Raw genomic sequence first — 230,686 nt, 5'->3', positions numbered from 1 at the left:
GTGGGTGCGCAAAGATATGGATCAAACACAAACCACGATTCAGCCCACCTTTGATAAAAAATTGGTAGATAAAGAAACGATCACAGCTCCTGTTGCCAAAGATCAAACGATTGGAACGGCAACCCTTCAATTAACTCAAGATACGCTTGGGTATTTAGATGATGCGCAGTTGCCAACAACTGACATCATCGTTAACAGCAAGGTCGAAAAAGCGAATTTCTTCGTATTGACTGGTCGAAAAATCGCAACATTTTTCTCAAATCTTTTTTAAACTAAGTATCATTAATAAACAATAATCCCGAAGAATCTTATGATTCTTCGGGATTATTGTTTATTTTCTTTCTTCGGTTTGCTGTGAATATGCAACAGGAAAATATAACTCAACTTCCCCATCTTCAAACTCCGGTAGGTAATTTTCTTGAATTGCCGCTGACAAAATCGCCTGCTCTTTAGGTAAAATCACCGCCAACATTTCTTCGGTCATACTGGCAAGATTTTCACTGTTGGTTTTGACAACGAGATAACTCATCGCTGGCATTTCCCATTTCTGCCAACCTTCCGGTACCGGTGTCGCTGCGGGAACGGCAATTCCAGCTAAGTACCTGCCTACTTCATTCCAAGGGGCTAACCAGACTTCTTCATCACTCATCAAGCCCCATAAATGAATGCTTGCCGGTTCTGTTGCCATCTCTTCTGCCACTTCAATGATTTTTTCGTTTACAATTTCCCATAAAGGCGGTACCCATGATGAACCATCTTGCGCAAGCCCTTTTCCTTCTTTGCCAATTACCGTAAATGCCGGTAAATTGACACGCCTTACTTCACCAATCGTCATGCGTTTTCCTCCTCGTCTTTCCTCCATTGTACCGGAAAATTATTTTTTTCGACAAATATTCGCTATTTTGAGCATTTTTTTGTGTTTTTCGTTATACTATCACTTGTTAGGAGTTGAAAAAATGAATTTTATACAAGAAATTAGCTATATCCTTGTCTTTAGTATCGGAAATTGGCTGACGGTTCTTTGGCGCAAACGCAAAGATGATCCGGATACTCTCTTTTTTTGCAGTCTCTGGTCTTTTATCAGCTTATTTGTTTATTTAGCAATTATCGAATTGCAGACGGGCACTTTCTATATTTTGCTGCCGCTCACTTTTCTGGGGATTTTTCTTTTCTCCTATTTTAAAGAAAAACGCAGATTGCTGAATGGTTGGCTGTTCAACATCTTTCTGCTTTCTTTCGGCTTTTATTTAGTATTCAATATTCTTCAAACTCAGAATCTGTTGGTGGGGGGATTATTGGCGGTTATTTTGGTTACTGCCTTATTGATTGGTATTTTTGGAATCTACGGACTACTGATTTTTTTGTATTGGAATGCCATTGTAGTATTAAAAAAAGAGTCTCACTCTCTAGCAAATTTGTTGACATTATTGCTGGCAATTGGATTAACAATCGTCTTGCTTTTCAATTGGTTCGTGGTGCAAACCCTACCGAATTGGTTAGCCATTCTTCTCGCTTATCTACCAGTTGCCGGAACCTACTTTTTTATCGTATTTTATAATTTCTTGACAATTTCAGTGATCTACCAATTTAATCATCCTCGTTACGATCAAGATTATATCATCGTTTTGGGTGCCGGATTGATTGATGGCCAGCGAGTTTCTCCTTTATTGGCGCAACGTATTGATAAAGCCATCGAATTTTACCGTTTACAGTTGCGGGCAACTGGCAAAGAATTGCGCCTGATCATGTCTGGCGGTCAAGGAGCAGATGAAAAGGTCCCGGAAGCAATCGCTATGAAAAATTACGCACTATCACAAGGAATCCCGGAACAACAAATTTTAGTAGAAACCAATTCCACCACGACTTTAGAAAACATGACATTTTCTAAAGAGATTATCCAGCAACAAACCGGCGGAAGCAAAGCACTTTTTTCTTCAAATAATTACCATATTTTTCGGGCGGGTATCTATGCTCGTTGGGCAAATCTAAAAGCTGACGGTATCGGTGCACCAACTGCTTTTTACTATTTGCCAAACGCTTTTTTACGAGAATATATTGCCATCATCATGCTGAATAAAAAACGTCATCTGCTTATTGCTGGTGGAATTGCACTGTTCTTTCTTTTCATCATGTTGTTGTCATTTTTTGTTCGTTGATAGATAAAAAGGCGCTGATCCTCGGATCGGCGCCTTTTTTAATCAAATTTGAAAAATGAAACTCTTTTTGGTAACTGTTGCAAAAAGAATTCCAGCGTAGGTCCAAGTAAAAATAAAACCAATAAAGTGCCGATGCCGATTGTCCCTCCTAATAAGAAGCCGACGATCATGAAAAAGCCATCCAACAAAATTCGGGCAGTTCGAACCGAGAGATGAAATTGATTCTTTACCACCATCATCAAACATTCATAGGCGCCTGATCCCATATTAGTCAATAAATAAAGGGCTGTGCCAAGCGCAAAAAGAATAGGTCCGGCGATAACCGCTAAATAATGAGTTCCTTCCGGTAAATGCTGCGCCTTTCCCAGCCAATCAAAAAGGTTAAGAAACAAGCCGATACCAAAACTATTGATTAAGCTGGCTAAACCAATCAATTCTTTGTTACGAAAAAAAACGATGACTAAAATTAGGCTATTGATAAGTAAACTGACTGTTCCAAATTGAACCGGCAAATGATGGATTACTCCAAGAATAAACGTGCTGAGTGCATCTGCTCCCAACTGGCTCAAAACGATCAGCCGAATGCCAAGTGCCACTAAAAATGTGCCGACGATAGTCAATAATATTCTGGTGCTCAAACGATTATGTATGGTTAAATTTTTCATAGCTTCCTCATTTTCATTTTTTATCCCTTTTTCAGTCACAAGGCAAAAAAAGGGCGGAACAAATCGGCGTTGCGATCCGTTCCGTCACTACTATACAGATTGTTTTTTTGGAAACCAACGATGCCATTTTGTCAAAACATTTTGGGTAAACGGCTCTGAAGCTTCCTTGATTGCGCAATATTTGTCTACCATCGTAACGATATAACTTTCTTTGTAACGAGGTGGAGCGATTGTTGCTCCCCACATATGCTTAAGAATGATATCTCGTTCTAAATCAGATAATTCTGTGATTTTTTCGGCATTTTTGACTGCGATCCGAGGATGCATGTAGGCATGGGAGCCTTCATCAAATTTTGTTGTGCGCCAATCATAGTAAAACAGGTCATGCAATAATCCAGCTCGAGCCGTTGCCCGCGCATCGCCGCCCCATTTTTTTGCTAATTTAAAACTATTATAGGAAACACTGATTGAGTGCTCCAAACGTGTCGAATTCATATGTTGTGTAAACTTGGCTAATTTTTTCACTTCTTCAGTTTCTAATAAATCCTGAACATAAGACATATATTCTGCATCAGCTTGCCATTTTTCTGTCATGCGTTACACTAGCCACCTTTGAAAGATACTTTTTTACTACGTGAAACGAGTATAACACCCTGTTTATAGATATTCTATCTTTTTTGAAGCCGTTTACGTAAATTTTAACAGTTCTTAAACAACGGCTTCCGCAAATCGATACATCAAAATTCCAGCAGCTACGCCAACATTCAAGGATTCTGCTTGTCCATAAATTGGAATATACAGATTTTGATCCGTCATCTGCAGAAATTCTGCCGCTACGCCCTGCCCTTCATTACCAAGAATCAACGCACAATTTTTTGTTGGAACAGCCTTGCGATAATCAACGGCATCCTTGTTTAATTCCGTTCCAAAAACTTTACCTCCTTGTTTTTGAAACTGTTGGATACTTTCACTGAGCTCTGCCTGTAAAATCGGCAAATGAAAATTACTTCCCTGCATACTCCGCAAAACCTTTGTACTGTAAATATCGGCAGTTCCTTTTCCCAAAATGACCCCAGAAAATCCGGCAGCATCGGCAGTACGAATCATCGTACCAACGTTTCCAGGATCTTGGACATTGTCCAACAATAGCCAGGCACCAGAAAAGTCGACAGCAGTCGGTTCTATTTTTTTAACCACAGCAATGATCCCCTGAGGCGTAGGCAAATCAGATAAAGCAGCCAAAACCTCCTCGGAAACATAGTACTCCTCTACAGCGCTTTGCTCATCCAACCAAGTTTGCCATTCCTGTTTTCCCCGGTCGTCAACAAAAATCATTTCAATCGATTGTTGCTTGGCCGCTTCCTCAACTAAATGAAATCCTTCAATCAAATAACGCTTCTGCTGATCCCGATATTTTTTTTGATGCAGTTTTTTCAACTGCTTAATCGTTTCATTTTTTGTAGAATGGATCTCTTTCACGTTCTTCACCTCGCTTCATTATACCATGCCTTTCAGGAACACTCTACTTGTTGAAAAAATTAAAAAACGCTATCATTAAGATAACGAAATGAGAAAGGATGAGCACAAGATGCGCAAACTTCGAATGAATGTGCAAGGCACTGTCCAAGGGGTGGGCTTTCGCTACACGACAAAAATTTTAGCAGATCGTTTAGGAATCACCGGTGCTGTTTGGAATGAGGCAGACGGTTCTGTTGGCATTGAAGCGGTTGGAGAAGAAGAAACGATGGAGGAATTTATTCGAGAAATCAAAGATTCCCCTTCCCCAGTCGGTCGCGTGACCTACGTTGACATTACAGAAGACCCATTAATTAAAGAAAGAAACAAATTTGCCGTCAAATATCGCTGACGTATTTAAGCAGGACTTCTTGAATTTTTTATGAACTACATTGAAATCACTTCCTTTTTTTAGTATAGTTACTTTTGTGTAAATTTATTTATGAAGAGGAAGAAGTACATGACAAAAATGAAAAACTGGCTGGTTGGGTCCGGCTTGCTCGCACTACTGCTCACGCTTTCTGGCTGTGTCAGTCTCGATAAAGATGGAAATCCGGATAAGTCAGGCATGGTCTATCGTATTTTGGTAGAACCGCTTGGAAACTTTATTCAATATCTGGTCAATAATTTTAACTGGTCCTATGGTTGGGCGATCATTATCGTTACGATCATCGTTCGAGTGATCATTCTGCCTCTTGGTATCCATCAATCCAAACAGACAATGATCCAATCGGAAAAAATGCAATTTATCAAACCACAAGTCACTGCTGCACAGAAAAAATTAAAAGAAGCAACGACCCGGGAAGAACAAATGGCAGCCCAAATGGAAATGCAGGCTGTTTATAAAGAAAACGGCGTCAGCATGACCGGTGGAATCGGTTGTCTGCCCCTCTTGATCCAAATGCCGATTTTCTCTGCTTTGTATTATACAGCCCGTTATACGGAAGGAATTCGTGAATCTGTTTTCTATGGTATCAATTTGGGTGAAGCAAGTATCGTTCTTGTGGCTATCGCCGGAATCTCTTATTTGATTCAAGGATACATTTCCCAAATCGGAATTCCTGAGGAACAAAAGAAAACCATGCGTACCATGCTGATTGTCTCTCCATTGATGATCGTGTTTATGTCCTTCAGCGCACCAGCCGGAGTGACTCTTTACTGGGTAGTCGGTGGGGTCTTCAGCTGTATCCAAACCTACATCACGAATGTCATCATGAAACCAAGAATCAGAGAGCAAATCGCAGAAGAAATGAAAGCAAATCCTCCTAAAACGGTAGTTACTCCTCCTAAAAAGGATGTCACTCCTGTTGAGACGCCTAAAAAAATTGAAAAAAATCGTAATGTACAAGGGCGCAATGCCAACAAGCAACAACGGAAACCCAAATAAATAATTATTTTTTCCACGCCGGCTTCCAGTTGCGGCGTGGTTTTTTCTCTGTACAAAATTTTCTGAAGGTCTTGTTTCTTCCTATAACTTCCCCTATAGTTATTTTAAGAGGTGATTCTAGGTGCTCCATGCGTATTTGAATATTTTTGCTATCTTTGCTTTAATGTTTTTAGGTTATTGGCTTTCTTTTAAACAATGGTTTTCCAACCGTAGTGCAGATGTTTTTTCTAAACTGGTTTTAAATTTAGCACTGCCCTTCAACATGTTTTTGACTATTACCGCTAATTTTTCTAAAGAAGAATTTCTGAACTTATTTAGCGGAATGATTATTCCCATCCTTTCAATGTTTATGACCTTCTTTTTAAGCCAGCTTTATCGAAAAATCTGGCCGACAAAAGAGGGGCGCGGCGGAACATTTACGACGATGTTTACTTGTTCCAACACGATTTTTATCGGTCTGCCAATCAACTTAGCAATTTTTGGTGAGGAAGCAGTGCCTTTTGTTCTATTGTATTATATCGTTAACACAACGATTTTTTGGACAATCGGTGTCTACGAAATCGCTCAAGACAATCCTGAAATCCACCAAGCAAAAGTGTCCTTTCACCCACTGGTGGTTTTGAAAAAAGTTTTTTCTCCAGCTTTATTAGGATTTTTAATCGGAATCGGCTGGATGATGGCAAGTTTTCCAGTACCGGAATTTATTGCTACTTTTGGCGGTTATCTGGCAGATTTGACTACCCCTTTATCCATGTTCGTCATCGGAATCATCGTGTATTTCAGCGGATTAAAAAATTTAAAGATCAATCGCGATGTTATCGGCGTTTTGCTGGGGCGTTTCTTTTTCTCCCCTTTGATTGTTTGGCTGCTAGGACAGTTCATCCACGTACCGCCATTGATGTTGGCTGTGTTTATCATCCAATCCTCCATGCCGGTCCAAAACTCTGTCACGATCCTCACACGTGCCTATCACGGAGACGAAGAGTTTGCCGCTTCCAGTCTCGGATATTCTGTGTTGATCTATATGTTGTACATTCCGATCTTATTGAAATTGATTTTATGACGCAAAAAAGCCAAAAAAGCAGGACGGGAAAATCGTCCTGCTTTTCTTTATTCAAAAACAAATTGATTGTGGTATAGCTCTGCATAAAATCCTTTTTGTTGTAGCAATTCATGATGATTGCCTTCTTCAATCACCTCACCATCCCGCAAAACAACAATACGGTCGGCATTTAGAATTGTTTTTAAGCGATGGGCGATCACAAAGCTGGTCCTTCCTTTGATTGCTTCGTCCATTGCCTTTTGAATCTTGGCTTCTGTTACCGTGTCAACATTACTGGTAGCTTCATCCAAAATCAAAAGGGCGGGATTGGTAATGATTGTCCGGGCAATACTAATCAACTGTTTCTGACCAGTACTAAAGAGATTATTTTCCTCAGTGATTTCTGTTTGGTACCCTTGCTCCAAGTCCATGATAAAGTCGTGGATATTGGCTTGCTTGGCTGCTGCGATCACTTCTTCATCGGTTGCTTCCGGCTTACCAAAAGCAATATTTTCTTTGATCGTTCCTGAGAAAAGAACTGAATCTTGTAAAACGATTCCGACATGCTCTCGCAAACTTTCCAAGTCCAACGTCCGAATATCGGTTCCATCAAAAGTTACTGAACCACTGTTTACATCATAGAAGCGATTTAACAGATTCATAATGGTCGTTTTTCCTGAACCCGTTGGTCCAACCAACGCAATCATTTCTCCTTTGTTCACTTTGATCGAGACATCTTTTAAAATCAAACGATCACTATCATAGCCGAAATCGACATGATTCAAAGCAACGGACTCTGTTACAGATTGAACTTTCCCACCATTTTCCGGTTTGACTTCTTCTGGCTCATCAAACATTTCATTTAGTCGGCGTGCACCAGTAACAGCTAATTGGATCATGCTATATCCGGAAGAAATCTGCATTAACGGTTGATAGTATTGTTGGGAATATTGAACAAAGGTCACTACAAGCCCTAACGCAACGGAGCGTTCTAAGTCACCATTCAATGCCAGCCATCCGCCAAAGAAAATCACGATGGCGGTATTTACCAACGCCATTCCCTGCATCATAGGAAACAATAAACCGGAATAAACTTGTCCTTTATAAGTAGCTGCTCGAACTTTTTGATTGTGTTCGACAAAACCTGCAATTGTTTCTTCTTGCAAACCATTAGTGATGATAATTCGTTGACCGCTGATTTTTTCATCCATATAACCATTTAATTTTCCCACTTCATCTTGTTGCAGGTCAACATATTTACGTGCTTTACGGATCACGATAACTGCAATCAAAACGGCAACTGGTGTAGACGCAATCGTTGCCCATGCCAGTTCAACATTTTGTCGAAACATCATGATCAAAATACCGATCAACAACACGCCATTTGTCAAAAATTGCAGCAACGCTTGGTTCAAACTGTTTTGAATATTATCTAAATCACTGGTAAACCGACTCAAAATTTCTCCGTCTTGATGCGAATCAAAAAAGCGAATCGTTAATTTTTCCAGCTTATTGAACAAACCAATCCGCATCCGATTCGTCGATTTCCCAACCACTTGAGTGAAAAGGATACTGTAAACAAAACTCGCGGCACTAGCTAAAACGTAAAACAGCAACAACTTCCAAATCACAGCAATAAACTTGCTCTTGTCATCAACCCCCTGCATCAGCCCACCGATATAAGCAGCCAACTCATTGAAGGCATCTCCGATATATTGCGGCGCTTTTACTTGTAGATAGGTTGCGATAATGACCGTCACGAAAATAAAGAAAAAGGAGAGCTTGTACCGTTTCAAATAATGGTAGAAAAATTTACTTGCTTTCACTAAATCTGTCATGGCTACTCCTCCGTTCCTTTTTGTGTTTCAAAAATTTCTTGGTAAATCGGATTGGTTGCGGCTAATTCCTCGTGGGTTCCTTCTCCGACTAATTGTCCTTTGTCCAATACCAAAATACGATCTGCTTTCACCACTGAAGCAATCTTTTGAGCAATAACAATCGTGGTGGTATCTTCTAACTCGTGATCCAAGGCTTCACGAACCAATTTTTCAGATCGTGCATCCAACGCGCTAGTAGAGTCATCCAAAATCAAGATTTTAGGATCACCGATTACGCCACGAGAAATTGAAAGCCGTTGTTTTTGTCCGCCAGAAAAATTATTGCTGCGTTCAGCAACCGGTGCTTCGTATTGATCTGCCAGCTTTTCAATAAATTCTCTTGCTTGAGCGATTTGTGTAGCACGAGTCATGTCCGGTTCTGTGGCATCTTTTTTTCCTTGACGCAGGTTTTGAGCAATCGTCCCTGAAAAAAGGATCGCTTTTTGCAATACGAAAGAAACCGTATGGTGTAAACTGCGTTCATTGACTTTTTTCAAATCAATGCCTCCAATTTTAATCGTTCCTTCCGTTGGATCAAACAAACGAGGAATCAATTGTGCCAAGGTAGATTTCCCGGCACCCGTTGCACCGACGATTCCAATCATTTCACCTGGCTTGATTTGGAAACTAAGATCCTTCAATGTATCTGCATCATCACCGGGATAACGGAAAGAAACGTGTTCAAAAGAAACACTGCCGTCTAGTGCTTGTTCAGGAACATCCGGATAGGTGATGTCTGGTTCGGTGGCTAAAATTTCTTTGATCCGCTTCAAGGAAACTGCGGCTCTTGAGGTCATCATCATCATCATTCCACCGATAATGATTGCCATCATAATCTGCATCAAATAATTCATGAAAGAAGCGATTCCGCCGATCATGGTTGGGTCATCTTTTGCCAAATCACTGACAAAGAAAATCGCACCAACAACAGCTAAATTTGCTGCCAACATAAAGGATGGGATCATTACTGAAAATAATGTTCCTACAATGATATTGTGTTCCGTCAGTTTGTCACTGACTTTCGAAAAGCCCGCCAACTGATTTCTTTCTTGAACAAATGATTTTACTACACGAATGCCCAAGAGATTTTCTTTGGCAATACTGTTCACTTTATCAATCAAATTTTGAATAATCATGAAATGCTTGCCCATTTGTGTGAAGGATAATGCGGTGATAATCAAAACAGCAACGATCAGCACAACAATAATCCACCACAGTTGTGGCAAAGTATACATTGCTAAAATAAAGCTTCCGATAAATAAAAACGGAATGCGAAATAAAGATTGCAATGCGATCATAATCAGATTCTGGATTTGAGTTACGTCATTTGTTAAACGCACCACGAGATTTCCAGCGGAGAACTCTTCAATATTTCCAAATGAAAAGGTCTGGATTTTGCGGAAGGTCTCCTCTCGAATATCTGCACTGACTCCTTGAGCGACCTTTGCTGAAAATATAGTATTAAATACGCCGGCAATCAGCCCCAAAACAGCTAATCCGATCAAATAAATTCCTAATTCCTTCATTTTGTCGTTGTCTTCCAGCATGATTGCTTCCAATACTTGCTGAAGCAATTTTGGCTGCCATAAAGATGCCACGACCATCACTGCAACAGAAACCAGTGAAATTAAGACGGGTGCTTTATAATTCTTCACATGCTTCATAATTAAATCCATTGGCGCTAACCCCCTTTATAAAATTGACAGTCTTTATTTAACACTGTAAAATAAGACCGGGTAATAATTTACCATGATTGAAAATTTTATGCAAGAAGAATGCAATAAAAAAAAAGAAAAAAGGATGAAAATTATGGAACCGAAGCTTTCAAAAGAACGAATCATTCACGCTGCCTTTGATCTTTTAGCAGAAAAACAGACCATTGCCGGTCTTTCTATGCGCACCCTCGCAGTAAAATTAGACATCAAAGCACCGGCTCTTTATTGGTATTTCAAAAATAAACAAAGCCTTCTGCAAGCGATGGCAGAAGTCATGGAGGATCACTTGGTTTTGCCGGATTCTTCTTTGCCATGGAATCAACAAATCGCTGCCTTTATGGCAAACTACTATGATTTGTATACTGAATTTCCCTGCGGCGCAGAATTGGAGATCCATACGATTCCGGCTTTTCCCAGTCGCCTTCTCCATCTTCAGCAAATGATGACGCTGCTTAAAGAGGCTGGCTTTTCCATTAAGCAAAGCCACAATACAATCAATGCGTTGCATCATCAGTTGATTGGTCAATTGATGGATCAGCAGCAAGAGGCTCTTTTGAAACAAGAGGTATTACGAGGACAAAAAGATATGCAGGAATACGTGCAGTTTATGCATCATTTCACCAAAGAACACCAGTTACGAGATATGGCCTCAGTACTTGCTAATCGCCAAAAAGAAAATCCTAAGCAAGATTTTTTGACTGGTGTCGCGATCTATCTCGATGGACTGACCAAATTTTTAGAAAATAAACACAAGGAGAAATCTGAATAGCGGATTTCTTTTTTTTACAAAAAACAAGTTAATGCCTAAACCCGTGCTAACAGCTTTCTGCATTTGGTGATGCTATACTGAATAAGAAGGGGGAATTTTTATGGCACAAGGTGGTTTTGGCATGCGTTCCTTTACGAAAGACAACTCCGTCAAAGGAACAAAATTAAAAAAAGGTACGACCAAACGAGTATTGACCTACGCTGCACCCTACAAATGGTTGCTGGCACTTTTTCTTTTCCTAATTATGCTGAATGCTGCAATCGGCGCACTGACACCTTTGATTTTAAAAACAATTATCGATACAGGAATCACAAACGGGGATATTCCCTACATCGTAAACTTTTCCCTATTGGCAGGAGGATTGGCGATTGCCAGTGCCTTTTTGACGTTAGGTGAACGGTGGCTTTCCTCAAAGATCGGTGAAGGGGTTATTTTTGATTTACAAACTCAATTATTCCAACATATCCAAAAAATGTCCTTATCCTTTTTTTCTCGAACAAAAACCGGGGCCTTGGTGCAACGAATCAATGGAGATGTAACTGGCGCCCAGGCAGTTTTCACCCAAACCTTATCCAGTATTTTCAGTAATACTTTATCCGTCACCTTCGTTTTGATTGCTATGTTTTCTATGTCTTGGCAGCTGACACTGGTAGCCCTGCTACTGGTACCGGCATTTATTATCCTTGCCCGAATCGTTGGACCGAAGCTAGCGAAATTAATGCGAGAATCCTATGATTTAAAAGCAGAAGCCAATCAATTATCAAATGAACGCTTTAATGTTGCCGGGGCACAACTTGCTAAAACTTATGGCACTCCGGAAAGCGATGCCCAGCAGTATTCTGAACAAATTCGCAAAGTCCGGGATTTAAGTATCAAGCAAACTTTAACAGGGTCTCTTATGCGGGTGACGATCGGTACGGTCAGCGCTTTGTCAGTCGCTGTTGTTTACGGCTTGGGTGGTGTGCTGGCAGTCAGAGGTACCTTGACCGTCGGAATTGTTGTGGCGTTAGCCTCTTATTTGAATCGCTTGTATGCCCCAATCACTTCATTATCGAATGTTCAAGTAGATGTATTGACGGCGATGGTCAGTTTTGAACGAGTTTTCGAAATTTTAGATTTAGAGCCGAGTGTTAAAGAATTACCGAATGCCCAACCATTGACAGATTATGTAAAACAAAATGGCGGAAGCGTTACGTTTGATCAAGTTGATTTTCGTTACCCGACCGTCAAAGAAGTTTCTCTGGCTTCTTTAGAATTGATGCCGGGAGCCGAACGGGAATCGGAGGAACCGATTTTGAAAAATGTTTCCTTTACGATCCAACCTGGACACATGACTGCACTAGTCGGTCCCAGTGGCGCCGGTAAATCAACTCTATCTCAACTACTAACACGCATGTACGATCCACAACAAGGAGAAATCAGAATCGGCGAGTTTCCTTTAAAAAATGCAACCTTGGATTCGGTGCGGCAAACCATCGGTGTCGTCAGTCAAGATGCTCACATGTTTCATGACACGATTGCAAATAATCTTCGCTATGCCAAACCAGATGCGACACCTTCAGAAATTGAAGAAGCATTGAAAGAGGCCTATATTTGGGAACTCATTTCTTCCTTGCCGGAGGGAATTGATACAGTGATTGGTGATCGCGGCTATCGATTATCCGGTGGTGAGCGCCAACGATTGGCGATTGCCCGCTTACTGTTAAAAGCACCAGCTATCGTGATTTTGGACGAAGCCACTGCGCATTTGGATTCTGAAAGTGAGCATTATATCCAAGAAGCACTAAAAACTGCGCTGGCGGGGCGAACGTCCTTAGTCATCGCCCACCGCCTTTCCACTGTACGAGAAGCAGATCAGATTCTGGTTTTAGAAAAAGGACGAATTCTTCAGACGGGAACCCATGAAAAATTGATCCAAGAATCCGGTCTTTATCGAGAGTTGTATCATTTACAATTTGAATGATTTTTTCCAGATAAAAACCCGTGACACCCACATATTTGTGGGCATCACGGGTTTTTTTATTTTGTGACTAAGGCATCCAAACTAGCAACTGCTAAAGCCATTTTTCGAATTTTTTGCAATTGTGCCAAACGATTATTCCGTACAGCTTCGTCTTCCACCATTACCATGGTTTCGTCAAAATATTGTTCAATCAATGGTCGCAATGCTGTCAATGCAGCGTAATTTTCTTCCATTGTTTGTTGGACAAATTTCGTTTCCAATTGTGCGACTGCTTGATACAATTCTTTTTCTGCTTGATTTTCAAACAGTGCTTCGTTGATTTCAGCTTTTTCCGTTTTTTTAGCCAAATTGATTACACGCGTCAACGCTTCAATCGATGGTTTAAAATCTTGATCTTCCAAATGAGTATGCAGCATCTTTGCCGCTGCGAATAATTGAGTCATATCTTTTTGTTCCGCATTGATTACAGCATCAATTACATCATGACGAATGTTTTTGGTTGTCAGGAATTGACGCAGACGTCCTTTGATAAAATCAATGACTTCCTGTTGACCCTTTTCCAATTTGATTCCATACAATGCTTCATCTTGGTTAATTTTTTCGTCAATCACTTCTTGCAAAGCCGCGATTGGGAAACGCCAGCCTTTGTTTTCGATGATTCGCACGATACCATAGGTTTGACGACGCAATGCATACGGATCGTTGGAACCACTTGGTATCATTCCCACTGCAAAGAAGGAGAACAAGCTGTCCAATTTATCGGCAATAGCTAATACTGCACCAATTGCTGATTCTGGCAACTCCCCTTCGCTGGAAATTGGTAAATAATGTTCGCGAATTGCTTGGGCAACAGCCGGTGTTTCTCCTTGCAATAGCGAATATTTTTCACCCATGATTCCTTGCAATTCAGGAAATTCTCCCACCATATTGGTAACCAAGTCGAACTTGTAGATTTCAGCTGCTCGAGCTAAATCCGTTAATTCTGCATCAGACAAGCCGACCGTTTCACCGATGATTTGGCTGGCAACAGCAACCCGTTGCATTTTTTCATAGATACTGCCGATTTTTTCATGGAAAGTAACATGTTTTAATTTTTCCACGCATTGATCAATCGTTAATTTTTTATCTTCTTTATAGAAAAATTCCGCATCTTCTAAACGAGCTGTCAGAACTTTTTCATTTCCTTTAATCACGTTATCGATTTTTACACGATCACCGTTACGAACGGAAATAAAATGCGGCAACAACAAGCCCTCTGAATTACGAACATCGAAATACCGTTGATGCTCTTTCATGGAAGTAACCAATACCTCTTCTGGAACAGAAAGATAGTTTTCCGCAAAATTTCCGACAAAAGCAGTTGGATATTCCACTAGATTGGCAACTTCTTCCAACAACTCTTCATCCAACGCGATAACCCACTTATTTTCCTCTGCAATAACTTGGATTTGATCGGTAATCATTTTTTTCCGCTTCACATGATCAGCAATCACAAATTGCTCTGCTAATTTTGTTTCATACTCATCCGCATGAGCAAAAGTTACCTCTTCACCAAGAAAACGGTGCCCGCGGGAATGACGGTCGGTTTTGACATCCAAAATTTCAAAAGGGATGACTTCCTCATCTAAAAGCGCTACAATCCAATGAATTGGACGAATATAGGTGAAATCATAGTTGCTCCAATGCATTGTTACTGGGAAAGTCAGACTTGTGATGACTTCTTTCAACCCAGTTAACACTTCTTTCGCTGTTTTTCCTTTGGTTTTTTTCGTAACATAGACGTATTCCACACCCTTTAACTCTTTAAAGGTGATTGCTTCCGTCGTCACTCCTTGCCCCCGAACAAATCCTTGGGCAGCTTTTGTCCAGTTTCCCTCTGCATCCAAAGCAATTTTTTTCGCTGGACCTTTCACTTCTTCTTGGGTATCTTCTTGTTTTTCAGCAAGATTGGTCACATGGATTGCTAACCGTCTCGGAGTTGAAAATGCCCGAATTGTTTCAAAGGCTAAATGATGATCCGCTAAAAAGGCAACGATTTTATTCTCTAACTGTTGCATACTTGGGGTGACGATATGTGCAGGAATTTCTTCCAAACCAATTTCAAGCAATAGATTTTTCGCCATTTTATTTTTCCTCCTTGATTAGTTCTGCGGCAACCTCAGGATCCAACAAGGGATATCCTAGTTTTTTCCGTTCAGCAACAAAAATTTTCGCTACCGCCCGAGCCATATTACGGATTCGTGCCAAATAACCTGCACGCTCTGTCACGGAAACAGCCCCCCGCGCATCAAGCAGATTAAAGGTATGGCTGCATTTTAAAATGTAATCATAGGCTGGATGCACCAAGTCTTGATCGATACAGCGTTTTGCTTCTGCTTCAAATTTATCAAAATTTTCTAGCAACATGTCTTGATTGCTGATTTCAAAGGAATATTTAGAATGCTCATATTCTGGTTGTTTGAAAATTTCGCCATATTTTACGCCATCCGCCCATTCCAGATCATAGACACTTTCGACTTCCTGAATATATGAGGCCAAACGTTCCAAGCCATAAGTAATTTCTGACGTTACCGGTTTGCAAGGCAGTCCGCCCACTTGTTGGAAATAGGTAAATTGGGTAATTTCCATTCCGTCCAGCCAAACTTCCCAGCCTAAGCCGGCACACCCCATCGAAGGATTTTCCCAGTTGTCTTCAACAAAACGGATGTCATGTTCTAATGGATCAATCCCTAAAAGTTGCAAACTCTCCAAATAAAGTTCTTGGATATTTTCTGGTGATGGTTTCATCACTACTTGAAATTGATGGTGTTGGTACAACCGATTCGGATTTTCTCCATAACGGCCGTCTGCCGGACGACGAGAAGGCTCTACATAAGCCGCATTCCAAGGCTCCGGTCCAATCGCCCGCAAAAAAGTATACGGGCTCATGGTTCCCGCCCCTTTTTCTGTGTCATAGGCCTGCATCAACATGCACCCATTGTCTGACCAAAATTTTTGCAGTGTTAAAATAATGTTTTGAACGGTCATTTTTGTTTTCATTTTCCTGCTCCCTTCTTAACTCCTGAACTATTTATTTTCTATGTGCCGAAAATTTTTACAAATAAAAAAGTCCCTATGTCTATAAATAGACATAGGGACGAAAAAATTCGCGGTTCCACCCTACTTCCGAGAATTCCTCGGCAGCTTTGTTTAAACAGCTCCATAGTGCCTTCACTTACACTTGACTTTCTGACTTCCACTGTCTCAGAATCGCTTTGAATCAATACCTGCAAGCTACTTATTCTATATCAACGCTGTAATTAATGTTGAATAAAGAATACCCTCAATCGTAAGATTTGTCAATAGAATCCCATGATGTGTTCCCGGTCTCGTTGCAACTGATGTTTCCTAAAACATTAACATTTAATTAAACAACATCCATTTTCAACTAAGCATTACTTCTACCAAGCCTTTACCTGATGAACTAAAATAGAAAAGCTTCTATCAAACGAAGAAACGAGGGAAAACAAAAAAGCACTCATAAACGGGTCCTCCTTGAAGTAGAGACTGGATGAATACTTTTTTGCGAGAAATTTCAATAAAAACTCTTTTATATTGATTATTTATTTCTTAAAACTGCTTCCTGTCCGTCAACCTGTGCTTTTGTCAATAGGTAGTTTTCCGGAACTGCCCCCGGATCAGAATTGATTGCATAACCAATGTAACGAGAATCATAGATTGTTTGATCTGCTGAAGCGCCTAATGTTAGAGTTTTGGACCAAGTATAGTAATCAAAGACACCTTTTGTGAGTGTTTTAGCTGTTTTCTCTGTGAAGATTTGATCAGCCAACTTCTTTGCTTCTTCCGGCTTGTAATCGAGACCACCATTAGCAACTAATTCTGCATACTCTGTCATTACCGAATCGTCTTTGAAAGCCTGATAGACATTTTCTTCAAAGGGAGTTGGTTCGAAATAATCAATCGCTTGGTAGGAAATTGATTGAGATTCAATGGTATTCCCTGTATTATCCGTTGTTTCTTTATAATCCGTCAACTTTTGCTTTTTAGGTGCATGATATTTTACTTCCTTCATGTTTGCCAGTAGTCCCTCACCCATATACTTCGTAATGACTGCATTGTCTTCAGAGATTGGTTTCATAAGATAACTGAACTCACTTAACATTCCAAAAGGAGCATTTTCATCCGCATCATCGTCACTAAGATGTTGCATTTTCTCATCGGCTTCTTGCGTGATGATTTTTACATTAGAAAACGTCACGTAGTCTACACCGTTGCGTTTTTCACTGCCTTTATCTCCAAGATAATGCAACGTTCCCCAACCGTAAAGCAAATTTTTGATATTTTCGTCGCCCCACAAATCATTTTGTTGACCTACTCGATTCGTGCTATCGTCGCCATCAATGAAGTTTTGTACTTCTTTTGAAGAGATATCAAAATACTTTTTATCTTGCTTTTTAGCAAGTGCGATTGTTTCTTTGTCACTTAATTTGCTGACGGATCCAAGCGTTACATCGGGATCTTGAATCTGGTAACAAACTATCTTTCCATTATCTAATACATAGATTTCATTGACGGTATCATCTTTACTAATTTGAAAGCCATCATTCTCATTGGCAGCGGCTTGTACCCATACGTAGGTTCCTTTCCCTTTGGCTTCTTCAACGAACGACACCGTTTTTGCCGTTGTTTTTGTCGTCTTACCTGAGGCTCCGTTACTTCCGGAGCAGCCACCCAACAATAATACTGCTGCCGCCATTGTACCAACAACCAACCATTTGTATTTTTTTACATTTTTCATCCTTGCAGATCCCTTCGATCTTTTAGTGCGATATTTCCTATCAGCGGTACGTTTTATTACAGAGCCGTTGCTTTGCATACCGAACTATAATATTTTGTACGAATTTACGTAGCAAAATTAGTATAGATTTTAACTAGCAGCAAGTCAACATCCTCAGCAAAATAGGTTACAATTTCTCCTCCGGTGGTTTCAACATCTTCTCCCAATCATGCATTTGATCGATAAATTTTTTGCTTTTTAAATGCAAACCGACATATTCTTCATACAATTCATCAAGAATCTTACGGATAGCTTGTTTTGTCTCCGGCTTTACTTGGATCGATTGGATCTGATCGTAAGAAATTTTGGCAAATAGTCGCAAAAAATGGATTCCGCGAGCATCAGCATGATAACGGTGAGGATCGTTTCCCCAGTGTCGTTCACACAGGACACCGTTGTATTTTGACGAGTAATCAAATTTCCCCGTTGTTTCTCCACAAATGGCACATTGATCCCAAATCGGTGAAATTCCGAAACGATTTAACAGCTGCACTTCAAAAATATTGCAGATGATCTCGGGGTCGGCACCTTCATTGATTTGTATTAGTCCCTGTTCAGTAAAATGAAACAAATGGGGATCATATAATCGATCTTCAATCGCAGCGTCTACTAAGTTCAGCATATAGGTTGCATAACCTGCTAAAAAAATATCCTCCTGAATTTTATGGAAAGGCTGCACCTCTTTGGCGCCATTCAAGAAAGAAAGTCCCTCACTTCGAATGGTGCCAAAATAGACTGCTTCGGTAAAATTCATTAATGCTGGCGTCAGCGGGTTATTTTTTTTGTGGGCTCCTTTAACATAAAACATTTGTTTGCCGGCAGATTCTGTAAAAATTTTGACCAACTTGTCTTTTTCTTTATGGTCTCGTGAAAAAAGAATCAATCCTTTAGTTTCAGAAAGCTGCATGTCATTCTCCTTTAAAAAAAGCATGGGATGCTGAATAACTCACCCCACACTCCTATCAATATTCGTCTTTGCGGTAGCCATAATCCTGCAGGTAATGCTGTTTGTCCCGCCAGTCTTTTTGCACTTTGACCCAAAGCTCCAAAAAGACTTTATCTCCCAATAATTGTTCAATATCTCTCCGGGCTTTTGTGCCGATTTGCTTCAACATTTTTCCACCCTTACCGATGATAATGCCCTTCTGACTGTCTCGTTCGACAATAATCGTCGCTTGGATTCCAACTTTATCATTTTCGTTTCGCTTCATTGAGTCCACCACAACTGCGACGGAATGAGGAACTTCATCTCGTGTCAGCAATAGAACTTTTTCCCGAACCAATTCCGAAACAATAAAATATTCCGGGTGATCCGTAATTTGATCTTCAGGAAAATATTGGGGGCCATCCGGCATATGAAGCATCAAAGTATCCATCAATGTTTCAAAATTATTGCCTTCCGTTGCGGAAATCGGCACAACTTCGGCAAAAGGCATTTGTTGGGAATAATCCTCAATGATTCTTAACAAATCATCTGGGTGGACCTTGTCAATTTTATTAATAACTAAGAAAACGGGTGAGCTCACATTTTTTAGCCGTTCGATAATAAAATCATCCCCGCGTCCCCGCTTTTGATCCGCACTAATCATGAACAGCACGGCATCTACTTCCCGCAAAGCGCTGTAAGCTGCTTCCACCATAAAATCTCCAAGACGATGCTGAGGTTTATGGATTCCCGGTGTGTCGATAAAAATAAGCTGTGCTTCTGGTGTTGTATACACCCCTTGAATCTTGTTTCGTGTCGTTTGGGCTTTATCACTCATGATAGCGATTTTTTGTCCCACGATTCGATTGAGTAAGGTTGATTTGCCAACGTTAGGTCGCCCCACAATCGCTACAAATCCTGATTTATGTTCTGACATTTTTTTCCTCATTTCTTAATGAAAAATCCATAGATAAAGTTTAGGTAGAAAAAGGATCATTCCCACCACAATCGCAAAAAGTGCCGTCAATAAAACTGCTCCGGCTGCCATATCCTTCACTTTTTTTCCGATGGGATGAAAGTGAAAGTCCGTAAACATATCGACAATGTTTTCAAAAATCGTATTGATAATCTCTACAAGCCAAACAAGAAACACGGCTGCGAGCAGCCAAAGCCACTCCATTCGGCTAAGTTGAAAAATAATTCCGGCAATCAAAGCCAGCAGACCAAATACCACATGCTTACGCATATTCCGTTCTTCTTTAAATACAGTTTTAATTCCCGTGTAAGCAAATTCAACCGAAGTTATAAAGTTCTTATTCTTCTTTGTATTTCTATCGTTTGAGTCCATAGGCATCTAAGATTTCTTTCTGTAGGCTAAACATGACCTTCTCGTCTTCTGGGACCATATGATCGTACCCGTTGATGTGCAAGAAGCCATGTAGGGCTAGGAAGCCCAATTCACGATCATAACTGTGACCATATTCTTCGGCTTGTTCCCGGGCGCGTTCGATTGAGATCATAATATCGCCCAATTCTCGTGGCAGAGAAACTTCTTCCTCAAAAATCACCGGAACCTCCCCCTCGCCGGTTTCCTCCAACGCAAAGCTGATGACATCAGTAGGTGCATCTTTGCCGCGATACTCACGATTGATTACCTGAATTGCCGCATTATCCATGAAAGTCACGGACATTTCAGTGTTTTCCGGAAGTTCCAAATAATTTGCGGCAAATTGCAGCAGCTCGTCAATCTCGTGGATTTTGTTTTCGGAAACAGAATTTGTTTCATCCATAAAGGTAATTTCCATTATTCTTCGCTTCTTTCTTGTTCTTCTTTCATTTTTTCCGCTTCGGATTTCATTTTTGGATATTTAATCCGAGAATGGAAGGTACTGCACAATCCGTTAACCAGTGATTTTTCAATCTGATTGATTTCTTTCAAAGTTAATCCAGTATCGTCCAACTGACCATCTAAAATACGATCCACGATTAGGTTATGCACGAAAGCTCGAATCTTTTCATTCGTTGGATTATCCATCGCCCGCACTGCTGCTTCACAACTATCTGCGATGTTTACGATACCGGCTTCCCGCGTTTGCGGTTTGGGACCGGGATACCGAAACTCTGCCTCAGTAACTTCCGGATTGCGTTCCTGTGCTTTGATATAGAAATACTTCATCAAGGTTGTTCCGTGATGTTGGCGGCAAATATCAATGACCATTTGCGGCATTTTTTCTTCTTCTAAAATTTTGGCACCATCGATAACGTGACCAAAAATAATTTGTTTGCTGTCTTCTGGGAGCAGAAAATTATGAGGATTTTCTGCTCCTGCCGGCAGATTTTCAACAAAGAAATTGGCATGTTTCAATTTGCCAATATCATGGTAGTAGCAAGCGACTCGGGTCAATAATGAGCGTCCGCCAATTTCGGCAACTGCATTTGCGCTGAGATTTGCCACCATCATACTGTGGTGATAGGTTCCCGGTGCTTCTTCCAGAAGTTGTTTCAATAACGGATGATTGGGATTACTAAGTTCATTAAGCACGATCACACTGTTATCCGTGACCAGTAGCTCAATATACTGATGCAAACCCATCGTCAATAAGAAGGATAAAATATTTCCCGCCAAACCACAGATAACTGTCATCCAAGTTTTTGAATCAGAAAAATTCATGCCTTGGAAGACGATCAATACCAAGGTCATCAAGAAAGGAAACACGATGATCCACATTACTGCCGGCCAGCCTTGTTTTGAAATCCGTTCCCGCTTAACAATCGCCCCCATCATCCCTGAAAAAAGATAGGAGATTAAAATGATTGTCAACAGATTCGTTCCAATCGCGTCATAGTAGATAAACAAAGAAGCGATCACCTGAAACATCGCAGCTAAAATTCCCGTTCGTCGATTGACAAAGAAATTCAAGACCAACGGAACAAACGCTGCCGGGTAAAACAACGGAATATAAGGAATCAATTCCGTTTGAAAAATTTGGAAAAACTTCATTAAAACAATACTGAACACCATTGCAACGGCATAAAACGTCAATGCGTTCATTTTAGACTCATCCCCGTGAAATTGACGGGCAAAGTACGCCATAACCGCAATTTGTAAAAGAAGGGCTAAAATCATGGCAACGATTGGGAAAATTGATGTGTTTTGACTAGTCAAACCTAACAATTTTAGTTTTTCAATCACAGTAGCATCGATTTGAGAACCTTCCCGAACCAAAATTTCACCTTGATAAATCATCACCGGCTGAACCGCATCACGGGCAGCATCCCGCAATTCTTCCGTCCGTTTTTCATTCAAGAAATCATTGATGACGATTCCTTGATCCAATAGATAATTGATTGCTCGTTGATTATTGTCACTGGTAGAAAGCTTAGAAACCGATTCAGAAGCTTGATTTTTTGCTCCTTCCAAATCACTTTCTCGAATTTGTTTGCCCATTTCCCGATCAAGAATTGACAGCGCATTGGTTTCAACCGTTGAAACATCTGTATCCGTCAGCGTAAAAATAAGCTGATAAAATTGGCTGGAGATTCGTTGATAAAAGGCAACGGTCTCTGCATCCAATTTTTCAAATTCTTTTTTTAGCGCTGCCACGTGTTCATCCACGGTTGGTTTAGGGATTGTTGTGCCTTCTTTGGCATCTTTTTGCGCTTTTTCGTAATCCTCGGCCAAATTTGTTTTGACTTGTCGAATCAAGGTAAAAAGCTGTGAGATTCGATCGTGCTGCGTATTTGCAAGATCCTCTTGATAGGTATATTCCGGCGTGACCGCCTCGGCAGCCAGCTTGCGCTTTTGTTCTGTGGCAGCCGTGTTTTCAATCGTCTTATTTGCCCGGATACTTTCACTTGCCACCTGACCTTCTTGATAGTCAACATTTTTTTGCTTCACACTTGTAAAAAGTGTTAAAAAAAGACTGCCGAAAAAAAGAAGGAACAACAGCGGCAAATAAGCTTTCCCAAGTTTTTCACGAATTTTTTGAAGGGGTTTGATAATCATCTTCTCACCTCCTGAGAATCTCTCAATTACTTCGTATCGCTTTTTAAACTGGCCTTATCGTAGGCTTCAATGATTTCTGCAACGACTGGATGACGAACGACATCCCCAGCTTCGAAATTGACAAAAGCAATTTTTTTAATAGGTTGCAACGTTCTTTCCGCATGTACCAGACCACTCATCACGCCTTTTGGCAAATCGATCTGGCTGGTATCGCCATTAACGATCATTTTAGATTGATACCCTAACCGGGTCAAAAACATTTTCATTTGGGCAATCGTGGTATTTTGTGCTTCATCTAAGATTACAAAGGCATCCTCTAAAGTCCGTCCCCGCATATAGGCCAACGGTGCGATTTCGATGATTCCCCGTTCCATCAATCGATTGGTATGATCCACACCGAAAATTTGATACAGTGCATCATAAACCGGACGTAAGTAAGGATCGACCTTTTCTTTCAAATCTCCCGGTAAAAAGCCCAGGTTTTCTCCGGCTTCTACGGCAGGTCTGGTCAAGATGATCTTTTGCACTTCGCCTTTTTTTAACGCAGCAATCGCTAAAACTACCGCTAGAAATGTTTTTCCGGTTCCTGCTGGTCCCACACCAAAAACAACGTCGTGGGAACGAACGGCATCTACATATTTTTTTTGTCCCGAATTTTTTACCCGGATAGGTTTGCCGGTCCGGTCTTTTAGGATTTCTTCTTCATACATGGCAATAAAAAAATCAAGACTGCCTTTTTCAACCATTTTTAAAGCAGCAACGACATCTGGCGTTCCTACATGAATTCCTCGATTGATTAAGGTCTGTAATGCTTGAATCACTGCCTTTGCTTTTTTGACTGATTCCTTCGTTCCCTCAAGTTGGATCATTTCTCCCCGAGAACGGATCGTCGTTTCCGTATATTCTTCAATCGATTTGATATGATTGTCATGAGCGCCTAACAACATGCTGATGTCATCGGCCTCTGTTAATTTTATTTCCAGAGAAGTCGTTTCTTCTGTCAAATAGGTGCATCTCCTTTGCTGATCTTTACTCCCCAATAATACCACACTCTATGTAAAAGAAAAATATTCCCTTTTCTCTGCGCATCACTCCACGTGAGAAAGAAAAAAATTGGGGCAAAGATCAATTGATCCTTGTCCCAATTCACAAATCAACGAAATTATTGTAATAACTCTTTGACGATCGCGTTGACTTGGTTACCGTCTGCTTTGCCCTTCACTTGCGGCATCACAGCACCCATGACTTTACCAAATTCCTTTGGTGAAGCAGCACCAGTCTTTTCGATCGCTGCAGCAACGATTTGACGAATTTCTTCTTCAGAAAGTTGTGCAGGAAGATATTGTTCAACAATAGCAATTTCAGTTTTCACTTTTTCTGCCAAATCTTCACGACCTGCTTTTTCAAACTCAGTCAACGAATCACGACGTTGTTTCATCTCACGAGACAATAACGTCAATTCCTCTTCCTCATTCAAATCGCGACTCGCTTTGATCTGTTCGTTTTGAACGGCGGCTTTCAACATGCGAATCACCTGCAATCTGTCCTTATCCTTTGCTTTCATCGCTTGTTTCATATCATCGTTCAGTGTACTTAGTAGTGACACACTACCAGCTCCAGTTCTTCAAGTAGCCGAAAACTAGAATTTTTTGCGTTTTCTAGCTGCTTCAGATTTTTTCTTGCGTCGTACGCTAGGTTTTTCATAGAATTCACGCTTGCGAGATTCTTGTAAAGTACCGGCTTTTGACACGGAACGTTTGAAGCGACGAAGAGCATCGTCAAGAGATTCATTTTTGCGAACCACTGTTTTTGACATGTAAATTCCCTCCCTCCGAGCCTAAAAAGTAACCGTTTTTGTCATTGAAATTTTAATCTCAAAAAACAAGACTGTCCTTAAAAAATTATAACCAAGTAAAATTTAGGTGTCAAGATATTCCACGAAAAATTGCAAATACTTTCGCCTAAATCGGTCTTTTCTGCAAAAAATTACGATTGACATGCCTCACAACGACCTAAAATCTCAAATCGGTGTCCTTCAATCTTGCATCCGGGTAATTGTTCCTCAAAAAAATCCATGGGACAAATCGTCAATTCTTTTGTTTTTCCGCAGACGGTACAAATAAAATGATGGTGGTGATGATGTCCTTGATAACAATGAAACCGAAATTTCATCTCTCCGTTCAAATCGGTTTCTTCCAATAAATCAATTTCTGCAAAATCATGCAAATTTCGATAAACAGTGTCATAGCTTAAACCTGGAAATAAGTCCGTCATATGCTCGTGTACTTCTCGAGCAGACACATAGCGATTGCGTTTGACTAAAAAGGTAATCATTGCTTCTCTTTTTTTGGTATGTTTAAACCCGCTTTTTTTTAATGTGGTCATTGCATGGTCGAGTAACGTTTGAACTGCCATTTTTTCGCTCCTCCTAAATCAGAATGATTACGAATTAAATCTCTTCTGTATGGTATAATAGATTATCTAAAAAAACAAGTGAGGTTTTTGCAAAATGACGAATGAGGAACAAATTTTAACCTTTTTTGTAATTTCCGATTCCGCTGGAGAAACGGCAACCAAATTAGCACAAGCGGCAATGGCCCAATACTCGACAGTTGAATTCAATCTTTTTCGCCGAACCTTTGTCAATGACAAGGAAACATTGCTGAAAGCTTTGGCAGATGCAAAAAAACAGAATGCCTTGGTCTTACACACCATGATTAACGAAGAATTGGTGACTATCGTCAAGGAATTTTGTGAAGAAAGCCAGTTATTTAGTCTTGATATTTTAAATCCGGTTGTACTGGAAATCCAAAAACGTAGCGGAATCACTCCCTCCAGAGAACCTGGTGCACTGCATCACCTGAATGAGAATTATTTTAAACGGATCAAAGCGATGGAATTTGCTGTCAAATATGACGATGGCAAAGATCCCCGCGGTTTTTTAGAAGCCGACATTGTCTTGTTAGGTGTCTCCCGCACCTCAAAAACACCCTTAAGTTTGTTTTTGGCAAATAAAAATTTGAAGGTCGCCAACTTACCGCTGATCCCGCAAGCCCACATCCCCAAGCAACTATGGGAAGTTGATCCAAAGAAAATTGTCGGTTTGACGAATGATCCAAACGTGCTGAACAGTATTCGTAAGGAACGGATGCGTTCGTATGGTCTGAATCCAGATACTGCCTATTCCGATATTGAAAAAATTCGGGCAGAATTAGAATTTGCAAACGACCTCTACCAAAAATTAGGGTGTGTAGTCATTAATGTAGCGACTCTTTCCATCGAAGAAACAGCTTCCTTAATCATGAATGCTCTGGATCTAGAAGACCACAGCTACTTTGTTACAGAATCCAATGACAATTAAAAAAGAACTGTTTGCAGACAACCAACAGATAACCGTTGGAAATTCTGCAGACAGTTCTTTTTTTAAAAGACTTGAACACCTTCTCGATCGATTTGTAAAAATTCAACTGCAGCATGAGAGGATAGTTCCTTCAAACGGCTGATAATTCTCTCGCTTTTGGTAGTTGAAGCTAATACCATCACGGTGGGTCCTGCGCCGCTTAAAAAGCAGCCATATCCCCCTTCTTCATGACAAACCTGTCTCACAGCAGGCAAATGGGGAACGAGTCGCTGACGATAAGGTTCGTGCCACCGATCTTGCTCCATCATTTTTCCAGCAAGGGGAAGATTCCCTTTGATTGCGGCAGCGATCATCACGTTGGCAACACTGCTGGCTTTAATCGCTTCTGCAAAGGGCAATTCCCGCGGCAAAACTTGTCGGCTCTCTTTTGTCAAAAGCTCTTCATTTGGGATAAATGCGATGAACCCACAATCGGGAAAATAGTGTTTGACGTAATCGGTCTCTCCTTCCAACGAACTTGCTACGACAAAATCGCCACAAATAGCGGGTGCCACATTGTCTGGATGTCCTTCAAATTTTGTAGCCAATGCTACTTTTTCCTCTTCTGTCAGATTCAAGTGCTGCAAACGATTGGCCAGCTCGATTCCTGCTACTACTACGGAAGAACTGCTGCCCAAGCCGCGAGCAACTGGGATATCCGTGGTCATTTTCAAGCGATGGGGAGTAAGCTCCGGCGCGACCTGTCGTGCAATTTCAATCAGCAGATTTTTTTCATCGCTGGGAATTTCGTCAGATAAATTGTGGTCGATCTGCCATTCTTCACTTTGACCGATCACTTCAATAACCAAATAGCGATTTAACGCAATTCCGCAAGAGTCAAAACCCGGACCTAGATTGGCACTTGTTGCCGGCACGCGGATTTTCATAGTTTTGCCACTCCTTCACGAAGATGGCTGCGCATTTCTTCTACATCACTCATTTTGTGGATGATCGTATTTGTTGCATTGATAGCAGTATCGGGATCTTTTAATCCATTTCCAGTGAAGACCGCAACAACAGTTTCACCTTGTTTGATTTTTCCAGATTTCACATGTTGGATTACACCAGCAAGAGATGCTGCTGATCCCGGTTCAACAAAGACACCATCTTGGCTGGCTACTTTACGGTAAGCATTGAGAATTTCTTCGTCTGTAACTGAATGGATATAGCCATTTGATTCGTCACGAGCGGCTTCAGCTAATTTCCAACTTGCTGGATTGCCGATTCGAATCGCTGTCGCTACAGTTTCAGGTTGCTCGATTACTTGTCCCTTGACGATTGCTGCGGCACCCTCTGCTTCAAATCCATGCATTCTTGGTAATGCGGTGCCTTGTTTTTCGTGCCATTCTTTGAATCCTTTCCAATAAGCGGAAATATTTCCCGCGTTACCTACTGGGATTGCTAACACATCAGGAGCTTTTCCTAATTGTTCACAGACTTCAAAAGCGGCGGTTTTTTGTCCTTCCAATCGATAGGGATTGACAGAGTTGACCAAAGCAACAGCTTCTGTTTTTGCAATATCACGAACGGCTTTCAATGCTTCATCGAAGTTGCCGGGAATGGAAATGATATCGGCACCATAAATAATTGCCTGTGCCAATTTTCCCATTGCAATTTTGCCATCAGGAATGACAACGTATGCCTTGATACCGGCTCTTGTTGCATAGGCTGCGGCTGCGGCACTGGTATTTCCAGTAGAAGCACAAATAATTGCCTTTGCCCCTTCTTCTACAGCTTTTGCTACCGCCATAACCATTCCGCGGTCTTTAAAAGATCCGGTTGGATTCAAGCCTTCATATTTTCCATATAAATTAATTCCCAGTTCTTTAGATAAACTAGTTAGCGGAATCAAAGGAGTATTCCCTTCTGCTAAAGAAAGCTGTGGTGTTTTATCGGTGATTGGTAAATACGCTTGATATTTTTTTAGTAATCCTTCATACATGGCTATTCCTCCAATATTTTCATTCGACGATCAAGGTTTGCGTCCACATTGATCGATTGTACCTGTGTGACTGTCAATGGATCCGTCAGCAAAACGAATCGAGTGGGATTATCCGGCGACAAAACTTCTGTGCCGGTAATCTTTGCTGCCGCTAATTGTTGCCGTAACTGCGGCATCTCTTCTGTTGAAAGTGTAAACGACAAATAGTAACGAGAAAGTACTTTATCGGCGGCTGCTAATTTCTTTGGTCCCAGCGTTCCATAAAAAGGCAGCTTAGGAAGTCCTGCTTGTAGATTTTCTGCAATAGTTGCCAAATCCGTTACAACACTGGTGGCTGTCGGTCGTGCGCCTGCCCCAGGTCCGTAATACATTCCACTACCGATACCACGGCTTTTAACAAAAACACCATTAAACTCATTGCGAATTGTGGCTAAAGGATGATGTTGAGGAACCCACATCGGAGCCACCTCTGCATAAACTGCATCTCCAATTCGTTGCCCTCGACCAATTAGTTTTATCTCATACCCTAATCGGTTGGCGGTGCGAATATCCTCTTTTTGGATATCTCGGATTCCTTCAATCGTAAGCTCCTCAAAAGAAAGTGACATATCAAAGGCAAATGCCGTTAATAAAATGGTTTTGTAGGCCGCATCGAAACCATCCACATCATTTGTCGGATCTGATTCTGCAAAGCCTAACTGTTGCGCTTGGCTCAGACTTTCTTCGTAGGACAATTTTTTTTCTTTCATTTGAGTTAACATATAATTAGTCGTACCGTTGATAATTCCACTAATTTCAGTGATTTCATCTGCGAGATAGCTGTTTTGCAAAGTGCGCAAAATCGGAATACCTCCCGCCACACTTGCTTCATAGTAAAGAAAACAATCCTGCTGCTGGGCAAGTTGCGACAATTCTTCCCCGTGGAGTGCCAAAAGATCCTTGTTTGCAGTCACTACATGTTTGCCGTTTTTCAAAGCCGTTGTGATAAATTCTTTGGCAGGATGGATTTTGCCGATTACCTCCACAACAATATCAATGGCAGAATCTGTCAAAATTTCTTCGGCATCATGGACCAATTGGATATGGTATTTTTTTGCAAGGTCCGTTTTGTCTTCTGCTTTACGCACCAACGCTTTTGTAATCGTCAAATCAATTCCCCGCTGTCGAAGCTGTTCCTGCTGTTCCGCTAAAATCGTTAGAACACCTGTGCCAACGACTCCTAAACCGAGGATTCCGATTGTTAGTTTCTTCATACAATGCCTCCTTAACTAATAATGATATTAAAACACATTCATTCTTTTCTCATCTAATTTTATCTAGCATACCAAAATTGACTCAAAAAAACTAGGGCTTTTCTTAAAAGAAAAGCCCCAATTTTTTATTGATGATGGATATGTTTTAGTGTTTGTTCTAAAATATCGATCACATGATTATCATCTAAACTATACAACATGGTTTTCCCCTCGCGGCGTGCTTTTACCACTCGTTTTTCCCGCAGAAGTTTCAATTGATGGGAAACAGCCGATTGTTCCATTGCAACAACGGTTGCGATGGAAGTCACGTTGCGTTCCCCTTCATCTAGCGACATCAAAATTTTTAACCGAGTAGGATCGCTTAACACTTTGAATAATTGGCTGATTTTTTCGACATCTGCTAATGAATATCGGTCCATGTTTTTCCCTCTTTCAATCATTTCAAAAAACTATTCGCAGCGGATTTTGATTTTTCCAATTCCGTGTACGGCTTTTTGCTAGTCATTCGTGATTTTGTTGATGGCGTCTTCCAAAGCAGCCACTCGTTGTGTTGCTGCCGTTTCTGAGTCAGCTTTTACACCAATGTAGAATTTGATTTTTGGTTCTGTTCCGGAAGGACGAACGGCAATCCAGCTAGAATCTTCCATCATATATTTCAGAACATCTGATGGCGGTGTAGTCATCTTTTGCATGTTACCGTCTAAGCCCACTCGTGTCAATTGTTTGAAATCTTCAGTTTGTACAACAGGAACTCCGGCAAAGGAAGACGGTGCTTGTTCTCGGAACTTATTCATGATTTGTTTGATTTTTGCTGGGCCATCTAAGCCACTAAGAGTAACAGAAATCGTTTTTTCACTAAAGTAACCATATTCTTCAAAAATATCTTGGAGACCGTCGTAAAGTGTCTTGCCTTGTTTCTTGTAATAAGCGGCAACTTCAGCTAATAAAACCAATGCTTGGATCGCATCTTTATCCCGAACGAAGGGTTTTACTAGATAGCCGTAGCTTTCTTCAAAACCAAACATGAAAGTATGAGAATGATCTTCTTCAAATTGTTTGATTTTTTCAGCAATAAATTTAAAACCAGTCAAAACATTTAGCATTGTCACTTGATAATTTTGTGCAATCACTGTTGGCAATTCACTGGAAACAATCGATTTTAACACTACTGCATTTTCTGGCAATGTTCCGGCTTGTTTGTGGGCCTCTAAAATATAACGAACCATCAATGCACCTAGTTGATTTCCTGTTAAAACCTGATAAGTACCATCAGGCAAACGAACGGCTGCACCTAAACGGTCTGCATCTGGATCAGTAGCAATCAAAAGATCTGCATCTTCTTTTTCTCCTAATTTGATGGCGTATTCGAAGGCCGAATGTTCTTCAGGATTAGGCGAATGAACGGTACGGAAATTGGGATCTGGCTCTGCTTGTTCTGGAACAATGACAAATTTTTCGAAACCGGCTTGTTGCAATGTCTTTTCTCCCAACATTTTTCCGGTACCGTGCAATGGAGTGTACACCAATTTTAATTCCTTACCCATTTCATTGATTAATTCTTGATTAATCGTTACCGTTTTTACTTCTTTTAAATAAGGAAGATCGACATCTTCACCGATAATATGAATCAGTCCACTATGTTCTGCTTCTTCATCTGACAATACATTGATTTCCAATGGATTGATAATTGAACGGACAAAGGTTGTCAAACGGTCCGCATCAGCTGGTGGCATTTGCCCCCCGTCTTCCCCATAAACCTTATAGCCATTGTAGGCTGCAGGATTGTGAGAAGCAGTAATCATAATTCCAGCAAATGCTTTCAAATAGCGCACCGCAAAAGATAATTCCGGCGTCGGACGCAAACTTTCAAAAACATAAGTAGGAATATTATGTTTTGCCAAAGTTTTTGCTGCTTCCATCGCAAATTCTGGTGACAAATGGCGCGAATCATAAGCGATTGCAACCCCACGGCGACGTGTTTCTGGATCTTGTTCATCCATAAATAGCGCCAATCCTTCCGTTGCTTGACGGACAGTATAAATATTCATTCGGTTGATTCCCGGTCCTAAGATGCCCCGCATACCGGCAGTTCCAAATTCCAACGGCGCATAAAAGGCATCCTCTAATTTTTCTGGATCCTCTTGTAAATCACCTAGCTGTTTTTTTAGTGTTTCTTCTAAATTGGCATCGTTTATCCACTGTTCATACACTTGTTCCCAAGACATGAAATAACACCTCTTTCATTTAATTTCACCCTTTAAGTATAACACGCCTTTTTGTACACGCCAACAAAACCACTGCAAACTCCTTAAAGAACAAAAAAAGTATCTGCTGAAATCAACAGATACTTTTCGTTTATTTTGCGGCGATATTTTCAGGATGTTCTTTTTGTTCTTCTAAATAATTAAATACTTGTTGACCGGCGATTCCGCCTTCACCAACTGCTGTTGTGATTTGACGCAACGTTTTTTCCCGTCCGTCACCGATAGCAAAAACACCAGGGATGGAAGTCCGCATTTGGTCATCCGTCAAAATCCAGCCGGCTTCATTTGTGACGCCTAGGTTTTTAACTGGTCCAGACAGTGGGTCCAATCCTACATAGATGAAGATTCCGTTCGCACTTTCTTCGTGAACTTCATTGGTTTTGACATTGCGAATCTTTGCGCCTGTGACAACCATTTCATTGCCTTCTATTTCTTCTACTACCGAATTCCACATGAAAGAAATTTTTTCATTGGCAAATGCCCGGTCCTGGATGATTTTTTGTGCTCGCAATTCTTCTCTGCGGTGAACAATGATGACTTCAGAAGCAAATTGAGTCAAATAAATTGCTTCTTCTACTGCTGAATCACCACCGCCGATGACTAATAATTTTTTATTGCGGAAAAAGGCACCATCACAAACCGCACAGTAAGAAACGCCGCGACCGGCAAATTCTTCTTCACCGGCAACGCCTAGCTTGCGATGTACACAGCCAGTAGCTACGATCACGGTTTTGCCCTTGTAGCTTTCATCTTCAGTGAAGACTTCTTTATACGCGCCATGATCTACGACGTCTTGGACGATTCCATAAGCGTTTTCTGTGCCAAATCTGGAAACACCTTCGTACATCTTCATAGCAAGCTCTGGTCCCATGATGGAATCAAATCCCGGATAATTTTCGATTTCGGCGGTATTGTTCATTTGTCCGCCAGGTGCTCCTCGTTCAATCATCAACACGGATAGATTTGATCGAGAAGCATAAAGTGCGGCTGTCATTCCGGCAGGTCCGGCACCGATTACGATTACATCATACATTAAAAAATCCCCCACTTATAATTTGTAAGTTAACTTTAGTTTAGTTTTGCCATTCTGTCTAATCTTCTGCTTGAAGCTTTTCCAATTATTAACAAAATCAACTCTTGCAAATTATACCTCACTACTTTGCAATTTGTACATATCCGCATACAAACCATCTTGCATCAGTAACTCACTATGATTGCCTCGTTCCACGATATTTCCTTTGTCCAATACGAGAATCAAATCAGCATCGCGAATCGTTGAGAGACGGTGAGCAATAGCAATCGTTGTTCGCCCTTGCCGCATATTTGCCAATCCTTCTTGGATCAAGCCTTCTGTCTCTGTATCGATATTGGCGGTGGCTTCATCTAAAACCAGCACTTTAGGATCGGTCACCATTGTTCTGGCGAAGGAAATCAATTGCCGTTGTCCGCTGGAATAGCTGGCACCTCTTTCAATCACTTTGGCATGGTAGCCGCTAGGAAGTTGTTGAATAAAATGATCTGCTTGAACAAAACGGGCAGCTGCTTCGATTTGTTCGTCAGAGATTTCTTTATTCAGCAAACGAATGTTGTCGGAGATATCCCCGTAAAACATAAACGCATCTTGCAGAACTAAGCCAAGTTTTTTACGAATTTCTTCGATTGGAAATTCACGGATGTCTTTTCCATCGATCAAAATCTGTCCTTCGCTAAACTCATAGAAACGCATCAAAACATTGATGATTGAGCTTTTTCCGCTACCGGTATGACCAACAAGTGCTACAGTTTCTCCAGGTCGTGCAACAAACGAAATATCATTCAACACATTATTTTTGCCGTCATAAGAAAAACTTACGTGACGGAATTCGATTTCTCCTTCTTGGATAACTTCTTTTGCATCGGCATTTTGTTGTGGTGTCGCTTCTTCATTATCCATGATTTTTAGAATTCGGCTGCCTGCCACCATTCCATCGGTAAAGACGCTCAAAAAGTCCATCATTTGCGTCATGGGATTGAAAAAGCCCTGAACGTAAGTGGTAAAGGCGTAAATCAACCCTACTTCAACAGGAGAATGCAAGGCATCAAATCCGAAAAGCGTCAATGACAAAGCAATGGCGATCGCATAAAGAAAATTAATGATTGGTGCCAGCAAAAGTGAGTTGGTTTTAATCATGGCGAATCGGGTTTTCAAGTAATCATCATTGATTTCTTCAAATTCTTGATTCAAGCGAGCTTCTTGACGAAATTGTTGGATGATTTGCATTCCTGAGATTGATTCATTTAGTTTCGTATTTAGTTGACTCAACTTTTCCCGCATTTGTCGATAAATTCGGGAGCTGAATTTTTGATAGTACCATATGACCACTAATAAAATCGGCAAAAACAAAAGATTTGCCAATGCAATTTTAGGGCTGATTTGAAACATGGCGATAAAAGAGGAAATTACTGCAAAAATCCCTGTCAATACCATTAAAAAGACATACCAGAACTCAAAAAGTGTTTCCGTATCGTTGGTCACCCGCGATACGATTGAACCGGCAGGGGTTTGATCAAAATAGCGCATCCCTAACGTATGCAATTTTTCGAATAGTTTTACTCGAATATACTGATAGGTTTTCAAGGAAGCCATCGAATAAAGAAACCATTGGAAAAACCAGATGATTGCTTTAACGATTACGCCAAAGAGATAAAGTCCGGCAAAAAATAAAATGATTTGTGTCGTTGCGTTTTTTTCAGTCAAGTAATCATCCATAAACGTTTGGATGATCCGCGGCAAAATAACGTTGACAACAGATAACACAAGAGCAAAAAGAATTGCTACAAAAAAGGTGCTGCGAAAGGGACGTGCAAAAACGAATAATCGCTTGATGATCGTTTTTTGTTCTTTGAAGGGAATTGACTTCGTCCACTCTGATTGATGTTGTTCCATTATTCTCCTCCTTCAATTTTTGCTTCTAGCTGCTGTTTATCCCACATTCTGCGGTACCAGCCATTCAATGCCAGCAATTCGCTGTGGGTGCCTCGTTCAATGATTCGTCCTTCATCCAATACGATAATCTGTTTGGCATGCATGACGCTGCTTAAACGGTGAGCAGAAATAATTGTTGTTTTGTTCTTTCGGTATTCTCTTAAATTGTGCAAAATCGCTTCTTCCGTTTTGGCATCGACGGCAGATAAAGCATCGTCCAAAATCAACAACTCTGGATCGACTGCTAATGCTCGAGCAATTGAGATCCGTTGTTTTTGTCCCCCTGAAAGAGAAACCCCGCGTTCCCCCACCAGCGTATCGTATCCTTCCGGCAAACCTTTGATATCTTCATTGATTACTGCCAAAGAAGCAGCTGTTTCAACTTCTTCTTGGGTGTACGCCGGATTAGCAAAGCGAATATTGTCACGAATCGTCATGGAGAATAAAAAATGATCTTGAGGAACATAACCAATCGCATGCAGCAACGCATTCAACGAATAATTTTTCACATCATGCTCGCCAAAAATAATTTTCCCCTCATAATCGTCATATTCCCGCATCAGCAATTTTAAAATCGTTGTTTTACCAGCCCCGGTTTTCCCGACAATTCCCAATGTATCTCCTTTTTGAATAGTGAACTTGATTTGCTCCAAGGTTGGATGATCATCATCCGGGTAAGTAAAGGATGCAACGTCTACATTAATTGCACCTTCTGCAGTTGTTTTAACAGCATCTTTTTTCTCAACGATATGGGTTTTTTCTCCCAATAGTCCGGAAACCCGGTCATAACTGGCATTTCCCCGCTCTAAGACGTTGAATAACCGACCAATGGCAAACATTGGCCATACCAACATACCAATATAACTGATAAAGGAAACCAACTGCCCGATGGTGATGGTATCTTCCATGATAAATTTTCCGCCAAGAATAATCGTAATCACGTAAGAAACACCAATAATCAACGTGATAAAGGGATCAAACAGCGCATCAAGAAAATTAACCCGCCGATTTTTACTGATGGCATTATCGATTTTCAAACTAAAATCTGCTAAATCTTCCTGTTCTTGTCCAAAGGTTTTGATTACCTTCATTCCAGTAATACTTTCTTGCGTTTTGTCATTGATGGTAGAGAAGGCTTCCTGAGATTCCCGAAAAGCATCATGCAATCGTGAACCCAGCACTCGTGAAGTCAACGCCAACAAAGGCAGTGGAATCAATGCAATCAATGTTAGGCGCCAATCAACAAACAACATCATGGCAACGATGGTCATACTGCCAGTAATAAAGGAATCCGCAAAGGTCAGAATTCCAGCCCCCGCCACATTTTGGATCGCATTCAGATCGTTGGTGGCATGCGCCATTAAATCACCGGTACGATATTTTTGATAAAATACATGGTCCATTTTTGTAAAATGATCAAAAAGTTGCCGGCGCAAATCTTTTTCCAACCGTACAGCACTTCCCCAAATATTGGTTCGCCAAATGTAGCGGAAGACATAAACCGCAACTGCCGCAACCAACAAAATAATGACCCAAAACACGATAATATTTAAATGAATATTGTCTTCTGCAATTTCATCAATAATGATTCCGATTACTTTAGGGGGAACCAACTGCACCACCGCAACTAAAATCAGGAAGGTGACCCCCACGATATAGCTTTTCTTCTCTTGCTTAAAAAACCAACCTAACTTTCTAAAAATCGACATTTTTCTCCTCCTTGTTCCTTTTATAGAATTAATTTTTCTTATTGAAAAATTAGTTTGATTGTCACGCCGTATATCATTCCACTAGTGTACTTGAGGTAAGTGGAACTGACATCCTTGTTCCTTTTATAGAATTAATTTTTCTTATCGAAAAATTAGTTTGATTGTCACGCCCTATCCTCATTCCACTAGTGTACTTGAGGTAAGTGGAACTGACATCCTTGTTCCTTTTATAGAATTAATTTTTCTTATCGAAAAATTAGTTTGATTGTCACGCCGCATATCATTCCACTAGTGTACTTGAGGTAAGTGGAACTGATAATCTTATCCAAACTTTTGAATTTTCTGAATAGTCTTACAACTCACACCATGAAAAAAACGAGCTGAAAAAATCAGCCCGTTGTCAGTTACTCGTCTCAGAAAACAAACGATTATTTCTTCGTTTGATTTTTCATCTGTTGCATCATCTGACGAATTTTTTTCTCAGATGGTTTTTGCCCCATAGACATCATCATTGTTCGTAACATATCCTCATTAACGGGAGGATTTTTTTCTAAATAATCTTTCATATATTTACGCGCCAAAAAGAACCCGCCAACAGCGCCGATTACTAATGCGACAACCGCAATCAATATAACAATACCTGCATTCATGTAAATCTCTCCTTTCTCTGGTAGTCTCAATGAGTTATTTTACTAGAAAATCATTAAAAAGAAAAGGCGTTTTCCAAAATTCATGCTTTTTTTTGAAATAATTCCCTTGTTTTCTTCAGCAAAAAACCAGTAAATCTCCAAAAAAGAAAAAAAGACAGAAGAAATCGTTTTCAAAGCTTTGAAAACATGATAAGCTGAAAAAAAGACGAGGTGATGAAAATGGAACAAACATTGGTAATCATTAAGCCAGATGGTGTAAAACGAAAATTGATTGGGCGAATCATTCAGCGCTTTGAAGATCGAACGTTGACTATCACTCAAATGCGGCAGGGAGTGATGACTCCTGAGATGGCTAACACCCACTACCAGCATCTAATCGAAAAACCCTTTTTCCACGAAATCGTGACCTATATGACTTCTGGTCCCGTAATCTATCTTGTATTAGAGGGAGAAAATGTTATTGAGATCGTCCGCAGAATGGTAGGAAAAACCAATGCACTGGAAGCTGATCCCGGCACGATTCGCGGAGATTTTGCAGTCAACAAATCAGAAAATATCATCCATGCCTCCGATTGTCTGGAAGCTGCGGAAAAAGAAATCACACGTTTTTTCCCGTAACACATTAAAAAGGCAGAACGAACACGTTCCGCCAGCCATTTTTAACGAAAGGGACTTTCTGAGTCCTTTTTTTGTTCCCGTATTTTCACTGTTTCCAATTAAAGAGAAGGATTTATTTTGTTCAAAAGATTTGGATCAAAAGTTTGTTTTCGCAACATGTCAATTTCAAAACCATAAGGTGCTTTTTTATTCTTCTTGTCTTCTCCTACATAAGGTGTCTCCAGAATTTTTGGCAGATCTTTCAATTTTTCATGGTGAACGATGGCATTCAAGGCGTCAAAACCAATCGTTCCAAAACCAATATTTGCATGACGATCCTTGTGAGAGCCCCGTGGATTTTTTGAATCATTTACGTGAATCACTTTCAGACGCTCCAACCCAATGATCTTATCAAATTCTTCCAACACGCCATCAAAATCCTCTTTGACGTTATAACCTGCATCGTTTGTGTGACAGGTATCTAAGGTAACCGACAATTTCTCGTTTAAGGTCACTCCATCAAAAATGACGGCTAATTCCTCAAAAGTTCTGCCTAATTCCGTTCCTTTTCCCGCCATCGTCTCCAACGCAATTTGCGGAATTTGATCTTTCTCCAAGATTTCATTTAAACCTTTGATGATCTGCTTCAACCCAGCGTCAACACCAGCGCCCACATGCGCTCCCGGGTGCAGTGTAATTTGAGTTGCTCCCAATGCTTGCGCCCGTTGAATTTCTGTGTGCAAAAAATCAACAGCAAAGCCAAAATTCTGCGGCTTGATCGTATTACCTAAATTAATGATATAAGGAGCGTGAACAACGATATTGCTTAAAGAATGCTCCGTCATAAAGGTTTGTCCTGCCTCAATATTTAATTCTTCGATGGGCTTGCGGCGTGTATTTTGCGGAGCACCGGTATAAATCATAAAAGTCGTCGCCTGATATCCCGCCGCTTCTTCTGCCGCTCCCAATAACATCTTTTTCCCACTCATAGATACATGTGAACCAATCAACATAGTTTTCTCCTCCAGTTCTGTTTCCTATTATCTCCAATGAATCAAAAAGATGGCAACTTTTCTGCTTATATTCCGCCAAATAATAACAAAATCACGGTCATCAATCCTAAACTGAGTAAAAAACTGACGGAAGAACAAAAGCCGACGATTTCTTCCTCCACCCCCGCAGCCACTGCATTGATTACGTTAAAAGTAGCGATTGGCGCCACCGCCAACAGACACAGCACCAATTTGACTAACTGTGGCAAGGGCAAAAATAAAAACAGCACTACCAGCCCAAGACCTATGCCATAACGCAGCACTAAACTTTGCAAAACGATTCGTTGCGCACTTTTAGGCAGTCGCAATTCCAAAAAAAGACCAATCATAAACATCGAAAGAAAGGTGTTGGCATAAGCAATCGGTTGCAACACGGTCAACAAACTTTCCGGTAATTCAATGGAACCTACCCGCAACAACAGCATAACCAAATAAGCGGTATAAGGAATCGAACGAAATAGTTTCCACAAAACTTTTCGCAAATCGAAGCGCTGATTCTTCCCTACCAGATGATCCACCAGTACGGTTGTTCCTCCAGCCAGCATGATGCTGTTTCCCAGATCGAACATGGAAATCAAGGGAATTCCGATGGGTAAAAAACTTTGGACAAAGGGCAGCGTAAAATTTCCAATATTAAAGCCCGAAGCCATATACATCATAAATTCCTGTTTGATAGGTGCTTCTTTTTTCGTCAGCAACCAACTGACGAATACTTGTAAAATAGAAAGCCCGAAGCCTAAAAAAATCAGCAGAAATAAACTGCTTTTTATTTGCAAAGAAGCAAAATTAACAATAATCGTGGCTGGCAACGTGATGGTCAAAATGATGACTGAAAGCGTCGTTCCATCTGCTTTTGATAATAAATTTAAGCGTTTTAATAAATATCCGAAAAAAATAATAACAAATAATCCAACTGCATTGATTAAAATTGTCGCCATACTTGCTCCCTTCACTACGCCTATTCTTTGTTCATAGTACCTGAAATCATTTGGGAAAGAAAGTCCGTAAAAACATTTGCCGAAATTCTAAGCATTTGCTAAGCATCTATTCATTTTTTCTGATTTTTGCTATAATAACACGGTACCCAAATAAAACTGAGGTGAAAATCGTGCCCCAAAAAGGAAAAAAAACACAAGAGCCTTTTTCCGAGAAATCAAAAGGCTGGTTTTATTTCAATATTAGTTTACGCGTCTTACATTCACTGCTGCTTGTCGGCCTAGCTGTTTTGATTATCGGTGGTGCACTTGCTGCTGGGATTGGTGCTGGTTATTTTGCCTATCTGGTAGAAGATACAAATACGCCAACAAAAAAAGAACTCCAAAAATCTTTGGGGGATATCTCAGAAACCTCCAAATTGACTTATGCTGACAGCAAAGAAATCGCCACGATTCGTTCAGATTTAATGCGAACAACGATTAAATCCGATCAAATTTCCGAACTGATTAAAAAAGCAATCATTTCGACAGAGGATGAATATTTTTACGAGCACAATGGGGTCGTTCCCAAAGCAGTGGTTCGTGCCCTGCTATCCGAAGCCATCGGTTTTGGCGGTGGCGGCGGCTCTACATTGACCCAGCAGATCGTCAAGCAACAGGTGTTGAGCAGTGAAACTACCTTCAAACGTAAAGCCAATGAAATTCTTTTGGCGATGGAGGTGGAAAAATTTTTCAGTAAAGATGAAATCGTTACCCTCTATTTGAATGTCTCACCTTTTGGTCGAAACAATAAAGGCCAAAATATTGCAGGCGTTCAAGAAGCAGCAAAAGGAATCTTCGGAAAAAATGCCAAGGATGTCAATCTTGCTCAGGCGGCATTTATCGCCGGACTTCCCCAAAGCCCAATTATTTACAGTCCCTATGATAACACCGGTGAGATCAAAGAAAATCTGACTGCCGGCTTGGAACGAAAGGATTTTGTTCTATTCAGTATGTACCGCAACCATGCCATCACGAAAAAAGAATACGAGGAAGCTAAAAACTACGACTTAAAAAAAGACTTCTTGAAACGGCAAAATGCCACTACGAATGATCATGGTTTTCTTTACTACACTGTTCTAGGAGAAGCACAAGAAATCGTCGCCAAACAATTGGCTACAAATGACAAACTTTCTACGGAAGAATTTAATAAAGACGAAACCCATCAAAAATACCTTGAATTAGCTAAAAACGAACTGGTCACTGGCGGCTATACCGTCAAATCGACGATCGACAAAGCGATTTTTGACGCCATGCAACAAGGTGTCGCAGATTACGGCTACCTATTGGATAATTACAATGGTGATCGTGTCGAAGTTGGGAATGTGATGATGGACAATCAAACTGGACGAATTCTCGGTTTTGTTGGCAGTCGCGATTTTTCAAAAAATCAAAACAATCATGCCTTCGATACCATGCGGGCGGCTGGTTCTTCCATCAAGCCGGTTCTAGTTTATGGTCCGGCAATTGACCAAGGACTGATTGGAACAGAAACTCGGGTGTCTGATTATCCAACTAGTTGGAAAGCTGGTGAAAATGCTGGCGAAGATATCGTGAATGCCACCAATAAGGGATCGAAAACCTTCCAGACCGTTCGTGAAGCCTTGAATGAATCAACCAACATTCCTGCCTATCACGTTTATCAGGACTTGCAACAAAATACTTCGGCTAATTTTGCTTATGAAAATTATTTGAAGAAAATGAATTATACAGCTTTAGATGAATGGAGTTTTGAGTCTGCCCCACTTGGACCAATGGACGTCACGACCTTGCAGCAGACAAATGGTTTCCAAGCGCTGGCAAATGGCGGTGTGTACCAAGAAGGCTACTTGATTGAATCAATTACAGACAATCAAGGAAATGCAATTTATAAACACAAAGAAAATCCAGTTCAAGTATATTCACCTGCAACTGCATCGATTATGAATGACTTGATGCGCAGTGTTTTGGATGCACAAATTACAACACCTTTCAAATCTTCTATCAATAATTTGAATTGGTACCTTGCACAAGCCGATTGGATTGGTAAAACTGGTTCTTCAGATTATTACAAGGATTCTTGGCTGATTGTGTCAACACCTTCCGTAACCATCAGCAGTTGGTCAGGCTTTGACGACAATACAACAAAAAATGATCAGGATGCCGGACAACGAACCGGTCAATACCTAGCAAATTTAGTCAACCGCATTTATATGGCAAGCCCGGATGTTTTTGCTACGGAACAAACCTTTACACTCGATAAAAGTGTAAAAAAAGCAACCGTCTCGAAGTTCACCGGTGCCTTACCTGGAACTGTTACAGTAAACAATCGCTCGGTCCAAACGCCGAAAGACACCACAACCTCTTACTGGGCAACCGATACCGTTCCTCAAAGCAGCTTTAAATTCGGCATCGGCGGAACGGATGCAAACTATTTAGATTACTGGAACAAAGCAATTAAAACTACAACCAAAACCACTTCTTCAACAAATCGCGCAACCTCGCAAAATACTACGAATCAGGCAAACGAGAAAAAGGAAGAAGAAAAAGAAACTGACAAAAATGAATAAAAAAAGGCGGTTCATCCGATGGATGAGCCGCCTTTTTTCTTAAATATTATTTTGTTGAGCCTTTTTTATCCACACCATAAGGTAAAATAATTGTTTTTTCTTCTAAATCTTCTTTGTTCATCATTTTTGTCAAAAGACGCATAGAAACCGCACCGATATCATACAATGGTTGTGTGATACTGGTTAATTTAGGACGAGCAACATCCGTCAACAACGAATTATTGCTGGTAATGATTTCAAATTCTTCAGGAACTTTTACGCCTTCATCCAACAAACCATCCAGTAAGCCGATTGCTAATTCATCATCTGTAACGACCGCTGCTGTTGCACCGCTGTTGCGAATACGAGAAACCAAAGCGATGCCGTCTTTGAAATTGTATTTTGCTTCAAAAACCAGACCTTCGTTATAAGACATGCCATTTTCTTGTAAGGCTTCCTTATATCCGTTCAACCGATTTTGACCGTTGATTGGATCAATCAATGCTCCACTGATAAATGCAATTTTTTTATTGCCATTTTTTGCCAACAAATCTGTCGCATCTTTCGTTGCATTTTGGTAATCAATATTCACACTGCCGACTTGTTCATCAGGATCAATGGATCCAGCTAAAACGACTGGTGTTTTTGAGCGGGAAAATTCACCACGAATTTCATCAGTAATCCGATGTCCCATAAAAATAACGCCGTCCACTTGTTTTGCCAATAAGTTATTCAATACGTTGACTTCTTTTTGATTGTCTCCATCTGAATTGGCTAAAATAATATTGTACTTGTACATTGTTGCAACATCATCGATACCTCGAGCCAATGATGCAAAATACATGTTGCTTACGTCTGGAATGATTACACCGACAGTCGTTGTTTTTTTGCTGGCTAGACCTCGAGCCACAGCGTTTGGACGATAATCTAAGCGATCAATCACTTCCAATACTTTCTTGCGGGTCGCAGGTTTTACATTCGGGTTGCCATTGACAACACGAGAAACAGTAGCCATCGAAACATTTGCTTCGCGGGCAACGTCATAAATCGTAATTGTTTGTTTTTCCATTCTTCTTTCTCCTATTCGATTGTTTTCAGAAAATCTCATTTACATTTCTTTGTAAGAATATCACGTTAGCAACAGGAATGCAACCGTTTTAATTTAGTTTTCATGAAAATTATGTGATTTTTTCAAATGTTGCTTTTGGTCATTTAGTGGTAGAATAAAAGTATCTACCCTTGGAAAGAAGGAATATTGATGAATCAAACAAAATTACAGGAATTACGCCACTGGATGACCCAACAAGAAACCGATCTTGTCTATGTCAGCGATCCGGGACACATTGCGTACTTTTCCGGTTACACCAGTGAGCCTCATGAACGTGCTCTGGCACTTTTCATTCCATTAAAGAAAGATCCATTCTTGTTCACTCCCGCTTTGGAAGTGGAAGATGCTCAAAACAGCGGTTGGCCATTTGATGTTGTGGGTTATTTAGACAGTGAAGACCCTTGGCAAAAAATCACCGCCGAACTAACCAGTCGTTACGGAACTATCCAACGCTTTGGTTTGGAAAAAAATTCCTTGACTGTAGATCGCTTTGAAAAACTGCGGAATGCTTTTTCTTCAGATTTTTCTGTGGATGTCACTCCAGCAATCCAACGCCTCCAACTACTTAAAACAAAAGAAGAAATCCATACACTTTTAGAAGCCGGCGACTGGGCAGATGTTGCCTTTGAAATCGGATTTGGTGCAATCAAAGAAGGTGCTGCTGAACAAGAAATTGTTGCAGAAATCGAGTACCAATTAAAACGTCGCGGCGTATCCGCCATGAGTTTCGATACAATCGTTTTAACTGGGAAGAATGCTGCCAGTCCCCACGGAAATCCCGGTAATACAAAAATTCAGCCTCACGATTTAGTGTTGTTTGACTTGGGGGTTATTTGGAAAGGTTATTGCAGTGATGCCACTCGAACGGTTGCTTTTAAAGAACCGACTGCTTTTCAAAAAGAAATCCATCATTTGGTACTAGAGGCACAATTAGCCGCTCAGGCAGCGGTAAAACCTGGTATCACGGCTGGTGAATTGGATGCTGTTGCCCGCAATGTGATTACTCAAGCAGGTTACGGGGAATACTTCAATCATCGTCTAGGTCACGGGATTGGTACAACTGTTCATGAATACCCTTCCCTTGTTGAAGGAAATGATCTTGTGATTGAAGAAGGAATGTGTTTTAGCCTTGAACCAGGAATCTATCTTCCTAATCAAGTCGGTGTACGGATTGAAGACTGTGTTTATGTAACAGCAGATGGTTGTCAACCTTTCACCAAGACCAGCAAAGAGTTACTGATAATCGACTAAAAAAATTCCCATGAGCTTGTTATATCCGCTCATGGGAATTTTTATTTTTATCAGCCTTCTGGATTATTTTCTTCCAGTTTATCTTTTAATTCTTCCTTGGCTTCTTCCAATTTACCTGAATCAGTTTCAGCTACTGTCTCTTTGGCTTCATCGACAGCTGAGGAAACTGTTTCTTTCACGTCCTCAACGATTGGTTGTGCTTCTTCCACCCCATCATTGACGGTTTCTTTCATTTCTGTCGCAGAATCTTTGACATCAATGAAAATATCCTGTGCATCTTCTTTCGCTTCTTGTACCACGTCACTACTGCTTTGTTTCAATTCATCCGCTGACTTCTTAAAGCGCTCAGAAAGATCCCCTGTTTGTTTTTTCAAGTTTTCAATGACTTCTTCCGAAGAATCGTGCAGCCCTTCAAAGGAACCACTTGTTTTTGCCTTCAGACTTTCAGTCATTTCCTCTGCCTGTTTGGAAAGTTTGCCAGCTTTTTCCTTTGCTATATCAGTCAAGTCTCCGCTTTTTTCTTTGGCATAATCCGTATAATCCGATGCTTTGTCTAACAAATCATCTGCCTGAGCAGCTAATTTTTCTCGCAAAACTTTTCCAGACTCCGGAGCCAATAGTAACGCTGCCACTGCTGCTGCCGTGCCGCCAATTACTGCACCTAATAAAAATCCGCCTTTTTTACTCATAACTTCCCCTCCATTTATTGGTTTTGTTAAGGATCATTTTATTGATCTTTGTTCCGTTGTTTAAAAAATTTCATCGCCATCTGTCCGGCTTTGCCGGCAACAGTGGCCTGTGCGGTTGTTTTACCCACTGCACCTAATTTTGTCGCCAAGTTTTTCCCAGATCGATTTAAATCTGAGACACTTACGCTTAAATCAGCGACCGCTGTGAATAAAGGATCGATGGTGGCTACTTTTCCATTGACGTCGTTTAATAAAGTATTCGTTTTCACCAATAGTCCTTCTACCTCACTGGATAACACATCGACATCCTTTGTAACGATTCGAATTGTATTATTTGCTTCCTCCACCGTTACGTTTACTTTTTCTACTGCATGATTGATTTGATCGACTGTTTTTGAAAATTGAAGTAATAGTCGTACGATAAAAACGACCAATACCGCAAAAGCCAAAGCTGCGATCAATGCTGCTATTTCTCCACCGCTCATAGGTTATCTCCCTTCCAAAGATCATACTTCAAGGATAGCATTTCATATTTTTTAATACAAATAAAAAACAACAGAATCGAGAAATTTCGTTTGTCTTTTCAAAAAAGCCGTTACAGAAAATTTCTCTAACGGCTTTTAGACTTATTTGGTTTTCTTCGGTGTTTCTTCAGAAAGCTCTTTTCCTAAGTCAATAATGAATTGACGCAGATTATCTTTGACTTCAGGATGTTTCAATCCATATTCAATACTTGTTTTCATGAAACCGAACTTATCCCCGACATCAAAACGTTTGCCTTTGAATTCATGGGCAAAAACTCGTTGGGTTTTATTCAAGGTATCGATGGCATCGGTCAATTGAATTTCATTGCCGGCACCTGGTTTTTGGTGTTCTAAAATATCAAAAATTTCCGGTGTCAATAAATAACGACCGATAATCGCTAAATCACTCGGCGCTTTTTCCGGCGCAGGTTTTTCAACAAAGTTTTTCACGTTGTACAGCCCGGATTCCACTTCTTCTCCTGGATTGATGATTCCATATTTTGAAGTATCTTCATGAGGAACCTTCATCACAGCAATCGTTGACGCATGGGTTTTTTCATAATCATTGATTAATTGTTTCGTTAAAGGAACCTTGTCTTCCATCAAATCGTCCCCTAGCATCACGATGAATGGTTCATTGCCAACAAATGCCCGAGCTTGTAAGACAGCATGTCCCAAACCACGAGGATGGGATTGGCGGATGAAATGCAAATTGACATCTGTCGTTTCTTCAACCAATTTCAATAATTCAGTTTTGCCTTTTTCTTTCAAATTTGTTTCCAATTCAATATTAGCATCAAAGTGGTCTTCGATTGGGCGTTTTGCTTTACCGGTCACGATTAGAATATCTTCGATTCCTGATTTCAATGCTTCTTCCACAATAAATTGAATTGTTGGCTTATCAACGATTGGCAACATTTCCTTTGCCATTGCTTTCGTTGCAGGTAAAAAACGTGTTCCTAATCCAGCTGCTGGAATAACTGCTTTTTTGACTTTCATTGCTTTCGCTCCTAACTTTCTATCATTTACTTTAATGAAAATTCGTTTTCAATTTTCCCATCCCGTAGCATAATATTTTTTGCTGCTTCGTTGATGTCTTCCTTTTCATAAAGTACGCTATAGATTGTTTCTGTGATAGGCATATCGACTTTTAATTGCTGAGCCAGCTCCATTGCTGCTTTCGTGGTAGCTACCCCTTCAACGATCATACCCATATTTTCTAAAATCTCATCCAAACTATGCCCTTTGCCTAATAAATTTCCGGCACGCCAGTTTCTTGAATGGACACTCGTACAGGTAACAATCAAATCCCCCACACCACTTAATCCGATAAAAGTTAAAGGATTCGCACCCATTGCCACACCTAGACGACTGATTTCTGCCAGTCCTCGTGTCATGATTGCTGCTTTGGCATCATCTCCAAAGCCCAAGCCATGAATTGCTCCCGCACCGATTGCAATGATATTTTTCAACGCGGCACCGGTTTCTACACCAATAACGTCATCATTGGTATAAATACGAAAATAATCATTCATGAATAAATCTTGGACATATTTTGCTGCGTCGTCTTTTTCGCTGGCAGCTGTGATTGTTGTGATATCATGAACTGCCACTTCTTCCGCATGACTAGGACCTGACAGAACCACAACAGCTTGACGGTGTTCTTCTGGAATTTCTTCTGTTAAAATTTCTGAAATCCGTTTATGCGTTCCTTGTTCCAATCCTTTGGCCGCATGGATGATAATTGGTTTATTTTTTACGTGTTGCGCAAATTCTTGTGCTACCACTCGCACCGCTTTAGTAGGCACAACAAACAAGACCGCATCTGCTCCCTCAATGGCTTCACGGATGTCTTTGACAGCAACGATATTTGCGGGAAGTTTAATATCCGGCAAATAATGACGATTGGTATGGTACGTGTTAATTTCGTCAATTTGTGCGGGATTGTTTCCCCAAATCTTTACCTCGTGATCATTTTCAGATAAGACTTGCGCTAAGGCTGTTCCCCATGATCCGGGACCAAGCACAGCAATTTTTTGTTTCACAACGGAAACCTCCTTATGATTCAATAAAGCACTTTAATTTTACCATACAACGAATAACTTGTCCTGTTATACTATGAATTCATTGCTCCCGTAGGTACGGGTATAATACTTCAGCTTTTGATTATTTTTTCTCCGCCAGAACAAAAGACCCCATGCTCCAACAAACAGAATCACTGACAGCAATTGCGACACACGGATATCACCAAAAAGATACAAACTGTCTGTACGCATGCCTTCGATAAAGAAGCGTCCGAAGCTGTACCAAATCAAATAACCGAAGAAAACTTCTCCTTCTTTTAAGAAATTGCTTCGTTTACGCAACAGAATCAATAAAAGAAAACCGAGAACGTTCCAAACCGATTCGTACAAAAAAGTCGGTTGTCGATAAGCACCGTCTATATACATGTTATCAATGATAAATTGTGGTAAATGCAGGCCTTCTAAAAAAGTCAGAGTCGTTTTTCCACCAAATGCTTCATGATTCATAAAATTGCCCCAACGACCAATACCTTGGGCCAAAATCACGCTGGGTGCAGCAATATCTAAAAAGGTCCATCCAGAGATAAATTTATAACGGCAAAAGAAAAACAACCAAATACCGCCGGCAATTAAGCCACCATAAATCGCCAATCCACCAGAACGAACATTAAAAATTTGAATTGGATCTTTCAAGTAAGGTTCTAAATCAAATAAAATGTAATACAAGCGTGCACCAATCAAGGACAAAGGCAAACCCACCAACATGAAATCCGTGACATCATCTGCTTTCAGTCCTACCCGCACGGCTTCTCGAGAACTTAACCACATAGCGATGATCACTCCTGTTACAATAATCAACGCATACCAATAGATCGAGATTCCAAAAATTTCAAAGGCTACTCGATTCACCATTCCTACCATCTAAACCGCTCCTCATTCCGTCGAATTTTCTTCGATCAATTTACTCAATCGTTCTTCAAATGTTTTTGTTGCATCATACCCCATAACCTTTGCCCGATAATTCATCGCGGCTACTTCAATAATGATTGCAACGTTTCGCCCGGTTTTCACTGGGATTTTGATTTGCGGAACATCAACTGCAGCAATTTGGATTGAATCATCTGCTGAACCAAGTCGATCATATTTTTTCTCTTTTGACCATGCTTCTAAATAAACCGCAAGCTGTACCTGCATAGAGCCGCGAACAGCACTGGCACCAAATAAATTCATTACATCAATAATGCCAATTCCACGAATCTCAATCAAATGTTGCAGGATTTGCGGCGGTTCGCCAACAAGTGTCAATTCATCCTGTTGGTACACATCCACCCGATCATCTGCAATCAAACGGTGGCCTCTTTTAATTAATTCAAGCGCAGTTTCACTTTTTCCGATTCCACTGTCCCCTTGAATCAATACACCTAACCCGTAGACATCAACTAAAACACCATGGACACTCGTCCGAGAAGCCAATTGACTACTCAAATAAGTGGACATCTCTCCTAACAGTCTGGAAGTAGAAATCGGGGAACGCAAAACTGGAATTCCATGTTCCTCGCAAGCTTGGATCATTTCTTGTGGAACTTCAAGACCACGAGATACAATAAATGCCGGTGTATCTTCGCTGCACATCCGACGCAACACCATCAAGCGTTCTTCCGGCATCATTCGTTGTGCAAAGGTAATTTCTTTACTACCAAATAATTGCAGCCGATCATGTGAATAATAATTAAAATACCCTGTCAATTCAAGACCAGGTCGTGAAATGTCTCCTGTTGTGATTGCCCGTTCTAATCCAGTTTCCGTGCCGCTGACGATTTCCAAACTCAATTTTTGGGCCATCTGGTTAACTTTGACAATTTCTGTCATTGGTTTCCCTCTTTTCTCAGTTTTTCGTTTACTGTCTCATTTTATCATTCTAGAACAAAAGTTACTAGAAAACACAGTAAATCTTGTTGGAAAGTTTGACTGATTAGATAATCCGGCCTTCTTTTTCATAAAAAAAGAGAATGTCACTGATTGTTCAGCGTCATTCTCCTTCATATTTTCGCATATTATAATCTGTCACGATCACATTAACCAACGACATAATTACGGCTACCAAAAGTGCTGCCCCAAAACTGGAAAAACCAAAATTGGCTGCGCCGACAAAAGTTGAAGTCAGTTTCAGCATCGCCGCATTGATGACGAAGGCAAAGAGTCCTAACGTCAGAAAAGTTAACGGTAATGACAAAATCGTTAAGATTGGCTTCACGAAACCATTTAAAATCGATAAAACAAAACTAGCAATGACTGCAGTCCAGATACTTTCAACATGGAACATACCATTTGGCAGCAGGACTGCTAGTGAGATAAAGGTCAACGTGTTCACAACGAGACGTTGAAAATATGTCACTAGAAATCACTCCAGTCGTTATCATCGATCTTTTCAGCTTCTTTGCGGGTTTTTTGCTTTTGATCTTTTCGATAATTATTCTTTTGGTAATATTGGTTTTGACGTCCATAAGAACCGCTGCCGGAGCGACCGGAAGGGATAATGACCGCCAACACAATATAAAGAATGACAGGACTTGCTAATAGGACAAAACTCAAGAATACATAGATCACACGTACGATTGTAGGATCGATACCCAAGTATTCGGCGATCCCTCCAAGTGTCCCTGTCAAGACGATATTATCAGTTGATTTTGTTAGTTTTTTTCTCAATTTGGTTCACCTCTATCCCCTCAATTTTACCCTATCTGAAGAGAAATTTCATCTCCTCAGATAGGAAAATCTTGTTCTTTTTTCTTATTTATCTGTGTTTTTCAAGAAAATATTTCCGGTTGTCGTTGAAAGATCGATTTGTGCAAAACTGTCACCGACTACCCGACGGAATTGCAGCATTTGGTTCATGCGTTCTTTCTTCTCACGGATCACTTCATATTCTGTCATCCGAGAATTGATGCTGCCAAGACTCGTTTTGGCATTTCCTTCAACACCTAGTTCAACTGGCAATGCAATTTTAACATTTCCGTTCACTGAGCTGGCATCTACCCGTTTGATATTGGTATCCTTCAATGTCAAACGAATATCCCCGTTCACCAAGGATACACCTAAGGTTTGCGGCGTGGTCTTCATTGTAACGGTTCCGTTGACTGTTTCAATAATTGAATCCAGTACTTCTCCGTCACGAACATCAATAGCGCCATTCACCCCTTCAATTTCCAACATCGTTGCATGAATCAGTTGAAAATCAATGCTGCCGTTTGTCGATTTGGTGTAGACATCTTTTGCTTCCAATTCATTGACCAAGATGCTGCCGTTCAACAATTTCACCGAAACATGATCGTACACTCTGCGAGGCAGATAGAACGTCAAGTCGGCTCCTACTCGTTTATTTGGTACTTGGAAGGAGATTTGTTCATCATCCACTAGAATTTGGCTGCGTTCGTTAAAAGCTTCAAATGGGGTTTCTGAATCCATTTTTCCATACAATTTAATTTTTGCGTCTACTTTCACGCCGGGTTCATCCCAAGCTTTGAATTGAACATTTCCGTTCGCGACTTTTACATCAATGATCGTTGCCGCTGTTTCAGGATATTCAAAGGTATGTTCAAATTTTGTCGAAGCAATCCCGGGTACTTTCAAACTGATATCTTTCCATTCCACATTGTCATTGACAGTTTCTGAAACAGTTTGGAAAGTTTTTTTCAAAAATCGTCCTAGATGTGTGCCGGCTTCAGCCATTTTTTCTCCTGCTTGATTCAAAGCATCGCCAGCTTGTTCTTTCCAGTCATCAGGAATATCGATTTTTGAATTGATTTTTTCTTTTGTTTGAGACCATTGATCTTTTTTGATGTCTTTGAGCTGTGCATCCAATTCTGCCCGTTCCGCCATCAATTTTTCCAGATTAGCTTCCAATACTTTAATCTCGCCTTCTACTTCATGGCGTTCTGCCAAATCGTCTTCGGTGAAAGCATCCAGTTCTTCTTTCGTGTTCAATTCCATCAAACGACTTTGTGCATCCTTCAGTTCTGCTTTTACTCCTTGGATTTCCGCATTGACCTCATCAAGTTCAGCCGAAGCCTGATTTGCTTTTGTTGCAAGCGAATCTAAAATTTCTTCTAGATTTTTCTTATCTTCCGCAGTTTTTTGTTTTAATTCTGCTTCATGATCAACAGGTTCATTATCTTGTAACAAGGTATCTAAATCATCTTGTTTTTCGGCAGTTACTTTTTCATTGGCTTGTTTGATTTGTTTTTCGTCTTTTTCGGTCGCCATACTTTCTAGCAAATCCAAGGCTTCTTCCGTCGAAAGCACACCTTTTTTTACTAAATCCAATACTCGTTCTCTTTCATTCATGGAAATTGCCTCCTCAAATAATTTTCTGCAAGTTTTCCTTACATGTCTATTATGCCCGCATTGCTGCAAATTGTCATAGGACTAAAGTAGTAACTTTTTCTAAATCTCAAGCAGTGGTTTTGGTTTCTGCAGTAAGTGTCCCCCTCTAGTTTAAAACAGAATCGCAAAATGGCACACTTCTTTGCTCAACGCTGTCAAAAAAACCGCCAAACGATTTGACGGTTTTAAACAGAGAAAAAGCTTAAAATGCTTCGTCTCTGTTGGTATTTAATTCTGTGATTTTTCCAGTTGCCAGATACACGATCCATTCGCAGATATTTGTTACGTAATCTCCGATTCGTTCCAAATACTGAGCCACGTAAAGATAATCTGTGCCACTGATTACCGTTTCAGGATTTTCTTTCATGCTTTCAATGGTTTGATAATAGATTTTAGAATAATAATCATTCACCCGTTGATCCATATTAGCGATCACACGTGCATCTTGTTCATTGGTTTTCACATAGGCTACCAACACATTATCCACCATTTTTTTCACATAATCAGACATATCGGAAATTTCTTTTTCGATCTCGGCAATCCGGGTTTGTCCTTTTACTCTAATGGTCGACTTTGCGATAGATACTGCGTGGTCAGCCATTCTTTCCAAGTCTGAACTTGCCTTCATCACAGTAATGATCATACGCAAATCAGTCGTAACCGGTTGTTGCAAAGCGATCATTTCAAAGCTTTTCTTTTCTAAGCGGATTTCCATATTATTGATTTCTTCATCGTGATCAATCACTTCTTGCGCCAGATGCTTGTCGTGTTTAATGTAAGCTCTGACCGATTTATGAACGGCATTGCTGACCATCATACCCATTTCATAAAATTGATTGTGCAAATTTAATAATTCTTCTTCAAACTGCGTACGCAACATGCGGGGTATCCTCCTCGTTCATTTTGATGTATTAAATTTTCTTTTAGAAAATTTAGTTTGTTTTTCACTACGTATATCATTCCACTAGTGTACTTAGATAAAGTGGAACTGACATCCTCGTTCATTTTGATGTATTAAATTTTCTTTTAGAAAATTTAGTTTGTTTTTCACTACGCATATCATTCCACTAGTGTACTTGAAAAAAGTGGTTTCTTGGTTTTAGCCGAATCTTCCTGAGATGTAGTCTTCTGTTTCTTTTTTTCCTGGTTGTAAAAAGATTTTTTTCGTATCATCAAATTCAATCAGGTTTCCATCTAAAAAGAAGGCCGTTTTATCAGAAATTCGTGAGGCTTGGGAAAGATTATGGGTAACGATGATCATCGTATATTTCTCTTTCAATTCCAACAAGGTACCTTCGATTTTCGCGGAAGAAATCGGATCTAGCGCACTGGTAGGCTCATCCAGCAAAATGATTTGCGGATCCACCGCTAGAACACGTGCAATACAGACTCGTTGCTGCTGACCGCCAGACAAGGACAACGCACTGGTATGCAATTTGTCTTTCACATCATCCCATGCAGAGGCAGCTTTTAAACTTTCTTCAACTACCTGATCAAAGACATGCTTGTCTTTTTCACCCTTTAATTTTAACCCATAAATGATATTTTCGTAAATTGAAAAAGGAAAAGGATTTGGCTGTTGAAAAACCATGCCGATTTCTTTACGCAATTCAACGGTATCCTGCCGAGGACTGTAAATATCCTGTCCTTTATATAGAACATTTCCGGTGATTGTCACATTTGGAATCAAATCATTCATTCGATTCAATGAACGCAGATACGTGGATTTCCCACAACCGGAAGGACCGATCATTGCAGTGATCTCCCCCTTGTTGATTCCCATAGAAATGCCTTTCAAGGCTTCTTTTTTTCCATAATATAAATGCAAATCTTTTGATGCAATAATTTCTTCTGCCATAAATGCCTCCGTTTTTCTCGACAACTTGGATTACCCAAAGTGGCCGGAAACATAATCTTCTGTCGCTTGGATTTTCGGGCGGGTAAAGATTTTTCTTGTCTTGTCATATTCGATTGCTTTTCCAAGATAGAAAAATGCGGTATAATCGCTGATCCGTGCCGCCTGCTGCATATTATGTGTCACAATTACAATCGTATAGTGTTCCTTCAAGTTTATCAGTGTTTCCTCCACCGTCCCAGTAGAAATCGGATCCAACGCGCTGGCTGGTTCATCCAACAAAAGGATATCCGGTTTCATAGCGATTGCTCGGGCAATACACAGCCGCTGCTGTTGACCGCCAGATAGAGCCAAGGCACTTTTATCTAAACTGTCTTTGACTTGATCCCACAAAGCGGCTTGCTTCAAACTTGTTTCAACGATTTCATCTTTTTTCTTTTTATTTTTTTCCCCATGGCGTTTAAGGGCAAAAGTGATATTTTCATAAATAGATTTACTGAAGGGATTCGGGCGTTGAAAAACCATCCCAATTCGTTTGCGCATTTCGTAAACGTCGACATTGTCCTGATTGACATCGACTTCTTTGTACATAATCTTGCCGGTAGTTTTCGTATTGGCGATTCCGTCATTCATTCGATTTAAAGATCGTAGATACGTTGATTTCCCACAACCGGAAGGACCGATTAATGCCGTGATTTTATTCTTTTCAAACTGCAAATCGACACCTTTGATTGCTTCGTTTTGTCCGTACCACACATGCAGGTCTTCCGTGTATAACGCAATTTCTTGCTGTTCCTCCATCGTGATGATATGACGATCCTCTAAATTATATTTACTCATACTTGAATCTCCTTAAGCAGATGTCATTTTCTTATAAAGTCGTTTGCCCGCTGCCCGTGCACCTATGTTGAACAACAGTACAGCAATAATCAAAACAGCTGAAGCTCCAGCGGAAACCTGCACACCATCTGGCATCGTTCCTTCGGTATTTATTTTCCAAATATGCACAGCCAATGTTTCTGCTTGCCGGAAAATACTGATAGGGCTAGAAACACTCAATGGATTCCAATTACTAAAATCCAATGCCGGTGCGCTTTGTCCGGCGGTATAGATCAAGGCAGCAGCTTCTCCAAAAATTCTGCCGGAGCTAAGGATTACGCCCGTTAAAATTCCAGGGGTTGCTTCAGGAACAACCACTCGTGTCACAGTTTCCCAGCGTGACAAACCTAAGGCTAAGCCTGCTTCTCTTTGGGTGTAATGAATGGCTTGTAAGGATTCTTCCACATTTCTGGTCAATAAAGGTAAATTGAAAAAGGTCAATGCCAATGCACCGGAAATAATTGAAAAGCCATATTGAAATTGAATAACAAAAATCAAAAAGCCGAACAAACCGACAACAACTGATGGCAAAGAGCTTAGAATCTCGATGGATGTACGGATGACATCTGTCAGCCAATTTTTTCCCGCATACTCGGAAAGATAAATCCCTGCTCCCAAAGAAATGGGAAAACTGATTAGCATCGTGATAAACAGCAAGTAAAAGGAATTAAATAGCTGAATGCCGATTCCTCCACCCGTTTGATAAGCCTTCGAAGGTTGGGTTAAAAAGCTCCAAGAAATATGAGGTACACCTCGGACTAAAATATAAAGCAATAAGGCTGCCAAAATCAAAACAATGATTCCGGAGATTCCGTATAAAACCCCAGTAGCAATTTTATCTGAGCGTTTGGCATTCATTATTTCAGTGCCCCTTTCTTCCCAATCATGCGAATAATTATGTTAAATAGTAAGGACATCAATAGAAGAATCAATGCCAATGACCATAAGACATTATTTTCCACTGTTCCCATGATGGTATTTCCGATACCCATGGTCAAGATAGATGTCAAGGTTGAAGCGGGGGTTACCAAACCGGATGGTAACAAAGCCGCATTCCCGATAACCATTTGAATCGCCAGCGCTTCTCCAAAAGCCCGTGCCATGCCAAAAACCACGGCGGTCAAAATCCCTGGAACTGCTGCACGTAAAACAACCTTATAAATCGTTTGCCAACGGGTGGCACCTAAAGCCAAGGACGCCTCACGATAATGGCGAGGAACAGCTTTCAAAGCATCTGCCGTCATAGTTGTTACGGTTGGCAAAATCATAATGAATAAGACAAACGTTCCCGCCAGAATCCCAAAACCAGTTCCACCAAAAACGGAACGAACGGCTGGAACAATGACGGATAACCCGATAAATCCATAAACTACAGAAGGAATTCCAACCAACAACTCGATGACTGGCTGCAAGATTTTCTGTCCTTGTTTTGGTGAAATTTCTGTCATGAAAACAGCAGCACCAATCGCAAATGGGGTCGCGATAATCGCTGATAAAAATGTCACAATAAACGAGCCGGCAATCATTGGCAAAGCCCCTACTAAAGGTTTGCCATTTGAACCAATTTGGCTAGGATTCCATTCAGTACCAAACAGAAAATCAAACACATTGATTCCATCCGTAAAAAATGTTGCCAATCCACGACTAGCAACGAAATAAAAAATCGACAGCACAACCAGAACAATCAATGCGATACATAAAAAGCTGATGATTTTTCCTCGTTGCTCAATTCGCGCACGCTTCGATTTCCTTAACAATACTTTTTTTACATCTTCCAAGAGGGCTCCTCCTCAATTTGAGTGTTTCATACCATACGCTCTTAGTTTACGCTGTCAACATCAATTTGCCTTTAACTTAATGTAAATTTTGTGTAAAGATTAGTTGACGATATTTCCCTGCCAATCCCGTTCGACTTTCATGTCAGAAATCGGGATGTAGCCCAGTTTACCTACAATATTGTCTTGGACTTCATCTGACAGCATGTATTCCATAAATTCGGCTGTCAATTTTTCTGGTTTTCCTTTTGTATACATGTGTTCATATGCCCAGATTTTCCAATCATTCGTTGTCACATTTTCATCAGTGGGCGCTACTCCGTCAACCTTCAATGTCGCTACCGCATCCGTGACATAAGAAAAAGCAACATAGCTGATTGCACCTGGCGTATCTGCCACGATTTGACGGACCATTCCACTGGAATCTTGTTCTTGGGCTCGGATGGCTGTTTTATCTTCCAACACCCACTTTTCAAAGGTGCCTCGTGTTCCACTACCGGCAGCCCGGTTTAAAATGACAATTGCCTGATCAGCACCACCAAGTTCTTTCCAATTGGTAATTTTTCCTAAGAAAATATCCCGTAAATCTGCTAATGCAATATCTTCAATTCCGATTTTTTTATTTACGATTGGTGTGATCCCCACCGCCGCGACTCTGTGATCCTGCAATTTTGATGCATCAATGCCGCTTTTTTCTTCCGCAAAAAGATCTGAATTTCCGATTTCAACAGCTCCAGATTGAACTTGACTTAGTCCGGTCCCGCTGCCGCCTCCTTGTACATTGACAAATTTTCCCGGAAATTTATTTTGATATTCTTCAGCTACCGTTTCAACAAGGGGCTGTAAGGCGGATGATCCAACCGCTGTAATCGATTCTCCGCGATCGATCCATTTTGCACAGCCGGTCAAAAGTAGGATCATTCCCAAAAATGGGAGTAAAAATTTCAATTTTCTCATTTGATTTGCTCCTTAATTGGTTGATTAAAACAACTCTATTCTACCATTATCCACTAGGAATACGAAAGCCTTATTTACTGACCACCATGAAAAGAACCCCGAGCTTTATTGTTCACTTTCTAAAATAGAAGCTGTACTAAGAAATCCAGGCTTGTTTCTACGTTTCTGTTTTCCTGCTCCTATGCCGAAAAAAAGCAAACCGAAACGATTTCCGGCTTGCTTTTATCTCTACAAAAAATTTTCTTATAATAATGGCGAAACCAAACGACCTAGTCCTTCTTTTAACTTGATCACCACACCTCGTTGTGCGTATCGTTCTTTTGTCAATACTTGCGATTTTTTTGAATCTTCTAAAAAAGCCTGCTGAACTTGTTGGGTGATTGCTTCATCATAAATGATTGCATTCACTTCAAAATCCAATCGGAAAGAGCGGACATCAATATTTGCCGAACCAACGGACACAATGCCACCATCGATAATCATCGTCTTGGCATGAACAAATCCATTTTCATAGGTTTCAATAATTGCCCCAAACTCGATTAGTTCTGCCGCAAAAGAATAAGTAGCCCAATAGACCAACGGATGATCCGGTTTGTTAGGGATTTGCATCTGCACCTTGACCCCTGACAATAATGCCAGTTTTAAAGCTTCATGAATTGATTCATCCGGAATATAATAGGGAGTTTGAATCAAAATTTCTTCCTTTGCCATGCTGATCATTTTCAAGTAAGTCATTTTGATTTGTTCAAACTTAGAATCAGGACCGCTTGTCACGATTTGAACCGCTTTCTTCCCATTTGACTGAATTGGCGGAAATAACTCTTTGGCATATTGGACTTCTTGAGTATGTTGGGAATTCCAATCCATTAAAAATCGGTTTTGCAAAGAATAAACAGCTGGACCATGTATCCTTAAATGATTGTCCCGCCAATAACCAAATTTTTTCACCAAACCTAAATACTCATTACCAACGTTAAATCCACCAGTATAGCCAATTTCTCCATCAATCACCACAATTTTTCGGTGATTCCGATAATTAATTCGGGGATTGATATAAGGAACAAATAATGGGAAAAAGAACGCCACGACACCACCATGTTCTTTCAAAGGTTGAAAAAAATTCTTTCGGACTTGCGTTGAGCCCCATGCATCGAGCAGTACCCGTACCTTGACTCCCCGTTTTGCTGCATCTACTAATGCATTTCGGACCTCTACTCCTAAGGTATCATCCCGGTAAATATAGTATTCAAAATGAATATGGTCCTTTGCGTGACGGATATCCTCGATCAATTGATCGAATTTTTCCCGACCATCGATAAATAATTGAATTTCATTAGTAGATGTATACAATGAATGCTCAAAAACCGTCAGCATATAAACTAACTGCTTGACGTTCACCTGTGCGGTAGATGGGTGAGGAAATAAATCTCGCTTCAACGCTTGCCGTTGTTCTTCAATTTCCACATTCATCCCGATTTTTCCTTGCATTTTTAAATCAAAAATCTTATCCTTTGAAATTCCTCGGCCAAAGAAAATGTACAAAATAAAACCGACCACCGGAATAAACATCAATACCAGCAGCCAAGCCCAAGTTTGTGCCGTTTGTTTGCGTTCGCGGAAAACAATAATAAATGAAAGCAAAATATTTGCGACCGTCAAAATCGTAAACACATTTTCAGTAATGTACTGCACGTTTCTCCTCCTCTGTATTCTCTACTAAAGAATAGCGAAGTTGCGAAAAGAAGTAAAGGCATAACCGTTGATTTCTCCCCGTATTTCACATTTTTTCGTCAAAAAAGCACCCTGCAAAAAATAGCAGGATGCTGTCAAAATCAATTGTTAAGCTTTTAAGAATCGACGCATGGAAATGATTGAACCAAGAGAACCGATTACCATACCCAAAACGACCATCAGTAAACAAATTTGCAACGTAAACGTATCCGGCTGCAATAAGCTGTAGTTGGAACGCAAGAGCATTGGATTGACTAAACGATAAACTTGACGATACCCAAAAACCATAATCAACACAGGAATCACAGCGCCTAAAAGACCAATCCAACCGCCTTCAAGGAAAAACGGCCAACGAATATACCCATTCTTGGCACCTACCAGACGCATGATCTGGATTTCCCGTTGCCGAGACAAAATAGTAATTCGAATCGTGTTGGAAATCAAAAACATTGCAACGAACAGCAGCAATACCGCTCCTGCTAAGCCCCAAGTTTTGACACCATCAGCGATTCCAAAGATTTTATCTGAATTGGCACCACCATAATCGGCTTTAAACACACTCGGCAGTTTAGCCGCTTCTTTTGAAATTTGTTTGGTGTAATCCGGACTCTGAGTGCTGACAACGAACACATCATAAAGAGGGTTACTGTCGCCTTCGAATAAATTCCAAGAATCTCCCATTGCTTTTTGGATTTTCTTTAATTCGTCATCTTTATTTGAAAAAGTGACTTTCTTTACGTGCTCAATCCCTTTTAATTCGGTTTCTAATTTATCAATATCCTCTTGTTTTGTACCAATATCGATAAAAACAGAAACATCCACGTTTTTTTCAATATCTTGTGCTAATTTTGTGGCATTCATGATAACTGCCATAAAAATTCCCACTAGAGTCAATGTAATGGTTACCGCACTGACGGAAGCGACTGTCATCCAGCCATTACGCTTCAGACTTTTCATGCTTTCTAAAAGATGTCGGAAAAAAGTTCTAATCATCGTATCCATATTCCCCTTCCGCTTGGTCACGAATTATCCGACCGTTTTCAATCGCAACCACCCGATGGCGGATCGTGTTAACGATCGTGCTGTTATGGGTTGCCATCACTACCGTCGTTCCTTGCGCATTGATGCGATCCAACAATTTCATGATTTCCCAAGAATTTTCAGGGTCAAGGTTTCCGGTAGGCTCATCGGCGATCAATACTTTCGGCGTATTGACGATTGCTCGGGCAATCGATACCCGCTGTTGTTCCCCACCAGATAATTCACTTGGAAATACCCGTACTTTATGTTTTAAACCAACCAAGTCCAAAACTTCCATGACACGTTTTTTGATGTCGCGGGGTTTTCTTCCGATAACTTGCATTGCATAAGCAACATTTTCATAAATCGTTTTCTTTGGCAACAATTTATAATCTTGGAACACGATACCGATTTCTCGACGCAATAAAGGAACATCACGGTTTTTTATTTTCAACAGGTCATAGCCTGCAACGTTGAGGGTACCCTTTGTCGCTTTTTCTTCACGATACATAAGTTTGATAAAGGTTGATTTCCCAGCCCCAGAAGGACCGACCACATAAACAAACTCACCTTGATCGATATTGATCGTGATATTACGGATGGCTGTAGTACCATTTGAGTACTTTTTCATTACATCCTTCATTTCAATCATGGCTATCTCTCCATCTTCTTTTATTCGATACTGACGTATTATAGCACGGGAATATTTCAGCATTTTTTCACAACTTTACAGTTTCATTTCAATTGAATGAAACTTGCTGATTCTTATGCTTTATTTAATTTCATTTTTAAATATGCATCAATAAATCCATCTAAATCTCCATCCATCACCGCTTGGACATTCCCAGTTTCATAATTGGTTCGATGATCCTTGACCATTGAATAAGGATGGAAGACGTAAGAACGGATTTGCGAGCCCCAACCAATCTCCATTTGATCCCCACGAAGAGCAGCGGCTTCTTGTTCTTTTTTCTCCATCTCCAATTGATACAATTTTGCCTTCAACATGCTCATGGCTGTATCCCGGTTTTGAAATTGTGATCGTTGTGCTTGACTGGCAACCACGATCCCTGTTGGAATATGTGTGATTCGAACAGCAGAAGAGGTTTTATTGATATGCTGTCCACCAGCACCGCTTGCCCGAAAAACATCGACTTTCAATTCATCCGGATTGACTTCAATATCAATGGTATCATCCAATTCCGGCATCACATCCACCGAACAAAAAGAAGTATGACGACGATTGGCTGAATCAAAAGGAGAAATTCGAACCAACCGGTGAACTCCTTTTTCTGATTTCAAATACCCAAATGCATTGTGTCCCTTGATTAATAAAGTCACACTTTTGATACCAGCTTCGTCCCCAGACTGATAATCCAGCATCTCCACTTGATAGCCATGCTGTTCGCTCCATCGCGTGTACATTCGCAAAAGCATGCTGCCCCAATCTTGGGATTCTGTTCCGCCAGCACCAGGGTGTAATTCTAAAATCGCATTGTTGCGATCGTAAGGTTCATCCAATAGCATCGCTAATTCATAGCTTTGCATTTTTTCCTGTAATTTCTGCAGGCGTTCTGATAATTCTGTTTCCATTTCCGAGTCAGATTCTTCCTCCAACATTTCTTCCATGACTGTCAATTCTTCCACTTCATCTGTTAATTGATGAAATTGATCGTAGGCTTCCTTACGGACATTGTTTTCACCGATGACTTGTTGTGCAGCTTCGGCATCATCCCAAAATCCCGGTTCTGCCATTTGAGCTTCCGCTTGAGCAATGTCTTCTTCCAACTGATCTAAGTCAAAGAGACCTCCTGAAGCTGACCGTTTTTTCTTTCATTTCTGTTAATTGATTTCGCATTTCCGCTAATTCCATTGGATAAGTTCCTCCTTAAAATGATGAAAATTTTAAAAATTTCCACTGTTTTTTTCATGCAACAGAGGCTGGAACTTAACTCAACAATTGCGAGCTACGTCCCAGCCTTCCATTTCCACACGCGTATCTTTTAAAAGATACATTTATCGCCTAGATTCAGGCGTCTTTGCCATGACAATTTTTGTATTTTTTGCCGCTTCCGCATGGGCAAGGATCATTACGCCCCACTTTTTCAACGTGTACTGGTTTTTGTGGTGTTTCTTCTGTCTGCTCGGTTTGTTCTGCCTCACCTTGTGCCACTTGTTCCCGTTGAACGTTTTGGCGAATTTCTGCCTTCATGAAGAGTCGTGTTGCCTCATATTCGATAGCACCCACCATGTCTTCAAACATGTTGTACCCTTCCGTTTGGTATTCTACCAATGGATTGTTTTGTCCATACGCCCGCAAACCGATTGATTGACGCAATTGATCCATCGCATCAATATGGTCCGTCCATTTTGTATCGACAACCCGCAGGATAACAACTTTCTCAAATTCCAATAATTGTTCAGGGCTGTTTAACTGCGCCGCTTTTTCATCAAAAATTCGTTGTGCTTCTGCGAAAAGAGCATCTTTGATTTCTTGCGGTGTTTTTCCTTTGAAATCTTCTACAGATACTTTGTCTTCGTGTACCAGCGCATTGCCGGCAAAATCAACAATTCCTTCCAGATTCCATTGGCTTTCTTCTAACTGAGTATGGCTGTCTACAACGCGTTCAATCGTCCGTTTGACCATATTCATCAAGGTCTGAGATAGACTCTTGTCTTCCATGATTACTTCTTGACGTTGTCCATAGATGACTTCCCGTTGTTCCCGCATAACATCATCGTATTGCAAAACATTTTTACGGGTATCGTAGTTATTTCCTTCAACCCGTTTTTGGGCAGCTTCTACTTGACGTGTCAGCATTTTACTTTGGATCACGGCATCGCCTTCTTCAATCTTCATCCGATCCAAGAATGCTTTGATCCGTTCTGAGCCAAAGCGTTTCATCAAATCATCTTCCAGAGAAAGATAAAATTGTGAGACCCCTGGATCTCCTTGACGTCCAGAACGTCCCCGCAACTGATTATCGATACGACGTGATTCATGACGTTCCGTTCCGATAACTGCCAAGCCGCCAAGTTCTGCAACTCCTAAGCCAAGCTTGATATCGGTTCCCCGACCAGCCATGTTGGTAGCGATGGTGATGGCACCTTTTTGCCCTGCATTTAAAATGATTTCGGCTTCTTTAAAGTGATTTTTCGCATTCAAAACTTCATGTGGAACTTTTTCTTTATCCAGCATGTTGGATAGCAATTCTGACGTTTCAACGGCTACTGTACCTACCAGCACTGGTTGTCCTTTACGGTAACGTTCCTTAATATCTTGAACCACCGCATGGAATTTGCTTGATAATGTCGGATACAATAGGTCTGCCCGATCATCCCGCACGATTGGTTTATTGGTTGGAATTTGGAAAACCTGCATGTTGTAAATTTCTCGGAATTCTTCTTCTTCCGTTTTTGCTGTACCGGTCATCCCAGCAAGTTTTTTATACATCCGGAAATAGTTTTGGAAGGTGATTGTTGCCATGGTTTTGCTTTCATCTTCGATTTCCACGCCTTCCTTAGCTTCAATCGCTTGATGCAGACCGTCAGAGTAGCGACGACCATCCATGATCCGTCCAGTAAATTGGTCTACAATTAAAACTTTCCCTTCTTGAACAACATAGTCAATATCCAGCAGCATGATATAGTTTGCCCGCAAGGCTTGATCCATGTGATGAGTCAGGGCAGTATTTTCAATATCATAAAGATTATCCAAACCAAATGTTTCTTCGGCTTTTTCGATTCCACTTTCTGTCAGACCAATCGTTTTTGATTGGATATCAATTTTATAATCTTCTTCATTTTTCAAACGTTTTACAAAATTATCTGTTCGCGTATACAACGCCGTTGATTTTTCAGCTTGTCCGGAAATAATCAAGGGAGTCCGCGCTTCATCAATCAAAATCGAGTCTACTTCATCGACAATCGCATAGTTTAACGGACGTTGCACCATTTGATTGCGGTAAACTACCATGTTGTCCCGCAAGTAGTCAAAGCCTAATTCATTATTGGTACTATAAGTGATGTCGCAGGCGTAAGCAGCACGTTTTTCTTCTGATGATTTAGAATTGATATTCAATCCCACAGTCAAGCCAAGAAAATTATACAACTCACCCATTTCCGTTGAGTCACGAGTAGCCAAATATTCATTGACCGTAACTACGTGAACCCCTTCACCGGAAAGTGCATTTAAATAAACCGGCATCGTGGCAGTCAATGTTTTCCCTTCACCTGTCCGCATTTCAGGAATATTCCCATCGTGCAAGACCACGCCACCCATCAGCTGAACATGATAAGGATAAAGACCCAACACCCGTTTGGCAGCTTCACGAACAACTGCAAAGGCTTCTGGTAATAATTGGTCTAACGTTTCTCCCTTTTGATAGCGTCCACGAAATTCATCTGTCTTATTTCGCAATCCTTCATCTGTCAATTTCGCCATTTCATCGGCAAAGGTTTCTACTTGATCGGCTATCGCAGACAGCCGTTTTAATTCTTTTTTATCATTTTCAATCAGGGTTTTTAAAAAATTGGCCATACGTAAATAAATCTCCTTTAATTTCCATTTTCTCAGTTCTAAAAGAAACTCTCCATCCTATTCTATCATTAGTTTTCTTCAAAAGAAATAGCTAGAATCTCATTAGAAGTTTGTCATGAAAAAAATTTAACTTTTTCGATTGATTTTTGAGAGAAAAAAAAGAAGATACCCACTGAAAGCGAGTATCTTCTTGAAAATTTCAGAAATCAATCGGTTTCGATCAAACCATATTTGCCGTCTTTCCGACGATAAACGATGCTGGTACCATTTGTTTCCGCATCTTCAAAAATGAAGAAGTTATGTCCCAACATGTTCATTTGCAATACAGCTTCTTCACTGTCCATTGGTTTTAGAGAAAGACGTTTTGTACGTACGATATCTAATTCTGATCCGTTTTCTTCACCAGGCTCCTCATTAAAGATTGCCGTGGCTGCTGCTGTATCAGGTAATCCTGTTTCACGAGACTTGCGATTGATTTTTGTTTTGAACTTGCGAATTTGGCGTTCTAACTTATCAACGACCAAGTCAACACTCGCATATAGGTCAGGCGAAGTTTCTTCTGCCCGTAAAACCAAATAAGGAAGTGGGATCGTTACTTCTACTTTCGCCGTTTTTTCTGTATAAACTTTCAGGTTCACATGTGCTGTTGCATTAGGTACATCATTAAAGTAACGTTCTAATTTCCCAACTTTTTTTTCGACATAGTCGCGAATAGCATCTGTAACTTCAATATTTTCGCCGCGTACATTGTATCTAAACATAACAATTGCCCCTTTCATCTACCAATAAAAGAAGGAGAAAGGACCACTCTTTTTTCCTTCTTCTTACCTTTATTATATCGAACTCTAATGCTTTTGCAAACTTAAACGCTAACAAATTCATCGAATTTTAAGTCCCGTTATTTTATCGAGCAAAAGAGAATGTTCGAACGAGCTTTGCATCAGCTTTTATCAAGACCTCTGCACCATGAAAAAGCGTTCGACCAGTGGTATAGACGTCATCTACCAACAAAATTTGTTTATTTTTGACTTCTTCCATCGGGACCGCCAACTCATAAGGCTGCTCCATTGCTAGCCGTTCCTGGCGATTTTTTTGTGCCTGAGGTTTTGTATCCACCTTTCGTTGAAGAAAGGCATAACGGGAAATCCCGGCAGCTTCCAACACTCCCTCCACTTGGTTAAATCCCCGTTGAGCAAACCGCTTGGAAGATAACGGAATGCCACAAATCAAAAAGTCGGAATAGCCGCCTAATTCTTTTTTAACTTCTTTTGCGATTACTTGTCGCAGGCGATAATCCCCTAAAAATTTATAGGCATGCAGCCAGTCTTGAAAACCTGAATCATAGTGATACATGGCTCGATGTGCAAAATCATAGTTGCTGTATTTTTTTCGCCAATAGTCGCAATCATTGCAACGAAAATTCGGCGAAACAACTGGCTTCATACACGTTGGACAAGTTCCTTCTCTTGAAAGTTTCGCTAATTTTTTTTGACAGACTAAACAGCATTCTCCTTTAAGCTGCCATGGAAAAAATAGTTCTGTCAGCAATAAATTGCGAATAATCGTTTTTTGACACCACAGACACTTCATGTTTCCAGCCATTTCTTAGCAAGCAGATTCATTTCACGAATTTCTTTGCATGCGTTACGAATGCTTCGGGTTTGCTGATCATAGAAAAATAAAACTTCCCCTTGATTAAACTCTCCTTTACGATCGACTCTACCGGCGATTTGGACCAACGCTGATTTGCTGAAAACCGGATGATTGGCGCCTATTACGATGACGGAAACATCCGCAAAAGTCACTCCTCGCTCTAAAATCGTGGTACAAAGCAAGACATCATACGCTTCTTCCCGCATTTGCTGCACCTTCTCTAATCGCTGCTCATCTTCTGCAGAAACTGCCTGAATTTGGTAGTCCGATAAGATTTTTTGCAGTGGTATGACAAGAGCCTTCATCCATTCAATTTTCGGGCAAAAAATGAGCACCCGATTCTTTTTTCGCAAGTTTTTCACAACTTGTGCCAATCGTTTTAACTTGCCAAGAGACTGGGGCAATCTCTCCCATTGATGAAACCAGATCAGTTTCGGTTCAATCAATGGACGTTGATGAAAGCGCAAAGGCAGTTTTTCTACAGAAAATGTTTCACTGACTTCTTTTACTAATTTTTCAGAAGGTGTCGCAGTCAAATAAATGCGGCACCCGTCTTTTTTGGCCGCCTGCTTACTGGCAAAATAAAGGCGCGAATCCCCTTCATAGGGAAAGGCATCAATTTCATCGATAATCAATAAATCAAATACTTGATAAAAGTGAAGCAATTGGTGGGTCGTCGCCACCAAAAAAGCAGTATCTCGATAGTCTTCTTCCGCAGCTCCATAACTCAACAAAATATCCTCTTGCGGAAAAGCTTCCTTAAATCGTGGAAACAACTCCCGACAAACATCGATTCGTGGCGAAACTACTGCTACCCGCCCGCCAGTTTTTAAAGCACTGTAAATCACCGGAAACAGCATCTCGGTTTTCCCCGCCCCTGTTACTGCCCACACCATGGTTCCTGCTCTCTTTTCAAATTGCTGTTGCAACTTATCGGCAACTCGTTGCTGATACACCGTCAATTGTCCTTGCCATCCCCAAAAAATAGCACGATCTTCCCTTTCAATTTTGAGTGTTGGTGTAAAAAGAACGGCATCGCTAGTAATACGCCCAAATTCGATACAGGCGGGACAATAATAAACACCGTTTGGCAGCTGCAACTGGTCTTTTTTTTCTTGCGACCCGCAACGCATACAACAGATTTCCCCCTTCCTTTCAATCATTGCCTCTCGAAAGGTTCCTTCTGTATCTGCTAAAGCTGTTTTTATTATGATTTGTTGTCGTCCCGTCCACTTCATGTCTTTTTCCCTCCCTTAAAAGGAAGTACGAAAATGTCTGCTTATTTTTTTTCAAAAAAAATAGAAGCCGAAATTCGGCTTCGGCTTCTATTACTAGCTGCTTATTTTTCGTCGATTAATGTCAACGCTTGTTTCAATACTTTTTCGCCATTCATCATGCCGTAATCTGCCATGTTGATGACATCCATTGGAATACCTTTTGGTGCCAAACGTTTTTCGAAATCACCCTTCATAAAACGAACTTGAGGGCCTAAAAGTAAAACGTCTACATCTTTCTTTTCAAGATTATTGTCAGCATCAGAAGCTGCGACCGCAAAGATATCTGCTTCCAAACCGTCTGCTTCCGCCGCTTTTTGCATTTTTGTTACTAACAGACTGGTACTCATACCAGCTGAACAAACTAACATAATTGTTTTTTTAGCCATGATTATTCTCTCCTTCTACAAATAAAGGAATAATTTTCAATATTGTTATCCCTGTATCTTATTATAAAACAACTGCTCATTTTGTCAACGCTTTCCACTTTATTGAAGATTAATGGAGCAGCCAACTGGATTTAACCAATTTATTAAACACAACGTACTCTTTTTCCAAGTTGATATGAACGACCTCATATCCGGCATTCAGCCAGGCATAGGCGCCTTGCTCCGGATGCTTGTGGTCATTGGCCCACCAATCGGTTTGCTGCCGTGCCGATCGAGGCAGACCTGTAGAAGGAAACAGCAATTCATCAAATTGTGTAAAGGTCAGGGTGACCTGTGAACCACCATTCTTTTTTAAATAATGTGTGATCACATCATATTTTTTTCTGCGTTTGCCCATTTCCTTCACCCCTCTTTTATTATCACCATTTTTTGAAAATTATGCAACCGCTAGCTTAGTTGCAACTTGTCTTTTCTTTCACTATACTGAAAGAAAAAAGGAGAACTCCATGCTGGCTACTTATCTTACTATCAAAGAAGACGGACAAGCAGAAACAGAAATTAAAAAATCTCGTTTCATCTGTTCGCTAAAACGAGTACAAACAGAAGAAGAAGCAAAAGAATTCATTCAAGCAATCAAAAAAGAACATTGGAAAGCCAACCATAATTGCAGCGCATTTTTGTTAGGAGAAAAAAATGAGATTCAACGCAGCAGTGATGATGGTGAACCCAGCGGTACTGCCGGAATTCCCATGCTTGAGGTCTTGAAAAAAAACAACTTGATCAACGTGGCGGCAGTCGTCACCCGTTACTTTGGCGGGACAAAATTGGGGGCCGGGGGCTTGATCCGTGCATATTCTCATGCGGTTTCTAACGGTCTGGAAAAAATCGGCATCGTTCAGGGAAAATTGCAGCAGGAAGTTTTGGTAACCATCCCTTATCCATTGGTAGGAAAACTGCAACACTTTCTTGAAACCCAAAAAATTTCGGTGAAGGATACCATTTTCGCCACTGATGTTACAATGACCTGCATGATTGATGAAGAGCAGCAAACCCTTTTTATCCAGCAAGTAAATGATTTGTTAAACGGCAAAGGTCAATTTGACAAAGGAGCCGTCAGCTATGTAGAAGAGCCCATCTAAAAAAAGAACTAGAAAGCACATGTTCCTAGTTCTTTCCTCTTATCTTTCTAAATAAAATTCAAAACGATTGCCGACATATTGGGTCCGCACATATTCAAAAGGTTGACCATCTTGCAAATAGGAGATCTGGCGCATTCGTAAAATGGCATCTCCTCGTTTGATTTGTAAATATTCTGCAATTTGCTCAGAAGCCAACATTGCTGAGACCGTTTGATTTGCAGGACCAATCTTTTCCCCTTTTTCTTCCAACGTTTTATAAAAGGACTTGGTGATTTCTGATTTACTAAAATCATGGATCAGCTTTTCAGGGATACTGGCCACTTCAAAACAAATCGGAATATCATCGGCAAAACGAATTCGTTCCATTCGCAGAATACTTTCATTTTTTGTCAGATGAAGTTTTTCCAGCTCTGAAGAACTAGGCGCTGTCACAAAATACGATACCACTTTGCTTGAAGGTACCTTTCCTTGGGAGAGCATAATTTCAGTGAAGCTGGTGGTACCAGACATTTTTTCTTGAACTTTTTGGCGAGCGACATAGGTTCCTGAACCTATTTTTCGATCTAAAATTCCTTCATCAGCTAAAGTTTGGATTGCTTGCCGCAAGGTCATTCGACTAACACTAAATTGGATGGCCAGTTCCCGTTCGGAGGGCAGTCGATCACCGATTCCCCAGACCCCTTCTTCAATTTGTTTTTTGATTTGATCATGGATTTGGATATAAACTGGTAAACTATCAGACACGATAGACTCCTCCTTAATTCTTCTTATCGAACATTATAACTGGTATATACCTAACTTGGCAAATAGAAAATACAAAACAGGCTGTTTTCCACGAGAAAAACAGCCTGTTTTGCTATATCGTTACTTCTTGTTTTCGTTTTGGTACAGTTTATTGATGTACCGTTTGTTTCTTGATTGCTTTATTGGCTGTCGCCATCATCAACCGAATGCGGTTCAATTGATTGACGATGGAAACCCCGGGATCATAATCGATTGCGGCAATATTTGCCATTGGGTATTGGTGCCGTAATTCTTTAATCACGCCTTTTCCAACCACGTGATTTGGTAAACAGCCGAAGGGTTGCATACAAACGATATTGTTGACGTCATTCTTCAACAAATCGATCATTTCACCTGTTAGGAACCAACCTTCCCCCGTGTGGTTACCGATTGAAAGAATTTTTCCAGCATCCTCTGCCAATTGGTAGATGGAATGAATCCCTTCAAAGCGTTGGGATGCCCGTAAGGCCTTATCCATCGGTTTTTCAACAAATTCAATCACACGAATGGCAAATTCTGCCAATGTTTTGCTCTTCTTTGCCATGCCAAGATTTTCATATTTCCAAATTTGATTGTACAAAGAATAATTCATGAAGCCAATAATATCTGGCACCACCGCTTCAGCACCTTCTGATTCCAGTAAGCGCACGATATCATTGTTGGCAGTTGGTGAATATTTCACTAAGATTTCGCCTACAACACCGACTCGCGGCTTCACTTCATCAGACAATGGTACCGAATCAAAATCCGTCACGATTTTTTTCATGTTGCGATTAAACAGCGTCAACGAACCATTCCGAATATTTTTTTCAACTTTTTTCAGCCACTCTTGATGCATGCGATCAATTTGTCCTTCTTCCAATTCATAAGGACGTGTCCGATAAACGACACGTTCAAAGAGATCGCCGTATAAGAAAGCAACAACTAATCGTTTTAGCATCGGCAACGTGAACTTGAAGCCGGGATTTGATTCCACACCCTTGTTCCCCATCGAAACAGAAACCACCGGAACTTGACCAAACCCGGCATCTTTCAATGCCTTACGCAATAATGGAATGTAATTAGTTGCCCGACATCCGCCACCGGTTTGTGTCATCAGTACACTGGTATTGTTTAAATCATATTTTCCACTTTGTAGTGCTTCTACCAGTTGACCGATGGAGATAATTGCAGGATAGCAGGCATCATTGTTTACAAATTTCAAACCAACATTGATTGCTTCCCGATCTTCTGCCGGCAAACAAACCACATTGTACCCAGATGCCTTCAAGGCTGTATCTACCAGTCCTGATTGATGAATCGGACTTAACATTGGTAAAAGCAGTGTATGTTGTTTCCGCATTTCTTTGGTGAAAATGATTTTTTCCGGTTCTTCAAAACGTTTAACCGGCTCAAAATTCATTTTATCCCGCTCTTTTACTGCCGCTTTTAATGAACGCAAACGAATTCGGATTGCACCTAAATTCGAGCCTTCATCGATTTTCAATACGGTGTAAATTTTTCCATATTGCTCCATGATTTCTTCTACTTGATCCGTTGTCACTGCGTCTAGTCCACAACCGAAAGAATTCAGTTGAACCAGTTCCAGATTTTTTGATTTTGCAACTACTCTGGCTGCTGCATACAAACGAGAATGGTAGACCCACTGATTTACCACCCGCAGATTACCAACATCACCCAAATGAGAAATACTGTCTTCTGTCAATACATGGAATCCTTCTTGAGTAATAACTTCAGCAATACCATGATTGATTTCCGGGTCCAAATGATACGGACGGCCAGAAACCACGATTCCACGTTGATGGGTTTCCTGTAGCATCGCCAAGGTTTCTTCCCCTTTTTGCCGGACATCTTCTTTAAACCCTTCAAGTTCTTCGTACCCATGGTGCAATGCGGCTGTAATTTCTTCGTGAGTGATTCCTAAATCTTGGAAAGTTTGATACAGCACGTCAGCTACGGATGCTTCATTTGCCAAATTGATATAAGGACTGCGGTAATCAACTTTTCCCTCTCGAATGTCATCCACATTATTACGAATCACATCCGGATAACTTTGGACGATGGGACAATTAAAGTGATTATCGGCATTGGCTGATTCTTGTCGTTCAAAAATTACGCCTGGATAAAAAATCATTGGGATTCCTTGATCGATCAATGCTTGAATATGTCCATGGGTGATTTTTGCCGGATAGCAGGCCGTATCGCTTGGGATTGTCTCCATACCTTTTTCATACAAGCCTTTATTCGAACGTGGAGACAATTCTACCCGAAAACCTAAATCAGTAAAAAAAGTATGCCATAAAGGATAATTTTCATACATGTTCAAAACACGAGGTATCCCAACCGTTCCACGAGTTACTTCTTTTTTCCGTAAAGGACGATATTTGAATAATCGTTTGTATTTGTAATCCACTAAATTTACTTTGCGATCCTCTTTTTTGATTTTGATCCGTGCACCGCGTTCACAGCGATTGCCGGTGATAAACTGACGACCATCAGAAAAAATTGTCACGGTCAGCATGCAATTATTTTCGCAAAGCCCACAATGCGTAAATTCCTTTTCCGCAGTAAAAGCATCCAATTCTTCAAGAGAAAGCATGGTGCTTTCTTCGCCAATATCATAATTTTCCAAAGCGATCAATGCCGCACCATAAGCCCCCATCAATCCAGCAATCGATGGTCGAACGACTTGACGACCACTGATTTCTTCAAAAGCCCGCAGCACCGCTTCATTATAAAAGGTTCCGCCTTGGCAAACGATTTTTTCACCAAGTTCTTCGGGACGACGAATTTTAATAACTTTGTAGATAGCATTCTTGATGACTGAATAAGACAAACCCGCCGAGATATCCCCGACCGATGCTCCTTCTTTTTGAACTTGTTTTACTTTTGAATTCATAAAAACCGTACAACGAGAACCGAGATCTACCGGTGCTTTTGATTGTGTGGCGGCCAAAGCAAAATCCTTCACGTCATAATTCAATGATTTTGCAAATGTCTCGATAAAAGAACCACAACCGGAGGAACAGGCTTCATTTAATTGGATTGAAGACAAAACACCATCCTTGATGGTCATCGCCTTCATATCTTGCCCACCGATATCCAAAATAAAATCTACTCCCGGTTGAAAATGGTTTGCTGCCTTATAATGGGCCATGGTTTCCACTTCACCGATATCGACTTTCAACGCATTTTTGATTAAGTGTTCGCCATAACCGGTAACCGCCGTTTTGCCAATAAAAACATCTTCTGGTAATTGATGGTACAACTCTTTTAATACCCGAATCGTTGTTTCCAGCGGCTGCCCTTCGTTGTTTCCATAGAAAGAATACATAATGCGGCCGGATTCATCGACTAGGGTCACTTTTGTCGTCGTAGAACCGGCATCAATTCCAAGAAAAGCTGCCCCTTTATGTTGTGCCAATTCTTTTTCTTCCGGTGTTGCTTTAGCATGACGCGCACGAAATGCTGTCAATGCCTCCTCATCTGCAAAAAGTGGCGGCAACGTATCACTAGGTTTTAATTGCTGTTGATTCCCGGAATTTAACCGAGTCAATAAATCCGCCAGCGTGGTTGGTTCGGCTGTTTCTGCATAAAAAGCTGCACCCATCGCAACAAAAAGCTGCGGATTTTCTGGAAAAATTACATTTTCCGGCTGAATATCCAGCGTTTCGATAAATCGTTTTCGCAATTCTGACATGAAAAACAGCGGACCACCTAAAAATGCCACGTTGCCTTTGATTTTTCTACCGGCAGCTAATCCGGCAATCGTTTGGTTGACGACCGCTTGAAAAATACTCGCTGCAATATCTTCTTTGGCAGCTCCTTCATTGATCAGCGGCTGCACATCGGTTTTAGCAAACACGCCACAACGAGAAGCAATTGGATAAAGGGTTTGGTAACTTTTTGCCAGCTCATTCAACCCATTGGCATCTGTTTTTAACAGCACCGCCATTTGATCGATAAACGCCCCGGTTCCCCCGGCACAACTTCCATTCATTCGCTGTTCTAACGAGCCTTCAAAGAAGGTGATTTTCGCATCTTCTCCTCCCAGCTCAATCACACAATCGGTTTGAGGAATCACTTCTTCTACCGTACGTGTACAAGCGATTACTTCTTGGACAAACGGAATTTCCAAGACTTCTGCCAGACCAATTCCACCGGAACCTGTAATATTCATTGCAACGGAAGCATCGCCAATAATGGCTTGGGCTTCTTCTAAAATTTTTTTTGTCGCCGTTTTAACATCTGAAAAATGCCGTTCATATTTTGCAAAAATCGTTTGGTTTTGTTCATCAAGGATCACCAGTTTGACCGTAGTTGATCCCACATCGATACCTGCTCTTAATTTCATACGATTCATCCCTTTTCATAAAAAATCAAACACTTTGTTGATTATCTTACAAGTCGTTTGATATAATACTTATGTCTATTTTAAATAGAAGCAGTTGATTTTTCAATAAACAAAGGACTTTCAATTGTGAGATAAACAACAATTAACGATTGTTTGTCGGGTAAAAAGAGAGGAATTTCACAAATGGCTAAAAAAACCGATCTACGAGTCAAACGTACCAATAAGATGATCATTGAGGCCTTTATCAAACTGGTGGAAAAAAAAGGATATGAACAGGTAACAATCCAAGACATTGCTGACGAAGCAATGATTAATCGTGCAACTTTTTACGCCCACTACAAAGACAAGCCCGATTTATACGAAACGATTTTTGATTACGCAGTTACCGCCTTTTCCGCCATTCTTGATCCAACGGAATTAGTAAAAGGCAACCGCATTAAGCTAAAACAAATTGAATTTGTACTGACCAATATTTATTTGAGTATCCAAAAGAATCGTGCTTTTTACTTAACGATTATGGACGGGTCCTCCAATGAACTGCTGCGAAAAAAAATTGCAGATATTTTATACGATCAATACGCCCACGTCTTCGATCGCTTAAAAATTACCGAAAATGATATCGAAGTTCCCATGGATTTCATTATTGAATACATGACATCCATTTTTATCGGGACACTGCACTGGTGGTTGACCACCAGCTCAGATATGACACCAGACCATCTGGCAAAATTGGTTATTAAATTGGTAGGTAATGGTCATTTAACTGTTTTAGGTATCGAAATTGAGAAATAAAAAACTGTTTAGAAGCTGTCAAAACACAGCTTCTAAACAGTTTTTTATTTTAATGATTTTTTGACTGCCACTTGATGGTGTGGCGGGTCGGGCGTTGTCCGGAGATTTTTACTTTTGCTTTCTTGACATCCACTGCTACTTTGTATCGTTCCGTTTTCAACAAATCATAGACTTTTTCAGCCGCCTCAGTGATCGTTTCACTTAATTTCATTACCAAACACCTCCTCGCTTTACTACTAGCTTAGCTTATTGTCTTTTTTTCGGCAATTAAAAGAAAACCAGACGGATTTTTTTCGTCTGGTTTTTCCTAATTTTATTCTTTCACTCGCAAACAACGCATGGCGTTTAATACCGCTAGTAGTGTCACCCCTACATCAGCAAAAACCGCAGCACCCATTGAAGCAAAACCGATTGCCCCAAGAACTAACACGACTGCTTTGACCGCTAAAGCAAAGACAATATTTTGTTTGACGATCCGCAAGGTTTTTCTTGAAAGGCGAATGGCTGTTGCTAGTTTCGAAGGAGCGTCATTCATAATGACAACATCTGCCGCCTCGATTGCGGCATCACTGCCTAACCCCCCCATCGCAACACCAACATCTGCCGTTGCTAAAACCGGGGCATCATTGATTCCATCCCCAACAAAAGCAACATTTCCTTTTTCCTTCATGATTTCAGTTAAATGCGCAACCTTATCTTCTGGAAGCAATTCACTGAAAACGTGAGAAAGACCTAATTTTTTCCCAACATATTCGCCAATTCGATGGTTATCTCCGGTCAACATCACCGTATTTTTCACACCCGCCTGCCGCAAATCTTGAATTGCTTTGGCTGCATCTTCTTTAATTTGATCGGCAATGACCAAATACCCCACAAATTGTTGATCGATAGCGACGTAAATCGTTGTGCCGATTGCTTCGACTCTTGGCAGTTGAACATTTGAAAATAACTTTTCATTTCCAACTAGCAATTGTTTTCCATTGACGCTGGCTTGAATGCCTTGACCGGCAATTTCTTGAAGATTTACGGCTTTTGGCAAACTGAACTTGCTTGCCGCATCTACGATTGAACGAGCGATTGGGTGAGTCGAATATTGCTCAACCGCAGCAGTATAAGTCAAAAATTCATCCTCTGGCAAATTAGTTTCAATTTGTTGTAGAGCAAAACGACCTTCTGTCAATGTTCCTGTTTTATCAAAAACTACCGTTTCAACGGTTGCTAAAGTTTCCAAATAGTTACTGCCTTTAATCAGAATTCCCGCTTTGCTGGCACCGCCGATTCCACCAAAAAAGCTTAGGGGAACAGAAATCACCAATGCGCAAGGACAAGAAATGACTAAGAAAGTTAACGCCCGATACAACCATTCATGAAAATCTTGTTGAAAAAATACCGTTGGTAAAATCACAAGCAATGCAGCTAAACCTACAACAGCTGGAGTATAGTACCGGGCAAACTTTGTGATAAATTTTTCTGCCGGTGCTTTTTGACTGCTGGCATTTTCTACTAAGTCAAGAATTTTGCTAACCGTTGCTTCGGCAAAGGGTTTTGTAACTGTAATCGCCAACCGACCTTCTTGGTTGATGCTTCCACTTAAAATTTCTTGTTCCGGTTCTAAAAATTGCGGAACGGATTCTCCAGTTAATGCAGATGTATCCACGTAACCACTTCCTTCTGCAATAATCCCATCCAACGGCACTCGCTCGCCAGGATTGACTACCACTACAGAACCCACGACTACTTCTTCCGGTGAAACGATTTTTTCCCCCTCATCCGTACGAATACGCGCAGTGTCTGGACGCACGTCCATCAGCGCCTGCACATTTTTACGAGAACGATCCACCGCATAATCTTGGAAAAATTCACCGATTTGGTACAACCACATCACCGCGATGGCTTCCGGGTATTCACCGATTGCCAAAGCTCCAACCGTTGCCACAGTCATCAAAAAATTTTCATCAAAAATTTCCCCTTGAAAAATGTTTGAGACGGCCTTTTTAACAATATCTCCGCCAATCAAAAGGTACGTTAGGATAGATAGAATCGGTTGCCATAACCCCTTTGGTTGCAAAAGAACCAGACCGAAAAACAGTCCACCAGTTACTAGGATTCGCAGCAGCACCTGCCGAGATTCACCAGCTTCTTCTTGGTTCTGCTTTTTTTCTACCGGTCTAACAGTGACCTCTGGCTCTAATTTTTTTATAAGCTTTGTTGCTTCCTCTTCCACACTGTCACAGGTATCCTTTTCACAGGTAATAGACATTCTAGTGGTGGCAAAATCGACCGTTGCCTTTTCTACACCCGGCAATTTTGTAACTGCCTGTTCGATTTTTGCCGCACAACTGGCACAATCCAAGCCATCCAATGTATATTTCTTTTCCACTGAAAATTCCTCCCCTCACAAACATATGAATGCTCTTTCATTTTTAATTATAAATGATTGGTCATTCATATGTCAAGCGGATCTATTTCCTTTCAACCAATTTTTTACAAAAAAAGAAAACCAACAAGCTGTCAGTTTTCTTTGATTGTTATTCCGCTGAATCTGAGTGGTCATCCGAATCTTTTTTCCTTTTTTCTGTATCTTCTGTTTCATCCGATTCTTTTTGGTTTTTGTCTAAAACAGATTGGCGAAACTGGCGATTTCCTAGAAATTTTAACGTCCGCATCAACGGCTGCCGATTTTCTCCCACCAGACCGATCAACTCGATAAAAATCTCTAAACCAAAGGCCGTACTGATCAACAATAAAATCGTCGCCCAAGTGCTTGCATAATTCATCAACAACGCAATGAATGAAAAAACCAAAGCTAACGCATAAATTGTCAAAACTGCGCCGCGATGCGTAAAGCCCAGTGATAACAACCGATGATGCAGGTGCATTTTATCTGCCGAAGAAATCGGTTGTTTATTGAAGCGACGACGGATGATGGCATAAACCGTGTCTGTGATAGGCACACCCAAAATAAACATCGGTGTCAAAATGGTGATAAATGTCGCATTTTTTAACCCCTGTAAGGACAGAATCGAAATCATAAAGCCTAAAAACAGCGCCCCGGTGTCTCCCAGATAAATCGTTGCCGGATAAAAATTATAGGGAAAAAAGCCAATGATTGCAGCCACCAGAGAAAAAATGATGATGGCTAGAAAAACGCCTCTCGTTGGCAAAAAGAAGTAACTGATCAAGCCGATTGTGGTTAACCCGATAATTGAAATCCCCGCTGCCAAACCGTCTAATCCATCAATCAGATTCACTGCGTTGGTAATCGCCAGAATCCATAAAATTGTCACCGGTAAACTCAACCAGCCAAGATCAAATTGACCAAAGAAAGGTAAAGTAAAGGTGCTGATGCGAATATCTGCGACAAAGAAGGTTTCCAATGCCGCCAACAAGATTCCCAGCGTTTTTTGCATGGGAGAAAGTTCAAATACATCATCTAATAATCCGGTGATAACCACGATAGCCCCACCAAGCAGCATCGGCCAGACATAATGAAAAGCCAGCGTGTCATTGTACTCCCACAACAATGCGATACAAAAAGAAAGAAAGATACTCAACCCGCCTGCTGTCGGCATCGTCTTCGTATTGATTCTTCTTGCACCCGGTTTGTCGACTGCGCCGATTTGAAATGCCAGTAGTTTCACGATTGGCGTTAAAACCAGCGAAAGCAACATGGTTGTAAATAATCTAACGATAAAACGAAAAGTAAATCCCATTGAGCAAGCTCTCTTTCTAGATAGTTAATCTTTCTTTTTTTCACTGAATTTTGCGGAAAGCTCCGATACTGGACTTTTGCGTTCTTCCACTTCTTTTCCAGTCACCATCTCTTCGATAATCCCATTAATGATACCCCCAAGGATGATGATTGTTGCAGCCAGATTCAGCCAAAGCATCAAGACGATAAAACTTCCAATAATTTGATAGCCGCTGAGTCGTGCGGCAAAAAATTTTGCATAAAGACCAAATAATTGTCCCAAAAGCATCCAACCCACCGTAGCAAAAATCGCTCCCGGTACAGTCGAGCGAACTTTGATTTTCGCGTTGGGCACTAACCAATAAATCAGCATCATTACAATCAGCAAAATCACGATTGTCAACGGCCACTTCAAAGTTTGGAACGTATCGATAATGGTTCCGGGAAAATGCAGAACGGGTTGCAATACATCTAAAACAATCTTACCAAAACCGAGAACCAGTGTCACCCCAACGATTGCTCCCATAAAGAAAACAATTGTGACGAGCGAAACCAAACGTACCAGAATAAAATTCTTGCGGTTTTCTACCCCATAGGCTTTGTTCATTGCTGTTTGCAGGGCGTTGATACTTTGACTAGCTGACCAAATCGTGACTAACGCCGAAATCGATAAAAGTCCCCCTGAACCTTGTGTCAAAAGATTTTCAATCGCTGGTCCGATAAATTGATACACCTGCTGAGGAATCAGCTCTCTGACGTAAGGGAGCACAGAATTTGGGTCAATGGACAAAAACGGCAGCACATTTCCGATAGCAATCACTAAAGGAAAAAGAGAAAGCAATAAATAATAGGCAACTACGATTGATGACGTACCCATTTCCGAAGTCATAAAGCGAGTGTATGTCGTTTTAAAAAAGCGCATAACTTTCGTGTTGTTTTGTAACTTACGAATAAATTTCATTGCATTCTCCATTTCTTGCTGCTTAGTAAGTTCCCTCTTCCCCTTGAGAAGTCAAAATTTTTGGCCCGTCTTTTGTAATAGCAATCGTGTGTTCAAACTGACAGCTTAATCCACCATCTAAGGTGTAGGCTGTCCAACCATTTGGGTCCATCTTCATTTTCCATGTTCCGGTATTGACCATAGGTTCTACGGTGATGACCATTCCTTCTTTTAAACGCAGTCCTTTTCCTGCTTCACCATAATGAGGAATTGAAGGACTTTCGTGGATTGTTGGTCCAATGCCGTGTCCAACAAAATCCCGAACAACAGAAAGATTTTCCCCTTCTACATAAGTTTGGATTGCATGACCGATGTCACCGATTCGATTGCCGATAACAGCCTGTTCAATTCCCAAATACATAGATTTACGGGTTACTTCCATCAAGTGGTCCAATTCAGGTGTAGAATCACCTACAACATAGGACCAGCAAGAATCAGACATCGCACCTTTTAAATCAATACACATATCCACTTTAATCAAATCCCCATTTTTCAATGGTTGCTTGCGAGGAAATCCATGACAGATTTCTGTGTTGACACTACAACAAGTCGCATATTTATAGCCTTCAAAGCCAATTTGTGCGGCAACTCCGCCATGGCTTTCAATAAAATTGCGAACAAAGACTTCGATATCCCAGCTTGAAACACCGGGTTTGATAAATGTGCGCAACTGTTTATGGACTTCCGCCAATAATTCACCAGATTCCTTCATTAATTCAATTTCTCTTGCTGATTTTAATGTAATCATTTTACTATCTCCTCTTTTCAAATCGTTCTTATTTTACCATAGTAGCGATTTTTCGCCAAATGCTGTTTATTTCACTTCGGGAGGAGTTTTCTTTCCAACCTACATTTGCTATAATTAAGCCGAGCCTAGAAGGAATAGTTTATAGAGAAATCGTAGGAGGAACCTCATGACTGTAGCAAAAATCGTTTATGCTAGTATGACTGGAAATACAGAAGAAATCGCGGATATCGTTGCCGAAGCAATGGAAAACTTAGCGATCGATGTCGAAATCAATGAATGTACACAAGTGGATGCCGACGAATTTGAAGATGCAGATATTTGCATCGTAGCGACCTATACATATGGTGATGGTGAACTGCCAGATGAGATCGTTGATTTTTATGAAGATCTGCAAGAACTTGATCTGAGCGGAAAAATTTATGGTGTTTGCGGATCTGGAGACACGTTTTATGATGATTTCTGCAAATCCATCGACGATTTTGACGCTGTCTTTGCCAAAACCGGTGCCACAAAAGGAGCGGAAAGTGTCAAAGTTGATTTGAACGCCGAAGAAGAAGATATCGAAAATCTGGAGACCTTCGCCAAAAAACTTGTCGAAGCAGCAAAATAAGTTGACGAAGCAAGAGGGACGCGCTTAACTGACGCGTCCCTCTTTTTGTCTGTTTTTAAACAGGCTTAATAGTTTAATTGTACTGCCAACTGGTCATTGAGAATATCTCTGATACTTTCTTCCATCAATCCTTTGATCTGATCTTCTGTCGGAGCAATGATTCCGGAAGACATCAAGGAAGCAATACCCGTCGCAACGATCCATGTACCCATATGAAGTTCTTCCAATTCTTCCTGAGATAAGTTTTGGTAGTTTTCATCATCTTTTACAGCTTGAACAAAATAATCGTAAGAAAATTTCCGGATTTTTTTTCCGCCGCCGTATTCTTCCAAATACATTGCGCGGTAAAGTCGTCGTTTGGTGGTGGCGAATTCTATGTAGTTCAACGCTAAGTCAATAATCGTATTGCCTGTATGTTCAATCGGAAAAACATCGGTCGCTAAATAGTTTAAAATTTTGTCAATCAGCGCATTTTTTAAATCATCCATGTTTTGAAATTCTAAATAAATCGGCTGTGTCGAGCAATTCATCTCTGCAGCGATATTTCTTGCCGTAAAGCGAGCAAATCCATCTGCCGCAACAACATCATACGCCGCATCTAAAATTTGATCTCGGGTAATTGTTTTCTTTCTTGCCATGATATTTTAATCTCCTTCGTCATTTTGTATATCGCTTTCATTTTTTGCCTGAATTTATTGTATCATGTTTTTTTTTATCTGACAAAAACTCTTTTTTCTTCTTTTCAATTTATAGAAATAATTTCACTTGTTTTTTCAACATCAAAAAAATTTTTTCAAAATCACAGCACTTTTGTTGTCTTGTCATTTTCCCAGTGTTATCATAAAAATGGTTATCTAATTATTAAAACCCTTTAGGAGGTAAATTATGGTACTCGCAAATTTTAAAGAATATCTAAACAAATATGCACAACTGATTACAGAGGTGGGTGTCAATGTTCAAAAAGGACACACAATTGTTATTCAAATCAGTGTGGAACAAGCAGAATTAGCCCGCTTACTTACAAAAAAAGCCTATGAACTTGGTGCATCAGAAGTCATTGTTCAGTGGACCGATGATTTTGTCCAAAAAGAATTTCTAGCGTTCGCAGCCCAAGACCGAATTGAAACGGTACCGCAATATAAAGTCGACCAGGCCGACGATTGGGTGAAAAAAGGTGCCAGCCGCATTAGTGTTGTCTCTTCCAATCCTGATTCACTGGCTGGAATTGATACTCATCGCGTGGCAACCTACCAAGCAGCCAGCGGAAAAGCTTTATTGAATCTGCGAAAAGCTACCCAAGCAAATAAAGTTAGCTGGACTGTGGTAGCCGCCGCTGGCCAAGACTGGGCACAAAAAGTTTTTCCAAATGATACACCCGAAACAGCTCAAGACCGTTTGTGGGACGAAATTTTCAAAACTACCCGTATCTACGAAGCAAATCCTGTAGCTGCTTGGAAAGCCCACGACGAAAAATTGCAAAAAAAAGCAGATGAATTAAATAAAGAACAATTCACTGCGCTGCATTACACTGCTCCGGGAACAGATCTGACGATTGGCTTGCCTAAGAATCACCTTTGGGAAGGCGCCGGTAGTTTTAATGCCCGCAACGAAAAATTCATGGCAAATATGCCAACGGAAGAAGTTTTCACTGCACCTGACAGCCGCCGGGTAGATGGCTATATCTCCAGCACGAAACCTTTAAGCTATGCGGGAACGATTATTTCCGGAATGACTTTTACTTTCAAAAATGGAAAAGTCGTTGATTTCTCCGCAAAACAAGGACAAGAAGTCTTGAAAAAATTATTAGAGACAGACGAAGGCGCTACCCACTTAGGTGAAGTTGCCTTAGTTCCTGATCCGTCCCCAATCTCACAATCCGGGATTACCTTCTTCAATACGTTGTTTGACGAAAATGCCTCCAATCACTTGGCATTAGGTTCCGCCTATGCCTTCAGCATCCAAGGAGGCACGGAAATGAGCGAAGAAGAATTGGACGCTGCCGGATTAAATCGCAGCCAAACACACGTTGATTTCATGGTAGGCTCTGATCAAATGTCGATCGACGGGATTCGCGAGGACGGTTCTACCGTACCAGTGTTCCGCAACGGTGACTGGGCATAAACGCTAAAAAATCGAGGCGGAAGCTTCGATTTTTTTGTAATGATTAATAATAGTAAATGCTGAGCTTTTTTGGTAGAATTTACTAGGATAGTCGTTGATGGAAAGGGTGAGTGAGAATGACTCCAAATCGTGAAGATTATTTAAAAATAATTCTAGAATTAGGCGGCGATGAAAACAAAATCAGCAACAAACAAATCGTGGCTGGCTTAGATGTATCCGCAGCCTCCGTCAGCGAAATGATTTCAAAATTAGTAAAAGAAGAACTTGTGGAACATTCCCCCTATCAAGGGGTTCAGCTAACACAAAAAGGCTTGAAATCTGCCAGTACTTTGATCCGCAAGCATCGCCTATGGGAAGTTTTTCTCGTTGAACATTTGAATTATTCGTGGAATGAAGTTCATGACGATGCAGAGGTTTTGGAACACGTCACTTCCGAACGTCTTGCAAAACGGCTGGAAAACTATTTAGGCACCCCGGAATATTGCCCCCACGGCGGAAAAATCCCTCGATTTGAAGAAACCATCCATGAAGAAAAACGCCAAACCTTGGCTGATTATGGCATCGGAACTTCCTTGAGAATCGCTCGGGTTTTAGATGAACGTGAATTACTGGATTATCTTGTCGCTATCGATTTGAAAATCCATGAAGAATATGAAATTATCGATGTTGCTGCCTACGAAGGTCCGATCACAATCAAAAATGATCAAAAAACCATCGCTGTAAGCTACAAAGCAGCAAGTACGATTTTTGTTGATCCATTAGATAAGGAGTGAGACCTATGTCAGAAAATAAAAAAGTTCTCTTCACCATTTTTGGTGCGACCGGGGATTTAGCACAACGAAAGCTTTATCCTTCCCTTTTCCGTTTGTATCGAAAAGGCGATATTCAAGAACAATTTGCCGTGATTGGAACGGCTCGTCGGCCTTGGAGCGATGAACATTATCGCGGCATCGTTAAAGAAACCATCGCTTCTCTAAATCCAACAGAAGAAGAAGCTGAAAAATTTGCCGCTCATTTTTATTACCAATCCCATGATGTGCAAGATACTGAGCACTACCTCACGTTAAAGAAATTAACCGATACACTGGATCAAAAGTACCAGCTTGACGGCAATCGCCTTTACTATTTGGCAATGTCGCCTAATTTCTTTGGGGTAATCGTAGAACACCTGCAATCACAAGGAATGCTGGATTCTACTGGATTCCATCGCATCATCATTGAAAAACCTTTTGGCTCCGATTATGAAACAGCCAAACAATTGAATGAAGAAATTAATGCGGTGTTTTCCGAAAATGAAATTTATCGGATCGATCATTACCTAGGCAAAGAGATGATCCAAAATATTTCTGCAATCCGCTTTGCAAATAATATTTTTGAATCTATGTGGAACAATCGCTATATCGACAACGTGCAGATTACGTTGACAGAAAGTTTAGGCGTGGAGGATCGCGGCGGTTATTACGACCGTAGCGGAGCCTTAAAAGATATGGTCCAAAACCATATTCTGCAAATCTTATCTTTGTTAGCGATGGAACCACCAGCTGCTTTTTCAGATCAAGAAATTCGTGGTGAAAAAATCAAAGCATTGAACGCAGTCCGAGTTTATACAGAAGATGAAGTGCGAGAAAACTTTGTCCGAGGACAATACAGCAGCGGAAGTTTGGAAGGCACAAATTTTGCCTCCTACCGGGAAGAACCAAATGTCAGCGAAACCTCTACAACCGAGACCTTTGTTGCCGGTAAATTTAAAATCGATAATTTCCGTTGGTCTGGCGTTCCTTTTTATGTTCGGACCGGTAAACGTCTGACGGAAAAAGGAACCCGTATCAATATCGTTTTCAAACAAGTGCCTGTCAATTTATTTAAAGCCGACATCAAGGAACCTTGCGAAAATAAAAAGCTCCCACAAAATGTTTTGACGATTTATATTCAACCAACAGAAGGTTTCAGCCTTTCTCTTAACGGCAAAGAAATCGGACAGGGCTTCAATACCCATCCGGTCAAATTGGATTACCGCAATAGTGCCGAGGCAGTAGAAAACAGCCCAGAAGCTTATGAACGCTTAATTTTCGATGCCTTAAATGGTGACAGTACAAACTTCACCCATTGGGATGAAGTTGCTCAATCTTGGCGAATCGTTGATGTAATCCGTGGTGTTTGGGATAAGGATACTCCAGACTTTCCGAACTACGCAGCTGGAACAATGGGGCCACAAGCGGCCTTTGACCTGCTGGAAAAAGATGGCTTCGAGTGGATCTGGCAACCAGATGAATGGTACCGCGAACGCAATTTATTAGATTAAAAAAACACTTCCCGACTTGAAATCGGGAAGTGCTTTTTTAGTTTTCGAAACCTTCTGCTACTGCTTCCGCAAAGTTTTCTTCAACAATATGCGCACAATGTCCACAAAGAGTTGGCAGTTTTTCATCTGAACCGACATCTTTTCGGACTTGTCGGCAACGGTCACAAACTACACCATCTGCTTTTTCCACCAGTAAAGCAACCTCTTCAAATTGATGTGCTTCATCAGGTACCGGTGTTCCGGCAGCCTTCACTTCAAAATAATCTGGTGAAACAATCAGTAATTGTGCAATGTTTTCATCTACTGCTTTTAGCATTGCAGCAGTTTGTTCATTTGGATAAACAGTTAGTTTTGCTTCTAACGATTTACCGATTAATTTTTTGTTCCGTGCTTCTTCTAACGCCTTCAAAACATCATCACGGAAATCCATAAATGCTGTCCAAGTATCCAACAATTCTTGTTGATTTGCAAATTCTTCATATGCTGGGAATTCAGCCAATTGTACATATTCTTCCTCTTCACTCAAGAAAGACCAGATTTCTTCTGCTGTATGAGGAATGATTGGCGTTAATAATTTTGTCAAAGCCACAGCGGTTTGATAGAATACCGTCTGCATGCAGCGACGTTGCGGATCATTTTCTGCTTCAATATACACAACATCTTTTGCAAAATCCAAATAGAAAGAGGAAAGATCTACCGTCAGAAAATTCATTACTGTTTTGTAGATATGCAGGAAGTTATAGCTTTCGTAGCCTCCACGCAATTCTTTCACCACTTGATTCAAGCGTACAGTCATATATTTATCCACGGAACGCAAGTCTTCATAAGGAACCGCATCTTTTTTAGGATCAAAATCGGCAGTATTCGCCAACAAGAAGCGCATCGTGTTACGAATTTTTCGATAAACTTCTGCAACTTGTTTCAAAATATCCATTGAAACTCGGACATCTGCTTCATAATCAACACTGCTGACCCATAGTCGTAAAATATCGGCACCCATTTGCTTGATTACCGTTTCAGGTACAATGGTGTTTCCTAATGATTTACTCATCTTGCGTCCTTCACCATCTAGGGTAAAGCCTTGGGAAAGCACTGCTTTATATGGAGCAATACCATTGATTGCTACACTGGTGGTGATACTGGAGTTGAACCACCCGCGATATTGATCTGATCCTTCCAAATACATATCAGCCGGGAAAGTCAATTCAGGACGTTGACGAAGGACCGCTTCATGGGATGAGCCAGAATCAAACCAAACATCCATGATATCATTTTCTTTTGTAAACGTTCCATTTGGTGAACCTGGGTGGCTAAAGCCTGCAGGCAACAATTCCTTGGCTTCCCGTTCAAACCAAACATTTGAACCAAATTCAGCAAATAACTGAGCAACATGTTCCACTGTTTCTGGTGTAATGATGGCCTCACCGTTTTCTGCATAGAAAATTGGTAATGGCACACCCCACGCCCGTTGACGAGAAATTACCCAATCTCCCCGGTCACGAATCATATTGTATAAACGTGTTTTTCCCCAAGGAATGATCCAATCAACTTTTTCAACTTCATCCAAAATATCTTGACGGAATTTATCGATTGAAGCAAACCATTGCGGTGTAGCCCGGAAAATAACGGGTTTTTTCGTCCGCCAATCATGGGGATAGCTATGGGTGAAGAAATCTAATTTCAGCAGAGCGCCTTTTTCTTCCAATAATTTTGTGACCATTGGATTTGCTTTGTCATAAAAAATCCCTTCAAATCCTGGCGCTTCATCTGTGAAAACACCGCGATCATCAAGAGGAGATAACACATCCAAATGATATTTTTTACCCACAATGTAGTCGTCTTCCCCATGACCAGGAGCGGTATGAACAAGTCCAGTACCAGCATCCAAGGTTACGTGTTCGCCACACATGACTAAAGACGTACGATCATAAAATGGATGTTGTGCAGTCATGTATTCCAATTGTTTTCCAGAGAACTCTTGCAAGACAGTGACTTTTTGCCAGCCTAATTCTGTCGAAACCGTTTCTAATAAGTCTTTTGCCACCACATATTTTTTGCCATCCGCTTCAACTTGCAAATAGGCAAATTTAGGGTGAACAGAAATTCCTAAGTTAGCCGGTAACGTCCAAGGTGTCGTGGTCCAGATAATAAATGATGTATCGGTATCCAACAAATCTTTGCCATCAACGACTTTAAAGGCCACGTAGATCGAAGCTGATTTTACATCCTTATATTCGATTTCGGCTTCTGCTAAGGAAGATTCACTGGACGGTGACCAATAAATTGGTTTCAATCCTTTGTAGATATAGCCTTTTTCAGCCATCTTGCCAAAAACGCGAATTTCAGCCGCTTCATACGCAGGATCCAATGTAACATATGGATGATCCCAATCACCGGAAACACCTAAACGTTTAAAATCACTGCGTTGTTTGTCCACCTGAGTCAACGCATATTCTTTACATTTTTCACGATATTCAGCTAACGTCATTTCTTTGCGTTTAATTCCTTTATTCGCCAATACTTGTTCGATTGGCAGTCCGTGGGTATCCCATCCAGGGACATAAGGCGAACGAAAGCCAGACATCGATTTTGAACGGATAATAATATCTTTACTGATTTTATTTAGTGAGTGTCCAAGATGGATATTGCCGTTTGCATAGGGTGGTCCATCATGTAAAACAAAGGTTGGTTTTCCTTCGTTTAATTTTTGACGACGTTGGTATAATTCATTTTCTTCCCATTCTTTTTGCCATTCAACTTCTCGATTAGGCAAATTGCCCCGCATTGGAAAAGCTGTTTTTCCAAGATGTAAGGTATCTTTGATTTTCATCTTTGACCCGCTCCTTTTAATCAATTAACGAAAGTCTCGTTGTGCAAATCCATTTCTGTTGTTTCCAAAAAATTTTTCAAATAAAAAAACGCTCCTCCCAAAAAGGGACGAACGTTTGTCGTGGTACCACCCAAAATATGAAATCTAAAACTAGATTTCCTCTTGTAATCGTTAACGGAATTACCCGTTGATTTTTACTGATTTTCAAAATCAAAACTGGTAGAGGATCTTTCTATTTGTAGGGTTTCACTAGACTCTCACTATCACTAGCTCGCTTTTAAAATACAAATAGCTTTTCTGTTCTACTTATTGGTTTCTTCGATTTTATTTAAAAGTTCTTTTGCATCATCAAGCGTGGTTACTTCCGTTTTTTCTGGAACACCGATGATTTTTTCACTTGATTCAACAATGGAAACACCAGAATTATCATTTGCTTCTGCCTCTGAGTTTACTTCAGAACCATTTTCATTGTCAAGCTCTTTTGCAACAAGTTCTTTGAAAACTTCATGTCCATCTTGTACATAACTTGAAAATGGTTTTAAGATTTCATCCCACTCTGGGCTCTTGACTTGTTCCAGTTGTGATTGCAACATCAACGCCAGATTTTGATGGAAGACCCGTGTTTTCGTCTTCAAATCATTGGTTTCCGTTGCTAATTGACGCGCATTTTGTGTAGCATCATTCAAGATATCTTTTGCTCGTTGTTCTGCAGAAGTCGTTAGTTGATGTGCTTGCTTTTCAGCCGTTGCGATCATTTCATCCGCTTTATTTTGTGCAGAGGTCACAATCACTTCCGATTCCTTGCTGGCGCTTGTTTTAACTTTATCTGCCGTGTCTTGTGCCACGATGATTGATTGATTCAATGCATCTTTCAGTTCATTGAAATATTCCAATTTTTCTTCCGCATGTTTCAATGATTTTTCCATTTCACGATTCTTTTGAACCAATTCTTCGTAATCACGAACAATCAGGTCTAAAAAGTCATCAACTTCGTCTTGATTGTAGCCTCTCATTTTTACCGGAAAGCTCTTATTTTGGATGTCTAATGGAGATAGTGCCATAGTTTATTCCACCTTTATTCATTATTTACGTAACACACCAAGCAACAGCCGGATCTTTTCTTTTTTTGTTGTTCCTTCTAACCCTTGAATCTGTAAACGACCAAATCCTCTTACTGAAACGATATCCAGTAAATCCAGAACAAAATCTGGTCGTGCAGCCTCCGCCCAATTCACCTTTACTTTTCCTGCCTCAATTAGCTGTTTTGAACGCTGACGGGAAATATTATAGATACTAGATACAACTGTATCTAACCGCAAAGAACTGACTGTTGCCCGTTCTTCCGTCCAACCATCTTTAGGAATCAAAATATCCGTATAATTTTTTTCTTCCAAACGAACACTGACATTGCCAATTTTAGTCACCTGCAATTGGACAAAGCTGCTGACCTCTGTCGCAACAAAAACCTGCCAGTTGGTGCCGTCAGAAATAATGTCACCGAAAAATTCCCGTTTGATTCCCGTTCCAACCAGAGTGCCAAGGACTTTTCCATGGCTCAAAGAGGCAAATTTTGTTGGGTAGTTAATTTCAAAAAGCGTAATCTCAAAATCACTACTCGTCGGTTCGTAATAATCAGGAAAAATCAAACAACGCTGACGTTCTGCCTGCTCATACCCACCATAAAATTGGAATTTCAAATCGGTCGACTGTCGAACCAGCGTCTCCACAATGTATGCTTGCCGCGGATCTAAAAAATCGGTCAAGTAAGGTGCGTACTGCATTTGAACCTGTTCAATCCAATCTTGAACGGCGTCAACAAAAGGGTGCTCTTCTGTGCGGAAATGTTGATAGACATTTGCATTCAAAGAAACTCCCCCTTTTTTTACATTATTCTAAACAGAATCATCGTAATTGCCCGACTTGCCAAATTCAAAACGATGACTGCAACCGCAATCGTAAAATCAATCGGTCCAACATGTAAGGGCAATCGGTCAAAAAGACTTAAATATGGTTCACAGATTTTTTTTAAAAAACGTCCGAGTGCTGACTGATACCCACCGGGAAACCACGAAAGCAATGCATAGATCACTAATAAAATCGTATAAAAATAAATTGCTTGATTAAAATAATAAAGTAATGTGCTAATAAGTGCTTCCTCCTTGTTCCACTAACTTATTGATACAAGTGGAACTGACCATTTGTAAGTTTATAGATCGAACATATTCGTGTCCATTAAACTTTGGGCAGCGCCATCGATTTCAACACCACTTGGGGTACAAAGAAAGATTTCATCCCCCACTCGTTTGATATCACCATCTTGTGCATAGACAGTTCCTGTCAAAAAATCAACGATACGACGCGCCTGTTCTTCTTCAATCAGATGAAAATTAACCAACACCGATTCGTTATTCAATACATGCTTTGCAATATTCATCGCTTCAGAATAAACTCTCGGCTCCAAAATCGTAATTTTTCCAGACTGACTTTCCCGAGACTCCGCTTTTTTTCTTAAAGAACGTTGTGTCTGCGGTTGTGTCTGGTGCAGAGAAACAACCTTTTTTTCTTCTGCAGGATGAGACTGAGATTGTGTTTGCGGCTTTGGTGTTGATACTGGTTCACTTTTAGCAACCGCCACATTTGTGTTGTTATAATAACGATTTGAAGTTGCAGCAGTTTTTGATACTGCCGGTGTCGCTTGAACGACAGTCTGTTCAGGAGCTGCATATTCTTCATACTCGTAATCTTCATCAGCCAAACCAAAAAAATTCGCTGCCTTACTAAAGATCGACATCTAATTTCCTCCTTTTACATGTCTTTTACCAATGCTGTTCCTACCCGTATAAAGGTTGCTCCTTCTTGGATAGCAACGGAATAATCATTGCTCATCCCCATACTCAATTCTGTGCAAGGGGCATAAGATAGCTGCTTTTTTTGCTCATTTTCTTGAAGTAAACGTAGTCTGCGAAAAATTTCCCGCTGCTCTTCTTGGGTGGAATCAAAAGGTGCCATCGTCATCAGTCCAACGACTTGAATTTTATCAAAGGCAGCCAATTCCGAAATAAATTCTGAAAGTTGATCAGGAGAAATCCCCTGTTTTGTACTTTCCCCAGAAATATTAACTTCAACAAAACACTTGATAACTTTTCCCCCTCGCTTTTGGATTTCTCCAGCAAGTTTCAAGCTGTCAAGGGCATGAAAATAGTCTATCTCATTTATAATCAATTTTACCTTTCTCCGCTGCAAATTACCAATGAAATGCCATATAACCTGTGGAAAATCAGTCATTTCTTGTTTTTTCTCTAAGAATTTTTCTACACGGTTTTCTGCGCAATTCAACACACCGGCTCGGAGGACGTCTTTTGTTTTCTCAACATCGATCGTCTTTGTTACAGCTACGAGGGTAACCGAATCCTCGTTTCTACCAACAAGAGCACATGAATTCTGTATCTCTTGTCGGACCTCCCGCAAGTTGTCAGAAATCATGTGCTCTGCCTCCTATCGTTTACGACGGAAAAATGGTGGTGTACTTAATTCATCGTCGTCATTTGACTTCACTTCATCACGATTGAACGTATCGAATTCTTTTTTTTCGATGTTTTCAAATTGTGTGTCATCAACTCTTGGGCGAACATTTTGTTCTTTGCGAATATCCCAATCTCCAAATGCGTTGTCTTCTTCTTGAACAGGTTTTGCTTGTTCCATGTCTAAGACAGGTTTTTGGGGAACATTATGAAGTTGACTTTGTCGGGATGACCGGTTTGACCGATTTTCCTTTTTTGTTGGATCAATTCCTGTCGCAATAACTGTTACGCGAATTTCATCGCCTAGATCTTCACTGATAGAAGTACCAAGAATGATGTTCACATCACCAGTTGCGGCATTTGCAACGATATCTGATGCATCTTGTGCTTCAAATAACGTCATATCCAATCCACCGGTAATATTTAGCAGGACTTGTTCTGCACCATCGATGGATGTTTCCAACAATGGAGAAGAAATAGCTTTCTTCGTTGCTTCAATCACACGGTCTTCACCACTAGCAACACCGATTCCCATTAAAGCTGTTCCTTGATTTTCCATCACTGTTTTTACATCGGCAAAGTCAAGGTTGACATAGCCTGGTGCAGTGATTAAATCAGAAATTCCTTGAACACCTTGTCGCAAGACATTGTCTGCTTCACGGAATGCTTCCAACATTGGCGTTTTCTTATCAACAACTTCCAACAAACGGTTGTTGGAAATAATCAACAATGTATCTACATTTTCTTTTAGTTTTGCAATACCTTCTGCTGCAAAGCGGCCGCGTTTTGGTCCTTCAAAAGTGAATGGACGTGTAACAACACCCACAGTCAATGCGCCGATTTCCTTTGAAATCTTCGCTACGATCGGTGCGGCACCAGTACCAGTTCCGCCACCCATACCAGCAGTGATAAAAATCATATCTGCGCCGTCTAAAGCTTCACGAATTGATTCTTCACTTTCTTCTGCTGCTTTTTGTCCAACTTCCGGCTGTGAGCCAGCACCAAGACCACGGGTATATTTAGGTCCTAATTGAATGACTGTTTCAGCTTTTGAATTTTTTAAGGCTTGAACATCGGTATTTGCTGCGATAAATTCAACGCCTTTTACATTTTCTTCAATCATACGATTCACAGCATTGCCGCCGCCACCGCCGACACCGATTACTTTAATCACAGCGCCGTCATTGATGTTGTTATCAATTGAAAATTCCATAGTGTGTACTCCTCCTGAGGTTGATTAGTCGAAAATATTGGAAAAGAAGTCTTTGATTTTATCAGTTACACTTCCACCAGTTTTTTCTTCTGGTTCTTCTTCATATGTTTCTTCTGGATGGTCAAAGGTTTCATAGTTGATTTCTTGTTGAACGGCTGCTTGTTGCACCGGTTGTACTTTTTCGCCGGTTACAGCAGTTTTTGCTAATTGATAGACCTCACTAAGGTTCGCTGTATAATCAACGATACTGATGACATTGGTAAATACCGGATTACGCAAGCCCATGTGATTTGGCACATATAACTTAACATTCGTATCGAAGATTTCTTGTGCCAAATCAACAACACCTGGTAAACTTGCTGCACCACCGGTCAAAATCACACCGCCCGGTAAACTCAAAGCATCAATTTCTTCTAAAACTTCTTTTGATTTAGCAAAGATTTGTTCCATCCGTGCTTCGATCACTTCTGAAAGGTAACGTTCATCGATTTTTACTGGTTCAGATTTTCCAATCACATCAACAGGAAATTCTTCACTAGCTGAAGTACGTTCAGGATAAGCATCCCCATAATTGATTTTTAATGCTTCTGCATTATTGAAGGATGTATTCAAAACAGTCGAGATATCTTTGGTTACATACTCGCCGCCTTCTTGGTTGACGTGTGTAAATTTCAACTGCTTGTCGTGCATGACAGAAGTCGTTGTTTGACCGCCGCCGATGTCGATTACGGTCGTACCGAAATCTTTTTCGCCGTCAGACAAAATTGTTTCGGTTAATGCAAGAGGTGTGATCACCAGTTCATTGACGACCAGACCGGCTTTTTCTGCACATTTACGAATATTGTGAAGAATCGTTTTCGGTCCTGTGTATACAACACCGAACATCTCTAAACGAACGCCAATCATTCCGCGTGGATCTTTGATTCCTTCAAAGCCATCAACGGTAAATTCTTGCGGTAAAATCGTGATAATTTGTCTTTCTGGAGGTGTAGAACGGACTAAAGCGGCAGATGCCACATTACGAACATCCTCATCGGTAATTTCTTTTGATTCACTGTTAACAGCAATCATTCCTTGGCAATTTTCAACTTCTAACAGCGTTGCCGGTACACCGACACTCACACTGCGGATTTGAATACCTGCTTTTTCTTCTGCTTGTTTTACTGCACGTTGAATTGCTTGGACTGTTTTTTCAATATCGACGATGATTCCGCGATTGATTCCTTCTGATTTAGCATTCCCTACACCAATGATGTTCATTTGGTTGTCCACATATTCAGCAACTACAACTTTTACAGAAGTAGTACCAATATCAAGACCTACATACATTCCCGTCTTTGCCATGAATGGGATTCCCTCCTACTTTATTCCATATACCGCGAACAAATACTGCTCGTATTTATATACCATTTGATTAATTTATTCACTGCTACCAATTCTACCACAAAAAGCGGACATTTAGAAACCTGTTAATGAAAAAATATGTGGAAATTTTATTGATTTTTATTGATTTTCACTCTCTTGTGGCTCTGAACTCTCAGTTGTTTTTTTCTCTTCTTTCGGGTAGGCGTAAGTAAAAATTCCTACCTCCATGTCCACAATGCCTTTTTCCTTCATATCTTTTGCAACCTGTGGATAATATTGCATTTGTTTTGTTAGGTTGGAAATATTTACGATCACCTGATTGCCATCGTTCATATAGAGATTCAGCAATTCATCGTTGCTTTTTGTAGGTGCATAATTAATTTGCGAAATCCCGCTGCGAATTTCTTGAGACAGTTTTCTATACTTCTTTAAGACAGATAGGATTTTTTTCTCTGACGTAAAATTTTCTAAAATTGGTAAATCCTGAGTTGGTTTTTTCAGCGTTTCTGCCATCACTTGCCCATTTTCCAAAATCGGTGAGTAGGTATCTCCTTTTGCCAGAAGTGCCACCTCCTGATATTCTGTTACAGTCAAATGAAAGTGATTGATATTTTCGATTGAAAGTGACGTACTCTTGATTCTTGGCTGTTCTGCAGTCAGTTTTTCTTCATTCTTCCCACGTTGGAAAAATTGAGTCCACAGATTTTCTTGCAAGCGAAAATTGGTATCTTTTAAAATTTCTGCGGTAGCTACTTTGTTATTCCCCGAAACAGTAACTTTTGCCAGCTTACTCAAAGGTGAAACGTAATACAGCGTGAAAAGCAAGGGAATCGTGAAGAGTACGATTAAAAAAATCAATCGGCGATGAAGAAGCAAATCCCGCTGAGATTTTATTTTTGGTAAACGATCTGCAAATGAACCATTGGTTGGCTCTCCTTTGCTTTCTTCCATCTCGACATCGTCCGTTTTCGTTTCATCGGACGCTTCTTCTTCCACAATTTCTTCCGTCATCGTATCTGGACTACCATCAATGATTGATGGCGACCAGCTTGGTTGATCGCCTTTTTCTTTAAGATAGCTCAAATTAGCTTTTTGCCACGGTGTCAACTCTGCCTCATTGATTTCTGGTTCTTTGGATTCAGATTCCTTTTTTGTCTCATCAGGAGTTTTTTTGCTAATGACGATCACCACCTTAAAAAATAAATACTTAAATCAATGTCTGTACTAAGTTGAATAGTCGTTCTGCCGCATCAGGTATACCTTGCTCCTTGGAGGCAGCCGCCATCTGTTCCCGCAACTTCTTGTCTTCCATGATTGCATCAATTGCTAAAACCAGTGATTCACCAGTCAGCTCATCGTCGCGAATCATTCTTACGGCACCATGATCAACAAGACTTTGGGCATTCTTCGTCTGATGGTCATTTGTCACATAAGGACTTGGTATTAAAATCGCCGGTAAGCCTAATGCCGTAAATTCTGCAATTGAGGTTGCTCCGGCACGTCCAATCAGCAAACTGGAATTTGCCATGACTTCAGCCATTTTATCAATATACGGCTTAACACTGACAGTTGTCAATCTATCAAGTGAAATCGTTTCATTCTTTTTAATTTCTTCAAAATACCGTTCTCCCGAGGCATACAGGACCTGGTAGTCTTTTTGGGCTAACATCGGTAACGCAGCAACCACTGCTTGATTGATTTTTAGCGCTCCCTGACTTCCTCCAAAAATCAACACGGTTTCCTTCGCCGGATCTAAATCGAATTCTTTTAAAATATCAGATTTCCCACTGTCTCTGACTTCCGTTGCTCGAGGATTCCCTACAAGCACTGTCTTATCTTTTGGAAAGAAAGCAGCAGCATCTTGAAAAGCAATTGCAATTCGATCTACATAGCGGCTTAGAAATTTATTGGTAATACCGGGAACACTATTTTGTTCATGAACGACGGTTGGAATGTTCAGCTTCGCAGCAGCATAAACAACTGCGCCAGAAACATACCCGCCCGTGCCGATTACGATATCCGGTTTGAATTCTTTTACGATTTTTTTTGCTTGGCGAATACTTTTCATAAACAGATGAATAGTTTTAAAATTATCCAACGATAAGCTTCGCTTAAATCCTTGAATTTCCAATGTTTCAAAAGGAATATCTGTTTTAGGTAAAATTTTGTTCTCCAGACCTTTTTTCCCACCGACATATAGAAACTTTGCAGTTGGATCTTGTTTTTTGACATATTTCACAAAAGCTAACGCGGGATAGATATGTCCACCCGTACCGCCACCAGTTACTAAAACTCTCACTCGTTTTCGCTCATTTCTATTTGTATTTTCAGCGCTTCGATTGCTGCAATAAATCGATCCCCGCGAACTTCAAAATTAGGGTATTGATCCCAACTGGCATTTGCCGGAGATAGCAAGATCGTATCACCCGGTTGGCTAATTTCATAAGCCAAAGGAACCGCAGTCTCAGCATTTTCTGTAAAGATTATCTCTGGAATTTTGGCTTTTTCTGCTGCTTCAGCCAATTTATGCTGTGTTTCGCCAAAAACTATGATAGCTTTGATTCCAGTTAATGAAGGTACGAGTTCATCAAAAGAATTGCCTCGATCCAATCCCCCGGCTAATAAAATGAGTTTTGAATGTTCAAAACCGCCAAGTGCCATTTCAGTTGCCAGAATATTCGTCGCTTTCGAATCATTAAAAAATTGTCTTTTTTCAATCACATCAACAAACTGCGTCCGATGAGGAACACCGGTAAATTGTTGCAAGGCCATTCGAATCTTTTCGGCAGAAATTCCCCATGTTTTGGCTACAGCAATTGCTGCAAGTGCATTTTCAATATTGTGTTTTCCTGGTACACCCAGTCTGTCAGCTTCAATAATCGGTTCTGCTTTGAAATATAAGATACCCTCTTGTAAATAAGCACCTTCGACTTTTTCTACTGTTGAAAAAGGAACAATGGTTGCTTTTGTTTGATGGCTTAACTTTTGTAATTCTTCTTGATTCCAATTCAAAACAAGAAAATCATCCGCCGTCATATTTTGTTGAATGTGCCATTTTGCTTTCACATACTCACTGCGGCTGCCGTGGTAATCCAAGTGTGCTTCATAAAGATTAGTAATTACGGCTACTTTAGGGTGAAAGGTTTGAATTCCCATTAGTTGAAAACTCGAAAGCTCCATTACTAGTACATCTTCTTGTTGTGCTTTTTCTGCAACGGAGCTCGCAGGAAATCCGATATTTCCTGACAAACGTGCAACGCCAGAAGTCAGTCCGGCATTCAACGTTCGCTCAATCATAGTAGTTGTCGTCGTTTTCCCATTTGTTCCGGTGATTCCGATAATTGGGCAGTCAGCAATTTGATAGGCCAATTCCACTTCTGTGATGATTGGCATTCCTTTTTCTAACGCTTTTTTGATTAAAGGATGTGAATAAGGAATACCGGGATTTTTAACCATCAAGGAGAAATCCTCATCCAACAATTCAATTGGATGCTGACCAGTGATGACTTTGATTCCTAAAGCCAAAAGATCCTGTGCTTCGGGATTTTCATCAAAGGGCTTTCCGTCATTAACGGTGACAAGTGCGCCCAATTCATGTAACAATTTGGCCGCACTGAATCCACTCTTTGCTAATCCTAGCACAAGAACTTTTTTATTTTTATACATTGTTATTTTTTTCATTTTCTCCATCTCCTACAACACAATCACTAAAGTAACAATCGAACAAACTAACGCAATCAACCAGAAGGTAATATCGATCCGCCATTCAGACCACCCGCTCATTTCAAAATGATGATGAATGGGTGACATCTTAAAAATTCGTTTTCCCGTTAATTTAAATGATGTTACTTGTAACATCACACTTGCAGTTTCACAAACGTAAACAAGTCCTATAAGTAATAGTGTCCATTCTTGATGAAGAAGAATCGAGATTGCTGCTAATAATCCCCCTAAGGCTAATGAGCCCACATCTCCCATAAAGATTTTTGCCGGTTTATGGTTGTAAGGAAAAAAGCCCAGCAAACCGCCGATGACGCTTAAACAAATGATCAATACATCAAACTGTTTCTGTTTCCAAGCAATGATGCCATAAGTAGCAAAGGAAATAATGCCGAGAATCGAAACTAACCCATCGATGCCATCGGTCAAATTGACGGCGTTAGAAAAACCAACTAGCCAAAAAATCACGAAAATGCCATAAATCAACGAAAGATTCAAATCATAACCAAAAAGATTTAAGGTATTTCCATTGCCATCCATCAGGTATACACCATAAAAAACGACTGCACCGACAATTTGACCAATCAATTTTTGTAAGGAGGTCAATCCCATATTTCGTTTCATAAAAATTTTGATGAAGTCATCTAAAAAACCCAGCAATCCATAAAGGAATAGGATAAATAACAGAATAGACAGTGCAGGTGTCAATTCCTTTTGCCACGCTCCTACCCAAAGTCCCGTAAGAATACTACTGATAAGGAAAACGACACCACCCATCGTTGGGGTTCCCGCTTTGACATTATGCCATTTTGGGCCTTCCGTTCTGATTTCTTGTCCAAATTGTTTTACTCTGAAGTAACCGATAAATAAAGGCATTATCGCAAACGTCATTGCAAAACTACTCACGATTGGCAATATCATTTTCGTCCATTCCATTTTCTTCTCTCCTCAAATCAATTATTCTGTAGGGTAAAGGTGACTTCTTCGTTGATTTTTTCATAAGGGGCAACACTTTGTTCTACACAATAGCCTTCCCCGTCAAAATTCACAGTAATATCCAGTAATTCTCCTAGTTTCAGCAAATCGGCTTTGGACCATCCGCTGGTATCCGGCATAGTGAATTCATCACCCGTCGTTTTTAGCAACAGCCGCTCTGAACTCATCAACTCAGAACCACTTGGTGTCGATTGTTCTTTTACTTTTTCACCGTTTCCGATAACGATAGGATTCAGTCCACTCTTTGTCGCATCATTTGCAGCTGTATCAACAGCAAGATTGCGATAATCAGCAACGGTGATTGTTTCAGAGTTTTCTTTGTCTGGCTGACTTTCTTCCGTTTCTTTAAAGTCCATTGCCCGTTTTAGTAACGGATTACCAATACTTGCCAATGCATCTTGTTCCCAAGTTTCCGGTACTTTCATTGTCATATATAAAATATACTCTGGTTCCTTGGAAGGAATCATCTCCACGATTGAGTAGAGATAGGAAGTTTCCCCTTCCAAATACCCACCATCTTCAGCGACCACTTGGGCAGTTCCGGTTTTAGCGGAAATATTGTATCCAGGAACCTCATAATGCCCATAGGCACTTCCGTAGTTCTCACTTTCAACAACATCTCGCATATACTCCCGCACTTTAGAAGCAGATTCTGCGGAAACAGGTTGTCCAAGTACTTCTGGTTGAGTTACCCGTTCTTTGCCGGTAGCAGGGTCAACGATTTTACTGATATATTGTGGTTTCAACATTTTTCCGTCATTAGCGATTGCAGAAAAGGCCTGCATCATTTGAAAATTCGTTACCCCAATGGCCTGACCAAAGGAACTCATTGCTTGGTCCACTACATTTGAAGTAGGCAATATTCCTACATTTTCATCCGGCAATCCAGAGTAAGTACTTTTCCCGAAACCAAACTGTTGCAGGTAACGTTGCCACCGGGTTCCCAATTTTTGTTCCAGTTTGACCATGCCGACATTACTTGACCACGAGAGCGCTTGGCGCATGGTTAGGACACCTTTTGCCCCTTGGTCATGGTCATTGATGGTTGCGTCAGCTACCTTGATTTTCCCAGAGACGAAGGTTTCATTCTCATTGAATACTCCATCATCCAATGCCGCAGCAGTTGTCATGACTTTCATGGTTGAACCTGGTTCATACCGATCCTGTACCAATAAATTGCGCCATTCAAATTCGCCGTCTTTAAATTCCGTTTCCGTTTCTGGATTAAAGGTTGGCCGTTGTGCCATGGCTAAAATTTCGCCTGTTTTGGCCTCCATCAACATTGCAGTCATATTTTCTGGTTTGTATTTTTTATTTGACGCATCCATTAACGTTTCCATATAGGTCTGCAGACGACTATCAATCGTTGTATAGATATCTTGCCCATCTTTTGCCTTAACTTCTTCTGCAACGGTTCCTGCCAAAGGGTTTTGATAGTTGTCCTTCTGATAAACAACCTTTCCATCTGTTCCACTCAACACATCATTGTAGGAAGCTTCCAGACCTAAAATTCCTTCTAAACCTTTGTCTATACCGTTTTTATCGACTTTTGACTCAGCGATACCAATAAAGTGAGAAGAGAAAACACCGTTAGGATAAATACGTGCAGGATGGTCATCGAAATACAGCCCGGTCAATTCTTGTTCTTCCAGCGTTTTTTCGATTTCTTCTTTTTTCGCTAACGTGATTCCTTTACCATTTTTTCCAAATTCCACTTGGTACCGTTCATCTTTTAGACCGTTTTCCAATTGTGACAGGGCGTATTTCTTTTCCATCCCCAATTTGTTATGGAGAATCTCAGCCAATTTATCAAAGTTCTTTTCTTCGGCATACAACTTTTTAGAGCCGGTCATATATTTGGTGGATAGAATCGCTTTGACAGAATAGGAAGTCGCATCTTCCGCAATCGCAATCCCATTCCGATCATAAATCGTTCCACGACGAGCTTTTACTACACTAGACCCTTGGTACAGGGCTTCTGTTTTTTCTTTTAGTGAGGTACCAGCGACTTGACCAACGACCACTAAATAAGTCAGTCGAGCGGCAAATAAAAAGAACAACCCAATACTCGTAGCAAATAAAATAATACCTACTTTTTTGCGATTGTTCATCGGATTTAAATTTTTATTTTTAATGTATCGTTTGATTCGTTTAAAGCTCATTTACTTCACTTTCCTTAAGTTATCATCATTGATCGTCAAGCCTTGTTTTTCGGCAACCTTTTTGATGCGTTCCGTTTTGGAAAGCTCACTTTTTTCTTGTTCCAGACGTGTCGTTTCCTCATTTTGTTGTGTCGTTTCCGCTTGGATTAACGAAACATCATGCTCAAGTTGACTGATATCCGTGCGCACATAAATAGTAAGAACTGCTAGACCAATAATTGCGGCAAAAAGGATGGCACCTATCAATTTTTCAAGTTTGCTGATCCGTTTTAATCTGCGGGCTGGAGAATGAGGAACTTCAATAATCTCTGGCCGTTCAGGAGGTGTTTGAGCGGATTTGTTTGGTTGTGGTTGTTCGATGAGTGGTTCGGTATAACCATAATCGTGGGCTTTCAATTCCGCCATCTTAACTCTCCTTCCTTCTCGCTTTCTCTGCAACGCGCAATTTTGCGCTTCTTGAACGATTGTTTTCAGCCAGCTCTGCTTCCGAGGCAACCAGTGGTTTTCTCGTAATCAGTTTTAGTTCTGGTTGGTATTCATCAGGAACGACCGGTAATCCCGGTGGAAGATCCTGTGGACTGCTGTATTCTTTAAACATTGTCTTTACGATTCGATCCTCTAATGAATGGAAGGTAATCACGCTGACTCTGCCATTTTTTTTCAGTAATGCAATGGCCTGTTCCAGTGATTCCTCAATGGCACCCAATTCATCATTCACTGCAATTCGAACAGCCTGGAAAATCCGTTTTGCCGGATGTCCGCCTTTTCTTCTTGCCGGTGCCGGAATGGCTGCCTTGATTACTTCAACTAATTCACCGGTGGTTTCGATCGGTTTGTTTTTGCGAACCCGTTCAATTTCCCGCGCAACTTGTTTTGAAAATTTTTCCTCGCCGTAACGATAGAAAATTTTTACTAATTCATGAAAATCATAGCCGTTGATGACATCATAGGCAGAAAAATCCGCACTCTGATCCATACGCATATCTAATGGTGCATCTTGATGATAACTAAATCCTCGTTCGGCTTCGTCCAATTGAGGCGAAGAAACTCCTAAGTCGTACAAAACACCATCCACTTGACGGACACCCAACTGGGCAAGTTCGTCTTGTAAAAAGCGAAAATTACTTTTGATAAAGGTCACTTGTCCCTTTTCAACATAAGGTGCCAAGCGTTGTTTCGCATGGTCGATTGCTTTTTGATCTTGATCGAAAGCATAGAGATGTCCTTTTGCTCCTAATTGGCTCAACAGGTATTCACTATGACCTGCCCCGCCTAATGTGCAGTCAACATATACACCATCGGGATGAATTGCTAATCCATCGACAGTTTCTTTTAGCATTACCGTATAATGTTGAAATTCTGCAGTCATCTGTTTGCCTCTTCCTATAGCCCAAAATCAATCATTGTTTCAGCGATTTCATCAAAGTTTTCCTCTGCTTCAATCGAGAATTCATTCCAGCGTTGTTCATCCCAAATTTCAATTCGATTCGCTACACCGGTAATCACGCAATTTTTTGTCAAATCTGCATGCTTTCTTAATGTCGCCGGGATATTAATCCGACCTTGTTTATCAATTTCACATTCTGTCGCTGCAGAATAAAAGAAACGGACAAAGGTACGGGCATCTTTTTTTGCTAGGGGCATTTCATTTAATTTTTTTTCTAAATTGTTCCACTCAGGTAAAGGGTAACCAAATAAACAACCGTCTAATCCTCGCGTCACCACAAACTTTTCGCCAAGTTTTTCACGTAGTTTGGATGGTACGATTAGTCGGCCTTTTGCATCGATCGTATGTTGGAATTCTCCCATAAACATCGACAAATATCCCCCAATCTCCACCTGATATTCATAGTCTACCACAATCCCCCACATTCCACCACCTTTTCTATGAAATGTCATGAGAAGTTTTTTGACTATTTTTTACCAAAGATTTTGAAAAGATTGGAGCCCTTTTGTCGCGTTCTTTAAAAGTCTTTTTATAAATAATGCAGCAGATTCAGGACGATCAAAACAACATATACGATAATCGAAAGCAGAAATACTAAGCGCCAAAACATTTTTCCGTAGCGGGCATATAAAATCTCACCATAGTAATACGCTTGAAAAACCGCCACGATAATTCCCGTAAATAAAATCGAAATGAAAAAATACGGTAAAAAGGAAGTTTCAAAGGTATTTTGTGATAATTGATGCAAGCCCAACCACAAAAAAGGCACACTAATATCAGGTGCTTTGATTTTTAGCCGCTTTTGTAACGAAAAAGTGGTGACTAAAAAATTGGCTGCGAACAGCACGATAATCGGAAATAGATACCAAAACACTAAAACTGGCGTAAAACTTTGCATAATGCAGTTCCTTTCTTTTTAACTAGAGTAACTATACTTCATTTTCTTTACATAGATGTTTCAGTTCGTTTAAAAGTTTATTCAGATATGCAGCCTTTTCTAAAAAAATCAGTGGCTTATCCGAGAAATCCTTACTCTTTTCCCTTATAATAGTAGTAACAAGGATGTGAGCAGATGATTCAATACTATACGATCACAGATAAAAAGCTGGTGCTCTGTGGAGACAAAAAAGAGGATGCCTTATGGTTGCATATCGAAAAGCCGGAGATTGAGGAAATCAGTGAAATATCAAAAAAATTTCAACTACCAAGTGATTACTTGACCGCCATTTTGGATGATGCCGAGAACTCCCGTGCAGAAGGCTTGGAGCAGGAAACTTTTTTGCGACCGGTTCTTTTGTTGCTGCAATTTCCCTATGTTTCGACAAGTCCCAGCGGGTATTTGCAATTTGAGACCTTCCCTCTTTCGTTAATCATTACGCCAGACAAAAAATTGATCAGCGTATCAAATTACCACCCAACATTTTTCAGCAAACTGATCCAACAACCTTTACCCAACAATGACATGAGTGATCGGGTCAATTTAACACTAGAGATTTTGTGGCATTTAGTCTTAACCTACAATGATCATTTACGGGCAATCAAAGGACAGGTGGAAAAACTAGAAGGTCAAATCCAAGTCTCCACCCAAAATAAACATCTGTATCAAATTATGGATATTCAAAAAAGTTTGGTCTTATTTGAAGCAGCGACCGAGGCGAATTTTAATACCTTAAAAGAATTGGCCCATTCCCCCGAATTCAAAAAGAATCATGCGTACCGCAACCATCTCCATGATATTTTGGTGGAAACAGAACAATCGACGACTTCTGCAAAAATCCATTTGAAATTAGTGAATCAGATGACAGATATTTTTTCTGCGATTGTTTCAAACAATTTAAACAATGTGATGAAAATCCTGACTTCATTAACGATTGTCCTGACAATTCCAACAATTGTCGGCGGCTTTTTCGGAATGAACGTTAAATTGCCCTTTGCCTCTCGAGCGGATGCCTTTTTTCTGATATCAATTGCTACCTTAATTTTATGCTATATCACGATTTATTATTTAAGAAAAAAAGATTTGTTGTGAACACCTTTCAAAAAAATTACCTATCTCTCCATCAAAAAATGCCTATACTACGACAGTAAATGAAAGTTGCTGATTTTTCAATAACAATCAGCAAGTGGCGCATTTTTCAAGTAAATGTTTCTTTTTCAGTCACAAAATTTTTACACTGCAAAAGCGATGAGAGACTCAGTCACACAGTCTCCCATCGCTTTTAGATTGTTGTTGAAAGATGATACCTCCCACGTGGAACAAAAAATACACGGTATTTACTTCTATTGTATTCGTAGTAATTTCCTGTTACAGGACTACTTTTTCGAAAGTATTTTTTATGTAACTATACACTTGAGACATTTTCTGTTTACGCCAATTTTTCATTGCTCTTTTTTGATACCCTCTCTAGCAAACAGAAGATGGACACCCCCACCATCAATTGGTGTTGCTTTCTTCAATGGAAAAGCCGTATTGTGATAATCAGCCCATAATTCTACAAAGGATTTCTCATCTCTATTTCCTTCCACATAAGGAGCAACCGTCAAAGATATTTCATCAATCAAATCTTCCTTGAAAAATGCTCCGTTGATAACAGCTCCACCGCACAATACCAGCGTTTCCACACCAAATTCAGATTTCAATTTCTTCAATGCTAACTCAATATCCATCTCTTCTTCGCCAGCAAAAATATAAGGAATACCGACCTCTCTTAAATATGCAAGGTATTCTTTTTTTGCTTTCTTTGTCAAGACCTCTACTAATAGAAGCCGCTTGCCTAAATGCTCGAAATGACTTGTTCCCCAGTTGCATCTGCCTTTTCTGTCAAAACTGACAAAATAATGCTGATTAGGGTCTTTGATGATATAGTCCTCATAGTCTACTTCTGTATCGCTATACTTTGAAAAATCTATTTCGGCACTGCCAACTATTTTTAACGTTTCTTCATTTGTCGCTCTACCAGTCGCCATTGCTGCTCCAAATTCAAAGAGTGCCTGATAATAATAGGGAAACACAGATGTTTCAACAAGCGGCTCCTTTTCAAAATTTCCGCTGATTTTCCCATCTATCGATGTTACCATGTGACAAATTACGTTGCTTCTTTCCATAAAAAAATTCTCCTTTGATTCGTTATTATATCAATCTCGTGTTAAAAAAGACAAAATCTAGTGAGCGCTATCAGTTCACAGCTTACACCATGTTTTGTCTTCATCTTCAAACGAGAGTGGTATTGAAGTAATTCTCACAATATGATAAACAGAGGTGTAGCAGAACTTTCTTCATACTAGTTATGAAGAAAGTCTCGCCTTATATTCTGTAACCGTCTTTCCCGTCCACTTCTTAAACGCACGAGAAAATGACGCTTGATCTTTATAGCCCACCAAATAAGATATTTCTTCCGTCGCAAGTTCATCCACATGAATATAATTGACGGCTAAAAGCTCTTGCACCTTCTGGACAAGCTGCGCGTAGGTGGTTCCCTGTTCTCCTAATTTTCGCTGCATGGTACGAACGCTGACTCCCAAAGATTTTGCAACTTCTTCTCGGGAAAACCAGTCACTCGGAATAGCAGAAAACAACGTCTTCTCTACAAGATTGATAAACGTATTCTCCTCTGAAAGTTCTGCAAGCCGCCTTTTTAATTCCGGTTCCAAATATTCCCACATAACATTATTGTGGGTAATATAAGGCCGAACAACCTCATCCAATCGAAAGGTGACCGCATTTGTTGCAGACATCTCAGGAGTAATACCCAAATATTCCGTCAGCTCTTCACTATATGGATACGGACTTTTTACTTTCAATGGCTTTATATCTTTTCCGGTGCCGGTGCGGATTAGACTGACCAACACAAGCTGTTCATTAATGAGAGAAAAGCGGGGCATGGACGAATTTGGGAGATCAAAGCTCAAATGAATAGTTATTGTCTTTTCGTCCTCCTGTATATCGATCTCAAGAGGACAAATCAGTCGCTTATACCGAGCAAATCGGTAAAATCCCTCCAATGCATTTTTTGCACACAGGGCAACAAAAATGGGTGGCATAAAGGTTTGAATATTTTTCACTTCACTGAAGGCCAAGATTTGCTCATCTGTAATTTCACTATCCAGTTCAAACAAAAATTTACTATAATCTGTTGGAGAGAGTTCAACTTCCTCTTTCCATAGAAGATTAGGAATTTCGGCTCTCTGCAAAATATCATCCAAGGAAAGGCCGATACCTTTAACAAATTCTTGAAATTGCTTTGTAAGCGTAATCTTCATTTTATCAACCCTTCTTTAGTCTATAACGATGGATACTTCACGCCAGCCATCTTTTCACTCTGTTCCCAAAGCGAACGGGCTGTCTCTTCATCATAAGCCAATTTATGTGCTTTAGCGATCTTTCGCTTGTAGTAATATTCTCCTGGCTGCCAATCTTTTCCCGGTGTAGTAGTTGCAAGCCATACCGCTGTATCCGCTCCTTGTTCCGGCGGAATCATTGCCAATATTTTTTGTGCAAACTTATGTCGCTGTGCAAAACGATACATTCCACGCATCAAACCATTGGCTTCCTTCGCAAAACTTGTAAGAACGTTGCCCGGATAAAAGGCAACCATAGACATTCCCGTTTTACCATAACGCCTGTTAAATTCTTTAGTAAAGAGTATATTTTCTAGCTTCGCATTTCCGTAAGCACTGGAATTGCTGTACCTTTTCTCCATATTAAGGTCCTCAATGTCAAGTCGGCTGAGACCGCTATTGCCAACACTTGAGGTATTCACGATAGTTGCTTTGCTTGCAGCAAGCGTATCAAAAAGTATGTTCGTTAATAGAAAGTGTGCCAGATGATTGATTTGAAAAGTTTTTTCATATCCGTCCACCGTTACAACCCGGTCACCATAAACGCCACCAGCGTTGTTAAATAACACATCAATTCGTGGAAAATCAGTACGTAGCTTCTTGCCCAGTTCTCGCACCTCATCAAGTTTTGTAAAATCTGCGACATAATACGGCGCTTTTAGTTCTGTACCGACCGCTTTTGTTTTTTCAGGAGAGCGTCCAATGATGACAACATTGGCGCCTTTTTCTTTTAACTGGCGAGCCAATGCCTTACCGATTCCATCACTTGCCCCCGTAATAATGACTGTTTTATTTTTCATCATACAGCTTCCTCTCTTTCAATTACTATTTAAAGTTTACCAAACAACAGATACAATATGAATGATAATACGCGTCGTTATTTTAGCATTTCGTGCCATTTTGCAAATTTATTTGTGTGTCACCTTCAACTTCAGCTACTCCTTTATTTCCATCTCAACTCTATTCAGCTTATCACTAGCTGTCCTATCATCAGGTTCAAGAAGATCTTCCCGAATAAAACAAATTTATTAAAAAAAAGAAAACTTTGTAAACTTTTTCAATTGTGACTTGAAGAAAGAGACGTTTGATTGTAAACTTTGAATAGCAATGATAAAAAAGGGTGGATCGTATGAACGAAAAAAAATCAACCAGCACGTTTTCCAAAGTTACAAAAGTCGTTATCTGGACTATGTTGATTCTAACAGTAGGTTCCGTATTTTTAACAGCCATTTTCAGCATTATGTAAAAAAATAGACAAAGAGAGTAGAACAAATTTTTTGTTCTACTCTCTTTCTTTTTATGGATTAACCAGCTGCTCTAGCCATCTCCAATAATTCTTTGGCATGTTGAATCGTTAATTCAGTGATTTCAGCACCTGCCAACATCCGCGCAATTTCATCCACACGTTCCTGCTCATTTAACTGTTTGACTTGCGTGATTGTACGTCCCTTTTGGATTTTTTTTACAATGTAGTATTGATAATCCGCACTTGCAGCGACCTGCGGTAAATGAGTGATACACAAAACCTGTGAATTGCGAGCAATTTTAGAGATTTTTTGTGCGATTGCTTGCGCTACTCGCCCACTTACCCCTGTATCTACTTCGTCAAAAATAATACTGGTAATTCCTTGTGATTTTGAAAAAATCGTTTTCAATGCCAACAAAATCCGTGAGAGTTCTCCTCCTGAAGCAACTTTTACCAAGGGTTTTAGCGGTTCTCCAGGATTTGTCGTCAAGAAAAATTCTACGTCATCAAAGCCGTCCTCTTTCAGCACTTTCTTTCCAGAATTAAAAACAACCTCAAATTGGCTGTTTTCCATGTAAAGATCTCTCAACTCTTGTAGAATTTCTTTTTCCAAGCGATGGGCAATCATTTTTCGCTGTGTATGGACTTTTTCAGCCAACTGCCAGACAAACGCTTCTTTTTGTTGCAATTCTTGCGCCATTTTATCCAAGGCTTCTTCAGAAAAATCCGCTTCTGTTAATTCTTCCGTAATTTTCTCTGCGTAAGCCAATATTGCGGGAATCGTCTCCCCATATTTTCTTTTTAACTGACGAATCAAATCCAATCGCTGTTCGACACTTTCCAAACGTTCTTCATCAAGCTCTAGACTATCCACCTGCCGTGAGATTTCGCCAGCGGCATCCTGCAAAAGATAATAGGCTGTTTGAATATTTTCACTAATTGCTTCATAGTCCGAGTCCAAATGAGCGATGCCTTGCATCTCACTCAGAGCAACACCGACACCATCTAAACTAGGTGCACCTTCCGCGGCCAAGGCTTCATAGCCATGAGCCAATGCATCCACGATTTTTTGGTAATTGCTTAATTTGTCTCGTTCATCCGTCAACTGCTCTTCTTCCTCCGGTTGCAGTTGTGCCTGCTGAATCTCTTCTTGCTGAAACCGCAGCATATCCATCCGCTGCACAAACGATTGTTCATTCATTTGTATTTTGCGAATTTGCTGTTCCAACTTGCGATAGCTCAAGTAGTTTTCCCGATAGTCAGCCAACAATTCTTTGTACTTTCCATCTCCAAATTCATCGATCAAAGAAAGATGTTGTTCCGGCTGTAATAATTCTTGGTGTTCATTTTGCCCTTGGATATCCACAAGATAGGCACCGACCCGGCGTAAATTTGCCAGAGTAATCGTTCGACCATTGACCCGGCAAATATTTTTCCCCGTGATTGCCATGTCTCGTTGAATTATCAATAGGTTTTCTTCCGTTTCGATTCCTAATTCCTCCATTAATGCAGAGAAATCGGGACGAATGGGCATTTCAAACAAGCCCTCCAACAGACATTTGTCGCTGCCCTGCCGAATATAATCACTAGACCCGCGGCCACCTGCCAATAATCCCAACGCATCAATAATGATTGATTTACCAGCACCAGTTTCCCCAGTCAAGGCAGTCATTCCTTTATAGAAACTCAGTTGCAATTCCGAAATAATTGCAAAATTCTTGATCGTTAGCTCCAGTAACATCTGCTGCCTCCTAGATTATAAATAATGCAAAAACTCACGGCGAATCATTGCAGCGTCTTCTTCTGTGCGGGTGATCATCAACACATTATCATCATCATTCAACGTAGCGAACAACTGCTCTTTAAACCGGCGATCAATCAAATTTGCCGCTGCCGACGCATTGCCGGGCAAGGTTCTCAGAATAACGAATTTTTCCATCTGATCCACGGCAACAAAAGCATCTTTTAAAATTTTGGCCAGTTTGGCACCCACGTCTTCCACCGTTTCTGCCGGCAAACTGTAACGGTAGCCACCATCTGGAGAAGGCACTTTAATCAGTTTCAATTCCTTGATATCCCGGGAAATCGTTGCTTGAGTGACGATGACATCCCGCTCTTTAAGCAGTTCAACAAATTCTTCTTGCTTTTGAATATTTTTTTCACTTAATAAGCGGGTAAGCAAACGGTGTCGGTCTTTTTTTCTCATCCTTATGTACTCCTCTCATTTTTTTCGACTATTTATCTAACTGCTGATGGGCTTCTTTTACTAGCTGGGAAATATCGATAGATTCCGCGATAGTTCCCAATTCATCGCTTTTTCTTAAGTGGATGATAAACTCGATGTTTCCTTCTCCACCCGTAATCGGCGAAAAGCTGAGACCTTTGACATCATAGTTTTCATTTCTTGCAAAAGCCACAATCTCCTCAATTACTTGTTGATGAGTTTTTGGATCACGAACAATCCCGTGTTTTCCAACGGCCCCTTTTCCGGCCTCAAATTGTGGTTTGATCAAGGCCATAACATCCCCATTTTCAGCTAAAATTTCATGCAACGGCGGCAGCATTAATCGCAAAGAAATAAAGGAAACATCGATTGTTGCGGCTTCCGGTCTGCCTTCACTGAAATCTTCCGGTTTTGCATACCGAAAATTGGTTCGTTCCATCACGACCACCCGTTCATCCTGCCGAATCTTCCAAGCTAGTTGATTGTAGCCGACATCTAGCGCATAGCTCATTTTAGCCCCGTTTTGCAAAGCAACATCGGTAAATCCACCCGTTGATGCTCCGATATCCAAGACAATTTTATCTCGCAATGTAAAATCAAAAATCTTCAACGCCTTCTCCAACTTCAAACCACCACGGGAAACATACGGCAACTTCCGGCCTTTAACTTGCAGCTGTGTACTCTCTGCAATTTTTTCTCCTGGTTTATCCAGACGTTCATTTTTTTCAGTATACACTTGACCAGCCATGATGCCTCGTTTTGCCTGTTCACGTGTTTCAAACAGACCTTGCTGATGTGCCAAAACATCTACCCGTTCTTTTTTCATTTGGTTCCTCTTTCTTATAGTCGAAATTGCTCAATCAGTTCCGCAAATAGTTGCGGCTGAAAATCGGCTGAATTTTGTAATTCTTTTATTTCTTCTTGCCCATACATTAACGTTTCTGATAATGCTTGCCGGGCCCCGTCGATTCCTAATAAAGAAGGATAGGTGCTTTTTTCTAAAATCGTGTCACGATTAGGATTTTTCCCAAGAACTTCGGCTGTTGCAGTCGCATCCAACAAATCATCTCGAATCTGAAAAGCTAACCCCAAATGTTTAGCAAAGCGTTGAATAGACAGAATCGTGGATTCCGGTTGCTCAGCCAAGATTCCGCCGCTAATCATTGCAAAAGTCATTAAATCACCGGTTTTATGTTGATGAATCTTTGCAATCTCAGCCAACGGCAGATGCTGACCCTCTGCTTGAACATCCGCTGCTTGTCCGGCGACCATTCCTTGCGTTCCAGCCGCTTTTGCCAATTGCTGAATCAACAAAAGCTTCGGACTTGCTTTGATATTTGCCAGACTCAGCAAATGAAAAGCCTCTGTTAGCAAACCGTCACCCGCCAACACAGCCGTTGCTTCATCAAATTTCACATGATTTGTAGGCATGCCTCGTCGTAAATCATCATTATCCATTGCCGGCAAATCGTCATGAATCAGCGAATATGTGTGCAGCATTTCCAATGCGGCCGCAGCTTGATACGCGCCTTGTTCGATTTCTTTCCCAAAAGAAGCAATCGTAGCCAGAAGCATCAGCGGGCGCAAACGCTTGCCCCCAGCCTGAACGGAATACATCATGCTTGCTTTCAAGCGGTCATTGATGACATGTTCATCGATAAATCGTAGAATCTCGGCTTCGACCGCCGGCAAATGCTCACGGCGAATGGCTTCTAGATTTTTCATTCTGCCGCCTCTTCAAATGGTTTTTCTTCGTTGTTTTCTGACATCATTTTTGTTAATGTTTTTTCAGCCTTCGTCAAAGTATCCTGGCACTGCTTACTTAATACCATTCCTTTTTGAAATGCTTGTAACGCTTCTTCAAGGGGAACATCTCCTTGCTCCAAGCGGGTAACGATTTGTTCTAATTCTTGTAATGACTCTTCAAATGTTGGATTCGCCATGATTCTCCTCCTCGTTCCATCTACTGAAAATTTCTACGCGTATTCATTTTTTGCTGTCTTTTAATTCGATTACCTGAACTTTTGCCTGTCCATCTTGATAATGGATCAGCAATTCATCTTTTGGCTGCAATGCGGTAACCGACTTTACAACTGTTTCGTCTTTCGTGGTGTAGCTGTAACCTCGACCCATGATTTTTAATGGACTCAATAAATCCAAAGACTGGATGGCTTGTTGCATTTGTTGTTGTTTTTCTTCTATTAATTGTCGACTTTGCTTAATCAGCCGTTCATTCAAATAGTTCGTTTGCTGTTGTGCAGCTTGAACTCTCGCTAAAGGAATTAGTTGCTGCAGGCGGTGAATCGACTGGGTGGCTTGTCGCTCTTTTTCAAATAGCAGCTGCTGCATTTGCTGTCTCATCCGTTGATTCAGTTGGTCCAAACGAATCGATTGTGCTTCATACAATCGCTCTGGCTGACGAAAAACATAAGAATTCAGGGCTCGTTGATAGCGTTCATTTTTTTTCTGCAATTGGAAAATAAATGCCTGTTCCAAACGTGCTTTTCGTTCTCGAATTTTTACCACTTCTTCATTTAAGACTGGTACGGCCAATTCTGCCGCCGCAGTTGGGGTCGCAGCACGAACATCAGCAACCAAATCAGCAATGGTTGTATCTGTTTCATGCCCAACAGAAGAAATAATCGGTGTTTTTGCGGCAAAAATTGCCCGTGCTACCCGTTCTTCATTGAAGGGCCACAAATCTTCGATGGAACCTCCGCCTCGCCCAATGATCATTGTATCAAAATCACCGGCTGCTTCCACCCGCTGAATATTTTTTACAACATCGTCCGCAGCTTTATCCCCTTGAACAACGGTCGGAAATAAAATAATTTGGGCAATTGGATACCGACGGCGAACCGTTGTAATGATGTCTCGAATAACTGCACCGCTTGGACTGGTCAACACGGCGATTCGCTTAGGAAATCGCACCAGATTTTTTTTCGGTGCTGCAAACAATCCTTCATTTCCCAATTTTTCTTTTAATTGTTCGTAGGCTTGATATAATGCACCGATTCCGTCCGGTTCCATGTGTTCGACATACATTTGATAATTTCCACTGGCCTCATAAAGAGAGATTCGGCCAACCACCAGAACCTTCATTCCTTCTTCTGGTTTAAATTTCACTTTATCAAAGGCACCCTTGAACATCACTGCAGAGATTTTTGCACCGTCGTCTTTTAAACTGAAATATTGATGATTGGGGCGTAAACGAAAATTGGAGATTTCTCCCGTCAGATATACCCGTTCCAAATAGGGATCTGCATCAAATTTTCGTTTCAAATATTTGGTCAGTGCTGTAACGGTTAAATAGTCTTGTGCCATTTACTCACCTGATTTCTGTCCTTTTGCTGCTTTAATCGTTTGGTACATCAGCATGGTGATTGTCATTGGACCAACACCTCTTGGCACGGGCGTGATATAAGAAGCGATTGGTTCCACTTCATCAAATTTCACATCTCCGATTAGTTTGCCTTCCTCATTACGATTCATTCCGACATCAATAACAACAGCGCCTTCTTTGACAAATTCTTTGGTGACAAAATGCCCTCTGCCGATTGCAACGACTAAAATATCGGCTTGTTTGGCTAATTCAGCCAGGTGTTTCGTTTGAGAGTGGGCAATCGTAACTGTGGCATTTTCCGCCAACAAAAGATGTGCCATTGGTTTGCCTACGATATTGCTGCGCCCGATGACTAACGCTTGTTTGCCTTTTAGCGAAATATTGTACGCTTCAAACATTTTCATGATACCAAAAGGAGTACAGGGAATCATTTCCGGTTTGCCGGCAAATAATTTTCCTAAATTCATTGGATGAAACCCATCGACATCCTTCTTGGGGTCGATTGCCAGCAATACCTTTTCTTCACTGATTTGTTTTGGTAAAGGTAATTGAACCAAAATACCGTGATATGCGGGATCCTGATTGTATCTTTCAATTTCTGCCAATAGTGCGGCTTCAGAAATATCACTGGGATAACGTTCAACTTTTGAACGAATGCCGATACGTTGTGCAGCTAATTCTTTATTTTTAACATACGTCTGGCTGGCGGGATTCTCCCCCACCAAAAGAACGACCAAACCAGGACGAATGTGTGCTTCTTCAAGTTCTTTTACTTCTTCGGCAAGGCGTTGCTGCATGGTTTCTGCCAACTCTTTGCCTCTGATCAATTCTGCCATGGAATCCGCTCCTTTTTAACCCATTTGCCTTTATTCTAGCATAGCACTTATTTTTTGCGAAAGCTTTCTTCACGAAAAAGGGAAACTTTTTCTTTCCTATAAGAAAAGCCAGAACGGGGGACCCCATTCTGACTTCGTTGATCAAACGATGGTCTATTGAACTGTTTCATCGTTGATGGTGGAAAGTACACCATTGACGAATTTTCGTGACTGATCATCGCTAAATGTTTTGGCTAATTCGATGGCTTCGTTCAACGCCACTTTGTTGGGTACTTCGGGAACATGCAGCATTTCATAGATTGCGATTCGCAAAATCGTGACATCCATTTTTGGAAGCCGCTTAATGCTCCACCCTTTTTTTAAATGGCTTTGAATAATTTCATCCAATTCTGCCTTTCGTTCACAAACACCGCCAACAAGCTGATCTAAATAGCCTGGTACAAAGTTCTCTTGTTCTTCATCAATGATTTCATGATGCTCCAATTCAATCGCATGCATGATAGCATCCTGCTTTGATAAATCCTGATTGAAATCAAGAGGAAACAAGGCTTGGAGTGCCATTTTACGAATCTCGTGACGGGATACTTCTTTACTCATGTTCTTCCTCTTCGCTTTCGAATAATTCATCTAAATCAGGTAATTCTAGTTTTTCCGGCACAACAGCTACAACATGTACATTGACTTCAGCCAACGCAACATCTGTCATGAACAAGACTTGTTGTTTGACCCGTTCTTGAATTGCCATTGCTGCTTTAGGAACAGACACACCGTATTTGATGTAGCAATAAAGATCCACTTTGATTCCTGATTCGTCGATAGTCAGATAAACTCCTTTGCCGTGAGCAGAGCGCCCCAGCAATTCTGTTACATTATTTGCAAATGTGCCTCGCATGCCATAAACACCATCGACTTTCGATGCAGCGATACCGATAATCACTTCAATCACTTCTGGTGCAATGACGATTTCACCTAATTCTTGGTTTGCGTTCAGCACAAAATTCTTTTCATCAGCCATGTTGCGTTCCTCCATTCTTATGCCCGTGATACGTAAGTACCGTCACTGGTATTGACGATTAATTTATCGCCTTGATTGACAAAAAACGGTACATTGACCATTACGCCAGTCTCCATCTTCGCCGGTTTAGAACCCCCAGAAGAGGTATCTCCTTTGATATTTGGATCGGTCTCCGCTACTTCTAGCGTCACCGTATTCGGCAGATCAACACCTAATACTTCCGAGCCATACATGATGATATTGACTTCCATATTTTCCAACATGTATTTCAATTCATCAACAATTTGTTCTTGCGGGATTTCGATTTGTTCATAATTCCCCAAATCCATAAACACATGATTTCCGCCACTTTCGTAGAGATACTGCATCTTACGATTATCGATTTGTGCTTTAGCAACTTTTTCCCCTGCACGAAATGTTTTTTCCTGAACGGCACCTGTCCGCAAGTTCTTTAATTTTGAACGAACAAAGGCTGCCCCTTTTCCAGGTTTCACGTGTTGGAAATCCACTACGCGCCAAATGTCACCATCCACTTCAATCGTCAGACCAGTTTTAAAGTCGTTTACTGAAATCATTCGAATCCTCCTTGTCCTTAGTCTATTCCGGATAAAATTTTCACAAAATTTTTATCGCCGTTCTAGCTTGTCTCCAGGCAACTTTTGCAGCAGAAGAGACATCCTTCACTTTTAAGAGTTCTAGTCGTTAATAGTTTATCATTAATTTGAAGGATACGCTATATAAAACGTTACGGGACAAGGGAACATTTCGTTGGAATTCAGCGATTTTTTTGCTGGCTCTTTTCCACGTGGGCTTCAAAGACTTCCATCAAATGCAGGTAATCATCTATTTTTAATTCTTGCGTAATCAACAGCGTTTCCAATCCAGATTCCAACGGCCACAAAAGATAGCTGGTAGTCAAACACAAGTCACAGTCTTCTTCTGCTGGCTGTCGGAAAAAGATCAGCTGATAATTTCGCTTAAAAAAATGACGAAGATCACGAATCAGCACATCTTCTTCAAATAAAGGCAGATCCGTCAATAATAAAATACGCAGTTGCGGCAGATCCGGCATAAATTCCGACAACTCTTTTAAGACGGTCAGATAGCGACGAAAAAGCATCTTATTCATAGAAAAAATGGGGTCATTTGTTTCTTTTTTTACCAATTCAAATTTATTTTTTACCCATTGGATCAATTCTGGATGCTTATGAACGGAAGCCGTCCAAAACGCCGTTGCATTGATTCCCAATTCCAATGTCGGAAATAATTCTGCAAATAAATGGCCACTTAAAAGATAGCCTTGTGCCTGCTGCAATAATTTTTTCCCTTGAACTGGATCTTCTCCTAAATCAGCCAGAATCAAATCCGTCAACCGCTGATGATGGAGATGGACACGGGTTTCACGACGTTGATGATCCTTTATCAATTCCGCTAAAATTGCCGGCTGTTGATAATACTCCTCTCGTGTCAAAAGAGCGAGGTAAAGATAACCCACTGCTTTTTTGGAGCGATGATACAAAGGCAAATGTGTTGTAATTTTAGCAGAAAACTCAGCAAAGAATTGATTGTCTTTCAGATAATGGGTCAGTACCTCATCGTTGGGCAGATGGTGTTGCTGGGCTTCCCGCATCAAACTTGCCGCAATCAAATATTCCAACCGTCTTTTTTTCATGTCATGAAAAGCAACGCCAAAAAATGCCATAACGGCTTTAGCTGCTTCGGCTACTTTTTTTCTGTCAATTTGTGGAAAAGGCCAGATTTTTCCGCGAAAAAGTCGCCAATAATAAATCGACAGATACATCCGTACCGCTTTTTCATCACCAATCAATTGGTAACTGCCCCGTTGAAGAGCCAGACCATACCTTGCCAGATTTTTTTTCAATTCAGTCACTTTTCGATGAGCAGTCGTTTCACTGATGTAGAAATTCTCGCTAAAATCCTGCAACGAATGTAGTTTTTCTGCTAAAATTTCCTCCAACAATTGAAAAGATAATGTTTTGCGGATCATAAAAATCAAAAACTGTTCCTGCTCCAATTCATTATCCGCAAAAAGCAGACGATAGCCCAGACGCTTGTCACGGGCAAACAAAGCCAAATCCGATCCAGTGAAAAGATGGTATTCTTTGGTCAACTCATGGATTAACCGCCCCACACTACGGGTATCTATCGATAAAATCCGGGATAAACCAGTAACAGTCAACCATTGTCCATCTGCCAGTATCTCTAGGATTGACACTTTTCGAAAAAGTTCGTGATCGACTTCCTGCAACTCTTCTGCTGTTAAATACATAAAAAAATCCCTCCGCCAAACTCTGCATTATTGTAGCAAAAGATGGGCGAAAAGGGAAATTCAATTTAGTAGAGTATTGCTTCAACAAAACGATAGAAGACCGGCAGCAATAATACCGTGACAATACCATTCACACAAATACAAAGTCCTGACAAAATTCCTTCTACCTCACCCAACTCAATGGCACGTCCTGTACCGATAGCATGGGAGGTACTGCCTAAAGCGATTCCTCGTGCAACAGGGCTGTTTATTTTAAAAATTTTAAATACTTGACTGCCGATCAACGCCCCTAAAATCCCCGTGGAAACGACGATAGCTAACGTGACCGCCGATAAACCGCCCATTTGTTTTGAAATATCCAAAGAAATAGCTGTCGTAACTGATTTCGGCAACAAAGAAAGAATCATCGAATCCTTCAAAGAAAAAAGATGACCAATCAAAATACTCAAGGTACAATTCGTCACAATTCCAACAACTGTCGCTGCTAAAACGGGCAGGATATTTTCCTTAAGCTTATCCAAATTACGATACAAGGGCAGTGCCAGAGCAACGGTTGCCGGAGTGATCATCATAGTCAAAAAGTTTGCACCAATATTGTAATCGTCATAGCTGACACCCGTAAGTTTCAAAAAAAGGATAATCAACACAATCGTTACGATCAACGGATTAACAAATGGAATACGAACATTTCGCAACAATCGTTCCATCAAACAAAATGTTGCTACGGTCAATGCCAATCCAAACAATGGGCTTTGCACCAGCTCAGAGGTCATTGACTTCTCCCCCTTTGACCTGCAATTTTTCTTCCAACTTGACGATTTCTTCTACTACCGCACCCCGACGCCGTGCCAGCATTTTTTCAACAAATTCAGTGGTTTTTCCTACGGTTACCAAGGTAGCCATCACACATAGTGCCACGATTCCTAATAAAATTGGCCAAGTAAATTTAATGGCATCATAATATTTCATCAAGCCCACACCTGCGGGAACGAATAAAATCGTTAAATTATTTAACAAAAACTCACAAGTTGGTTCAATTTTTTTTGCATCGACCACTTTAAACTCAAAGGCCAAAAATAATAACACGATTCCAATGATACTTCCTGGAACCGGTAGATCCAAAACCACACGAAGCCCTTCACCTAAAATAGAAAATAATAACACAATCGCAAACTGACTGAATAATTTCATTGCTTTCCCTCTTATCTTTTTAGCATGGTTTTATTATAAGCTTTTTTTATTTCTGAAAATTTCATATCATCCTTTCTTCTGCCTGCATTATTTGAAATAATAAGAGAAATTTTCAGAAAAAAACAGCAGCTCTCCAAAGGAAAGCCGCTGTTTTCTAATCTAAAATTACAGGATAATTAATTCTTTTGGTGCGTGAGTTAGCACTTGATTGCCCTCTGGGGTAATCAATAAGTCATCTTCGATTCGGACACCGCCAATTCCTGGCAAATAAATTCCGGGTTCATCTGTGATGACATTTCCCACGACAAATTGTTTGTCCGCACGGAAGGAGACATTTGGTCCTTCATGAATTTCCAAACCAATGCCATGTCCAGTAGAGTGACCAAAGGCTTCGCCATACCCTGCTGCAGCAATGTGATCGCGAGCTACGGCATCCAATTGAATACCAGTTAAGCCTGGTTTTGCAGCTTCAATAACTTTCAATTGAGCTTCTAAAACGACTTGATAGATTTCTTTTAATTTTTCTCCGGGATCACCGACAGCAAAGGTCCGTGTCATATCTGAAACGTAGCCTTGATAATAGCATCCAAAATCTAATGTAATCAAATCCCCTTGTTCAATGACTTTATCACTGGCAACGCCATGCGGCATCGCAGAACGCAGGCCGCTAGCAACGATAGTATCGAAAGAAACACTGGTTGCACCAAGAGAACGCATGAAGAAGTCCAATTGATTGGCAACTTCAATCTCAGTCATTCCCGGACGAATCATTTTTAAAATATGATCAAATCCTTGATCGGCAATATGACAAGCTTGTTGAATGATTGCCACTTCTTCGTCATCTTTGATTTCCCGCAGATTTTCAATCATGCCTGCCACAGGAATCAAATCGGTTTCGGCAATAATTTCTTCTAGTACCGAATATTCTGCAAAGCTGATTTGTGTTTCTTCAAATGCCAAGGCTTGGATTTCTTCTGAGTCACAGATTTTTGCTACTTCATCAAAAATCGGTCCAACATTTTTGACGATTTCAAAGCCTTGCGCTTGTGCCGCAGCTTGTTCCGTATACCGAAAATCAGTGACAAAAAAAGCTTTATTTAACGTAATAACCGCTAAACCTGTCGTCCCCGTGAAATTCGTCAAGTAACGAAGATTGTACGGACTCGTTACCAAAAAGCCGTCAATTTGTTCTTTTTTCATTGCTTCTCGCAATTTTTCTACGCGTAACATCATAGGATGATTCCCTCTTTCTTTTTTGCTTCCTGTTCATTATAACAAAATTTTCAGAAAAGCGAAAAAATTGTCCGCTTTTACAAAAAAAAGAAGTTTCCGCAGAAACTCCTTGTATTCTATCGATAACGATTCATTTTATTTTTTTGAATGACCGAAAAAGAAAGAAATTACCGCCACAAAAATCACTGCCCCGAGAATTGATGGAATGATCGCCATTCCGGCAACTTGCGGTCCCCATTCACTGAATAATGATTGCCCAATCATTGAACCTACCAGTCCGGCAATGATATCAAAAAGACAACCTCGTTTTTCTCCGGTAATTGCACCAGCAATCGTGCCGATTACTGCACCTACGATTAACGTCCACAAAAAATGCATAGGTTTCCCTCCTAAAAATGTTTCCTACTTCAATTCAAGCTTACCACAATTTAGAAAATTTGAAAAAAAGCAGCTGCTCAAAAACTGAGTCAACTGCTTACTTTTTTTGTTTTGATTGAATCGCTCGTTTTAAAACATCCAGTACACCCAATGATTGAACCATATGATCTGGGTCAACGTATTCTCGGATCGCCCGTAATACTTTTTTTGGTTCTTTAGAAGCAAAGGTGAAGGTCCCACCTTTTTTGGTTTTGATGGCATAGCGAGGAATCCATTTGCCCTTGAACATGACCGAAGCAATGACAAATTCGACCTCTTCCCACGGAACTTGGATGTATTTACGGGTATCTCTTGAATTATAAAATTCAAAAGCTTGATCACCAATCATAATTTGACCGTATTCATTGATTCCCATAAAAGAAGTGGCATTGATTGTTAAATCGACTTTTTTATTCAGTGATTGAACCATACATTCGACTCCCTTTCTTGTCGCTTTATTTATTATACGTTTTCCTGGCTGGATATGCTAGGCTTGTCCTGATTATGTAAGACTATTCTTTAAGAAACAAGCTGGAACACCGTTCACGAATGAACAATATTCCAGCCTATTCTGCATTTAATTTATCAGATTATAACAATCCGATTAAATGTCCAACCACACCAACCACGAATAATCCGAGGATGATAACAATTGGAGAAACTTTTTTCTTAAGCAACCACATGCACAACAATGTTAACAATAAAGCAGCCAAACCTGGAATCAATTGATCCAAGTTATCTTGTAAAGACGTTACTTTTACATCAGACAAAGCTTTTCCAGAAGCAACTTCTTGGAATGCTTGTTGTAACCCTTTGCCGCCTTCTGGAATTTTATCCCATTCAACATAAGCGCCTTTATCAAGTTGTACTTCAGAAACCGTTGGGGCAAACTTAATGGATACCCATCGTTGTACTAGCGATCCAAGCACGAACATCCCTAGAATGGATGCTCCTTTTGTTACGTCTTGCAAAAGTCCACCGGAAAGGTCATCCGTGATTTTAGAACCGGCTTTGTAACCAAATTCTTGTGTGTACCACATGAAAGCCCAACGAATAATATTCCAAGCTACGAAGAAAATAATTGGTCCCATGATATTGCCGGATAATGCTAGTGATGCACCTAATGCACCAAGCATTGGACGAACAGTAAACCAGAAAACTGGATCGCCGACCCCTGCCAATGGTCCCATCATACCAACTTTAACCCCTTGGATTGCTACGTCATCAACAGGTGCACCATTGGCACGTTCTTCTTCCAATGCCAAAGTAACGCCTAAAATTGGTGATGCGATATATGGGTGCGTGTTAAAGAATTCCAAATGACGTTTTAACGCTGCGGAACGATCTTCTTTTGTTTTATATAATTTTTTGATTGCTGGGATTAATGAAAATGCCCAACCACCATTTTGCATCCGTTCATAGTTCCATGATCCTTGAATGAAGGTAGAACGCCATGCAACGGCTAAACGATCTTTTTTAGATAATGTGATTTTTTCTGCCATTTCTTTCTCCTCCTTCAAGTTTAATAATCATTCAAAATGTCGCCTAATGGGTCGCCGGTGTTTCCGCCGCCGCCATTAGATGATCCGCCCATTTTAGTAATGTTCAGGTAGATCAAAGCGATTGCGACTGCCAATGCACCCAATGCGATCAATGTCAATTGTGAGATTGCTGCTACAACAAAACCGATAACAAAGAATGGCCATACTTCTTTGGTTGCCATCATGTTGATAACCATTGCATAACCAACAGCAACAACCATACCCCCACCGATTGCCATACCATCTGTCAACCAAGCTGGCATTGATTCCAATGCAGAACGAACGGTTTCTGCTGGGATGAATAATAGAGCTGCAGCAGGAACTGCGATACGAACACCTTGTAAAGCAACAGCGATCATATGCCATAATTCTACTTTACGATAATTTCCTTCTTCTGCAGCACCATCCATAATATGAACGATTGGCACAGCAATTGTACGAACGATCATAGTCAAGAACAATCCAGCAACTGCCAATGGGATTGCAAGAGCAATAGCAGATGTTACGCCTTCTTTACCTTGTCCACCTAAAACTAAAATAATTGCTGATGCAACAGATGCCAATGCAGCATCTGGTGCTACGGCTGCTCCAATATTTGCCCAACCTAGAGCGATCATTTGTAGTGATCCTCCAAGAATGATACCTGCTTCTAAGTTACCGGTCACTAACCCGATTAGTGTACATGCCACAAGTGGTTGGTGGAATTGGAATTCATCTAAAATCCCTTCCATACCAGCCATAAATGCCACGATAACGACTAATATCACCTGAATGAAATTCAAATCCATGATTATTAATCCTCCGTTTTCTTCTAATTTTTTTATGCATTTATTTCGCTTTTGCTAATTCATCTTTTGCTTTTTTAAGAATTTCGTTCATATTGTCGCGAGAGTCATTTGGTACTTTACGTACATCAAATGAAATGCCTTTGTCTTTCATTGTTTCAAAAGCTTTAACATCTTCGTCACCCATTGACAATACTTTACTTACAACTACTTTTCCGACTGAGTGAGCCATAGAGCCGACGTTTACTTCTTTGATATCAACGCCACCTTCAATTGCTCGCAACATGTCTTCTGGATTTTCAAATAATAACAATGCCTTAGTGTTACCAAAACGAGGATCTTTTGCGATTTCAATCATTTTATTAATTGGAATGACATTCGCTTTAACACCTGGAGGAGCAGCTTGCTCAATCAGTTTTTTGCGAAGATCATCTTTTGCTACAGCATCAGATACAACGATAATACGACTTGGTAAAACAGATTTTGTCCATGCTGTGGCTACTTGACCATGTAATAGACGAGAGTCAATCCGTGCTAAAACAATTTTTAATTTACCATCACCTAAGACTGTTCCCACAGGAATCGCGCCTTTAGGCTGTGTAGCATCCGCTGTTGCTGCAGGTGCAGCTGTTTTTGGTTCAAGTTCTTCGGGTTTGATTCGTACCCCTTCTTTTGCTGTTTCAAGGATATGTGCGGCAATTTCTTGCGCAGATTCCATTGAGAAGCGGGATGCGTAAGCTTCAATAACCATTGGCAAATTCATGCCGGCAACAATTGCCCAAGTGTCTTTGTGTTGTTCGAACAAATTGTTTGCTTGGTTAAATGGTGTTCCGCCCCATAGGTCGACTAAGATTAATACTTCGTCTTGATTATCGAAAGAGGCGACTGCTTCTTCCATTTTGGCCTTCAAATCATCTGGTCCTTCGCTTGGCATCAGCGTAACAGCTTTTACGTTTTCTTGTTCTCCAAAAATCATTGCTCCGGATTGCAAGATGCCTTCAGCGAATTGTCCATGACTTGCTAGGATAATTCCTACCATCTTTATACCTCCTATTTGACTTTTTTGGTTTCAATAGCTTGTGCGTGAATAACATCGAATAAATGCGGTTTGCGACAATTGCTATTTTCCAACTACAACAACTTTTCCTTTTCTAACAGTTCCATCAAGTAGACTTTGCGGTCAGCAGGTACTTTGCGAATCTCTAGTTCGATAGCGAGTGCTGCGAGATACTTGAATGACTGAATGTCCTGATCATTCATCGAAACAAAATTGGTAATCATGCGTTTGCCAGAAGAAAAGCTCATTCCACCAATGTTTACCGAAGAAAGAACGATACCGCCTTTTATTAAGCGGACAACATCTTGTGGGTTTGTAAACAACAGCATCACCTTTTGTCCATTAAACAAATCATTCGTGTAAATCTCAATCATTTTATTGACTGTAATGACATTCGATTTGATCCCCGGCGGCGCCGCTTCACTTAATAAAAACCTCCGTAATTGATCCTTAGCTACTTCATCACTGATAACTAAAATTCGATCGACTTTCGTTTGTTTCGACCAAGCTGTTGCCACTTGTCCGTGAATCAAGCGATCATCAATACGCGCCAAACGTATATCGATGCCCATCACCATACCTCCTACTTACCAACACTGTCTCTAAATGACAAATTCATGCCACTTATTCTTGTCTTCACCTCCTGTATCCTCTTATATATATGCAAGATGTGTGCCAACTTTCTAAGCGATACACTATTTAATAAATCCTTAACTTATAAGAAATTTAAAAAATACACTAGAAAGGTACACTGTTCTAAAGTGTATCATTCTAGTGTATTTATTTACTCCTGTTCCAATAAAAGCTGTTTTTCTTGATGGGTATGAATAATCTCCATCAAAAAGTATTCTTCCGCTTCCGGTACCTCCAAGCGCAGAAAACGTTCCAAGGATTGTACATGCAGATGCAACCGTTGATAAAAAGAATCTTGGAGTAGCTTTTCAATCGTTGCTTGATCGACAGTCAACGGCTGACGGACTAGAATCCGCTCAATCATTCCCGCGGTATGCAGCGCAAGATTGATTTCCAAACCGTATTCTTGTTGGGAAAAGCCAGCGTCCTTGACCGTTTCAACAACAAAATTCCAAATGGGTTGAAACAATTTTTGTGGATTGATGTAGGTGAAACTTTCTTCCATAAAGCGAATAGCAGTTTCCGTTGCTTTTTCCTCGTTCAACTGGAAGTCGCCTTCAATAAACGTCGGTTCCTTATCCACTAAAATCCGATCCAATAAAGCACCGACATCCTGATCGATAAAACGATCCAAAGGGATAAAAGGAGCACTAATTTTCGGATCAACGATGCCAGTTGCCGCAATCAAATGATACGTCTCCTGAATTTTCGGCAATTCACTTTTTAAATTCACCACAGATAGAGGTACAACAGTCAATTCCTGCTCTTGTTTTTTCGAAAGCGATCGCTGAATGATTTCTTTGATTCGTTGAGCGGTACCTTCACCAGAAGCACAAATTGCTAGAATTGCTTGTTTCGCTCGATGGTTGTCTCGTTCAACGAGTACTCGTCCATACCCCTGAAATTTTTCCAATGATTCATATAAGCTCTCAAGGTCAGTGCCTAAAACAGAAGCTTTACGTACGGTTTCCAATACAACAGCCGTGGTTACCATATCAACCGTACGGACTTCGATGCCAGTTTCTCGGATAATTTCTTCATTAAACGTTGCTAATGAACCCATATCTACCAATAGCATGACACCACTTTTATCATTTACTTGCACCACTGCGTTTTTGATCTTTTCTAACGCCACTTTCGGCGACATATCTAGTGGCATATCCACCGCAGCAACTTGATCGACTTCCAACAGTTGCTGAACAACCTGCACCATGCTGCTGGCGGTGCTGTGTCCATGAGCAGCGACCACTACGCCGATTTTACCTTCTGTTTGATGTGCCCGCAGTGAAATCAAAAGAACTGCTAAATAATAATCTTCACTTTCAGGAATAATGACTTGAAACGTTTTGCCGATAAAGCGACGGATCTTTTTCGCCATAGCAAATTCTTCTGGGAATCCGGCGACCATTTGTCGAATGTTGTCATTCGTATGCCGTTCTTCTCCATCGTTGATTTTTTCAAAAAAAGAGCTAATGTGCAAACTCATGGCATAAACGAAATTTTGTTGAAACTCATACCCCAACTCTCGGCGAACATCTTCATAGATTCGGTTTGTTGCATCAATAATTTTTTGATCCACAAATTCCGACAACTTATTTTCTGCGTTAAAGGAAAAGCCATGATCTTTATAAAAAGATTTCAAATGAATATTGATATCCGTTGAAATAAAATGATTGATTGCTTCCTGATCCAGCCCATCCGCCTTCAGCAAAGCTGCCTTATCCCCAATAATATCGTAGAGATTGTAAGGTAGCTCGTAGGAATCCGTGCGAATTTCCACTAAACTTTCATTAGGCGAAATAACAATTTTAGGCTCTAAAATTTTAGATAATTCAGCTAAATTCTCCCTCCGATTGGCTAAAGAGGATAACCCTGAGCGAATTCCTTCCGGCAAATCAGTCATTGTAATCGCAATTTCTTCGTGCTGCATATGATTTAAGAACCCACGGGCACAAACCAGTTGGATATTTGATTTTAATTGTCCGATATTTCCGTAGCTGACGCTGCCAATCAATACTTTGATTACGTCCTCGGTCAAGGAGATTTTCCGCTGAATTCGGTTAGCTTCTTGCGCTACCATAATTTTAACCAAATCAACTTTTTCCGAAGCAGGCCGCTGTTCAAAGGAAGGCAGCTGGATATTGATCGGTATCCGACGGACAAAAGTATCCAGCAAGGAAGAATTTGGATCTTCTGTCGTAGCTCCTACGATCCGAACATCTGCCTGATGATTTTTCCCTGTTTCCCCCAATCGGCTATAGGTTCCATGATCCATGAAATAAAAAATCATTTCCTGTCCCTCAGGTGGTAATCGATGAATCTCATCAAGAAAGAGCATCCCGCCGTTTGCTTGATCAATAATACCGATTTTTTCTTGTTCCGCTCCCGTAAAAGCACCCTTTACGTAACCGAATAAGTGGCTCATCAATAATTCTGGGTTGTTGGCGTAGTCCGCACAGTTAAAAACAATCAATTCTTTTTCTTCATCAATCACATGATTGCTTTTCGCAAATTGGAACATGACGTGAGCAAAATAGGTTTTCCCAGACCCAGTAGGTCCGGTGATTAGACAATTTAATCCTTTTGGCGGATATAAAATCGCCGCCTTTGCTTGCTCTACGGCATTTTTCATGCTGTTATTTGCCCCAACAATCCGTGTAAAAATATCTTGGACGGCTATTGGAGCGCTGACAAATTGTGGTTGAGCCAATTCTCGCGGTATCTGCTCTTCTTTGTAGCTAACGACATGCTTTTTTGCAGGAGGTTGAATAGCTGGGTATGCGGCGTACCGAACTGGACGACCATCGATTTTTTTCAACCGATTTTGTCTAACGAGTTCATTCAAATCTTTGCTGGCATTGGTACGCTGAATCGCCAAAACTTCCGCCACTTCCTGCGTTGTTATACCGAAGTTTCCTTCCTCCGATCCGGAAAAACGGGCCATCTGCTGCAAAACATACTGATAAATGCGATCAATTCTCTTTGACATAAGGGACTCCTTTCTCCAACTATTTTCAGGCAATTTGACTATTATGTAGTGTATCGTTTTTTTATTATAGCTTTTTTTCATCAAAACAAAAGATATTTGCCTTTTTTGACGTATCTTTTATTTATGTATACTTAAATAAAGAGTATCATACTTGTTAAGTATACCATTTATCCCAATTCTCTAATACTATTCGCTTCGAGACAAAAAATCAGGTCTCAGCCAGCGACCTGATTTTCCACAATATTTTGATAAAACTTTTTATTTTTCTTCAACAAATCGCAGGTGACGTATTCCTTGGATTGCTTTGACAAACACGGGGGTCAGAATGACCGCTGCAATAATTTCCGACACACCATTAGTTACTGCGATTGTTCCTAGAACAATCACCAAGTGAGAGGTAGTCGTTTGGTACATCGCTGCCGCAAATTCTGTATACAATGTTCCCATGAAAAATAAAACTAGAAGGGTATTAGTTAAAGTGCCTAGTACGGCAGCAACCATCGAAGAAAAAACCAGTCGCCGCCCCCTTTGGTAAAGCCAGGAAAAACTCCATCCTGCAACCAACCCCACTAACACCCGAGGTAAAACCGCAATGATCGGATTTGTAAACACCGTCGTATCAAATAGAGTCGTTGGAAAAGTCCAAACACGAATCATTGTGAAAAGTCCCCACATCAATCCGACAAACATCCCATCTTTCGTTCCCAAAACAATCGCTGCTACAATAACTGTAATGTGGATAATTGTCAGATTCGTTAACCCAAGGGGAATATATCCCAAAAAGGGGATCATCGTCTGTAGAATGATTAAGGCTGTCAGTATTGCTCGAATCGCGATACGATACGCTTTGCTTTTTTTCATTATCTTCTCCCTTTTTCATTTATCCTTCTTATTTTTCAATAATAACATAACGTTTAATATTTTGTGTCAATTTATCGGAAAATTCCGCATAATTCTGGTCTTTTGGTTTCATCTCTAAAATGTGTTATAATTAGAGAACACGAGAAATATTTTTAAGCGACAAATTTAATTCATTTTTATGAAATTTATTCAAACTGGCGTAACTACAGGGTTACAAGGATGTACTAGTGGTTAGGGAGTACATCGTTTAAATGAGAAATAGTTAATTTTTAGTAATAGTCACCACCAACTTTAAACTAATAAATATTGATTCGTCAGATAGCCTTCTCTTAATCGAGAGGGCTATCGTTCATTTTAGGCAAAATTTAATTTTTAAAAAGAAAATCTCTGCCCCATTCTCTGCCCCACAGCCGATTTTTCGTAAAAAAAAAGAGACCTGATAATCACCAACAAACGTTGATGTACCAGCTCTCTTTCACTTATAGCCTGTGCCGGATTCGAACCGGCGCCTCCGCACTGAGAATGCGGCGTCTTAAACCCCTTGACTAACAGGTCAAAATGAGTACGTGTTTATTCTAGCACTTTTCAAAAAAATGTAAACCGCCAACTTTTTTCATAACTTTTCGAAAATAGCTTTCACATACTCTGTCTTAGACACATACTGTTTTCAATAAAAATAAATGACAAATTTTTTCTATTCTCTGTTATTCCTCAAATTTTGAAAAGGGAACAAACGACACTTGTTGTTTTTGAGGTGCATTCAATGTTTTCTGCAGCCAAACAATATCGTACCATTGATCAAACTTGTAACCAACCTTTGGAAAAGTAGCCACCAGCTGATACCCGCGTTTTTCATGAAAAGCAATGCTCTGCTCATTACCCCCGGTCACACACGCAGTTGCCTGTACCACTCCTTGCCGCTCCAATTGTGTTTCTAGAGCTTGGTATAAGGCAGAACCAATTCCCTTGGCACGGATAGTTTGGCAAACATAGACGGTCACTTCAACTGTCCAATCATAAGCCGCCCGCGATTTATAGGTTCCTGCATAAGCATAACCGACAATTTTACCCATTTCATCTTCTGCAACCAAATACGGATAACGAATCAGCGTATCTGCAATCCGTTGTTGAAATTCTGCAAGTGTTGGCAGTGTATATTCAAAAGTTATGGCTGTTTCAGTTACATAGGGAGCGTAAATGGCCAGCAGCTCTGCGGCATCGGCTGGTTTTGCTACTCGAATCTTTTCCATCGTGATTCCTTCTTTTTTCATTTTTTCTTATTTTACGAAAAGAATCGACAAAAGACTAGCTTTTTTATCTTCTATCAACAATAGACTTCCAACTGTTTAGGCAAAACCTTTAAATGAATCGGCAAAGAACAGCCTTCATCCCCATCAACATTTGTTTTGATTGACAACTTATTTTCTAATGCAATTCTTCCTTCACGAAACGTTCGATACGCGACATTGTCATTGGTCGCATCAATTCCCTTTAACAAATCAGGAACAGATCTGACTGTTTCCAGCCAATTTTTATCCTTCAAATAAATCAGATGCAGCAAGCCATCATCCACTTTCGCCTCCGGAAACAACTGCTCAAATCCCCCAACAGAATTTGTCAGGCTGACAATCACCGTGCTGCTTTCAATTTGTTCCTTTTCATCATCAAGACATAGCTGAAAAGGATAGCTCTGATTCCCCGAGAGTTGCTTTAACCCTGAAATAAAATACGCCAATTTTCCAAATCTCGTTTTTTCTTCTGCACTCACGTGATTGATTGCTTCTGGAATCAAACCGATTGCAACAACGTTCATAAAATACTGGTCGTTGATTTTCCCAAGATCAATTTTTTTCGTCTGAGAAAGATTCAATTCGTCGATTGCTTTCTTCGGATCGAGGGAAATGTGTAAAGCACGAGCAAGATCGTTCACCGTTCCTAAAGGAAAGAAACCAAACTTCGGCGGTGATTTCTGCTCTGCCAACCCATTAATCACCTCATTGACCGTTCCATCTCCTCCCATTGCAAATACACTATCGTAGTTTTCAATTGCTGCCTGCCGGGCAAAATTTGTGGCATCACCAGCTTTTTCGGTAGCTAAAATCACGACATCTGTAAAAAGCTGGGATAACTTTTCAACAACCAATTTTTCAAACTCTTTTGCTTTTTCCCCACCCGAACTTGGATTTACAATCAGCATGGCGTTTTTCACGGCGTTTCCTCCTAGCATTCCTTAGTCTCTTTAGTATAGCAAGGAAGACGGAAAAAACGGAAATAAATGGGTTTCGCGTATAAAAAAAGCCCAAACCCTTGATAAGGGGTTGGACTATGATTTCTTATGCTTCTTGCGCTACAGGATAAACAGATACTTGTTTTTTGTCGCGGCCTTTACGTTCGAAACGAACAACGCCATCAACTTTAGCAAACAATGTATCGTCACCGCCGATACCTACATTTACACCTGGGTAAATTTTTGTACCACGTTGGCGGTAAAGGATTGATCCACCAGTAACAGTTTGACCGTCAGCACGTTTAGCACCTAAACGTTTTGATTCTGAGTCACGTCCGTTAGAAGTAGAACCCCCACCTTTTTTATGAGCGAAGAATTGCAAATTCATTTTCATCAACATGAGATGCACCTCCTATTTTTCTATAATCGTAGAGATTTGGATATATTCGCTTTGTTCTTTTTCAATTGATTGAAGACCCAACAGCAAATTTTCTAATAAGATTTGCTCAATGTTGGTTTGTTCCTGAGTCAAACCGGAAACCAATGACATACGAAGGTAACCACCCTCGTCTTCATTTGCTTCAACACTTGGCTCTGTTCCTGCTAAAGCATTGATTCCATTGATTGTGCTGATTGCTAATGCAGAAACTCCTGCACAGACAATATCACTGCCATATGGTCCTGCTTCGGCATGTCCAGTCAATGTAAAAGAAACAATTTGACCAGAGTCATTTCTTTTGAATGTCCCTTTGATCATAAGTTGCAACCTTCTTTTTCGCAAAAATTATGCGTTGATTGCATCGATAACCACTTTTGTATAAGGTTGACGATGACCTTGTTTACGGTGAGAATGTTTTTTAGGTTTGTATTTGAACGTTACGACTTTCTTTTGTTTGCCGTGTTTTTCTACAGTTCCTACAACAGTTGCACCGGCAACAGTTGGGGCTCCAACCTTCGTTGATTCTCCACCAACAAGAACGACTTCGTCAAAAGTCACTTTTTCGCCTGCTTCAACGTCTAATTTTTCAACGTAGATTGCTTGGCCAACTTCGACTTTCAATTGTTTTCCACCAGTTTTGATAATTGCGTACATGCTTAACAGCACCTCCTTATAATATACTTAGACTCGCCATCCCAAGTGACTCTCGTACTTACAAACTTGTTCTGAGCGGTTGTAGCTGTGGAGTCCACAATTACAACAAGAACACTTTATCAGAAAAAAACAGCAGCGTCAATTGATTTCTGCCGTTTTCCATATTATTTTCATTTTTTCAGCAAACAATTTATACTGATGATCAGAAAGTGAGGCATCCATAATGAACTATCCTGATTCTTTAGTAGCGGACGTTTTCCAACGCTCGGTTGGCTTTAAACTAGAAGGATTCGTTCCTGGTCAAGGACCACTCCAGCCAAAATTGATGATTGTCGGTGAAGCACCGGGAAGAAAAGAAATCACCAATTTTATTCCCTTCAGTGGCCAAGCAGGAGTTGAATTAATGAAATGCTTTGACAGTGTTGGATTGACGCGAGAGGAAGTATATATTACTAGTGCAGTTCGCAGTCGTCCGTTTTCTGTTAAAGAACGAAAAAATAAACGCACTGGTGAAGAAGAAATCGTTACACCAAATCGGACGCCAAACAAAAAGGAAGTACTTGCCCATGCACCTATTTTAGATTATGAAATAAAAAAAGTTGCCCCCCGATTGATTGCCACTGTCGGAAACATCGGCTTACAACGATTATTGGGACCAAAATATGTGATTACATCCGCCCACGGGAAAATTGTTCAGCATCCGATTTTACAGTTGGATGCCGGACAGGAGAAATATAGTTGGACAAAAAACAGTTACACGATTGTTCCATTATTTCATCCCGCTGCCGTTTTCTATAATCGAAAGCTTCAACCCTTGATTGAAGAAGATTGGCGGGTAATCGGAACGCTATTGCAATAAATCAAAAGAAACATCTTTTAAAAATCTGGCTGAGAAAAAAGATTGCGGCGTTTCCCTACTCTCAGCTATAATGAACAACGAGGTGGAGCTTGTGCAAAATGAAATGATGCATCGTCCAATTGTAAAAGAAGACTTAGTGGACTTCATGCGAACAAAACAGAAACCATTAACAGATGAACTCGGAAAAATCGAAGCAGAGGCAAATCAGCAAGGCGTACCGATCATTCCCCATGAAACAGTCGTCTTTCTTCAATTTTTACTTGGTCAAATAAAACCAAAAAACATTCTGGAAATCGGTGCAGCCATCGGGTTTTCTTCCAGTTTAATGGCACAAACGATCGGCAAAGACGGTCACGTGACAACTATTGATCGCTTTGATGTGATGATTGAAAAAGCAAAAAAGACGTATCAAAGATTACATCTCGAACAAAGTGTCACGTTGTTGGAAGGACAAGCCGCAACAATTTTACCCACATTGCCTGGTCCTTATGATTTTATTTTTATGGATAGTGCCAAAGCAAAATATATTGAATTTTTACCAGAATGCTTACGACTTTTAAAAAAAGGCGGCGTTTTAATGGTAGATGATATTTTTCAAGGAGGAACGATTTTATTGCCTGATGAAGAAATTCCTCGCAAAAATCGATCCATCCATCGGAAACTGAATCAATTTCTCAACGTGGTCATGACACATCCTGATTTGACCTCTAGCCTTGTACCATTAGGTGATGGCATCATTTTGATCACCAAAGAACAAGAGCAGGTGACAATTGATTGATTGCAAACGGACTTTCCTAAAAAATAGAACGTCTAAGGAGATTTTCGAAAAGACCTTTCTTAGGAAAATGCACAGGAATTAGCGAAAATGGATTGACTTTACCGGTTCGGTTTTCTATAATTAGCTTTGTTGCTGAAATGTCATAGTAGCTCAGCCGGATAGAGCATCCGCCTTCTAAGCGGACGGTCGGGGGTTCGAATCCCTCCTGTGACGTTAATAAACCGTTAAGAATGGTGATTCTTAGCGGTTTTTTGTCTTAACACAAGTTTGTGCCAATAATTTTTTATCTTTATAAAACCCAAACAAAAACACGCCCTTGCAAGCGTGTTTTTGACTTTATTCAGGTGTGCCAATAATTTTGATGTACTCGTCAATATTTTTGATAGACATCGTTTTGATTACTAACTGCTCGCGTTTGTTCCATTTTCCGCTTACTTCAAGAATATATTTATTCAAAGGAAGCCGTAGCACGTATTTAGCAAGGTAACGATCTTTAATGATACAATTAACGATTTTTCCCTCTACCTTCAACTGTACTCCCGTCAGCATCATCGGTTTTTCTTGAAAAACATGGGTGTTGACTAGCAGACCACAATATGTCTCCATTCTGCTAACATCCTTTCCATCTTAGAAAGATTTCTTTTACGAAGGGTAAAACCTCACCGCAATAAATGACGCAGCTTATTTACCGTCCTTCTTTTATTGTATACGTACAAAAAAGATAGTCAAATAAGAATGTGTTTTTTCAAAAAATATTTTTAAAAACGACTATTGGATTGTTTCCTTTTAGGTTTCGCAGCTAATTGTTCCACCATCAATCCCAGTGTTGTAACCGTCAAAAATCCTGCAATCATCCAGAAAATAATTATGGCTATTTGGATCACCCGTCGAGAAACAAAGTGCCCCACATATGGCAGGTGCCAAACCGGCTGTCCAATCAAATTGCGGCTACTGACTAGCCCCACCTCCATCTGATCGGCGCCATCGCCTTTTGTATAAAAGGCAAATTCTTCTTCCTTTGCCACCACCCGCCGTGTTTTGATGTTTTCCCCTTGATTGACATAGTAAGTGATGATTTCTCCTACCAAAATATTTTCCGGTTTTTCTTTCTTAACAAAAATTAAACTGCCTTCTGGATATGTCGGTGCCATTTTATGGTCCTTAGCAATGGTAAAAGACATTCCTAATAAGTGAGGGAGTAAAACAACCAGCAGTGAAATTGCCATTAAAAAAATCAGACCGATAGATGTGACGACCCCGATTCGCCCTCTTCGTTTCACTTGACCACCTCACTAATCATTTTCTTTCCTATTTCTAATAATATAGTTTTAGTTATGTTTTTTCAATCATTTTAACTGTTATTTTATAACTTTAACCGCTTTAGCTCACATCTTATATATTTAGGTTGACTAACAGATGTTCTTCTAATAATCTGAAATTAGAAAACGAAAGGATATTATTTTATGAATTCGTTAAATAATGAGAGTATTAAAAAAAATTATTGGCATTGGTTGCCTTATCTTCTGATTCTTCTTACCTTCTTTCTGATCATTGGTTTTTATATCAAATCGATTGTTGCCCCTTTTTCTAATTCGCAGATGGCAGAGATTACCGATACATGGACTTATTTTTCACAAGATGATCCTGAAACGGTTTTTCAAAGCCAACATTTACAAAAATTGCCCAACATTGATCCAGATGAAGTAATGGTGATGGAACGACAGATGGTCCGCAAATCGGCCCACCCGGAGATCTTAATTCAAGGAAATCATCAATGGATGAAAGTATTCTTAGACAACGAGCAATTCTTTGAATATTCTCCCGCGGATACTCACTTAATAGATGGAAAAAATCCAGGAAAATTATTAACGGAGATTCAAATGCCAAAAGAATATGTGGGTAAAACCTTACGTATTGAGATTGCTACTCCCTATCAAAAATATGCTGGATTACCTCCGCGAGTTTTTCTTGGCGAGGCAAATTCGTTGATGTCTTACGTGTTTTCCGTCTCCCTGACACAAATTCTAATTTTTATTTTAGCAGTCTCTATCGGTGTCACAGTCCTTGGTTTTGTTGGTCGTAAACTTTGGCAAGGAGAAAAATTGCATCTTCGATTGATCTTATTTGGTTGTTTTGCAATTACTGTCGGCATGGAAGCAGCAGCCGGGGATATTGTCAGTGGCCTTTTATTTAGACCATCCGTCAATTCTACCCTTGCCAACGTATTGGCAACTTTAGTTCCGTTACTTCTTACAGCGTATTATTGCAGTCGGATGGAGGCCGTTCAGCGTCCTTATCGAATGTGGGTCTCCATGCACATTTCTATCAGCCTGTTGATTTTAGGTATCGCTGTCTTCACAAAGCGGGATTTACCGGAACTAATGTCCTTTATCGATGCCATGAACGTTTTTTCAACTCTGGCTGCCTCTCTTGCCTGTATTGCGGAAGTCATTCATAAAACCCGTTTTTTTGTCATCTGTACCCCATGGATCATTCTCATTGCGATTGCACACTGTTTTCTATATATTAGTGACATTGTCGGTGCCAATAATCACACCATCAATTGGTCAGGATTATTTTTTGTGATTATTCTATTGGTTATCACTGTATATACTGTCCTTGAATTTATCGGCGGCAACGAAGAAAATAAACGACAGATACATTTCTTAGAAATAAAAACCGCCCTGCTAGAAGAAAACCGCACCACCTTGATTCAGCACTTGAAAGAAGTCGAACATTTGCGTTTGGAATTCAAGAAAAACCTGCTGGCACTAAAACAGCTTGGTGGTGAAGGACAAACTGAAGCTGTTACCGAATATATTCAACAGCTTTTAGAAGACGCAAAAGATTTTGAAGGACTACAAACTTTTTCCGAGCACTCGCTGACGAATCTTTTACTGGCTCGTTTTCAAAAATTAGCCGATCAAAAAAGTATCACCACTCATTTTCAAGTGACACTTCCTGAGACCTTGGCGATTCCAGATGAAGACCTGACACAGTTATTTGCGCATCTTTTCGAACATGCTTTGCGGGAAACCTATGCCATCAATGATCCAAAAAAACGACAAATTAATCTAAATATCAGCTATGAACAGGAAGTACTACAAATTTCCTGTGAGCATACAGCACATTATCACAAAAATATTTTTGACAAAGGTATCACCACTGATTTGCCGGAAAAAGAAACCTTCGATCTTTGGATGATTGAATCTGTTCTCCGCAAATATGCCGGTACATTGGATAAGAAACAAACTGAGAAAACAGATCGTTTGGATATCCTGCTTTCTGCCTGATGAACAGCTTTATCTTTATCTTATGTTTTCTTCAACAAAGAAATAAAAAATTGTTCTTGCAATTTTTGTCTTTGCCTTTTACTATGTAAAGTAGTTGGATTAGTAGTAGTAAGATGGTCACAGAAAGTCAAACCACGGCTGTAAGTTTGATACCCGCTCTTTTTACGAACCTGCCACCTGCATGAATGACTTGTGATGAAGTCGGGGGAAAGCCCTTATCCTTTTTTGAGCAGGACTGTAAAAAACAGTCAACAAAGGTGGTACCGCGAAGTCCAAGCATTTCGTCCTTTTATTAGGATGAAATGCTTTTTTATTTTTAAAGGAGGAAACAACATGAGTAACGAACAAAAAAATGATTTTACAGAATGGTATCTACAAACGATCCAAAAGGCGGAACTGATGGCCTACTCACCCGTAAAAGGTTCGATTATTTTCCGTCCCGACGGCTATGAGCTTTGGGAACATATTCAAGAAGAATTCAATAAATTTTTACGTAGTGAAGGTATTCGCAATGCATACTTCCCAATGCTGATTCCTCAAAGCTTCTTCATGAAGGAAGCTGATCATATCGAAGGCTTCGCCCCAGAACTCCCTTGGGTGACCAAAGTCGGTAATGAGGACTTAGAAGAACCTTTGGCTTTGCGACCAACCTCGGAAACGATGATTGGCTCTGCCTTTTCTGACTGGATCAATTCCTACCGCGATCTGCCTTATGAAATTAACCAATGGGCCAATGTTTTTCGTTGGGAAAAGAAGACTCTCCCATTTTTACGGACTTCAGAATTTTTATGGCAAGAAGGACACACTGCCCATGAAAATGAAGAAGACGCTCGAACTCGAACAATGAAAATTTTGGATGAGTATGCGCGACTGTGCGAAGAATTTTTAGCAATTCCTGTCTACAAAGGACAAAAAACCCCTTCTGAACGTTTTGCTGGTGCAGTAGATACTTACTCTATCGAAGCCATGATGAAAGATGGCAAGGCTGTTCAAGCCGGAACCTCCCATTATTTGGGAACAAAATTTGCGGATGCCTTTGACATCACCTATCTGACAAAAGAAAACAAACACACTTTTGTTCACACCACTTCTTGGGGAATCTCTACTCGTTTGTTAGGCTCTTTGATTATGACCCATGGTGATGACAACGGGTTGGTTTTCCCTCCAACGATTGCGCCAACTCAAATCGTTTTGATGCCAGTAGGGCCTTGGAAAAAGAATCCCGCTATTTTGGAAAAATTAGAAGCTTTGTTTGCTACCTTTAAAGCGGCTGGTTATCGTGTACGTCTAGATGATACCGATAATTCACCCGGCTATAAATTCCACGAGTGGGAATTAAAAGGTGCCTGCCTACGAATTGAATGCGGTCCTCGGGATCTAGAAAACAATCATGTCATGGTTAAAGTTCGCGACTTATCAGAAAAAACGGCGGTTTCCTTTGATGATCTGAATGAGTACGTCAAAGAACAATTAGCCGTCATGCCAAAACGGTTATTGGAAGCAGCCCGCGATCGCAACAAAGAAAATGAACATTTCGACATCGATACCTTGGAAGATCTAAAAGCCCATATCGAACGATGCAAGGAAGCAGATCAAGTTCCTGGATTTGTTCTGATTGGTTGGGATGGTACCGAAGAAACGGAAGCAAAAATCAAAGAAGAAACTGGTTTTACTACACGAAACATTCCTTTTGCACCACCAATGGAAAAAACTGTCGATATCGTCAGCGGCAAACCTGCTAAACATACTGTTTGGATTGCTCGTGCGTATTAATTAAAAAAGCGACCTGAAACTGCAACAGCAGTCAAGGTCGCTTTTTACTATCAATAAATCAATTCCAACAGGTCAGTCGGCTCAATATTGCCAAAATATTTTTTCACATCAATCGACGCAACAGCCGTCGTCAACGCATCCTTTTCATATTTGATACCCAGCAGTGCATCTTCAACATCCTTGATATCACCTAACCCAAAGAAGTCACCGAAAATTTTTGCTTCAGAAATTTTGCCATTTTCCACATTAAGACGGATATCAATGGACCCGATTGGGAATCGTTTGCGGCGTTCAATTTCAAACTCTGGAGACTTGCCGTAGTTCCAATCCCAGTTGCGGTAGTATTGATCAGAAATTTCATTAACCTTTTTCCAATCTTCCTCAGTCAGTTCATAGGTTTTTATTTCATCCGTTGAAGAAACACCAAAAATTTTCAGCAGAATCTCTTGACGAAATTCTTCGGTTGTCATTCCTTGATTTTCTTTTGGTAAAAACGGTTTGATATTCGTTACTCGAGAACGGATTGATTTGATTCCTTTTGATTCAATCTTATCTTTACGTACCTTCAAGGCTTTGACTACCTCATTGATGTCACTATCAAACATAATCGTCCCATGGGCAAACATCCGTCCGTTGGTTGCATACATTGCATTACCGGAAAACTTCATATCATCAATGACTAAATCGTTACGCCCTTTTAATTCTGCTCCTTCAACCCCCATTTCATGTAAGGCTTGAATAATCGGTTTCGTCAATTTTTCAAAGTCTCGGAAGGAATTGCCATCATCTGGCATAATAAAACTAAAATTCAAATTCCCAAAATCATGATAAACGGCACCACCACCACTGAAGCGACGGATAACATGGATTCCTTGTTCGTCGACATACTCTTTATTGATTTCTTCAATGGTATTTTGATTCCGTCCGATGATAATCGATGGTTCATTGATATAAAAAAGCAGAATTGGTTCATCGACTTTCATTTCTTGAAGCAAAAAAACTTCAATTGCAAGATTGATTCTAGGGTCATTGTTTTCATTTGGTACAAAAATCACACTCTCGTCCTCCTAAATGTCGAATGTTTTTCCCACTTCTGCCAGCTCCACCGATACTTGAAAATCCGCAGCTTCTTCTGCCTGCGCTTTTAACTGTTTCAACTCTCCTTGTTGTGGCAAATGGGTCAACACCAGTTTTTTTACACGTGCCTGTTTGGCGATTTCTCCAGATTCTTTGGAAGTGAAATGGGCTTTGTGTTTTTCATTTCCGGCAAACAAGTACGTATCTGCCAAAAACAGGTCCGCATCCTTTGCAAATTCCTGAAAAGTTTCCAAATAGCCTGAGTCACCAGTGAATACAAAAACTTTCCCTGTACTAGTTTCAACAAAACGCATTGCATAGCAAGTGACTGGATGTATCGTCTTCATAAATGTAACAGAAAACGGTCCCAATTCCAACTGTTTCGTCTCAAAATAGGGACGACCCTCTGTCACTCCCGGCAACGTCAATTCGTTGTAATGAAACTCATCCAACGTATGGCCATAGATGGGTAAAAGTGGTTTGGGTTCCAACGTCGGGTACAACTGCCAATAATATTGCAATACACCCAGATCAGCAATATGGTCATAATGATAGTGGGATAAAATCACTGCATCCAGTGCCAGAGGATCTAGAATTTTTTCTAATTCAAGTAAGGTCCCGCTCCCTGCATCCAGCAACAAATGAAAATCACCCGATTCCAATAAATATCCGGTTGTGCCCTTTCCTTGGTAAGGATAGGCACCTAAGCAGCCTAAAACCGTTAATTTCATTTTATACACGCTCCTTTTTTCTCTATGCTAGCACAAAAAAAGTGTCTCCTCAAAAAGGAAACACTTCAACCGTTTAGATTGGATCACCGATCTGTTTGCGGGAATCGTCGTAAAAAGCGGCGATGCTGACATTGGCGTAAGTCACCGCCCATAACGTACCGATAACAAAAGCCAACATTCCCAAAATATACCAGCCGATAAAGGACAGTTGCAGCAAAATGTATTGTCCGATTCGCCCTTTTAATAATTTCCAACCGTAGCTCAAGCTGGCCCCAACTTTCAAATCCGGAAAGTCCATTTTTGCCCAAGCAGCAAACTGAAAGACACCGGTAACGATGCTTGATGCCACCAACAAGACAAGAACCAACAAAAAGAAAAGTAAGACTAACAGTAAATTATCGCCAAAAATGTGTTGAAAAATTGCATCAGTATTTGTCCCGTTACTAACCACTAACGCAGCATAGACACTGGCACCGAACATTACCAATAAAGGTAAAAATACGATTAAGCCCACCAGATAACCCGCCACACTATTTAGAAAATTGATGATCATCATCGGCACATAATATTTTTTGTTAAAGATGACAAAAATCTGTCCCGCTTCTGCCTTCCCACCACGAACAACGTACAATGCTACAAAATAAGTCGCATAAGTAAAGGCAAACAACACAAGATTGCTGACCAAAAAGTCAAGAACAGTTGCCTGTGTACTTTCTGCTTTAAAGTTCGTGATGCCGCTAAAAATATTTTGGACGATTCCGCTAGCAAAAATCGATAGAAAAACGATTAAGACATTCATCCCCCATTGACCGGCCAATCTTTCTCTTGCCTGTTTTCTTAATTCTGGATTTGTTTTTTGCATGGAAAGCCTCCTAATTTTTTAATAACTTCTCAATTCATTTACTGTTTGATCGTCCAAACGACGAATTACTTCTGTTACTAATTTTACCGTATTCAAATAATCATCTTCATGGATGACTGATGTGTGAGAGTGCAGATAGCGAACAGGCACCGTGATTGCCAAAGAAGGAACACCATCACGAGTCAAGTGCATTTGACCGGCATCGGTTCCACCACCGGTAATTACTGTATATTGGAAGGGAATCTCTAATTCTTCCGCCACATTGATGACAAAATTCAATAATTTTTTGTGAGGAATCATAGAAGCGTCAAAAATCAAAATTTGCGGTCCTTTGCCCAACTCAGAATCTGCTTCCTTCGGTGTCATTCCCGGCGTATCTCCTGCAGTTCCGGTATCAAGAGCAATTGCGATATCTGGATTGACTAAGTGGGTGCTGGTTCTGGCTCCTCGCAAGCCAACTTCTTCCATCACATCACTACCGGCAAATAAACAATTAGGATGATTTTCTTTTGACAGAATTTCTAATACTCGCAGTGAAACGGCGGTCCCAATCCGATTATCCCATGCCTTTGCCAATAAGAATTTTCCATCATTCAAGCGTTGATAGTGAATATAAGGGGTAATCATATCTCCGGGACGAATGCCCCATCCTTTTGCTTCTTTGTCACTTGATGCGCCAATATCGATAAACATTTCCTTCACATCATAAGGTTGTTTTCGTGCCTCAGGACTTAAAACGTGAGGCGGTTTTGAACCAATCACACCATGGATGATCTTACCAGCTTGGGTTTTGATTTCGACTTGTTGTGCCAACATAACTTGTCCCCACCAGCCGCCAAGGGTTTGAAATTCGATGAACCCTTTTTCTGTGATTTTGGTCACCATAAATCCTACTTCATCCATATGACCAGAAATAAAGATTTTCGGACCGCCACCTTCTCCTGTGTGTTTTGCAACAACACTGCCTAGGCCATCAAAAAAAATATCTTCAGCAAACGGTTTGGCGTACGCTTTAAATACCTCTCTTACTTCTTCTTCATTTCCCGGAACTCCCCGAGCAGAAGTAAGATCGATCAATAATTGTTCTTCTTTTCCATCTAACATTTCTGTCGCTCCTCATAAAATATTTCTACTGATAAATTATACCATTCTTCTTTCTTTTTTGTACCCACATTCCCTACTAATGGTACTCTCTCACTAAAAACCTGCGATACTTAGACATCCATTGTTCAGCTTTCGATAATTCGTGAGTAAATTTGGGCTGTGATTATATAGAAAATCAAATAAGCACCAGCCATAATGCCACAAAACAGATAGGCAAGCCAATAATTGTCACTAGTAATAAATTGATTCAATACATAAATAGCAAACATTGCATGACCGGTTCCTAATAAAATCGGCGGCACGAAAATCCAAGCATTTTGCTGGTAAATCAAATGGCGAATCTCTTTTTGTGACACACCTAGCTTTTTCAAAAGTTGGTAGGCATTTTTTTCGTTCTCGGCTTCTGAAAACTGTCGCAGCATCAAAATACTTGCGGTCGTAATCATCACAATTACCCCAATAAATAAAGCAACATAAATAGAGATTCCCGCCTGACGACGAGCACGTCGGATGGCCGGAAAACGACTGGTTTGGTTCATTCGAACATTGCTACCGGAAAAATCTCCGGCGGCTCCATTGATTTCTTTTTTCTGGATGCTGCCAGTAAAAGAAGTTCCCTGCCGGTCGTAATCAAAATAAATTTCATCCGACCAAGTCAGAGGCAACACTGTGTTGAGCTGCTGATTTAATTTTTCCTGATCAGCAACACCCGCAACATCCACCATTGCCACCGTGTAATCAATCCCTTCAACAGCGTCAAACACCTGCTGGCTGACGACTAAAACTGACCCGCTATACCTTAAAAAGCTCTCACCTAAATAATCGGGATACATTTTCTGTAAATCCAAAGTCACTTGATCTTCTAGATAAATCTGCCGCTCCACACTAGTGATTCCTCGAAAACTATTGTAGGAGTAATCAAAGAGGACCGCAGCATTGGCGGTTTTCAACTGAATTTTTGGCAAGCTAGACTGAACGTTTCGAAATTCATTATAATTATCAATCGTCAGTAAATTAATGAGCTGTTGCTGCTGGGTTTGTTGGGTGTTCAAGACCTTCAAGCTCAAATAACTGCCGGTAGCCTTATACTGTAACAACGTCTCGTTCGTGATTTTTCCGTTATTTCCCTGAATCACCTGTTGCAAGGTTGGCAAACTTTCTTGTCGAACCTGAAAATCTGTCGGATTGCTGTTTCGAACCATTTGAGAATTTAATGCAATTAATGAAATTGTGGCACCAATGATCGCAATAGCAATCGCAGCAACAATCGTCGTTAACGAAAGGCTTCGCCAACTACGAAGCACGTGGACCCGACTGTTATTCAGCATGAACAAGGTCAATCCTTGGTAGCTTTTTTTTCGTTTTCGCAACAGATGAATCAGGCTTTTGATTGTAAAACGATAAAATAAATACGTTCCCACGACGCATAGCGTAAGAATCAGTAAAGGCAGCCAAAAAACGATCCACAAATCATGGGTTTTACCAATATAATCAAATAAAAGGTCATGAATAAAAAAGGCAAGAAAATAACCGCTGCCGATAAAAATCAGCCCCATACTGCCAAAAAGAATCGACCAGAAGGAAACCTTTGTTTGGGAGGAAGGAAAAGCCATCCCCTTTGAAAAAAGTTCTGCCAATTGTTTTTTTGATAAAATCCAAATATTTTGCAACGCCAGTACAAGATAAACAAATAGGAACACATTTGCTGTGAAAAGAATCGACGGAAAAGAGATAAAAAACTCACTGTCGATTTCTAAAGCCATGGCTTTGATTAAAATCATTGAGAAAAACTTTGACAAAATCACACCTAAAAGAATACCGATAACAAAGGAAACACTATTCAGTACAAACGTTTCCAATAGAAATTGCCCGACGATTCGCAACCGTTTCAACCCAAAAAGTTGATACAAGGCGATTTCTTTTCGTCGTTTCACGATAAAAAAGCGATTGGCACTTAGCATAAAGACTAATACAATCAGCAGCACTAAAAAATTTCCAAGATTCAGTATGCCTTCAATTTGAACGTCTTGACTGGTTCGTTTGATCAGGGCTGAATCATAGGTGATTGCCGAAAAAGAGTAAAAACTCATGACAGCCATTGTCATGCAAAGAAACGGAACCGCATAATTGCGGAATTGTTTCAAAAAACTGCGCCACGCCAATTTATAAAGCATGTCGCCGCCCTCCTCCACCAATAGTTGCCTGCATATCGATTACTTTGTCAAAAAATTCCTTTCGAGAACCACGGCGCACGACTTCCGCAAAAAACACACCGTCTTTGATGAATAAAATACGATTGCAATAACTGGCAGTGTACGGATCATGAGTCACCATCAAAATAGTTGCATCTTCTTTTAAATTGATCTCACTTAAATAGTTCAATAATTCACCTGCAGATTTTGAATCCAAGGCACCCGTCGGCTCATCGGCAAAAATTACTTCTGGATGAGTTGCCAAGGCTCGCGCCGCCGCTACCCGTTGCCTCTGCCCCACAGACAATTCTTCAGGGGATCGTTTCAAAAGCATTTGAATCCCCAATAATTCCGTCACATGCGCCACCCGCTGCTCCATTTCAGTCAGTGGCAAACGATCAATGGCTAAAGGCAGGAGAATATTGTCCCGCACATTTAATGTTTCTAATAAATTAAATTCCTGAAAAATAAAACCGATTTTTTTTCGGCGGAAATCACTTAATTCTGTTTCACTCATTTTTGTTACATCTTGCCCCGCGATATGAACCGTTCCAAATGTCGGCAGTGCAATCGAAGACAAAATATTCATTAGCGTGGTTTTTCCCGCACCGCTAGGACCCATAATCCCCACGAATTCCCCTTTATCCACTGTAAAGGACAAATTATCCAACACTTTCGTCTGATTAAAACGATTCCCATAGGTCTTGCTTAAATGTTTGACATCAATAATCGTTTTCATCCGCGTCACTCCCTTCATAATTCATGGTAGCATAATTTCTAGTAGTTTCACGACTTTAGGTTACGAAATTTGATAGAAAATTTTTTATTCATTTTACCGTAAATTTATAAATCCTAAAAGCCTATGTTCATCAGCTTTCATACTTTTTCAACGAAAATTATACACTATATATTGTGTTGGTTTTTCTTATGAAACATTTTTACCCACTATATCTAGTTGCAGGATTTGTTCAATTCCATTATGATAATTAGTGAACAATCGTTTTAAAGGAGTGGAGCCCAATGATGAAAATCAGCAAAACCGTGGAGACGACACAACGTCATCCGCAATTAAGCAGTATGAAAATCGTAAAACGCGACGGCCGCCTCGTTGATTTTGATGACCAAAAAATTTATGATGCACTGGTAAAAGCCAAAACACAGGTCAGCGGCGAACTATCTCCGTTAGATCATGAACGAATTTTAGAAATCGTTGAACGCGTGGACCAAGAAATTGCCGAACGTTTCACAAACAATGTTAAAATCTATGAAATCCAAAATATCGTTGAACACACACTTTTAGAAAAAAACGAATATGCTTTGGCGGAACACTACATCAATTATCGAACTCGCCGCGACTTTTCCCGCAGTAAAGCGACAGATATTAATTTTACTATCGGTAAGCTAATCAACAAAGATCAGTCAGTAGTCAATGAAAACGCCAATAAGGACAGCGATGTCTTCAATACACAACGAGACCTGACTGCCGGGATCGTCGGGAAATCCATCGGGTTAAAGATGCTTCCTCCTCATGTGGCAAATGCCCACCAAAAAGGGGACATCCATTACCATGATCTGGATTACCATCCTTATACCCCAATGACCAATTGCTGTTTAATCGATTTTAAAGGCATGCTGAACAATGGGTTTAAAATCGGTAACGCCGAGGTGGAATCACCAAAATCTATTCAAACGGCAACTGCACAGATTTCTCAAATCATCGCAAATGTTGCTTCCAGTCAATACGGCGGCTGTTCCTGTGACCGTACCGATGAATTGTTGGCTCCTTTTGCTGAATTAAATTATCAAAAGCATTTGCAAGATGCCAAAGACTGGATTGAAGACACCTCTCGTCAAGAAGAATTTGCCAAAACAAAGACTCGCAAAGATATTTTTGATGCCATGCAAAGTTTAGAGTATGAAATCAATACCCTGTTTACCTCTAACGGACAAACACCCTTTACCTCCCTAGGTTTTGGGTTAGGAACTTCTTGGTTTGAACGGGAAATTCAAAAAGCAATTCTGCAAAATCGAATCAATGGATTAGGCAGCGAAAAACGGACTGCCATCTTTCCAAAATTGATTTTTTCAATGAAGCGGGGCGTCAATGCTAATCCAAACGATCCAAATTACGATATCAAGCAACTAGCTTTGGAATGTGCCACCAAACGGATGTATCCGGATATTTTGAATTACGAAAAGCTGATCGAACTGACCGGCAGCTTTAAAGTACCAATGGGGTGTCGTTCTTTCTTGCAAGGCTGGAAGGATGAAAACGGCGAAGAAATTAATGTAGGGCGAATGAATTTAGGCGTTGTCACTTTGAACCTGCCGCGAATTGCAATGGAAGCCCAAGGCGATCAAGACAAATTCTGGCAAATTCTGGAAGAACGTTTAGGTATTGTAAAAGATGCCTTGGTTTATCGTGTGGAGCGCTGTAAAGAAGCAGCACCGGCGAATGCCCCCATCCTATATATGTATGGTGCTTTTGGCAAACGTTTAGGTCGAAAAGATTCCGTCAACGAATTATTCAAAAATAAACGTGCCACGGTTTCTTTGGGCTATATCGGTCTTTACGAAGTGGCTTCTGCCTTCTTTGGCGGCGAATGGGAAAATAATCCTGAAGCAAAAGAATTCACTCTTTCAATTCTTAAAGAATTAAAAGCCCATGCAGATAACTGGGGAAATGAATATGGCTATCACTTCAGCGTATATTCCACCCCAAGTGAAAGCCTAACGGATCGTTTTTGCCGTTTGGATACAGAAAAATTTGGATTGGTTGAAAATATTACCGACAAAGAATATTACACAAATAGTTTTCATTATGATGTCCGTAAAAATCCAACTCCCTTTGAAAAACTTGATTTCGAAAAAGATTACACGAAATATTGTTCCGGCGGCTTTATTCATTATTGTGAATATCCTGTCTTGCAACAAAATCCGAAAGCATTGGAAGCAGTTTGGGATTATTCCTACGATCGCATCGGCTATCTTGGAACAAATACGCCAATCGATCATTGTTACGAATGCGGCTTCGAAGGAGATTTTACACCAACTGAACGAGGCTTTGAATGCCCACAATGCGGCAACCATGATCCCAAAACCTGTGATGTGGTCAAACGTACTTGCGGCTATCTAGGAAACCCCCAAGCCCGTCCTATGGTTCATGGTCGTCACAAAGAAATTTCCTCACGGGTCAAACACATGAAATAATCAATCAAGCAAAAAAAGGAAGTTTTTCATGAATAATCCGAAACCTAAAGAGTGGCAAGCAGCCGATTATAGTCAAAATTATGTGGCAGACTATAAGGCCTTTAATTTTGTTGACGGAGAAGGTGTTCGCAACAGTTTGTACGTCAGCGGCTGTTTGTTTGCCTGTGAAGGCTGTTTTAACAAAGCCGTGCAAAATTTCCGTTACGGTGTCCCTTTCTCCCAAGAATTGGAAGAGCGGATCATTACCGATCTAGGGCATGATTACGTACAGGGATTGACCTTGTTAGGGGGAGAACCCTTTTTAAATACTGCTGTCTGTTTACAAGTAGTCAAACGGGTGCGGAAAGAATTTGGTTCAACAAAAGATATTTGGAGCTGGTCAGGCTATACCTTTGAAGAATTACTGGCAGAGACCGACGACAAGTTGGAATTGCTAGGAGCCATCGATATCTTGGTAGACGGCCGTTTTGAACTGGCCAAACGGGATTTGAATCTTCAATTTCGCGGTAGCAGTAATCAACGGATTATTGACGTGCAAAAATCGTTAGCTGCCGGAAAAGCCATCATCTGGGATAAATGTACCGACGCTGAAAAAAGCTACGAGCAGGTCAAGCGTCGCAAGTTGATCTAACAAAAAAAAGTATCGTCAAACATGGATTTCTGATCCATTGTTTGGCGATACTTTATTCTTTTTCTCCCCAGAGAGGCAATCGGATATTTTCATAGGTTAAAGGATCAAGATTGGTGACGGTGATTCCTAAGAGACGAATTCCTTTTTCCAATCCAAGAATTTCTTCCCAAATCAAACTTGCTTGTGAAAAAATAGCTTCTTTTTTATTAACGTAGGTTGGCAGCGTTACACGCTTTGTAATCGTGGTGTAATCCGCATAGCGGACTTTTAAAACAACTGTCTTTCCATGTTTTTGAACCCGTTTAAGAGAAAACTCCACCTTCTCTGCTAACTGTCGCAATTGTGTCAAGACAGCTTCTTCAGTGGTCAACGGATTGCCATATGTGTGCTCTTTTCCTACAGATTTTCGTTCACGGGTGACATTGACAGTAGACTCATGAACCCCACGAACCTTTCGATACAGGGAATACCCCATTTTACCAAAATGCTGAATCAAGTCCATTTCACTGCGTTCATAAAGATCCGCTCCGGTAAAAATATTCAATTCGTGCATTTTAGGCACTGTCTTTTTTCCGACACCGTGAAATTTCTCGATGGGTAATGCTTGTAAAAATTCAAGGGCATCTTCTGGCATGACAGCAGTCAAGCCCCGAGGTTTTTTAAAATCTGACGCAAGTTTCGCTAGAAATTTATTGTAGCTGACACCTGCTGAACAGGTTAACTGAGTTTCCTGCCAAATATCTCGTTGGATCATGCGGGCGATTTTGATCGCAGAACGACTGTTGATTTTATTTTCTGTCACGTCCAGATACGCTTCATCAATCGACATCGGTTCGATTACATCAGTATAACGTTGAAAAATCTCTCGAATTTGTCGGGAAATCTCTCCATATTTCTCATGGTTTCCCGGTACAAAAACTGCCTGTGGACACAATTCATAGGCTTTTTGTGCGCTCATTGCAGAATGAATACCATACTGCCGTGCCAAATAATTAGCAGTTGTAACGACACCGCGACCACCGGTATCACTAGGATGACGCGCAATAACCAATGGGTGTTTGGCTAAGTCGGGGTTATCTCGTTCCTCAACAGATGCAAAAAAAGCATCCATATCGATATGAATAATTTTTCGCGACGTATCATTTTTTAACGGAAAGCGTAATTCAGCCATTTTTCCACCCCACTTCCTCTCTATTATACCCAAACGAACGTTCCCATACAATTTTTGCTTTTGATTTTTAATAAAAAGAAACGTTTATTCAAAAAAAAGAAGACTTCCGCCTTCTTCTCGTTACTCTTCAAGTTCATGGTATTCTTTGTACACCACTTGCTTTTTGACTTGATTTCGTTGTGCGACCTCTTTGATTGCCGCATTGGGTTTAGCACCTTCTGCTACTAAATTTTCGACCTGTTCTTTTAAGGAACGGGTTTCTGTAATCGTCACTTCAGATTGTCCATCATGACCGGCGACCAACAAGCAGCATTCCCCTTTAAGTTCATTTTCTCCTAAGTAAGCAGACAGTTCCTCCAGGCTTCCTCGCAAATATTCTTCATGAATTTTTGTCAGCTCCCGACAAATCACCGCTTGCCGATTTTTGCCAAAAACGGCTGCTATTTGCTGAATAGTTGCTGCAATTCGGTAAGGTGACTCATAAAAAATCAAGGTACTGGTTTGTTGCTTTAATTTTTCCAACGCTTCTACTTGTTCTTTTTTCTTGCGGGGTAAAAACCCATAAAATAAATTAGGTTGTGGAGATAATCCCGATGCAATCAGTGCCGTCAATCCCGCCGTCGGTCCCGGCAAAGAAACCACGGGAATCTCAGCTTCAACACAGGCAACCACCAACTCATGCCCCGGATCACTGATGGAAGGCATCCCGGCATCGCTCACCTGTGCGATGGAGGCACCCTGTGTTAATAATTGTAGTAATTGTGGAATACGTTCTTTATAGTTATGCTCGTGTAAACTTTTCTGAGGGGTTTCGATGGCAAAATGATTGAGCAATTTTTGCGTATTGCGTGTATCTTCACTGGCAATCCAGTCAACTTCTTTTAGCAGACGAACACTGCGAAAGGTCATATCCTCCAAATTACCGATTGGCGTAGGAATCAAATACAGTATTCCTGATCCTTGATCTTTAAAACTCCGCTGTTTTTTCATAAACAACTCCTCTCTGAAAAAAGGATTGATCGTCCTCAGACATCAATCCTCCACTCTTTTTATTTTCCGCTTTCTCGATAGATAACTTCCAAACAAAAGGCACAGGGTTCATCATGCTCCCGACGAGAACCGTAAAGATCATAACAAACATGAAAGCCTTCTTCATAGATTTTTTCTAAATTCATGCGGGATTTCGACAACTCTTGTTTGATTTTTTCTGCTGGTGCTTCGGCCACTTGATTCAGCTCGCGAACATGATCCCGCAGTTTTTGATTCTCTAACTCAAGGGTCGTATTTTTTTCAACAATTTCTTGCAGCGCCAGCTTCATTTCTCCTAACTGCTGCAAAGAATTTTCCAATTCCAGTTCAAGCTTGTTCAGCCCATCATACAAGGATCGCTTATCCATAGTCATCGTGAATCACCTGCTTTAACAAGTTCTAATTCTTCGTAGTCATATTCCACAGGCGTTTCCCGACCAATCAACCGTACTTTGACCACACGATTTAAAAGATTGAGTCCTACGACCTTCCCTTTGCCATCTGGAGTCACGATTTCTTTGCCGTAATCCGGCATTTCTTTTTTCGCTGCTTCATAAGATTCGTTTTCATATTTCAAACAGCACATCAACCGCCCGCAAAGACCGGAAATTTTCGTGGGATTTAAGGAAAGTCCTTGATCTTTTGCCATTTTGATTGAGACTGGAATAAAGTCGCCTAAAAAAGTTGAACAACATAACGGCCGCCCACAAGGACCGATGCCCCCTAAAACTTTGGCTTCATCCCTCACACCGATTTGTCGCAGCTCGATTCGGGTGCGAAACTCGCTGGCCAAGTCTTTGACCAATTCCCGAAAATCTACCCGTCCATCTGCTGTAAAATAAAAAATCATTTTACTGCGGTCAAAAGTATATTCAACTTGCACCAATTTCATTTCCAGATGATGGTCGCGAATTTTTCGTTTGCCGATTTGCAGCGCTCTTTGGGCATCCTCACGATTGTGTTCGGCTTTTTCAATATCTTTGGTGGTTGCTTTTGCCAAAATCGGTTTTAACTCATCCGGCAAATCAGCAGTGTTCATTTCTTTTTTAGGAACCGCAATCGTTGCCAGTTGTTTGGCTTGTTGAGATTCCACTAAAACTTTTTCATTATATGTGTAATCAGATTTTCCAGGAGAAAAATAATAGATATGACCCGCTTCTCGATAACGGACGCCTACCACTTCTACCATTTTCATCCTCCTTTCTTCTGGAACTCTTGATAAATGATCCGCAAAGCAAGCTGTTCCGCAACATTTTGGAAGGAAACGTTGGCTGTCAGTTTCTGTTCTGCCTGTAAAAGCAGCTCCAGCATCCTATTGATACTGACGGTCATTTGCGTTTCACGATCCCGCATCCGGCGAAAATAAAATAACAACATTTGCAAAATCATCGTCTGTTGCTCTTTTTCTTTTGCTAAGGGTAAAATACGCTTTTGGACATAAATAAATGCTTGTGGATCACGTTTTTCTAAATAAGAAAACCATTGTCCAACGGCATCCTTAGCACCATTAAACCATTCATCATGGTAGATTTCAACTGCTTTTTGATAACCATTCGTCAAACTAGCCAGAAGTTGTGCGGATTCTTTGCCGATCCCTTCTTCCTGCAGTTTTTCAATCAAATGATCCGGAGCCAAAGGCAGAAAATGGATCACTTGACAGCGAGATTGGATCGTGGGCAAAATTCTGCCCAACGCATCGGTTTCTAAAATTGCTAAAAAGCTGCCCGGCGGCTCTTCTAAAAATTTCAACAAACTATTGGCAGCGCTGGCATTCATTTTATCGGCAGCTTTGATAATAAAAATTTGACGACGGCTTTCAAAGCCGCTTTTTGAAAATTCCGTCTGCAATTGACGAATCTGGTCCACTTTAATCGTTTGTCCATCTGGTTGGATTACTTGAACATCGGGATGTTCCCCATTTGTGATCCGTTGGCAGTTGTTACACTGATTACAAGGCTCTTCTCCTTGTAAATCAGTACAAAATAAACGTTTAGCCAGCCATTGACTCATGGTTCCTTTGCCGGTTCCCTGATCGCCTTCAAAAAGATAAGCATGGGCCAGACGCCCATGCTTCACACTTTTCTTTAATTGCGAGAAAACAAGCGGCTGATATTCAGCTAAAAAAATGCGTTCTTCCATCATTTTCTCCTATTAATATTGATGAAACCCTTCGACTGGTAAAACAAATACCGTCGCTCCGCCGACTTCCACTTCCACGGGATAAGGAACTTGTCCATCCAATGAAATATCTAAGGACATCGGTGTAGAAACATATTGTTTCCGTGACTGACAGGTTTTCTTGATCAATTCAAGTGCTTCTTCGACACGATCGTCATCGATCCCGATAATAAATGTACTGTTGCCGGCTTTTAAAAATCCACCGGTGGAAGAAAGCTTTGTCGCACGAATATTCGCGTCGATAAATTCATTTGCTAAACGGTTGCTGTCCTTGTCTTGTACGATAGCCATAATTAGTTTCATCATTTTGTCCTCCTATAATTAGAAATATTCGGGGTAGGTCTCAGTAATTGCCATAAAACTTGCATCAACAACTTCCTGCAGGCTCATACGGGCATCAACTTTATGGATACGAACAGGATCTTCCTCCGCCAATTTCAAATAGGCATGACGAACACGTTGGTGAAATTCCAAGCTTTCGGTTTCTAAGCGATCTGCTTTTTCATAACGTGTGCGGGCAATCCGTTGCAGTCCGGTATCTGAGTCTACATCTAAGTATAACGTAAAATCCGGTTTTGTGCCTTCAATTGCAAAATTATTGATTTTTTCAATCTCAGGAATTCCAATTCGACGTCCAGCTCCTTGATACGCCAATGAACTATCAACAAAACGGTCACAAATGACGATCTTTCCTTCATTTAATGCGGGGATAATAACCTCCACTAAATGTTGACGGCGAGCAGCAGCATACAACAGTGCTTCTGTCCGTTCATCCATCTCTTCATTTGCAGGATCTAAAATAATTTTGCGGATCTTTTCTGAAATGCGTACACCACCCGGTTCTCTCGTTTTAACGATTGGTCTTTTCGCCAATAATTGCAACCGAGGATATAATTCGTTCAATACGCTGGTTTTTCCCGCGCCGTCTGGTCCTTCAATCGTGATAAACAATCCGTTCACTTTTTTCCTCCATACTATCCAGTTTCCCCTGGAAAATTACTGATTTTCTAAATTTCTCTGCGTCCTTCAACCGCTTTAAGCAAAGTAATTTCATCTGCATATTCGATATCACTACCGACAGACAATCCATGAGCCAGGCGTGTCACTTTGATACCCGCAGGTTTAATCAACCGCGATAGATACATCGCCGTTGCTTCTCCTTCGGTTGTGGCGTTGGTAGCAATGATTACTTCCTTCACCGTATCGTCATGCAGACGCTGGATCAAAGACGCAATATTAATATCGTCTGGACCAGTCCCTTCCATTGGGGACAAGACGCCATGCAACACATGATAAAGCCCATGGTATTCCCGCATTTTTTCCATCGCCATCACGTCTTTTGGTTCTTCAACAACTAAGATCGTGCTACGGTCGCGGGTGGTATCCTTGCAGATTTCACAGGGATCTTCTTCTGTGATGTTTCCGCAGATACTGCAAAAATGCAGATCCCGTTTGACACTTAATAATGACTTAGCGAATTCATTGACGACTTCATCTTTCATATCAATCGTATAAAAAGCTAATCGTGTCGCGGTTTTTTGACCGATTCCCGGTAATTTCATGTAACTGTCGATCAATTTTGCAATTGGTTCTGGATAATGCATTCGTTCTTACTCCTAACGAAAGGATTAAAATCCGGGCAGACCTTTCGTGTATTTACCCATTGTTTTTTCTGTTTCTTTTTCCACTTTAGCCAATCCGTCATTCACTGCCATAACAATTAAATCCTGCAGCATTTCTGGATCTTCTGGATCAATAACATCTGGAGTAACCATCAGTTCTTTCATTTTACGATCCCCAGTAAAGGTTGCTTTAACGTAGCCGTTCGTAGATTCACCAACGAACTCTTGCATATTTAATGCTTCCTGCGCTTTTCCCATTTCTTTTTGCATTTTTTGTACTTGCTTCATCATGCCTTGCATATTTCCCATGCCTCGCATCATTTTTCTTCACTCCTAATTAATCATTTTGTATTTGTGCGAAATCACCAAATAATTCCTTGGCCTTCACAACAATTTCTTCTGGTTCTGGTTCCTTTTTCTCCGTTGGTTCAATCGTACCACCAATTTCGGTCGTGTGGGAAACAAAATCTCTTCGCAAAACCGGCCAACTGTCTTCAGTAATATAGATTGGTTTTGGTGCATAATCAGGAATCATACGACTGATATTATTGTGAATCGCCAATTCCAGCTCCTGATCACTTGCTGCCTTTTGGCAAACAATCTCATAATCAAAAGCGATCACTAAGCTATTAGGTCCGGCTGCTTTCGGTTCGCTGGAGCGCAAAACTGCCCGTTGTGTCACAGACAAGCTCATCAGCAAATCTTCCCAAACATTTTTCACATTGATCAAATCAGCCTTCGTTGCTTCCCGCAAGACACCAAAGACTTGCTCTTTTGGTACTCGATAGGTCGTTGTTTTCCCCCGATGAGGTTTGTTATTTGCAGCAACGGGTTCTGCATTAGGGGTAGCAGACTGTCCTTGTTTCAATTGCCGGATTTCATTTTGCAATTGATTCAGTTGTTGCTTCAATTCTTGGAGCTCTGCGGAATCGGTTGGTGAATCTTCTCCACTTGTTGGAGCCGCTATTTTTTCTTGTGTTTCGCTATTTGCCAGCTTAACGGTTGCTACTTCCAGATAAATCGTTGGGCTGTTCGTAAAACGAACTTCATTTTGCGTTTCGTTTAAGACGTTGATCCAATGATAAATAACCGTTGCAGCAACTTCTTGCGCCAGTCTCGTAAAGGCTTCGGTCAAATGCCCTGATTTTTCCTCTAATAATTTAGGCGCTTTTTGATAAATCAGCAAATCCCGACAATAAACCAATAAATTTTCTAGTAAACGACGGGCTTCTTTGCCGGCTGCCAACATTTCTTGCAAATCTGTCAGCGCTTGGGTCACATCCTGCTCATAGCAGGCTTGAATAAAATGGTCCATCATTTCGTAAGTAAGACTGCCGGTGACCTCCATCGCATCCTTCAGTGTCACCTTTTCATCACTAAAAGAAATGGCTTGATCCAAAATACTCAGCGCATCCCGCATCCCGCCTTCTGCCGCTCGAGCGATCACATAAAGCGCTTCTTCTTCGTACTCGATTTGACTCGTTTGCAGCACATGAGCTAAATGAGCAGCGATATCTTGGGTATCGATTCGTTTAAAATCAAAGCGTTGCGTTCGGGAAATAATCGTTGCCGGAATTTTATGAGGTTCAGTCGTTGCCAAAATAAAGACGACATTTTTTCGCGGTTCTTCCAAAGTTTTCAATAAAGCATTAAAGGCTCCTGTCGAAAGCATATGGACTTCATCAATAATATAAACTTTATATTTCGCTTTTGTTGGGGCGTAATTGGCACGCTCTCGAATAAAACGAATTTCTTCCACGCCATTGTTGCTGGCAGCATCGATCTCAATAACATCTTCTTGCGTTCCCGTAGTAATGGAACGACACATGTCACATTCATTGCAGGGCTCCCCGTTTTGACTGTTGGGGCAATTGATGGCTTTGGCGAAAATTTTGGCAGCACTGGTTTTCCCGGTACCTCTTGGCCCTGTAAATAGGTAGGCATGTGAGATTTGATCTTGAAGGATCGCATTTTTTAACGTTTGGGTGATTGCTTTTTGACCGACGACATCGTCAAATCTTTGAGAACGCCAAACGCGGTAAAGTGCTTGATAGGCCATACTTTTTCTCCCCTTTTTCAAAAAATTCGCTAGTTACTATTATACGGAATTTTTAACTAAAAAACTAGGTTTCCTACGTTCTTTTAATAAATTCTCTGAAGCTTTTGCGTCATAAGTTTTAGAAATCAGCGCCTATGGTATAATGAATTAACACTTTGTAACTTTTTTAAAGGAGGAAGACAATCATGGGAATCATTAAAGCAGCGACAAGTATGGTGGGCGGCGGACTTGCCGATCAGTGGCTAGAGGTCATCGAACCAGAAGAGATGAGCGACACGACAGTAATGACAAAAGGTGTCAAAGTTCGGCAAGATGACAAACGAGGCTCAAACCGTAAAGGAACGACAGATGTTATCACAGACGGTTCAGTGATTCATGTTTATCCAAACATGATGATGTTGTTAGTCGACGGTGGGAAAATTATCGACTTTACTGCTGAAGAAGGCTATTATACGGTAAAAAATGATCTTGCACCTTCCATGTTCAATGGCTCTTTAAAAGATGCAATCAAAGAAACCTTCGATCGATTTAAATTCGGCGGCGTGACTCCGCAAAAGCAACAAGTTTTTTATATCAATTTGCAGGAAATCAAAGGAATCAAATTTGGTACCGCCTCACCGATCAACTATTTTGACAATTTTTACAACGCAGAACTTTTCTTGCGGGCTCATGGTTCCTATTCGATGAAAATCACCGACCCGATTTTATTTTATACCAATGCAATTCCTAAAAATAAAACGCAGGTGGAAATCGACGACATCAATGAACAATACCTTAATGAATTTTTGACCGCTTTACAGGCATCCATTAATCAAATGTCCGCTGACGGTCAGCGAATTTCTTATGTTCCGTCAAAAAGTATGGAACTAAGCAAATATATGGGAGATGTCTTAGACAGTAGCTGGACAGAGCTACGAGGAATGGAAATCGTTTCAGTGGCGGTGGCCAGCATTTCTTACACGGATGATTCTGTGAAATTAATCAACATGCGCAACCAAGGAGCCATGTTGGGAGATCCCGGCGTACGGGAAGGCTATGTACAAGGTTCCGTTGCCCGGGGAATGGAAGCTGCCGGTAAAAATGAAGGCGGCGCAACCACCGGATTTTTCGGAATGGGCATGGGTATGAACGCAGGTGGCGGCTTTTTAAATCAAGCTTCCCAAGCAAATAATGAACAAATCCAGCAATCCCAACAAGCGCAACAATCAGGAAACAAAGACACATGGACCTGTCCACAGTGTGGTACAGAAAATACAGGGAAATTCTGCAGTAATTGCGGGACACCGAAACCAGAAACCCAAGCTGCAGCAAATCTCAAAATGAAATGCAGCGAATGCGGAGAAATCATTGATCTTTCTAAAGGAATTCCTAAGTTCTGCCCAAATTGCGGCAAACCATTCAAAGGCGTGCCTTTGGACAGCTGATGGTTAGAAGAGGAGAATGATTATGGATGTCCTAACACATAAATGTCCCAATTGCGGCGGGGCATTGACTTTTGACCCTGACGACCAGAAATTTCACTGTCCCTATTGTTTGAGTATTTTTACAGTTGATGAAGTAAGCGCCTTTGAGGAAAAACAAAAACAAGCGCAAATGGTGGATGAAACAACAGCCGCCAGTGACCAAACAACCGAAACAACTGAAACAACTGAAACGACGGACGCCGATGATGGATTAGCGGAGTCGATGGATTTATTTCTCTGCCCCAGCTGCGGCGCAGAAATCGTAACTGATGCAACCACCGCTGCCACCTACTGCTACTACTGTCATAACCCGGTGGTCTTGCAGGGGCGCTTAAGCGGGAAATTTCTGCCTAGCAAAGTTTTACCTTTTTCAGTCGGCAAAAAAGCGGCAACCGAAAAATTTTTAGCTTGGGCACAGAAGAAATGGTTTGTGCCGAAAGACTTTTTCAGTCAAGCTCAAGTAGAAAAACTTACCGGCGTTTACTTTCCTTATTGGAATGTCGATGCCGAAACCAAAGGCGAAATCACCGGAACCGGTACTTCTTTGCGGGTTTGGCTCGTGGGAGATATTGAATACACCGAGACCAAGCAATATGAGATTGAGCGAGCCGGTACCATCAAATTTAAGAACTTGGTTAAAAATGCACTTTCAAAAAATGTCCAACAAAAAATGGTTAGTGGGGTACAACCTTTTCCCATGGATAAAGCGGTGGCATTTAAAAACCAATACCTTGCTGGCTTTCAAGCAGAAAAACGTGACATTGAGTATTTGGAAATGAAGCCTGCAATTGAAAAAGAATTATCTTCCTACAGCGAAGATTTGCTAAAGGAAACTGTCGGCAGCTTCTCCACTTTTGTGACGAAACAAAAACAGGTTGAACTGACCGCAGAAAAAGAAGATTATTTGCTGTTACCGGTTTGGCTTGTCACTTACCGCAGCAATGAAGCGGATAAAAAAATCTACTATTATGCAATGAATGGTCAGACCGGAAAAGTCAGCGGTATTTTACCCATTAGTTATAAAAAATTGGGCGCTACCGCATTTGGAATTTTTCTGATCGTCTTACTGCTCTTCTTAGTTGGGGGGTATTTCATTTGAAAAAGCTTGGGCTTCTTTTATTCGGTATCGTCGCCAGTCTTCTTTTTGCCCATCCGGCTATTGCAGCCAGCGATTTAGTAGAAGATGATGCACAGTTATTTACCGACTCACAAATCACCCAGCTCAACGAAACCGCAACAAAAATCGGTGAAACCATCAAAGGCAATGTTTTTATCGTAACCACCTATGACAATCAGGAGGAGCCTCGTGATTTTGCTGATGATTATTTGCGGGAAAAAGTCGGCAACAATCAAAATGGTGCTGTGTTGTTGCTGGATATGAATCAACGACAAATTTATATCTCGACATCTGGAAACATGATCGATTATTTAACCGATCGGCGGATCGACACTATTTTAGATGCGTTAGAAACAGAGATGGGTGATGAAAATTATTTTGAAGCGGCAAAAACGTACCTAGAAAAAACAGAAACCTTTGTTGCAGAAGGAGTTCCCGGCGGTCATTACCGGGTTGATGAAGAAACTGGAAAAATCACTCGTTATAAAGTGATTACTCCTCTTGAGATTGGTATTGCTGTAGCAGCGGCACTCGTCGCAAGTATTGCCTTCTTCTTGGTTACAAAATCAACGTATCAGCTAAAACGAGGGGGCTACACCTACGCATATCATGAAAATGCAGATGTCCAGTTAACAAAAAAAGAAAATCGGCTGGTTCACTCCTTTGTTACAACTCGCCGAATTCCGAAAAACAACAATTCCGGCGGTGGATTTGGCGGCGGTAGCACCACCCACTCCAGCGGCGGCGGAACGTTTGGCGGCGGTGGCCGAGGATTTTAAGAAAATAAAAAAAAGCGGGATACAATCATGTAGTAACCTCCAAAAGTTAGATTTTTTGGTCTAACTTTTGGGGATTGCTTCATCATACCCCGCTTTTTTCTATGCCAGTAATTGTTGAAACCATGCAACGACTTGATTAAATTTTTCAACGATAAAATCAGCCGCTTGTTTCAAAAAACTGCCAAGATCGTCGCTATCAAAATTGGAGACCCACTGATTAACCTGAGAAAAAATATCCTCTCGAAAGATCCAGAGCAAAAATACAATGGCTAAAAAGCCAATCAGTCGCCAGATAAATGAGCCGATTTTAAAAATAAAGTAGATAAGTAGTGCAATAGCTAGCCAAACAAAAATTTGGGTCATTGGATTTTCCTCCTATCCTTACTTTCATTATCCTCAAAACTCGTCGAAATAACATGCGGCTTGCGACGGATTTTTCCTTCTTCTATAAAAGTGTACCTGATTTCTTTCCGTGAAGAAAATAAAAAATCCCAACGATTGAAAAATCGCTGAGATCATTTCTCACTCTTTGCCGTCTAGAATATTCAAGCGGACTTTCTTGGGTCCTTCTGTACGCACGCCGTAAACAATCGTGCGAATCGCTTTAGCGACCCGACCTTGTTTGCCGATGATACGACCGATATCTTCTGGAGCAACAGATAAGTTGTATTCATAGAAATCATCTGATTCAACTACATCAAGCGTAATTTGATCAGGATGCGTAACCAATGGTCGGACGATTGTTAAGACTAAATCTTTCAAATCTGTCATAATTGGTCCCCTTATTTCTTAGTGAATTTTGCTTCGTGATGTTTTTTCATAACGCCTTCTTTTGAAAGGATGTTACGAACTGTATCAGAAGGTTGAGCTCCTTTTGATAACCAATCTAAAACTAGATCTTCTTTTAAAGTTACTTCTGCAGGGTCTTTCAAAGGATTGTAAGTACCTACTGTTTCGATGAAACGTCCGTCACGAGGAGAACGTGAATCTGCTACTACGATACGATAAAAAGGACTCTTTTTAGAACCCATGCGTTTTAAACGAATTTTTACTGCCATTACGATTACACCTCCATTAGTCTTAATCACAAAAGATAGTTTACCAGTTTTTTGATAAGGTGTAAAGAGTTTTTTCTTTACAGTCCAAATTATTTTGGCGTATCTTTTGTCATTTCAGACTTTTCTCGCTAAGATAGAGATAGAACCAAGAAATGGAGGAAGGAACATGACAAAAAAAATTGGTATTTTAGTAGGTAGTTTACGAGAAGGCTCCTACAATAAAATCGTTGCAAAAAAATTTGCTGCGCTTTTACCCGAGGGCTATGAAGCAGTATTCATCGACTTCAGCACACTCCCATTTTATAATGAAGATTTGGAAGTTGAAGGAAAGGTTCCGGAAAGCTGGCAAGCCTTTCGTCATGAATTGCAACAAGTGGACGGCATTTATTTCTTTACACCAGAATACAATCGTTCCGTGCCTGGCGCATTGAAAAATGCGTTGGATGTAGGCTCTCGTCCTTATGGGCAAAGTTCTTGGGATGGCAAACCTGCTTTGGTGGTCAGCGTTTCTCCTGGAGCAGTTTCCGGCTTTGGTGCAAACCATCATCTGCGTCAGTCCTTAGTTTTCTTGAACATGCCAACGTTGCAACAGCCTGAAGCTTATATCGGCAACATTTTAAATCTTTTAGATGAAAACGGGGAGATTGTACCTGATACCGTTAGTTACTTCCAATTGATTACCGATAAATATATCGAGTTTTTTGAAAAATTAAAAGGCTGAGAACTTTCTCTCAACCTTTTCCTAGCACGCACTCTTCGGATGGCGTGCTTTTTTATTTGTGAATTTTACGGTAATGCAGTTCATAAAGTTGTTCCATTTGTGTTGTGTCAACCAATTCAAGGCGTTGGTGATAATTTCCATCTTCAAACAACCGCTTGCCTTTTCCTAATAGGACAGGGGCGATTTGAATCCACCATTCATCAATCATATCTGCCTCCAACAATGGCTTTAAAAGATTACCGCCGCCTACAAACCAGATCATTTTCCCTTCTTGCTGCTGCAATTGTTTCAAATACGCAACAGGATTTTCCGAAACGACCGTAGCATCTGGAAGTTCTTTCAATTTACGGGAAAACACAATGACTTCCTTGTCTTGATAAAAAGGCGTGCCTTCCGTCAGTTTTTTTGCTTCTTCATAGGTTTTTCGTCCCATGACCAATGTATCTGTCAACTGATCAAAAGCAGCATACGTTGTTTCTCCTGTGGGGGTATCAAAAAGCCACTGCAAATTATCTTCGGTATCTGCTAAATAACCATCCAAACTAATGGCTCCATAAAAAACGAGTTTACGCATCATTTTCCTCCTAATGTTTATTTTTCGTCAAACTGACTTCTTTTACGGTTTCATGACAGGGGCAAGTGAGTAAATGGTCATTGACCATACCAATCGCCTCCATAAACGCATAAATGATGGTTGTCCCAACAAATTTGAATCCTCTTTTTTTCAAATCCTTGGAAATCTCATCTGACAATGGCGTTTTTGTTGGGACTTCTTCTGCTGTTGCAAACTGATTTTCGATGGGATGAAAATCAACAAATTTCCAAAGATAATCAGAAAAACTGCCAAATTCCTTTTGAATCGCTAAAACACATTGGGCATTGGTGATCGCTGCTGCAATTTTTAATCGATTCCGAATGATGCCACTATTTTGCATCAACGAGTCGAATTTCTCCTGATCAAAACCAGCGACGGTTTCAATATCGAAACCTTCAAACGCTTCGTCAAAAGTTTCGGTCTTGTTTAAAATCGTGTTCCAGCTTAATCCGGCTTGATTGAGATCAAGAACTAATTTTCGAAAAAGCTGTTGGTCGCGAAATTCCGGTACACCCCACACTTTATCGTGATACACCTGCATTTTTTCATTGGCTTGTGACCAAGGACATCGTTGCATTTTATCCCTCCTTTTCTATTGATTTTGCTACAGTCAGTTTACCAAATAATTACAAAAAAAGATTGCATTTCAAACTGTACTATGTATACTAGTACACATAGATACACTTTGAGGGAAAGGAGTTTTTCAGATGGTTTTAATTAATAAAGGCAGCAGCAAACCCTATTATGAACAACTAGTGATGGGGATCAAAGAAGATATTTTGCATGGCGTATTGAATGCTGGCGATCAGTTGCCTTCTGTCCGTGAGATGGCAAAACAGTTGTTGATGAATCCAAACACGGTCAGTAAAGCCTACAAAGTCTTGGAAACGGAACAAGTATTGGTAACCGTCAAAGGCAAAGGTACCTTTGTCAAAACGATGACAGATTCCCCAAGAGATGAGGTTCGGATTTTGCAATTGAAAGAACAGCTCAAAGAATTAGTGATCGAAGCACTGCATTTGCAAATCTCGCAAGCTGAGTTGATTACTTGGGTCAAAGAGGCCGAAGAAAAGTTAGGAGGACAGTAGCATGAAAATTACGAATCTCTCAAAAAAAATCGGACAAAAACAAATTTTGGAAAAAATTGATTTTGTCCTTTATCCAAATGAAATTGTGGGACTAGTCGGTCGAAACGGTTCGGGGAAAACAACTTTATTTCGGACAATTGCCGATCATTACTTACCGGAGAGTGGAACGATCACCATCAATGACCGCAATTTACAACAAGATCCAGCATTAAAGGCACAGATTTTTTATATCGATGAAGTCGATAATTTTCTAAAAGCCTATTCGCTGAAAAAAATCGGTGAGTTTTACCGGGCAGCTTATCCTTTCTTTGATCAAGACCAGTTTCTAGCATTAACAAAAGAACATCAGCTACCGTTGCATCTTTCCTACCGCCGCATGTCAAAAGGAATGCAAGGCCTGTTCCAAATGATTCTGGCAATCAGCTCAAATGCCACGTATTTATTGTTGGACGAACCTTTTGACGGTTTAGACGTCATTATTCGCAAAAAAGTAATTGGGTTATTGTTAGGTCATATCGCAGATGGAAAACGCACGGCAGTCATCGCTTCCCACAATTTGCAGGAATTAGAAGGAATTATTGATCGTGCATTGCTCATCAAAGGACAAACGATCGTCAAAGATTACCGTTTGGAAACGATGCGTGAAACGGCAAAAAAATTCCAAATGGTCTTTAAAACTAAAAAAGTACCGCAAATCGTTAAAGACAATTCAAAACTGATTGCTTTCCAAGGACGGGTGGTCGTTGCTGTGTTTGAAAATTATGATACCCAATTAGCGGCCAAAATTTTGGCAGAACAGCCGTTGGTTTTTGAAGAACTACCGTTATCCTTGGAAGATTTATTTGAAGCAAATCTAAATAAAGAAGAACTTTACAGATAGGAGGAGTTATCGATGCTTAACACGATTTATCAAAAACGCTACGGCAAGATTTTGATTGGCCTTATGTTGCTGATTATTGGCAGCTATGCACTAGATGGGTACAATACTGTAACCTCATGGCACAGAACCAATGACCATTATCAAGCAGAAAAAACAAAGAAAGAATATATCGAGCATCCAGAATATTATACGTATTGGGATGAGAATGCGCAAAAAGATGTCTCCTACCCTTCTTATGAAGAATATGTTGATCAAGCGTTATATGTTTTTCAATCGATGGAGGATGCTGCCGGAGCTCCTTCCGATCAAGAAAAACGCAAGGAATATGATGAAAACGAAACCTATTATCATGTTTCAGGTAGTCTCTTTTCCCGTTTAGTGATTTTACTTGTGGCACTTGCCGGATTTTTGCTCTTCTTTGTGGATGAGAAAACCGCCTTTAATCGTTTCTTATTCTCATTGCCCGTTAGTCGCAAAGAACTATTTCGTAAAAAAATCACCCATATTGCCTTCCCTCTTTTGGGTTCGGTAATTTGCGGGCAACTGCTTTACACCTTCATTTTCTATTTTGGGATTCCACAACCCTATATGAATGTGGAATTGACTCGGTTACTTTTTTCTGTCGCAAATAATTTCTGTTTGATTGTCTTAGCCTTGTCGTTGAGTATCTTTATTGGCTCAATGGTCGGAAATCTGATTTTCGGTCCTCTGACATGGCTCATCTTTATCGGCTATGTCAGCCTTGTTCCACAAGCCGTCAATTATTATATCAATTTAGGAGAATTGGCACAGGGCAACGATTCTCATGTCATGTCTAATTTAGGTAACCTGCTCTTTATTCTTGAAATTGGTAAAACCAGTGGACGTTGGTATATGGGACTGCTGGCACTCATTCTTAGCGGACTATTTTTATTATGGGCGTATCGAAATTTCCAAAAATTATCATTGGAACACGATGGGGATTACTTGCTGCATTCACATTCCCGCTTCCCAATCTTTTTACTCATGACCTTGTTTGTTTTCTCCATTCAAAATACATTTTTCAGCGGTTGGGACGATTACTTTTTTAGAATTTTAGAAAAGAAAGAAGCATCGATTTTTCCGCCGATTTTCCAAAGTTTGTTTGTTTTATTGGTTGTTGCAGGAATCTGCTTTACCCTCGTTTACTTCTCCAGTATCAAGACCTGGCTTCGCTTGCGAAAAGAACGCAAACTGGCATTACGTTAAATTTAATTCATCCTTTTTAGACCGGAAGAAAAGTTTCTTCCGGTTTTTTGTGATATCTTTTCATTATCACCGTACCTATTTTTGTATCGCCCATAAGTTAGATTTATACTGATAGCAAAACCGGCTTATGATACACTCAGTCATGTATTAAAATTTGTTTTCATTAAAAATGATTAACCTATAGGAGGAAAAACATGGAATTATTTCTTACACTTTTGATTATCGCGTTTTTTGTTGGACTAGTTTACGTTTTATACCAACTCAGCAAACGCCACGTTAAATTCTCAACACGGGTTTTCGCCGGATTGGGCATTGGGGTCGTTTTTGGCGGCATCGTCCAATTACTATTAGGAAACGGAAATGAAAGCATCACTTCGGCAATGTCTTGGATCAGTATCGTCGGTAGTGGGTATATCTCTTTCTTACAAATGTTGGTTATGCCTTTGGTTTTCATCTCAATCGTTGGCGCTTTTGTTAAAATGAAAGCTTCCGAAAAAATTGGAAAAATCAGTACAACGATTCTGATTTCACTTTTGGGAACTACCGCTATTTCAGCACTTATTGGTTATGGTTCGACGATTTTATTTGGCTTACAAGGCGCAAAATTTTCCGAAGGTGCTGCCGAAACAGCTCGGATCGCTGAACTTGCGACTCGTCAAGAAGCGGTTGCTGATTTGTCGATTCCTGAACAAATCGTCTCATTTATTCCAAAAAATGTTTTTGCAGATTTCGCTGGTACTCGTGCAACCAGCACAATTGGTGTCGTGATTTTCTCCGCATTCGTAGGAATCGCTTATCTGGGAATCAAACGCAAAGCACCAAAAGAAGCAGAATTTTTTGCGAATCTGATTGATAGCTTGTATAAACTGATTATGCGTATCGTAACTTTGGTCCTGCGCTTAACACCTTATGGTATTTTAGCTCTAATGACCAACGTCATGGCAACCAGCAACTTTACTGCTATCGTCAATCTTGGGAAATTTGTTCTTTCTTCCTACGTTGCTATTCTCGTTATGTTCCTTGTTCATTTGTTGATTTTGGCAACAGTCAAAGTAAGTCCTGTGACTTATTTGAAGAAAACCTTCCCTGTATTGAGTTTCGCTTTTTCTTCCCGTTCAAGCGCGGGTGCTTTGCCATTAAATATTGAAACGCAGCATAAAGCCTTAGGTGTTGACGAAGCAACAGCCAATTTTGCTGGAAGCTTTGGTTTATCCATTGGTCAAAACGGCTGTGCCGGTATCTACCCAGCGATGCTGGCAACGATTGCGGCGCCAACTGTTGGAATCAATGTGTTCAGTCTTGAATTTATTTTGATGTTAATTGCTGTCGTAACAATCAGTTCCTTCGGTGTTGCCGGTGTTGGCGGCGGTGCAACCTTCGCCTCATTGATTGTTTTAGGTTCAATGAATTTACCGGTTGCAATCGTTGGTTTAGTTATTTCTGTTGAACCACTGATTGACATGGCACGGACAGCATTGAACGTCAGCGACAGCATGGTTGCTGGTTTGGTGACCAGTGCCCGTATCAAAGAATTGGATCGGGATACTTTGAATGATACGGATAAATTTGTCAGTGAAAATGCTTAACCATTTCAAAAAGGGTGTTTCTCAAATCGAGAAACACCCTTTTTCTATCGATTACTTATGTTACCTGCTAGTTTGGCAAATCGCTAAATCGTTCAACCTTCATTTTAAGTTTGTACTTTGTTCTAAGATCAGCAATTTGTTTCATCATGGGCGATTTGTGGTGAATAGCAATTGCTTCTTCATCTACCCAGCGATCAATCAATAGCACGGACTCCGGATCTTCTAATGGAAAGTAATAGTCATATTTTTCATTTCCTGCCTGCTTGCGAATTGCTTCCACGATTTTTTGGGAAATCATTTCCTCTGCAAACTTCCTTGCATTTCCATTCTTACCGGTATACAAAATATTCACTGTGATGCTCATCTTTTTCTCCTTTTGAAAAAGCTGCCGAAAATCGCTCATGATTACGACAGCTTGTTTCTTATTTCCGCTTTTTCTTTTTCTTCTTATTTTTCTTTATCATGCGGTTCATGGCCATTTTACCCAGTTTGCCTTTTACTCCGGTACCAAACATTTGATCCATACCGGGAACGTTCATATCCCCTTTGGACATTTTTTGCATCATGGTCCGAGCTTCTTTGAACTGCTTGATCATTCGATTGACTTCAACAACGTTATTTCCTGATCCAGCAGCAATCCGGCGGCGACGGCTAGGATTCAGCAGGTCAGGATTTTCCCGTTCTGCCGGTGTCATAGAAAAGACCATCGCTTTTTTCCGAGCTACGTCTTTTGGATCAACTTTGACATTTTCGATACCAGGAACTTGGTTCATTCCAGGAATCATTTTCAAAAGATCCTCCAACGGACCCATACCCATCACTTGATCTAATTGCTCGATAAAATCGTTGAAATCAAAGGAATTTTCCTTCATTTTCCGCGCAAGTTCTTCAGATTTCTTTTCATCAAAATCTTGTTGCGCCTTTTCGATCAATGTCATCATATCCCCCATACCAAGGATACGACTTGCCATTCGATCCGGATGGAAGACTTCAAGGTCCGTCAGTTTTTCACCGGTACCAGTAAATTTGATTGGTGCACCAGTGACTTGGCGAATCGACAATGCTGCCCCGCCTCGAGTATCACCATCTAATTTGGTGATGATAACTCCGGTAATACCCAGCTGTTGATTGAAACTTTCTGCTACATTGACTGCATCTTGCCCAGTCATCGCATCTACGACCAACAGGATTTCATTTGGCTGTGCCACTTCTTTGATTTGTTGCAGCTCTTCCATCAACGCTTCATCGATATGCAGCCGTCCGGCGGTATCGATCAAAACATAATCATTTTTCTTTTCCCGCGCGACTGCCATCCCTTGGCGAACGATTTCGACAGGACTGACATCTGTTCCCATATCAAATACTGGTACATCTAATTGCTGTCCCAACACTTTCAACTGGTCAATCGCCGCTGGACGATAAACGTCGCCTGCAATCATTAATGGACGTGCTTTTTCCGTTTTAATCAAATGATTGGCTAATTTTCCGGCAAAGGTGGTTTTCCCTGCCCCCTGCAGACCTGCCATCATGATGACCGTCGGAATCTTTGGTGATTTTTCCAAACCAACCGTTTCAGAGCCCAATGTCTTAGTTAATTCTTCATCAACGATTTTAACGATTTGTTGTGCTGGAGATAAGCTTTCCAGTACTTCTGCACCGATTGCCCGCTCCCGTACATTTTTCGTAAATTCTTTGACTACCTGTAAATTAACGTCGGCTTCTAAGAGAGCCAAGCGGATTTCCCGCATCATTTCTTTTACATCTGCTTCAGAAATTTTTCCTTTTCTCCGCAGTTTGCTCATTGCCTGCTGGAGGCGTTCTGTTAAATTTTCAAATGCCATCTCTATTCATTCCTTTATTCATCAATTTCTTGGATCTGTTTTACTAAATCAGCTAAGATTTCATCTTTTGGATAATGTGTCACAGCATACTCTGTCAATTGATCCAACACTTCACCCCGCACGATATAATCAGAAAACAAATGAAGTTTCTTTTCGTAATCCTCCAAAATTTTCTCCGTACGTTTGATGTTGTCATAGACTGCCTGACGACTAACGCCGTATTCTTCGGCGATTTCTCCTAATGAAAAATCATCGGCATAATAAAGTTCCATATAATTCATTTGTTTTTCCGTCAATAATGTAGAATAAAACTCAAAGAGGGCGTTCATGCGGTTCGTTTTTTCGATTTCCATCAACTTCCTCCATCATTTCCTGCCAATTTTCTTCTGAATAGACCTTGATTCCTTGCATAAGAAAGTAGGCCGTTGCTACGCCGACACCCGTTTTTTTCGTTCCCGAAAAGGTTCCGTCATAAATCATCTGACTGCCACAAGAGGGGCTGCGTTCTTTTAGAATGAGCTGAGTGACTGCGGCTTCTTGTAATCTTTGATAGGCTATACGGGCACCTTGCTTAAACATTTCCGTCACATTGGCGCCTTCTTTTGTCAAAACCTTCGCTTTGTCCTGCCAGACATCAAAGCCGTCACCGCCAACGATTTCTGCGGCCTCTCGTGGGATTGGTAGCCCTCCCAGTACTTCTGGACAAATTCTAATTGCCTGTCCTTCATCTACTAACCGGACCAAAGAAGGAATTTTTTGCGTTCCACCATCATAACGACAGAAGACACCGCCTAAGCAGGCACTGATTCCAATCATGAAAAACGCCTCCTTCTCTTGATGTTAGACCGATGTTTATTATAGCATTTATTTTGCATCGGCAATAGTACCAAAACCTAATAGTATGCTAAAATGAAAGTACAAATTTAAGGATTTTTAAGGAGCAGCAAATGAAAAACGTATTAATTGTTGACGATGAACCCTCAATCATTCGGCTTTTGACCTTCAATCTCGAAAAAGAGGGCTATCAAGTGACCGCTGTGTTGGACGGTCAAGAAGGATTGGACCAAGCTTTGACGGGTGCTTTTGATTTTATTATTTTAGATGTCATGCTGCCCTCCATTGACGGCATGGAAATCACAAAAAAATTACGTCAGGAAAAAATTGAGACACCGATTCTGCTGCTGACGGCAAAAGATGACACCATCGATCGAATTCTCGGATTAGAGATCGGTGCCGATGATTATTTAACCAAACCTTTCAGTCCTAGAGAAGTCACTGCGCGAATGAAAGCGATCAACCGCCGATTAAAACCACGGGAAACAAAAGAAACCCTTCCCGAAGAAAATCAACTTTTGCAAATTGGTGAGATTCAAGCCGACTTGACCAACTATCAAGTGTTTCTCCGAGGAGAGGCGATTTTTCTTACACCAAAAGAATTTGAACTGCTGGTCTATTTTATGAAGCGTAAGGATCGAGTCATTGATCGAGACACCTTACTGGATCGTATTTGGAAATTTGATTTTACCGGTCAAAGCCGCATCGTCGATGTTCATGTTAGTCATCTGCGGGAAAAAATCGAAAAAGATCCAAAAAATCCTGATTATCTCCTAACGATCCGCGGCTTCGGATATAAATTTCAGGAGCCGAAAGAATGAGAAAAAAAATCGATCTGCTCCTCTGGTTTGGGTTGTTACTGCTGATTTTTTTTGGTGCATGGCGGTTAATCAGTAATTTTTATCAGCAGCAAGTGTTAAATCAGCAGGAACAATACCTTGAAAAAAAAGGAAATCTGTTGATTCGTCTTTCAGATGGCGGCAGCGACCAACAGGAGCTGGAGGTTTTAGCAGAAAACTACATTGAAAACTCCGATGAGCGGGTCACTTTATTGGATAAAGACGGAACTATTATTTTTGACACCTTTGACTCCTCCTTATCCGGTACCCGCTCGGATCGTCCAGAAATCAAGGCCTTGCTGTCGGGAGGAAAACTGGGGATTTCCCTTCGTCACAGTCGAACGTTAGATCAGGAGTTACTGTATGTTGCCTTGCCTTTGACACAACAAAATCAGTCAATCGGTATGCTGCGCATTGCCGAAACCACCGCCGGCTTTTTGGCAGAGGCTGAAACGGTCAAACGCTCTATTTTAATCGTCTATTCGATTCTGTGTTTTTTGATTAGTCTATTGCTTTTTTATTTTTTGCGGCAACGAAATCGACCAATCGAAACCGTTTTACCGGTATTAAAAAAAATGATTGCACAGCCGAATCAAACGGAAATGATTTTGCAACCTTCACCAGAATGGGAAGAATTGTATCAGACGGTCAATCAGTTGAGCGAACAAATGAGTCAGACCTATCAGGCCTATACCGCAACGGAAAACCAACTGTACACATTGTTAAATGAACTAATGATCGGTGTTTTTATAATTGACGAACAGCATCAGTTGGTCATGATGAATCCTACAATGAAGGAACAGTTGGGGATTTTTCAAGAAATTGATCCGGCTACGAATTTTGCGGAACAAATCAAAGACACGCAATTGATCCAATTGATTTATCGGGTAAACGAAGAAACACCGATTCATGAAGAAGTCACCATCCATGAACCTAACGAACGAGTGCTGGATGTCAATTTGCGCATCTTCAATGAACAACGACAGCTTTTAGGAATCTCCTATGACCTTACCCGTGTTCGTCAATTGGAAAAAGTGCAACAAGATTTCGTCAGTAATGTTTCCCACGAATTGAAAACACCCGTGACCTCTCTGATCGGTTTCACTGAAACGTTATTGGATGGCGCCAAAGAAGACCCAGAAACACTAACAGAATTCTTGACGATTATGCAAAATGAAGCTCGTCGACTGGAACGTTTGATTCAAGAAATCATTCAGCTTTCTAAAGGACAACAGAAATTGCCTTATCCCACCGAAACGCTCCAATTAATGCCTTTGCTGCAACAATTGATTGGCAGCTATCAAAGCCTACTAAAGAAAAAAAAGGTAACGATCAGGATTGATGGCGATAGCCAAGCCCTTTGGCAAACGAAGCGGGAATTATTTTATCCTATCGTTAAAAACCTTGTGGAAAATGCAATCCATTATTCACCAAATGAGAGTCAAATCACTATTAGCTTTCGATTGAAGGATGGACTGACCCTCAACGTGCAGGACCAAGGAATTGGCATCGACAGCGACGATCAGGAACGAATCTTTGAACGCTTCTATCGCGTGGACAAAGCCCGCAGTCGCCACTCTGGGGGCACAGGGCTGGGGTTAGCTATCGTGAAAGAATACACGCAACGCTTGGGCGGAGATATTACGGTTGATAGCCATTTAGGTGTCGGTTCAACGTTTGTAGTTCATCTACCACCTTTAACAGAATAAAGAAAAACCCACAAAAGCCGAAAATTTGCTTTTGTGGGTTTTTCTTTGGACCCATTTTTATTTGAAAGCGCTCAATTATTTTTCTGAAAGTGGTTGATTGTTCCCGTAGCTGTGCTATGATAAATGCAGAAAGAACGGAGGAACATTTTTTATGAAAGATGCAGTAATCACGACAAAACATTCTCTACTGGACGGCGGCTGCAATGCCTGCGGCTTCGTTGAATGTACCACACATACGTTACAATACAACGGGCAAGAACTGCCTGTTTCTGATTTAGATGTCGAAAATCTGGTTGCCACAATCGTTCGTGCCAACCAATGGAAAGAATCCTACGAACCAGTTGGAATCGGTGACGATGCCGTTGTTTTCAAAAAAGAAATGCAAAAAGTAGCTGTGACCGAAAACGGCAAATTTTTGACCTATAAAAATACAACAGCAAATAAAAGTACTCTTGCTGAAAACAAACTTTGCGACGATCGTCTTTTTGACAAAGTCAATGAAGTGCTTGCCCTTTTCACTTTGCCACCTGTACAATTTTCATTTGCTGAATAATTGTGCGCTAGTCCAATTTAAAAACAGCCGGCAATGCTGTCTTCTTGTTTTTCTACAAACAAGAAAACAGGTCGCTGGCTGTTTTTTTATTTACTTAAAGGAATGCGCAATTCAACTTCTGCATCCATCGCATTGCCGTTTAATAATGCTTCAACCACAAAAGTATCGCCTTTGTACAGTTCAGGATGTTCTGGTAAGATTTCTCCAAAAAACTCACTGATAAGTTGATCGAATAGTTTCCGACTAGGACCACCTTTTCCCTTTAGTACAATATATTCTCCTGCAGGGATGATGCGTTCTTGCGCTTCAGGATCATTTGTTGTCGTGTTTGCTCCAGCAAAGTATTCCAAGACATCGCCTTTTGCTTCACTCAAGGCATAGCCGATTTTATCTGTGCTTTCTGCCATCAAAGCAGGAAATTTTCCACTTTTAGCAAGAGAAAAGAAGTGTTGGCTTTTCTTTTCGGAAACTTCTTTTACATTTTCCAATGTAGGTAATGGTAATGCTGCTGGATATCCTTTAATTGCGGTTTCTTTAAATACTTGAATTTCATATTGAGTCATTTGTTTTGCCTTCTTTCATTTGGTATGGGTATACTATACCTAATTAAATACGACAACTAGCTGTCATATATTTCAGAAAAGGAAAAAAATTATGCGTATCGAACGATTGATCAGCATGATCATGATTTTACTAAGAAAAGAACTTGTCTCCGCACAAGAATTTTCGGAGCTATTTGGTGTCTCCAAACGAACGATCATGCGGGATGTAGAAGCACTTAGTCTGGCCAATATTCCAATTTACTCCCAACGGGGCAGAAACGGCGGCATCGGTCTGCTGCCAAATTACAAGGTCGATAAAAAATTATTAACGGCGCAGGATATTCAACATTTGCTGATTGCCTTAGGAAGTGTCCAGCAACTGATTGAAAGTCCAGAAATCAAAGCGACCATCACCAAAATCCAAGCAATGCAAGAGGAACAGACCGCAACGGATGCTTTATCGATTCAATATACCAGCTGGCTGGGAACAACCTAATTAAAGCTCCTTGCAGAAAAATTAAATCACGCCATCACGGCTCATGTTTTAGTAACTTTTGATTACTTCGACCGAGAAGGGCAGCTCAGTCAGCGAACCATCGAACCTTATCATCTTACATATAAAGGGGAACGCTGGTATTTGCAAGCATATAGTCTTGAACGAGATGCTTTTCGAATCTTTCGCCTTTCTCGTATGACCAATGTTCAAATTAGTCAAAAAACGTTTGCTCCTCGCTTTTTTCAGGCTCGACCCCTTGATTTGCCCAATGAAGGAATCTATCCGGGATTTACGATTCTCACACTGCAAGCCCACCATCTGCTGCGGGATGTTTTAGTCGAACGTTTCGGTGAAGCAACGCTGAAACCAATCAATGAAGAAGAATTTCTGATTACCCTGCGTCTACCAAAAAACGAGGCCTCTTTTCGATTTTTGCTTTCTCTGGGCAGCCGTGCCAAAATCATTACCAGTGAAGACCTTTTTTTGACGGAATTTAAAAGCTATCTTCAAAACGTGGTCGCAAACTATATGTAAAACAGAGGCAGCGTCAGCTGCCTCTGTTTCTCTTTAATTTAATTCTGTGACTTCTCCATCAACGGAGCGCTCCACCTTCATCTCAGTAATCGGCAGATACCCTAATTCTTTGACCGGTCCTTGTTGGATTTCTTCTTCCAGCATATAGTCTAAAAATTTCTTGACGGCTTCTTCTGGCTCTCCTTTTGTATACATGTGCTCGTAAGACCAGATTTTCCACTCATTGGTTTGGATTGTTTCCGGGGTTGGTTCTACGCCGTCAACAGAAAGCGTCTGTAGAGAATCATCTAAATAGGACAATGCAAGATAGCTGATTGCTCCCGGTGTCTCAGCGACGATTTTACGAACAGTTCCTGAAGAATCCTGTTCCTGTGATTGAATTGTTTGCGCACCATCCAAGCCCCATTTCTCAAAGGTTGCCCGCGTGCCACTACCGGATGCCCGATTAATTACGGCAATCTCTTGATTTTTCCCACCGATTTCTTGCCAATTCGTGATTTTTCCGGTGAAAATATCAACCAGTTGCTGCTTTGTTATATTTTCTACGCCGTTTTCTTTGTTGGCGACTGGCGCCATGCCCACTACCGCTACTCGGTGGTCGAATAATTTATCCGCATCGATTCCGTCCCGTTCTTCTGCGAAAACATCAGAATTACCGATGGTTACAGCACCTTCTGCTACCTGACTTAATCCTGTTCCGCTACCGCCACCTTGTACAGAGATCGAATAATTGGGATTTTCTGCGGTAAAACTGGTTTGAGCAGCTTCCACTAAGGGTTGTAATGCCGTGGAACCTACTGCAACGATTTTTGTTGTTTCCTCACTGCCATTTGAACCCGAACTGCCGCAACCTGCTAAAATTATTCCTGTTAACGCTAAAAAGAAGCCGATTTTTTTCACTTTGTTTCTCTCCCCTCTTGATTACATTCTTAGTGTACCAAGGGGATGTAAACCTCCGATTGACTTGTTGTAAAGGTTTGGTGAAGGGATGTAAAGTTTGTGTAAATCCTTCGAGTGTTTAAATAACTTATTTTTATAAAAAAGTGCTACACTTAATAAAAAAATGAGGTGATATTTTATGTTAGAAATCCATTATATCGTCAGTGATCATGCGGAATCTATCAAAACCTACCCAAAGGCCAGTGATTTTGTTGCTGCGCAATACAAGGAAGTGCCTGATTTACAGGACAATTATCCTGTAACCAAGGTTCTTATTGATGGCAAGGAAGTCCTGTTAGAAAATAAAACCATCGGCGGACTTTTTGACTATTTAAATCGCTAAAAAAAGCAGAAATCTCCTATTTTTTCGGAGATTTCTGCTTTTTTTATTTTTGATTTTCAGGAGTTTGTAAATATTTCGCCAAGCGTTCCATCGCTTCTGTCAGATTTTCCATACTGGCAGCATAACTCAGACGAACATAGCCTTCTGCCTCTGGACCAAAAGCGATTCCCGGAATAAGCGCCAGCTGATTTTTTTCCGCTAAGTCGACGCAAAATGCCATTGAATCTTGAGTAAAGGACGCTGGAATTTTCGCAAAAATATAAAAAGCCCCGGATGGTTTGGCAACCTCAAAACCGAAGCCGGACATTTTTTCAAAAAGAAAATCCCGTCGCTTCCGATATTCCTCTCGCATCACTGCTGCATCGTTGATTCCTTGAATCAAAGCCTGAACCGCAGCTTTTTGTGAAATCGTCGAAGCCGCGGTCACCAAATATTGATGAACCTTGATGATTTCAGCAGTCAATTCTTTTGGTGCAAAAATGAAGCCAATCCGCCATCCAGTCATCGCATGAGATTTTGACAGGCCATTGATTAAAATCGTTTGCTCCGGTAAAAATTCGGCGATGGATACATGGGTTTGATCGTAGCTCAATTCACTATAAACTTCATCGCTCACAACAAAAACAGAATACTTTTTCAGTACTTCTGCTAAAGCTTGAACTTCTTCTCGGGAATAAGTTACCCCCGTTGGATTGCTTGGATAGTTTAAAATTACTGCTTTGACCTCATCCCCATGTTCTTGCAACGCTGCTTCCAAAACTTCTGGAGATAAAACAAAACCATTCTTACTGGTATCCATATAAACTGGCTGTGCATCAGCCAAAGTGATCACAGGTTCATAGCCAGGATAAATAGGTGCCGGCAGCAAAACCTTATCTCCTGGATTTAAAATTGCCAATAGCGAAGCAGAAATTGCTTCCGTAGCACCGATCGTCACTAAAACTTCAGATAACGGATCATAGCTTAAGCCGTATTTTTCCTTCAAAAAATGTGCTGCTGCCTGCCGAACATCAACTAGCCCCGACATACCCGTATAATGACTGAAGTTTTTTTCAATCGCATCAACCCCAGCTGCTTTGACATGCTCAGGTGTATTAAAATCTGGTTCCCCCAATGTCAGTTTAAGAATATCAGGAACACCAGAAACTTTTTCATCAAACTGACGGATCAAGGAAATATGGATGTTGTATACTTGTTTATTAAAACGTTGACTTAATTTATTCATAGTAATCAGCTCCTAGCTCTTATCCTACCATAAATTATCAGAAAAATTAATCATTTTTTAATCTAAAAAACAATCAAGAGGATTGTCGTCTGTATTGCAAACGAATTTAATTTATGTTAGCATTTATGTAAACAAAAATTAATCTCGTTTGGAGGAAAGCAAATGAAAACAGAAAAAGTGTATCAATCAACAGATTATTTGCAGGGATTTTTTACTGCCGATGATCGTTATGCCTGTTTGTACTGTGACCAAGTTTATGAGGAAGGGTTGATTTACACAGTAGAAGAACAGCCGATGACGGCAAAAAAAGCCATGGAATGCCATCTTGCTATGGCTCATAATGGCCCCTTAGCGGCACTTTTGGCACAGCCTCGGGAAATCAGCGGCTTAACAGAGAGCCAACAGGAAATAATCGCTCTTTTTTCGCAACAATTATCCGATGCGGTCATTGCTCAACGGCTGGGTATCTCCACCTCGACTGTGCGCAACCATCGCTTCAAGCTAAAAGAAAAAGAACGGCAGGCGCAAGTATTTTTAAGCATGATGCAACTGTTGCAGACAGATCATTACCTGCTTCCTCATATCGGTGCAAAAATGGTGGATGATCGCTATCAAATCACTGAAGCCGAAAAACAAAAAGTCCTAGCCAACTATCTGGATGAAAAGGGACGAATTTCACAATTTCCAAGTAAGGAAAAACGAAAAATCATCCTATTGACAGTGATTGCCCAACGGTTTGACCCTCAGAAAAATTATTCTGAGCCGGCTGTCAACGAAATCATCAAGCAATTTATGGATGATTTCGCCACGATTCGTCGCTATCTGATTGAGTACGGTTTTTTAAAGCGAACAAAAGATGGCAAAACCTATTGGGTAGCAACCGAATAATTTTTAGCGGTCGCTTCAAAAGTGAATCGCTAAAAACGACAGCTTTCCATTACGAAGGCTGTCGTTATTTTATCAATAATTAATAACAAAACTTGAGTTGTCTTTCATTCCAGCAATAGTTTCCTTAAATTTTTATCATCTACCAAAAGATTCCTTCAATAAGGTTGCTACTTTTATTTTTTGTCCCTAGAATAAGGGAAAGCAAGTACTTTGCAAAGTAGTCAGGAGGTGTAATGTGTCCAAAAAAATTATACGATTACCTATCGTACTTTTTTGTTTGCCGGTTGTATACTTCTCACTTGTCTTGGATAATCATTACCACTCAAGCATCGGATTTTTCATTTCGTTATTTTTTGCATTAGCGATCGGGTTTTATTCAAAAGCTGCCCACCAAATGAAATGGTGGCTGGCGGGAAACTTATTGAGTACCCTTTTATCTTTGTTATTGCAAGCCAATCATCCAGAATGGCATTTCTTTTATCAACCGTTTCATCCCACGATCCTAGTTTTTGGCTTGTCACTTTTATATTTGATTCCCCAAATCGTTGGTATCGTCTGGGCATCTTTTCTACGAATTTCTTTGCCTCAGTAATCTTCATACATAGAAAAAAAGGCGATCTGCCCAACGGATCGCCTTTTGCTTATTTATAAGCTAGATTTCTTTGAGAAAAATTTTTTTGATAATCAATTTATCAAACATGCTGGAAGTGCTGTCTTGTTCTCCAATCACTTCTGCAATCACCGTTTTGCCATTGTGTTTTTTTCGCAATTGATAGGCGATTTTTCCACTTTCTTTTAATTCAGTAACCATATCTACCACCCCGCCGAAACCGGTTTTGCGGGTAATAAAACCTAATGCTACCATTCGTTCATCTAAGTTTTTTGCAGAAATCGTAGCTCCTGTAACCAATGTATGGTGCATAACGGATAAAAATTCATCCAACCCATCGACTGTGGTCAACTCGTCTTCTACTTCCGGCCGATTATTTAATTCCTGTAATAATGTCTCGTATTGTTCTTGGGTCAGCATCACACCCGCTACTTTTTCACGATTAAACACATATACCGCAGTCCCAGCTTCCCGTGCTTGATTGAACACGTCCATTGGTGATTTTTTGACCTCAGTGATGGAAGTAGTGGGAACCTCTAACTTCTTCAGTTCCATTTGTCTTGCTCCTTTTGATGTCGTCATTTTTTCTAACGTATATTGTTCCACGAAATTTCTCCACGCAGAACACAGATTCTTGCTTCAACGTTCATATTATAGCATATCTGCCCCCGGGAACTATAGGCGAACAGGGAAATTTTCCCCGATTCTATTCGTAAACAGCAACTTTTTCGCAAAAAAAAGAGAAGATTTTCTCTCATCTTCTCTCTAAAAAATAATTATTCACTTTTTATTTTTAATGTCATGGCATTGATCGCAACAATCACCGTGCTTAAGGACATTAAAATTGCTCCTACTGCCGGATTCAAGATAATACCGATAGGTGCGAGAACACCGGCTGCCAGAGGAATCGCCAATATATTGTAGCCGGCACCCCACCAAAGATTTTGCACCATTTTTTTCCGGGTTTGTTTTGCCAAATCAAGAAAGTGAAGAATATCTTCGGGATTGCTGTTGGTCAAAACCACATCCGCAGAATCGATTGCCACGTCTGTTCCGGCACCAATTGCAATACCGACAGTAGCACGGGCTAAACTTGGGGCATCATTGATTCCATCTCCCACCATTGCGACCCGTTTTCCTTTAGCCGTCAGTTGACGAACGATTGCTTCCTTACCATCTGGAAGCAATTCTGCATGAAAATTTTCTAACCCAATATAGTTTGCAACCGCAGCGGCAGCTTTTTGGTTGTCTCCTGTCAACATAACTGGTTCAATGTTTCGTTCCTTCAAGGCTTGGATAAAGGCTTTTGCTTCCGGTTTGATTTGATCTCCTAAAGCAATTATCCCAATCAATTGTTGATCAATCAGCAAATAGCTGATGGTGTTGCCTTGTTCTTGATATTTTTTCGTCTTCTCCCCGTCAAGGGACAAGTTTTCTTCCTTCAAAGCTTTTTCATTGATGATTTTTACTTGGTGGCCTTCAACGGTTCCTTCCAATCCAACACCGGAAATATTTTTAATATTTTCCCCAGAGTAAATCGCAACTTCTTTTTCTTTGATGTATTTCATAATCCCGGTTGCGATTGGGTGATTGGCGGAAGCTTCCATTGCTCCGATATATTTTAACACTTCTTCTTGACTGTACTCTTTCGCCAAGACATCAACACCTGTGACAGAAAAGGTTCCTTGAGTCAAGGTTCCTGTTTTATCCAGCAAAATCATATCTAACTCATGAGCATACTCTAAAGCATTACGATTTTTCAACAACAAGCCATTTTTTGCCGCAATCGACGTAGATCTTGCTACAACGAGCGGAATTGCTAATCCCAGTGCATGGGGACAGGCAATAACAAAAACCGTTACCATGCGATCCAATGCCGTAGCCAAATCAGCCACGATCAGCCAAATAACAAATGCCAGAATACCGGCAATCAGTGCGACATAAAAGAGCCACTTGGCTACTTTATCAGCCAGTCCTTCTAATTTGGATTTTTCTGATTGCGCTTTGCGGACCATCTCCATCACTTTGGCGAGGTAGCCGCTTTCCCCTGTTCCAGTAACCTTGATTTGAATCGTACCATTGCCATTGACAGATCCACCAATGACCTTGGCACCTTCTGCTTTTACCACGCCCCGTGATTCACCAGTCACCGCTGATTCATCTACAGTCGTTGATCCTTTTTCAATAACTCCGTCCGTTGGCATCTTATCACCGGCACGAACGATCAATTGTTCCCCTACTTTAATTTCTTGCAGGGAAACTTTCTCTTCTCCGTCTTTTGTTAGACGTGTAACAGTATCCGGTAGTAATTCTGCTAATTTTTTCAACGCATCACTGGCATTCGACACGGCATTCATTTCGATCCAATGCCCCAGCAGCATGATAACGATCAACGTTGCCAGTTCCCAGAAAAAGTCCATGACGTGTTCTCCATGGAGAAAATGATTGGCAATAAATGCGTAAAGACTGTAAATATATGCCACCGAAATTCCCATTGCAATCAGCGTCATCATTGCGGGATTTTTTTGTTTCAGCTCCATTTTGGCGCCGCTCAGAAATGGTTGTCCGCCATAGATAAACAAAACCGTTGCCAAAATCAATACTACCCAATCAGAACCGGGAAAGGTAAATTGAAAAGGTAACTCAATGCCCATCATCGGCGATAAAATGACAATAGGAATTGCCAACACCAGAGAAAGCCAAAACTTTTGTTTAAAATTCCCCATGTGCATCGAGTGATCCATCCCACCCATGTCATGATCCATATGAGACATATGAGACATGTGGGACATGTCGTGGTGCTTATGATCCATCTGATGCATCTCATGGTCACTCATCTCATGGTTCCCCTTCTCGTGACTGCTGTGATGTTCCCTATTTTCTAGCTTATGCTCCTCATGATTATGCTCATGATGAGGCATTTCATGATTGTGGGGCATCTTCTTTTCTTCTTTCACCATCAACCCTTCTTTCTTTAAATTTTGGTACGATTTAAACTCAATGAATTTAATAAAACACTGACCGAACTAAAGGCCATGGCGCCACCGGCAACGATTGGATTCAAAAAACCCAATGCTGCAAAAGGAATACCAATCGTATTGTAAATAAATGCCCAGAAAAGATTTTGCTTGATTTTGCGAATCGTTGCTTTTGACAGTTTAATCATTTGGCTAAGGTAGGTCAAATCACTGTGAATCAATGTAACATCCGCCGTTTCCATCGCAATATCCGTTCCGCTGCCCATTGCAATCCCCACATCTGCTAAAGCCAAAGCAGGCGCATCATTGATACCATCTCCTACCATGCCGACGACTTCTCCAGCTTCTTGTAATAATGCAACTTTCGCCGATTTTTCTTCCGGCAAGACTTCTGCAAAAATATTTTCCGATGAAATTCCTACTTGCTGCCCAATGTATTGGGCGGCCTTTTGGTTGTCACCGGTCAGCATGTATACCTTGATACCAGCTGCATGTAATTGCTTGATTGCGGCTTGAGAGGTTTCTTTGATCTCATCTGCCACTGCTACTGCGGCAAGAATCACACTTTCATCCGCTAAAAACATGATTGTCTTTCCTTGTGCCGTCCATTGTTCTGCTGCTTGTTGTAAAGAATCAGAAATTTTTTGTGTCAAAAATCGACGGGTACCGATTTGATAAGTTCTTCCTTGAATCATTCCTTGGATTCCTTTACCGGGAATTGCTTGAAATTGTTCTACTTCCAACCTGTCAATAGCTACTGTGTAATCAAGAATCGCTTTTGCTAAAGGATGTTCCGATCCGGCTTCTAAACTAGCAAAAATTGCTGCCGCTTGGTCATTTTCTGTAAGAAAATCCGTTACCACTGGTTGTCCTATTGTTATCGTACCAGTTTTATCCAAGATGACGCTAGTAATATGCGAGGCGGTTTCCAATGCTTCTCCACCCTTAATCAAAATCCCATTCTTCGCACCTAAACCTGTTCCTACCATAATTGCAGTGGGAGTTGCTAAACCTAGGGCACAAGGACACGCAATGACCAATACAGCAACACTATGGATAACCGCCGTTTGCCAATCTCCGCTCAAGAAACCAGTCAAAAGCAATGTTATCGCTGCAACAATCAATACAACCGGCACAAAAATACCTGAGATACGATCGGCAATTTGTTGAATTGGTGCTTTTGATCCTTGTGCATCTTCCACCATGCGAATAATTCGTGCCAATACGGTTTCATTGCCGACTTTTAGTGCTCGAATTTTTAAATTTCCTGTCGTGTTGACAGTCCCGCCAAACACAGTAGAATCTTCCTTTTTTTCCACTGGCAGACTTTCTCCTGTCAGCATGCTTTCATCTACTGCAGTACTTCCTTCTAATACTTTACCATCGACGGGAATTTGTTCACCGGGACGGACGATAATTTCCATACCGGTTTCAATTAATTCAACCGGCAATTCTACTTCTTCTCCATTTTGAAACACCCGTGCCGTTTTTGCCTGTAGTTTCATCAATTGTTGGATTGCTTTGCTGGTTCTTGTTTTGGCAAGAATTTCTAAATATTTTCCTAATAAAATTAGAGCAATAATCATGCCGCTGCTTTCAAAATACAGTTCATGAACACGATCGGCAAAAAAGCCGTTATACACACTTAATACAAAAGCCGCCGTTGTCCCCATCGCTACCAATACATCCATGTTCGGGGCATTGGTTTTGATTGCGTGATACGCCCCCTTATAAAAACGAGCCCCAATCAAAAATTGGATAGGTGTAACCAAAACCAGTTGGACCAATGGCTGATGGAAAAACATCACCCATTCTTGATGATTACCCAACAGCATCGCCACCATTGAAACCATTAGAGGTGCTACTAAAATTAGGCTGACGATTACATCTCGTTTCATTTTAAAAAGATAGTTAGCTTTTTCTGCCGCTACTTGCTGCCGATGAGCTTCATCATCCAAGATCGCCCCATAACCAATACTTTCCACACTGGCAATTAAATTCTCTGCCGTGGTCTCCGCAAATTGAACTGTCGCTTTTTCAGTGGCAAGATTCACTGTCACCGCTTTTACTCCCGGCTGTGCGTTAAGCTCTTTTTCTACTCGTGCGGAACAGTTAGCACAGGTCATGCCGGTGATTACAAAGTTTTGAACTTTTGTTTCACTCATTTATAGCACCTCTGTTGGGTATCCGACTTCGGTGATCTTGTCTGCGATTTGTTGTCCCGAGATTTGTGCTTCATCAAATTTCACAGTTCCGGCATTTTTCTTCAGCTGTATCTTCACCTTTTGAATTCCGGGTAATTCCTTGATACCATTTTCTACCTTTGCGACACAATGTTCACAGTTCATTCCTTTAATTGCAAATGTTTGTTTCATAAAAAATCTCTCCCTTTGAATTATTTTTTTTAATGATGGGCTTTGCAGTTACACTGCCCGGGAATACAGTTACAGATGATTTCAGGAACGGCTTCTTTTTTCGCTAGAACTTCTTGAATTTTGTCAATATCTTCTTGCGTTAACGCTGCTTCTGAAATCAAATCAGCGATCGTTCCTCCCACTCGTTTTGCACAGATATGGGAAAATAATGTTTCTGTGGCACTCCGCACGGTTTCTGCTTCACCGACTGTTGGATGATAAATAAATTTTTTCCCTTCCGTTTCTGTCCAAACAGCTTCTTTTTTTACCAGACGTCCCAGCAATGTTTTAACCGTCGCCAGTTTCCAATCCATCGTCGCTGAAAGCAGATGATCGATTTCTTGGGCCGAAGCTGCACCCAATGTCCACAATACCCGCATGATCTCCCATTCGGAATCGCTAATTTTGATTGGTTCACTACTTGTGATCATAGAATCCTTCCTTTCTTCCAATGAATGGAACAAACTTTCCCTTCAATTTATTAAAGGTAAAATCATTTTTGTTTACAAATGTAATCGACCTAACAAAATGAAGTTTACACTTGTAATCGAAAACTGTCAACCCAAAAGACAAAAAAAGACTCCTGATTTCTCAGGAGCCGAATTTCTTACTTGTTAAAATACCACATGATACGTGGTTTTTGAATAAAATGGTTGCTCAGGGCGCAACACGATGTTTCCAAATTGCGGGTATTTTTCCGTACCAGGAACTTCTTGCGGTTCGATGGCAATTCCTCCATGATCCACCATTTCCCCATGTTTCATCGATGTGCCGGCTTCAGAGGACCCCGTCGTATAGATGACCACTGCCGATGCGGTCGTTTGAATTTCCAGTCGAACTTTTTCGTCGGGACTCGTCAAAACTAAATCATTAGCAGCTTCATGATCTAAAAGGAACGGGTCATCTAAATAGGTGTTCCCAATTTTACGGCCAGCAACAAAATCAAATTTGGTTCCAGCCACATCAACTTTTTTCCCTGTCGTTGTCACATCCGGATTGGTTTCAGCAACCTGTTTGGCACCTACTTGCAAGGTATGCTCATTGATTGAATTGGCAGGTGAACCGGTTAAATTGTAATAGCCATGATTGGTAGGATTATATATTGTTGGTTTATCCGTTGTCGCAACATATTCAATTTGGTAGTTATTGTCATTATCCAAGCGATACGTGATTTTAGACGTAACATTTCCAGGAAATCCATCTTTTCCATCTGGATAGGTCAAGCTAAAAACCACCCCCACATTGTCTGCTTCTTCAAAAGGTTCTGCAGACCACATTTGTGTATCATAGCCTTCAAAACCGCCATGAAGCGTATTCCCGCCATCGTTATCCGGAGTCTGATAGGTTTTTCCATCAATCGTATATGCCGCGCCTGCGATTCTGCCGGCTACTGGACCGATAGTTGCTGCATAATAGCGAGCCTTTTTATGTTCCTCGATGGTTTTGAAACCCACCAATAAATCTCGTTCCTGTCCTTCAACTGGGACGATCCATTCTAACGCCCGTGCCCCTTGCGGACTGATCGCTAGTTTCACCCCATGAGTATTTTCAATCAAAAAATAGGTTCCATAGGTTTCATTTGTTTGCTTTTTTACACGTACCATTTTTACACCTTCCTCATAAAAAATAAAGCCTTTTCATTACTAGTATAGACGTACCGGAAAGTCTCGTCAATTGTATAGTAAAATTTAGTAAATATTTTCCCAACAAAAAAAACGAAACCCATGAAGAGCTTCGTTTCTAAATGACTGGGGTAGCTGGATTCGAACCAACGCATGAGGGAGTCAAAGTCCCTTGCCTTACCGCTTGGCTATACCCCAATGGTGGAGGAGAGTGGATTCGAACCACTGAACCCGAAGGAACGGATTTACAGTCCGTCGCGTTTAGCCACTTCGCTACTCCTCCAAAAAGGTTTCTTAAAAAACCTGACTACGTTATGATACAAAAAAACCTATGAGTTTGCAAGTGATAATTTCAATTTTTTTTACAATTTTTTTAATCGTGCAAATTGTGTTGCAAAATAATTGCTTCGACTGCTGCATCAAAGTTTTTATAGGAACCTAAGTCTTCTTCCCCTAGAAAACTTTCAAATTCTTTTGCACTAACTGTCAATACTTCACCAATCATTTTTTTACCAATAATCAATTGTGTGACTTCATATTCTTTGCCTTTGATCGTTTTTTTTGTTTCTTCCAAACGAACTTCAATATCTTTGTTTTTCTTTGACATGTCCTCACCTCGTCTTCATCTTTTTTCTGTCAGGATGACCCTTGCTTATTTTATCATATTTCACAGAAATTAACAGGTTTTCCGTTAGTAAACCAAAAAAGGCCAGTTGACGACTAGCACTGCCTCTAGTGTCAACTGGTCTTTTTTATTTATGACCGCTCGTCAATACTGCATCTACTACAAGATAACCGGCGTTTGTCAAAATTTCTCGTACCCGGTCAACTTCACGGCTTTCCACTTGGATTTCCACGATCGTTGATAGCGCCATGCGATTGACGACAATCGTCAAAATACTTAAATCATGATCTGTTAGAACTTTTGCCAGCTCCGCCAACACACCTTTGTGATCTTCGGTGATTTGAAGGGTCACACGAGTTCCTCCGTCATTATAACCGGTGATTTTCAAAAAGGCATCAAAAATATCATTGTTGGTAATCATTCCAACGACCCGATCTTCATCAACTACCGGTAATACACCAATGTTGTTTTCCCGCATCTCAAAAATAGCATCTTCCAGTAACGCATTCGGCGGAATCGTCTGAACATTTTTTTCCATTACATCGCCGACGGTGGTTTTGTTTAACAGGTAATTTACTTCATACACACTTAGGCTCGTCGCTTTTGAAGGCATCGCTGCAGAAATAATTCCTTCGGTGATTAATCCCACCAACCGCTCGTCCTTCAAGACTGGTAATCGGTGGATATCATGCTGCTTCATTAAATCGACCGCATCAAAAATCGGTGTTTCTGGATGAACAACAACCAAGTCTTTCGACATAAAATCACTTACACTCATCTTTTACCCTCCCAAATAAGCTTTCTTCACTGCTTCACTAGCTAAAAGTTCTTGCCCCGTTCCTTCTAAAACAACTTTCCCTGTTTCCAAAACGTAGCCGCGATCCGCAATGGACAGTGCCATTTTTGCATTTTGTTCAATCAGTAAAATCGTTGTACCTTGCTGTTGAATTTCTTGAACGATGGAAAAGATTTCTTTGATAAAAATTGGTGCCAACCCCATAGATGGTTCATCCAGTAAAAGAAGTCGGGGTTTTGACATCAATGCCCGTCCCATTGCCAACATTTGTTGTTCCCCACCGGATAAAGTAGAAGCGTCTTGGGTTCTTCTTTCCTTCAAGACGGGAAATTTTTCAAATACCTGTTCATAATCCTGCTTAACTTCTTTATCTTTCCGTAAAAAAGCACCCATCTCTAAATTTTCTTGAACGGTCAGTCCGGAAAATACGTGGCGACCCTCTGGTACCTGAGATAAGCCTTCCGCAACAATCTTTTGCGGAGCTTCTTTGACAATGTTTTTTTCTTCAAATAAAATCGTTCCATTGGAAGGACGAATCAAACCGGAGATCGTTCGTAAAATCGTTGTCTTGCCAGCACCATTTGCACCGATTAGCGAAACGATTTCGCCTTTTTTTACTTCAAAGGAAACGTCATGCACCGCCTGGATCATCCCATAATGAACCGATAAATTTTCAACCTTTAGCATTACATTTCGCCTCCCAGATACGCTTCGATTACTCGCGGATTTGATTTGATGGCCTCTGGATCACCTTCTGCAATCACTTGTCCATATTCCAGTACATAGATTCGCTCACAGACTTCCATAACCAGACTCATGTCATGTTCAATCAATAAAATCGTCAATTGAAAATCTTGTTGAATCTTACGGATCAATTCGGTTAATTCTGCGGTTTCTTGTGGATTCATGCCGGCTGCCGGTTCGTCAAGAAACAATACTTTAGGTTCCGTTGCCAATGCCCGCACGATTTCTAAGCGACGCTGTTCCCCATAAGGCATATTTTTTGCCAATGTATCGGCTTTTTTTTCCAATCCAAAAATTGCCAACAGCTCCAATGCCTTTTGATGCAATTTTTCTTCATTTTTATAAAATTTTGGCAAACGAAAAATACTTGTGAAAAAGTTGACCTGATGTTTGCCGTTCATGGCGATCAACACATTTTCCATCACAGTCAATTCTTTGAACAAACGAATATTTTGAAACGTACGGCTCATACCTTTTTCAGCTACACGATACGGCTTGATCCCATTCAATCGTTCCATTGTTCCTTGATGATCCAGCAACACATCACCTTCACTGGGTTCATAAACACCCGTCAAAAGATTGAAAAGAGTGGTTTTCCCCGCACCATTTGGACCGATCAAGCCCACAAGTTCATTGGTTTCTAAATACATGCTGACATGGGAGACAGCTGCAAGTCCACCAAAGTTTTTTGTCAAATTTTTAACGTCCAACAGAGGCATCTGAATCATCTCCTCTCTTAAATTTATTCATTATCCGTTTCACAGAGAATTCCCAAGTGCCTAATAGCCCACCTGGTTTAAAAATCATAATGATGACTAACGCTAAGGCATAAATAATCATTCGTAAAACACCGAAGTCTTGCAGGAACATATTCAAAATTCCCAACACGACAGCCGAAACAACAGCTCCCGTAGTACTGCCCATTCCGCCGAAGACGACGATAATCAAAATATCGATTGATTTCATAAAACCATAATCTTTTGGAAAAACTGATTGTTGAAATCCGGCAAACAAGGTACCGGCAATACTAGCGGTGACAGCGCCGACGACAAACGCTACTACTTTGTATTTCGTCGTGTTGACACCCATTGATTCCGCAGCAATTTCATCTTCACGAACCGCTAATGTCGCCCGACCCGGCCCACTATGAACAAAGTTAGCTACCACGATAATCGTTAGGACGGTAAAGAGATACACCATTTCCCAACTTGTAAAAGGCAAAATCCCAAAAATTCCAGCGGCACCTTTTGTGAGATCCGACATGTTGACAATCAAGATTCGGATAATTTCCGCAATTCCCAATGTCGCTATCGCAAGATAATCGCCTTTTAAGCGCAGGGTGGGAATCCCGACCACTACCGCAACGATACCAGAAATCACCGTCCCCACCAGCATTCCTGAGAAAAAGCCAAGATAGGTTGGATTATTGATTGCCATAATCGCCCCGGAATAGGCACCGATCGCCATAAATCCCGCATGACCTAAAGAAAACTGCCCAGAAAATCCGATAATCAAGTTCAATCCAACAGCTAAAATGATATTAATTCCGATATTCACGATGATTCGATTCGTAAACAGCGTGATAATTCCACCATTATAAAGAGCCAATAAAACGCCATAGATCAGCAGCGCAACCGCCAACCAACCTAAATTATATTTCAGATTTTTTTTCATGGTTGACACCTACACTTTCTCTTTGATATTTTTCCCTAAAATACCGGCCGGACGAATCAGCAGAATCAAAATCAAAACGATATAAACAATAGCATCTTTAAAGTCGGAAAAGCCAAGAGCTGTCGCAATCGTTTCAATCAGTCCAATGACAAAGCCCCCAAGCGCAGCACCAGGAATAATTCCAATTCCTCCCAGAACCGCCGCTACGAAGGATTTCAGCCCGGGAACAACTCCCATCAATGGATCAATTGAATTGTAGTAAAGTCCAATCAGCATACCGCCAGCTGCCGCCAGCGCTGAACCTAGTGCAAAGGTAAAGGAAATTGTTCGATTCACATTGATGCCCATCAATTGCGCTGCATCCGGATCAACACTCACTGCCCGCATCGCTTTTCCCATCCGAGTTTTTTTGACGATGACTTGTAGTAAAATCATTAAAAACAACGAGATAAATAAAATCAATAATTGAATATTGCTCACTTCGATAAAGCCTAATTGATAGGTCTTTCGTTCAATCACTTGCGGAAAAGAGCGTGTGTTAGCGGAAAAAAAGTACGTCATGACATTTTGCAACAAAAAAGAAACACCGATTGCTGTGATCAATGCCGAGATCCGCGTCGATTTTCGCAAGGGACGATAGGCCAAAAATTCAATGGTCACACCTAAAATTCCGCAGACAATCATAGAAAGAATCAAGGCTGGAAAAAAGCCCAACTTTAATTGATTGATCAAAAAGTAGCCAATAAAACTCCCAATCATATACACTTCGCCATGCGCAAAGTTGATTAATTTGATAATCCCGTAAACCATTGTATAGCCTAGTGCCAACAAAGCATAAATACTTCCCAAAAACAATCCATTGATTAATTGTTGGATCATTGTTTCCATTTCATCACATCCACCCTATCTGTTTTGTAAAAAAGGTGGAGCTGCCTCCACCTTTTCTCAGTTCATTTGTTTTGTTCATTACTAATCCAACGTTACTGCTTCAGCAGAAGTTTCTTTTCCTTCCGTCATACCCAAAACGACCGCTGCTTTTTCTGGATTGTGGTTTTCGTCCATTGAGATATTCCCGGTAACACCAACGAAGTCTTTCAATTCAGCAAGTCCAGTCGTAATTTTGTCTGAATCAGCAGAATCTTGATCTTCCATTGCTTGTTTCAGCATATAAACCGCGTCATAGGCCAAGGCAGAAAATTGCGAAGGTTCTTCATTGTATTTTTCTTTGAAGGCTTTGATAAAAGGTTCCACTTTGTCTGTTGCTGGGGCTTTGGTTGAGAAGTGGGCGGTATAATAAACATCCGTCACATTTTCAGCACCGGCAATTTCAACAAGTTTCGCATCCCCAAAACCATCGGCTCCGATGATTGGTTGGGTGATACCCATTTCCCGAGCTTGTTTGATGATCAGACCATCTTCTGCATAATAACCTGGAACAAACAAAACATTAAAGTCTTCTTTTTTAATTTTTGTCAGAACTGCTTGGAAATCTTTGTCGCCAGCGGTAAAGTTTTCTTCCATTACAATATCGCCGGTATATTCTTCTTTAAATGCTTTTGACAACCCAGTTGCATAATCGCTGGAATTATCTCCTAAAATAACTGCTTTATCAGCTTTCATAGTATCGTTAGCATATTTTGCCAAGATTTTTCCTTGGAAGCTATCTTGGAAACAAGAACGGAAGCCATATTTTTGTACCTCATCACCAGAAAGTGTGATGGAATCATCCGTTCCAGATGGTGTAATTAACGGCACCTGTGCATCTGTAGCACTTGGCAGCGCCGATTTTGTGGCACCGGAAGTCGCAGGTCCAATCATTGCGACAACTTTACTATTCGTTGTAAGATTTGCCGCAACGGTTCCAGCTTCGTTATTATCTGATTTGTTGTCTTTTTCAACAATTTCTAATTTCTTTCCTAATACCCCGCCATCCGCATTGATGGTCTCAACGGCAAGATCGATTCCTTGTTTTTCAGCACTGCCATACGCAGCAACCGAACCTGACAATTCCAAGTTCACGCCGATTTTAATCGTGTCACCTTCTTGTTTGTTTCCGCCGCCTGATCCGCCAGCGCTATTATCTGCTTTTGGTGCAGCGCTACAAGCACTTAATAAAAAAGCCGCCGCCAAAAATACCAATTTCTTTTTCATAAAAATCAACCTCCCATTTCTCCCTTGAATATGTTAACCAATATACTGAAAATTTTCGGAAAAGTCAATGAATTTTCAGAATATTTATTTTTTTCTGAATAGCACAAAAGATTAGGTTACACTAATGATATTATCATCAACAGCACATTTATACAAACAAAAAACAGTTGTCGCAGATTTCTCTGAAACAACTGTTCCTTTGTTACGCTTCTCCTTGTTGACGGGCATAGAAGTTGGCCGCCGCTCCTACAAGATTGGCATCATTGCGGTATTCGCAAAGAAGAATTTCCGGTACAAAATCTTTCAAGCCCTGTTCCTCTAATTTTTTTAACATCCGTTGATTGATTTCATCTACGAGGCCTTCCTTGGCGCTGACACCTCCGCCTAAAATAATTACTTCCGGATCAAAAGCAAACTGGATACTGAACAAGCCCTGAGTCAAATAATCATAAAATCGATTGACCTCTTCTTGAGCAACCAGATCTCCCTGCTCAGCTAAATCAAAAACATCCTTACCACTCTTAGCTGTTCGTTCAAGTCCCATGCGATCACAATAGCGCCAAGCCATTTGAACTGCAGTTCCTAATTTTGAAAAAGTTTTGCCGTTATCAAGATACATCAGCCCAAATTCTCCACCATATAAATGGGCACCTTTAGTAATTTGTCCTTTAGTAAACAAAGCACCCCCTACTCCAGTTCCAATTACGACAAAGGCGACATTTTGATAATCTTTGCCCGCTCCGTTATAAAATTCCGCCATTCCGGCACAGTTGGCATCATTTTCAATCGTCACTGGTAAACGGAACAAACCAGCCAACTCATCAAAAATATTGAACCCATGAATATAAGGAATCGCACTGATGCCATCAATTCGTTGCAAATCAACGTTCACCACACCTGGTGCAGAGATACCGACACCTGTAATTTTTTCCGTGGCTTGTTCCTGCACTTCCTTTAATTTTTCTTTCATTTCATCCCATGTGGCAGGAGTTGGAAATTGGTCGACACGACTCAATTTCTCCCCAGTCCAATAACCATATTTTACTGCTGATCCTCCAAAATCAAATACCAAAATTCCCATAATAAAAAAACCCTCTCTTTTTTAGTAAGCGGTTACGCTTGATTGTCAAAAAAATTTCAAAGTTTCCGTGATAAAATCACTTGATTTCGCAATCGTTCCCCATTTTCGTAAATTGGTTCAGAATAATGAGTGACAAAATAATCTTGAATAATTGCTTTTTGCTGAAACTTTTTCTTCCTATAAAGATGCAGTGCTGGTGACGACAAGTCACCTGTTTTGATAAGAACCTCTTTTAATGGTGCTTGCTTGCGCATCTGTTGAAAGCTTGCCTCCAACAATTTGCCACCGATCCCTTTTCCCTCGTGGTCTGAAGCTACTGACAGATTTAAAATCTCCCATTCCGACCTTTCTTGAAAAACAATGATCCCAATAATCTTCGTTTCTGCATAAACCAAGATCTGGCTGTCAGAAAGATAGCCTTCGACCATTCCCCGATCAGGATCGGCCTCCAGCAGCAACGCCCAAGGAAGTTCCTCAGAATCCTTCAATCTTCGAATCATTTTTTCTCCCTTTAAATCATTTCTTTCTTTTATAAGTATAAACCGGTTGAATTTTATCACTGGTATTACGCTTTAGTGTAAATTTTGTGGGTACATAATCGATTCCGCCTTTGACAAATGGATGGCAACGAAGGATTCGTGCTATCCCCATCAAACTGCCCTTTAGCCCACCATGAACCCTGAGCGCCTGAAGTGTATAACCGGAACAGGTGGGATAGTAACGGCATCTAGGAGGAAACAGTGGCGAAATAAAGCGCTGATAGCCTCGTACCAATAAAATCAAAAAGCCTGTCATTTCTTCCCTTCTTTCAAAAAAACTATACCTTGTTTTCTAAAGAGAAACAAGTCCTAAACACGTTCCTTCTGAAATTCTAAACAAAAAAAGCCTCAGCTTTTAACTGAGACTTTCATCCTTTTGATTGTTAGCTCAAAATGGTTACTGTCACTTGGCGACGACCCCAGGAGTTACACTCTGCGGCTGTTGGAAAGTGGACATCAATAATATTTCCTTGAATCGCTGAACCAGTATCTACCGCATAAGCTTCCCCATAGCCTTCCACATAAAGACGAGTCCCTAAAGGAATTACGCTGGGATCTACTGCAACCGCCATTGGATTTTCTAGTAGATTTTGTCCCGTTGCTGTTACGGTTCCTCCGCCTAAAGCATCCGCCGGGTCAGAACTGTACGCAGTTGATTCCATAACCATTGTTTGACCACTTGGTTGGCTTTCTTCTGCCGCTGCTTCCTCGGCAGCCTTTGCTTCTTCCGCGGCCTGTTCTTTTGCGGCCTGTTCTGCTTTTTCCTTCGCAGCTTTTTCGGCTGCGGCTTTTTCTTTCGCTGCCTTTTCCTTTGCAGCTTTTTCTTTTGCCGCTTTTTCAGCTGCGGCTTTTTCTTTTGCTGCAATATCAGCTTTCACTGCAGCCACGGCTTCGCCATTTGCAGTCAACGCCAGTAAAGAGCTGGATAATTCTTTTGCAGAATCATTTGATACAATCTCTGTATCAATGGTTGTTTTTTCATCTTGGGTTTCAGCAGCGTATACCGGTAAAATATTTCCGATTGCTAATACGGCTGCAGTCATCATAACAGGAATTAAACGTGTCTTCATAGTTAATATTTTCCTCCTAATTTCGTACGAGATGTATCTTAGCATGGAAGAAACAGTCGTAGGTTACGAGGATATTAAGGCTCATTAACACAAATGATGAAACCCTTTTCTAAAATGTCATAAAAGAAATATTCTCAGTGCTCTTTCATGAAAATGAGAATCGTACCATAAACAAAAAGCATTATAACAGGAAAAAAACAAAAAAAATTAAAAATAAAGAAGATTATTATTCAACGACGAAACAATTCAAAAAAGGAAAATTTAGACCAATATTGACCTTCATTTTCTAAAAAATCCCTTTAAAAACGCCAATATTACATATTTTTTACAAATAAGTCAGAAGAATAAAACGATTTCTTCACAAAAAGAGCCAGACAGTAAAACTGTCTAGCCCTTTCAAAGGATAAAATTATTTCATAAAGTCAAGAATGTGCGTCCATAATTGCGGATTGAAGACCTTCAGGGGCATTCCATCACCGATGACGCCATAGCCAATCATCGTACCGACAATAAAAAGAATAAATGCCAGCAAAATGACAAGAAATATCTTGATCAACGTTGTTAAGACATACCGATTCGTCCTCATTCATGCACTTCCCTTATGCGTTTGTAACTGGAGCTTTGGCAGATGTTCCTTCCACAGCGACCCGTTCCACATTCGCACCTAATTTTTCTAATTTTTCATGGAATTTGTAGTAACCACGATCAAGGTATTTCAAATTACGAACTCGAGTTATTCCTGTTGAACGTAGCCCTAATAAAATCAACGCTGCTGCTGCGCGTAAATCTGTTGCATACACCAATGCGCCTTGCAACGCATGTCCGCCTTCGATTACTGCAATATTTCCATCGATTTTCACATGGGCATTCATTCTACGCATTTCTTCCAGATGTTGGAAACGATTTTCGAAGACTGTTTCTGTCACGATGCTCGTTCCTTCAGCCAACATTTGGATTGCAGTCATTTGTGCCTGCATGTCTGTTGGAAAACCTGGATGCGGCATCGTCTTCACATCAGTAGGTTTGATATGCTTCGGACCGATTACCCGCAAACCTTCTTCTTCCTCAATGATTTGCGCACCCATTTCAGATAATTTCGAAATCAATGGACGGTTGTGTTCAGAGATACCATCTTGAATCAAGATATTTCCTTCCGTCATCGCCGCTGCAACCATGAAGGTTCCTGCTTCAATTCGATCTTGAACGATAGAGTGGGTTACTGAATGAAGATGATCGACACCTTCGATTCGCATTTTTTCTGTCCCTGCACCATATACTCGTGCACCCATTTTATTTAAGATATTAGCCAAGTCAACGATTTCTGGTTCGCGAGCCACGTTTTCAATGACTGTCGTTCCTTTTGCTTTGACAGCTGCCATCATAATATTTTGCGTTGCACCAACACTTGGAAAATCCAAATAAATCATATTTCCAACTAATTCATCGGCAATTGCTTCGATATAACCATCTTTTTGGATAATCTTTGCACCCAACGCCTGGAATCCTTTTAAATGCAAGTCAATCGGACGTTTACCAATGGCACATCCTCCTGGCATTGCAACCTTCGCATGACCATTACGAGCCAACAATGGCCCCATAACTACGATAGAGGCCCGCATTTGACTAACCAGTTCATAAGGAGCTTCTACACTTAATGACCGTGAAGCATCAACAGTCACTCGATTTTTTTCTTCATCAAAAAAAACATCCGCATTTAGGTGATGAATAACTTCATTCATCGTTAAAACATCGGATAAAATAGGGACATTATCTAAAGTTGTAACGCCTTCTTCAGCCAGCAACGTTGCAGCCAAAATCGGCAAAACGGCATTTTTCGCACCTTCGATTTTTACTGTTCCTCGTAGTTGATTCCCGCCTTGAACAATAATTTCTTCCATTAAAATTCCCTCCAGAATATGCTCTGAGCGAATTATTTCACTCAAAATCTTTTTTATTATACCACAATTACCAACGAAAAGGACCCTTTTTAATCGATTACTGAATCATCAAAAAGAGATTTCTGACTAACGCCATCAGCTCCAAAAAAAAGGAACTTGCGCCATACCCAAGTGCAATAGCGATAAACACAAGGACCATCCGAATTTGTGTGGTATACAGCGGTTTAAAAAATGTCTCGATCCGCAATGAACGTAAAGACCAAAAAGCGAGATAAATAAATGCGAGATGACTAACGATTCGAACGATTGCATCGATTCCATAAACTTGCATTTTCTGTCTCCTTTTTCAAAAAATTTACGATAGATAAATAATAACATAAAATACGAATTAAAAAAAATACTTTTCACTTTTTCAGTCTTTAAACGGTTTTTTAAAAGTCTTTTTTGAAGAAAAACCCGAGATTCCGCGTTTTATTCAAAAAAAAAGCTTTCTAATTATTGGAATCTATCATTTTTTTATAATCTTTTCCCTCCTAGAGTAAAAATTGTTATAATAAAAAGGCACCTAAAGTGAAAGGAACTGAGTTTATGGAATTGACAAATCAAGATTTTCAGTTATTTGATCGTGAAACTTTTGCTTTCAAACAATTGAAACTTACCTATACAGAAGCTGAGATTGAACAGCTGAAAAATGAGTATAAAACGGTCTGGGATAAATGGAAGGAGGTCAATTTGGCCAGTAAGGAATTACTGACTGTCGAATTGGGAAAACCAAAAATCGAAAGTTGGACGAATGGTTGGAATTTGCGGAATCATTTCTGGTGTGCATTACGTGGCGCCGATCGACTCAAACAAGCCCCTTGTCTTGCTGTTCTTTTGAATAAAAAGAACCTGCAAATCTATTTAATGTATCAGCATTATAAGAGTGATGAAAAGCAACTCTCAAAAAAACGCTACAATCAGCTTTTAGAAGAATTAACTGATTGGAGTAAAACGATTGATGAAACAACTTATTTTATTTGGTCCAATGAAGAGTCTGAATTAAACGATCATCTTCCCTTAGCCGATTACCTTGCTTTGACACAGCGGCAACAAAAATTTACCCAAGGATTGGAAGCATCCACTTTCCAACTAGGTGTGCAACTTCCCGCTGGTGAAATCAAAAACGTCGAACAGAAAATTGCAACCTATTTAACAGAGTTGTACCCTCTTTACCAAAAATTAGTCGATTAAAATCGCAAAAAGCCTACTCACGAAAGGAAATCCCTTAGTGAGTAGGCTTTTTTAGAAATCAGCCGTGTTTTGAAACATTGATCCGATTGATTGCGCGGTGCAATGCGACTGTCGCCCGTCGTAATTGGTCGACATCTTCAACTTGCTTGGCTTCTTCAATCAGTTTTTCTGCACGTTGTTTTGCTCGTTCAGCACGAGGTACATCAATGTCCCGTTCTCGTTCGGCACTATCAGCAATAATGGAAACGATATTGTCTCGAACTTCCATAATGCCGCCATTCACTGCAATCCAGTCTACGTGCGTATCAGAATCTGTTCGCTTGACACGAACTTCATCGATTTTCAAAGGCACGATGATTGGTGCGTGTTTTGCCATGATCCCAATCTCACCGTTAGAGGTATTCGCCACAACGATTTTTGCATGGTGATCATAAACGAGTCCAGCCGGAGTTACCACATTAACTGTCAAATAGTTATCCATGGGGCACCCCTTTCTAGTAACCTAATTTCTTAGCTTTTTCAGCCGCTTCTTCGATTCGTCCTACATTTCGGAAGGCTTCTTCTGGAAGATCATCATATTTACCGTCTAAAATAGCTTTAAATCCTTTGATTGTATCGGCAACCGGAACATAAGAGCCCGGTAATCCGGTAAATTCTTCAGCCACATGGAAGTTTTGTGAAAGGAAGAATTGAATTCTCCGCGCACGAGCAACCAATGTTTTTTCTTCATCGGATAATTCGTCCATCCCTAAAATAGCGATGATGTCTTGTAATTCACGATAGCGTTGCAGTACGTGCTGTACTTCTGTCGCTACTTGATAATGCAATTCTCCAACAATTTCCGGAGCCAAAGCACCTGAAGAAGATGCCAATGGATCAACCGCAGGATAAATCCCGATTTCAGTTAATTTACGTTCCAAGTTGGTTGTTGCATCCAAATGGGCAAAAGCCGTTGCCGGTGCAGGGTCCGTATAGTCATCGGCAGGAACATAAATTGCTTGAATGGATGTAATGGAACCTTTTTTCGTTGAAGTAATCCGTTCTTGCAGTTGCCCCATTTCAGTTGCCAGCGTTGGTTGATACCCAACGGCAGATGGCATCCGACCTAGCAATGCAGAAACTTCTGAACCAGCTTGAGTAAAACGGAAAATATTATCAATAAAGAGCAGCACATCTTGGCCTTCTACATCACGGAAATATTCCGCAATCGTCAAGCCGGTCAACGCAACCCGCATCCGGGCACCAGGTGGCTCATTCATTTGTCCGAACACCATGGCGGTTTTTTCGATAACGCCGGATTCTTTCATTTCAAAGTAAAGGTCATTTCCTTCACGAGTTCGTTCCCCAACACCGGTAAACACGGAGATACCACCATGTTCTTGCGCGATATTGTGGATTAATTCTTGGATCAAAACGGTTTTACCAACACCAGCACCACCGAACAAACCAACTTTCCCACCTTTTAGATAAGGAGCAAGTAAATCAATGACCTTGATTCCTGTTTCTAAAATTTCGGTACTTGTGCTCAATTCGTCAAAATCTGGCGCTTTTTTGTGGATTCCGCTGCGTTTTGCATCTTCAGGAAATGGTTCTTCCAAATCGATCGTATTTCCTAAAACATTGAATACACGACCTAGAGTCTCTTTCCCAACTGGTACAGAAATCGAACTACCTGTGTCGATGACTTCCGTTCCCCGTTGCAAGCCGTCTGTCGATTCCATAGCGATAGTTCGGATGACACCATCGCCAAGTTCCAAGGCAGCTTCTAAAACGACTTTTGTTTTTTGTTCGTCATTCTTGTAAACAACTAATGCGTTGTTAATATCTGGTAAGGATTGATCTAACGAGAATTCCACGTCAACAACGGGACCGATTACTTGAACAATCTTGCCTGAACTCATTTGTTTTCCTCCATTCATTCTCGAAATTATTCTAGTGCGGAGGCACCGCCGACAATTTCGGTAATTTCTTGGGTAATTGCCCCTTGACGTGCGCGATTATAAGAAATCGTCAAATCATCAATAATATTTTTTGCATTATCTGTTGCTGTTTTCATTGCGGTCATTCCAGCAGCATGTTCTGCAGTTTTTGCATCAACGATCGCCCCATAGATCAAACTTTCCGCATATTGTGGAAGTAATTGGTCTAAGATGTCCTCTTTCGAAGGTTCAAACATATATTCTTGCTCATAGGTTTGTGCTTCTTCTGGATCTAAATCAGTGATGGGCAGCATTTTTTCTACCCGAAACTGACTGGTCAATGAGTTGATGTGGTGATTGTAACAAACATACAATTCATCAAAAACTTCATTTTGATACATTGTTGTTGCCATTGTCACGATTTTACGTACTTCTTCAAAGCTAGGCTGATCCGAAAGATTCCGCAATTCATAAGCAAGATTGACGCCTCGCGTTTTGAAAAAATCTGCACCTGTTCCGCCAATTGCGATCATGACATACTCATCTGGAGATTTATGGTCATCTGCCAGCATCGTCATCATTTGTTTCAAGATCGAGCTGTTATAACCGCCTACTAATCCTCCATCGGATGTAATCACGATATAACCAGTCTTTTGAACCGGACGACTGATCAGCATGCTGTTGAAATCAAGACCTTCTTTATTCGTTTCCTTATTGATGTCAGTGATTTGACTGGCAGTTAAATGGGTTACGACTTCCCGGACTTTTGAAGCATACACCTGAAATTGCTTCGAGTGAGCTTCTGATTTCGTCAATTTTGCAGCAGAGACCATTTGCATGGCGTTGGTGATTTGACTGGTCTTCTTAGTAGAAGCAATGCGTTGCTTGATTTCATTTAGAGAAGCACCCATGTTTATTCACCTCTTTACGAATGTTCGATTGTTGACATTTTTTCCTGTGCAGAAGAGGTATTCGCATTTGATGCCATAAAGATTTCTTTTGCTTCTTTGATGGCTGCATCGATGGTTTCTTCTGCTGGTAAATCTTTGGTTTCACGAATCGTTTCGAAAATATTTGGATGGTTGGCATCTAAATATTCAAAAAGTGATTCTTCAAAATCCAAAATACTTCCCACTGGAATACTGTCAATAAATCCATGTGTCAGTGCATACAAAATGATGACTTGTTTTTCAACAGCAAGTGGTGCATGCAATTTTTGTTTTAAAATTTCTACTGTTCGACGTCCACGATTTAATTTGGCTTGCGTTGCAGCATCCAAATCAGAACCAAACTGTGTGAAGGCTTCTAGTTCACGATAGCTGGCTAAGTCCAAACGCAATGTACCGGCAACTTTTTTCATTGCTTTGATTTGCGCGGAGCCCCCTACACGTGAAACGGACAATCCAGCATCTACGGCAGGTCGAACACCTGAATAGAACAAATCACTTTCTAAGAAAATTTGTCCATCTGTAATAGAAATTACGTTGGTTGGAATATAGGCAGAAATGTCTCCTGCTTGTGTTTCAACAAATGGCAAGGCAGTCATTGAACCACCGCCTAATTCATCACTCAATTTTGCAGCACGCTCCAATAGACGAGAATGCAGATAGAAAACATCCCCTGGATATGCTTCACGACCTGGTGGCCGACGTAACAGCAACGAAAGTTCACGATAAGCGACCGCTTGTTTTGACAAGTCATCAAAGACAATTAAGACATGCTTGCCGTTATACATAAATTCTTCACCCATTGCAGTACCTGCATATGGAGCGATATAAAGTAACGGTGCTGGTTGAGATGCCCCGGCAGCGACCACGATCGTATAATCCATTGCACCAAATTTGCGCAATGTTTCGACTTGTGCCCGAACCGTTGAATCCTTTTGACCGATTGCAACATAAATACAAATCATATTTTGACCTTTTTGGTTGATGATTGTATCTACAGCAATCGACGTTTTCCCGGTTTTCCGGTCACCGATGACTAACTCCCGTTGTCCACGACCGATTGGTACAAGGGCATCAATGGCTTTCAGCCCAGTTTGCATTGGTTCAGAAACGGATTTCCGTTGCATAACGCCTGGTGCTGAAGCTTCCACTGGACGTGATTTGTCCGTATTGATTGCTCCTAATCCATCAATAGGTTGTCCTAATGGATTAACGACTCGTCCAATCATCGCTTCCCCAACAGGAACTTCCATGATTTTTCCAGTTCGTTTTACTTTATCACCTTCACGAATGGTTTCAAAATCTCCAAGGATAATGATCCCGACATCGTTTGTTTCTAAGTTTTGTGCCATACCGTAAGAACCGTTTGAGAATTCAAGCAGTTCTCCACTCATGGCATTTTCAAGACCGTGAGCCCGAGCAATACCGTCTCCGACATAGGTCACGGTACCGATTTCTTCAACTGTTAATTCGCTTTGAAAATTTTTGATTTGTTCTTTGATCAAGGCACTGATTTCTTCAGCTTTGATGGCCATTCGATTCACCTCTTTACATATCTATTGTTTGCGTAATTGGGTGCGCAAACCTTCCAAACGGTTTCTGATGCTGCCATCAATGACTTGATGGTTTGCCTCAACGATCACACCGCCGATTATTTCTGGATCAACACGCTCCGTCAACTCCGCTTTTTCATAACCAAGACGCTGAGCGATTTTCACCGCTACTTGCGCTTTTTGCTTCTCAGTTAATTTTACGGCAGTCGTGATGGTTCCTGAGATCACATTTTTTGCTTCGTTATACCGACGCTCATATTCATCGATAATCAAGATAAGATCATCCATGCGATTGTAGCGGTAAACGACTTCGAGAAAATTCTTAACGATCCCATTGTATTCTTGAAGGATTTGCTCCATGATCGTACGTTTACTAGTTAAATCCAAACGGACATCACTCAGAATATTACCCAGATCCGGAATTTCTTGAAAAACATTGCGTAACGATACAAGTTCTTGATAAACAGTTTCTGACTGCTGTTCTTCGACCGCCAGTTCAAACAGCGCTCTGCCATAACGTTTACCAACTGTGAATTTATCTAGTTTCATTAGATGATCCTAGACTTTCAATGTATTGATTGATTAAAGATTCATGCATTTCAGGAGAAAGCTCTTTGTTTAATATTTTTTCAGCTATTTGCAAAGAAAGCGTCGTAACGTCGTCTTTCACCGCATTTAAAGCTGTTTCTTTTTCCAAAGAGATATCGGATTTTGCCTTTTCTTTTAGGCGGATCACTTCGTCTTTGGTTTCATTTAAAATATTTTGACGGCTCAATTCTCCACTATCTTTCGCGTTTTTGATGATTTCAGCGGCTTCTGAACGAGAACTCATCAATTGTGTCTGACGCTTCTCTTCAAGTTTAGCAGCATTAATCCGCGATTCTTCTGCTGAATCTAAATCATTGGCGATCTTATCTTCTCTTTTTTTCATTAAATCGGCTATTGCACTCCAAGCGAAGTGTTTCAACAGCGCGAGTAAAATAACGAAAGCTCCACTTACAGTGATTATATTACCAAGCATTGTATTTTGGACTTCCGCAAGTACCAGCTGATTTAGCATAAGCGTATCTCCTTGTTCATATTCAGGTAGGAAATTTTTTCAAATTTCTTTCCATTTTCACGCCGTATATCATTCCACTAGACTTCTTAAAAAAAAGTGGAACTGACATCCTTGTTCATATTCAGGTAGGAAATTTTTTCAAAATCCCTTCCACATTCCAGACGCCCTATCTCATTCCATTAAACATCATGGAAAAAGGGGGACTGACATCCTGTTCATACTTTCAGTGAAAATTGTTTTTCTTCAAAATTGTCTGTCTCAAGAATCATGCAAAAAAGCAGAACACGGATATCAAACAGTTCTGCCTCTCTTCTTAATTAACGGAAGACTAGAAGTAAAGCAACAACCACACCTAGAATAGGAACAGCTTCGACTAGCGCTACACCGATAAACATAGTTGAACGTAATTGTGTTGCCATTTCTGGTTGGCGTGCCATAGATTCAATCGTTTTAGAAATAACTTTTCCGTTACCATAACCTGCCCCGATTGCTGCTCCGACGATTGCGATACTTGCTGCGATAAAATTCATAATTTTTTTCCTCCTAATTGTAAGTCCTAGTTTATTCTTCTGCCTCAATCTTATGGCTCATAAATACCATAGATAAAGTGACGAACACGTATGCCTGAATGGCACCAATAAATAATGAGAAACCGATCCAAATCATTTCAAGAGGGATAACGAAAGGTAAAGAAATCCATCCGACTTGGTTCATCATACTTGCGATCAGGCCTAATAAAACCTCACCCGCAAAAATATTACCATAGAGACGCAATCCTAATGTGATTACGTTTGTGAATTCTTCGATAATTTTGATAGGCAGTAAAAAACTGACCGGCTTAAAATAAGAATTCGTAATATACCCTTTTAATCCAAATTTCTTTACCCCAAAGTAATGCGTTAAAGAGATCATTATCAATGCAAGAGTAAGTGTTACAAATGGATCAGCAGTTGGGCTTTTCCAAAAAGTGATCTCATCACGAGTCACGATTTTTGTCACAAGTCCAATTTCATTGGCAACAAAAACAAACAGGAACATAGTCAATGAAAGCAAGTGAAAGTTGTTGACTTCATTTCCGGGTAAGTTATCAGAAAGAATCCCGCGGACAAAGTCGATCACCCATTCAATAAAATTCTGTTTGCCTTTTGGTTTGAGCTGTAGATTTCTCGTACAGGCAAAAACTAAGACGAATACGATAATACACGTGATTGCTACCATCAAGGTCACCGTACCGTCAAACCAAATTGGACCAATATGAAACATTAGTGATTTGTCTTCCAATATTTCTCACCTCTTTTCCCACAAGTTCCAGAGACTTCTGGTTAATAATTGCTGTAATGCCAGTAGGTTGATAACCAATCGGTATCATACCACCACCACTGAAAAATTTCAAAACATTTTCAGCAAAAATTAGACAAATTTGCTCATTTGAATAATAGCATTTTCAAATAGGTATAATAAGAAAAGATAATGTATCCTCTTTCCTGAAATTGGAAGTTGATATACAAGTATCTTCTGAGTAAATGCTATCAAAAATCATCAACTTTAGAAAGCAATAACCATCAGATTTGAAAAAAACATTATAAGAATTCTATGAGAAATTTTTGAGGGCACGTTTGATCTGTCTTTCTTGATCTTTTCGTTTCAGCGTTTCCCGCTTGTCATATTGTTTCTTCCCTTTTGCTAACCCGATCAAAACTTTGGCATACCCGTCTTTGATATACACCTTCAAGGGAACGATCGTCATACCGTTGCTTTGTGTTTCTCCCACTAGCCGGGCAATCTGCTTTTTGTGAAGCAATAATTTCCGTGTGCGGAGTGGATCATGATTAAAAATATTCCCCTGTTCATAAGGGCTGATATGCACATTTGATAAAAAAGCTTCTCCATTACGAATCCGAACGAAACCGTCTTTTAAATTGATTCGGCTATTACGAATCGATTTGATTTCTGTTCCCTGCAAAACGATTCCGGCTTCCATCGTATCAACGATAGTATAGTCATGGCGTGCTTTTTTATTTTGCGCAATCAATTTTCCTTCACCTTTTGGCATAGGTCTACCTCCAGTTATTTACCTTTTTTCTTGATGCCTTTATAAAATGGCTTCTTCTTTTTCTTTCCTTTGATACTTCCTTTTGCGCCGCCACGGTTCTTATTATAAGAGCGTTCTTTTTTCTCATCACTGCCTACTTTACGCCGTTTTGGTTTTTTACGGGCTTGCTGAATTGGTTCGACTTCTTCAGCGGACAACAACTCAAAATCGATTTCCCGTGTTTCCGGATCAGCTTTCACGACTTTGACTCGTACTTTTTGCCCAATTTTAAAGGTCAAACCCGTTCGTTCTCCTACCAAGGCCAAATGATTTTCAATAAAGTGGAAGTAATCCTGCTTCAGTGCATTGATATGAATCATACCCTCAATAGTATTTGGCAGCTCGATAAAAATACCAAATTTCACGACGGAACTAATGATTCCATCGTACTCTTCATCAATATGATCCGCCATGAATTCGGCTTTTTTCATACTGTCAACTTCACGTTCCGCCTCAACTGCCCGACGTTCCATTTGAGAACTATGCACAGCAATATCCGGCAATTTTTCTGCCCATTGTTGCTGATTTTCTTCTGAGGAATCCTCTGTATAGGAACGAATCAAGCGATGAACAATCAAATCTGGGTATCGGCGAATTGGGGAAGTAAAATGCGTATAATATTCCGCCGCCAATCCGTAGTGCCCGTAATTTTCTTCGGAGTATTTGGCTTGTTGCATGCTCCGCAATAGCATGGTATTGATCACCGGTGATTCCGGCTTATCTGCAACATCTTCCACTACCTTTTGCAGATCCTTAGGTGTGATTGACCCTTTGGACTGTTTGACGACTAAACCGACTGCAGCGGCAAAATCGAAAAAGCGACGCAATTTGTCTTCTTTTGGTTCCTCGTGAATACGATAAATAAAGGGAAATTTTTGTTTGGAAAAATGTTGCGCCACTGTTTCGTTGGCTGCCAGCATAAAGGATTCAATCATCCGCTCTCCAATACCTCGTTCACGAAGAAGGATATCTAAAGGATGCCCTTTCTCATCAACCAAAACTTTTGCTTCACGATCTTCAAATGAGACAGCTCCGCGATTGGTCCGCATTGTCTCTAAAATCTGATGCAATTCTGCCATTGTTTCAAACATTGTTGTTAATTTTGCGTAGCGGGTTCGAGTTTCTTCTTTTCCTGCAAGAATCTCATTAACTGCCGTATAGGTCATCCGTTCTGCTGTTTGAATGATACTTTGGAAAATATCATAGGAAACGATTTTTCCGGCAGCATCAATCTCCATCTCACAGCTCATTGTCAGCCGAGGAACATGGGGATTCAACGAACAGATGCCATTAGAAAGCCGTTGCGGCAACATAGGGATTACACGGTCCGTCAGATAGACACTGGTTCCCCGTTCGAATGCTTCGCCATCCAACTTGCTGTCAGGAGTCACATAATAAGAAACATCCGCAATATGGACGCCTAGAAAATAATTGCCGTTTTCTAATTTGCGCACCGTAACCGCATCATCCAGATCCTTTGCATCTTCACCATCAATGGTAACGATTTGTTGATTCCGCAAATCTCGACGTTCTGGAAAATCAGCTGGATCAATTTGATCGGCGACTTGATCAGCTTCTGTCAAAACTTCTTCCGGAAATTGAGTAGGGATTCCATTGGCTACAACGATAGACAAGATATCCATTCCAGGATCATTTTTGTGTCCGATTACTCGTTTGACGATACCTTCTAAACTAGTAGCATACCCTTTTTCCGGATAATGAGAAATCTCCACAATCACAATGTTGCCGTCTACAGGGCGGACGCCTTCTGCTGCAACGTACACACTTAAGTGACTGATTTTTTTATCCTTGGGAACTACTACCCCATACAAATCGGTTTCCTTGATTTCATCTTCTGGAAACAGGGTAAATTCACCAACGACTTGTGTCATACTCCGTTGTCGAATCTCCACAACTTTTCCTTCCGCTCCCCGATCTCCAAAAGGATCTGATGGCTTCATGATATCAATTGCGACAGTATCCCCATCCATTGCGTAACCCGTTGCTTCTTTAGGAATATAAATATCCTCTTCCTCTGGATCGACCGTTACAAAGCCAAAGCCTCGTTCATTTCCTCGGAAAATCCCTTCGACTAAAATTTGTTTCTGCGGTAATTTGATTTTTCCCTTTTTAGTAAATACGAGAGTTTTTTCTCTTTCCATTTGGGCAATTGTCTGCACTAAGGCTTTAAAATCTTCCCCTTTTTGTAACTGCAGTCCTTCAGCGATTTCTTCAGCTGAAAAACTTTTTTTACTGTTTTCTTCAATAAACAGCAAAATTTTTTCTTTAATATTCTTCACTAATTTCCCTCATTCCAAGCGAGTGCTTCGATAAAGTCCAGTACATCTCGCTCAAAGTTTTTATGTACGGGATCGACAGTGATTACATGTCCACTGTTAGGGTACCATTTCAAGGTCAATTTGGTTTGCAGGAGTTGCTGAGCGGTTTGAAAGACCGTTTTCGGATCAATCATCTCGTCTTTCCCCCCCTGTGCCAAGAAAACCGGGCTATTCGTATTGACCAACTGACTTCCTGTTTGCTCACCAAATGCTTCGATGGTAGTTAATTGCTGTGCTACACCGGATTTTATTGTTGCCAGTTTGTCTGCCAATTGCGCTTCTGTAAGCTGACTATACTTGTACACTTGCTGTGCATAAGTCACAAAACTTTCCGGTACCGTATTGTTTGTTTTTAAGACTGGCGAACAAAACGCCCCACCACCAATAATTGCACGATCTTTTGTCGTCAATGCCTGCATCGCAAAAATTCCGCCCATAGATAAACCGAACACAGCAATTTGCTGATGTCCTTTCTCCTTTAAAAACGCAAGAGCTTCTAGTACATTTTCCCACCAGATCTCCGGTGATTCTTGTAAAATATCTAGCGGTTCCAGCGTACCATGTCCTTTAAACATCGGTGAATAGACCGTATACTCGTGTTTTTCTAAGAAGCGATGCAGCATCCGCACATCATTTGGGCTGCCTGAATACGCATGCAGCAGTAAAACTGCTCGTGGCCCTTTTTCACTAAAAAGTGTTTTTGGTAAATTTTGTTTTACTCCCATTTGTTCCACCTCGCAACCCCAATTTTACCATACTTTTGCTAAAGCACTCAGCTTCTCGCATTTAAGGATTTTTTTGCATAAAAAAAGTGAAGCACAAGTCAATCGTTCTGTTGATTTGTGCTTCACCTATTGGTTTTATTCTCAGAAATGAACCTCTTGCTCATCCTGACTTCTTCTCTGATTAATGAGAAGATAGATACACTAATACAAAAAGTAAAATCAACCATACAGCACCCATGATTGCTGTTGAGCGTTGCATCACGGCTTCAAATCCCCGTGCTTTTTGCTTGCCAAACAACTGATCTGCACCGCCGGTAAAAGCACTTGCTGCGCTATTTTGTTTGCTTGGTTGCATCATGATCGCAATGACCATTAGAATAGATAAAACAATTACTACTCCGACAATTAAATTATACACAAAACTGTCCTCCTCAATTTTAGAAGTCATCCTTTATAAGATAGCATACTCTTGCTTTTTTTTCCATAGAAAGATGTCTTTCAAAAAAGCCTGTTGACAAGGATCAACAGACTCACTACATGTTTTTATCGTTTATTTTCGCAAAACATCCTGATACTCGCTTTTTTCGGAGAATTCTTTTTTGGCAAACGGACACAGCGGTATGATTTTCAGACCATCGCGACGTGCTTTATCGACACCACTGCGAACTAATTTTTCCGCCAGTTTTTGCCCGCGATAGGTTGGATCAACAAAGGTGTGATCGATGATCATGATTTCTTCTCCTGCATCTGCCCAGGTCATTTCACCGATTTCTTCCCCTTCGTCATTGTACAAAGCAAACCGATTTTTTTCTTCTTTGATTTCCATTACTTTTCGTCCCTTCGAATATATTTGAGCGCTCCTGTTGGACAGGTATTAATAACCTGAACCGCATGATCTGCAATCCCATTATCCGGAATGATCCACGGACGGCGGCCTACTTCAAATATTTCTGGATTTCCACGAACACAATTTCCTACGTGGGCACAAATCTCTTTATTGTAATAGATATCTACGGTTTCGCCAGAGTATTTGCGATACCCTTCTGCTAATAACGTCTCTTCTGTTACTTCAACCGAGCCGATTTTATTTCCCTCCATCACCCAGCGCCTCCTCACTTTTGCCTACATTTTAACAGTAACTTTCAAAAGTGACAACTAATTGTTCCAAGGACAGTTGCTAGAACAATTAAATCGATGGATAGCGATTATTTCGCTGTCTTATCAAGAGATTTCTAAATAATCAGTGATAAAATCTTCGATGGTTTGCCAGTATTCTTCCGGATACAATTCTTTTGCTTGTAAATGACCTGCGTTATCAAAAATCTTCAAGATTTTTTCTCCCGCGGTGGCCTCCATCAAGGTTGCGGTTTCTTTTACCGGTACAAACTGATCTGTTGCCCCTTGTAAAAATAAAACCGGCAAATGATTGCTACCCAATTGTCGTGTTACAGATGCTTGTCGCAAGGAATAACCGGCTATTTTTTTGGCATAGCTGTTGGCAAGAACCATGAAACGCTTCACGGGATATTTGGTCAAGCGTTGCAGCATCCAATAAAATTCGCTGTAAACAGAAGTATAGCTGCTGTCGGCAATCAACCCTTTCACATTTCCCGGCAGCTTTTCTCCGCTAGCCATCAAAACCGCTGCAGCTCCCATAGAACCGCCATGCAGTAAAATGTCCGCCTCCGGTTCTTTGGTCAAAACTTGCTGAATCCATTCAATCAAATCCAAACGATCCAGCCAACCTAACCCAATGATTTCTCCTTGACTTTGACCGTGAGCACGCAAATCCGGTACTAACACGCTATACCCTTTCTGATAATAATAAGCGGCAACATCCGACATATCTTGAAAGCCATTGCTGCGATACCCATGAACACAGATTACCCAAGTTTTCGACGGTTGTACAAAAGCCTTGGCTTTCAATTCCAGATCATCAGCTGTTGTGCAACGCCATGTTTTTCCCAAAAGCCAAAACGCCTCCTCTTGCGGAGTAAACTCTCCAGCTTGCCAGTCTGGATTCAATAAGTGATGCCCTTCTTCTAAATACCACTGATTTTGCCGTTGAAGAACAGCATCTGTAAAAAAACGTGCCCAATGACGCAAATAAAATCTTGCCGCCACAAACAGCACGAGAATTAGTCCAACAATAATAAGTACTATCATCCACATGATCCTTCATCCCTTCGCCTTTCTATTTCAGTTTAGCATTTTCTTTCAAGTTCCGGCAATTAATCCTGTGAATGTTTGAAATAAGTTAATTTTTTTGAAATACGATATACTTGTAATAAGAACGTTTCCAAAAAGTCTACTTACTTTGAGTAAGAATATTTGAACAAACGATTTTTTAGGATTACAATGGCACCATAAAAATCATGAAAGAAGTGATCATTTATGTCAAAAATCAATGCAAGTGTCGCAATGGTCAAAGTTATGGCAGATTGGGGAATCGATCATATTTATGGTATTCCTGGAGGCTCCTTTAACTCAACGATGGACGCACTTTATGAAGAACGCCAAGCAGTGAAATATATCCAAGTTCGCCATGAAGAAGCCGGCGCTCTCGCTGCTGCGGCAGATGCAAAATTAACCGGCAAAATCGGGGCAGTATTTGGTTCAGCTGGTCCCGGTGCAACGCATTTGATCAACGGTCTGTATGACGCTCAAATGGACAGCGTTCCTGTTTTAGCATTATTAGGACAAGTTCCTTCGACTTCAATGAACTACAATGCGTTTCAAGAACTAAATGAAAATCCAATGTTTGCAGATGTCAGCATTTATAACCGAACCGTGATGACACCGGAAAGTCTGCCTCATGTTATTGACGAAGCCATCAAAGCTGCCTATGAACAAAAAGGTGTCGCTGTCGTAACTATTCCTGTGGATTATGGTTTTGCAGCCATCGAGGATACCTTTATTTCTACTGCCCATACGCATCAAACAGGTCTGCCAATGCCAACAGAAGAACAACTAGCAAAAGTTCTGCCTTTGATCAAGGAAGCGAAACAACCCGTGCTTTATATTGGACAAGGCTTACGGGGACATTTCGAAACCGTCAAAAATTTCTCTGAACACTTTAGTATGCCGGTAGCCTCCGCAGTTTTAGGAAAAGGAATCGTACCAGAATCCTATGAAAACTTTTTAGGTTTTGCGGCTCGGGTAGCGACAAAACCCGCCAATGAAGCGTTGGCAGTCGCGGACTTGATTTTATTCGTCGGTAGTAATTTTCCCTTCGGTACTTATTTCTTTAATCCTGAAGCAAAATTCGTACAAATTGATATCGATGGATCAAAATTTGGCCGCCGTCATCCAGTAGATGTTGCAGTTTTAGGTGATGCCGCTACGGCACTTGAGCACTTGATTGCAAACGGTGACCCGCGTCCGGCGGATCATTGGCTGCAAGCCAATCAGGAAAATATCAAAAACTGGCATCAATGGCGTCATAGTTTTTACGACGACGATCGTGCTCCTTTACGTCCAGAACCAGTTTTCAAAGAAATCAATCGAATCGCTGAAGAAGATGCAGTTTTCGTTGTCGATGTCGGCAATGTTACCTTAAGTTCTGTGCGTCATTTGGAAATGAATGGCAAACAAGCCTTTACGACTTCTGGCTGGTTCGCTACGATGGGTTATGGTGTTCCTGGCGGAATCGCAGCCCAATTAAGCTATCCTGATCGCCAAGTCTTTACAATCTCCGGTGATGGCGGATTTGCAATGAACATGCAAGACATAATCACTCAAGTAAAATACAATTTGCCTATCATCAACATCGTTTTGACGAACGATTCATTAGGTTTCATTGAAGCCGAACAAGAAGACACAAATAAAGCCTATTTTGGCGTACTTTTACAAGATGCTGACTTTGGTAAAGTCGGTGAAGCATTAGGTGCAAAAGGCTTTACGATTACTTCTTACGATCAACTGGCACCTGCTTTTGAAGCAGCGAAAAATTCTGATCGTCCTGTCGTTATCGACGTGAAAATCGCCGATGATCGTCCATTGCCTGTTGAAGCACTGGAATTAGATCCCGAAAAATTCAGTTCCGAAGAAATCAAAAAATTCCAAGAACGCTATGAAGTGACCGACATGCCCAGTTTGACAGAGTTGCTTCACTAAAAGAGAAAAAAAGTCTATGCGATTCAAGCTCGCATAGACTTTTTGTTTACTCAAAAACTTGATTGACATCCTCCAACATAATTTCAAGAGACTCTAACCCGCTGCCTGACAGATACCAAACTTGGGGATCAAGATTGATCACCTTTCCATTTTTACCGGCATTCGTTTGTTGCACCAGTTGGTTTTCAACAAGCTGACTTTCACTCGTATCTCCACCGATTGCTTTGGTGCGGTCGATCACAAAAAGAATATCAGGATTTTTTTCCAACAGGTATTCATAGGAAACACTTTGTCCATGGGTAGAGGCTTCGATGTTATCATCTGCTGTTGGAAACCCGAATGTGTCGTGAATAATACCAAATCGTGAACCCATTCCATAAGCAGATAAACTGCCTTCATTTACTAAAACAATTAAGGCTTTCTCCTCAGTTACTTCTGCCTGTTCTTTTGTTTTTGTAATTTTTTGTGAAAGTTCAGTGATTTTTTCTTCTGCTAGTTCTTTTTTATCAAAAATTTCTCCGATTGTTAAAATATTATTCTGGATTGACTGCCAAGTATCCGTTGCATCTACACTTAAAAACAGCGTAGGAGCGATGGCGGACAATTCCTTTTCAAAATCCTTCTGGCGACCGGAAATGATGATTAGATCCGGTTGCATCTGATTGATTTTTTCCAAGTCCGGTTCTTTTATCCCACCAGCAGAATCTACCGTTTGATAGGCTTCTAGATAATCCGGCATGTTCGTTGTCGCCGCACCGATGATTCGATCTCCTACACCCAAAGCATCCATCGTATCAATAGCGCTATTGTCAAAAACAACTACTTTTTTTGGGTTCAGGGGAACAGTGGTCTCTCCTTCGGCAGCCGTCACTGTTATTTCTGCTGGTTTGGCGGCGACACTTTCTTTTGCCCCCTGACTCCCGCAAGCAGTCAAAGCAAAGGCGGCCGCGATTAAACTTCCTACTATCATTTTTTTCATTTTTTTCCTCCTATTGAAAGTACATGCAAAAGCGTTTCCCTTCGATTTCACAAATTTTTATTTTCATTCCGTAAAGCCGATTAATGATTTCCGGCTGAATGATTTCCGTGGTTGACCCTGAGGCAAAAAGTTTTCCTTCCTTCAATGCCACAATATGATCGGCAAATCCGGCAGCAAAATTGATGTCATGTAAAACGATTACTACGGTTTTCTTTTCCTTTTGAACCAAATCTTTCAGTAAATGCATCATTTGGTTGGCGTGATTCAGATCCAAATTATTCAGCGGTTCATCAAATAAAATATACTCAGTATCCTGAGCCAAAATCATCGCAATGTACACCCGTTGAAGTTGTCCGCCAGATAGCGTATGGATTGATTGTTCTGCCATTTCCTGCAAAGACATTTGCTGGATGGCCTGTTGAATAATCTGCTGATCATTTTCAGTCAATTTCCCACGACTATAAGGATACCGTCCAAATGCCACCAGTTCTCGAACCGTGATATTCAGCTGAATGCCATTGCTCTGCTTTAGAATTGCCAACTTTTTTGCCAACTCTTTTGATCGCCAAGTTCGTAATTCTCCATGATCCAAATAAATTTCTCCACTTGATTGTGGTTGGATACGACTGACAAGGGAAAGAAAGGTACTTTTTCCAGCACCATTTGGACCGATGAATGCCACCAGTTGCTCTTGAGGAATTTCTAAATCAATCTCCTGCAAGACCATTTTTCCCTGATATTTTTTTGAAAGTCCTTCTGTTGAAATCATCCACGTTTCCTTTCTGACAAAATTTTTCCGATAAAGAAAATTCCACCGATAAATTGAATAATGGTACTAATAGTCGTTGTCCATTGAAATACTTGCTCCACCAAAAATTGTCCGCCAATCAAGAGAATACTGCCAATCAGAAAACCGCCAATAAAAAGCTGGCGATGATGAAACGTTTGAAAAACTTGATAGCTGAGGGTAGCAACAATAAAACCAAGAAAAATGGTGGGGCCAACTAATGCAGTGGCTGTTCCGGTCATTACAGCGACCCCCAACAAGCACCACTTTTGAAAGGCCGCCAAAGAAATTCCCAGATTCACGGCATGATCTCTTCCCAAGTGCAGAACATCTAGTTCAGGTGAGACCAGCCAAAAGAACAGACTACAGCCAAAAATCAACACTGCTGCCATGAGCAAATGTTGACTAGGAACATTGCTGAAGCTGGCAAAAAGGCGTCCCTGCAGCAAATCGTATTCATTCGGGTCCATAATCACTTGTAAAAAGCTGCTGATACTGGAAAAAAAAGTTCCCGCAATCATTCCCACCATTAATAATAAAAACAATTCCCCTGAATGCTTGTCCATAAAAAAACCAATAAATAAAACACTGAGCACTGCCATAATTCCGATGTTCACTAAAAACAAGCTCGTCGTTTCCTGACTTAACATTGTGACACCGCCTACAAAAAAGAACAACAACGTTTGAATCATGACATAAAGGTTGTCCAGTCCCAAAATCCCTGGGGTCAAAAATTGATTTCTCGTTAGTGTCTGAAAAACAATGGTACTAATCGAAGAAACCACAGCCACTAATAAAAAAGCGGTAATCTTTTTTCCCCGTAAACGCAGGGCAAACGCCCAATTTCCATAAGTCTGGTAGGTCAGATAAAATAAAATCAACACTAACAGAATCAGAAACAACCACACCATTTTATTTTTCAACCAGCGATTCATTTACGTTTCCTCCAAAGCAATAAGAATATGAATAATCCACCACCTAGAACTCCCACCACGACACTTACTGGAACTTCATAAGGCGGGATAATGATTCGCGCTAAAATATCACAGAATACAAGAAAAATACTACCCGTGATGGCTGTCATACCTAACGTGCTTTTTAAATGATCTCCATAGAATAGGGAAACCAGATTCGGAACCACCACACCAAGAAATGGAATATTTCCCACCATGATTAAAACAGCGCTGCTCCCTAAAGCAACCAAAGCAAAAATTCCCCATTGCAACACTTGGTAATTCATTCCTAAATTTTTTGCCGTTGTTTCTCCCAAACCTGCAATCGTTATCTGGTATCCAAAATAATAAAGAAGAAGGAAAACCGGAATCGTCACATACAACAACTCATAACTCCCCTGCATGACAGTGGAAAAATTTCCCTGCATCCAGGAAGAAACATTTTGCACCAATTGAAATTGATAGGCAAAAAAAGTAGCAATCGAACCAATGATATTGCCAAACATTACTCCGGTCAGAGGGAGAATCATTTGATCGCCTTTCGGCAGCCAACACCGCAATCCCAGAAATAATAAAACGCCGGCGTAAGCAAAAAGAAAAGCCACCGAAGAACGAAGCAAAATAGAATGATTGGGTAAAAAGAGCATCACCAATAGAATTCCCAAACGGGCGCTATCCATCATACCAATCGTATTTGCTGATACAAAACGATTTTGCATCATATGTTGCATGATCATTCCACATACCCCTAATGTTCCTCCCGCTAGCACCAAACTAATGGTTCGAGGTATGCGTGTTTGCATAAGCAAAAACCATTCTATTTCATTTCCTGCAAGAATATCTGCGAACGTCACTTCATGGACACCGATAAACAGTGAAACGAAAAACAATACCACCAAAACGAGAAAACTGATTTTTTTCATAGTCACTGCCTTTTCTTTTTTAATTGAGAATGATTATCACTCTCGTCACCTTAGTTTATGTTAAAAAAACAAATAATTCAACAGGATTTTGAATTAAAATTGATAAATTTGCTAATAATAGCCATTAACAGTTTCTCTTTCATAAGATGCATCCAATTATAATAACTAACCATCATCTTTTTGACACAAAAAAAGCTTCTCTTTTTTCTGATAACAGTAAAAGAAGAAGCTTTTAGATTTATTCACTCAAAAATAATTATTTATTTTTCAAGTTGTAGAAAGATTTCAAACCTTTGTATTCTGCAACGTCACCCAATTGGTCTTCGATACGTAATAATTGATTGTATTTTGCAATACGGTCAGTACTACCTGTGATTTTTTTCTTCTATATACTCTCTATACTCCCTTCTGATTCGGCAGTTGCATCATTGACGATCGTAAAATCAGCGGCATTTTTTGAAGCCAGATCAATAAAAACACGTTGCAGTTCTTCAGAGACTGCACCATTGATCAATAATTTCCCATCAGGATGTTGCTTGATCTTTTCGACCAAATTCTGTTGATCTTGTTTATTACGCATCTCTCCTACGGCCATACTCACACAGCAACGCTCCCGAAATGTTCCCAAGTATTTTCTCTGCTCCTCTGGATTGATTCGTGGCGAGAGCCATAACGTCCTTTATCTAAGTGCTGCTGCACTTCATCTTTTGCCAATCTATTCACTTCCTTATGAATAAGTTTTTTCTTTAAAATCAGTATGTCAAAAAAGAAAAAAACTTACTGACACTTTGCCAAGCTAATAAGAAATCCCTTTCACAGAAAAACTATCCAAAAACCATTGTACTTTTATTTGGATTATCTTATAGTTGAAGATGGTTTAAAAAAATTTTTATCAAAAGCCCGTCAATAAACGGGCTTTTGTCGTATTTTCAAAAAGGAGTGTTTTACAATCAAGCGTTATAAAAATTTGTTACAACAAGAGTTTCACCATTATTCAAAGGACAAACTGCAAAAAGATCTATTGGCTGGATTGACGGTCGCTGCTGTCGCATTGCCGTTAGCGTTAGCCTTTGGTGTTTCCAGCGGCGCAGATGCTGCAGCTGGAATGATCACAGCTATCATTGCTGGTGTTGTGATTGGCAGTTTGTCTGGCGGATTTTATCAAATCTCTGGTCCGACTGGTGCCATGGCCGCCATTTTGATGGGGATCATCGCCGCACAAGGGCTCGCAGGCGTATTAGTCGCCACCTTCATTGCTGGAATCCTGTTATTGCTTTCAGGCTTATTCAAACTAGGTACACTTACTTCCTTTATTCCTTCGCCGGTTATCACAGGCTTTACTTCAGGAATCGCCATTATTATCGCACTAGGACAAATCGATAACTTTTTAGGTACGACCTCTGTCGGCGAGACAGCTATCGCAAAATTGCTGAGTTATAAAACAGATTTTACACCGCATTTACCTACTTTATTATTAGGACTGATCATCTTATTCATATTGATCTTTTATCCCAAAAAATGGAACCAAGTTTTACCAGCTTCCCTTGCAGCAATTATTCTAGCGACTATCGCTGCCTTCATTTTTAAATTACCCGTAGCAAAAGTGGGCAAGATCCCCACCTCATTGCTGACAAATGAACGACTGAATTTTGCTGCAATCGATCTTCCCTTGATCAAGCAATTATTTTTGCCCGCAGTCAGTATCGCGATGTTAGGAATGATTGAAAGTCTGCTCTGCGGTGCTTCAGCCGGACGAATGACCGGAAAAGATCTTGACAGCAACCAAGAATTAATTGCTCAAGGAATCGGCAATATTATTTTGCCTTTTTTTGGCGGAATTCCCGCAACGGCAGCAATTGCACGAACTAGCGTAGCTATCAAATCAGGTGCCCAAACACGATTGGCTGGAATTTTTCACGCACTCTTCTTATTTTTATCCATGATTATTTTTGCTCCAGTTATGTCACAGATACCGATGGCCGCACTTGCCAGCGTCTTGCTTATCACAAGCTGGCGGATGCATGAATGGTCCACGATCAAAACGATGATTCGCCAAAAAAATCGAACCGCGCTGTTGTTGTTTTCTGTTACGATGTTGAGTACGATCGTTTTTGATTTAAGTATCGCGATTGTTATCGGCATTATTTTCAGCTGCATTTTCTTTATCGCTAAAAGTGCAAAAATCTCGATCATCACAGAAGAGATCGATTGGCAAAGAATTAATTTGCCACCTTCTACTGTCGGTTCTGATTGGGCGGTTATCTATATTACTGGACCATTATTCTTCATGTCTACCAATCAATTAAAACAAGAACTCGATCAAGTCGTAGATAAAGAAGGCCTCATCTTTTCACTTCGCGGTGTACCTAGTATCGACTTGACCGCGTTAGATACTTTTGCTGATTACTTTTCAATCGCTGCGTTGCACGATCAAAAATTAGTCTTTACTTCGATGCAGCCAGAAGTAGAAAAACAATTCCAACAACTTTGGCAAAAAAATACGGATCGTCCTATCCAACATCCAACCGTTGCTCATGCACTTCATGCATTGCATCAAGAATATTAGATCCTAAGAGCTTGGGACATAAGTCCCAAGCTCTTTTTTGATATATTCTCTTACGTTATCAGCTGTGGTCAAATCGAATTACTCATCCTCTGTAAAGAAATCCAAATCAATTGCATGTACTTCAATAATTTGCTTAACGTCTACCCACTTTATGGCGAATCATTTCTTTGGCTAATCTTTCACCATCTATTAGCATAATTTTAGCTAGTTTCAAATTATTAACGTATTCTTTTGCCTCATTAGAAAATTTAGCTGTTGTAATAAATACACCTTGATTTAAGCCTTCATATTTATCATCCATTGCACCTTTAAACTTTTGGATTTCAGGACGTCCAACTGTCCTTGTAGGATTCCAACGTTTTGCTTGAACATAAATATTATGAAAGCCTAATGGATCTTCATTGATGATCCCATCAATACCGCCATCACCACTTTTGGCTGTCAATAAACTACCATCACCATACCCCATTGCATTTAGTAGCTTCAGCACAATTTTTTCGAAATAAAAGGGAGAGTTTTCAAGAATTTTCGCAAGAATATCTTCTCTGAGTTCTGCATCAATTAACGCTACTTTGCTGATAATTGCTTCTTCAGGAGTTTCCTCATCGTTGCTTGGATCTTCTGTATCAGCATTTCCACGCGACTTATTCTTAAATTTTCTAAAGGATTCAAACTGCATTAACTTCTTATTATCAACAAAATCCTCTTTCAGCAAATTATAACCCACATCAGTAATACGATAAATTCCACGACTAGGGCTTACAACAGCTCCCGCCTGTTTTAAATAAGATAACGACCAGCCTAATCGATTATTGAACTGAATGATTCCCGATTCAAGCCGAAAATTTATTTGTTCTTGAGTTAAGTTCAATACATTTGCAACTTCTATTCTAATTTCTTTGATAACTTTTGGCGATCCATCAGCTAATACTTGTAAAGTATATAGATACAATTCTTCATATGTCGGTAAATTCACTACTATCTACTCCTCCAAAACGATAAGAAACCAGAACTTCTGCTTTCTTACAAAACAATATAAGTAAATCACGGTTCAAAAACATCAATGTTCTGACGTTTTTGAATCCTGGCGGCTATAACTATCTTTACTGGGAAACCTATATTTACCACATTGAACAGATCAATTTATGAAATTCTATTCAACATATGTCCTTCAAATAATATTATTTTTTCTATTTTTTTTGCCTTAAATGTTTCAAATTCGTAATAGATTGTAAAATAATTTTCTTTATTTTTATTGGTTAATAACGCTAAGAAGAAGGCTTGCTTTCCATGCGAAACAGATGCAATAGAAGTTACAGTCTCTGCTTCCATGCTCCATTGTTCTAGATCTGCTAAATTTTTGATTTCCTTTCCATCGGGCAGGACTATGGACAGGTGACTTGTTGAGTCTAATTGTAATTCCGTTAGATTCTTTGTTAACAGATTAATTGAATACGTTTCAATAAATTTATTCTTTGGCGAATTATTACAATTACTATTAGTAATAATTTTCAAATTTTTTCCTCCATTCTGCTTTTGTTACCTACATAGTATCATATTTCAATTTTATGGCTACCTACCGACCTTTTACACTTATCAATTCTCAATAGCCTCCCTCATTTTGACACAAAAAAACCTGCGAGAATTTCTTCTCACAGGCTTTTTCAATCAAGTAAACAAGCGTAATGGCTTATTTATTTTTCAAGTTGTAGAAAGATTTCAAACCTTTGTATTCTGCAACTTCACCAAGTTGGTCTTCGATACGTAGTAATTGATTGTATTTAGCAATACGGTCAGTACGTGAAAGAGAACCCGTTTTGATTTGTCCAGCATTTGTTGCAACAGCGATATCAGAGATGGTTGAATCTTCTGTTTCACCAGAACGGTGAGAAACAACAGCAGTATAGCCAGCTTCTTTCGCCATTTCGATAGCGTTGAAAGTTTCTGTTAAAGTACCGATTTGGTTTACTTTGATCAGAATTGAGTTTGCAACGCCCATGTCGATTGCTTTAGCTAATTTTTCAGTGTTTGTAACGAATAAATCGTCACCAACTAATTGAACTTTGTCGCCTAAAGCTTCGGTTAATTTCTTCGTACCTTCCCAGTCGTTTTCGTCTAATCCGTCTTCGATTGAGATGATTGGGTATTTAGCAACTAAATCTTTGTAAAGTTGGATCATTTCTTCCGTTGTTTTTTCGCCTTCGCCTGAATCAGCTAAAACGTAAACACCTTTTTCTTTGTCGTAGAATTCTGAAGAAGCAGCATCCATAGCAAGAACAACGTCTTTACCAGGTACATAGCCAGCTTTTTCGATAGCTTCGATGATTACTTCGAAACCTTCTTCGTTTGAACCTAAGTTAGGAGCGAAACCACCTTCGTCACCAACTGAAGTAGCTAGACCTTTAGATTTCAAGATTGCAGCTAAAGCGTGGAATACTTCTGCACCCATACGCAAAGCTTCTTTGAATGTTGGTGCGCCGACAGGCATGATCATGAATTCTTGGAAGTCGATAGAGTTGTCAGCATGTGAACCACCGTTGATGATGTTCATCATTGGAGTTGGTAATACTTTTGTATTGAATCCGCCTAAATAATGATACAAAGGAATTTCTAAATAGTCTGCAGCAGCGCGAGCAACCGCAATAGAAACGCCAAGAATAGCATTTGCGCCTAATTTACCTTTGTTAGGAGTGCCGTCTAAAGCGATCATTGCTTTGTCGATAGCCATTTGGTCACGAACATCGTAGCCGATAACAGCTTCTGCGATGATATTGTTTACGTTTTCGACAGCTTTCGTTACACCTTTTCCGCCATAACGAGCTTTGTCGCCGTCACGCAATTCAACTGCTTCGTATTCACCAGTTGAAGCTCCAGAAGGAACCATTCCGCGACCAAAAGCACCTGATTCAGTATAAACTTCTACTTCGATTGTTGGGTTACCACGGGAATCAAGGACTTCGCGTGCGTAAACATCAGTAATAATTGACATGTTTGTTTCTCTCCTTTGGGTTTGTTTTATCTAAAGGGATTCACCCTTACGAACAATTTTAGTTAACTTTCGTTGTTTCTGCAAATAGAAACCCTTTTATCTTAGCAAGTACTCAGATTATTTTACAGCATCTAATAAAGCTAGGAATGAATCTGGTTGCAAGCCTGCTCCGCCGACTAATGCACCGTCGACATTTTCTTTTGCCATATATTCAGCAATATTTTCAGGTTTTACTGAACCGCCGTATTGGATACGTACTTTGTCAGCAACTTCCTTGCCATAAAGTTTTTCAACTGTTTGGCGAACAACGCCACAGATTGTGTCTGCAATTGTTGCATCAGCAGATTTGCCAGTACCGATTGCCCAGATTGGTTCATAAGCGATCACCATGCTGGCAACTTGTTCAGCAGAAAGATCTGCCAAACCGCCAGTGATTTGTGCTTCAATCCATTCTGCAGTTTTGCCTGCTTCATACGTTTCTAATGTTTCGCCACAACAAAGAATTGGCAACATACCATTTGCAAAAATTGCTTTTGCTTTTTTGTTGATGTCTTCATCTGTTTCGTGGAAATATTCCCGACGTTCAGAGTGACCGATAATCACATATTGGATGCCAAGATCTGCCAACGCAGCAGGTGAAGTTTCACCAGTGTAAGCACCAGCATTTTCCCAGAAACAGTTTTGTGCTGAGATTTGTAATTCAGTTCCTTTAGCTGCTTCTGCTAATTCTTGTAGGAATAAAGCAGGTGCACCAATAACGGAATCCACTTTGTCATTTCCAGGAATTTTTGTTTTGACTGCTTCTGCAAATTCTTTTGCTTCTGCTGCAGTTTTGTTCATTTTCCAGTTACCGGCAATGATTGGTTTACGCATAATTTGCACTCCTTTTTTTACACACCATTTAGGCAGCCTGTAATCAGGCTACCTAAATAGAATCGTTTTATTTATCGTTAATTGCTGCAAGTCCAGGTAATACTTTACCTTCAAGTAATTCTAAGCTTGCTCCGCCACCTGTTGAGATGTGAGTAAATTTATCCGCAAAACCAAGTTGTTCTGCTGCTGCTGCTGAGTCGCCGCCGCCAATGATGGTCGTTGCGCCTTCAAGGTTAGCGATGGCTTCACAAACACCAATCGTGCCGTTTGCAAAGTTAGACATTTCGAACACACCCATAGGTCCGTTCCAAACAACTGTTTTAGCGCCTTTTAATGTATCCGCAAATAATTTCACAGAAGCTGGACCGATGTCTAAAGCCATCACGTCATCAGCGATATCTCCTTCAATTACTTCTGTTGGGACATCATTTGAAAATTCTGTTGCACAAACGTTGTCAATTGGTAAAACAAGTTTGTCGCCAGCTTTTTCAATCAAGCTTTTAGCTAATTCGATTTTATCTGATTCAACCAATGATTTACCGATTTTGATACCTTTTGCTGCGTAGAATGTATAGGTCATTCCACCACCGATAAGAATCTTATCTGCTTTAGGAATCAAGTTTTCGATTACGCCGATTTTGTCAGAAACTTTTGCTCCGCCAAGAATTGCGATCATTGGACGTTTTGGATTTTCAACTGCTTCACCGATGAATTTAATTTCTTTTTCCATCAAGAAACCGGCAACTGTTGGGATACCGGTTGAAGCAATCCCTACGTTTGATGCATGGGCACGGTGAGCTGTTCCGAACGCATCATTAACAAATACGTCGCCTAAAGAAGCCCAGTATTTTCCTAAATCTGCATCGTTTTTGCTTTCTTTTTTGCCATCAACATCTTCAAAACGGGTATTTTCAAAGACAACAACATCGCCGTCTTTCATATCAGCAATTGCTGCTTCCAATTTTGCACCACGAGTTTCAGGAACGAAGGTTACTTCTTTGCCTAGCAATTCGCCTAAACGTTTTGCCACAGGAGCCAAAGATTTACCTGCTTTGTCTTCTTCAGTTTTCACACGGCCTAAGTGTGAGAACAGAATTGCTTTTCCGCCTTGTTCAAGAACATAGTTGATTGTTGGTAATGCAGCTTTGATACGAGTATCATCACCAATCACGCCATCTTTCAAAGGAACATTGAAGTCAACACGGACAAGGACTTTTTTATCTTTTAAATCGATATCTTGAACTGTTTTTTTCGCCATGGATGTTTTCCTCCCAAAAAGTAGATTACTCAAATTTTCATAAAAAAAGCGGAGAAGCGCGTCGCTTCCCCGCTTTCATCGTGCAATGTTTGGTTCTACAGTTGTACGTGAATCTTATAATTTTGCGAAGTATTCTAAGGTACGTACTAATTGTGCTGTGTAAGACATTTCGTTGTCATACCAAGCAACAGTCTTAACAAGTTGTTTGCCGCCGACTGAAAGAACTTTTGTTTGTGTTTCGTCAAACAATGAACCGTAAGTCATGCCAACGATATCAGATGAAACAATTGCATCTGTATTGTAGCCGTATGATTCGTTTGAAGCTTCTTTCATTGCTGCATTTACTTCGTCTGCTGTTACGTCTTTTTCAAGAACAGTAACTAATTCAGTTAATGAACCAGTTGCAACAGGAACACGTTGAGCTGCTCCGTCTAATTTACCGTTCAAGTCAGGGATTACTAAGCCGATAGCTTTAGCAGCACCAGTTGTGTTAGGTACGATGTTTGCTGCAGCTGCACGGGCACGACGGAAATCGCCTTTAGGATGAGGTCCATCAAGAGTCATTTGGTCACCTGTGTAAGCATGGATTGTTGTCATCAAGCCTTCAACGATACCAAATTTGTCGTTCAAAGTTTTAGCCATAGGAGCTAAACAGTTAGTAGTACATGAAGCACCTGAGATAACTGTTTCTTTACCAGTTAATGTTTCATGGTTCACGTTATAAACGATTGTTGGAACGTCATTTCCACCAGGAGCAGAGATAACGACACGTTTTGCGCCAGCTTTTAAGTGTAATTCAGCTTTTTCTTTTGAAGTGAAGAATCCAGTACATTCAAGAACGATGTCAACACCTAGTTCGCCCCATGGTAATTCTTCAGGGTTGCGGTTAGCTAAAACCTTAACTTCGTTGCCGTTAACGTTAAATGAACCTTCGTGAACTTCAACAGTACCGTTGAAACGTCCTTGTGTTGTATCATATTTTAACAAGTGAGCCAACATGTTAGCATCTGTTAAATCATTGATTGCTACAACTTCGATTCCATCTACATCTTGGATACGACGGAATGCTAAGCGTCCGATACGTCCGAATCCATTAATACCTACTTTAACTGTCATTTAAGATTTCCTCCTTATGAAAATCAAAAAAATTTTTATTTTTAAAGGGTTGCCCCTTTTAAAATCTCATTAGCAGCAGCTTCATCTGTGATGAGCCACGTTTGTTTTGGTGCATTTTTCATATAGGCATGAATCGCTTTGGCTTTACTCTTTCCGCCAGCGACTGCCAAAATAATGGGAATATGCTGTAAATCCTTCAACTGCAATCCGATTCGAGGAACCTTATAAACGATTTTTCCCGATTCATCGAAAAAGTAGCCGAATGATTCTCCCACTGCGTTATTTTGTTTGAGCATCAAAATCTCGCTCTCAGTCATCTTTCGACGCGCCGCCATGTGCAACGCCCGTCCAATACTATGAATAACACAATTTGCCTTGCTTATCAAGTTTAAGACTTCAATGATCAAGGGTTCTTGCAACAAAGAATCATAGGTTGCTGAACTTAATTGTTCAGGAACGTATAGTGCGCGGTGATCCCCGTTTGTCTGCATCGCCATCACAGCACTTACTGAGTTGGCCTGCACGGTAACTGCTTCACCAATTCCACCGCGAGCAGGAACAAATAAATTGTGCCGTTGCTTGCTTTCAAGGTTCGTCAAACTTTCTGCGACCGTCGCCATCGTGGTACCGCCCATTACAGCAATAATATTTCTGCCTTCTGGAAGCAGCAGTTCTAACGATTCATTCAGCAAATCGCCAAATTTCGTCACCACTTTATTTTGCTGGTCACTGTCACCTGAAGCAATCAGACAACGCTCATTACCAAAATAATCTGCCAACCGTTTTTCCAGTTGGTGCATCCCAAACAGTTGATCCATCACTTTATTCAGCGAAGCATAAACTTCTTCGCCTTTTTTCGTTAAGGTCATTCCGCTTTTGGATGAATCGATTAATTGGAGTTTTTTTAACAGATCCGTCTCGGTTCGTAAGACTCGCTCGGTCAATTCCAGACTTTCCGCCAAATTTCGTCGGCCAATCGGTTGCATCCAATAGATATTGCGCAGAATTTTGAATCGTTCCTGCAACACCGATAAGATGTCTGGAGCAACTGCTTCAATCATTTTTAATTCATCAAGCATGAGAAACTCCTCCGTGGGACTTTTTTTGTCCGTCATAGACTTAAACCGACCCGTCCAATGTAAAAAAAATTGAACATTTGTTAAAATCAATCTCACACAGGTAATAGTATCACTTTACCGGGTATTACGCAACTGAAAAACTTCTCGCTTTCTGAAAACAAAAACACCACAGCGCAATTTTTACTCCGTGGTGTATCGTAAATCATTTTCTGAAAAAAATCAATCAAATCTTTTCCTTTTTGATGAACTAGGGATTCCAAGGGCATCACGATACTTGGCAACCGTACGCCGCGAGATGGCGATTGCTTCTTTTTCCAGCAGTTCAACTAATTTTTGATCAGACAAGGGCTTGCGTTTGTCTTCCTCTCCTACCAAGGTCTTTAAGCGTTGTTTTACCGTTGCGGTGGATAAATCTTCCCCGGTTTCTGATTGATTAGTTGCTTTCTGACTAAAAAAGGTTTTTAATTCAAACACACCAAATTCCGTTTCGAGATATTTTCCGTTAACGGCCCGACTGACGGTTGATTCATGAATCGCAAGCTCTTCAGCAACCTCTTTTAAAATTAGCGGTTTGATGGGACGTTTTTCATCAAAGAAAAAATCCTGCTGATGACGGATGATGGCTTCCCCCACGCGTAAAATCGTGTCGCCTCGTTGCTGAATGGTTTTTTGCAGCCATTCAAAATCCTGTTGCTTTTCTTTTAAATACTTGAGAACTTCCGGTTCTTTATTTTTAGCCATCTGATCAAAATAATGCTGTTGGAATTTGACTTCCGGCATTCCTTGACGATTCGAAGTCAAGCGAAGCTGTCCATCTTTTATCTTCACTGATAGATCTGGAATGATGTACAAGCCTTCTGTCGATCCAAACGCCGCCCCCGGTGTGGGAGTCAAAGTTTGAATATAATCAAAAACTTGTTGGACTTCTTGCAACGTGATGGCAAAATGCTTGGCGATCAGCTCCCATTTCCGATGAACCAATTCTTCAAAAGATTCTTCCAGCATAATATACGCCAGTTCCGGCGCATAATCGTCCCGTTCAATCTGCAACATCAAGCATTCCCGCAAATCTCTGGCACCAACGCCAGCAGGATCAAGCTGTTGAATCAAAGTCAACGCATCCAGCATTTGAATACTCGTTGCTCCGGTTTTTTCTTGCGCTTCTTCCAACGAAAGTTTCAAATAACCATTTAAATCAATATGCTCGATTAAAAAAAGGACCAATGTTCGCAAATAGGTATCACGATAATTGAGATGCACTTGATCCAGTAAATATTCAAATAAAGAAATCGTCGTATCTGGAATTTGACTGAGGTATTCCATCTCTTTTCCCGTTGAGGATCGTGGCTTGGAATAGTTCATTGTATAATTCGGCTGAGAAATTTCAATCAATGGATTTTCCAAGGCTTCGGCCTCGACAAACTCGGTCAACTCATCAATAGAAAACTGCAAAACCTGAATAGACTGCTGTAATCTCTGGGTCATCGCCAGTTTTTGTGTCTGTTTTTGCTGTTGTGAAAAACTTTGTTCAAATTTCATTGATTTTCCCCTTGTAATTTCTCTTAAAATTCGATAAACTAATATTCGTTCGATGCGTCCTTAGTGTAGTGGATATCACGTAAGATTCCGGTTCTTGAGACGGGGGTTCGATTCCCTCAGGACGCGTACCATTTATCTGGATGAACTGGCAGACACTTTTCAATTGAAGAGTGTCTTTTTTTTTGACAATTACTTAATTCATCCAATTTTGTCCTGCTTGACAGTTAGTTGCTTTCTTCATTATAAACAAATTCAGTCAAAAAAACACCCTGCAATAGTCTTACTGCTATCCCAGGGGTCGCTTTCATACTTATCCGTTTTCTTCAGCACCATGAAAAAAAGAATAGCTCTCGCTACTCTTCTTCCTCATCATCAAAATCATCTTCGTCGTCATCATCAATGATCGTCAAATCTTCTTCGATGTTGCCTGGCACTTCTTCTTCGTCATCCGTATCTTCGTCTGCGCCGATTTCTTGCAAATCAGAATTGTATGCCGCGATTTCTTCATCTTCGTCATCGTCGTCATCGTACAATTCTTTATCATCTTCATCATCTACTAAATCAGTATCTTCTGGATCATCATCATTGTAGTCGATGGCATCGTCATCACCACTGATAAACGCATTGACTTTTTTCCGTTTGCGTTTGCGGGGAGTATCTTCGTCTTCTTCATCGATACCATGATTGACTTCTTCATCGATAGAATCGATCGCGTACCATGAACGTAAGCCCCAGCGATTGTCTCCTAGAGAAATAAAACTGCCATCAATATTTAAATCAGTATAAAATTGTGCCAATGAATCACGAATAACACTATCTGATTTTCCCAGATAGGTTTGGATTTGATTGACCAAATCTGAAAATTCCATGACATCGCCACGTTGTTCTAAAATTGCGTGAGCAACTTCAATCATAGACAATTCGTCTTTATTGACACCTTCAAAAACATTAATTTCCAATTAGGACACGTCCTTTCACAGTCTACGCTTAATCATACAAAAATGTTGTCGAAAATGCAATTTTTTCTTTAAAAATCATGCAGTAAAATCCAAAGAAATTTGATATTCCCCAATTTTTTCATCTGCCATGAAAAGATCATAGGCAACAAAAACGGTTCCCGCAGTTGGCCGATCCTTCAAACTGACGTGCAGATCCTTTGTGAAGGTGCTGAAAAACATCATCCCATAAGGCGTTTTATAGCTGGTTTCCATTTTTTCCCGATAAACGAATTTCAACCGCATCCGCATTTCTCCAGCTCGTGTTAATTGAACAGCCCCATCCGGCATTATTTTGATTGTCACCGGTACTTCCTCGTTGTCTTGTACTTCTTTGTACCGAATATAAAGGGTGTCTCCCATTCTCACCATTTGTCCTTGCAGATCAAAAAGAAAATCCTGCACTTCGCCTTTTTGCCGAACCTTCGTTGCTAACTTAATCGAAATCGGCAAACCATTTGTTACATCCATTTTTTTGGCTCCTTTTACATTTTATCCATTTATAGTTATTGTTCACAGTTTTTACTCGTTTGTCAAACGTTGCGTCTAAGGACAGGTTGATTACTACTTTTTTCCATTTTTCGTATATAATAGGGAAGATAAAGTGAAGGAGTTTTTTTATGAAGCCGATTTTGATCGATCAAGCACCGTATCCTCATGACCAAGCCTACCTGCCTTTTGCCCTGACCGACCTTTTGATTGACAGCGCCAGTCGTACCCACCAATCTTATTTTCATTTTTGGCAGTTGGAACATACTATGATTCTTGGTATGAAGGATACCCGTGTAGAAAATTTAGCCGCTGGTCTTGCCACACTGCAACAACAAGGTTATCCACCTGTCGTACGCAATTCCGGCGGTCTCGGTGTCGTTGCGGATGATGGCATTTTAAATATTTCACTGATCCTTTTCAATCATGAAAAAAAATGGACCACCGAGGCGGCTTATGAAGAAATGTTTGCGTTGATTCAGCAAGCCTTGCCAGAACTAACGATTGAAGCACGTGAAATCAGCGATTCTTATTGTCCCGGTACCTATGATTTTAGTGTGAATGGACAAAAAATCGCCGGTACAGCCCAACGTAGAATCAAAGACGGCATTGCGATCATGATGTATCTGAGTGTCAATGGAGATCAAATCCAGCGGGGGGAACTCGTTCGGGCGTTTTACTTGGCAAGCTTGCCGACTTCTTTTGGTGAAAATGGCTATCCCCCCGTTCGACCAACCAGCATGACGACAGTTGCTGCCTGTTTAGGAAAACCAACTACTGTTGAAGAATTGAAACAGCGTTTTTTATCTGCACTGCAAATCACTGCTTCCGCCTATGATTCTCAAAAATGGGTCAAAGAATCAAATTTGACAGAGGATTACGCTGATAAAATCACTCGAATGATCCAACGAAATGAAGTGATTAAAGCGACATTGAACAACGCATAAATTGCAGTGACATACCTCAACCTATGACAGAACTTTTCTCAAAAAATTTTATTGATTAAAGCTAATTCCACTTTTTCCAAGTACTCGAGTGGAATGGAGATAGAGAGTGAGAAACTAACGCCATTTTCTTAACAGCAAATAGAGTACATCAGTACAAACAAGGAGCGAACCCATGACGATACCTTATAAATACCAACATCTGCCGATCGAAAAAGTTTTTCGTGACCCGGTCCATAATTATATCCATGTGCAACATCAAGTGATTTTAGATTTAATCAATTCAAAGGAAGTCCAACGCTTGCGACGAATCAAACAGTTAGGAACGACTTCTTATACCTTTCACAGTGCCGAACACAGCCGTTTCTCCCATTCGTTAGGAGTCTACGAGATTTCCCGACGCATTTGTGACATTTTTCAGCGAAATTTTTCTCAGGAAAAAATTGGCACCGGTGGTTGGGATGACCGGGAGCGATTGGTCACTTTGTGTGCGGCATTGCTTCACGATGTTGGTCACGGTGCTTTTTCTCATACCTTTGAACATATTTTTCAAACCAATCATGAAGCAATCACAGTTGAAATTATCACGTCACCAGAAACGGAAGTCTATCAAATCTTAAACCGTGTCGAAGCAGGTTTTCCGGAAAAGGTTGCCAGCGTCATCACCAAAACCTATCCCAATCCTCAAGTGGTTCAAATGATTTCCAGCCAAATCGATGCGGACCGGATGGATTATTTGTTGCGGGATGCTTATTTTACCGGAACTGAGTATGGTACCTTTGACTTGACCCGGATTTTGCGGGTAATTCGTCCTTATGAAGGCGGCAT

General features: G+C 40.6%; 235 protein-coding genes, 5 tRNA genes, 2 pseudogenes and 2 other annotated features (2 of these 244 running past the window's edge). Of the genes and pseudogenes, 48 read left to right on the top strand and 194 right to left on the bottom strand.

The window, feature by feature from the left end; translation table 11 throughout:
* Window positions 1-271: the 3' end of a serine hydrolase gene (locus tag BN1875_RS11445; RefSeq protein ID WP_048604966.1), read on the top strand. 1,034 nt of this gene lie to the left of the window's left edge; 271 of the gene's 1,305 nt are visible here — the last part of the coding sequence; its start codon lies off the left edge, out of view; it ends in the stop codon at window positions 269-271.
* 60 nt (window positions 272-331) lie between these two features.
* Here the strand turns inward: BN1875_RS11445 and BN1875_RS11440 are convergent, their stop codons facing one another.
* A complete protein-coding gene (locus BN1875_RS11440) occupies window positions 332-835 on the bottom strand; it encodes a GyrI-like domain-containing protein (protein WP_048604965.1) in 504 nt (167 codons plus the stop codon).
* A gap of 121 nt (window positions 836-956) precedes the next feature.
* On the opposite strand from BN1875_RS11440, the gene BN1875_RS11435 reads away from it, so the two are divergent.
* Window positions 957-2,156: a YdcF family protein gene (locus tag BN1875_RS11435; protein ID WP_048604964.1), complete on the top strand. Its 1,200-nt coding sequence runs from the start codon at window positions 957-959 to the stop codon at window positions 2,154-2,156.
* Window positions 2,157-2,194: 38 nt separating this feature from the next.
* On the opposite strand, the gene BN1875_RS11430 is transcribed toward BN1875_RS11435, so the two are convergent.
* The 3 genes from BN1875_RS11430 to BN1875_RS11420 form a co-directional block, all read right to left on the bottom strand.
* On the bottom strand, window positions 2,195-2,821 hold the full coding sequence (locus tag BN1875_RS11430) for a YczE/YyaS/YitT family protein (protein ID WP_048604963.1): 627 nt from the start codon (window positions 2,819-2,821) through the stop codon (window positions 2,195-2,197).
* Between the two features lie 90 nt (window positions 2,822-2,911).
* The gene (locus tag BN1875_RS11425) at window positions 2,912-3,415 is read right to left on the bottom strand and encodes an HD domain-containing protein (protein ID WP_048604962.1); all 504 of its coding nucleotides are present in this window, start codon (window positions 3,413-3,415) and stop codon (window positions 2,912-2,914) included.
* Between the two features lie 114 nt (window positions 3,416-3,529).
* Complete coding sequence (locus BN1875_RS11420; RefSeq protein ID WP_048604961.1) at window positions 3,530-4,300, bottom strand: TrmH family RNA methyltransferase; 771 nt, start codon at window positions 4,298-4,300, stop codon at window positions 3,530-3,532.
* Between the two features lie 109 nt (window positions 4,301-4,409).
* On the opposite strand from BN1875_RS11420, the gene BN1875_RS11415 reads away from it, so the two are divergent.
* The 3 genes from BN1875_RS11415 to BN1875_RS11405 all read left to right on the top strand — a co-directional run bounded on the left by BN1875_RS11415 (window position 4,410) and on the right by BN1875_RS11405 (window position 6,786).
* Window positions 4,410-4,688, top strand: coding sequence for an acylphosphatase (locus BN1875_RS11415; protein ID WP_048604960.1), 279 nt, complete (start codon window positions 4,410-4,412; stop codon window positions 4,686-4,688).
* 108 nt (window positions 4,689-4,796) lie between these two features.
* Entirely contained in the window at window positions 4,797-5,723 is a 927-nt protein-coding gene (gene yidC, locus BN1875_RS11410; RefSeq protein WP_048604959.1) for a membrane protein insertase YidC, read from the top strand.
* A 121-nt stretch (window positions 5,724-5,844) separates the two neighbouring features.
* A complete protein-coding gene (locus BN1875_RS11405; RefSeq protein ID WP_048604958.1) occupies window positions 5,845-6,786 on the top strand; it encodes an AEC family transporter in 942 nt (313 codons plus the stop codon).
* A gap of 47 nt (window positions 6,787-6,833) precedes the next feature.
* Here BN1875_RS11405 and BN1875_RS11400 read toward each other — a convergent pair whose 3' ends face one another.
* Window positions 6,834-8,603, bottom strand: coding sequence for an ABC transporter ATP-binding protein (locus BN1875_RS11400; RefSeq protein ID WP_048604957.1), 1,770 nt, complete (start codon window positions 8,601-8,603; stop codon window positions 6,834-6,836).
* A gap of 2 nt (window positions 8,604-8,605) precedes the next feature.
* Window positions 8,606-10,318 (bottom strand): ABC transporter ATP-binding protein, encoded by a 1,713-nt coding sequence (locus BN1875_RS11395; protein WP_048604956.1) that lies wholly within the window; start codon window positions 10,316-10,318, stop codon window positions 8,606-8,608.
* Between the two features lie 133 nt (window positions 10,319-10,451).
* Here BN1875_RS11395 and BN1875_RS11390 point away from each other — a divergent pair, with 133 nt between their 5' ends.
* Both BN1875_RS11390 and BN1875_RS11385 read left to right on the top strand, forming a co-directional pair.
* Window positions 10,452-11,126, top strand: a complete 675-nt coding sequence (locus BN1875_RS11390; RefSeq protein WP_048605336.1) for a TetR family transcriptional regulator — start codon at window positions 10,452-10,454, stop codon at window positions 11,124-11,126.
* A gap of 100 nt (window positions 11,127-11,226) precedes the next feature.
* Entirely contained in the window at window positions 11,227-13,089 is a 1,863-nt protein-coding gene (locus BN1875_RS11385) for an ABC transporter ATP-binding protein (RefSeq protein ID WP_048604955.1), read from the top strand.
* A gap of 56 nt (window positions 13,090-13,145) precedes the next feature.
* On the opposite strand, the gene glyS is transcribed toward BN1875_RS11385, so the two are convergent.
* From glyS to BN1875_RS11325, 12 genes are all read right to left on the bottom strand, one after another.
* Window positions 13,146-15,212, bottom strand: coding sequence for a glycine--tRNA ligase subunit beta (gene glyS / locus BN1875_RS11380; RefSeq protein WP_048604954.1), 2,067 nt, complete (start codon window positions 15,210-15,212; stop codon window positions 13,146-13,148).
* Window position 15,213: 1 nt separating this feature from the next.
* Window positions 15,214-16,128, bottom strand: coding sequence for a glycine--tRNA ligase subunit alpha (gene glyQ / locus BN1875_RS11375; protein WP_048604953.1), 915 nt, complete (start codon window positions 16,126-16,128; stop codon window positions 15,214-15,216).
* Window positions 16,129-16,687: 559 nt separating this feature from the next.
* Window positions 16,688-17,887: a hypothetical protein gene (locus tag BN1875_RS11370; protein WP_048604952.1), complete on the bottom strand. Its 1,200-nt coding sequence runs from the start codon at window positions 17,885-17,887 to the stop codon at window positions 16,688-16,690.
* Window positions 17,888-18,053: 166 nt separating this feature from the next.
* The gene (gene recO / locus BN1875_RS11365; RefSeq protein ID WP_048604951.1) at window positions 18,054-18,833 is read right to left on the bottom strand and encodes a DNA repair protein RecO; all 780 of its coding nucleotides are present in this window, start codon (window positions 18,831-18,833) and stop codon (window positions 18,054-18,056) included.
* Between the two features lie 55 nt (window positions 18,834-18,888).
* Window positions 18,889-19,788 (bottom strand): GTPase Era, encoded by a 900-nt coding sequence (gene era, locus BN1875_RS11360; RefSeq protein WP_048604950.1) that lies wholly within the window; start codon window positions 19,786-19,788, stop codon window positions 18,889-18,891.
* Between the two features lie 15 nt (window positions 19,789-19,803).
* A complete protein-coding gene (locus BN1875_RS11355; protein ID WP_171000791.1) occupies window positions 19,804-20,199 on the bottom strand; it encodes a diacylglycerol kinase family protein in 396 nt (131 codons plus the stop codon).
* Entirely contained in the window at window positions 20,183-20,656 is a 474-nt protein-coding gene (gene ybeY / locus BN1875_RS11350) for an rRNA maturation RNase YbeY (RefSeq protein WP_048604948.1), read from the bottom strand. The genes BN1875_RS11355 and ybeY overlap by 17 nt, the downstream gene beginning before the upstream one ends.
* Window positions 20,656-22,857, bottom strand: coding sequence for an HD family phosphohydrolase (locus BN1875_RS11345; protein WP_048604947.1), 2,202 nt, complete (start codon window positions 22,855-22,857; stop codon window positions 20,656-20,658). The genes ybeY and BN1875_RS11345 overlap by 1 nt, the downstream gene beginning before the upstream one ends.
* Window positions 22,858-22,883: 26 nt before the next feature.
* Window positions 22,884-23,861 carry a PhoH family protein gene (locus BN1875_RS11340; RefSeq protein WP_048604946.1) on the bottom strand — a complete coding sequence of 326 codons (978 nt, stop codon included), beginning with the start codon at window positions 23,859-23,861 and terminating at the stop codon, window positions 22,884-22,886.
* Between the two features lie 158 nt (window positions 23,862-24,019).
* Window positions 24,020-24,463: a GatB/YqeY domain-containing protein gene (locus BN1875_RS11335; RefSeq protein ID WP_048604945.1), complete on the bottom strand. Its 444-nt coding sequence runs from the start codon at window positions 24,461-24,463 to the stop codon at window positions 24,020-24,022.
* 33 nt (window positions 24,464-24,496) lie between these two features.
* Complete coding sequence (gene rpsU / locus BN1875_RS11330; protein WP_002287321.1) at window positions 24,497-24,673, bottom strand: 30S ribosomal protein S21; 177 nt, start codon at window positions 24,671-24,673, stop codon at window positions 24,497-24,499.
* 170 nt (window positions 24,674-24,843) lie between these two features.
* Window positions 24,844-25,272: a Fur family transcriptional regulator gene (locus BN1875_RS11325; protein WP_048604944.1), complete on the bottom strand. Its 429-nt coding sequence runs from the start codon at window positions 25,270-25,272 to the stop codon at window positions 24,844-24,846.
* Between the two features lie 94 nt (window positions 25,273-25,366).
* On the opposite strand from BN1875_RS11325, the gene BN1875_RS11320 reads away from it, so the two are divergent.
* Window positions 25,367-26,218 carry a pyruvate, water dikinase regulatory protein gene (locus BN1875_RS11320; RefSeq protein ID WP_048604943.1) on the top strand — a complete coding sequence of 284 codons (852 nt, stop codon included), beginning with the start codon at window positions 25,367-25,369 and terminating at the stop codon, window positions 26,216-26,218.
* Between the two features lie 62 nt (window positions 26,219-26,280).
* Here the strand turns inward: BN1875_RS11320 and thrB are convergent, their stop codons facing one another.
* From thrB to BN1875_RS11275, 9 genes are all read right to left on the bottom strand, one after another.
* Window positions 26,281-27,144: a homoserine kinase gene (gene thrB, locus BN1875_RS11315; protein WP_048604942.1), complete on the bottom strand. Its 864-nt coding sequence runs from the start codon at window positions 27,142-27,144 to the stop codon at window positions 26,281-26,283.
* Window positions 27,141-28,199, bottom strand: a complete 1,059-nt coding sequence (thrC, locus tag BN1875_RS11310; protein ID WP_048604941.1) for a threonine synthase — start codon at window positions 28,197-28,199, stop codon at window positions 27,141-27,143. Before thrC ends, thrB begins: the two co-directional genes overlap by 4 nt.
* 2 nt (window positions 28,200-28,201) lie before the next feature.
* Window positions 28,202-29,452, bottom strand: a complete 1,251-nt coding sequence (locus BN1875_RS11305; protein ID WP_048604940.1) for a homoserine dehydrogenase — start codon at window positions 29,450-29,452, stop codon at window positions 28,202-28,204.
* Window positions 29,453-29,577: 125 nt separating this feature from the next.
* Window positions 29,578-29,871: an ArsR/SmtB family transcription factor gene (locus tag BN1875_RS11300; protein ID WP_048604939.1), complete on the bottom strand. Its 294-nt coding sequence runs from the start codon at window positions 29,869-29,871 to the stop codon at window positions 29,578-29,580.
* 78 nt (window positions 29,872-29,949) lie between these two features.
* Window positions 29,950-31,677, bottom strand: a complete 1,728-nt coding sequence (locus BN1875_RS11295; protein ID WP_048604938.1) for a phospho-sugar mutase — start codon at window positions 31,675-31,677, stop codon at window positions 29,950-29,952.
* Between the two features lie 130 nt (window positions 31,678-31,807).
* Window positions 31,808-32,749 carry a thioredoxin-disulfide reductase gene (gene trxB / locus BN1875_RS11290; protein ID WP_048604937.1) on the bottom strand — a complete coding sequence of 314 codons (942 nt, stop codon included), beginning with the start codon at window positions 32,747-32,749 and terminating at the stop codon, window positions 31,808-31,810.
* A 111-nt stretch (window positions 32,750-32,860) separates the two neighbouring features.
* On the bottom strand, window positions 32,861-34,642 hold the full coding sequence (locus BN1875_RS11285) for an ABC transporter ATP-binding protein (protein WP_048604936.1): 1,782 nt from the start codon (window positions 34,640-34,642) through the stop codon (window positions 32,861-32,863).
* Window positions 34,642-36,390, bottom strand: coding sequence for an ABC transporter ATP-binding protein (locus BN1875_RS11280; protein WP_048604935.1), 1,749 nt, complete (start codon window positions 36,388-36,390; stop codon window positions 34,642-34,644). The genes BN1875_RS11285 and BN1875_RS11280 overlap by 1 nt, the downstream gene beginning before the upstream one ends.
* Before the next feature lie 428 nt (window positions 36,391-36,818).
* Window positions 36,819-37,040 (bottom strand): YneF family protein, encoded by a 222-nt coding sequence (locus tag BN1875_RS11275; RefSeq protein ID WP_048604934.1) that lies wholly within the window; start codon window positions 37,038-37,040, stop codon window positions 36,819-36,821.
* A gap of 219 nt (window positions 37,041-37,259) precedes the next feature.
* Between BN1875_RS11275 and ndk the strand changes: the two genes are divergently transcribed.
* Window positions 37,260-37,658 (top strand): nucleoside-diphosphate kinase, encoded by a 399-nt coding sequence (ndk, locus tag BN1875_RS11270; protein WP_048604933.1) that lies wholly within the window; start codon window positions 37,260-37,262, stop codon window positions 37,656-37,658.
* A 98-nt stretch (window positions 37,659-37,756) separates the two neighbouring features.
* Here the strand turns inward: ndk and BN1875_RS11265 are convergent, their stop codons facing one another.
* The gene (locus BN1875_RS11265; RefSeq protein WP_048604932.1) at window positions 37,757-38,650 is read right to left on the bottom strand and encodes a deoxyribonuclease IV; all 894 of its coding nucleotides are present in this window, start codon (window positions 38,648-38,650) and stop codon (window positions 37,757-37,759) included.
* A gap of 65 nt (window positions 38,651-38,715) precedes the next feature.
* Entirely contained in the window at window positions 38,716-39,627 is a 912-nt protein-coding gene (locus BN1875_RS11260) for an AEC family transporter (protein WP_048604931.1), read from the bottom strand.
* Window positions 39,628-39,797: 170 nt separating this feature from the next.
* On the opposite strand from BN1875_RS11260, the gene BN1875_RS11255 reads away from it, so the two are divergent.
* Complete coding sequence (locus BN1875_RS11255; RefSeq protein WP_048604930.1) at window positions 39,798-42,212, top strand: transglycosylase domain-containing protein; 2,415 nt, start codon at window positions 39,798-39,800, stop codon at window positions 42,210-42,212.
* Window positions 42,213-42,258: 46 nt separating this feature from the next.
* On the opposite strand, the gene ccpA is transcribed toward BN1875_RS11255, so the two are convergent.
* Window positions 42,259-43,260: a catabolite control protein A gene (ccpA, locus tag BN1875_RS11250; protein WP_048604929.1), complete on the bottom strand. Its 1,002-nt coding sequence runs from the start codon at window positions 43,258-43,260 to the stop codon at window positions 42,259-42,261.
* A 189-nt stretch (window positions 43,261-43,449) separates the two neighbouring features.
* Between ccpA and BN1875_RS11245 the strand changes: the two genes are divergently transcribed.
* Window positions 43,450-44,550, top strand: coding sequence for a M24 family metallopeptidase (locus BN1875_RS11245; RefSeq protein WP_048604928.1), 1,101 nt, complete (start codon window positions 43,450-43,452; stop codon window positions 44,548-44,550).
* A gap of 50 nt (window positions 44,551-44,600) precedes the next feature.
* Here BN1875_RS11245 and BN1875_RS11240 read toward each other — a convergent pair whose 3' ends face one another.
* The 25 genes from BN1875_RS11240 to BN1875_RS11120 form a co-directional block, all read right to left on the bottom strand.
* Complete coding sequence (locus BN1875_RS11240; protein ID WP_048604927.1) at window positions 44,601-45,239, bottom strand: YtxH domain-containing protein; 639 nt, start codon at window positions 45,237-45,239, stop codon at window positions 44,601-44,603.
* Window positions 45,240-45,277: 38 nt separating this feature from the next.
* Window positions 45,278-45,724 (bottom strand): DUF948 domain-containing protein, encoded by a 447-nt coding sequence (locus tag BN1875_RS11235; RefSeq protein WP_048604926.1) that lies wholly within the window; start codon window positions 45,722-45,724, stop codon window positions 45,278-45,280.
* 141 nt (window positions 45,725-45,865) lie between these two features.
* Window positions 45,866-46,762, bottom strand: coding sequence for a UTP--glucose-1-phosphate uridylyltransferase GalU (gene galU, locus BN1875_RS11230; RefSeq protein ID WP_048604925.1), 897 nt, complete (start codon window positions 46,760-46,762; stop codon window positions 45,866-45,868).
* Between the two features lie 26 nt (window positions 46,763-46,788).
* Complete coding sequence (locus tag BN1875_RS11225; protein ID WP_048604924.1) at window positions 46,789-47,808, bottom strand: NAD(P)H-dependent glycerol-3-phosphate dehydrogenase; 1,020 nt, start codon at window positions 47,806-47,808, stop codon at window positions 46,789-46,791.
* Window positions 47,809-47,874: 66 nt separating this feature from the next.
* Complete coding sequence (gene lgt / locus BN1875_RS11220; RefSeq protein WP_048604923.1) at window positions 47,875-48,708, bottom strand: prolipoprotein diacylglyceryl transferase; 834 nt, start codon at window positions 48,706-48,708, stop codon at window positions 47,875-47,877.
* Between the two features lie 12 nt (window positions 48,709-48,720).
* Window positions 48,721-49,656 (bottom strand): HPr(Ser) kinase/phosphatase, encoded by a 936-nt coding sequence (gene hprK, locus BN1875_RS11215; RefSeq protein WP_048604922.1) that lies wholly within the window; start codon window positions 49,654-49,656, stop codon window positions 48,721-48,723.
* A 160-nt stretch (window positions 49,657-49,816) separates the two neighbouring features.
* A complete protein-coding gene (locus BN1875_RS11210) occupies window positions 49,817-50,182 on the bottom strand; it encodes a phage holin family protein (protein WP_048604921.1) in 366 nt (121 codons plus the stop codon).
* Complete coding sequence (locus BN1875_RS11205) at window positions 50,182-50,493, bottom strand: PspC domain-containing protein (RefSeq protein WP_048604920.1); 312 nt, start codon at window positions 50,491-50,493, stop codon at window positions 50,182-50,184. The genes BN1875_RS11210 and BN1875_RS11205 overlap by 1 nt, the downstream gene beginning before the upstream one ends.
* An 84-nt stretch (window positions 50,494-50,577) precedes the next feature.
* Window positions 50,578-52,131: a daptomycin-sensing surface protein LiaX gene (gene liaX, locus BN1875_RS11200; RefSeq protein WP_048604919.1), complete on the bottom strand. Its 1,554-nt coding sequence runs from the start codon at window positions 52,129-52,131 to the stop codon at window positions 50,578-50,580.
* Window positions 52,132-52,372: 241 nt separating this feature from the next.
* The gene (phoU, locus tag BN1875_RS11195; protein ID WP_048604918.1) at window positions 52,373-53,050 is read right to left on the bottom strand and encodes a phosphate signaling complex protein PhoU; all 678 of its coding nucleotides are present in this window, start codon (window positions 53,048-53,050) and stop codon (window positions 52,373-52,375) included.
* Between the two features lie 219 nt (window positions 53,051-53,269).
* Window positions 53,270-54,028 (bottom strand): phosphate ABC transporter ATP-binding protein PstB, encoded by a 759-nt coding sequence (gene pstB, locus BN1875_RS11190; protein WP_048604917.1) that lies wholly within the window; start codon window positions 54,026-54,028, stop codon window positions 53,270-53,272.
* A 30-nt stretch (window positions 54,029-54,058) separates the two neighbouring features.
* Window positions 54,059-54,865: a phosphate ABC transporter ATP-binding protein PstB gene (pstB, locus tag BN1875_RS11185; protein ID WP_048604916.1), complete on the bottom strand. Its 807-nt coding sequence runs from the start codon at window positions 54,863-54,865 to the stop codon at window positions 54,059-54,061.
* 12 nt (window positions 54,866-54,877) lie between these two features.
* On the bottom strand, window positions 54,878-55,762 hold the full coding sequence (gene pstA, locus BN1875_RS11180) for a phosphate ABC transporter permease PstA (protein ID WP_048604915.1): 885 nt from the start codon (window positions 55,760-55,762) through the stop codon (window positions 54,878-54,880).
* Window positions 55,762-56,682, bottom strand: coding sequence for a phosphate ABC transporter permease subunit PstC (gene pstC, locus BN1875_RS11175; RefSeq protein ID WP_048604914.1), 921 nt, complete (start codon window positions 56,680-56,682; stop codon window positions 55,762-55,764). Before pstC ends, pstA begins: the two co-directional genes overlap by 1 nt.
* 99 nt (window positions 56,683-56,781) lie before the next feature.
* Window positions 56,782-57,636 (bottom strand): phosphate ABC transporter substrate-binding protein PstS, encoded by an 855-nt coding sequence (locus BN1875_RS11170; RefSeq protein ID WP_048604913.1) that lies wholly within the window; start codon window positions 57,634-57,636, stop codon window positions 56,782-56,784.
* Window positions 57,637-57,879: 243 nt separating this feature from the next.
* Window positions 57,880-59,328, bottom strand: a complete 1,449-nt coding sequence (cls, locus tag BN1875_RS11165) for a cardiolipin synthase (protein ID WP_048604912.1) — start codon at window positions 59,326-59,328, stop codon at window positions 57,880-57,882.
* A gap of 147 nt (window positions 59,329-59,475) precedes the next feature.
* A complete protein-coding gene (ftsX, locus tag BN1875_RS11160; protein ID WP_082147287.1) occupies window positions 59,476-60,360 on the bottom strand; it encodes a permease-like cell division protein FtsX in 885 nt (294 codons plus the stop codon).
* Window positions 60,353-61,039 (bottom strand): cell division ATP-binding protein FtsE, encoded by a 687-nt coding sequence (ftsE, locus tag BN1875_RS11155; protein WP_048604910.1) that lies wholly within the window; start codon window positions 61,037-61,039, stop codon window positions 60,353-60,355. The genes ftsX and ftsE overlap by 8 nt, the downstream gene beginning before the upstream one ends.
* 113 nt (window positions 61,040-61,152) lie before the next feature.
* Window positions 61,153-62,260 (bottom strand): peptide chain release factor 2 gene (gene prfB, locus BN1875_RS11150; protein ID WP_137605044.1). Its coding sequence is split into 2 segments (ribosomal slippage): window positions 61,153-62,187 and window positions 62,189-62,260, totalling 1,107 coding nucleotides; the frame shifts between segments, so codons are not numbered across the junction.
* A gap of 156 nt (window positions 62,261-62,416) precedes the next feature.
* Window positions 62,417-64,927, bottom strand: a complete 2,511-nt coding sequence (gene secA, locus BN1875_RS11145; RefSeq protein ID WP_048604909.1) for a preprotein translocase subunit SecA — start codon at window positions 64,925-64,927, stop codon at window positions 62,417-62,419.
* Between the two features lie 206 nt (window positions 64,928-65,133).
* Entirely contained in the window at window positions 65,134-65,688 is a 555-nt protein-coding gene (gene hpf / locus BN1875_RS11140) for a ribosome hibernation-promoting factor, HPF/YfiA family (RefSeq protein WP_048604908.1), read from the bottom strand.
* A 142-nt stretch (window positions 65,689-65,830) separates the two neighbouring features.
* The gene (locus BN1875_RS11135) at window positions 65,831-66,517 is read right to left on the bottom strand and encodes a ComF family protein (RefSeq protein ID WP_048604907.1); all 687 of its coding nucleotides are present in this window, start codon (window positions 66,515-66,517) and stop codon (window positions 65,831-65,833) included.
* Entirely contained in the window at window positions 66,514-67,818 is a 1,305-nt protein-coding gene (locus BN1875_RS11130) for an ATP-dependent helicase ComFA (protein WP_048604906.1), read from the bottom strand. The genes BN1875_RS11135 and BN1875_RS11130 overlap by 4 nt, the downstream gene beginning before the upstream one ends.
* 101 nt (window positions 67,819-67,919) lie before the next feature.
* Window positions 67,920-68,243 (bottom strand): PTS sugar transporter subunit IIB, encoded by a 324-nt coding sequence (locus tag BN1875_RS11125; protein ID WP_048604905.1) that lies wholly within the window; start codon window positions 68,241-68,243, stop codon window positions 67,920-67,922.
* A gap of 109 nt (window positions 68,244-68,352) precedes the next feature.
* Window positions 68,353-68,640: a DUF7662 domain-containing protein gene (locus tag BN1875_RS11120; RefSeq protein WP_048604904.1), complete on the bottom strand. Its 288-nt coding sequence runs from the start codon at window positions 68,638-68,640 to the stop codon at window positions 68,353-68,355.
* A gap of 109 nt (window positions 68,641-68,749) precedes the next feature.
* Here BN1875_RS11120 and BN1875_RS11115 point away from each other — a divergent pair, with 109 nt between their 5' ends.
* The gene (locus tag BN1875_RS11115) at window positions 68,750-69,382 is read left to right on the top strand and encodes a YigZ family protein (protein ID WP_048604903.1); all 633 of its coding nucleotides are present in this window, start codon (window positions 68,750-68,752) and stop codon (window positions 69,380-69,382) included.
* Between the two features lie 39 nt (window positions 69,383-69,421).
* Here BN1875_RS11115 and BN1875_RS11110 read toward each other — a convergent pair whose 3' ends face one another.
* The gene (locus tag BN1875_RS11110) at window positions 69,422-70,126 is read right to left on the bottom strand and encodes a GntR family transcriptional regulator (RefSeq protein ID WP_048604902.1); all 705 of its coding nucleotides are present in this window, start codon (window positions 70,124-70,126) and stop codon (window positions 69,422-69,424) included.
* A 148-nt stretch (window positions 70,127-70,274) separates the two neighbouring features.
* Window positions 70,275-74,519, bottom strand: a complete 4,245-nt coding sequence (locus tag BN1875_RS11105) for a 2-hydroxyacyl-CoA dehydratase (protein ID WP_048604901.1) — start codon at window positions 74,517-74,519, stop codon at window positions 70,275-70,277.
* 183 nt (window positions 74,520-74,702) lie between these two features.
* Here BN1875_RS11105 and BN1875_RS11100 point away from each other — a divergent pair, with 183 nt between their 5' ends.
* Complete coding sequence (locus tag BN1875_RS11100; protein WP_048604900.1) at window positions 74,703-75,311, top strand: TetR/AcrR family transcriptional regulator; 609 nt, start codon at window positions 74,703-74,705, stop codon at window positions 75,309-75,311.
* Between the two features lie 49 nt (window positions 75,312-75,360).
* Here the strand turns inward: BN1875_RS11100 and BN1875_RS13740 are convergent, their stop codons facing one another.
* From BN1875_RS13740 to map, 5 genes are all read right to left on the bottom strand, one after another.
* Window positions 75,361-75,522 carry a hypothetical protein gene (locus tag BN1875_RS13740; protein ID WP_171000785.1) on the bottom strand — a complete coding sequence of 54 codons (162 nt, stop codon included), beginning with the start codon at window positions 75,520-75,522 and terminating at the stop codon, window positions 75,361-75,363.
* 102 nt (window positions 75,523-75,624) lie between these two features.
* Window positions 75,625-77,691, bottom strand: coding sequence for a heavy metal translocating P-type ATPase (locus tag BN1875_RS11095; RefSeq protein WP_048604899.1), 2,067 nt, complete (start codon window positions 77,689-77,691; stop codon window positions 75,625-75,627).
* A gap of 148 nt (window positions 77,692-77,839) precedes the next feature.
* Window positions 77,840-79,024 (bottom strand): glycosyltransferase family 4 protein, encoded by a 1,185-nt coding sequence (locus BN1875_RS11090; RefSeq protein WP_048604898.1) that lies wholly within the window; start codon window positions 79,022-79,024, stop codon window positions 77,840-77,842.
* Window positions 79,025-79,048: 24 nt separating this feature from the next.
* Window positions 79,049-79,963 (bottom strand): YihY/virulence factor BrkB family protein, encoded by a 915-nt coding sequence (locus tag BN1875_RS11085; protein ID WP_048604897.1) that lies wholly within the window; start codon window positions 79,961-79,963, stop codon window positions 79,049-79,051.
* A 22-nt stretch (window positions 79,964-79,985) separates the two neighbouring features.
* The gene (map, locus tag BN1875_RS11080) at window positions 79,986-80,750 is read right to left on the bottom strand and encodes a type I methionyl aminopeptidase (protein ID WP_048604896.1); all 765 of its coding nucleotides are present in this window, start codon (window positions 80,748-80,750) and stop codon (window positions 79,986-79,988) included.
* 166 nt (window positions 80,751-80,916) lie between these two features.
* On the opposite strand from map, the gene BN1875_RS11075 reads away from it, so the two are divergent.
* Window positions 80,917-81,360, top strand: a complete 444-nt coding sequence (locus BN1875_RS11075; protein ID WP_048604895.1) for a flavodoxin — start codon at window positions 80,917-80,919, stop codon at window positions 81,358-81,360.
* Window positions 81,361-81,425: 65 nt separating this feature from the next.
* Here the strand turns inward: BN1875_RS11075 and BN1875_RS11070 are convergent, their stop codons facing one another.
* Window positions 81,426-81,998: a TetR/AcrR family transcriptional regulator gene (locus BN1875_RS11070; RefSeq protein ID WP_048604894.1), complete on the bottom strand. Its 573-nt coding sequence runs from the start codon at window positions 81,996-81,998 to the stop codon at window positions 81,426-81,428.
* A gap of 247 nt (window positions 81,999-82,245) precedes the next feature.
* On the opposite strand from BN1875_RS11070, the gene BN1875_RS11065 reads away from it, so the two are divergent.
* The 3 genes from BN1875_RS11065 (at window position 82,246) to zwf (ending at window position 85,783) form a co-directional block, all read left to right on the top strand.
* On the top strand, window positions 82,246-83,481 hold the full coding sequence (locus BN1875_RS11065) for an aminopeptidase (protein WP_048604893.1): 1,236 nt from the start codon (window positions 82,246-82,248) through the stop codon (window positions 83,479-83,481).
* A gap of 116 nt (window positions 83,482-83,597) precedes the next feature.
* Window positions 83,598-84,254, top strand: coding sequence for a transcriptional regulator EfaR (locus BN1875_RS11060; protein WP_048604892.1), 657 nt, complete (start codon window positions 83,598-83,600; stop codon window positions 84,252-84,254).
* A gap of 5 nt (window positions 84,255-84,259) precedes the next feature.
* Window positions 84,260-85,783 carry a glucose-6-phosphate dehydrogenase gene (gene zwf / locus BN1875_RS11055; RefSeq protein WP_048604891.1) on the top strand — a complete coding sequence of 508 codons (1,524 nt, stop codon included), beginning with the start codon at window positions 84,260-84,262 and terminating at the stop codon, window positions 85,781-85,783.
* Window positions 85,784-85,820: 37 nt separating this feature from the next.
* Here the strand turns inward: zwf and ileS are convergent, their stop codons facing one another.
* The 17 genes from ileS to BN1875_RS10970 all read right to left on the bottom strand — a co-directional run bounded on the left by ileS (window position 85,821) and on the right by BN1875_RS10970 (window position 103,935).
* Window positions 85,821-88,613 (bottom strand): isoleucine--tRNA ligase, encoded by a 2,793-nt coding sequence (gene ileS / locus BN1875_RS11050; RefSeq protein ID WP_048604890.1) that lies wholly within the window; start codon window positions 88,611-88,613, stop codon window positions 85,821-85,823.
* 100 nt (window positions 88,614-88,713) lie between these two features.
* Window positions 88,714-88,932 (bottom strand) — a binding site (T-box leader).
* Window positions 88,916-89,674 carry a DivIVA domain-containing protein gene (locus BN1875_RS11045; RefSeq protein ID WP_048604889.1) on the bottom strand — a complete coding sequence of 253 codons (759 nt, stop codon included), beginning with the start codon at window positions 89,672-89,674 and terminating at the stop codon, window positions 88,916-88,918. (Overlaps the previous feature by 17 nt.)
* Before the next feature lie 21 nt (window positions 89,675-89,695).
* The gene (locus tag BN1875_RS11040) at window positions 89,696-90,478 is read right to left on the bottom strand and encodes a YlmH family RNA-binding protein (protein ID WP_048604888.1); all 783 of its coding nucleotides are present in this window, start codon (window positions 90,476-90,478) and stop codon (window positions 89,696-89,698) included.
* Between the two features lie 17 nt (window positions 90,479-90,495).
* Window positions 90,496-90,759, bottom strand: coding sequence for a YggT family protein (locus tag BN1875_RS11035; RefSeq protein ID WP_048604887.1), 264 nt, complete (start codon window positions 90,757-90,759; stop codon window positions 90,496-90,498).
* Between the two features lie 60 nt (window positions 90,760-90,819).
* Window positions 90,820-91,404 carry a cell division protein SepF gene (locus tag BN1875_RS11030; protein WP_048604886.1) on the bottom strand — a complete coding sequence of 195 codons (585 nt, stop codon included), beginning with the start codon at window positions 91,402-91,404 and terminating at the stop codon, window positions 90,820-90,822.
* Window positions 91,405-91,418: 14 nt separating this feature from the next.
* Window positions 91,419-92,096 carry a YggS family pyridoxal phosphate-dependent enzyme gene (locus BN1875_RS11025; RefSeq protein ID WP_048604885.1) on the bottom strand — a complete coding sequence of 226 codons (678 nt, stop codon included), beginning with the start codon at window positions 92,094-92,096 and terminating at the stop codon, window positions 91,419-91,421.
* Between the two features lie 12 nt (window positions 92,097-92,108).
* Window positions 92,109-93,347, bottom strand: coding sequence for a cell division protein FtsZ (gene ftsZ, locus BN1875_RS11020; RefSeq protein ID WP_048604884.1), 1,239 nt, complete (start codon window positions 93,345-93,347; stop codon window positions 92,109-92,111).
* Window positions 93,348-93,371: 24 nt separating this feature from the next.
* Window positions 93,372-94,691 carry a cell division protein FtsA gene (gene ftsA, locus BN1875_RS11015; RefSeq protein WP_048604883.1) on the bottom strand — a complete coding sequence of 440 codons (1,320 nt, stop codon included), beginning with the start codon at window positions 94,689-94,691 and terminating at the stop codon, window positions 93,372-93,374.
* A gap of 159 nt (window positions 94,692-94,850) precedes the next feature.
* Complete coding sequence (locus BN1875_RS11010) at window positions 94,851-95,900, bottom strand: cell division protein FtsQ/DivIB (protein ID WP_231586084.1); 1,050 nt, start codon at window positions 95,898-95,900, stop codon at window positions 94,851-94,853.
* A 19-nt stretch (window positions 95,901-95,919) separates the two neighbouring features.
* Window positions 95,920-97,011 (bottom strand): undecaprenyldiphospho-muramoylpentapeptide beta-N-acetylglucosaminyltransferase, encoded by a 1,092-nt coding sequence (murG, locus tag BN1875_RS11005; RefSeq protein WP_048604882.1) that lies wholly within the window; start codon window positions 97,009-97,011, stop codon window positions 95,920-95,922.
* Window positions 97,008-98,393: a UDP-N-acetylmuramoyl-L-alanine--D-glutamate ligase gene (gene murD, locus BN1875_RS11000; protein ID WP_048604881.1), complete on the bottom strand. Its 1,386-nt coding sequence runs from the start codon at window positions 98,391-98,393 to the stop codon at window positions 97,008-97,010. Before murD ends, murG begins: the two co-directional genes overlap by 4 nt.
* Window positions 98,394-98,405: 12 nt before the next feature.
* Window positions 98,406-99,368: a phospho-N-acetylmuramoyl-pentapeptide-transferase gene (gene mraY / locus BN1875_RS10995; protein ID WP_048604880.1), complete on the bottom strand. Its 963-nt coding sequence runs from the start codon at window positions 99,366-99,368 to the stop codon at window positions 98,406-98,408.
* Between the two features lie 17 nt (window positions 99,369-99,385).
* Window positions 99,386-101,590, bottom strand: coding sequence for a penicillin-binding transpeptidase domain-containing protein (locus tag BN1875_RS10990; protein WP_048604879.1), 2,205 nt, complete (start codon window positions 101,588-101,590; stop codon window positions 99,386-99,388).
* Entirely contained in the window at window positions 101,591-101,995 is a 405-nt protein-coding gene (gene ftsL / locus BN1875_RS10985; protein WP_048604878.1) for a cell division protein FtsL, read from the bottom strand.
* Window position 101,996: 1 nt separating this feature from the next.
* Window positions 101,997-102,959, bottom strand: coding sequence for a 16S rRNA (cytosine(1402)-N(4))-methyltransferase RsmH (gene rsmH, locus BN1875_RS10980; RefSeq protein ID WP_048604877.1), 963 nt, complete (start codon window positions 102,957-102,959; stop codon window positions 101,997-101,999).
* Window positions 102,960-102,973: 14 nt separating this feature from the next.
* Complete coding sequence (gene mraZ / locus BN1875_RS10975; protein ID WP_048605333.1) at window positions 102,974-103,405, bottom strand: division/cell wall cluster transcriptional repressor MraZ; 432 nt, start codon at window positions 103,403-103,405, stop codon at window positions 102,974-102,976.
* A 161-nt stretch (window positions 103,406-103,566) separates the two neighbouring features.
* The gene (locus BN1875_RS10970; RefSeq protein WP_048604876.1) at window positions 103,567-103,935 is read right to left on the bottom strand and encodes a DUF3397 domain-containing protein; all 369 of its coding nucleotides are present in this window, start codon (window positions 103,933-103,935) and stop codon (window positions 103,567-103,569) included.
* Window positions 103,936-104,109: 174 nt separating this feature from the next.
* Between BN1875_RS10970 and BN1875_RS10965 the strand changes: the two genes are divergently transcribed.
* Complete coding sequence (locus BN1875_RS10965) at window positions 104,110-105,066, top strand: magnesium transporter CorA family protein (protein ID WP_048604875.1); 957 nt, start codon at window positions 104,110-104,112, stop codon at window positions 105,064-105,066.
* A gap of 350 nt (window positions 105,067-105,416) precedes the next feature.
* Here the strand turns inward: BN1875_RS10965 and BN1875_RS10960 are convergent, their stop codons facing one another.
* The 3 genes from BN1875_RS10960 to BN1875_RS10950 all read right to left on the bottom strand — a co-directional run bounded on the left by BN1875_RS10960 (window position 105,417) and on the right by BN1875_RS10950 (window position 108,175).
* Entirely contained in the window at window positions 105,417-106,142 is a 726-nt protein-coding gene (locus BN1875_RS10960) for a dihydrofolate reductase family protein (RefSeq protein WP_048604874.1), read from the bottom strand.
* A 180-nt stretch (window positions 106,143-106,322) separates the two neighbouring features.
* Window positions 106,323-107,297, bottom strand: a complete 975-nt coding sequence (locus tag BN1875_RS10955) for a helix-turn-helix domain-containing protein (protein WP_048604873.1) — start codon at window positions 107,295-107,297, stop codon at window positions 106,323-106,325.
* 20 nt (window positions 107,298-107,317) lie between these two features.
* Window positions 107,318-108,175: an SDR family NAD(P)-dependent oxidoreductase gene (locus tag BN1875_RS10950; RefSeq protein ID WP_048604872.1), complete on the bottom strand. Its 858-nt coding sequence runs from the start codon at window positions 108,173-108,175 to the stop codon at window positions 107,318-107,320.
* 329 nt (window positions 108,176-108,504) lie between these two features.
* Here BN1875_RS10950 and BN1875_RS13400 point away from each other — a divergent pair, with 329 nt between their 5' ends.
* The gene (locus tag BN1875_RS13400) at window positions 108,505-108,621 is read left to right on the top strand and encodes a DUF4044 domain-containing protein (RefSeq protein ID WP_069959644.1); all 117 of its coding nucleotides are present in this window, start codon (window positions 108,505-108,507) and stop codon (window positions 108,619-108,621) included.
* A gap of 58 nt (window positions 108,622-108,679) precedes the next feature.
* Here the strand turns inward: BN1875_RS13400 and recN are convergent, their stop codons facing one another.
* From recN to rplU, 28 genes are all read right to left on the bottom strand, one after another.
* Complete coding sequence (recN, locus tag BN1875_RS10945; RefSeq protein WP_048604871.1) at window positions 108,680-110,362, bottom strand: DNA repair protein RecN; 1,683 nt, start codon at window positions 110,360-110,362, stop codon at window positions 108,680-108,682.
* Between the two features lie 15 nt (window positions 110,363-110,377).
* Window positions 110,378-110,827 (bottom strand): arginine repressor, encoded by a 450-nt coding sequence (locus BN1875_RS10940; protein WP_048604870.1) that lies wholly within the window; start codon window positions 110,825-110,827, stop codon window positions 110,378-110,380.
* 28 nt (window positions 110,828-110,855) lie between these two features.
* Complete coding sequence (locus BN1875_RS10935; protein WP_048604869.1) at window positions 110,856-111,671, bottom strand: TlyA family RNA methyltransferase; 816 nt, start codon at window positions 111,669-111,671, stop codon at window positions 110,856-110,858.
* 14 nt (window positions 111,672-111,685) lie between these two features.
* Window positions 111,686-112,570, bottom strand: a complete 885-nt coding sequence (locus BN1875_RS10930; RefSeq protein ID WP_048604868.1) for a polyprenyl synthetase family protein — start codon at window positions 112,568-112,570, stop codon at window positions 111,686-111,688.
* Window positions 112,567-112,788, bottom strand: coding sequence for an exodeoxyribonuclease VII small subunit (locus BN1875_RS10925; RefSeq protein WP_048604867.1), 222 nt, complete (start codon window positions 112,786-112,788; stop codon window positions 112,567-112,569). Before BN1875_RS10925 ends, BN1875_RS10930 begins: the two co-directional genes overlap by 4 nt.
* A gap of 43 nt (window positions 112,789-112,831) precedes the next feature.
* Window positions 112,832-114,169, bottom strand: coding sequence for an exodeoxyribonuclease VII large subunit (xseA, locus tag BN1875_RS10920; protein WP_048604866.1), 1,338 nt, complete (start codon window positions 114,167-114,169; stop codon window positions 112,832-112,834).
* Complete coding sequence (locus BN1875_RS10915; protein ID WP_048604865.1) at window positions 114,170-115,024, bottom strand: bifunctional methylenetetrahydrofolate dehydrogenase/methenyltetrahydrofolate cyclohydrolase; 855 nt, start codon at window positions 115,022-115,024, stop codon at window positions 114,170-114,172. It lies immediately after the preceding gene.
* A 153-nt stretch (window positions 115,025-115,177) separates the two neighbouring features.
* On the bottom strand, window positions 115,178-115,621 hold the full coding sequence (nusB, locus tag BN1875_RS10910) for a transcription antitermination factor NusB (RefSeq protein WP_048604864.1): 444 nt from the start codon (window positions 115,619-115,621) through the stop codon (window positions 115,178-115,180).
* Complete coding sequence (locus tag BN1875_RS10905) at window positions 115,614-116,039, bottom strand: Asp23/Gls24 family envelope stress response protein (RefSeq protein WP_048604863.1); 426 nt, start codon at window positions 116,037-116,039, stop codon at window positions 115,614-115,616. The genes nusB and BN1875_RS10905 overlap by 8 nt, the downstream gene beginning before the upstream one ends.
* Window positions 116,040-116,056: 17 nt before the next feature.
* Window positions 116,057-116,614, bottom strand: coding sequence for an elongation factor P (gene efp, locus BN1875_RS10900; protein ID WP_048604862.1), 558 nt, complete (start codon window positions 116,612-116,614; stop codon window positions 116,057-116,059).
* A gap of 200 nt (window positions 116,615-116,814) precedes the next feature.
* Window positions 116,815-118,329, bottom strand: a complete 1,515-nt coding sequence (locus tag BN1875_RS10895) for an AcpB/EbpR/MafR family transcriptional regulator (protein WP_048604861.1) — start codon at window positions 118,327-118,329, stop codon at window positions 116,815-116,817.
* A gap of 65 nt (window positions 118,330-118,394) precedes the next feature.
* Window positions 118,395-119,102, bottom strand: a complete 708-nt coding sequence (locus BN1875_RS10890; protein ID WP_048604860.1) for an LrgB family protein — start codon at window positions 119,100-119,102, stop codon at window positions 118,395-118,397.
* Window positions 119,092-119,520 (bottom strand): CidA/LrgA family protein, encoded by a 429-nt coding sequence (locus tag BN1875_RS10885; RefSeq protein WP_048604859.1) that lies wholly within the window; start codon window positions 119,518-119,520, stop codon window positions 119,092-119,094. The genes BN1875_RS10890 and BN1875_RS10885 overlap by 11 nt, the downstream gene beginning before the upstream one ends.
* Before the next feature lie 165 nt (window positions 119,521-119,685).
* Window positions 119,686-120,753 (bottom strand): M24 family metallopeptidase, encoded by a 1,068-nt coding sequence (locus BN1875_RS10880; protein ID WP_048604858.1) that lies wholly within the window; start codon window positions 120,751-120,753, stop codon window positions 119,686-119,688.
* 135 nt (window positions 120,754-120,888) lie between these two features.
* Window positions 120,889-121,131, bottom strand: a complete 243-nt coding sequence (locus BN1875_RS10875; RefSeq protein WP_048604857.1) for a GlsB/YeaQ/YmgE family stress response membrane protein — start codon at window positions 121,129-121,131, stop codon at window positions 120,889-120,891.
* A 97-nt stretch (window positions 121,132-121,228) separates the two neighbouring features.
* Window positions 121,229-121,600 (bottom strand): DUF956 family protein, encoded by a 372-nt coding sequence (locus BN1875_RS10870; protein ID WP_048604856.1) that lies wholly within the window; start codon window positions 121,598-121,600, stop codon window positions 121,229-121,231.
* Window positions 121,601-121,760: 160 nt separating this feature from the next.
* On the bottom strand, window positions 121,761-122,672 hold the full coding sequence (locus tag BN1875_RS10865) for a PTS system mannose/fructose/sorbose family transporter subunit IID (RefSeq protein WP_048604855.1): 912 nt from the start codon (window positions 122,670-122,672) through the stop codon (window positions 121,761-121,763).
* 20 nt (window positions 122,673-122,692) lie between these two features.
* Window positions 122,693-123,499, bottom strand: a complete 807-nt coding sequence (locus BN1875_RS10860) for a PTS mannose/fructose/sorbose transporter subunit IIC (RefSeq protein WP_371851510.1) — start codon at window positions 123,497-123,499, stop codon at window positions 122,693-122,695.
* A 40-nt stretch (window positions 123,500-123,539) separates the two neighbouring features.
* Window positions 123,540-124,535: a mannose/fructose/sorbose PTS transporter subunit IIA gene (locus tag BN1875_RS10855; protein WP_048604854.1), complete on the bottom strand. Its 996-nt coding sequence runs from the start codon at window positions 124,533-124,535 to the stop codon at window positions 123,540-123,542.
* Between the two features lie 92 nt (window positions 124,536-124,627).
* Window positions 124,628-125,125, bottom strand: a complete 498-nt coding sequence (locus tag BN1875_RS10850) for a mannose/fructose/sorbose PTS transporter subunit IIB (RefSeq protein WP_048604853.1) — start codon at window positions 125,123-125,125, stop codon at window positions 124,628-124,630.
* 212 nt (window positions 125,126-125,337) lie between these two features.
* Complete coding sequence (locus BN1875_RS10845) at window positions 125,338-128,175, bottom strand: sigma-54-dependent transcriptional regulator (RefSeq protein ID WP_048604852.1); 2,838 nt, start codon at window positions 128,173-128,175, stop codon at window positions 125,338-125,340.
* A gap of 258 nt (window positions 128,176-128,433) precedes the next feature.
* Entirely contained in the window at window positions 128,434-129,039 is a 606-nt protein-coding gene (locus tag BN1875_RS10840) for an ECF transporter S component (RefSeq protein WP_147570597.1), read from the bottom strand.
* A 479-nt stretch (window positions 129,040-129,518) separates the two neighbouring features.
* Window positions 129,519-129,591: transfer RNA gene (locus BN1875_RS10835), tRNA-Glu, on the bottom strand.
* A 149-nt stretch (window positions 129,592-129,740) separates the two neighbouring features.
* Complete coding sequence (locus BN1875_RS10830; RefSeq protein WP_048604850.1) at window positions 129,741-130,286, bottom strand: GNAT family N-acetyltransferase; 546 nt, start codon at window positions 130,284-130,286, stop codon at window positions 129,741-129,743.
* Window positions 130,287-130,360: 74 nt separating this feature from the next.
* The gene (locus tag BN1875_RS10825; RefSeq protein WP_048604849.1) at window positions 130,361-131,245 is read right to left on the bottom strand and encodes a diacylglycerol/lipid kinase family protein; all 885 of its coding nucleotides are present in this window, start codon (window positions 131,243-131,245) and stop codon (window positions 130,361-130,363) included.
* A gap of 124 nt (window positions 131,246-131,369) precedes the next feature.
* Window positions 131,370-131,663, bottom strand: a complete 294-nt coding sequence (gene rpmA, locus BN1875_RS10820; protein ID WP_048604848.1) for a 50S ribosomal protein L27 — start codon at window positions 131,661-131,663, stop codon at window positions 131,370-131,372.
* A gap of 12 nt (window positions 131,664-131,675) precedes the next feature.
* Window positions 131,676-132,020, bottom strand: coding sequence for a ribosomal-processing cysteine protease Prp (locus BN1875_RS10815; RefSeq protein WP_048604847.1), 345 nt, complete (start codon window positions 132,018-132,020; stop codon window positions 131,676-131,678).
* Window positions 132,021-132,047: 27 nt separating this feature from the next.
* Entirely contained in the window at window positions 132,048-132,356 is a 309-nt protein-coding gene (gene rplU / locus BN1875_RS10810; RefSeq protein ID WP_048604846.1) for a 50S ribosomal protein L21, read from the bottom strand.
* A gap of 19 nt (window positions 132,357-132,375) precedes the next feature.
* Window positions 132,376-132,447 (bottom strand) — a sequence feature (ribosomal protein L21 leader region).
* Between the two features lie 132 nt (window positions 132,448-132,579).
* Between rplU and BN1875_RS10805 the strand changes: the two genes are divergently transcribed.
* The 3 genes from BN1875_RS10805 to BN1875_RS10795 all read left to right on the top strand — a co-directional run bounded on the left by BN1875_RS10805 (window position 132,580) and on the right by BN1875_RS10795 (window position 134,206).
* Complete coding sequence (locus BN1875_RS10805) at window positions 132,580-133,215, top strand: uracil-DNA glycosylase (protein ID WP_048604845.1); 636 nt, start codon at window positions 132,580-132,582, stop codon at window positions 133,213-133,215.
* Between the two features lie 91 nt (window positions 133,216-133,306).
* Entirely contained in the window at window positions 133,307-133,993 is a 687-nt protein-coding gene (locus BN1875_RS10800; RefSeq protein ID WP_048604844.1) for an O-methyltransferase, read from the top strand.
* Window positions 133,994-134,132: 139 nt separating this feature from the next.
* A tRNA-Arg gene (locus BN1875_RS10795) sits at window positions 134,133-134,206 on the top strand.
* Window positions 134,207-134,329: 123 nt separating this feature from the next.
* Here the strand turns inward: BN1875_RS10795 and BN1875_RS10790 are convergent.
* Together BN1875_RS10790 and BN1875_RS10785 are read right to left on the bottom strand one after the other, a co-directional pair.
* Window positions 134,330-134,599: a hypothetical protein gene (locus tag BN1875_RS10790; RefSeq protein ID WP_048604843.1), complete on the bottom strand. Its 270-nt coding sequence runs from the start codon at window positions 134,597-134,599 to the stop codon at window positions 134,330-134,332.
* Between the two features lie 152 nt (window positions 134,600-134,751).
* The gene (locus BN1875_RS10785; RefSeq protein ID WP_231586083.1) at window positions 134,752-135,273 is read right to left on the bottom strand and encodes a signal peptidase I; all 522 of its coding nucleotides are present in this window, start codon (window positions 135,271-135,273) and stop codon (window positions 134,752-134,754) included.
* A 183-nt stretch (window positions 135,274-135,456) separates the two neighbouring features.
* On the opposite strand from BN1875_RS10785, the gene BN1875_RS10780 reads away from it, so the two are divergent.
* Together BN1875_RS10780 and proS are read left to right on the top strand one after the other, a co-directional pair.
* Complete coding sequence (locus BN1875_RS10780; RefSeq protein ID WP_048604842.1) at window positions 135,457-137,286, top strand: ATP-binding protein; 1,830 nt, start codon at window positions 135,457-135,459, stop codon at window positions 137,284-137,286.
* A gap of 333 nt (window positions 137,287-137,619) precedes the next feature.
* On the top strand, window positions 137,620-139,059 hold the full coding sequence (gene proS / locus BN1875_RS10775; protein ID WP_048604841.1) for a proline--tRNA ligase: 1,440 nt from the start codon (window positions 137,620-137,622) through the stop codon (window positions 139,057-139,059).
* Between the two features lie 50 nt (window positions 139,060-139,109).
* On the opposite strand, the gene BN1875_RS10770 is transcribed toward proS, so the two are convergent.
* The 6 genes from BN1875_RS10770 to BN1875_RS10745 all read right to left on the bottom strand — a co-directional run bounded on the left by BN1875_RS10770 (window position 139,110) and on the right by BN1875_RS10745 (window position 145,764).
* The gene (locus BN1875_RS10770; RefSeq protein WP_048604840.1) at window positions 139,110-140,114 is read right to left on the bottom strand and encodes a lipoate--protein ligase; all 1,005 of its coding nucleotides are present in this window, start codon (window positions 140,112-140,114) and stop codon (window positions 139,110-139,112) included.
* A gap of 12 nt (window positions 140,115-140,126) precedes the next feature.
* Window positions 140,127-140,867: an MBL fold metallo-hydrolase gene (locus tag BN1875_RS10765; protein WP_048604839.1), complete on the bottom strand. Its 741-nt coding sequence runs from the start codon at window positions 140,865-140,867 to the stop codon at window positions 140,127-140,129.
* 73 nt (window positions 140,868-140,940) lie between these two features.
* Window positions 140,941-141,729 carry a DUF975 family protein gene (locus tag BN1875_RS10760; RefSeq protein WP_048604838.1) on the bottom strand — a complete coding sequence of 263 codons (789 nt, stop codon included), beginning with the start codon at window positions 141,727-141,729 and terminating at the stop codon, window positions 140,941-140,943.
* A gap of 18 nt (window positions 141,730-141,747) precedes the next feature.
* Window positions 141,748-142,833: a M42 family metallopeptidase gene (locus BN1875_RS10755; RefSeq protein ID WP_048604837.1), complete on the bottom strand. Its 1,086-nt coding sequence runs from the start codon at window positions 142,831-142,833 to the stop codon at window positions 141,748-141,750.
* Window positions 142,834-142,958: 125 nt separating this feature from the next.
* Window positions 142,959-145,007, bottom strand: coding sequence for an FtsX-like permease family protein (locus BN1875_RS10750; protein ID WP_048604836.1), 2,049 nt, complete (start codon window positions 145,005-145,007; stop codon window positions 142,959-142,961).
* Window positions 144,997-145,764, bottom strand: a complete 768-nt coding sequence (locus BN1875_RS10745; protein WP_048604835.1) for an ABC transporter ATP-binding protein — start codon at window positions 145,762-145,764, stop codon at window positions 144,997-144,999. Before BN1875_RS10745 ends, BN1875_RS10750 begins: the two co-directional genes overlap by 11 nt.
* A gap of 281 nt (window positions 145,765-146,045) precedes the next feature.
* Between BN1875_RS10745 and nrdD the strand changes: the two genes are divergently transcribed.
* Together nrdD and nrdG are read left to right on the top strand one after the other, a co-directional pair.
* A complete protein-coding gene (nrdD, locus tag BN1875_RS10740; protein ID WP_048604834.1) occupies window positions 146,046-148,235 on the top strand; it encodes an anaerobic ribonucleoside-triphosphate reductase in 2,190 nt (729 codons plus the stop codon).
* 28 nt (window positions 148,236-148,263) lie between these two features.
* Window positions 148,264-148,866, top strand: coding sequence for an anaerobic ribonucleoside-triphosphate reductase activating protein (gene nrdG / locus BN1875_RS10735; RefSeq protein WP_048604833.1), 603 nt, complete (start codon window positions 148,264-148,266; stop codon window positions 148,864-148,866).
* Between the two features lie 52 nt (window positions 148,867-148,918).
* Here nrdG and dinB read toward each other — a convergent pair whose 3' ends face one another.
* The 10 genes from dinB to dnaX form a co-directional block, all read right to left on the bottom strand.
* On the bottom strand, window positions 148,919-150,037 hold the full coding sequence (gene dinB, locus BN1875_RS10730) for a DNA polymerase IV (protein ID WP_048604832.1): 1,119 nt from the start codon (window positions 150,035-150,037) through the stop codon (window positions 148,919-148,921).
* 120 nt (window positions 150,038-150,157) lie between these two features.
* The gene (gene rsmI / locus BN1875_RS10725; protein ID WP_048604831.1) at window positions 150,158-151,027 is read right to left on the bottom strand and encodes a 16S rRNA (cytidine(1402)-2'-O)-methyltransferase; all 870 of its coding nucleotides are present in this window, start codon (window positions 151,025-151,027) and stop codon (window positions 150,158-150,160) included.
* 59 nt (window positions 151,028-151,086) lie between these two features.
* A complete protein-coding gene (locus BN1875_RS10720) occupies window positions 151,087-151,434 on the bottom strand; it encodes a DNA replication initiation control protein YabA (RefSeq protein ID WP_171000788.1) in 348 nt (115 codons plus the stop codon).
* Window positions 151,435-151,436: 2 nt separating this feature from the next.
* Complete coding sequence (locus BN1875_RS10715; protein WP_048604829.1) at window positions 151,437-152,255, bottom strand: PSP1 domain-containing protein; 819 nt, start codon at window positions 152,253-152,255, stop codon at window positions 151,437-151,439.
* A gap of 2 nt (window positions 152,256-152,257) precedes the next feature.
* A complete protein-coding gene (gene holB, locus BN1875_RS10710; RefSeq protein WP_048604828.1) occupies window positions 152,258-153,205 on the bottom strand; it encodes a DNA polymerase III subunit delta' in 948 nt (315 codons plus the stop codon).
* Between the two features lie 12 nt (window positions 153,206-153,217).
* Window positions 153,218-153,547, bottom strand: a complete 330-nt coding sequence (locus tag BN1875_RS10705) for a cyclic-di-AMP receptor (RefSeq protein ID WP_048604827.1) — start codon at window positions 153,545-153,547, stop codon at window positions 153,218-153,220.
* A gap of 18 nt (window positions 153,548-153,565) precedes the next feature.
* Window positions 153,566-154,204, bottom strand: a complete 639-nt coding sequence (tmk, locus tag BN1875_RS10700) for a dTMP kinase (RefSeq protein ID WP_048604826.1) — start codon at window positions 154,202-154,204, stop codon at window positions 153,566-153,568.
* A gap of 47 nt (window positions 154,205-154,251) precedes the next feature.
* Window positions 154,252-154,848, bottom strand: coding sequence for a recombination mediator RecR (gene recR / locus BN1875_RS10695; protein ID WP_048604825.1), 597 nt, complete (start codon window positions 154,846-154,848; stop codon window positions 154,252-154,254).
* Window positions 154,849-154,872: 24 nt separating this feature from the next.
* On the bottom strand, window positions 154,873-155,187 hold the full coding sequence (locus BN1875_RS10690) for a YbaB/EbfC family nucleoid-associated protein (RefSeq protein ID WP_048604824.1): 315 nt from the start codon (window positions 155,185-155,187) through the stop codon (window positions 154,873-154,875).
* A gap of 16 nt (window positions 155,188-155,203) precedes the next feature.
* Window positions 155,204-156,925 (bottom strand): DNA polymerase III subunit gamma/tau, encoded by a 1,722-nt coding sequence (gene dnaX, locus BN1875_RS10685; RefSeq protein WP_048604823.1) that lies wholly within the window; start codon window positions 156,923-156,925, stop codon window positions 155,204-155,206.
* A 185-nt stretch (window positions 156,926-157,110) separates the two neighbouring features.
* On the opposite strand from dnaX, the gene BN1875_RS10680 reads away from it, so the two are divergent.
* The 3 genes from BN1875_RS10680 to BN1875_RS10670 are packed head-to-tail and all read left to right on the top strand — an operon-like array spanning window position 157,111 to window position 160,284.
* Complete coding sequence (locus BN1875_RS10680; protein ID WP_048604822.1) at window positions 157,111-158,349, top strand: DUF7130 family rubredoxin-like protein; 1,239 nt, start codon at window positions 157,111-157,113, stop codon at window positions 158,347-158,349.
* 22 nt (window positions 158,350-158,371) lie between these two features.
* Window positions 158,372-159,487, top strand: coding sequence for a TFIIB-type zinc ribbon-containing protein (locus BN1875_RS10675; RefSeq protein ID WP_048604821.1), 1,116 nt, complete (start codon window positions 158,372-158,374; stop codon window positions 159,485-159,487).
* Complete coding sequence (locus tag BN1875_RS10670) at window positions 159,484-160,284, top strand: TPM domain-containing protein (protein WP_048604820.1); 801 nt, start codon at window positions 159,484-159,486, stop codon at window positions 160,282-160,284. The genes BN1875_RS10675 and BN1875_RS10670 overlap by 4 nt, the downstream gene beginning before the upstream one ends.
* A 99-nt stretch (window positions 160,285-160,383) precedes the next feature.
* Here the strand turns inward: BN1875_RS10670 and BN1875_RS10665 are convergent, their stop codons facing one another.
* The 3 genes from BN1875_RS10665 to rpsP form a co-directional block, all read right to left on the bottom strand.
* Window positions 160,384-160,647, bottom strand: a complete 264-nt coding sequence (locus BN1875_RS10665; protein ID WP_048604819.1) for a hypothetical protein — start codon at window positions 160,645-160,647, stop codon at window positions 160,384-160,386.
* A 159-nt stretch (window positions 160,648-160,806) separates the two neighbouring features.
* On the bottom strand, window positions 160,807-161,055 hold the full coding sequence (locus BN1875_RS10660; protein WP_048604818.1) for a KH domain-containing protein: 249 nt from the start codon (window positions 161,053-161,055) through the stop codon (window positions 160,807-160,809).
* Between the two features lie 11 nt (window positions 161,056-161,066).
* Window positions 161,067-161,342 (bottom strand): 30S ribosomal protein S16, encoded by a 276-nt coding sequence (rpsP, locus tag BN1875_RS10655; RefSeq protein ID WP_048604817.1) that lies wholly within the window; start codon window positions 161,340-161,342, stop codon window positions 161,067-161,069.
* Between the two features lie 166 nt (window positions 161,343-161,508).
* Here rpsP and BN1875_RS10650 point away from each other — a divergent pair, with 166 nt between their 5' ends.
* Entirely contained in the window at window positions 161,509-162,063 is a 555-nt protein-coding gene (locus tag BN1875_RS10650; protein WP_048604816.1) for an NADPH-dependent FMN reductase, read from the top strand.
* A 52-nt stretch (window positions 162,064-162,115) separates the two neighbouring features.
* Here the strand turns inward: BN1875_RS10650 and BN1875_RS10645 are convergent, their stop codons facing one another.
* Together BN1875_RS10645 and BN1875_RS10640 are read right to left on the bottom strand one after the other, a co-directional pair.
* Window positions 162,116-162,637, bottom strand: a complete 522-nt coding sequence (locus tag BN1875_RS10645) for a dihydrofolate reductase family protein (RefSeq protein WP_048604815.1) — start codon at window positions 162,635-162,637, stop codon at window positions 162,116-162,118.
* 10 nt (window positions 162,638-162,647) lie between these two features.
* Window positions 162,648-163,235: a DNA-3-methyladenine glycosylase I gene (locus BN1875_RS10640; RefSeq protein WP_048604814.1), complete on the bottom strand. Its 588-nt coding sequence runs from the start codon at window positions 163,233-163,235 to the stop codon at window positions 162,648-162,650.
* Window positions 163,236-163,365: 130 nt separating this feature from the next.
* Here BN1875_RS10640 and BN1875_RS10635 point away from each other — a divergent pair, with 130 nt between their 5' ends.
* The 4 genes from BN1875_RS10635 (at window position 163,366) to BN1875_RS10620 (ending at window position 167,439) form a co-directional block, all read left to right on the top strand.
* Window positions 163,366-163,746 carry a GntR family transcriptional regulator gene (locus tag BN1875_RS10635; RefSeq protein ID WP_048604813.1) on the top strand — a complete coding sequence of 127 codons (381 nt, stop codon included), beginning with the start codon at window positions 163,366-163,368 and terminating at the stop codon, window positions 163,744-163,746.
* Window position 163,747: 1 nt separating this feature from the next.
* Window positions 163,748-164,626: an ATP-binding cassette domain-containing protein gene (locus BN1875_RS10630; RefSeq protein ID WP_048604812.1), complete on the top strand. Its 879-nt coding sequence runs from the start codon at window positions 163,748-163,750 to the stop codon at window positions 164,624-164,626.
* Between the two features lie 12 nt (window positions 164,627-164,638).
* The gene (locus tag BN1875_RS10625; protein ID WP_048604811.1) at window positions 164,639-165,853 is read left to right on the top strand and encodes an ABC-2 transporter permease; all 1,215 of its coding nucleotides are present in this window, start codon (window positions 164,639-164,641) and stop codon (window positions 165,851-165,853) included.
* A gap of 194 nt (window positions 165,854-166,047) precedes the next feature.
* Complete coding sequence (locus BN1875_RS10620; protein WP_048604810.1) at window positions 166,048-167,439, top strand: L-cystine transporter; 1,392 nt, start codon at window positions 166,048-166,050, stop codon at window positions 167,437-167,439.
* Window positions 167,440-167,506: 67 nt separating this feature from the next.
* On the opposite strand, the gene BN1875_RS10615 is transcribed toward BN1875_RS10620, so the two are convergent.
* From BN1875_RS10615 to BN1875_RS10600, 4 genes are read right to left on the bottom strand one after another with little or no spacing between them, the layout of a single operon-like run.
* On the bottom strand, window positions 167,507-167,803 hold the full coding sequence (locus BN1875_RS10615) for an antibiotic biosynthesis monooxygenase family protein (protein ID WP_048604809.1): 297 nt from the start codon (window positions 167,801-167,803) through the stop codon (window positions 167,507-167,509).
* 58 nt (window positions 167,804-167,861) lie between these two features.
* A complete protein-coding gene (gene ffh / locus BN1875_RS10610) occupies window positions 167,862-169,280 on the bottom strand; it encodes a signal recognition particle protein (protein WP_048604808.1) in 1,419 nt (472 codons plus the stop codon).
* A gap of 14 nt (window positions 169,281-169,294) precedes the next feature.
* On the bottom strand, window positions 169,295-169,633 hold the full coding sequence (locus BN1875_RS10605) for a putative DNA-binding protein (RefSeq protein ID WP_048604807.1): 339 nt from the start codon (window positions 169,631-169,633) through the stop codon (window positions 169,295-169,297).
* Window positions 169,593-170,096 (bottom strand): 2-thiouracil desulfurase family protein, encoded by a 504-nt coding sequence (locus BN1875_RS10600; protein WP_048604806.1) that lies wholly within the window; start codon window positions 170,094-170,096, stop codon window positions 169,593-169,595. The genes BN1875_RS10605 and BN1875_RS10600 overlap by 41 nt, the downstream gene beginning before the upstream one ends.
* A gap of 131 nt (window positions 170,097-170,227) precedes the next feature.
* Here BN1875_RS10600 and BN1875_RS10595 point away from each other — a divergent pair, with 131 nt between their 5' ends.
* From BN1875_RS10595 to BN1875_RS10585, 3 genes are all read left to right on the top strand, one after another.
* Window positions 170,228-170,935, top strand: a complete 708-nt coding sequence (locus tag BN1875_RS10595) for a response regulator transcription factor (protein ID WP_048604805.1) — start codon at window positions 170,228-170,230, stop codon at window positions 170,933-170,935.
* Entirely contained in the window at window positions 170,932-172,662 is a 1,731-nt protein-coding gene (locus BN1875_RS10590; RefSeq protein WP_048604804.1) for a sensor histidine kinase, read from the top strand. The genes BN1875_RS10595 and BN1875_RS10590 overlap by 4 nt, the downstream gene beginning before the upstream one ends.
* A gap of 151 nt (window positions 172,663-172,813) precedes the next feature.
* The gene (locus tag BN1875_RS10585) at window positions 172,814-173,215 is read left to right on the top strand and encodes a DUF4809 family protein (protein ID WP_048604803.1); all 402 of its coding nucleotides are present in this window, start codon (window positions 172,814-172,816) and stop codon (window positions 173,213-173,215) included.
* 86 nt (window positions 173,216-173,301) lie between these two features.
* Here the strand turns inward: BN1875_RS10585 and BN1875_RS10580 are convergent, their stop codons facing one another.
* Window positions 173,302-173,778, bottom strand: a complete 477-nt coding sequence (locus tag BN1875_RS10580; protein WP_048604802.1) for a GyrI-like domain-containing protein — start codon at window positions 173,776-173,778, stop codon at window positions 173,302-173,304.
* A 91-nt stretch (window positions 173,779-173,869) separates the two neighbouring features.
* Between BN1875_RS10580 and BN1875_RS13860 the strand changes: the two genes are divergently transcribed.
* Window positions 173,870-174,253 carry a helix-turn-helix transcriptional regulator gene (locus BN1875_RS13860; protein WP_231586082.1) on the top strand — a complete coding sequence of 128 codons (384 nt, stop codon included), beginning with the start codon at window positions 173,870-173,872 and terminating at the stop codon, window positions 174,251-174,253.
* Window positions 174,254-174,280: 27 nt separating this feature from the next.
* Window positions 174,281-174,787: pseudogene (locus BN1875_RS13855) on the top strand (helix-turn-helix transcriptional regulator); the annotation flags it as partial.
* 33 nt (window positions 174,788-174,820) lie between these two features.
* On the opposite strand, the gene BN1875_RS10570 reads toward BN1875_RS13855, so the two are convergent.
* Window positions 174,821-175,687 (bottom strand): phosphate ABC transporter substrate-binding protein PstS family protein, encoded by an 867-nt coding sequence (locus tag BN1875_RS10570; protein WP_048604801.1) that lies wholly within the window; start codon window positions 175,685-175,687, stop codon window positions 174,821-174,823.
* A 178-nt stretch (window positions 175,688-175,865) separates the two neighbouring features.
* Between BN1875_RS10570 and BN1875_RS10565 the strand changes: the two genes are divergently transcribed.
* On the top strand, window positions 175,866-176,069 hold the full coding sequence (locus tag BN1875_RS10565) for a DUF4649 family protein (protein ID WP_048604800.1): 204 nt from the start codon (window positions 175,866-175,868) through the stop codon (window positions 176,067-176,069).
* Window positions 176,070-176,112: 43 nt separating this feature from the next.
* Here the strand turns inward: BN1875_RS10565 and BN1875_RS10560 are convergent, their stop codons facing one another.
* Entirely contained in the window at window positions 176,113-177,294 is a 1,182-nt protein-coding gene (locus BN1875_RS10560) for a pyridoxal phosphate-dependent aminotransferase (protein WP_048604799.1), read from the bottom strand.
* 162 nt (window positions 177,295-177,456) lie between these two features.
* On the opposite strand from BN1875_RS10560, the gene BN1875_RS10555 reads away from it, so the two are divergent.
* The gene (locus BN1875_RS10555) at window positions 177,457-178,182 is read left to right on the top strand and encodes a DUF2087 domain-containing protein (RefSeq protein ID WP_048604798.1); all 726 of its coding nucleotides are present in this window, start codon (window positions 177,457-177,459) and stop codon (window positions 178,180-178,182) included.
* Window positions 178,183-178,417: 235 nt separating this feature from the next.
* Window positions 178,418-178,774 (top strand): hypothetical protein, encoded by a 357-nt coding sequence (locus tag BN1875_RS10550; protein WP_048604797.1) that lies wholly within the window; start codon window positions 178,418-178,420, stop codon window positions 178,772-178,774.
* Window positions 178,775-178,834: 60 nt separating this feature from the next.
* On the opposite strand, the gene BN1875_RS10545 is transcribed toward BN1875_RS10550, so the two are convergent.
* The 22 genes from BN1875_RS10545 to BN1875_RS10450 form a co-directional block, all read right to left on the bottom strand.
* Window positions 178,835-179,347, bottom strand: coding sequence for a prevent-host-death protein (locus BN1875_RS10545; protein WP_048605330.1), 513 nt, complete (start codon window positions 179,345-179,347; stop codon window positions 178,835-178,837).
* A gap of 221 nt (window positions 179,348-179,568) precedes the next feature.
* Window positions 179,569-181,731, bottom strand: a complete 2,163-nt coding sequence (locus BN1875_RS10540; RefSeq protein WP_390622608.1) for a heavy metal translocating P-type ATPase — start codon at window positions 181,729-181,731, stop codon at window positions 179,569-179,571.
* 35 nt (window positions 181,732-181,766) lie between these two features.
* Window positions 181,767-183,935, bottom strand: coding sequence for a heavy metal translocating P-type ATPase (locus BN1875_RS10535; protein WP_048604796.1), 2,169 nt, complete (start codon window positions 183,933-183,935; stop codon window positions 181,767-181,769).
* Window positions 183,936-184,145 (bottom strand): copper chaperone CopZ, encoded by a 210-nt coding sequence (gene copZ, locus BN1875_RS10530; RefSeq protein ID WP_048604795.1) that lies wholly within the window; start codon window positions 184,143-184,145, stop codon window positions 183,936-183,938.
* Window positions 184,146-184,174: 29 nt separating this feature from the next.
* Window positions 184,175-184,615: a CopY/TcrY family copper transport repressor gene (locus BN1875_RS10525; protein ID WP_048604794.1), complete on the bottom strand. Its 441-nt coding sequence runs from the start codon at window positions 184,613-184,615 to the stop codon at window positions 184,175-184,177.
* A gap of 183 nt (window positions 184,616-184,798) precedes the next feature.
* On the bottom strand, window positions 184,799-185,788 hold the full coding sequence (locus BN1875_RS10520) for an aldose epimerase family protein (RefSeq protein ID WP_048604793.1): 990 nt from the start codon (window positions 185,786-185,788) through the stop codon (window positions 184,799-184,801).
* Window positions 185,789-185,932: 144 nt separating this feature from the next.
* Window positions 185,933-186,004 (bottom strand) — tRNA-Gln (locus tag BN1875_RS10515).
* 1 nt (window position 186,005) lies between these two features.
* Window positions 186,006-186,089 (bottom strand) — tRNA-Tyr (locus tag BN1875_RS10510).
* A 90-nt stretch (window positions 186,090-186,179) separates the two neighbouring features.
* Window positions 186,180-186,413, bottom strand: a complete 234-nt coding sequence (locus BN1875_RS10505; RefSeq protein ID WP_048604792.1) for a DUF2969 domain-containing protein — start codon at window positions 186,411-186,413, stop codon at window positions 186,180-186,182.
* 145 nt (window positions 186,414-186,558) lie between these two features.
* On the bottom strand, window positions 186,559-187,209 hold the full coding sequence (locus tag BN1875_RS10500) for a CBS domain-containing protein (protein WP_048604791.1): 651 nt from the start codon (window positions 187,207-187,209) through the stop codon (window positions 186,559-186,561).
* Window positions 187,210-187,212: 3 nt separating this feature from the next.
* A complete protein-coding gene (locus BN1875_RS10495; RefSeq protein WP_048604790.1) occupies window positions 187,213-187,914 on the bottom strand; it encodes an ABC transporter ATP-binding protein in 702 nt (233 codons plus the stop codon).
* Window positions 187,914-188,690: an ABC transporter ATP-binding protein gene (locus BN1875_RS10490; protein ID WP_048604789.1), complete on the bottom strand. Its 777-nt coding sequence runs from the start codon at window positions 188,688-188,690 to the stop codon at window positions 187,914-187,916. The genes BN1875_RS10495 and BN1875_RS10490 overlap by 1 nt, the downstream gene beginning before the upstream one ends.
* On the bottom strand, window positions 188,671-189,645 hold the full coding sequence (locus BN1875_RS10485) for a branched-chain amino acid ABC transporter permease (protein WP_048605328.1): 975 nt from the start codon (window positions 189,643-189,645) through the stop codon (window positions 188,671-188,673). Before BN1875_RS10485 ends, BN1875_RS10490 begins: the two co-directional genes overlap by 20 nt.
* A 9-nt stretch (window positions 189,646-189,654) precedes the next feature.
* Entirely contained in the window at window positions 189,655-190,533 is an 879-nt protein-coding gene (locus BN1875_RS10480) for a branched-chain amino acid ABC transporter permease (RefSeq protein ID WP_048604788.1), read from the bottom strand.
* Between the two features lie 81 nt (window positions 190,534-190,614).
* A complete protein-coding gene (locus BN1875_RS10475; RefSeq protein ID WP_048604787.1) occupies window positions 190,615-191,796 on the bottom strand; it encodes an ABC transporter substrate-binding protein in 1,182 nt (393 codons plus the stop codon).
* Window positions 191,797-191,998: 202 nt separating this feature from the next.
* A complete protein-coding gene (locus tag BN1875_RS10470) occupies window positions 191,999-192,877 on the bottom strand; it encodes an ROK family protein (protein ID WP_048604786.1) in 879 nt (292 codons plus the stop codon).
* Between the two features lie 56 nt (window positions 192,878-192,933).
* Window positions 192,934-193,377, bottom strand: a complete 444-nt coding sequence (locus BN1875_RS10465; protein ID WP_048604785.1) for a GNAT family N-acetyltransferase — start codon at window positions 193,375-193,377, stop codon at window positions 192,934-192,936.
* 16 nt (window positions 193,378-193,393) lie between these two features.
* Complete coding sequence (yidD, locus tag BN1875_RS13560; protein ID WP_082147279.1) at window positions 193,394-193,672, bottom strand: membrane protein insertion efficiency factor YidD; 279 nt, start codon at window positions 193,670-193,672, stop codon at window positions 193,394-193,396.
* Window positions 193,673-193,799: 127 nt separating this feature from the next.
* Window positions 193,800-194,486, bottom strand: a complete 687-nt coding sequence (locus BN1875_RS10460; protein ID WP_048604784.1) for a 3D domain-containing protein — start codon at window positions 194,484-194,486, stop codon at window positions 193,800-193,802.
* Between the two features lie 409 nt (window positions 194,487-194,895).
* Window positions 194,896-195,072, bottom strand: coding sequence for a DNA-directed RNA polymerase subunit beta (locus BN1875_RS13395; RefSeq protein WP_069959643.1), 177 nt, complete (start codon window positions 195,070-195,072; stop codon window positions 194,896-194,898).
* Between the two features lie 13 nt (window positions 195,073-195,085).
* Window positions 195,086-196,384 carry a UDP-N-acetylglucosamine 1-carboxyvinyltransferase gene (gene murA / locus BN1875_RS10455; RefSeq protein WP_048604783.1) on the bottom strand — a complete coding sequence of 433 codons (1,299 nt, stop codon included), beginning with the start codon at window positions 196,382-196,384 and terminating at the stop codon, window positions 195,086-195,088.
* A 97-nt stretch (window positions 196,385-196,481) separates the two neighbouring features.
* Complete coding sequence (locus BN1875_RS10450) at window positions 196,482-196,715, bottom strand: DUF1146 family protein (RefSeq protein WP_048604782.1); 234 nt, start codon at window positions 196,713-196,715, stop codon at window positions 196,482-196,484.
* 257 nt (window positions 196,716-196,972) lie between these two features.
* On the opposite strand from BN1875_RS10450, the gene BN1875_RS10445 reads away from it, so the two are divergent.
* On the top strand, window positions 196,973-197,617 hold the full coding sequence (locus BN1875_RS10445; RefSeq protein WP_048604781.1) for an HI_0552 family protein: 645 nt from the start codon (window positions 196,973-196,975) through the stop codon (window positions 197,615-197,617).
* Between the two features lie 58 nt (window positions 197,618-197,675).
* Here BN1875_RS10445 and BN1875_RS10440 read toward each other — a convergent pair whose 3' ends face one another.
* The 15 genes from BN1875_RS10440 to BN1875_RS10370 all read right to left on the bottom strand — a co-directional run bounded on the left by BN1875_RS10440 (window position 197,676) and on the right by BN1875_RS10370 (window position 210,418).
* On the bottom strand, window positions 197,676-198,098 hold the full coding sequence (locus BN1875_RS10440; protein WP_048604780.1) for a F0F1 ATP synthase subunit epsilon: 423 nt from the start codon (window positions 198,096-198,098) through the stop codon (window positions 197,676-197,678).
* Window positions 198,099-198,111: 13 nt separating this feature from the next.
* Complete coding sequence (atpD, locus tag BN1875_RS10435) at window positions 198,112-199,518, bottom strand: F0F1 ATP synthase subunit beta (RefSeq protein ID WP_048604779.1); 1,407 nt, start codon at window positions 199,516-199,518, stop codon at window positions 198,112-198,114.
* Window positions 199,519-199,544: 26 nt separating this feature from the next.
* Window positions 199,545-200,447: a F0F1 ATP synthase subunit gamma gene (locus BN1875_RS10430; RefSeq protein ID WP_048604778.1), complete on the bottom strand. Its 903-nt coding sequence runs from the start codon at window positions 200,445-200,447 to the stop codon at window positions 199,545-199,547.
* 14 nt (window positions 200,448-200,461) lie between these two features.
* On the bottom strand, window positions 200,462-202,018 hold the full coding sequence (gene atpA, locus BN1875_RS10425) for a F0F1 ATP synthase subunit alpha (protein ID WP_048604777.1): 1,557 nt from the start codon (window positions 202,016-202,018) through the stop codon (window positions 200,462-200,464).
* 21 nt (window positions 202,019-202,039) lie between these two features.
* A complete protein-coding gene (locus tag BN1875_RS10420) occupies window positions 202,040-202,585 on the bottom strand; it encodes a F0F1 ATP synthase subunit delta (protein ID WP_048604776.1) in 546 nt (181 codons plus the stop codon).
* Complete coding sequence (atpF, locus tag BN1875_RS10415; RefSeq protein WP_048604775.1) at window positions 202,572-203,096, bottom strand: F0F1 ATP synthase subunit B; 525 nt, start codon at window positions 203,094-203,096, stop codon at window positions 202,572-202,574. The genes BN1875_RS10420 and atpF overlap by 14 nt, the downstream gene beginning before the upstream one ends.
* Window positions 203,097-203,413: 317 nt before the next feature.
* On the bottom strand, window positions 203,414-203,626 hold the full coding sequence (gene atpE / locus BN1875_RS10410) for an ATP synthase F0 subunit C (protein ID WP_048604774.1): 213 nt from the start codon (window positions 203,624-203,626) through the stop codon (window positions 203,414-203,416).
* A 31-nt stretch (window positions 203,627-203,657) separates the two neighbouring features.
* Window positions 203,658-204,377 carry a F0F1 ATP synthase subunit A gene (gene atpB, locus BN1875_RS10405; RefSeq protein ID WP_048604773.1) on the bottom strand — a complete coding sequence of 240 codons (720 nt, stop codon included), beginning with the start codon at window positions 204,375-204,377 and terminating at the stop codon, window positions 203,658-203,660.
* A 310-nt stretch (window positions 204,378-204,687) separates the two neighbouring features.
* On the bottom strand, window positions 204,688-205,149 hold the full coding sequence (gene smpB / locus BN1875_RS10400; RefSeq protein ID WP_048604772.1) for an SsrA-binding protein SmpB: 462 nt from the start codon (window positions 205,147-205,149) through the stop codon (window positions 204,688-204,690).
* A 14-nt stretch (window positions 205,150-205,163) separates the two neighbouring features.
* Complete coding sequence (gene rnr / locus BN1875_RS10395) at window positions 205,164-207,488, bottom strand: ribonuclease R (protein ID WP_048604771.1); 2,325 nt, start codon at window positions 207,486-207,488, stop codon at window positions 205,164-205,166.
* Window positions 207,488-208,252, bottom strand: a complete 765-nt coding sequence (locus BN1875_RS10390) for an alpha/beta hydrolase (RefSeq protein ID WP_048604770.1) — start codon at window positions 208,250-208,252, stop codon at window positions 207,488-207,490. Before BN1875_RS10390 ends, rnr begins: the two co-directional genes overlap by 1 nt.
* 181 nt (window positions 208,253-208,433) lie before the next feature.
* Entirely contained in the window at window positions 208,434-208,670 is a 237-nt protein-coding gene (gene secG / locus BN1875_RS10385; RefSeq protein WP_048604769.1) for a preprotein translocase subunit SecG, read from the bottom strand.
* 132 nt (window positions 208,671-208,802) lie between these two features.
* The gene (locus tag BN1875_RS10380; RefSeq protein WP_048604768.1) at window positions 208,803-209,078 is read right to left on the bottom strand and encodes a GNAT family N-acetyltransferase; all 276 of its coding nucleotides are present in this window, start codon (window positions 209,076-209,078) and stop codon (window positions 208,803-208,805) included.
* Window positions 209,078-209,350, bottom strand: a complete 273-nt coding sequence (locus tag BN1875_RS10375) for a (4Fe-4S)-binding protein (protein WP_048604767.1) — start codon at window positions 209,348-209,350, stop codon at window positions 209,078-209,080. The genes BN1875_RS10380 and BN1875_RS10375 overlap by 1 nt, the downstream gene beginning before the upstream one ends.
* 123 nt (window positions 209,351-209,473) lie before the next feature.
* Window positions 209,474-210,418 carry an alpha/beta hydrolase gene (locus BN1875_RS10370; protein ID WP_048605327.1) on the bottom strand — a complete coding sequence of 315 codons (945 nt, stop codon included), beginning with the start codon at window positions 210,416-210,418 and terminating at the stop codon, window positions 209,474-209,476.
* Window positions 210,419-210,646: 228 nt separating this feature from the next.
* Between BN1875_RS10370 and spxB the strand changes: the two genes are divergently transcribed.
* Window positions 210,647-212,368, top strand: a complete 1,722-nt coding sequence (gene spxB / locus BN1875_RS10365; protein ID WP_048604766.1) for a pyruvate oxidase — start codon at window positions 210,647-210,649, stop codon at window positions 212,366-212,368.
* A 46-nt stretch (window positions 212,369-212,414) separates the two neighbouring features.
* On the opposite strand, the gene BN1875_RS10360 is transcribed toward spxB, so the two are convergent.
* From BN1875_RS10360 to BN1875_RS13925, 6 genes and pseudogenes are all read right to left on the bottom strand, one after another.
* Entirely contained in the window at window positions 212,415-213,347 is a 933-nt protein-coding gene (locus BN1875_RS10360; protein WP_048604765.1) for a siderophore ABC transporter substrate-binding protein, read from the bottom strand.
* A gap of 10 nt (window positions 213,348-213,357) precedes the next feature.
* A complete protein-coding gene (locus BN1875_RS10355) occupies window positions 213,358-214,116 on the bottom strand; it encodes an iron ABC transporter ATP-binding protein (RefSeq protein ID WP_048604764.1) in 759 nt (252 codons plus the stop codon).
* Window positions 214,113-215,069 carry an iron chelate uptake ABC transporter family permease subunit gene (locus BN1875_RS10350; protein WP_048604763.1) on the bottom strand — a complete coding sequence of 319 codons (957 nt, stop codon included), beginning with the start codon at window positions 215,067-215,069 and terminating at the stop codon, window positions 214,113-214,115. Before BN1875_RS10350 ends, BN1875_RS10355 begins: the two co-directional genes overlap by 4 nt.
* Complete coding sequence (locus BN1875_RS10345) at window positions 215,066-216,010, bottom strand: ABC transporter permease (RefSeq protein ID WP_048604762.1); 945 nt, start codon at window positions 216,008-216,010, stop codon at window positions 215,066-215,068. The genes BN1875_RS10350 and BN1875_RS10345 overlap by 4 nt, the downstream gene beginning before the upstream one ends.
* Before the next feature lie 256 nt (window positions 216,011-216,266).
* Window positions 216,267-216,383 (bottom strand): annotated as a pseudogene (locus BN1875_RS13930) (hypothetical protein); the annotation flags it as partial.
* A 12-nt stretch (window positions 216,384-216,395) separates the two neighbouring features.
* Window positions 216,396-216,611, bottom strand: a complete 216-nt coding sequence (locus BN1875_RS13925; protein ID WP_053082158.1) for a DUF1694 domain-containing protein — start codon at window positions 216,609-216,611, stop codon at window positions 216,396-216,398.
* Window positions 216,612-216,959: 348 nt separating this feature from the next.
* Between BN1875_RS13925 and BN1875_RS10335 the strand changes: the two genes are divergently transcribed.
* Complete coding sequence (locus tag BN1875_RS10335) at window positions 216,960-218,576, top strand: SulP family inorganic anion transporter (protein ID WP_048604761.1); 1,617 nt, start codon at window positions 216,960-216,962, stop codon at window positions 218,574-218,576.
* A gap of 133 nt (window positions 218,577-218,709) precedes the next feature.
* Here the strand turns inward: BN1875_RS10335 and BN1875_RS10330 are convergent, their stop codons facing one another.
* From BN1875_RS10330 to rpoN, 8 genes are all read right to left on the bottom strand, one after another.
* Window positions 218,710-219,552 (bottom strand): restriction endonuclease, encoded by an 843-nt coding sequence (locus BN1875_RS10330; protein ID WP_048604760.1) that lies wholly within the window; start codon window positions 219,550-219,552, stop codon window positions 218,710-218,712.
* Window positions 219,553-219,719: 167 nt separating this feature from the next.
* Entirely contained in the window at window positions 219,720-220,091 is a 372-nt protein-coding gene (locus tag BN1875_RS10325) for a hypothetical protein (protein WP_048604759.1), read from the bottom strand.
* A gap of 175 nt (window positions 220,092-220,266) precedes the next feature.
* Window positions 220,267-221,565 carry a phosphopyruvate hydratase gene (eno, locus tag BN1875_RS10320; RefSeq protein ID WP_048604758.1) on the bottom strand — a complete coding sequence of 433 codons (1,299 nt, stop codon included), beginning with the start codon at window positions 221,563-221,565 and terminating at the stop codon, window positions 220,267-220,269.
* Between the two features lie 117 nt (window positions 221,566-221,682).
* Complete coding sequence (gene tpiA / locus BN1875_RS10315) at window positions 221,683-222,438, bottom strand: triose-phosphate isomerase (RefSeq protein ID WP_048604757.1); 756 nt, start codon at window positions 222,436-222,438, stop codon at window positions 221,683-221,685.
* 67 nt (window positions 222,439-222,505) lie between these two features.
* Window positions 222,506-223,696, bottom strand: a complete 1,191-nt coding sequence (locus tag BN1875_RS10310) for a phosphoglycerate kinase (RefSeq protein WP_048604756.1) — start codon at window positions 223,694-223,696, stop codon at window positions 222,506-222,508.
* 114 nt (window positions 223,697-223,810) lie between these two features.
* A complete protein-coding gene (gene gap / locus BN1875_RS10305; protein ID WP_048604755.1) occupies window positions 223,811-224,812 on the bottom strand; it encodes a type I glyceraldehyde-3-phosphate dehydrogenase in 1,002 nt (333 codons plus the stop codon).
* A 41-nt stretch (window positions 224,813-224,853) separates the two neighbouring features.
* Window positions 224,854-225,891 (bottom strand): sugar-binding transcriptional regulator, encoded by a 1,038-nt coding sequence (locus BN1875_RS10300; RefSeq protein ID WP_048604754.1) that lies wholly within the window; start codon window positions 225,889-225,891, stop codon window positions 224,854-224,856.
* A 219-nt stretch (window positions 225,892-226,110) separates the two neighbouring features.
* Entirely contained in the window at window positions 226,111-227,430 is a 1,320-nt protein-coding gene (rpoN, locus tag BN1875_RS10295; RefSeq protein WP_048604753.1) for an RNA polymerase factor sigma-54, read from the bottom strand.
* A 54-nt stretch (window positions 227,431-227,484) separates the two neighbouring features.
* On the opposite strand from rpoN, the gene BN1875_RS10290 reads away from it, so the two are divergent.
* Window positions 227,485-227,556, top strand: a tRNA-Arg gene (locus tag BN1875_RS10290).
* 227 nt (window positions 227,557-227,783) lie between these two features.
* Here BN1875_RS10290 and rpoE read toward each other — a convergent pair.
* Both rpoE and BN1875_RS10280 read right to left on the bottom strand, forming a co-directional pair.
* Window positions 227,784-228,389, bottom strand: a complete 606-nt coding sequence (gene rpoE, locus BN1875_RS10285; protein ID WP_048604752.1) for a DNA-directed RNA polymerase subunit delta — start codon at window positions 228,387-228,389, stop codon at window positions 227,784-227,786.
* Window positions 228,390-228,464: 75 nt separating this feature from the next.
* Complete coding sequence (locus BN1875_RS10280) at window positions 228,465-228,896, bottom strand: YwiB family protein (RefSeq protein WP_048604751.1); 432 nt, start codon at window positions 228,894-228,896, stop codon at window positions 228,465-228,467.
* Between the two features lie 149 nt (window positions 228,897-229,045).
* Here BN1875_RS10280 and BN1875_RS10275 point away from each other — a divergent pair, with 149 nt between their 5' ends.
* Both BN1875_RS10275 and BN1875_RS10270 read left to right on the top strand, forming a co-directional pair.
* A complete protein-coding gene (locus tag BN1875_RS10275; protein ID WP_048604750.1) occupies window positions 229,046-229,861 on the top strand; it encodes a lipoate--protein ligase family protein in 816 nt (271 codons plus the stop codon).
* Between the two features lie 172 nt (window positions 229,862-230,033).
* Window positions 230,034-230,686, top strand: the start of a protein-coding gene (locus BN1875_RS10270) for an HD domain-containing protein (RefSeq protein ID WP_048604749.1). 718 nt of this gene lie beyond the right edge of the window; the window shows 653 of its 1,371 coding nt (coding positions 1-653); it begins with the start codon at window positions 230,034-230,036; the stop codon falls past the right edge of the window.

The sequence above is a fragment of the Enterococcus massiliensis genome, assembly GCF_001050095.1.
Lineage (GTDB): Bacteria > Bacillota > Bacilli > Lactobacillales > Enterococcaceae > Enterococcus_C > Enterococcus_C songbeiensis.
This window is presented reverse-complemented; position numbering and strand designations above follow the sequence as displayed.

What these genes read in the sequence shown, in the direction of transcription:
- galU (WP_048604925.1), bottom strand. Translation starts at nt 46,762, where the DNA reads ATGAAAGTCAAAAAAGCAGTTATTCCAGCAGCTGGATTAGGAACACGT.
- rsmH (WP_048604877.1), bottom strand. Translation starts at nt 102,959, where the DNA reads ATGACTGCAGAATTTCAACATTATACGGTAATGCTAAAAGAAACTGTC.
- BN1875_RS10475 (WP_048604787.1), bottom strand. Translation starts at nt 191,796, where the DNA reads ATGAAAAAGAAATTGGTATTTTTGGCGGCGGCTTTTTTATTAAGTGCT.
- efp (WP_048604862.1), bottom strand. Translation starts at nt 116,614, where the DNA reads ATGATTTCAGTAAACGACTTTAAAACTGGTCTGACGATTGAAGTGGAT.
- BN1875_RS13740 (WP_171000785.1), bottom strand. Translation starts at nt 75,522, where the DNA reads ATGAAATTAAGTGAAACGATCACTGAGGCGGCTGAAAAAGTCTATGAT.
- BN1875_RS10935 (WP_048604869.1), bottom strand. Translation starts at nt 111,671, where the DNA reads ATGAAAAAAGAACGGGTAGATGTTTTGGCACATCAGCAAGGTCTGTTT.
- gap (WP_048604755.1), bottom strand. Translation starts at nt 224,812, where the DNA reads ATGACAGTTAAAGTAGGTATTAATGGATTCGGACGTATCGGACGCTTA.
- BN1875_RS10585 (WP_048604803.1), top strand. Translation starts at nt 172,814, where the DNA reads ATGAAAGATGCAGTAATCACGACAAAACATTCTCTACTGGACGGCGGC.
- thrC (WP_048604941.1), bottom strand. Translation starts at nt 28,199, where the DNA reads ATGTATGAAGGATTACTAAAAAAATATCAAGCGTATTTACCAATCACC.
- BN1875_RS10815 (WP_048604847.1), bottom strand. Translation starts at nt 132,020, where the DNA reads ATGATCAAAGGGACATTCAAAAGAAATGACTCTGGTCAAATTGTTTCT.
- glyS (WP_048604954.1), bottom strand. Translation starts at nt 15,212, where the DNA reads ATGGCGAAAAATCTATTGCTTGAAATTGGTTTGGAAGAAATTCCTGCA.
- BN1875_RS10615 (WP_048604809.1), bottom strand. Translation starts at nt 167,803, where the DNA reads ATGAGCATCACAGTGAATATTTTGTATACCGGTAAGAATGGAAATGCA.
- dinB (WP_048604832.1), bottom strand. Translation starts at nt 150,037, where the DNA reads ATGGCTGAATTACGCTTTCCGTTAAAAAATGATACGTCGCGAAAAATT.
- BN1875_RS11425 (WP_048604962.1), bottom strand. Translation starts at nt 3,415, where the DNA reads ATGACAGAAAAATGGCAAGCTGATGCAGAATATATGTCTTATGTTCAG.
- BN1875_RS10780 (WP_048604842.1), top strand. Translation starts at nt 135,457, where the DNA reads ATGAATTCGTTAAATAATGAGAGTATTAAAAAAAATTATTGGCATTGG.
- BN1875_RS10355 (WP_048604764.1), bottom strand. Translation starts at nt 214,116, where the DNA reads ATGATTTCAACAGAAGGACTTTCAAAAAAATATCAGGGAAAAATGGTC.
- BN1875_RS11430 (WP_048604963.1), bottom strand. Translation starts at nt 2,821, where the DNA reads ATGAAAAATTTAACCATACATAATCGTTTGAGCACCAGAATATTATTG.
- BN1875_RS10280 (WP_048604751.1), bottom strand. Translation starts at nt 228,896, where the DNA reads ATGGATGTAACAAATGGTTTGCCGATTTCGATTAAGTTAGCAACGAAG.
- BN1875_RS11385 (WP_048604955.1), top strand. Translation starts at nt 11,227, where the DNA reads ATGGCACAAGGTGGTTTTGGCATGCGTTCCTTTACGAAAGACAACTCC.
- BN1875_RS10380 (WP_048604768.1), bottom strand. Translation starts at nt 209,078, where the DNA reads ATGGAAATCAAAGAAGAAAAAAATCGGTTTGCTTTGTACAATGACGAA.
- BN1875_RS11415 (WP_048604960.1), top strand. Translation starts at nt 4,410, where the DNA reads ATGCGCAAACTTCGAATGAATGTGCAAGGCACTGTCCAAGGGGTGGGC.
- BN1875_RS10460 (WP_048604784.1), bottom strand. Translation starts at nt 194,486, where the DNA reads ATGAAGACACGTTTAATTCCTGTTATGATGACTGCAGCCGTATTAGCA.
- BN1875_RS10705 (WP_048604827.1), bottom strand. Translation starts at nt 153,547, where the DNA reads ATGAAACTAATTATGGCTATCGTACAAGACAAGGACAGCAACCGTTTA.
- BN1875_RS10620 (WP_048604810.1), top strand. Translation starts at nt 166,048, where the DNA reads ATGGAATTATTTCTTACACTTTTGATTATCGCGTTTTTTGTTGGACTA.
- BN1875_RS10625 (WP_048604811.1), top strand. Translation starts at nt 164,639, where the DNA reads ATGCTTAACACGATTTATCAAAAACGCTACGGCAAGATTTTGATTGGC.
- BN1875_RS10875 (WP_048604857.1), bottom strand. Translation starts at nt 121,131, where the DNA reads ATGCATTTTTTGTGGACGTTAATCGTAGGTGCAGTAATCGGCACGATT.
- yidD (WP_082147279.1), bottom strand. Translation starts at nt 193,672, where the DNA reads ATGACAGGCTTTTTGATTTTATTGGTACGAGGCTATCAGCGCTTTATT.
- BN1875_RS10755 (WP_048604837.1), bottom strand. Translation starts at nt 142,833, where the DNA reads ATGTTAGATGGAAAAGAAGAACAATTATTGATCGATCTTACTTCTGCT.
- BN1875_RS11130 (WP_048604906.1), bottom strand. Translation starts at nt 67,818, where the DNA reads ATGAAGTGGACGGGACGACAACAAATCATAATAAAAACAGCTTTAGCA.
- BN1875_RS10955 (WP_048604873.1), bottom strand. Translation starts at nt 107,297, where the DNA reads ATGAAGATTACGCTTACAAAGCAATTTCAAGAATTTGTTAAAGGTATC.
- BN1875_RS10745 (WP_048604835.1), bottom strand. Translation starts at nt 145,764, where the DNA reads ATGAAAACGATTATTGATGTCAAACATTTAAGCAAGACCTATGGGAAT.
- BN1875_RS10505 (WP_048604792.1), bottom strand. Translation starts at nt 186,413, where the DNA reads ATGTCAAAGAAAAACAAAGATATTGAAGTTCGTTTGGAAGAAACAAAA.
- BN1875_RS10300 (WP_048604754.1), bottom strand. Translation starts at nt 225,891, where the DNA reads ATGCTTGATGAATTAAAAATGATTGAAGCAGTTGCTCCAGACATCTTA.
- spxB (WP_048604766.1), top strand. Translation starts at nt 210,647, where the DNA reads ATGTCAAAAATCAATGCAAGTGTCGCAATGGTCAAAGTTATGGCAGAT.
- BN1875_RS11075 (WP_048604895.1), top strand. Translation starts at nt 80,917, where the DNA reads ATGACTGTAGCAAAAATCGTTTATGCTAGTATGACTGGAAATACAGAA.
- BN1875_RS10635 (WP_048604813.1), top strand. Translation starts at nt 163,366, where the DNA reads ATGGTTTTAATTAATAAAGGCAGCAGCAAACCCTATTATGAACAACTA.
- phoU (WP_048604918.1), bottom strand. Translation starts at nt 53,050, where the DNA reads ATGTTGCGTACGCAGTTTGAAGAAGAATTATTAAATTTGCACAATCAA.
- BN1875_RS11325 (WP_048604944.1), bottom strand. Translation starts at nt 25,272, where the DNA reads ATGGCAGTTCAAACGTTACTCGACCATGCAATGACCACATTAAAAAAA.
- BN1875_RS10645 (WP_048604815.1), bottom strand. Translation starts at nt 162,637, where the DNA reads ATGCGTAAACTCGTTTTTTATGGAGCCATTAGTTTGGATGGTTATTTA.
- ftsA (WP_048604883.1), bottom strand. Translation starts at nt 94,691, where the DNA reads ATGGCAAAGACGGGAATGTATGTAGGTCTTGATATTGGTACTACTTCT.
- BN1875_RS10845 (WP_048604852.1), bottom strand. Translation starts at nt 128,175, where the DNA reads ATGTCAAAGAGAATTGATCGCATTTATCAGTATGTTTTGCAGCAGATG.
- BN1875_RS11390 (WP_048605336.1), top strand. Translation starts at nt 10,452, where the DNA reads ATGGAACCGAAGCTTTCAAAAGAACGAATCATTCACGCTGCCTTTGAT.
- BN1875_RS10540 (WP_390622608.1), bottom strand. Translation starts at nt 181,731, where the DNA reads ATGCCCCACAATCATGAAATGCCTCATCATGAGCATAATCATGAGGAG.
- BN1875_RS10750 (WP_048604836.1), bottom strand. Translation starts at nt 145,007, where the DNA reads ATGCTTTATAAATTGGCGTGGCGCAGTTTTTTGAAACAATTCCGCAAT.
- BN1875_RS10715 (WP_048604829.1), bottom strand. Translation starts at nt 152,255, where the DNA reads ATGGTAGAAGTGGTAGGCGTCCGTTATCGAGAAGCGGGTCATATCTAT.
- BN1875_RS10630 (WP_048604812.1), top strand. Translation starts at nt 163,748, where the DNA reads ATGAAAATTACGAATCTCTCAAAAAAAATCGGACAAAAACAAATTTTG.
- ccpA (WP_048604929.1), bottom strand. Translation starts at nt 43,260, where the DNA reads ATGGAAAAACAAACAATTACGATTTATGACGTTGCCCGCGAAGCAAAT.
- nrdD (WP_048604834.1), top strand. Translation starts at nt 146,046, where the DNA reads ATGATGAAAATCAGCAAAACCGTGGAGACGACACAACGTCATCCGCAA.
- rpsU (WP_002287321.1), bottom strand. Translation starts at nt 24,673, where the DNA reads ATGTCAAAAACAGTGGTTCGCAAAAATGAATCTCTTGACGATGCTCTT.
- era (WP_048604950.1), bottom strand. Translation starts at nt 19,788, where the DNA reads ATGTCAGAACATAAATCAGGATTTGTAGCGATTGTGGGGCGACCTAAC.
- BN1875_RS10450 (WP_048604782.1), bottom strand. Translation starts at nt 196,715, where the DNA reads ATGCAAGTTTATGGAATCGATGCAATCGTTCGAATCGTTAGTCATCTC.
- BN1875_RS11090 (WP_048604898.1), bottom strand. Translation starts at nt 79,024, where the DNA reads ATGGGATTTACTTTTCGTTTTATCGTTAGATTATTTACAACCATGTTG.
- BN1875_RS11295 (WP_048604938.1), bottom strand. Translation starts at nt 31,677, where the DNA reads ATGTCTTGGGAACAAGTGTATGAACAGTGGATAAACGATGCCAATTTA.
- BN1875_RS11300 (WP_048604939.1), bottom strand. Translation starts at nt 29,871, where the DNA reads ATGGACCGATATTCATTAGCAGATGTCGAAAAAATCAGCCAATTATTC.
- trxB (WP_048604937.1), bottom strand. Translation starts at nt 32,749, where the DNA reads ATGTATGATGTAATCGTAATCGGTGCCGGACCTGCCGGAATGACAGCC.
- BN1875_RS11060 (WP_048604892.1), top strand. Translation starts at nt 83,598, where the DNA reads ATGACTCCAAATCGTGAAGATTATTTAAAAATAATTCTAGAATTAGGC.
- BN1875_RS10690 (WP_048604824.1), bottom strand. Translation starts at nt 155,187, where the DNA reads ATGATGCGAGGCATGGGAAATATGCAAGGCATGATGAAGCAAGTACAA.
- BN1875_RS11345 (WP_048604947.1), bottom strand. Translation starts at nt 22,857, where the DNA reads ATGATTATCAAACCCCTTCAAAAAATTCGTGAAAAACTTGGGAAAGCT.
- BN1875_RS10965 (WP_048604875.1), top strand. Translation starts at nt 104,110, where the DNA reads ATGATTCAATACTATACGATCACAGATAAAAAGCTGGTGCTCTGTGGA.
- BN1875_RS10605 (WP_048604807.1), bottom strand. Translation starts at nt 169,633, where the DNA reads ATGGAAATCGAAAAAACGAACCGCATGAACGCCCTCTTTGAGTTTTAT.
- murD (WP_048604881.1), bottom strand. Translation starts at nt 98,393, where the DNA reads ATGAAAAAAATAACAATGTATAAAAATAAAAAAGTTCTTGTGCTAGGA.
- BN1875_RS11105 (WP_048604901.1), bottom strand. Translation starts at nt 74,519, where the DNA reads ATGAAATTAAGAGCAGGTATCGATGTGGGATCAACTACGGTCAAACTG.
- BN1875_RS11135 (WP_048604907.1), bottom strand. Translation starts at nt 66,517, where the DNA reads ATGAAGTGTCTGTGGTGTCAAAAAACGATTATTCGCAATTTATTGCTG.
- BN1875_RS10370 (WP_048605327.1), bottom strand. Translation starts at nt 210,418, where the DNA reads ATGATAGTACTTATTATTGTTGGACTAATTCTCGTGCTGTTTGTGGCG.
- atpA (WP_048604777.1), bottom strand. Translation starts at nt 202,018, where the DNA reads ATGGCCATCAAAGCTGAAGAAATCAGTGCCTTGATCAAAGAACAAATC.
- BN1875_RS10485 (WP_048605328.1), bottom strand. Translation starts at nt 189,645, where the DNA reads ATGAAAAAAAATCTGAAATATAATTTAGGTTGGTTGGCGGTTGCGCTG.
- BN1875_RS11305 (WP_048604940.1), bottom strand. Translation starts at nt 29,452, where the DNA reads ATGAAGAAACTAACAATCGGAATCCTCGGTTTAGGAGTCGTTGGCACA.
- BN1875_RS10345 (WP_048604762.1), bottom strand. Translation starts at nt 216,010, where the DNA reads ATGAAAAAAATCAGTTTTCTCGTTTTGGTGGTATTGTTTTTCGTTTCA.
- BN1875_RS11275 (WP_048604934.1), bottom strand. Translation starts at nt 37,040, where the DNA reads ATGAATGCAGGTATTGTTATATTGATTGCGGTTGTCGCATTAGTAATC.
- ffh (WP_048604808.1), bottom strand. Translation starts at nt 169,280, where the DNA reads ATGGCATTTGAAAATTTAACAGAACGCCTCCAGCAGGCAATGAGCAAA.
- BN1875_RS10375 (WP_048604767.1), bottom strand. Translation starts at nt 209,350, where the DNA reads ATGGAGGGAAATAAAATCGGCTCGGTTGAAGTAACAGAAGAGACGTTA.
- lgt (WP_048604923.1), bottom strand. Translation starts at nt 48,708, where the DNA reads ATGGTAGGAATGGTGAATCGAGTAGCCTTTGAAATTTTTGGAATCTCG.
- BN1875_RS11025 (WP_048604885.1), bottom strand. Translation starts at nt 92,096, where the DNA reads ATGATTTCTGACAACTTGCGGGAGGTCCGACAAGAGATACAGAATTCA.
- nusB (WP_048604864.1), bottom strand. Translation starts at nt 115,621, where the DNA reads ATGAGTAAAGAAGTATCCCGTCACGAGATTCGTAAAATGGCACTCCAA.
- ftsX (WP_082147287.1), bottom strand. Translation starts at nt 60,360, where the DNA reads ATGATTAGAACTTTTTTCCGACATCTTTTAGAAAGCATGAAAAGTCTG.
- BN1875_RS10720 (WP_171000788.1), bottom strand. Translation starts at nt 151,434, where the DNA reads ATGGATAAGCGATCCTTGTATGATGGGCTGAACAAGCTTGAACTGGAA.
- BN1875_RS10680 (WP_048604822.1), top strand. Translation starts at nt 157,111, where the DNA reads ATGGGAATCATTAAAGCAGCGACAAGTATGGTGGGCGGCGGACTTGCC.
- BN1875_RS10870 (WP_048604856.1), bottom strand. Translation starts at nt 121,600, where the DNA reads ATGGTTCAATCACTGAATAAAAAAGTCGATTTAACAATCAATGCCACT.
- BN1875_RS10760 (WP_048604838.1), bottom strand. Translation starts at nt 141,729, where the DNA reads ATGCAAAAAACAAATCCAGAATTAAGAAAACAGGCAAGAGAAAGATTG.
- nrdG (WP_048604833.1), top strand. Translation starts at nt 148,264, where the DNA reads ATGAATAATCCGAAACCTAAAGAGTGGCAAGCAGCCGATTATAGTCAA.
- BN1875_RS10595 (WP_048604805.1), top strand. Translation starts at nt 170,228, where the DNA reads ATGAAAAACGTATTAATTGTTGACGATGAACCCTCAATCATTCGGCTT.
- BN1875_RS11400 (WP_048604957.1), bottom strand. Translation starts at nt 8,603, where the DNA reads ATGACAGATTTAGTGAAAGCAAGTAAATTTTTCTACCATTATTTGAAA.
- recR (WP_048604825.1), bottom strand. Translation starts at nt 154,848, where the DNA reads ATGCATTATCCAGAACCAATTGCAAAATTGATCGACAGTTACATGAAA.
- ftsL (WP_048604878.1), bottom strand. Translation starts at nt 101,995, where the DNA reads ATGGCGGAATTGAAAGCCCACGATTATGGTTATACCGAACCACTCATC.
- BN1875_RS11370 (WP_048604952.1), bottom strand. Translation starts at nt 17,887, where the DNA reads ATGAAAAATGTAAAAAAATACAAATGGTTGGTTGTTGGTACAATGGCG.
- BN1875_RS10445 (WP_048604781.1), top strand. Translation starts at nt 196,973, where the DNA reads ATGGAATTGACAAATCAAGATTTTCAGTTATTTGATCGTGAAACTTTT.
- mraY (WP_048604880.1), bottom strand. Translation starts at nt 99,368, where the DNA reads ATGGAATGGACGAAAATGATATTGCCAATCGTGAGTAGTTTTGCAATG.
- pstB (WP_048604916.1), bottom strand. Translation starts at nt 54,865, where the DNA reads ATGAGTAAATATAATTTAGAGGATCGTCATATCATCACGATGGAGGAA.
- proS (WP_048604841.1), top strand. Translation starts at nt 137,620, where the DNA reads ATGAGTAACGAACAAAAAAATGATTTTACAGAATGGTATCTACAAACG.
- BN1875_RS10490 (WP_048604789.1), bottom strand. Translation starts at nt 188,690, where the DNA reads ATGCCTCTGTTGGACGTTAAAAATTTGACAAAAAACTTTGGTGGACTT.
- BN1875_RS10440 (WP_048604780.1), bottom strand. Translation starts at nt 198,098, where the DNA reads ATGGATAACTATTTGACAGTTAATGTGGTAACTCCGGCTGGACTCGTT.
- BN1875_RS10420 (WP_048604776.1), bottom strand. Translation starts at nt 202,585, where the DNA reads ATGAAACTAGATAAATTCACAGTTGGTAAACGTTATGGCAGAGCGCTG.
- BN1875_RS10960 (WP_048604874.1), bottom strand. Translation starts at nt 106,142, where the DNA reads ATGGAAAGAAGCAACGTAATTTGTCACATGGTAACATCGATAGATGGG.
- BN1875_RS10560 (WP_048604799.1), bottom strand. Translation starts at nt 177,294, where the DNA reads ATGAATAAATTAAGTCAACGTTTTAATAAACAAGTATACAACATCCAT.
- BN1875_RS10890 (WP_048604860.1), bottom strand. Translation starts at nt 119,102, where the DNA reads ATGACCTCTGAGCTGGTGCAAAGCCCATTGTTTGGATTGGCATTGACC.
- eno (WP_048604758.1), bottom strand. Translation starts at nt 221,565, where the DNA reads ATGTCAATTATTACTGATGTTTACGCACGCGAAGTCCTTGATTCCCGT.
- BN1875_RS10895 (WP_048604861.1), bottom strand. Translation starts at nt 118,329, where the DNA reads ATGTATTTAACAGCAGAAGAGTTGCAGGAAGTCGATCACGAACTTTTT.
- murA (WP_048604783.1), bottom strand. Translation starts at nt 196,384, where the DNA reads ATGGAAGAAATTATTGTTCAAGGCGGGAATCAACTACGAGGAACAGTA.
- ndk (WP_048604933.1), top strand. Translation starts at nt 37,260, where the DNA reads ATGGAACAAACATTGGTAATCATTAAGCCAGATGGTGTAAAACGAAAA.
- BN1875_RS10500 (WP_048604791.1), bottom strand. Translation starts at nt 187,209, where the DNA reads ATGAGTGTAAGTGATTTTATGTCGAAAGACTTGGTTGTTGTTCATCCA.
- BN1875_RS10525 (WP_048604794.1), bottom strand. Translation starts at nt 184,615, where the DNA reads ATGATCACAAGTAGTGAACCAATCAAAATTAGCGATTCCGAATGGGAG.
- BN1875_RS10520 (WP_048604793.1), bottom strand. Translation starts at nt 185,788, where the DNA reads ATGGTACGTGTAAAAAAGCAAACAAATGAAACCTATGGAACCTATTTT.
- rsmI (WP_048604831.1), bottom strand. Translation starts at nt 151,027, where the DNA reads ATGAAAAAACAGCGGAGTTTTAAAGATCAAGGATCAGGAATACTGTAT.
- BN1875_RS10275 (WP_048604750.1), top strand. Translation starts at nt 229,046, where the DNA reads ATGAAGCCGATTTTGATCGATCAAGCACCGTATCCTCATGACCAAGCC.
- BN1875_RS10390 (WP_048604770.1), bottom strand. Translation starts at nt 208,252, where the DNA reads ATGGGAGTAAAACAAAATTTACCAAAAACACTTTTTAGTGAAAAAGGG.
- BN1875_RS11115 (WP_048604903.1), top strand. Translation starts at nt 68,750, where the DNA reads ATGCTGGCTACTTATCTTACTATCAAAGAAGACGGACAAGCAGAAACA.
- secA (WP_048604909.1), bottom strand. Translation starts at nt 64,927, where the DNA reads ATGGCCAATTTTTTAAAAACCCTGATTGAAAATGATAAAAAAGAATTA.
- BN1875_RS11285 (WP_048604936.1), bottom strand. Translation starts at nt 34,642, where the DNA reads ATGGAACAACATCAATCAGAGTGGACGAAGTCAATTCCCTTCAAAGAA.
- BN1875_RS10465 (WP_048604785.1), bottom strand. Translation starts at nt 193,377, where the DNA reads ATGATTCGAAGATTGAAGGATTCTGAGGAACTTCCTTGGGCGTTGCTG.
- BN1875_RS10925 (WP_048604867.1), bottom strand. Translation starts at nt 112,788, where the DNA reads ATGGCGAATCCAACATTTGAAGAGTCATTACAAGAATTAGAACAAATC.
- BN1875_RS10650 (WP_048604816.1), top strand. Translation starts at nt 161,509, where the DNA reads ATGACAAAAAAAATTGGTATTTTAGTAGGTAGTTTACGAGAAGGCTCC.
- BN1875_RS10675 (WP_048604821.1), top strand. Translation starts at nt 158,372, where the DNA reads ATGGATGTCCTAACACATAAATGTCCCAATTGCGGCGGGGCATTGACT.
- recN (WP_048604871.1), bottom strand. Translation starts at nt 110,362, where the DNA reads ATGTTACTGGAGCTAACGATCAAGAATTTTGCAATTATTTCGGAATTG.
- dnaX (WP_048604823.1), bottom strand. Translation starts at nt 156,925, where the DNA reads ATGGCCTATCAAGCACTTTACCGCGTTTGGCGTTCTCAAAGATTTGAC.
- BN1875_RS11435 (WP_048604964.1), top strand. Translation starts at nt 957, where the DNA reads ATGAATTTTATACAAGAAATTAGCTATATCCTTGTCTTTAGTATCGGA.
- pstB (WP_048604917.1), bottom strand. Translation starts at nt 54,028, where the DNA reads ATGGCAGAAGAAATTATTGCATCAAAAGATTTGCATTTATATTATGGA.
- BN1875_RS10430 (WP_048604778.1), bottom strand. Translation starts at nt 200,447, where the DNA reads ATGGGTGCTTCTCTAAATGAAATCAAGCAACGCATTGCTTCTACTAAG.
- BN1875_RS11240 (WP_048604927.1), bottom strand. Translation starts at nt 45,239, where the DNA reads ATGAGTAAAAAAGGCGGATTTTTATTAGGTGCAGTAATTGGCGGCACG.
- atpD (WP_048604779.1), bottom strand. Translation starts at nt 199,518, where the DNA reads ATGAGTTCAGGCAAGATTGTTCAAGTAATCGGTCCCGTTGTTGACGTG.
- BN1875_RS10990 (WP_048604879.1), bottom strand. Translation starts at nt 101,590, where the DNA reads ATGAGCTTTAAACGAATCAAACGATACATTAAAAATAAAAATTTAAAT.
- BN1875_RS11440 (WP_048604965.1), bottom strand. Translation starts at nt 835, where the DNA reads ATGACGATTGGTGAAGTAAGGCGTGTCAATTTACCGGCATTTACGGTA.
- BN1875_RS10905 (WP_048604863.1), bottom strand. Translation starts at nt 116,039, where the DNA reads ATGGCTGATGAAAAGAATTTTGTGCTGAACGCAAACCAAGAATTAGGT.
- BN1875_RS10885 (WP_048604859.1), bottom strand. Translation starts at nt 119,520, where the DNA reads ATGAAATTATTCAGTCAGTTTGCGATTGTGTTATTATTTTCTATTTTA.
- BN1875_RS10660 (WP_048604818.1), bottom strand. Translation starts at nt 161,055, where the DNA reads ATGACAGATTTGAAAGATTTAGTCTTAACAATCGTCCGACCATTGGTT.
- atpE (WP_048604774.1), bottom strand. Translation starts at nt 203,626, where the DNA reads ATGAATTTTATCGCAGCAAGTATCGCAATCGTCGGAGCAGCAATCGGG.
- BN1875_RS11100 (WP_048604900.1), top strand. Translation starts at nt 74,703, where the DNA reads ATGGCTAAAAAAACCGATCTACGAGTCAAACGTACCAATAAGATGATC.
- BN1875_RS10310 (WP_048604756.1), bottom strand. Translation starts at nt 223,696, where the DNA reads ATGGCGAAAAAAACAGTTCAAGATATCGATTTAAAAGATAAAAAAGTC.
- BN1875_RS11245 (WP_048604928.1), top strand. Translation starts at nt 43,450, where the DNA reads ATGAATCAAACAAAATTACAGGAATTACGCCACTGGATGACCCAACAA.
- ftsE (WP_048604910.1), bottom strand. Translation starts at nt 61,039, where the DNA reads ATGATTGAAATGAAGGATGTAATGAAAAAGTACTCAAATGGTACTACA.
- BN1875_RS11320 (WP_048604943.1), top strand. Translation starts at nt 25,367, where the DNA reads ATGACGAATGAGGAACAAATTTTAACCTTTTTTGTAATTTCCGATTCC.
- BN1875_RS11125 (WP_048604905.1), bottom strand. Translation starts at nt 68,243, where the DNA reads ATGGCTAAAAAAACAATTATGTTAGTTTGTTCAGCTGGTATGAGTACC.
- BN1875_RS10940 (WP_048604870.1), bottom strand. Translation starts at nt 110,827, where the DNA reads ATGAGAAAAAAAGACCGACACCGTTTGCTTACCCGCTTATTAAGTGAA.
- atpF (WP_048604775.1), bottom strand. Translation starts at nt 203,096, where the DNA reads ATGCTAAATCAGCTGGTACTTGCGGAAGTCCAAAATACAATGCTTGGT.
- BN1875_RS10850 (WP_048604853.1), bottom strand. Translation starts at nt 125,125, where the DNA reads ATGGGCATCGATATACGTTTGGCGCGTATTGATGATCGCTTGATTCAC.
- rpmA (WP_048604848.1), bottom strand. Translation starts at nt 131,663, where the DNA reads ATGTTGATGAAAATGAATTTGCAATTCTTCGCTCATAAAAAAGGTGGG.
- BN1875_RS10480 (WP_048604788.1), bottom strand. Translation starts at nt 190,533, where the DNA reads ATGGAAACAATGATCCAACAATTAATCAATGGATTGTTTTTGGGAAGT.
- BN1875_RS11395 (WP_048604956.1), bottom strand. Translation starts at nt 10,318, where the DNA reads ATGGATTTAATTATGAAGCATGTGAAGAATTATAAAGCACCCGTCTTA.
- pstA (WP_048604915.1), bottom strand. Translation starts at nt 55,762, where the DNA reads ATGAATGCCAAACGCTCAGATAAAATTGCTACTGGGGTTTTATACGGA.
- BN1875_RS13395 (WP_069959643.1), bottom strand. Translation starts at nt 195,072, where the DNA reads ATGAGGACGAATCGGTATGTCTTAACAACGTTGATCAAGATATTTCTT.
- rpoN (WP_048604753.1), bottom strand. Translation starts at nt 227,430, where the DNA reads ATGAAATTTGAACAAAGTTTTTCACAACAGCAAAAACAGACACAAAAA.
- yidC (WP_048604959.1), top strand. Translation starts at nt 4,797, where the DNA reads ATGACAAAAATGAAAAACTGGCTGGTTGGGTCCGGCTTGCTCGCACTA.
- BN1875_RS11120 (WP_048604904.1), bottom strand. Translation starts at nt 68,640, where the DNA reads ATGGGCAAACGCAGAAAAAAATATGATGTGATCACACATTATTTAAAA.
- BN1875_RS10805 (WP_048604845.1), top strand. Translation starts at nt 132,580, where the DNA reads ATGAACTATCCTGATTCTTTAGTAGCGGACGTTTTCCAACGCTCGGTT.
- BN1875_RS10535 (WP_048604796.1), bottom strand. Translation starts at nt 183,935, where the DNA reads ATGAGTGAAACAAAAGTTCAAAACTTTGTAATCACCGGCATGACCTGT.
- glyQ (WP_048604953.1), bottom strand. Translation starts at nt 16,128, where the DNA reads ATGAAAACAAAAATGACCGTTCAAAACATTATTTTAACACTGCAAAAA.
- ftsZ (WP_048604884.1), bottom strand. Translation starts at nt 93,347, where the DNA reads ATGGAATTTTCAATTGATAACAACATCAATGACGGCGCTGTGATTAAA.
- xseA (WP_048604866.1), bottom strand. Translation starts at nt 114,169, where the DNA reads ATGGCACAAGACTATTTAACCGTTACAGCACTGACCAAATATTTGAAA.
- rplU (WP_048604846.1), bottom strand. Translation starts at nt 132,356, where the DNA reads ATGTACGCAATTATCAAAACTGGTGGAAAACAATTGAAAGTCGAAGTT.
- BN1875_RS10665 (WP_048604819.1), bottom strand. Translation starts at nt 160,647, where the DNA reads ATGACCCAAATTTTTGTTTGGCTAGCTATTGCACTACTTATCTACTTT.
- BN1875_RS10855 (WP_048604854.1), bottom strand. Translation starts at nt 124,535, where the DNA reads ATGGTAGGAATTATCCTAGCAAGTCATGGACAATTCGCTGAAGGCATC.
- recO (WP_048604951.1), bottom strand. Translation starts at nt 18,833, where the DNA reads ATGCAGCTTTCTGAAACTAAAGGATTGATTCTTTTTTCACGAGACCAT.
- BN1875_RS10545 (WP_048605330.1), bottom strand. Translation starts at nt 179,347, where the DNA reads ATGGAACTGAAGAAGTTAGAGGTTCCCACTACTTCCATCACTGAGGTC.
- BN1875_RS10930 (WP_048604868.1), bottom strand. Translation starts at nt 112,570, where the DNA reads ATGAAAAATCTAGAAGCCATTCGCCGTGAGCATTTGCCGGCGGTCGAA.
- BN1875_RS11030 (WP_048604886.1), bottom strand. Translation starts at nt 91,404, where the DNA reads ATGTCGATCTTTAGTAAGGCAGCGAATTTTTTTGGTTTGGCTGATGAA.
- BN1875_RS10765 (WP_048604839.1), bottom strand. Translation starts at nt 140,867, where the DNA reads ATGAAATTAACGGTTTTAGGCTGCTTAGGTGCCTATCCTTACCAAGGA.
- mraZ (WP_048605333.1), bottom strand. Translation starts at nt 103,405, where the DNA reads ATGTTTATGGGAGAATTCCAACATACGATCGATGCAAAAGGCCGACTA.
- BN1875_RS13400 (WP_069959644.1), top strand. Translation starts at nt 108,505, where the DNA reads ATGAACGAAAAAAAATCAACCAGCACGTTTTCCAAAGTTACAAAAGTC.
- BN1875_RS11065 (WP_048604893.1), top strand. Translation starts at nt 82,246, where the DNA reads ATGGTACTCGCAAATTTTAAAGAATATCTAAACAAATATGCACAACTG.
- holB (WP_048604828.1), bottom strand. Translation starts at nt 153,205, where the DNA reads ATGGAAGAACGCATTTTTTTAGCTGAATATCAGCCGCTTGTTTTCTCG.
- ileS (WP_048604890.1), bottom strand. Translation starts at nt 88,613, where the DNA reads ATGAAAATCAAAGATACCTTACATCTTGGAAAAACAGCTTTTCCAATG.
- BN1875_RS11260 (WP_048604931.1), bottom strand. Translation starts at nt 39,627, where the DNA reads ATGGCGACAATTTTAATCAATGCAGTTGGATTATTTGTTATTATTTTT.
- BN1875_RS10555 (WP_048604798.1), top strand. Translation starts at nt 177,457, where the DNA reads ATGAAAACAGAAAAAGTGTATCAATCAACAGATTATTTGCAGGGATTT.
- BN1875_RS11070 (WP_048604894.1), bottom strand. Translation starts at nt 81,998, where the DNA reads ATGGCAAGAAAGAAAACAATTACCCGAGATCAAATTTTAGATGCGGCG.
- BN1875_RS10600 (WP_048604806.1), bottom strand. Translation starts at nt 170,096, where the DNA reads ATGATTGGAATCAGTGCCTGCTTAGGCGGTGTCTTCTGTCGTTATGAT.
- BN1875_RS11235 (WP_048604926.1), bottom strand. Translation starts at nt 45,724, where the DNA reads ATGAGCGGTGGAGAAATAGCAGCATTGATCGCAGCTTTGGCTTTTGCG.
- thrB (WP_048604942.1), bottom strand. Translation starts at nt 27,144, where the DNA reads ATGAAAATCCGCGTGCCGGCAACAAGTGCCAATCTAGGTCCGGGTTTT.
- hprK (WP_048604922.1), bottom strand. Translation starts at nt 49,656, where the DNA reads ATGACAGAAATTGTCAAAGTTAACCAGATGGCCCAAAAATTGAGTTTG.
- copZ (WP_048604795.1), bottom strand. Translation starts at nt 184,145, where the DNA reads ATGAAACAAACATTTGCAATTAAAGGAATGAACTGTGAACATTGTGTC.
- BN1875_RS11355 (WP_171000791.1), bottom strand. Translation starts at nt 20,199, where the DNA reads ATGGACTCAAACGATAGAAATACAAAGAAGAATAAGAACTTTATAACT.
- BN1875_RS10580 (WP_048604802.1), bottom strand. Translation starts at nt 173,778, where the DNA reads ATGACTCAATATGAAATTCAAGTATTTAAAGAAACCGCAATTAAAGGA.
- BN1875_RS10970 (WP_048604876.1), bottom strand. Translation starts at nt 103,935, where the DNA reads ATGCAAAGTTTTACGCCAGTTTTAGTGTTTTGGTATCTATTTCCGATT.
- map (WP_048604896.1), bottom strand. Translation starts at nt 80,750, where the DNA reads ATGATTACATTAAAATCAGCAAGAGAAATTGAATTAATGAAGGAATCT.
- BN1875_RS11280 (WP_048604935.1), bottom strand. Translation starts at nt 36,390, where the DNA reads ATGTCGATTTTTAGAAAGTTAGGTTGGTTTTTTAAGCAAGAGAAGAAA.
- rpsP (WP_048604817.1), bottom strand. Translation starts at nt 161,342, where the DNA reads ATGGCAGTAAAAATTCGTTTAAAACGCATGGGTTCTAAAAAGAGTCCT.
- BN1875_RS11085 (WP_048604897.1), bottom strand. Translation starts at nt 79,963, where the DNA reads ATGAAATTTATTCGTAAGTTACAAAACAACACGAAAGTTATGCGCTTT.
- BN1875_RS10470 (WP_048604786.1), bottom strand. Translation starts at nt 192,877, where the DNA reads ATGGGAATTTTGGTATTTGATTTTGGAGGATCAGCAGTAAAATATGGT.
- hpf (WP_048604908.1), bottom strand. Translation starts at nt 65,688, where the DNA reads ATGTTTAGATACAATGTACGCGGCGAAAATATTGAAGTTACAGATGCT.
- tpiA (WP_048604757.1), bottom strand. Translation starts at nt 222,438, where the DNA reads ATGCGTAAACCAATCATTGCCGGTAACTGGAAAATGAACAAAACTGCA.
- zwf (WP_048604891.1), top strand. Translation starts at nt 84,260, where the DNA reads ATGTCAGAAAATAAAAAAGTTCTCTTCACCATTTTTGGTGCGACCGGG.
- BN1875_RS10915 (WP_048604865.1), bottom strand. Translation starts at nt 115,024, where the DNA reads ATGGCAGAATTGATCAGAGGCAAAGAGTTGGCAGAAACCATGCAGCAA.
- BN1875_RS10790 (WP_048604843.1), bottom strand. Translation starts at nt 134,599, where the DNA reads ATGGAGACATATTGTGGTCTGCTAGTCAACACCCATGTTTTTCAAGAA.
- BN1875_RS10360 (WP_048604765.1), bottom strand. Translation starts at nt 213,347, where the DNA reads ATGAAAAAAATGATAGTAGGAAGTTTAATCGCGGCCGCCTTTGCTTTG.
- BN1875_RS10950 (WP_048604872.1), bottom strand. Translation starts at nt 108,175, where the DNA reads ATGAAAAATAAAACAGTCATTATTACGGGGGCAAGTGATGGAATCGGT.
- BN1875_RS11045 (WP_048604889.1), bottom strand. Translation starts at nt 89,674, where the DNA reads ATGGCACTATCTCCATTAGACATCCAAAATAAGAGCTTTCCGGTAAAA.
- BN1875_RS10495 (WP_048604790.1), bottom strand. Translation starts at nt 187,914, where the DNA reads ATGCTAAAGGTTGAAAATTTATCGGTTCATTATGGGATGATCCAGGCG.
- BN1875_RS10865 (WP_048604855.1), bottom strand. Translation starts at nt 122,672, where the DNA reads ATGGCAGAAAAAATCACATTATCTAAAAAAGATCGTTTAGCCGTTGCA.
- BN1875_RS11265 (WP_048604932.1), bottom strand. Translation starts at nt 38,650, where the DNA reads ATGTTGATTGGTTCACATGTATCTATGAGTGGGAAAAAGATGTTATTG.
- BN1875_RS10565 (WP_048604800.1), top strand. Translation starts at nt 175,866, where the DNA reads ATGTTAGAAATCCATTATATCGTCAGTGATCATGCGGAATCTATCAAA.
- BN1875_RS10860 (WP_371851510.1), bottom strand. Translation starts at nt 123,499, where the DNA reads ATGGATTTGAATTTCATTCAGGTGATATTAGTCGTTATCGTGGCATTT.
- ybeY (WP_048604948.1), bottom strand. Translation starts at nt 20,656, where the DNA reads ATGGAAATTACCTTTATGGATGAAACAAATTCTGTTTCCGAAAACAAA.
- BN1875_RS13860 (WP_231586082.1), top strand. Translation starts at nt 173,870, where the DNA reads ATGCGTATCGAACGATTGATCAGCATGATCATGATTTTACTAAGAAAA.
- BN1875_RS10640 (WP_048604814.1), bottom strand. Translation starts at nt 163,235, where the DNA reads ATGCAACGATGTCCTTGGTCACAAGCCAATGAAAAAATGCAGGTGTAT.
- smpB (WP_048604772.1), bottom strand. Translation starts at nt 205,149, where the DNA reads ATGCCAAAAGGTGAAGGAAAATTGATTGCGCAAAATAAAAAAGCACGC.
- BN1875_RS10590 (WP_048604804.1), top strand. Translation starts at nt 170,932, where the DNA reads ATGAGAAAAAAAATCGATCTGCTCCTCTGGTTTGGGTTGTTACTGCTG.
- BN1875_RS11170 (WP_048604913.1), bottom strand. Translation starts at nt 57,636, where the DNA reads ATGAGAAAATTGAAATTTTTACTCCCATTTTTGGGAATGATCCTACTT.
- BN1875_RS10350 (WP_048604763.1), bottom strand. Translation starts at nt 215,069, where the DNA reads ATGAATCGCTGGTTGAAAAATAAAATGGTGTGGTTGTTTCTGATTCTG.
- liaX (WP_048604919.1), bottom strand. Translation starts at nt 52,131, where the DNA reads ATGAATGAAAGAGAACGAGTATTGGATTTAGTAAAAAAAGGTGTGCTT.
- BN1875_RS10880 (WP_048604858.1), bottom strand. Translation starts at nt 120,753, where the DNA reads ATGATGTTACGCGTAGAAAAATTGCGAGAAGCAATGAAAAAAGAACAA.
- BN1875_RS10830 (WP_048604850.1), bottom strand. Translation starts at nt 130,286, where the DNA reads ATGGAAAAGATTCGAGTAGCAAAACCAGCCGATGCCGCAGAGCTGCTG.